Annotated in this window: 225 protein-coding genes, 4 tRNA genes, 2 other RNA genes and 5 pseudogenes (2 of these 236 only partly in view); 118 read left to right on the top strand and 118 right to left on the bottom strand. The window is 62.7% G+C overall.

What is annotated here, in order from left to right; translation table 11 throughout:
* From VB618_RS05965 to mnmA, 5 genes are all read right to left on the bottom strand, one after another.
* Window positions 1–821, bottom strand: partial view of a TIGR04255 family protein gene (locus VB618_RS05965; RefSeq protein ID WP_329795647.1) — the 5' portion only. It extends 22 nt beyond the left edge of the window; 821 of the gene's 843 nt are visible here — the first part of the coding sequence; the start codon lies at window positions 819–821; the stop codon falls past the left edge of the window.
* 821 nt (window positions 822–1,642) lie between these two features.
* Window positions 1,643–1,719 (bottom strand) — tRNA-Met (locus VB618_RS05960).
* 191 nt (window positions 1,720–1,910) lie between these two features.
* Window positions 1,911–2,117, bottom strand: coding sequence for a hypothetical protein (locus VB618_RS05955; protein ID WP_329795646.1), 207 nt, complete (start codon window positions 2,115–2,117; stop codon window positions 1,911–1,913).
* A 109-nt stretch (window positions 2,118–2,226) separates the two neighbouring features.
* Entirely contained in the window at window positions 2,227–2,868 is a 642-nt protein-coding gene (locus tag VB618_RS05950) for a class I SAM-dependent methyltransferase (protein WP_329795645.1), read from the bottom strand.
* Window positions 2,869–2,890: 22 nt separating this feature from the next.
* Complete coding sequence (gene mnmA, locus VB618_RS05945) at window positions 2,891–4,048, bottom strand: tRNA 2-thiouridine(34) synthase MnmA (protein WP_329795644.1); 1,158 nt, start codon at window positions 4,046–4,048, stop codon at window positions 2,891–2,893.
* Window positions 4,049–4,398: 350 nt separating this feature from the next.
* Between mnmA and sciP the strand changes: the two genes are divergently transcribed.
* Together sciP and VB618_RS05935 are read left to right on the top strand one after the other, a co-directional pair.
* Window positions 4,399–4,674 (top strand): CtrA inhibitor SciP, encoded by a 276-nt coding sequence (sciP, locus tag VB618_RS05940; protein ID WP_329795643.1) that lies wholly within the window; start codon window positions 4,399–4,401, stop codon window positions 4,672–4,674.
* 254 nt (window positions 4,675–4,928) lie between these two features.
* A pseudogene (locus VB618_RS05935) lies at window positions 4,929–5,141 on the top strand (helix-turn-helix domain-containing protein); the annotation flags it as partial.
* Window positions 5,142–5,160: 19 nt separating this feature from the next.
* Here the strand turns inward: VB618_RS05935 and VB618_RS05930 are convergent.
* Complete coding sequence (locus tag VB618_RS05930) at window positions 5,161–6,174, bottom strand: lysylphosphatidylglycerol synthase domain-containing protein (protein ID WP_329795642.1); 1,014 nt, start codon at window positions 6,172–6,174, stop codon at window positions 5,161–5,163.
* 172 nt (window positions 6,175–6,346) lie between these two features.
* Here VB618_RS05930 and VB618_RS05925 point away from each other — a divergent pair, with 172 nt between their 5' ends.
* Window positions 6,347–6,970, top strand: coding sequence for a GNAT family N-acetyltransferase (locus VB618_RS05925; RefSeq protein ID WP_329795641.1), 624 nt, complete (start codon window positions 6,347–6,349; stop codon window positions 6,968–6,970).
* 51 nt (window positions 6,971–7,021) lie between these two features.
* Here the strand turns inward: VB618_RS05925 and VB618_RS05920 are convergent, their stop codons facing one another.
* Window positions 7,022–7,411 carry a flagellar export protein FliJ gene (locus VB618_RS05920; RefSeq protein ID WP_329795640.1) on the bottom strand — a complete coding sequence of 130 codons (390 nt, stop codon included), beginning with the start codon at window positions 7,409–7,411 and terminating at the stop codon, window positions 7,022–7,024.
* A 517-nt stretch (window positions 7,412–7,928) separates the two neighbouring features.
* On the opposite strand from VB618_RS05920, the gene ctrA reads away from it, so the two are divergent.
* Together ctrA and VB618_RS05910 are read left to right on the top strand one after the other, a co-directional pair.
* Window positions 7,929–8,630, top strand: coding sequence for a response regulator transcription factor CtrA (ctrA, locus tag VB618_RS05915; protein ID WP_329795639.1), 702 nt, complete (start codon window positions 7,929–7,931; stop codon window positions 8,628–8,630).
* A gap of 84 nt (window positions 8,631–8,714) precedes the next feature.
* On the top strand, window positions 8,715–9,161 hold the full coding sequence (locus VB618_RS05910) for a hypothetical protein (RefSeq protein WP_329795638.1): 447 nt from the start codon (window positions 8,715–8,717) through the stop codon (window positions 9,159–9,161).
* Window positions 9,162–9,201: 40 nt separating this feature from the next.
* On the opposite strand, the gene chpT is transcribed toward VB618_RS05910, so the two are convergent.
* Entirely contained in the window at window positions 9,202–9,843 is a 642-nt protein-coding gene (gene chpT, locus VB618_RS05905; RefSeq protein ID WP_329795637.1) for a histidine phosphotransferase ChpT, read from the bottom strand.
* Window positions 9,844–10,015: 172 nt separating this feature from the next.
* Between chpT and VB618_RS05900 the strand changes: the two genes are divergently transcribed.
* From VB618_RS05900 to VB618_RS05890, 3 genes are all read left to right on the top strand, one after another.
* Window positions 10,016–10,849, top strand: a complete 834-nt coding sequence (locus VB618_RS05900) for a 3'(2'),5'-bisphosphate nucleotidase CysQ family protein (protein ID WP_329795636.1) — start codon at window positions 10,016–10,018, stop codon at window positions 10,847–10,849.
* Between the two features lie 186 nt (window positions 10,850–11,035).
* A complete protein-coding gene (locus VB618_RS05895) occupies window positions 11,036–11,638 on the top strand; it encodes a DUF1134 domain-containing protein (RefSeq protein ID WP_329795635.1) in 603 nt (200 codons plus the stop codon).
* A gap of 157 nt (window positions 11,639–11,795) precedes the next feature.
* The gene (locus tag VB618_RS05890) at window positions 11,796–12,818 is read left to right on the top strand and encodes a hypothetical protein (RefSeq protein WP_329795634.1); all 1,023 of its coding nucleotides are present in this window, start codon (window positions 11,796–11,798) and stop codon (window positions 12,816–12,818) included.
* A gap of 4 nt (window positions 12,819–12,822) precedes the next feature.
* Here VB618_RS05890 and VB618_RS05885 read toward each other — a convergent pair whose 3' ends face one another.
* Together VB618_RS05885 and VB618_RS05880 are read right to left on the bottom strand one after the other, a co-directional pair.
* Window positions 12,823–13,164 carry a hypothetical protein gene (locus tag VB618_RS05885; protein ID WP_329795633.1) on the bottom strand — a complete coding sequence of 114 codons (342 nt, stop codon included), beginning with the start codon at window positions 13,162–13,164 and terminating at the stop codon, window positions 12,823–12,825.
* A gap of 52 nt (window positions 13,165–13,216) precedes the next feature.
* Window positions 13,217–14,080 carry a D-amino-acid transaminase gene (locus VB618_RS05880; RefSeq protein WP_329795632.1) on the bottom strand — a complete coding sequence of 288 codons (864 nt, stop codon included), beginning with the start codon at window positions 14,078–14,080 and terminating at the stop codon, window positions 13,217–13,219.
* A gap of 112 nt (window positions 14,081–14,192) precedes the next feature.
* Here VB618_RS05880 and VB618_RS05875 point away from each other — a divergent pair, with 112 nt between their 5' ends.
* Complete coding sequence (locus VB618_RS05875; protein ID WP_329795631.1) at window positions 14,193–14,807, top strand: hypothetical protein; 615 nt, start codon at window positions 14,193–14,195, stop codon at window positions 14,805–14,807.
* Window positions 14,808–14,829: 22 nt separating this feature from the next.
* Here VB618_RS05875 and VB618_RS05870 read toward each other — a convergent pair whose 3' ends face one another.
* The 9 genes from VB618_RS05870 to VB618_RS05830 form a co-directional block, all read right to left on the bottom strand.
* Window positions 14,830–15,153, bottom strand: a complete 324-nt coding sequence (locus tag VB618_RS05870) for an SWIB/MDM2 domain-containing protein (protein ID WP_329795630.1) — start codon at window positions 15,151–15,153, stop codon at window positions 14,830–14,832.
* A gap of 184 nt (window positions 15,154–15,337) precedes the next feature.
* Window positions 15,338–15,790, bottom strand: a complete 453-nt coding sequence (locus tag VB618_RS05865; RefSeq protein WP_329795706.1) for a response regulator — start codon at window positions 15,788–15,790, stop codon at window positions 15,338–15,340.
* Between the two features lie 80 nt (window positions 15,791–15,870).
* Window positions 15,871–16,911, bottom strand: coding sequence for a UV damage endonuclease UvsE (locus tag VB618_RS05860; RefSeq protein WP_442931681.1), 1,041 nt, complete (start codon window positions 16,909–16,911; stop codon window positions 15,871–15,873).
* A 49-nt stretch (window positions 16,912–16,960) separates the two neighbouring features.
* Window positions 16,961–17,314: a response regulator gene (locus VB618_RS05855; protein WP_329795628.1), complete on the bottom strand. Its 354-nt coding sequence runs from the start codon at window positions 17,312–17,314 to the stop codon at window positions 16,961–16,963.
* A 397-nt stretch (window positions 17,315–17,711) separates the two neighbouring features.
* Complete coding sequence (locus tag VB618_RS05850; protein ID WP_329795627.1) at window positions 17,712–18,458, bottom strand: hypothetical protein; 747 nt, start codon at window positions 18,456–18,458, stop codon at window positions 17,712–17,714.
* A 21-nt stretch (window positions 18,459–18,479) separates the two neighbouring features.
* Window positions 18,480–18,902 carry a DUF3618 domain-containing protein gene (locus VB618_RS05845; protein WP_329795626.1) on the bottom strand — a complete coding sequence of 141 codons (423 nt, stop codon included), beginning with the start codon at window positions 18,900–18,902 and terminating at the stop codon, window positions 18,480–18,482.
* Window positions 18,899–19,291 (bottom strand): phage holin family protein, encoded by a 393-nt coding sequence (locus VB618_RS05840; RefSeq protein WP_329795625.1) that lies wholly within the window; start codon window positions 19,289–19,291, stop codon window positions 18,899–18,901. The genes VB618_RS05845 and VB618_RS05840 overlap by 4 nt, the downstream gene beginning before the upstream one ends.
* Window positions 19,292–19,302: 11 nt before the next feature.
* Window positions 19,303–19,839 carry a hypothetical protein gene (locus VB618_RS05835; RefSeq protein WP_329795624.1) on the bottom strand — a complete coding sequence of 179 codons (537 nt, stop codon included), beginning with the start codon at window positions 19,837–19,839 and terminating at the stop codon, window positions 19,303–19,305.
* A 107-nt stretch (window positions 19,840–19,946) separates the two neighbouring features.
* Entirely contained in the window at window positions 19,947–20,333 is a 387-nt protein-coding gene (locus VB618_RS05830) for a helix-turn-helix domain-containing protein (protein WP_329795623.1), read from the bottom strand.
* Window positions 20,334–20,461: 128 nt separating this feature from the next.
* On the opposite strand from VB618_RS05830, the gene VB618_RS05825 reads away from it, so the two are divergent.
* The 3 genes from VB618_RS05825 (at window position 20,462) to VB618_RS05815 (ending at window position 22,157) form a co-directional block, all read left to right on the top strand.
* The gene (locus VB618_RS05825) at window positions 20,462–21,193 is read left to right on the top strand and encodes a LuxR family transcriptional regulator (RefSeq protein WP_329795622.1); all 732 of its coding nucleotides are present in this window, start codon (window positions 20,462–20,464) and stop codon (window positions 21,191–21,193) included.
* A gap of 84 nt (window positions 21,194–21,277) precedes the next feature.
* Window positions 21,278–21,922, top strand: a complete 645-nt coding sequence (locus tag VB618_RS05820) for an acyl-homoserine-lactone synthase (protein ID WP_329795621.1) — start codon at window positions 21,278–21,280, stop codon at window positions 21,920–21,922.
* 37 nt (window positions 21,923–21,959) lie between these two features.
* A complete protein-coding gene (locus VB618_RS05815; protein WP_329795619.1) occupies window positions 21,960–22,157 on the top strand; it encodes a hypothetical protein in 198 nt (65 codons plus the stop codon).
* A gap of 74 nt (window positions 22,158–22,231) precedes the next feature.
* On the opposite strand, the gene VB618_RS05810 is transcribed toward VB618_RS05815, so the two are convergent.
* Window positions 22,232–22,726, bottom strand: coding sequence for a YciE/YciF ferroxidase family protein (locus VB618_RS05810; RefSeq protein WP_329795618.1), 495 nt, complete (start codon window positions 22,724–22,726; stop codon window positions 22,232–22,234).
* A gap of 148 nt (window positions 22,727–22,874) precedes the next feature.
* Between VB618_RS05810 and VB618_RS05805 the strand changes: the two genes are divergently transcribed.
* Complete coding sequence (locus tag VB618_RS05805) at window positions 22,875–23,126, top strand: YgaP-like transmembrane domain (RefSeq protein WP_329795705.1); 252 nt, start codon at window positions 22,875–22,877, stop codon at window positions 23,124–23,126.
* A gap of 60 nt (window positions 23,127–23,186) precedes the next feature.
* Here VB618_RS05805 and VB618_RS05800 read toward each other — a convergent pair whose 3' ends face one another.
* Window positions 23,187–23,453, bottom strand: coding sequence for a GlsB/YeaQ/YmgE family stress response membrane protein (locus VB618_RS05800; RefSeq protein WP_329795617.1), 267 nt, complete (start codon window positions 23,451–23,453; stop codon window positions 23,187–23,189).
* Between the two features lie 146 nt (window positions 23,454–23,599).
* On the opposite strand from VB618_RS05800, the gene VB618_RS05795 reads away from it, so the two are divergent.
* Both VB618_RS05795 and VB618_RS05790 read left to right on the top strand, forming a co-directional pair.
* Complete coding sequence (locus VB618_RS05795; protein WP_329795616.1) at window positions 23,600–23,767, top strand: hypothetical protein; 168 nt, start codon at window positions 23,600–23,602, stop codon at window positions 23,765–23,767.
* Window positions 23,768–23,851: 84 nt separating this feature from the next.
* Window positions 23,852–23,923: pseudogene (locus VB618_RS05790) on the top strand (hypothetical protein); the annotation flags it as partial.
* Window positions 23,924–24,065: 142 nt separating this feature from the next.
* Here the strand turns inward: VB618_RS05790 and VB618_RS05785 are convergent.
* Window positions 24,066–24,521 (bottom strand): hypothetical protein, encoded by a 456-nt coding sequence (locus VB618_RS05785; RefSeq protein ID WP_329795710.1) that lies wholly within the window; start codon window positions 24,519–24,521, stop codon window positions 24,066–24,068.
* A 129-nt stretch (window positions 24,522–24,650) separates the two neighbouring features.
* Between VB618_RS05785 and VB618_RS05780 the strand changes: the two genes are divergently transcribed.
* Window positions 24,651–25,484 carry a LytTR family DNA-binding domain-containing protein gene (locus VB618_RS05780; protein WP_329795615.1) on the top strand — a complete coding sequence of 278 codons (834 nt, stop codon included), beginning with the start codon at window positions 24,651–24,653 and terminating at the stop codon, window positions 25,482–25,484.
* 50 nt (window positions 25,485–25,534) lie between these two features.
* Here the strand turns inward: VB618_RS05780 and VB618_RS05775 are convergent.
* Window positions 25,535–25,750 (bottom strand): annotated as a pseudogene (locus tag VB618_RS05775) (pyruvate kinase alpha/beta domain-containing protein); the annotation flags it as partial.
* A 277-nt stretch (window positions 25,751–26,027) separates the two neighbouring features.
* On the opposite strand from VB618_RS05775, the gene VB618_RS05770 reads away from it, so the two are divergent.
* Together VB618_RS05770 and VB618_RS05765 are read left to right on the top strand one after the other, a co-directional pair.
* Window positions 26,028–26,444, top strand: coding sequence for a plasmid mobilization protein (locus VB618_RS05770; RefSeq protein ID WP_329795613.1), 417 nt, complete (start codon window positions 26,028–26,030; stop codon window positions 26,442–26,444).
* On the top strand, window positions 26,441–27,760 hold the full coding sequence (locus tag VB618_RS05765; RefSeq protein WP_329795612.1) for a relaxase/mobilization nuclease domain-containing protein: 1,320 nt from the start codon (window positions 26,441–26,443) through the stop codon (window positions 27,758–27,760). Before VB618_RS05770 ends, VB618_RS05765 begins: the two co-directional genes overlap by 4 nt.
* Window positions 27,761–27,779: 19 nt before the next feature.
* On the opposite strand, the gene VB618_RS05760 is transcribed toward VB618_RS05765, so the two are convergent.
* Window positions 27,780–28,007, bottom strand: coding sequence for a hypothetical protein (locus VB618_RS05760; RefSeq protein ID WP_329795611.1), 228 nt, complete (start codon window positions 28,005–28,007; stop codon window positions 27,780–27,782).
* A 548-nt stretch (window positions 28,008–28,555) separates the two neighbouring features.
* Between VB618_RS05760 and VB618_RS05755 the strand changes: the two genes are divergently transcribed.
* Entirely contained in the window at window positions 28,556–28,735 is a 180-nt protein-coding gene (locus VB618_RS05755; protein WP_329795610.1) for a hypothetical protein, read from the top strand.
* Window positions 28,736–29,144: 409 nt separating this feature from the next.
* Here VB618_RS05755 and VB618_RS05750 read toward each other — a convergent pair whose 3' ends face one another.
* The 7 genes from VB618_RS05750 to VB618_RS05720 form a co-directional block, all read right to left on the bottom strand.
* Entirely contained in the window at window positions 29,145–29,834 is a 690-nt protein-coding gene (locus VB618_RS05750; protein ID WP_329795609.1) for a restriction endonuclease, read from the bottom strand.
* A 1-nt stretch (window position 29,835) separates the two neighbouring features.
* On the bottom strand, window positions 29,836–30,627 hold the full coding sequence (locus VB618_RS05745; protein ID WP_329795608.1) for an endonuclease: 792 nt from the start codon (window positions 30,625–30,627) through the stop codon (window positions 29,836–29,838).
* Entirely contained in the window at window positions 30,620–31,984 is a 1,365-nt protein-coding gene (locus VB618_RS05740) for a DNA cytosine methyltransferase (RefSeq protein WP_329795607.1), read from the bottom strand. Before VB618_RS05740 ends, VB618_RS05745 begins: the two co-directional genes overlap by 8 nt.
* Before the next feature lie 42 nt (window positions 31,985–32,026).
* A complete protein-coding gene (locus tag VB618_RS05735; RefSeq protein WP_442931680.1) occupies window positions 32,027–32,398 on the bottom strand; it encodes a very short patch repair endonuclease in 372 nt (123 codons plus the stop codon).
* 643 nt (window positions 32,399–33,041) lie between these two features.
* Window positions 33,042–33,467 (bottom strand): ankyrin repeat domain-containing protein, encoded by a 426-nt coding sequence (locus VB618_RS05730; RefSeq protein ID WP_329795605.1) that lies wholly within the window; start codon window positions 33,465–33,467, stop codon window positions 33,042–33,044.
* Between the two features lie 2 nt (window positions 33,468–33,469).
* Window positions 33,470–34,393, bottom strand: coding sequence for a hypothetical protein (locus VB618_RS05725; RefSeq protein ID WP_329795604.1), 924 nt, complete (start codon window positions 34,391–34,393; stop codon window positions 33,470–33,472).
* Between the two features lie 31 nt (window positions 34,394–34,424).
* Entirely contained in the window at window positions 34,425–35,360 is a 936-nt protein-coding gene (locus tag VB618_RS05720) for a hypothetical protein (RefSeq protein WP_329795603.1), read from the bottom strand.
* Window positions 35,361–35,453: 93 nt separating this feature from the next.
* Between VB618_RS05720 and VB618_RS05715 the strand changes: the two genes are divergently transcribed.
* The 6 genes and pseudogenes from VB618_RS05715 to VB618_RS19780 all read left to right on the top strand — a co-directional run.
* Complete coding sequence (locus VB618_RS05715; RefSeq protein ID WP_329795602.1) at window positions 35,454–35,594, top strand: hypothetical protein; 141 nt, start codon at window positions 35,454–35,456, stop codon at window positions 35,592–35,594.
* Between the two features lie 83 nt (window positions 35,595–35,677).
* A complete protein-coding gene (locus tag VB618_RS05710; RefSeq protein ID WP_329795601.1) occupies window positions 35,678–35,866 on the top strand; it encodes a hypothetical protein in 189 nt (62 codons plus the stop codon).
* A complete protein-coding gene (locus VB618_RS05705; protein ID WP_329795600.1) occupies window positions 35,850–37,532 on the top strand; it encodes a type IV secretory system conjugative DNA transfer family protein in 1,683 nt (560 codons plus the stop codon). Before VB618_RS05710 ends, VB618_RS05705 begins: the two co-directional genes overlap by 17 nt.
* The gene (locus VB618_RS05700) at window positions 37,525–37,887 is read left to right on the top strand and encodes a hypothetical protein (protein ID WP_329795599.1); all 363 of its coding nucleotides are present in this window, start codon (window positions 37,525–37,527) and stop codon (window positions 37,885–37,887) included. Before VB618_RS05705 ends, VB618_RS05700 begins: the two co-directional genes overlap by 8 nt.
* A 127-nt stretch (window positions 37,888–38,014) precedes the next feature.
* Complete coding sequence (locus tag VB618_RS05695) at window positions 38,015–38,386, top strand: hypothetical protein (protein ID WP_329795598.1); 372 nt, start codon at window positions 38,015–38,017, stop codon at window positions 38,384–38,386.
* Window positions 38,373–39,359: pseudogene (locus VB618_RS19780) on the top strand (recombinase family protein); the annotation flags it as partial. The gene VB618_RS05695 and the pseudogene VB618_RS19780, both read left to right, overlap by 14 nt.
* Before the next feature lie 541 nt (window positions 39,360–39,900).
* Here the strand turns inward: VB618_RS19780 and VB618_RS05685 are convergent.
* The 4 genes from VB618_RS05685 to VB618_RS05670 form a co-directional block, all read right to left on the bottom strand.
* Window positions 39,901–39,977 (bottom strand) — tRNA-Arg (locus VB618_RS05685).
* A gap of 105 nt (window positions 39,978–40,082) precedes the next feature.
* A complete protein-coding gene (locus tag VB618_RS05680; RefSeq protein WP_329795596.1) occupies window positions 40,083–41,519 on the bottom strand; it encodes a sensor histidine kinase in 1,437 nt (478 codons plus the stop codon).
* Between the two features lie 8 nt (window positions 41,520–41,527).
* Window positions 41,528–42,952 (bottom strand): dihydrolipoyl dehydrogenase family protein, encoded by a 1,425-nt coding sequence (locus VB618_RS05675; RefSeq protein WP_329795595.1) that lies wholly within the window; start codon window positions 42,950–42,952, stop codon window positions 41,528–41,530.
* Between the two features lie 32 nt (window positions 42,953–42,984).
* Window positions 42,985–43,779: a TVP38/TMEM64 family protein gene (locus tag VB618_RS05670; protein WP_329795594.1), complete on the bottom strand. Its 795-nt coding sequence runs from the start codon at window positions 43,777–43,779 to the stop codon at window positions 42,985–42,987.
* A gap of 268 nt (window positions 43,780–44,047) precedes the next feature.
* Between VB618_RS05670 and rpmH the strand changes: the two genes are divergently transcribed.
* The 9 genes from rpmH (at window position 44,048) to VB618_RS05625 (ending at window position 52,431) form a co-directional block, all read left to right on the top strand.
* Entirely contained in the window at window positions 44,048–44,182 is a 135-nt protein-coding gene (gene rpmH / locus VB618_RS05665; protein ID WP_027314822.1) for a 50S ribosomal protein L34, read from the top strand.
* Window positions 44,183–44,202: 20 nt separating this feature from the next.
* Window positions 44,203–44,634 carry a ribonuclease P protein component gene (gene rnpA, locus VB618_RS05660; protein ID WP_329795593.1) on the top strand — a complete coding sequence of 144 codons (432 nt, stop codon included), beginning with the start codon at window positions 44,203–44,205 and terminating at the stop codon, window positions 44,632–44,634.
* On the top strand, window positions 44,627–46,486 hold the full coding sequence (gene yidC / locus VB618_RS05655) for a membrane protein insertase YidC (protein WP_329795592.1): 1,860 nt from the start codon (window positions 44,627–44,629) through the stop codon (window positions 46,484–46,486). The genes rnpA and yidC overlap by 8 nt, the downstream gene beginning before the upstream one ends.
* A 134-nt stretch (window positions 46,487–46,620) precedes the next feature.
* On the top strand, window positions 46,621–48,162 hold the full coding sequence (locus VB618_RS05650) for a CYTH and CHAD domain-containing protein (protein WP_329795591.1): 1,542 nt from the start codon (window positions 46,621–46,623) through the stop codon (window positions 48,160–48,162).
* Window positions 48,163–48,231: 69 nt separating this feature from the next.
* Entirely contained in the window at window positions 48,232–48,900 is a 669-nt protein-coding gene (yihA, locus tag VB618_RS05645; protein ID WP_329795590.1) for a ribosome biogenesis GTP-binding protein YihA/YsxC, read from the top strand.
* Window positions 48,897–49,262, top strand: coding sequence for a DUF423 domain-containing protein (locus tag VB618_RS05640; RefSeq protein ID WP_329795589.1), 366 nt, complete (start codon window positions 48,897–48,899; stop codon window positions 49,260–49,262). Before yihA ends, VB618_RS05640 begins: the two co-directional genes overlap by 4 nt.
* A 172-nt stretch (window positions 49,263–49,434) precedes the next feature.
* Window positions 49,435–50,529 (top strand): calcium-binding protein, encoded by a 1,095-nt coding sequence (locus tag VB618_RS05635; RefSeq protein ID WP_329795588.1) that lies wholly within the window; start codon window positions 49,435–49,437, stop codon window positions 50,527–50,529.
* Between the two features lie 175 nt (window positions 50,530–50,704).
* Entirely contained in the window at window positions 50,705–51,610 is a 906-nt protein-coding gene (gene argB / locus VB618_RS05630; protein WP_329795587.1) for an acetylglutamate kinase, read from the top strand.
* An 83-nt stretch (window positions 51,611–51,693) separates the two neighbouring features.
* On the top strand, window positions 51,694–52,431 hold the full coding sequence (locus tag VB618_RS05625) for a pyrimidine 5'-nucleotidase (protein WP_329795586.1): 738 nt from the start codon (window positions 51,694–51,696) through the stop codon (window positions 52,429–52,431).
* 63 nt (window positions 52,432–52,494) lie between these two features.
* Here VB618_RS05625 and VB618_RS05620 read toward each other — a convergent pair whose 3' ends face one another.
* A complete protein-coding gene (locus tag VB618_RS05620; protein ID WP_329795585.1) occupies window positions 52,495–52,998 on the bottom strand; it encodes a YciE/YciF ferroxidase family protein in 504 nt (167 codons plus the stop codon).
* 105 nt (window positions 52,999–53,103) lie between these two features.
* On the bottom strand, window positions 53,104–54,291 hold the full coding sequence (locus tag VB618_RS05615; RefSeq protein ID WP_329795584.1) for a DNA recombination protein RmuC: 1,188 nt from the start codon (window positions 54,289–54,291) through the stop codon (window positions 53,104–53,106).
* Window positions 54,292–54,485: 194 nt separating this feature from the next.
* On the opposite strand from VB618_RS05615, the gene def reads away from it, so the two are divergent.
* From def to truA, 4 genes are read left to right on the top strand one after another with little or no spacing between them, the layout of a single operon-like run.
* Window positions 54,486–55,004, top strand: coding sequence for a peptide deformylase (gene def / locus VB618_RS05610; RefSeq protein WP_329795583.1), 519 nt, complete (start codon window positions 54,486–54,488; stop codon window positions 55,002–55,004).
* Window positions 55,001–55,933, top strand: a complete 933-nt coding sequence (fmt, locus tag VB618_RS05605) for a methionyl-tRNA formyltransferase (protein ID WP_329795582.1) — start codon at window positions 55,001–55,003, stop codon at window positions 55,931–55,933. The genes def and fmt overlap by 4 nt, the downstream gene beginning before the upstream one ends.
* An 8-nt stretch (window positions 55,934–55,941) precedes the next feature.
* A complete protein-coding gene (locus VB618_RS05600) occupies window positions 55,942–56,436 on the top strand; it encodes a GNAT family N-acetyltransferase (RefSeq protein ID WP_329795581.1) in 495 nt (164 codons plus the stop codon).
* 2 nt (window positions 56,437–56,438) lie between these two features.
* Complete coding sequence (gene truA, locus VB618_RS05595; RefSeq protein WP_329795580.1) at window positions 56,439–57,188, top strand: tRNA pseudouridine(38-40) synthase TruA; 750 nt, start codon at window positions 56,439–56,441, stop codon at window positions 57,186–57,188.
* Here truA and VB618_RS05590 read toward each other — a convergent pair.
* From VB618_RS05590 to ffs, 7 genes are all read right to left on the bottom strand, one after another.
* Window positions 57,180–57,770 (bottom strand): hypothetical protein, encoded by a 591-nt coding sequence (locus VB618_RS05590; protein WP_329795579.1) that lies wholly within the window; start codon window positions 57,768–57,770, stop codon window positions 57,180–57,182. The two genes, truA and VB618_RS05590, sit on opposite strands and share 9 nt — an antisense overlap.
* Before the next feature lie 104 nt (window positions 57,771–57,874).
* Window positions 57,875–59,038 (bottom strand): succinyl-diaminopimelate desuccinylase, encoded by a 1,164-nt coding sequence (gene dapE / locus VB618_RS05585; protein ID WP_329795578.1) that lies wholly within the window; start codon window positions 59,036–59,038, stop codon window positions 57,875–57,877.
* 4 nt (window positions 59,039–59,042) lie between these two features.
* On the bottom strand, window positions 59,043–59,888 hold the full coding sequence (dapD, locus tag VB618_RS05580) for a 2,3,4,5-tetrahydropyridine-2,6-dicarboxylate N-succinyltransferase (protein WP_329795577.1): 846 nt from the start codon (window positions 59,886–59,888) through the stop codon (window positions 59,043–59,045).
* Between the two features lie 77 nt (window positions 59,889–59,965).
* On the bottom strand, window positions 59,966–60,571 hold the full coding sequence (gene recR, locus VB618_RS05575) for a recombination mediator RecR (RefSeq protein ID WP_329795576.1): 606 nt from the start codon (window positions 60,569–60,571) through the stop codon (window positions 59,966–59,968).
* A gap of 69 nt (window positions 60,572–60,640) precedes the next feature.
* Window positions 60,641–60,961, bottom strand: coding sequence for a YbaB/EbfC family nucleoid-associated protein (locus VB618_RS05570; protein WP_329795575.1), 321 nt, complete (start codon window positions 60,959–60,961; stop codon window positions 60,641–60,643).
* Between the two features lie 15 nt (window positions 60,962–60,976).
* On the bottom strand, window positions 60,977–62,797 hold the full coding sequence (locus VB618_RS05565) for a DNA polymerase III subunit gamma/tau (RefSeq protein ID WP_329795574.1): 1,821 nt from the start codon (window positions 62,795–62,797) through the stop codon (window positions 60,977–60,979).
* A gap of 29 nt (window positions 62,798–62,826) precedes the next feature.
* An RNA gene (ffs, locus tag VB618_RS05560) (signal recognition particle sRNA small type) lies at window positions 62,827–62,923 on the bottom strand.
* A gap of 207 nt (window positions 62,924–63,130) precedes the next feature.
* Here ffs and VB618_RS05555 point away from each other — a divergent pair.
* A complete protein-coding gene (locus tag VB618_RS05555; protein ID WP_329795704.1) occupies window positions 63,131–63,541 on the top strand; it encodes an HIT family protein in 411 nt (136 codons plus the stop codon).
* 3 nt (window positions 63,542–63,544) lie between these two features.
* Entirely contained in the window at window positions 63,545–64,447 is a 903-nt protein-coding gene (nudC, locus tag VB618_RS05550) for an NAD(+) diphosphatase (RefSeq protein WP_329795573.1), read from the top strand.
* 788 nt (window positions 64,448–65,235) lie between these two features.
* Here the strand turns inward: nudC and VB618_RS05545 are convergent.
* The 3 genes from VB618_RS05545 to VB618_RS05535 are packed head-to-tail and all read right to left on the bottom strand — an operon-like array spanning window position 65,236 to window position 67,360.
* Window positions 65,236–65,769 carry a GNAT family N-acetyltransferase gene (locus tag VB618_RS05545; RefSeq protein ID WP_329795572.1) on the bottom strand — a complete coding sequence of 178 codons (534 nt, stop codon included), beginning with the start codon at window positions 65,767–65,769 and terminating at the stop codon, window positions 65,236–65,238.
* Window positions 65,766–66,620 carry a prephenate dehydratase gene (locus VB618_RS05540; protein WP_329795571.1) on the bottom strand — a complete coding sequence of 285 codons (855 nt, stop codon included), beginning with the start codon at window positions 66,618–66,620 and terminating at the stop codon, window positions 65,766–65,768. Before VB618_RS05540 ends, VB618_RS05545 begins: the two co-directional genes overlap by 4 nt.
* Window positions 66,617–67,360 (bottom strand): 3-deoxy-manno-octulosonate cytidylyltransferase, encoded by a 744-nt coding sequence (locus tag VB618_RS05535; RefSeq protein WP_329795570.1) that lies wholly within the window; start codon window positions 67,358–67,360, stop codon window positions 66,617–66,619. Before VB618_RS05535 ends, VB618_RS05540 begins: the two co-directional genes overlap by 4 nt.
* Before the next feature lie 273 nt (window positions 67,361–67,633).
* Between VB618_RS05535 and VB618_RS05530 the strand changes: the two genes are divergently transcribed.
* The 16 genes from VB618_RS05530 to VB618_RS05455 all read left to right on the top strand — a co-directional run bounded on the left by VB618_RS05530 (window position 67,634) and on the right by VB618_RS05455 (window position 86,355).
* Window positions 67,634–68,254, top strand: coding sequence for a c-type cytochrome (locus tag VB618_RS05530; protein WP_329795569.1), 621 nt, complete (start codon window positions 67,634–67,636; stop codon window positions 68,252–68,254).
* Window positions 68,255–68,479: 225 nt separating this feature from the next.
* Window positions 68,480–70,363, top strand: a complete 1,884-nt coding sequence (locus VB618_RS05525) for an extracellular solute-binding protein (protein ID WP_329795568.1) — start codon at window positions 68,480–68,482, stop codon at window positions 70,361–70,363.
* Entirely contained in the window at window positions 70,360–72,225 is a 1,866-nt protein-coding gene (locus tag VB618_RS05520; RefSeq protein ID WP_329795567.1) for an extracellular solute-binding protein, read from the top strand. The genes VB618_RS05525 and VB618_RS05520 overlap by 4 nt, the downstream gene beginning before the upstream one ends.
* Window positions 72,226–72,264: 39 nt before the next feature.
* Window positions 72,265–72,633, top strand: coding sequence for a DUF4260 domain-containing protein (locus VB618_RS05515; protein ID WP_329795566.1), 369 nt, complete (start codon window positions 72,265–72,267; stop codon window positions 72,631–72,633).
* On the top strand, window positions 72,633–73,745 hold the full coding sequence (locus VB618_RS05510; RefSeq protein ID WP_329795564.1) for a microcin C ABC transporter permease YejB: 1,113 nt from the start codon (window positions 72,633–72,635) through the stop codon (window positions 73,743–73,745). Before VB618_RS05515 ends, VB618_RS05510 begins: the two co-directional genes overlap by 1 nt.
* A 1-nt stretch (window position 73,746) precedes the next feature.
* Complete coding sequence (locus VB618_RS05505; RefSeq protein WP_329795563.1) at window positions 73,747–74,910, top strand: ABC transporter permease; 1,164 nt, start codon at window positions 73,747–73,749, stop codon at window positions 74,908–74,910.
* Entirely contained in the window at window positions 74,907–75,305 is a 399-nt protein-coding gene (locus tag VB618_RS05500; protein ID WP_329795562.1) for a hypothetical protein, read from the top strand. Before VB618_RS05505 ends, VB618_RS05500 begins: the two co-directional genes overlap by 4 nt.
* Complete coding sequence (locus VB618_RS05495; RefSeq protein WP_442931673.1) at window positions 75,293–76,930, top strand: ABC transporter ATP-binding protein; 1,638 nt, start codon at window positions 75,293–75,295, stop codon at window positions 76,928–76,930. The genes VB618_RS05500 and VB618_RS05495 overlap by 13 nt, the downstream gene beginning before the upstream one ends.
* 17 nt (window positions 76,931–76,947) lie before the next feature.
* Entirely contained in the window at window positions 76,948–77,931 is a 984-nt protein-coding gene (locus tag VB618_RS05490) for a cation diffusion facilitator family transporter (protein WP_329795561.1), read from the top strand.
* A gap of 68 nt (window positions 77,932–77,999) precedes the next feature.
* Window positions 78,000–79,220: a phosphopentomutase gene (locus tag VB618_RS05485; protein ID WP_329795560.1), complete on the top strand. Its 1,221-nt coding sequence runs from the start codon at window positions 78,000–78,002 to the stop codon at window positions 79,218–79,220.
* A 255-nt stretch (window positions 79,221–79,475) separates the two neighbouring features.
* Window positions 79,476–80,738: a GTP cyclohydrolase II gene (locus VB618_RS05480; RefSeq protein ID WP_329795559.1), complete on the top strand. Its 1,263-nt coding sequence runs from the start codon at window positions 79,476–79,478 to the stop codon at window positions 80,736–80,738.
* A 142-nt stretch (window positions 80,739–80,880) separates the two neighbouring features.
* Entirely contained in the window at window positions 80,881–82,134 is a 1,254-nt protein-coding gene (locus VB618_RS05475) for a URC4/urg3 family protein (protein ID WP_329795558.1), read from the top strand.
* 36 nt (window positions 82,135–82,170) lie between these two features.
* Complete coding sequence (upp, locus tag VB618_RS05470; RefSeq protein ID WP_329795557.1) at window positions 82,171–82,800, top strand: uracil phosphoribosyltransferase; 630 nt, start codon at window positions 82,171–82,173, stop codon at window positions 82,798–82,800.
* Window positions 82,801–82,848: 48 nt separating this feature from the next.
* Window positions 82,849–83,751 carry a 2-dehydro-3-deoxygalactonokinase gene (locus VB618_RS05465; RefSeq protein ID WP_329795556.1) on the top strand — a complete coding sequence of 301 codons (903 nt, stop codon included), beginning with the start codon at window positions 82,849–82,851 and terminating at the stop codon, window positions 83,749–83,751.
* A 306-nt stretch (window positions 83,752–84,057) separates the two neighbouring features.
* The gene (locus tag VB618_RS05460; RefSeq protein ID WP_329795555.1) at window positions 84,058–85,440 is read left to right on the top strand and encodes a leucyl aminopeptidase family protein; all 1,383 of its coding nucleotides are present in this window, start codon (window positions 84,058–84,060) and stop codon (window positions 85,438–85,440) included.
* Between the two features lie 63 nt (window positions 85,441–85,503).
* A complete protein-coding gene (locus VB618_RS05455; protein ID WP_329795554.1) occupies window positions 85,504–86,355 on the top strand; it encodes a C40 family peptidase in 852 nt (283 codons plus the stop codon).
* A 253-nt stretch (window positions 86,356–86,608) separates the two neighbouring features.
* On the opposite strand, the gene VB618_RS05450 is transcribed toward VB618_RS05455, so the two are convergent.
* The 10 genes from VB618_RS05450 to VB618_RS05405 form a co-directional block, all read right to left on the bottom strand.
* A complete protein-coding gene (locus VB618_RS05450) occupies window positions 86,609–87,550 on the bottom strand; it encodes a 2-hydroxyacid dehydrogenase (RefSeq protein ID WP_329795553.1) in 942 nt (313 codons plus the stop codon).
* Window positions 87,547–88,869, bottom strand: coding sequence for a thymidine phosphorylase (gene deoA / locus VB618_RS05445; RefSeq protein WP_329795552.1), 1,323 nt, complete (start codon window positions 88,867–88,869; stop codon window positions 87,547–87,549). Before deoA ends, VB618_RS05450 begins: the two co-directional genes overlap by 4 nt.
* A 1-nt stretch (window position 88,870) precedes the next feature.
* A complete protein-coding gene (deoC, locus tag VB618_RS05440) occupies window positions 88,871–89,632 on the bottom strand; it encodes a deoxyribose-phosphate aldolase (protein ID WP_329795551.1) in 762 nt (253 codons plus the stop codon).
* A complete protein-coding gene (locus VB618_RS05435; protein ID WP_329795550.1) occupies window positions 89,625–90,446 on the bottom strand; it encodes a purine-nucleoside phosphorylase in 822 nt (273 codons plus the stop codon). Before VB618_RS05435 ends, deoC begins: the two co-directional genes overlap by 8 nt.
* Window positions 90,447–90,499: 53 nt before the next feature.
* Entirely contained in the window at window positions 90,500–90,904 is a 405-nt protein-coding gene (gene cdd / locus VB618_RS05430; protein ID WP_329795549.1) for a cytidine deaminase, read from the bottom strand.
* 2 nt (window positions 90,905–90,906) lie between these two features.
* On the bottom strand, window positions 90,907–91,812 hold the full coding sequence (locus VB618_RS05425; protein ID WP_329795548.1) for an ABC transporter permease: 906 nt from the start codon (window positions 91,810–91,812) through the stop codon (window positions 90,907–90,909).
* Window positions 91,813–91,816: 4 nt separating this feature from the next.
* On the bottom strand, window positions 91,817–92,920 hold the full coding sequence (locus tag VB618_RS05420; RefSeq protein ID WP_329795547.1) for an ABC transporter permease: 1,104 nt from the start codon (window positions 92,918–92,920) through the stop codon (window positions 91,817–91,819).
* A gap of 3 nt (window positions 92,921–92,923) precedes the next feature.
* Window positions 92,924–93,352, bottom strand: coding sequence for a VOC family protein (locus tag VB618_RS05415; protein ID WP_329795546.1), 429 nt, complete (start codon window positions 93,350–93,352; stop codon window positions 92,924–92,926).
* Window positions 93,352–94,875, bottom strand: coding sequence for an ABC transporter ATP-binding protein (locus tag VB618_RS05410; protein WP_329795545.1), 1,524 nt, complete (start codon window positions 94,873–94,875; stop codon window positions 93,352–93,354). Before VB618_RS05410 ends, VB618_RS05415 begins: the two co-directional genes overlap by 1 nt.
* Window positions 94,876–95,001: 126 nt before the next feature.
* Window positions 95,002–96,006, bottom strand: a complete 1,005-nt coding sequence (locus tag VB618_RS05405) for a BMP family lipoprotein (protein WP_329795544.1) — start codon at window positions 96,004–96,006, stop codon at window positions 95,002–95,004.
* Window positions 96,007–96,158: 152 nt separating this feature from the next.
* Between VB618_RS05405 and VB618_RS05400 the strand changes: the two genes are divergently transcribed.
* Window positions 96,159–96,938: a HesA/MoeB/ThiF family protein gene (locus tag VB618_RS05400; RefSeq protein ID WP_329795543.1), complete on the top strand. Its 780-nt coding sequence runs from the start codon at window positions 96,159–96,161 to the stop codon at window positions 96,936–96,938.
* A 138-nt stretch (window positions 96,939–97,076) separates the two neighbouring features.
* Here the strand turns inward: VB618_RS05400 and pheT are convergent, their stop codons facing one another.
* From pheT to VB618_RS05370, 6 genes are all read right to left on the bottom strand, one after another.
* Window positions 97,077–99,500 (bottom strand): phenylalanine--tRNA ligase subunit beta, encoded by a 2,424-nt coding sequence (pheT, locus tag VB618_RS05395; protein ID WP_329795542.1) that lies wholly within the window; start codon window positions 99,498–99,500, stop codon window positions 97,077–97,079.
* A gap of 12 nt (window positions 99,501–99,512) precedes the next feature.
* Window positions 99,513–100,595 (bottom strand): phenylalanine--tRNA ligase subunit alpha, encoded by a 1,083-nt coding sequence (gene pheS, locus VB618_RS05390; protein WP_329795541.1) that lies wholly within the window; start codon window positions 100,593–100,595, stop codon window positions 99,513–99,515.
* 194 nt (window positions 100,596–100,789) lie between these two features.
* A complete protein-coding gene (rplT, locus tag VB618_RS05385) occupies window positions 100,790–101,158 on the bottom strand; it encodes a 50S ribosomal protein L20 (protein ID WP_329795540.1) in 369 nt (122 codons plus the stop codon).
* Window positions 101,159–101,199: 41 nt separating this feature from the next.
* Entirely contained in the window at window positions 101,200–101,400 is a 201-nt protein-coding gene (gene rpmI, locus VB618_RS05380) for a 50S ribosomal protein L35 (RefSeq protein WP_036356568.1), read from the bottom strand.
* A gap of 201 nt (window positions 101,401–101,601) precedes the next feature.
* Window positions 101,602–102,123: a translation initiation factor IF-3 gene (infC, locus tag VB618_RS05375; protein WP_329795539.1), complete on the bottom strand. Its 522-nt coding sequence runs from the start codon at window positions 102,121–102,123 to the stop codon at window positions 101,602–101,604.
* Between the two features lie 137 nt (window positions 102,124–102,260).
* Window positions 102,261–103,475: a glycosyltransferase family 4 protein gene (locus tag VB618_RS05370; protein WP_329795702.1), complete on the bottom strand. Its 1,215-nt coding sequence runs from the start codon at window positions 103,473–103,475 to the stop codon at window positions 102,261–102,263.
* Window positions 103,476–103,599: 124 nt separating this feature from the next.
* Here VB618_RS05370 and VB618_RS05365 point away from each other — a divergent pair, with 124 nt between their 5' ends.
* Window positions 103,600–104,355 (top strand): alpha/beta hydrolase, encoded by a 756-nt coding sequence (locus VB618_RS05365; protein ID WP_329795538.1) that lies wholly within the window; start codon window positions 103,600–103,602, stop codon window positions 104,353–104,355.
* Between the two features lie 126 nt (window positions 104,356–104,481).
* Here the strand turns inward: VB618_RS05365 and VB618_RS05360 are convergent, their stop codons facing one another.
* The 3 genes from VB618_RS05360 to argH all read right to left on the bottom strand — a co-directional run bounded on the left by VB618_RS05360 (window position 104,482) and on the right by argH (window position 106,785).
* Window positions 104,482–104,748 (bottom strand): DUF1150 domain-containing protein, encoded by a 267-nt coding sequence (locus tag VB618_RS05360; RefSeq protein WP_329795537.1) that lies wholly within the window; start codon window positions 104,746–104,748, stop codon window positions 104,482–104,484.
* A 25-nt stretch (window positions 104,749–104,773) separates the two neighbouring features.
* Window positions 104,774–105,208: an Hsp20 family protein gene (locus VB618_RS05355; RefSeq protein WP_329795536.1), complete on the bottom strand. Its 435-nt coding sequence runs from the start codon at window positions 105,206–105,208 to the stop codon at window positions 104,774–104,776.
* A 176-nt stretch (window positions 105,209–105,384) separates the two neighbouring features.
* On the bottom strand, window positions 105,385–106,785 hold the full coding sequence (gene argH, locus VB618_RS05350) for an argininosuccinate lyase (protein ID WP_442931669.1): 1,401 nt from the start codon (window positions 106,783–106,785) through the stop codon (window positions 105,385–105,387).
* A 213-nt stretch (window positions 106,786–106,998) separates the two neighbouring features.
* On the opposite strand from argH, the gene VB618_RS05345 reads away from it, so the two are divergent.
* The 6 genes from VB618_RS05345 to VB618_RS05320 all read left to right on the top strand — a co-directional run bounded on the left by VB618_RS05345 (window position 106,999) and on the right by VB618_RS05320 (window position 113,325).
* Window positions 106,999–108,594: an ABC transporter substrate-binding protein gene (locus VB618_RS05345; protein WP_329795535.1), complete on the top strand. Its 1,596-nt coding sequence runs from the start codon at window positions 106,999–107,001 to the stop codon at window positions 108,592–108,594.
* Window positions 108,595–108,691: 97 nt separating this feature from the next.
* On the top strand, window positions 108,692–109,660 hold the full coding sequence (locus tag VB618_RS05340; protein ID WP_442931695.1) for an ABC transporter permease: 969 nt from the start codon (window positions 108,692–108,694) through the stop codon (window positions 109,658–109,660).
* Window position 109,661: 1 nt separating this feature from the next.
* Window positions 109,662–110,600, top strand: a complete 939-nt coding sequence (locus tag VB618_RS05335) for an ABC transporter permease (RefSeq protein ID WP_329795534.1) — start codon at window positions 109,662–109,664, stop codon at window positions 110,598–110,600.
* The gene (locus VB618_RS05330) at window positions 110,597–111,433 is read left to right on the top strand and encodes an ABC transporter ATP-binding protein (protein ID WP_329795533.1); all 837 of its coding nucleotides are present in this window, start codon (window positions 110,597–110,599) and stop codon (window positions 111,431–111,433) included. Before VB618_RS05335 ends, VB618_RS05330 begins: the two co-directional genes overlap by 4 nt.
* An 8-nt stretch (window positions 111,434–111,441) precedes the next feature.
* Window positions 111,442–112,221 (top strand): ABC transporter ATP-binding protein, encoded by a 780-nt coding sequence (locus VB618_RS05325; RefSeq protein ID WP_329795532.1) that lies wholly within the window; start codon window positions 111,442–111,444, stop codon window positions 112,219–112,221.
* Between the two features lie 36 nt (window positions 112,222–112,257).
* On the top strand, window positions 112,258–113,325 hold the full coding sequence (locus tag VB618_RS05320; protein ID WP_329795530.1) for a dipeptidase: 1,068 nt from the start codon (window positions 112,258–112,260) through the stop codon (window positions 113,323–113,325).
* A gap of 131 nt (window positions 113,326–113,456) precedes the next feature.
* On the opposite strand, the gene VB618_RS05315 is transcribed toward VB618_RS05320, so the two are convergent.
* The 4 genes from VB618_RS05315 to VB618_RS05300 form a co-directional block, all read right to left on the bottom strand.
* Entirely contained in the window at window positions 113,457–114,296 is an 840-nt protein-coding gene (locus tag VB618_RS05315; RefSeq protein WP_329795528.1) for an ABC transporter permease, read from the bottom strand.
* A gap of 4 nt (window positions 114,297–114,300) precedes the next feature.
* Window positions 114,301–115,170: an ABC transporter permease gene (locus VB618_RS05310; RefSeq protein ID WP_329795527.1), complete on the bottom strand. Its 870-nt coding sequence runs from the start codon at window positions 115,168–115,170 to the stop codon at window positions 114,301–114,303.
* Window positions 115,167–116,252, bottom strand: a complete 1,086-nt coding sequence (locus VB618_RS05305; RefSeq protein ID WP_329795526.1) for an ABC transporter ATP-binding protein — start codon at window positions 116,250–116,252, stop codon at window positions 115,167–115,169. Before VB618_RS05305 ends, VB618_RS05310 begins: the two co-directional genes overlap by 4 nt.
* Before the next feature lie 64 nt (window positions 116,253–116,316).
* The gene (locus tag VB618_RS05300) at window positions 116,317–117,390 is read right to left on the bottom strand and encodes an extracellular solute-binding protein (RefSeq protein WP_329795524.1); all 1,074 of its coding nucleotides are present in this window, start codon (window positions 117,388–117,390) and stop codon (window positions 116,317–116,319) included.
* Window positions 117,391–117,560: 170 nt separating this feature from the next.
* On the opposite strand from VB618_RS05300, the gene pip reads away from it, so the two are divergent.
* Window positions 117,561–118,505 carry a prolyl aminopeptidase gene (gene pip / locus VB618_RS05295; RefSeq protein ID WP_329795522.1) on the top strand — a complete coding sequence of 315 codons (945 nt, stop codon included), beginning with the start codon at window positions 117,561–117,563 and terminating at the stop codon, window positions 118,503–118,505.
* A 241-nt stretch (window positions 118,506–118,746) separates the two neighbouring features.
* Here pip and VB618_RS05290 read toward each other — a convergent pair whose 3' ends face one another.
* Window positions 118,747–119,532 carry a 3-hydroxybutyrate dehydrogenase gene (locus VB618_RS05290; RefSeq protein WP_329795520.1) on the bottom strand — a complete coding sequence of 262 codons (786 nt, stop codon included), beginning with the start codon at window positions 119,530–119,532 and terminating at the stop codon, window positions 118,747–118,749.
* A 222-nt stretch (window positions 119,533–119,754) separates the two neighbouring features.
* Here VB618_RS05290 and pxpB point away from each other — a divergent pair, with 222 nt between their 5' ends.
* Both pxpB and VB618_RS05280 read left to right on the top strand, forming a co-directional pair.
* Complete coding sequence (gene pxpB, locus VB618_RS05285; RefSeq protein WP_329795518.1) at window positions 119,755–120,474, top strand: 5-oxoprolinase subunit PxpB; 720 nt, start codon at window positions 119,755–119,757, stop codon at window positions 120,472–120,474.
* Window positions 120,471–121,496: a biotin-dependent carboxyltransferase family protein gene (locus VB618_RS05280; protein WP_329795516.1), complete on the top strand. Its 1,026-nt coding sequence runs from the start codon at window positions 120,471–120,473 to the stop codon at window positions 121,494–121,496. Before pxpB ends, VB618_RS05280 begins: the two co-directional genes overlap by 4 nt.
* A 32-nt stretch (window positions 121,497–121,528) precedes the next feature.
* On the opposite strand, the gene VB618_RS05275 is transcribed toward VB618_RS05280, so the two are convergent.
* The 3 genes from VB618_RS05275 to VB618_RS05265 form a co-directional block, all read right to left on the bottom strand.
* Entirely contained in the window at window positions 121,529–123,730 is a 2,202-nt protein-coding gene (locus tag VB618_RS05275; protein WP_329795515.1) for a malate synthase G, read from the bottom strand.
* Window positions 123,731–123,882: 152 nt separating this feature from the next.
* Window positions 123,883–123,958, bottom strand: a tRNA-Ala gene (locus VB618_RS05270).
* Between the two features lie 81 nt (window positions 123,959–124,039).
* Complete coding sequence (locus VB618_RS05265) at window positions 124,040–124,426, bottom strand: TIGR02300 family protein (protein ID WP_329795514.1); 387 nt, start codon at window positions 124,424–124,426, stop codon at window positions 124,040–124,042.
* 177 nt (window positions 124,427–124,603) lie between these two features.
* On the opposite strand from VB618_RS05265, the gene aroA reads away from it, so the two are divergent.
* From aroA to VB618_RS05240, 5 genes are all read left to right on the top strand, one after another.
* Complete coding sequence (aroA, locus tag VB618_RS05260; RefSeq protein ID WP_329795513.1) at window positions 124,604–125,953, top strand: 3-phosphoshikimate 1-carboxyvinyltransferase; 1,350 nt, start codon at window positions 124,604–124,606, stop codon at window positions 125,951–125,953.
* Window positions 125,954–125,961: 8 nt separating this feature from the next.
* Window positions 125,962–126,585, top strand: a complete 624-nt coding sequence (gene cmk, locus VB618_RS05255) for a (d)CMP kinase (protein WP_329795512.1) — start codon at window positions 125,962–125,964, stop codon at window positions 126,583–126,585.
* A gap of 89 nt (window positions 126,586–126,674) precedes the next feature.
* Window positions 126,675–127,478 (top strand): DUF1194 domain-containing protein, encoded by an 804-nt coding sequence (locus tag VB618_RS05250; protein ID WP_329795511.1) that lies wholly within the window; start codon window positions 126,675–126,677, stop codon window positions 127,476–127,478.
* Between the two features lie 12 nt (window positions 127,479–127,490).
* Window positions 127,491–127,868, top strand: a complete 378-nt coding sequence (locus VB618_RS05245) for a methylglyoxal synthase (RefSeq protein ID WP_329795510.1) — start codon at window positions 127,491–127,493, stop codon at window positions 127,866–127,868.
* A gap of 61 nt (window positions 127,869–127,929) precedes the next feature.
* Window positions 127,930–128,220, top strand: a complete 291-nt coding sequence (locus VB618_RS05240; protein WP_329795509.1) for a hypothetical protein — start codon at window positions 127,930–127,932, stop codon at window positions 128,218–128,220.
* A gap of 62 nt (window positions 128,221–128,282) precedes the next feature.
* Here VB618_RS05240 and hrpB read toward each other — a convergent pair whose 3' ends face one another.
* The 3 genes from hrpB to VB618_RS05225 form a co-directional block, all read right to left on the bottom strand.
* Entirely contained in the window at window positions 128,283–130,748 is a 2,466-nt protein-coding gene (hrpB, locus tag VB618_RS05235; protein ID WP_329795508.1) for an ATP-dependent helicase HrpB, read from the bottom strand.
* Window positions 130,749–130,786: 38 nt separating this feature from the next.
* Complete coding sequence (locus VB618_RS05230; protein WP_329795507.1) at window positions 130,787–131,398, bottom strand: HAD family hydrolase; 612 nt, start codon at window positions 131,396–131,398, stop codon at window positions 130,787–130,789.
* 187 nt (window positions 131,399–131,585) lie between these two features.
* Window positions 131,586–133,877 (bottom strand): NADP-dependent malic enzyme, encoded by a 2,292-nt coding sequence (locus VB618_RS05225; protein WP_329795506.1) that lies wholly within the window; start codon window positions 133,875–133,877, stop codon window positions 131,586–131,588.
* Window positions 133,878–134,026: 149 nt separating this feature from the next.
* On the opposite strand from VB618_RS05225, the gene mutS reads away from it, so the two are divergent.
* A complete protein-coding gene (gene mutS / locus VB618_RS05220; protein ID WP_329795505.1) occupies window positions 134,027–136,753 on the top strand; it encodes a DNA mismatch repair protein MutS in 2,727 nt (908 codons plus the stop codon).
* A gap of 13 nt (window positions 136,754–136,766) precedes the next feature.
* On the opposite strand, the gene VB618_RS05215 is transcribed toward mutS, so the two are convergent.
* Window positions 136,767–137,219: a response regulator gene (locus VB618_RS05215; protein WP_329795504.1), complete on the bottom strand. Its 453-nt coding sequence runs from the start codon at window positions 137,217–137,219 to the stop codon at window positions 136,767–136,769.
* Between the two features lie 325 nt (window positions 137,220–137,544).
* Here VB618_RS05215 and VB618_RS05210 point away from each other — a divergent pair, with 325 nt between their 5' ends.
* Both VB618_RS05210 and VB618_RS05205 read left to right on the top strand, forming a co-directional pair.
* On the top strand, window positions 137,545–139,083 hold the full coding sequence (locus tag VB618_RS05210; protein WP_329795503.1) for a YifB family Mg chelatase-like AAA ATPase: 1,539 nt from the start codon (window positions 137,545–137,547) through the stop codon (window positions 139,081–139,083).
* Window positions 139,084–139,262: 179 nt separating this feature from the next.
* The gene (locus VB618_RS05205) at window positions 139,263–140,192 is read left to right on the top strand and encodes a GNAT family N-acetyltransferase (protein WP_329795502.1); all 930 of its coding nucleotides are present in this window, start codon (window positions 139,263–139,265) and stop codon (window positions 140,190–140,192) included.
* Between the two features lie 150 nt (window positions 140,193–140,342).
* Here the strand turns inward: VB618_RS05205 and queG are convergent, their stop codons facing one another.
* Window positions 140,343–141,401, bottom strand: coding sequence for a tRNA epoxyqueuosine(34) reductase QueG (queG, locus tag VB618_RS05200; RefSeq protein ID WP_329795699.1), 1,059 nt, complete (start codon window positions 141,399–141,401; stop codon window positions 140,343–140,345).
* Between queG and VB618_RS05195 the strand changes: the two genes are divergently transcribed.
* Window positions 141,354–141,488: a hypothetical protein gene (locus VB618_RS05195; RefSeq protein ID WP_329795709.1), complete on the top strand. Its 135-nt coding sequence runs from the start codon at window positions 141,354–141,356 to the stop codon at window positions 141,486–141,488. The two genes, queG and VB618_RS05195, sit on opposite strands and share 48 nt — an antisense overlap.
* Here the strand turns inward: VB618_RS05195 and VB618_RS05190 are convergent.
* Window positions 141,485–142,177: a glutathione S-transferase family protein gene (locus VB618_RS05190; protein ID WP_329795501.1), complete on the bottom strand. Its 693-nt coding sequence runs from the start codon at window positions 142,175–142,177 to the stop codon at window positions 141,485–141,487. The genes VB618_RS05195 and VB618_RS05190 overlap by 4 nt on opposite strands.
* A gap of 177 nt (window positions 142,178–142,354) precedes the next feature.
* Between VB618_RS05190 and VB618_RS05185 the strand changes: the two genes are divergently transcribed.
* Both VB618_RS05185 and VB618_RS05180 read left to right on the top strand, forming a co-directional pair.
* Window positions 142,355–143,152: an undecaprenyl-diphosphate phosphatase gene (locus VB618_RS05185; protein WP_329795499.1), complete on the top strand. Its 798-nt coding sequence runs from the start codon at window positions 142,355–142,357 to the stop codon at window positions 143,150–143,152.
* Window positions 143,153–143,155: 3 nt separating this feature from the next.
* On the top strand, window positions 143,156–143,404 hold the full coding sequence (locus tag VB618_RS05180) for a hypothetical protein (protein ID WP_329795497.1): 249 nt from the start codon (window positions 143,156–143,158) through the stop codon (window positions 143,402–143,404).
* A 260-nt stretch (window positions 143,405–143,664) separates the two neighbouring features.
* Here VB618_RS05180 and nth read toward each other — a convergent pair whose 3' ends face one another.
* A complete protein-coding gene (gene nth, locus VB618_RS05175; RefSeq protein ID WP_329795496.1) occupies window positions 143,665–144,408 on the bottom strand; it encodes an endonuclease III in 744 nt (247 codons plus the stop codon).
* A gap of 20 nt (window positions 144,409–144,428) precedes the next feature.
* On the opposite strand from nth, the gene VB618_RS05170 reads away from it, so the two are divergent.
* The 16 genes from VB618_RS05170 to VB618_RS05095 all read left to right on the top strand — a co-directional run bounded on the left by VB618_RS05170 (window position 144,429) and on the right by VB618_RS05095 (window position 158,490).
* Window positions 144,429–144,938 (top strand): DUF2244 domain-containing protein, encoded by a 510-nt coding sequence (locus VB618_RS05170; protein ID WP_329795495.1) that lies wholly within the window; start codon window positions 144,429–144,431, stop codon window positions 144,936–144,938.
* A gap of 657 nt (window positions 144,939–145,595) precedes the next feature.
* Window positions 145,596–146,459, top strand: a complete 864-nt coding sequence (locus VB618_RS05165; RefSeq protein ID WP_329795698.1) for a bifunctional helix-turn-helix domain-containing protein/methylated-DNA--[protein]-cysteine S-methyltransferase — start codon at window positions 145,596–145,598, stop codon at window positions 146,457–146,459.
* A gap of 5 nt (window positions 146,460–146,464) precedes the next feature.
* Window positions 146,465–147,061, top strand: a complete 597-nt coding sequence (locus tag VB618_RS05160) for a nucleotidyltransferase family protein (RefSeq protein ID WP_329795494.1) — start codon at window positions 146,465–146,467, stop codon at window positions 147,059–147,061.
* A gap of 120 nt (window positions 147,062–147,181) precedes the next feature.
* Window positions 147,182–147,481 carry a hypothetical protein gene (locus VB618_RS05155; RefSeq protein WP_329795492.1) on the top strand — a complete coding sequence of 100 codons (300 nt, stop codon included), beginning with the start codon at window positions 147,182–147,184 and terminating at the stop codon, window positions 147,479–147,481.
* A gap of 364 nt (window positions 147,482–147,845) precedes the next feature.
* Complete coding sequence (locus tag VB618_RS05150; protein ID WP_442931666.1) at window positions 147,846–148,088, top strand: DUF6894 family protein; 243 nt, start codon at window positions 147,846–147,848, stop codon at window positions 148,086–148,088.
* A 255-nt stretch (window positions 148,089–148,343) separates the two neighbouring features.
* Window positions 148,344–150,263, top strand: coding sequence for a molecular chaperone DnaK (gene dnaK, locus VB618_RS05145; RefSeq protein WP_329795488.1), 1,920 nt, complete (start codon window positions 148,344–148,346; stop codon window positions 150,261–150,263).
* A gap of 210 nt (window positions 150,264–150,473) precedes the next feature.
* Window positions 150,474–151,622, top strand: a complete 1,149-nt coding sequence (dnaJ, locus tag VB618_RS05140) for a molecular chaperone DnaJ (RefSeq protein WP_329795486.1) — start codon at window positions 150,474–150,476, stop codon at window positions 151,620–151,622.
* Window positions 151,623–151,800: 178 nt separating this feature from the next.
* Complete coding sequence (locus tag VB618_RS05135; RefSeq protein ID WP_329795485.1) at window positions 151,801–152,424, top strand: class I SAM-dependent methyltransferase; 624 nt, start codon at window positions 151,801–151,803, stop codon at window positions 152,422–152,424.
* 8 nt (window positions 152,425–152,432) lie between these two features.
* A complete protein-coding gene (gene pyrF, locus VB618_RS05130; protein ID WP_329795484.1) occupies window positions 152,433–153,155 on the top strand; it encodes an orotidine-5'-phosphate decarboxylase in 723 nt (240 codons plus the stop codon).
* Window positions 153,156–153,165: 10 nt separating this feature from the next.
* A complete protein-coding gene (blaOXA, locus tag VB618_RS05125; RefSeq protein ID WP_329795482.1) occupies window positions 153,166–153,963 on the top strand; it encodes a class D beta-lactamase in 798 nt (265 codons plus the stop codon).
* Between the two features lie 211 nt (window positions 153,964–154,174).
* Window positions 154,175–154,462, top strand: coding sequence for a DUF1330 domain-containing protein (locus VB618_RS05120; RefSeq protein WP_329795480.1), 288 nt, complete (start codon window positions 154,175–154,177; stop codon window positions 154,460–154,462).
* Between the two features lie 3 nt (window positions 154,463–154,465).
* Entirely contained in the window at window positions 154,466–154,768 is a 303-nt protein-coding gene (locus VB618_RS05115; protein ID WP_329795478.1) for a DUF1330 domain-containing protein, read from the top strand.
* Window positions 154,769–154,991: 223 nt separating this feature from the next.
* Entirely contained in the window at window positions 154,992–155,798 is an 807-nt protein-coding gene (gene dapB, locus VB618_RS05110) for a 4-hydroxy-tetrahydrodipicolinate reductase (RefSeq protein WP_329795697.1), read from the top strand.
* Between the two features lie 174 nt (window positions 155,799–155,972).
* On the top strand, window positions 155,973–156,593 hold the full coding sequence (locus VB618_RS05105; protein WP_329795476.1) for a 2,3-bisphosphoglycerate-dependent phosphoglycerate mutase: 621 nt from the start codon (window positions 155,973–155,975) through the stop codon (window positions 156,591–156,593).
* A 169-nt stretch (window positions 156,594–156,762) separates the two neighbouring features.
* Window positions 156,763–157,383, top strand: a complete 621-nt coding sequence (locus VB618_RS05100) for an alpha-ketoglutarate-dependent dioxygenase AlkB family protein (protein WP_329795475.1) — start codon at window positions 156,763–156,765, stop codon at window positions 157,381–157,383.
* Window positions 157,384–157,551: 168 nt separating this feature from the next.
* Entirely contained in the window at window positions 157,552–158,490 is a 939-nt protein-coding gene (locus tag VB618_RS05095; protein ID WP_329795474.1) for a hypothetical protein, read from the top strand.
* On the opposite strand, the gene VB618_RS05090 is transcribed toward VB618_RS05095, so the two are convergent.
* From VB618_RS05090 to VB618_RS05080, 3 genes are all read right to left on the bottom strand, one after another.
* The gene (locus VB618_RS05090) at window positions 158,487–159,122 is read right to left on the bottom strand and encodes a trimeric intracellular cation channel family protein (RefSeq protein WP_329795473.1); all 636 of its coding nucleotides are present in this window, start codon (window positions 159,120–159,122) and stop codon (window positions 158,487–158,489) included. The genes VB618_RS05095 and VB618_RS05090 overlap by 4 nt on opposite strands.
* Before the next feature lie 322 nt (window positions 159,123–159,444).
* Window positions 159,445–160,068, bottom strand: a complete 624-nt coding sequence (gene grpE, locus VB618_RS05085; RefSeq protein ID WP_329795472.1) for a nucleotide exchange factor GrpE — start codon at window positions 160,066–160,068, stop codon at window positions 159,445–159,447.
* Window positions 160,069–160,135: 67 nt separating this feature from the next.
* Window positions 160,136–162,886, bottom strand: a complete 2,751-nt coding sequence (locus tag VB618_RS05080) for a [protein-PII] uridylyltransferase (protein WP_329795470.1) — start codon at window positions 162,884–162,886, stop codon at window positions 160,136–160,138.
* Between the two features lie 252 nt (window positions 162,887–163,138).
* Between VB618_RS05080 and VB618_RS05075 the strand changes: the two genes are divergently transcribed.
* The 4 genes from VB618_RS05075 to VB618_RS05060 all read left to right on the top strand — a co-directional run bounded on the left by VB618_RS05075 (window position 163,139) and on the right by VB618_RS05060 (window position 166,294).
* Window positions 163,139–164,104: an aliphatic sulfonate ABC transporter substrate-binding protein gene (locus VB618_RS05075; RefSeq protein WP_329795469.1), complete on the top strand. Its 966-nt coding sequence runs from the start codon at window positions 163,139–163,141 to the stop codon at window positions 164,102–164,104.
* 125 nt (window positions 164,105–164,229) lie between these two features.
* Window positions 164,230–164,982, top strand: a complete 753-nt coding sequence (locus tag VB618_RS05070; RefSeq protein WP_329795696.1) for an ABC transporter permease — start codon at window positions 164,230–164,232, stop codon at window positions 164,980–164,982.
* Complete coding sequence (locus tag VB618_RS05065; RefSeq protein ID WP_329795468.1) at window positions 164,982–165,770, top strand: ABC transporter ATP-binding protein; 789 nt, start codon at window positions 164,982–164,984, stop codon at window positions 165,768–165,770. Before VB618_RS05070 ends, VB618_RS05065 begins: the two co-directional genes overlap by 1 nt.
* A gap of 14 nt (window positions 165,771–165,784) precedes the next feature.
* Complete coding sequence (locus VB618_RS05060) at window positions 165,785–166,294, top strand: OsmC family protein (protein ID WP_329795466.1); 510 nt, start codon at window positions 165,785–165,787, stop codon at window positions 166,292–166,294.
* Between the two features lie 149 nt (window positions 166,295–166,443).
* Here VB618_RS05060 and VB618_RS05055 read toward each other — a convergent pair whose 3' ends face one another.
* Window positions 166,444–167,727 carry a penicillin-binding protein activator gene (locus VB618_RS05055; protein WP_329795465.1) on the bottom strand — a complete coding sequence of 428 codons (1,284 nt, stop codon included), beginning with the start codon at window positions 167,725–167,727 and terminating at the stop codon, window positions 166,444–166,446.
* A gap of 138 nt (window positions 167,728–167,865) precedes the next feature.
* On the opposite strand from VB618_RS05055, the gene rsmI reads away from it, so the two are divergent.
* Window positions 167,866–168,804 (top strand): 16S rRNA (cytidine(1402)-2'-O)-methyltransferase, encoded by a 939-nt coding sequence (gene rsmI / locus VB618_RS05050; protein WP_329795464.1) that lies wholly within the window; start codon window positions 167,866–167,868, stop codon window positions 168,802–168,804.
* On the top strand, window positions 168,801–169,178 hold the full coding sequence (locus tag VB618_RS05045) for a YraN family protein (protein WP_329795463.1): 378 nt from the start codon (window positions 168,801–168,803) through the stop codon (window positions 169,176–169,178). Before rsmI ends, VB618_RS05045 begins: the two co-directional genes overlap by 4 nt.
* A gap of 70 nt (window positions 169,179–169,248) precedes the next feature.
* Here VB618_RS05045 and VB618_RS05040 read toward each other — a convergent pair whose 3' ends face one another.
* A complete protein-coding gene (locus VB618_RS05040; protein WP_329795462.1) occupies window positions 169,249–170,133 on the bottom strand; it encodes a lipid kinase in 885 nt (294 codons plus the stop codon).
* 163 nt (window positions 170,134–170,296) lie between these two features.
* Here VB618_RS05040 and gshB point away from each other — a divergent pair, with 163 nt between their 5' ends.
* Window positions 170,297–171,241 (top strand): glutathione synthase, encoded by a 945-nt coding sequence (gshB, locus tag VB618_RS05035; RefSeq protein WP_329795461.1) that lies wholly within the window; start codon window positions 170,297–170,299, stop codon window positions 171,239–171,241.
* Between the two features lie 239 nt (window positions 171,242–171,480).
* Here the strand turns inward: gshB and hemW are convergent, their stop codons facing one another.
* Window positions 171,481–172,641 carry a radical SAM family heme chaperone HemW gene (gene hemW / locus VB618_RS05030; protein ID WP_329795460.1) on the bottom strand — a complete coding sequence of 387 codons (1,161 nt, stop codon included), beginning with the start codon at window positions 172,639–172,641 and terminating at the stop codon, window positions 171,481–171,483.
* A gap of 422 nt (window positions 172,642–173,063) precedes the next feature.
* On the opposite strand from hemW, the gene VB618_RS05025 reads away from it, so the two are divergent.
* Window positions 173,064–173,717, top strand: coding sequence for a TetR/AcrR family transcriptional regulator (locus VB618_RS05025; protein ID WP_329795459.1), 654 nt, complete (start codon window positions 173,064–173,066; stop codon window positions 173,715–173,717).
* 91 nt (window positions 173,718–173,808) lie between these two features.
* Window positions 173,809–174,279: a DUF2852 domain-containing protein gene (locus VB618_RS05020; RefSeq protein ID WP_329795458.1), complete on the top strand. Its 471-nt coding sequence runs from the start codon at window positions 173,809–173,811 to the stop codon at window positions 174,277–174,279.
* Window positions 174,280–174,326: 47 nt separating this feature from the next.
* Here the strand turns inward: VB618_RS05020 and VB618_RS05015 are convergent, their stop codons facing one another.
* Genes VB618_RS05015 through rph form a run of 3 tightly spaced genes read right to left on the bottom strand, consistent with a single transcriptional unit; the run spans window position 174,327 to window position 176,196 of the window.
* A complete protein-coding gene (locus VB618_RS05015) occupies window positions 174,327–174,818 on the bottom strand; it encodes a shikimate kinase (protein WP_329795457.1) in 492 nt (163 codons plus the stop codon).
* 26 nt (window positions 174,819–174,844) lie between these two features.
* Complete coding sequence (gene rdgB / locus VB618_RS05010; RefSeq protein WP_329795456.1) at window positions 174,845–175,486, bottom strand: RdgB/HAM1 family non-canonical purine NTP pyrophosphatase; 642 nt, start codon at window positions 175,484–175,486, stop codon at window positions 174,845–174,847.
* Window positions 175,483–176,196, bottom strand: a complete 714-nt coding sequence (rph, locus tag VB618_RS05005) for a ribonuclease PH (protein ID WP_329795454.1) — start codon at window positions 176,194–176,196, stop codon at window positions 175,483–175,485. The genes rdgB and rph overlap by 4 nt, the downstream gene beginning before the upstream one ends.
* A gap of 149 nt (window positions 176,197–176,345) precedes the next feature.
* On the opposite strand from rph, the gene hrcA reads away from it, so the two are divergent.
* Window positions 176,346–177,437, top strand: a complete 1,092-nt coding sequence (gene hrcA / locus VB618_RS05000; RefSeq protein ID WP_329795452.1) for a heat-inducible transcriptional repressor HrcA — start codon at window positions 176,346–176,348, stop codon at window positions 177,435–177,437.
* A gap of 15 nt (window positions 177,438–177,452) precedes the next feature.
* Here the strand turns inward: hrcA and VB618_RS04995 are convergent, their stop codons facing one another.
* The 4 genes from VB618_RS04995 to VB618_RS04980 form a co-directional block, all read right to left on the bottom strand.
* Window positions 177,453–177,998, bottom strand: coding sequence for a c-type cytochrome (locus VB618_RS04995; protein ID WP_329795451.1), 546 nt, complete (start codon window positions 177,996–177,998; stop codon window positions 177,453–177,455).
* A gap of 1 nt (window position 177,999) precedes the next feature.
* Window positions 178,000–179,118: a hypothetical protein gene (locus tag VB618_RS04990; RefSeq protein ID WP_329795450.1), complete on the bottom strand. Its 1,119-nt coding sequence runs from the start codon at window positions 179,116–179,118 to the stop codon at window positions 178,000–178,002.
* 142 nt (window positions 179,119–179,260) lie between these two features.
* Window positions 179,261–180,631 (bottom strand): APC family permease, encoded by a 1,371-nt coding sequence (locus VB618_RS04985; RefSeq protein WP_329795449.1) that lies wholly within the window; start codon window positions 180,629–180,631, stop codon window positions 179,261–179,263.
* Window positions 180,632–180,734: 103 nt separating this feature from the next.
* Entirely contained in the window at window positions 180,735–182,333 is a 1,599-nt protein-coding gene (locus VB618_RS04980) for a rhomboid family intramembrane serine protease (RefSeq protein ID WP_329795448.1), read from the bottom strand.
* 157 nt (window positions 182,334–182,490) lie between these two features.
* Between VB618_RS04980 and VB618_RS04975 the strand changes: the two are divergent.
* The 3 genes and pseudogenes from VB618_RS04975 to VB618_RS04965 all read left to right on the top strand — a co-directional run.
* A pseudogene (locus tag VB618_RS04975) lies at window positions 182,491–182,592 on the top strand (sodium-independent anion transporter); the annotation flags it as partial.
* Window positions 182,593–182,703: 111 nt separating this feature from the next.
* Complete coding sequence (gene lepA / locus VB618_RS04970; protein WP_329795447.1) at window positions 182,704–184,509, top strand: translation elongation factor 4; 1,806 nt, start codon at window positions 182,704–182,706, stop codon at window positions 184,507–184,509.
* A gap of 263 nt (window positions 184,510–184,772) precedes the next feature.
* Window positions 184,773–186,008 carry an MFS transporter gene (locus VB618_RS04965; RefSeq protein WP_329795445.1) on the top strand — a complete coding sequence of 412 codons (1,236 nt, stop codon included), beginning with the start codon at window positions 184,773–184,775 and terminating at the stop codon, window positions 186,006–186,008.
* A 19-nt stretch (window positions 186,009–186,027) separates the two neighbouring features.
* Here the strand turns inward: VB618_RS04965 and VB618_RS04960 are convergent, their stop codons facing one another.
* The 3 genes from VB618_RS04960 to VB618_RS04950 all read right to left on the bottom strand — a co-directional run bounded on the left by VB618_RS04960 (window position 186,028) and on the right by VB618_RS04950 (window position 188,015).
* Window positions 186,028–186,807 (bottom strand): SDR family oxidoreductase, encoded by a 780-nt coding sequence (locus VB618_RS04960; RefSeq protein ID WP_329795444.1) that lies wholly within the window; start codon window positions 186,805–186,807, stop codon window positions 186,028–186,030.
* A gap of 67 nt (window positions 186,808–186,874) precedes the next feature.
* Window positions 186,875–187,300, bottom strand: coding sequence for an arsenate reductase (glutaredoxin) (arsC, locus tag VB618_RS04955; protein ID WP_329795443.1), 426 nt, complete (start codon window positions 187,298–187,300; stop codon window positions 186,875–186,877).
* 94 nt (window positions 187,301–187,394) lie between these two features.
* Window positions 187,395–188,015: a hypothetical protein gene (locus VB618_RS04950; protein WP_329795442.1), complete on the bottom strand. Its 621-nt coding sequence runs from the start codon at window positions 188,013–188,015 to the stop codon at window positions 187,395–187,397.
* A 139-nt stretch (window positions 188,016–188,154) separates the two neighbouring features.
* Between VB618_RS04950 and VB618_RS04945 the strand changes: the two genes are divergently transcribed.
* A complete protein-coding gene (locus VB618_RS04945) occupies window positions 188,155–188,988 on the top strand; it encodes a lytic murein transglycosylase (protein WP_329795441.1) in 834 nt (277 codons plus the stop codon).
* A 93-nt stretch (window positions 188,989–189,081) separates the two neighbouring features.
* On the opposite strand, the gene VB618_RS04940 is transcribed toward VB618_RS04945, so the two are convergent.
* The 5 genes from VB618_RS04940 to VB618_RS04920 all read right to left on the bottom strand — a co-directional run bounded on the left by VB618_RS04940 (window position 189,082) and on the right by VB618_RS04920 (window position 193,158).
* The gene (locus VB618_RS04940; protein WP_201861801.1) at window positions 189,082–189,255 is read right to left on the bottom strand and encodes a DUF1328 domain-containing protein; all 174 of its coding nucleotides are present in this window, start codon (window positions 189,253–189,255) and stop codon (window positions 189,082–189,084) included.
* A gap of 95 nt (window positions 189,256–189,350) precedes the next feature.
* The gene (locus tag VB618_RS04935) at window positions 189,351–190,442 is read right to left on the bottom strand and encodes an ATP-dependent DNA helicase (protein ID WP_329795440.1); all 1,092 of its coding nucleotides are present in this window, start codon (window positions 190,440–190,442) and stop codon (window positions 189,351–189,353) included.
* Window positions 190,439–191,404 (bottom strand): DMT family transporter, encoded by a 966-nt coding sequence (locus tag VB618_RS04930; protein ID WP_329795439.1) that lies wholly within the window; start codon window positions 191,402–191,404, stop codon window positions 190,439–190,441. Before VB618_RS04930 ends, VB618_RS04935 begins: the two co-directional genes overlap by 4 nt.
* A 325-nt stretch (window positions 191,405–191,729) precedes the next feature.
* Window positions 191,730–192,614: a hypothetical protein gene (locus tag VB618_RS04925; protein WP_329795438.1), complete on the bottom strand. Its 885-nt coding sequence runs from the start codon at window positions 192,612–192,614 to the stop codon at window positions 191,730–191,732.
* A gap of 133 nt (window positions 192,615–192,747) precedes the next feature.
* Window positions 192,748–193,158, bottom strand: coding sequence for a PRC-barrel domain-containing protein (locus VB618_RS04920; RefSeq protein ID WP_329795695.1), 411 nt, complete (start codon window positions 193,156–193,158; stop codon window positions 192,748–192,750).
* Between the two features lie 181 nt (window positions 193,159–193,339).
* On the opposite strand from VB618_RS04920, the gene VB618_RS04915 reads away from it, so the two are divergent.
* On the top strand, window positions 193,340–194,500 hold the full coding sequence (locus tag VB618_RS04915; protein ID WP_329795437.1) for an SDR family oxidoreductase: 1,161 nt from the start codon (window positions 193,340–193,342) through the stop codon (window positions 194,498–194,500).
* A gap of 106 nt (window positions 194,501–194,606) precedes the next feature.
* Window positions 194,607–195,527: a penicillin-insensitive murein endopeptidase gene (gene mepA, locus VB618_RS04910; RefSeq protein WP_329795436.1), complete on the top strand. Its 921-nt coding sequence runs from the start codon at window positions 194,607–194,609 to the stop codon at window positions 195,525–195,527.
* Between the two features lie 68 nt (window positions 195,528–195,595).
* Here mepA and msrA read toward each other — a convergent pair whose 3' ends face one another.
* A complete protein-coding gene (gene msrA / locus VB618_RS04905) occupies window positions 195,596–196,255 on the bottom strand; it encodes a peptide-methionine (S)-S-oxide reductase MsrA (RefSeq protein ID WP_329795435.1) in 660 nt (219 codons plus the stop codon).
* A gap of 85 nt (window positions 196,256–196,340) precedes the next feature.
* Complete coding sequence (locus VB618_RS04900) at window positions 196,341–196,661, bottom strand: PetM family of cytochrome b6f complex subunit 7 (protein WP_329795434.1); 321 nt, start codon at window positions 196,659–196,661, stop codon at window positions 196,341–196,343.
* 206 nt (window positions 196,662–196,867) lie between these two features.
* Here VB618_RS04900 and VB618_RS04895 point away from each other — a divergent pair.
* Both VB618_RS04895 and VB618_RS04890 read left to right on the top strand, forming a co-directional pair.
* A tRNA-Ser gene (locus VB618_RS04895) sits at window positions 196,868–196,957 on the top strand.
* Between the two features lie 526 nt (window positions 196,958–197,483).
* Window positions 197,484–198,953 carry a M81 family metallopeptidase gene (locus tag VB618_RS04890; protein ID WP_329795433.1) on the top strand — a complete coding sequence of 490 codons (1,470 nt, stop codon included), beginning with the start codon at window positions 197,484–197,486 and terminating at the stop codon, window positions 198,951–198,953.
* 53 nt (window positions 198,954–199,006) lie between these two features.
* On the opposite strand, the gene VB618_RS04885 is transcribed toward VB618_RS04890, so the two are convergent.
* On the bottom strand, window positions 199,007–200,395 hold the full coding sequence (locus VB618_RS04885) for an aspartate aminotransferase family protein (RefSeq protein WP_329795432.1): 1,389 nt from the start codon (window positions 200,393–200,395) through the stop codon (window positions 199,007–199,009).
* A gap of 133 nt (window positions 200,396–200,528) precedes the next feature.
* Here VB618_RS04885 and VB618_RS04880 point away from each other — a divergent pair, with 133 nt between their 5' ends.
* From VB618_RS04880 to VB618_RS04860, 5 genes are all read left to right on the top strand, one after another.
* Window positions 200,529–201,008, top strand: coding sequence for an Lrp/AsnC family transcriptional regulator (locus VB618_RS04880; RefSeq protein ID WP_329795431.1), 480 nt, complete (start codon window positions 200,529–200,531; stop codon window positions 201,006–201,008).
* A 169-nt stretch (window positions 201,009–201,177) separates the two neighbouring features.
* Complete coding sequence (locus VB618_RS04875; protein WP_329795430.1) at window positions 201,178–202,626, top strand: amidohydrolase; 1,449 nt, start codon at window positions 201,178–201,180, stop codon at window positions 202,624–202,626.
* A 135-nt stretch (window positions 202,627–202,761) separates the two neighbouring features.
* A complete protein-coding gene (locus VB618_RS04870) occupies window positions 202,762–203,610 on the top strand; it encodes a transporter substrate-binding domain-containing protein (RefSeq protein ID WP_329795429.1) in 849 nt (282 codons plus the stop codon).
* 1,099 nt (window positions 203,611–204,709) lie between these two features.
* A complete protein-coding gene (locus VB618_RS04865; protein ID WP_329795428.1) occupies window positions 204,710–206,101 on the top strand; it encodes an adenylate/guanylate cyclase domain-containing protein in 1,392 nt (463 codons plus the stop codon).
* A 107-nt stretch (window positions 206,102–206,208) separates the two neighbouring features.
* Entirely contained in the window at window positions 206,209–206,430 is a 222-nt protein-coding gene (locus VB618_RS04860) for a hypothetical protein (RefSeq protein WP_329795427.1), read from the top strand.
* Here the strand turns inward: VB618_RS04860 and VB618_RS04855 are convergent, their stop codons facing one another.
* Window positions 206,431–207,417: an alpha/beta fold hydrolase gene (locus VB618_RS04855; protein ID WP_329795426.1), complete on the bottom strand. Its 987-nt coding sequence runs from the start codon at window positions 207,415–207,417 to the stop codon at window positions 206,431–206,433.
* A gap of 966 nt (window positions 207,418–208,383) precedes the next feature.
* A complete protein-coding gene (locus VB618_RS04850; RefSeq protein ID WP_329795425.1) occupies window positions 208,384–208,920 on the bottom strand; it encodes a CarD family transcriptional regulator in 537 nt (178 codons plus the stop codon).
* A 186-nt stretch (window positions 208,921–209,106) separates the two neighbouring features.
* Between VB618_RS04850 and VB618_RS04845 the strand changes: the two genes are divergently transcribed.
* Window positions 209,107–209,262, top strand: a complete 156-nt coding sequence (locus tag VB618_RS04845; RefSeq protein ID WP_329795424.1) for a hypothetical protein — start codon at window positions 209,107–209,109, stop codon at window positions 209,260–209,262.
* A gap of 111 nt (window positions 209,263–209,373) precedes the next feature.
* Here the strand turns inward: VB618_RS04845 and VB618_RS04840 are convergent, their stop codons facing one another.
* From VB618_RS04840 to VB618_RS04795, 11 genes are all read right to left on the bottom strand, one after another.
* The gene (locus tag VB618_RS04840) at window positions 209,374–210,114 is read right to left on the bottom strand and encodes a hypothetical protein (protein ID WP_329795423.1); all 741 of its coding nucleotides are present in this window, start codon (window positions 210,112–210,114) and stop codon (window positions 209,374–209,376) included.
* A gap of 71 nt (window positions 210,115–210,185) precedes the next feature.
* Window positions 210,186–210,570, bottom strand: a transfer-messenger RNA (tmRNA) gene (gene ssrA / locus VB618_RS04835).
* Window positions 210,571–210,925: 355 nt separating this feature from the next.
* A complete protein-coding gene (gene recA, locus VB618_RS04830) occupies window positions 210,926–211,969 on the bottom strand; it encodes a recombinase RecA (RefSeq protein WP_329795422.1) in 1,044 nt (347 codons plus the stop codon).
* A 240-nt stretch (window positions 211,970–212,209) separates the two neighbouring features.
* Entirely contained in the window at window positions 212,210–214,426 is a 2,217-nt protein-coding gene (locus tag VB618_RS04825) for a CHASE2 domain-containing protein (RefSeq protein ID WP_329795421.1), read from the bottom strand.
* 108 nt (window positions 214,427–214,534) lie between these two features.
* Entirely contained in the window at window positions 214,535–217,240 is a 2,706-nt protein-coding gene (locus VB618_RS04820; RefSeq protein WP_329795420.1) for an Ig-like domain-containing protein, read from the bottom strand.
* A gap of 686 nt (window positions 217,241–217,926) precedes the next feature.
* Window positions 217,927–218,118 (bottom strand): NepR family anti-sigma factor, encoded by a 192-nt coding sequence (locus VB618_RS19775; RefSeq protein WP_442931651.1) that lies wholly within the window; start codon window positions 218,116–218,118, stop codon window positions 217,927–217,929.
* A 253-nt stretch (window positions 218,119–218,371) separates the two neighbouring features.
* Entirely contained in the window at window positions 218,372–221,137 is a 2,766-nt protein-coding gene (locus tag VB618_RS04815; protein WP_329795419.1) for a PAS domain S-box protein, read from the bottom strand.
* A 44-nt stretch (window positions 221,138–221,181) separates the two neighbouring features.
* Complete coding sequence (locus VB618_RS04810; RefSeq protein ID WP_329795418.1) at window positions 221,182–221,817, bottom strand: chemotaxis protein CheX; 636 nt, start codon at window positions 221,815–221,817, stop codon at window positions 221,182–221,184.
* 5 nt (window positions 221,818–221,822) lie between these two features.
* A complete protein-coding gene (locus VB618_RS04805; RefSeq protein ID WP_329795417.1) occupies window positions 221,823–222,206 on the bottom strand; it encodes a response regulator transcription factor in 384 nt (127 codons plus the stop codon).
* Window positions 222,207–222,304: 98 nt separating this feature from the next.
* On the bottom strand, window positions 222,305–222,574 hold the full coding sequence (locus VB618_RS04800; protein WP_329795416.1) for a hypothetical protein: 270 nt from the start codon (window positions 222,572–222,574) through the stop codon (window positions 222,305–222,307).
* Window positions 222,571–222,732: the final stretch of a chemotaxis protein CheA gene (locus tag VB618_RS04795; protein WP_329795415.1), read on the bottom strand. The gene runs 1,833 nt beyond the window's last position; the window shows 162 of its 1,995 coding nt (coding positions 1,834–1,995); the start codon falls outside the window, past its right edge — the gene reads right to left on this strand; the stop codon is at window positions 222,571–222,573. The genes VB618_RS04800 and VB618_RS04795 overlap by 4 nt, the downstream gene beginning before the upstream one ends.

Below are 222,732 nucleotides of genomic sequence, written 5' to 3'. Positions count from 1 at the left end.
CGTAAAGAAATGCTCTTTTGCATGCTTTCCGTCAAGATGGAGCTCAACACTGACTTTGACCTCTCATGTAACAAGAAAAACTCTTTAGAAACCAATTCGCTACGCGTGTGTTCCCGTGTGAACGGTCCTTGGAGGCCGACAAGGCTATGAACAAAAATTGTACGCTCTAGTTCAGTAGGAGAATACTGGAAGTTTTCGTTAGTATCAACGTTGAGATTAACCAAGCGTCTGCGATCCTCATCATGAGCTTCAAACCACCCTACATGAGAGTGCCAAGGCTCTATGCGATTAGTTCCAAATACTGGCATAAACGATGAAGCCTTTATTACTTGACCCCAAGCTGGCAAATTCGCTCGCTCAAGTCCAACTCTTTGTATATAACGATCTCTGTACTCAAGCCTAATTTGACCTATCGGAATATGATCTACGTACCCAGGCAGAACGGAGGTGAGGATCTGGTTTAAGAACTCGGCAAAGCCCTGCCATCTGACATACGCGCTAGTTTCAACTCGTAGTTCACTACGGGTAAATTGAAACCCTTGAGGTATACTTTCATCCGCACTTCGAAAAGTACCACCAATACCACTTACTGACATATTGAAAGCGGCAGGACGCCCATCCCCCGGTGAAGGGCTATCCGGAATGACCTGCGCTCCAATAGCGTCAGCATAGATGGGAAGGTCCAATTCACGTGCGCATGATTCTGCAGCAAGCAATACCTGCAGCCAATCAGTGCCGCTCAGATACCCATTGAACGCTACTGACGCACTTACATGGTCAATAGAGTGGGCCGCATGGGCTGGGACAAAATCTTCAACCAACAGCATCTCTCCGCCGAGCACCTATCGATGCATCTTATATGGGGTTCTAATGCTCTTAAAGTTAAGTTTGCAGCCACGGTAAAGGGCAGAGTGAAGTTGTAAGCAAAGCTGGTGCCGCCCCGTATCAAAGCTACATTCTTCCTTCTACTCGCTTATTAGGTGCAAGAACTCGCTTCCGAGGCCCCTGGCGCAACCTAAGCCACTTCTCGTGATCCTCTCGCGCGGCCGCACGGGCAAGAGCGCGTGCGATTCTAAGTATCACCTCAGGCGGCTTTGAGAGCACTATAATCGGCGTCATTTTCTGAGATTGCGTAGCTTTTTTCATGAGGCTGGACCTCGCCGCCTCCATGACCTCTTGCAAGCGATTCTCTAATAGGCTTCCGCGAAGGCGACAGGGATCAGTTATTAGAAGCCGCTTATAAAAGCCTCTTGCTGAACCCTTATTCGGGATGATCAAAAATGAAGGTAGGAGACACTCTATGCTGAAGCGCCCCCTGTCTACTCCCAATATAGAGCTTTCGGGCAAGGAAGAAGCCGAGATCCAAGCCTAGATTGATGATGAGAATCCTGAGTTGACTGAGGAGGACTTCGCTCGGATGCGCCCAGCTCGCGAGGTCTTGACACCAGAGCTGTACGAGAAGCTAACGAGAAAGAAGCCTCCCGCAGATGGCAACTAGGCGATCTGAGCACGCCAAGCTGTCGGATCAACAGTTGCTAGTACCCTAACATTGATTTCATTGAAATTCTTAGATCTGAGGCGATACCACACCCAAAGCCTAAAAAGCAATTTCCGCTTTGATATCAAAAACTTAGCCAAAGGATGGTAGCGGAGGAGAGATTTGAACTCCCGACACAAGGATTATGATTCCTCTGCTCTAACCAACTGAGCTACTCCGCCCCAGGCAGCGGGGCGGACCCCGCGTCAGGCAAGCGCGATATAGGGAAGGTTGCCCCCGGGTGTCAAGAAAGACCGGCGGGGAAACTGCGGATTTGTCGCCACCGAGTCAGCCCTGCGCCTGGAGGGCAGAAAATCGGCGCAATGCGCCCGTAACCCTGTAGCCGTCCAGGGCTGAATGCGGGTCGCTCCCCTCAGCCTTTGGGCTTCATCCGCCAGAGCTGGAAGCCCTCGCTCGAGACCGCCTGTTCGATAGCCTTGCGGTTGAACTTGTGCGGCGGGGTCTCACGAGAATTCAGCGTGCCGGTCAGTCCCCAGGGGGCGTACTTGGCCGGGAGCTTCGTGCCGGATTCATCCCCTGCAAAAGCGTGAAGATCCTCCTTGGCCTGGGAGGTAAACATGAAAAGGCGCATCGGACGTGCTTTCGTAATCTGGAGTTGGCCTGCTCTTAGAGATAGGGCTTTGAGCCTGGAAGTCACGTCCGGGTCACGGAGCGCCCGCCCCGAGCCCTCATGCTATCTTCTTGATTCTCATGAGTTTGAAGAAGCCGCTCGGGAACAAGGATCTCAGCTCCACGACCTCCATGCGGCCCGTCCGCTGAGCCCAGTTCTCGACCCGCGAGGCCTTGAAGGCCGAGCTCCAGCCGATGGCTTTGGCGATGGGCGAGACCATCTCCTCGATCGTCGCGATGGGGCCGGAGGGCTGCCCCCAATGGTTGGCGAGCACGATCTCGCCGCCCGGCCTGAGCACGCGCATGAACTCGTCGAGGGCCATCTCCGGCTCGGGCACCAGGGTAATGATGAACTGTGCGGTCACCGCGTCGAAGGCCCCGTCCGGGAAGCCGAGGCGGGTGACGTCCATAACCTGCAGGCTCTTCACATGCGTGAGACCCCGCTTGTCGACCTTCTCCTGCGCCCGGCGGAGCATGTCCTCGGAGAGATCGACCCCGTAGACCTCGGCATTCATGGGGTAGTAGCCCAGTGACAGGCCCGTGCCAACGCCGGCTTCCAGCACCTTCGGGCCGCAGGCCACGGCGGCGTTCACGGCGGCGCGGGCGGCAGGTTCCGTCAGCTTGTCGTAGACGAGGTCGTAGATCGGAGCCCAACGCGCATAAGCCTTGCGCATCAGGACGGTGGTCGCTCCATCCGTCATAAAGGTCCCTTCGGTCGAAGCCTCAGGCCGCGGCGGGCGCGGCTTCGGCCATTGTGCGAGCAATCGTGCCCCCGCCAAGCACACGTGCCCGGGGAGCATCGCTCTCATAGATGACACAAGCTTGACCGGGAGACACCCCATCTTCAGCCGATAACAGCTCGACCGTAGTGCTTGTTCCTGTGGATCGAAGGATCGCCGGGCGCGGCTCACGGGTGGAGCGCACGCGCACGGCCACCTCCATGCCCTTTTCGCCGAGAGCCTCGAGCGGCACGTCGCCGAGCCAGTTCACGTCCGTGACGCGGATGAGCCGGGTGGCCAGCGCCTCCCGGGGGCCAACCACCACGCGGGCCTCCTTGGCCTCGAGGCGAACCACATAGAGCGGCTCGCCGACGGAGAGGCCCAGGCCCTTCCGCTGCCCCACCGTGTAGTGGATGATGCCCTCGTGGCGCCCGAGCACCCGGCCGTCGATATGGACGATCTCGCCCCCGTGCACGGCGCCGGGCTTCAGGCGCTCGATCACATCGCTGTAGCGTCCCTGCGTGACGAAGCAGATGTCCTGGCTGTCGGCCTTTTCCGCCACAGTGAGCCCGAACTCACGCGCCAGCTCGCGGGTCTGCTCCTTAGGCAGCTCACCAAGGGGAAAGCGCAGGAAATCCAGCTGCTCAGGCGTCGTCGCATAGAGGAAATAGCTCTGGTCCCGGTCGGGGTCGGCGGCGCGATGCAGCGCCCGGCGCCCATCCGGCAGAGCATGGCTTGCCACATAATGGCCTGTGGCGAGCACATCGCCGCCGAGTTCCCGGGCGGTCTCCAGGAGATCGCGGAACTTGATGGAGCGGTTGCACTCCACGCAGGGGATCGGCGTCTCGCCTTCCAGATAGCTCTGGGTGAAGCGGTCGATCACGGCCTCGCGGAAGCGGGCCTCGTAGTCGAGCACGTAATGGGGGATGCCGATGGCCTCCGAGACCCGGCGGGCATCGTAGATGTCCTGGCCGGCGCAGCAGGCGCCCTTCCGGTGGGCAGCAGCACCATGGTCGTAGAGCTGGAGCGTGATGCCGATGACATCATAGCCCTCGCGCTTGAGCAGGGCTGCGACGACGGACGAGTCCACGCCGCCCGACATCGCAACCACGACGCGGGTCTTCGAGGGTTCGGTAGGCAGGCCGAGTGAGTTGAGCATCATTCCATCCAGAGGCGCCGTTCAAGGCGGCGCACGGGAGGCTTCAAAGCCCTTCTATAGCGCATTGTGCGGAAAAGTGGACCCGTTTTCACTGCGTGGCCCTTCGGGTCCGTTCCGAACGATGTGCCAACTCAGAGAATGAGCATCGAACCCAAAAGTGCAGGTCCACTTTTGGGTTCGATGCTCGTGCGCCACAATTCTTAAAGGGAAAGTGCAGCGGAATAAGGCAACTTTAACGTTTATGGCTAAGCTTAGGCACTCTCGATAACCGACTGATTGGGCTTAGGAAAACATTAAGCCCCGTCGCGTAGGTTCGAGCCACTGAGGTCGTTGAATTTTTGTGTGAGCGTATCATGACCGAACCCCACCGCCCTAGGGTCAAGTATGTCATAGGGCCCGATGGCAGTCCCTTGACGATTGCCGACCTTCCCCCTTCCAGCACCCGCCGCTGGGTTATCCGCCGAAAGGCCGAGGTTGTCGCCGCCGTCCGCGGCGGGCTCTTAAGCCTCGAAGAAGCTTGCCACCGATACACGCTGACCACTGAGGAGTTCCTGAGCTGGCAGCTGTCCATCGACCAGCATGGTCTGGCGGGCCTGCGCACCACGCGCATCCAGCATTACCGGCAGTAGGCACGCCGGGAGATCCGACAATGAGGCGCTGCTCACCCGAGCCAGCGCCTTTTCCATTTTGGGATTGAAAGTTCGGGGGCGAAGCTCAGCCGTTAAGAGCTTCCTAACCATAAGATGAGCATAAACTCCTGAATCACCTCTCCTTAAGGCAGGCTCTCAACGTGCTCGGCAGCCAGGATCCGTCGTACCGACAAGACCATCTCGAAGCAGATAGCGGTTCTCCCTCGTCTCCTGCCGGTCAAGAACAGAGTATGGAGACCCTCAGGCGCATTCTGGTCGGCCGGAGCATCGCCGACGTTGAGCGGCACCTGATCCTCGACACACTCGCCTTCTGCCTCGGGAACCGGACCCATGCGGCGCGGATCCTGGGCATCTCGATCCGCACCCTGCGCAACAAGCTGAATGAGTACACGCAGGCGGGCATCGTCGTCCCGGAGCCGGGTCAGCGCCCGGCCACAGCCGCCTGAGCGCTCGCGCTTTTTACCCTTACTGATCGGACGATGACAGTGGCGGCGGCGGCACGGAGCCGTCGGCGGCGATCATCCGGCCGCGCCATGCCTGCGCCAGCCGGGCTCTCTCGAACATGAGCACCACCACGAGCGAGAGGCCAAAGGGGATCAGCAGATAAAACAAGCGGAAGATGATGAGAGCCGCCAAGACATCCGCCTTGGGAATGTCGGGCATGGCGGTGAGGAAGACAAGCTCGAATACCCCGAGGCCACCAGGAGCATGGCTCACCAGGGCCGCCGAGAAGGAGGCCAGGAACACGGCGAGCACCACGATGAAGCTGGGCTCCAAATGAGCTGGGAGCACGAAATAGATGATGCCGGCGGCGCCTAGGAGTTCGAGCGGCGCCGCAATCAGCTGGCGCACCATGACAGCCGGGCGTGGATATTCGAGCTTGGCCTTGCGGATGATGAGCGGCGGAAGGTGCAGGACGGATCCGACCACATAGAGCACCACGAAGCCGAGCAGCAGCAGCCCGACGACACGAGCCGTAGCCGGATTGGTCAGCATCGAGGGCAGAAGCTCTTCCAGCCGGTGCAGGAGGGTCGGATCGGCCACCAGGGTGATGCCCCCAAGCAGGATGGTGCCAAGACCGAAGGTAAAGGAACACAGGGCCACCAGCACGGCGATCTGCGGGGCGCTCAGGCCTTTCGAGGTGTAAGCCCGGTAGCGCACGACGGCCCCGGAAAAGACAGAGGCGCCGATATTGTGGGAGAGCGCATAGGTCGTGAACGACGTGACGGACACGAACAGCCAGGAAATGTGACGGACGCCCAAATGCAGCAGCGCGATCCTGTCGTACCAGGCGAGCGCCGCATAAGCGAAAAGGGTCGAGAGAGCCGCGAGAGCGTAGCGATGGGAAGGAACGGCGGTCAGGCTGTCCCAGACATCGTCCAAGGACATACCTCGAAGTTCGCGGTAGAGAAGCCAGCCTGAGACGATGACTGCCAGCAGCCCGATCATGGGCCAAATGAACTCACGCACATTCTTCATCGGGCTGGCACATCTCCCTCGTTGGCTCTTCTGTGCCCACAATCCCCTGGGTCTGCAAGGGGATATTGGTGTGGAGGCCCATGACATAAAGTCCAAGCGAGAAGCGTGACGTAAGGAGGCAATCGCTTTATCAAGCAGCCCTGTCCTTGAAGGTCCCAGAAGGCGATCCCCTATGACGAGCGCTTCGGCAGTGGCTCTCAACCTCGACGGCTACACCGATCTGCCCCCTGGCAAGATTGCGACCATCGTCACCTATCTCGAGATGCAAAAGCCGCCGGATCTGCTCTCGATCCGCAAGCCGGCAGGATGGACGCTCCAGCGCATCGATCACGACAGGCCGCGCTATCGGTCCTTGTTCCGAGCAGTGGGCGAGCCCTGGCTCTGGTTCAGCCGGGCCGTCGTGTCCGATGACAAGCTCGCCACAATCCTCGATGACCCGAAGGTGGAGGCCTACGCCCTCCATGACGGAACCGGCGATGCGGGCCTGCTCGAGCTCGACTTCCGCACTGATAATGAGGTCGAACTCGCCTTTCTGGGGCTCGTGCCGGGCTTCATCGGACAAGGGGCAGGACGCTTCCTGATGAACGAAGCCATCAGCCGTGCCTTCGCACAGCCGACGAAGCGCTTCTTCGTCCATACCTGCACGCTCGACTCAGCCAGCGCCCTCGCCTTCTATATCCGCTCAGGCTTCACGCCCTATCGGCGTGCCATCGAGGTCACGGACGATCCGCGTCGTCTCGGGTTACTCCCCCGGGAGGCGGCACCCCATTTCCCGCTGTTGGTGCAGCAGCCATGAAAAAGGGCGCGCCGGTCTGGCGCGCCCTTTCGAATTTCGGTGTGGCTTCGTTCAGGCCGTGGCGCGAACGACGCGGCCTTGGCCGGCTTGGCTGATGGCGGCGTCCATGGAGCGCTCACGGTCTTCGAGGCTCTCGGCCCGCTTCAGCTCCTCGAACGCTTCTCCGAGCTCGGCCTTCGCATCGTCGAGCTGGATGTGCAGGTTCTGGGCCGAGAGGCGCAAGTTGTCCCGCCTCTGGGCCGCAGCGCGCGCGTAGGTCGGATAGGCAAAGTGGTTGAGGTCGGTGATACCGGCCTTCTGCTCTTCCGCTGCGATTTCCCGATCAAGGTCAGCCGCCATGCGGTCGAACTCGGCGATCATCATCTCGATCTGCGCCACCCGGCGACGTTTCTCGTCGACTTGAAAGCGCTTGAGGCGGATGAGCGTGTCCCGCGACTTCATCTTGATTCAACTCCACACGTCGCTGTTTCATTTCGCCTCACGGATCGCTCAGTTATCCGCCAGACATGCGACACCATCGCCCATGGAGGTTGAGCTTTCCTTACCGGCGGCGACAAAAAATTCCTGTGATCTCAACCCCCTCGGCGAAATCTTGCCCCAAGCTTGCGTCCTGCGGGCCTCGTAAACCATTCGTTTACCGATTTCGTTAACACTGGCCTTGTCGCGGTCGCGGGTCCCTCAGATTCGTTCCCGGGCAAGGCTGAAACGCTTAGACGATAAGCTTTTGGGATGTTGTAAGGCGGTTCCCTATGGTTACCCAGAATCCACAGGATAATGGCCTTCGGCGGATGATCTGCCTGTCAAGTTCGTTAAGCGCTTGCGTCCCAGAATCAGGGTTTGTTAACCATTCCGTACTAGCGTTTCGAATCAGTTCAAAAGAGCATCCGCCGCAAGCCCGGTGGTGGATGAACAGCCTCCCGCTGTTTCAAAGCTCAAGGGCAAGGGCTGGGGATTGAACATGCGCGTACTTCTGATCGAAGACGACAGCGCGACAGCGCAAAGCATCGAACTGATGCTGAAGTCCGAGAATTTCAACATCTACACGACGGATCTCGGAGAAGAGGGCATCGACCTCGGCAAACTCTACGATTACGATATCATCCTTCTCGATCTGAACCTGCCGGATATGTCGGGATACGAGGTCCTGCGGACGCTCCGCGTCGCGAAGGTGAAGACGCCGATCCTGATCCTCTCCGGCATGGCCGGCATCGAGGACAAGGTGAAGGGTCTCGGCTTCGGCGCCGACGATTATCTCACCAAGCCGTTCCACAAGGACGAGATGGTGGCCCGCATTCATGCGATCGTGCGCCGCTCGAAGGGTCACGCCCAGTCGGTGATCACCACCGGGGACCTGATCGTCAACCTCGACACCAAGACGGTCGAAGTCGGCGGCGCCCGCGTGCACCTGACCGGCAAGGAATACCAGATGCTGGAGCTCCTCTCCCTGCGTAAGGGCACGACCCTGACCAAGGAGATGTTCCTCAACCACCTCTATGGCGGCATGGACGAGCCGGAATTGAAGATCATCGACGTCTTCATCTGCAAACTCCGCAAGAAGCTCGCCAATGCTTCGCAGGGCCGCAACTACATCGAGACCGTCTGGGGCCGCGGCTACGTGCTGCGCGAGCCTGCCGAGGCGGACGTGCGCATCGCGATTTAAACTTCGCGGTGACTACCAATCAAAAAGCCCGGTTCAAGCCCGGGCTTTTTTGCTGATCGAGCACCTTCCGATAGGATAAGCCCGATGCGTTACCTGATAGCCTACGGCTACATTCTCATAAGTGGCGTTGCATTGCCCTTTGCATTACAAGCCAAGGACCTCATCGGTCGAGAATACGTTACCTTAGCTGGAGAAATAACGGCATCGCGGCTTTTGGAAGAGTATCTGATCATTTCTTCAATCATCTTCTCTATGTTCTTGCTGTTCCAAGCATTATTGCTGCTTCTTCCGCCGATCCGCAACAGTTGGAGCTTACGAAGAACACTGAGCAGCGTGAGCCTCGCGTTAACAGGCTTCGCGAGTGCTTCCTTCTCCCTGACAGGGCATGTGCAAGTCTACGGGAATACCTGGACACCTGTAGAAGCCTTTTTCGCATTCGTGGCGCCTGTCTCGCCGATCATTCTCATCGTGATCCTGGCAGGCAGCCTGCTCGGCGCTCACCTGCGAAAGGCACCCCGCTCCGTTGCCTAAGAGCAGACCATCTGGATCGTCTTAACCTGAAACAGCAATCTCAAGCCGTGACAGCCCTGATCGTCACCTCGTCGCCCTCGAGGGAGAACGCGATATTCATGTTCGACGCGCGGGCGATCATGCCGGCGTAAAAGATCTGGATGCCATGGGCATCGACCGTACCGGATTCGGAATCTCCGGCAAGAAGGGATTCTGAATGGGCGGGGATGCGGGCATTCAGACCTTTTGACACGATGGTGAAGGCGCAGCTCTCGGCGTCTCCCGTCACCGTCACGGCAATCGAACCGCCGCGCGGGATGGCCGTGGTGGCGATCATGACCAGATTGAGCAAAAGCTTCACCCGGTTCTTGGGGAACAGGAGCCGGGGCGACGACCAGGAGAAGCTGATCTTATCGTCGAGGAAGAGCCCCCGGGCCACCTGCTCGGCATCGCCGAGATCGATCGAGGCACCGGCCGAACCGGCCGCCCCGAAGGCAAGGCGGGCGAACTGGAGGCGGGCCGAGGCCTGCTTCGCGCTTTTCTGGATCAGGTCGAGTGCGAAGTCGCGCATGGAGGCGTCACTGTCGTCCTCCAGAACCTCGAGCCCGTTGACGATTGCACCCACCGGCGAGATCACGTCATGGCAGACGCGTGAGCAGAGGAGAGCGGCGAGATCGAGCGAATCGAGGGAAATCGTGGCCATGAGGGCTCCGGAGACGGCGTAACGTCAGCTGTTCATTCAAGAAATCGGGATTTCAACGGGAATGAGTACAGCCAAACAGGAAAGAGAACGTGAACCGGGATACCCGGCTCAGAGTTCTTTGAAAAGCGGGCAAAAAGACATCGACAGCCCGCGAGGGAACAGGCACAAATCCATGATGCGCTTCGATGGACAGAACCCCGACGAGATCGCCCTGAAGCTGGCTCACATCGCCTGGGAGGCAGGACGGGTCCTGCGCGGCATGGAAAGCGCGCTGATCGACAAGCGCATCAAGGATGACGGAAGCCCTACGACGGCAGCAGACCTGGCTGCGGAGGAGCTGATCATCAGGCGCTTAGGTGAGGCCTGGGACAGTGTTCCGGTGATCGCCGAGGAAACCTCCAGCACAGCCCAGACGGACGACTATTTCTTTCTTGTCGATCCCCTCGACGGCACCGGAGATTTCATACACGGCACCGGCGAATACAGCGTCAACATCGCCCTGATCCGGGGCAATCGGCCCATGGCGGCCGTGGTGGCCGCGCCGGCCATGGGGTCGATCTGGATTGCCGGCGAGAATGCCCGCGTGAGCGCCCTGCCCAATGAGCAACGGGCAGATTTCGACTGGCGCGAAGCAAGGGTGCGCCCCGCCCCCGAGAAGGACCTCGTGGCTCTGGTGAGCCGCCGCCACGGCGACATCGCCACGGAAGCTTGCCTCTCGGTCCTGTCGATCGGCACAAGGCGCATGACCTCTTCGGCCCTGAAGTTCTGCCTCATCGCCTCCGGCGAGGCCGACATTTATGTGCGCTGCGGCCCGACCATGGAATGGGACACGGCGGCGGGCGACCACATTCTCACCTGCGCCGGCGGCAGCGTGGTCGGACCGGGGGGAGCGCCCCTCACCTACGGCCATGAGGACAAGGGTTACCGGAACGGCCCCTTCGCGGCCATCGGCGATGCAGCCTTGGCGCCCAGACTGGACCTGCCTGTATCGGCCTCGGCCGCCTGAGTTCCCTTTTCCCGACTGTCTCTTGCCAAGGGCCGGGTATTCTCGGCTCAAAATAACCGCGGGCCGTTTCAAAGGCATTCCGTAGAGAGATTGTTAGGGTTGATGACCGTAAGGTTCGACCCTCGATAGCAGCCTTTCGGCCCACGATGGCCGGATTGTCCCCTGTCTCACGCGAGGAGATAGCCCATGCGCTCCCGGTCCACGTTTCTTGCGGCAGCGGCTTTTGCCGCCCTCATCAGCGCCCTGCCCCTGCAGGCCTCGGCCCAAACCGTCCAGCGCGCTTACGTCACCAATCCCGGCAGCCCGGAATCCTTCCGTTCCGATGAACTGGTCGAGTCCGGCCATCAGTTCTTCGGCTCGGCCTCCCGCGGCATTGCCCTTGCCCTCCAGGAGGCGATCCGCCGCTGGGGCGAGCCCAATGGCTACATACTGGGTCAGGAAGCCTCCGGCGCCTTTTTCGGCGGCCTGCGTTATGGCGAGGGCAAGCTCTTCACCCGCAATGCCGGCGATCGCCGGATCTTCTGGCAGGGGCCTTCCCTTGGATTCGACGTGGGCGGTGACGGTGCCCGCACCATGATGCTGGTGTACAACATGCCCTTCACGGACGCGCTCTATAAACGCTTCGTCGGCGTCGACGGCTCGGCCTATTTCATCGGCGGCTTCGGCGTGACCGCTGTGGCGGCGGACGAGATGGTCGTGGTGCCGATCCGGGCCGGCGTCGGGGCTCGCCTTGGCGTCAATATCGGCTACCTGAAGTTCACCTCCGAGCCGACCTGGAACCCCTTCTAGGCTTTCACGCGAGCAGGTGCCATCTCCGAGGCAGTGGAAACTGACACAGGATGCGCTACAACGGGCGGTCTGGAGCATCGCGCCTCTGGAAAGCTGCGCAGGCACAAGGCAAGGTGCTTGAGCGTTACCGGTCAAGCACCTTGGAGTTGGCGTCCGCGTGATCGAAACAATCATGATTTTCGCGTTGGGGTTCGTCGCAGCCTCCCTCATCGCGCTTCTGATCATCCCCGCGGTCAATGCCCGCGCTGAGCGTCTAGCCCGCCGCAGGGCCGAGGCGCTCTTTCCCATGTCGATCTCCGAATTGACGGCGGAGAAGGACCACCTGCGGGCGGAATTCGCGGTTCTCCAGCGGCGGATCGAGCGCAAGGCCGAGGAAGCGATGGCCTACAAGCGGGAGAGCATGGAGGAACTAGGCCGGCGGGCGATCCGCATCGAGGCCCTCGAGAGCACTCTCGTCGAGCGCGACCGGACGGTGGCCCAGCTCGAAGTCAACCTCGCCAGCACCCAGACGCGCCTGGCAGCGGTCGACGAAGACCTCGCACAGACCAGAACCTTCCTCGCGAGCACCCGCGAGACCCTGACTGCTCTTGAGAATGCTCACCGGGCAACCCTGAATGAGCTGTCCAATACCCGCATGGAACTGGAACTCACGCAGCACGAGCGCTCCAGGACGAAGACCGAGCTCCTTCACGCCGAAGAGAAGCTTGCCCGCATCGAGGTCGAGTTCGCCGACATGGATCGCCGGCTCACGACAGCCCTGAGCGACCTCGATACCAAACGCATCACCATCTCGGATCTCGAAACCCGCCTCATGACCCAGACCGCCCGGGGCAACGACTTCGAGCGTGCTCTGAACGAGCGGCACAGCGAATTGTCAGACGAGCGCCTGCGGCTGGCGGAGCTCGCCAAAGGCATTGCCGCCGAGCAGGAGCGCGGCCTGATTCTTGAGCAGCGCATCCGCGAAATCGAGGCGGAGCGCGACGAGGCTCAGGAGCGGCTCGCGAACATGGAGATCTCCGGAGGCCAGAACGATGAACTGCGCCGCCAGATCTCCGAGGTGGCGGCCCAGATCATGAAGAGCGGTGGCGAGCGTTCAATGGAAGCCAAGCCCCGCGAGAACAACAGATCCCGCGAGGGCAAGCGGCGGCGCTCGGCCGGGAAGCAGCTCCCGGCTTCCTAGATCCTTATTTCGGATCGACCTGCTGGTTGCCCGGCGGTCGTATGACCGGTGTGGTGCCGGGATTGGGCACGGGTGCAGGCACGGTGATGTCAGGAGTCGCGGTCTCTGGCGGCCGGATCACGCCATCCGTCTGCTCGAGCTTCTCGCTCAATGTTTTGGTCGATCCTGTCTCCGACGGGCCATTGGTGCCGGAGAGATTGCTGTCGGGCTCGATCTTCTCGGCCGGCATCTGGCTCGGCGCAGGCATGTTCGGGGCCTGTTGCTGCAGAACCTGAGGGTTTTGGGCGAAAGCTGCCGTCCCAAAGCAGCCCGCCAGAATAGTCGATAGGACCAGAACACGGTTCATGGGTCGCTCCTTCGGAAGGCAACGGACGACCCGATGGCCGGTTCCGGCAAAGCTACTCGGCGGCCAGGGCCGGAACGCGAGCCATGGACAGATAAAGCTCGCGCAGCCGCTTCGTGACGGGACCGGGCTTTCCGTCGGCGATTGGACGTCCGTCAATCGACACGATGGGCAGGACGAAGTTCGAGGCGCTGGTGAGGAATGCCTCAGCGGCATCGTAGGCTTCCTCGACCGTGAACCGGCGCTCTTTGAGGGAGATCCCGGCCTCTTCGGAGAGCCGCAGGAGGGACTTGCGGGTGATGCCGGGCAGGATGGACTGGGAGAGCGGACGCACGACGATGCTGCCATTCTTCGTGACGATGAAGCCGCTCGACGAGCCGCCTTCGGTCACGTAGCCATCCTCCACCAGCCAGGCCTCCTGGGCTCCTGCCTCCCTGGCCGCCTGCTTGGCGAGGACCTGAGCCAGCAGGTTGATCGACTTGATGTCGCGACGCGCCCAGCGCTGGTCCGGCACGGTCACGACCGCGATGCCCGTCCGAGCTGCCGGAGCGTCGGCAATTGCCTTGGCCTGGGTGAACATGGCCACCGTGGGTTCGGCATTCTCGGGGAAGAAGAAGTCCCGCTCCGCCACGCCCCGGGTGACCTGGAAGTAGATGAAGCCTTCCACCATGCCGTTGCGACGGACGATCTCTTCCTGCAGCGAGGTCCACTCGGCGCGCGAATAGGGATTGCGGATCCGCACTTCGACGAGTGAACGCTCAAGGCGCTCGAGATGCGCCTCGTTGTCGATCAACTGACCGTCGAGCACGCCGATTCCTTCATAGACCCCGTCGCCGAACAGGAAGCCTCGATCCATGAAGGGCACCTTGGCCTCTTCGAGGGGCAGGAAGGAACCGTTCAGGAAGACGATGCGGGACATGGAAACCTCAAAAGTCGTAACCCGACTCAACCAAGCTTAACCTATGGGCAACTGAGCCGCTCGACCTATATCGCCAAGAGCCCTGCAAGCTAAGGCGATAGGTACCCCCATCGTGAGATTGACGCTACTGCTCCTTTCGACGGTTCTGCCGCCCCTGTTCCTGAGCGTTCCGGCGGTTGCCGGACCTCAGGCGCCCCAGAGATGGTTCAACGAGCGCGGCTATGTCGAGCCCGCGGGAGGCCGTATCATTGCCTGTCACGGATATGGATGCACCCGGCGGCTGGCGCTCCCGATCGATGGGAGCCTGCTGAGCCGGGCAAGCGGGACGTTGAGATCGGCGCAGGGTTCACCCTCTGCGGAGAGGCAGGCGCTGGCCGAGGTAGTCAGATCCTACACGGCGTATCTGGCCGCTTCCCTGGGTGGGAAGCCAGACATGCCGGGGTCGCCGCCCCAGATGTCAGGCGTTCACGGTCAGATGGATTGCCTGGATGAAACCGCCAACACGACCAGCCTGCTCCTCGTTCTGCAGGAGCGTGGGCTCCTGACCCATCATGTGGTGGAGCATCCGGAATCGCGGGGGTTCTTCTTTGACGGCCGCTACCCGCACTTCACGGCGGTGATCACGGAGAAGCGCACCGGAGAGGAATGGGCCGTGGACCCGTGGAAGAAGGCCCCGGGTCAGAGGCCGGAAATCCTGCCGCTCGATCGGTGGCGGCAGGATTCCTGATAAGCCTGAAGCGAGGTTTCGCTTATTTCAGGTGCTGGGCAAGGTGCTTGTTCATCTCGAACATCGTCACCTTCGGCTTGCCGAAGATCGGCTGAAGCTTGTCGTCAGCCAGAATCTCGCGCTTGTTCTCGGGGTTCTGCAGGTTGTGCTTCTTGATGTATTCCCACATCTTGCTCACAACCTCGCCGCGCGGCAGCGGGTTCGAGCCCACGATGACGGCCAGCTCCTTGGACGGCTGCAAGGGCTGCTGAAGAGCGTTGGGCTTGGAACCGGCAGCCTTCTTGGCAGCAGGCTTGTCTGCAGCCTTCTTCGCGCCGGCTTTTGCGTCAGTCGTCTTGGTCGCCATGTATTCCTCCGGGAATGGTGTGGGGAAGCTCGTCAACAGCCTTGGAATAGGCTCGAAAAGCATATTGACCAACCTTCGGTCGGACATTCCGGAGCGTGTTCACAGACTCCGGCCCCCTGATGAAGGTCAATTCCGGCAGAGCTTATGTCCGCTCAACGCCGTCAGCAAGATCGAGTTCAGGAATTTAGGCTGTTTTCGGAAAAGGCAGGATGTTGGAATCTCGCTCCGTGGGCTGCCGTGTGGTTTCAGCAACATAGAACAGGCGCTTCCTGCGCTCCGCAGCGGAAACCACATGGGAGACGATCGCCTCGTTCGGGCACGGTTTTGCTAGGAAGGCGGCTCCGGGCGGAAGATCCCCTGCCGAGGGCCATTGCCGCCCCGACATGATCAGAAGTTCAATTCCAGGCCAGAGCTCATGCACGCGGTGAGCCAATTCGAAGCCGCTGCAGCCTGTCGGCATATCCACATCCGTGAGAAGCACGTCAACCCGCAGTCCCGCCTCCATCAGCACCAAAGCTTCGGAACCGTTGGCCGCCTCGACAACCCTGAAGCCGGCATCTTCGAGAAGCTCGGACAGGAAAAGACGGATCAAGGGCTCGTCTTCAACCAAAAGGACTGTGGAATGGGTAGGCAACATCACTTCGTGACTCGCGATACAATACCCGACAACGACTCCTGGTTAGGTTGGTTCCACCGGCTCCGAGAGTTCATGAAACTTTATCCTGTTGCACGAAGGCTGGATTGTCGTCTTTCCACATGCTGCGCCAAGCCCTCGGTCGCAATGTTCTTCAGCTTCGCCTCGATCTCGAAATCGGACCATGAGAGATGGCGCATCACCAGATCGTTGACGGCCTCATTCCACATCAGGTCCGAGTGACCACGCAGATCTTTCGGCTTGATCCCCGATGCAACGAGCGCCTTGAAATCGGGAAGGCTGCGGATGTCGTAATCCGGAAGAAGGTTCTCTCGGGACACGCTGACATGGCTCACCGGCCTCACACCGCGCCAGGATGCGATGATCAGGCCAATGCGCGGATCGTCCGGCTCGATATACTCGCCCTGGCTCATGATCCAGTGATGATGAAGGTCGAGAACGAGCGGCACGTCATCCACGAGCGGCAGGAGATCATCGAGACCGAAGCTCACCTCGTCGTTCTCGATGGTGATCAGGTTGCGTGCGGTCCGTGACAGGTGCGCAAGGCCGCTCCGGACTCCTTCTGCACCCAACGCCTTCGCGCCGCCATGGATGTTGATGTGAGCCCCGTGCGGATGCCACCCCTGGCCGTAGCCCATGAGAGCCATGACCTCGGCATGATATTCGAATTCCGCAATGCCATTGGCGGCGGCTGAGGGATTGGCGGAGGCGATCACGCAGAACTGGCCTGGATGCATGCTCAGGCGCACATCCCTGTCCCGTGCGAGGCGCCCTGCCTGTGTAAGCTTCGTCTCGATCAGGTTGCGCAGATCAGGATCGCGATAGAACTCCCGGCAGCTTGCATGGGTATAGCCGGGAAGCAGGTCGCTGGACAGGCGGTGGAGACGTTCCGGCTTCGGCCTTCCGGCTACATGTTCGATCTGGAGCCGGAAAGCTTCCAGGTTGTGAGAGACCACAGCCGCAAGCTTCTCGTAGGCAAGCCTCGGCTCGAGACGGCTCAAGTAAGCCATCGTCACAGTCGACGTATTCATAGCCCGTGCATCCTGCGCCGAGCCGTCTTCGGGAATGTACTTGCAGCAGAAGCCGAACCGGAAGTCTTGCATGATGGGGGAAGTCACCGAACGAGGACAGGTTCCTCGGCCTCTCGCGTCATCAGCAAGGGAGGAGATTGGGAACGGCGTGCTCGACGGTTTTCAGCAGAACCTTCTCCTCGAAGGGCTTTGCCACGAAAGCGGCCTGCTGCAAGGGCTGGGGCAAATCGGACGGAGCGGACGCCGACACGAAGACGAACGGGATATGACGCTCCATCAAGGTCTCGGCCACGCCGAAGCTCTTGCCGCCGATCACGTCGATATCGAGGAGCGCGCAATCGAACCTGTCGTCGAGGTGCTGATAGGCTTCGGCAAGGGAGCTGATGGAATCAACAATCTCATGCCCATCAGCCTCCAGAATGGCCTGCAAATCAAAAGCGATCGCCGGATCGTCTTCCAGGATCAGAATACGCATGCCCCAACTCCCACCATCTGATGCCTGAAAAGGATCATCTTTCGCGCAGAGCCTCTGGGATAGGAAATTGGCCCTGTTAAGAGCCAACAAGCTCAGAGGCGCCTCGTTCCTGAAGGGCCCTGTGTAGATAAGGAATTTAGAGGAACAGGGTTAAGAAATTTCCTCATCCTCTTGAATCCAGGACAGATCGATCCCATCTCAAGATCACACTGGCGGCATTCGTGCCCACCAGAAGCGGTCACGATGCCGAGATGATGACGCCGGATGTACGCGCATCACCTCGCCGTGGCCGTTATCATTTTTACGGGACTGTTGAGATCTCATCGATTACTGCAAGGCCGAATGGAAAGGGCGCCGGTTTTCACCGGCGCCCTTTCCATTCGTCTAAAGCCTTGTGTCAGTGGCGATTGGCGTCACGCTGGCCGCTGAATTCGCTGTCATGACGGCTGAACTGTGCGTCGTCGCCATTGAACGTCTCCTCGACATATTCACGGCCACGGCTGGCAGCGTCACGCGCATAGCGGAGACCTTGGTTGCGAACCTCGTCTGCCCATTCGCCGAACATCTCGTTCTCGCGGCGGGTGCGGGGCAGAAGAGCCCCAAGAAGCAGGCCAGCCGCGAGGCCGACGAGACCCACCACCATCGGATTCTCGGACACATAGCTCTGAACGCCGCCGCGTGCATTGCCGAAAGCCCGCGAGGAGCGGCCGCCCATCTGATTCATGCGCCGGCGCTGCTGTGAATACGTACCAGAGGCCCAGTCGGAGGCGCGCTCGTATGTATCCTTTGCCCACTCGGAAGCATCCTCGTAGACATCCTCGGCCTTCTGACGCACCTGATCGGCCGCCTGTTGCGCCTTGTCCGTCATACCGCCCTGGTCCTGCGCATTCCGCTGCGAGGACTGGCCCGAGGCCTGTCCTGAGGATTGACCGGGCGAGGAGGCCTTGGACTGGCCTGCAGATTGTGCGCCGCCCGTTGCCGATCCGGCGCCCTGAGCGGATTTCTGGTCATGTGCGTGAGGCATCGGAGCCTCACCGATATTGCCGACTGAAGTGCCTGCGGAAACCTTGCCCGCCGTGCCAGTGTCGTTGCCGCTCTGCTTGTCCGCTCCCGGCTTGCCGGTATCGTTCTTCGTATTTGCCATGGAAAGCTCCTGTTCGATTCTTCAGTAACGGGAATTCATGCCGGGCCGCTCGAACATGGGGTCCGTTGCGGGCTGGTGAACGGCCTCTGTTCCGTACAGACGAGGATCCTCCACCTCCATCAGCAGATGCTCCTCCGTGATGAGATCCTCATCGGCCGCGATCAGCGGAGCAGGGCGCACGGGACGCGTTGGGCGACCCAGGCGATAGGCCAGAAGCCCGATGCCCATGGCGATCAGCATCACCGGCACCGGATTGCGCCTGACCGTGTCCAGAACCCGGTCATAGAGTGGCCCGTACTGGCCGTTGCGGGCAGTACCGAGCACATCGTCGACAACGCCGGAAACGGTCATCTTGTCCTGAAGGCGATCGATGGTCTGGTCGAGTTGAGCGCGGCTGCGCTCGATGTCCTTCTCCAGTTCCTGCAAACTTTGCGACGTCATCATGCACCTCTTTCAGACAGGACTTCCGCATCGCGCTTGAGCGAGCGCATGGTCCTCTGCGGCGTGAGCGACGACGCTGTCATGGCGTTACGTCCCCACAGCCCGAGGCCGATGGCGATCACAGCCAGAATGCCACCAACGATCAGCGCAGCGAGCGCCTCCGAGTCGACAACAGTCGCCAGCCACTCCACCAGCGACTCGGTCAGCAGCATAACGGCTGCAATCGCGAAGACCGCCGCCGCGACCACCATGGCGAGCCCTATGAAGAGGGTTCGCATGTTCTGGGATATCTCCGTCTTGAAGAGGGTGAATTCCTTCTGTGCGAGATCCGTCGATTCGCGCAGCGCCTCACCGACGAGACCCTGGATGGTTTGGTTGCCGTTACCCTGCATGACCGCCTCCATCAGGTGCTGGCTTTGGCGCGCGAGCGTTGCTCGCCCTGCTGACCCTGCTGGCGCGCGCGGCCTTGGCCGCCCTGAGCCGAACCGGCATTCATGCGGTCGTAACGCAGTTCCTCGGCCGTGCTCTTGATGAAGCGCGCGGCGAGAAAGCCGACCGCCACGGAAACCGCAGCCACCGTCGCAGGCCGACGGCGCACCACACCCTCGAACTCGTTGAAGAAGTCGGCAAAGGTCCGTTCGCGGATCGAATCCGCCAGTTGCTCCAGCCCCTCGGCCGCCGTGTCGACAACGGCGCGGATATTCGGCCGTTCGTCGAAGGAATGAGTGGATTCACGCAGCGTCGTGGCAAAATCGGCGACCGACTGCGCCACGTCGTCCTTGCGGCGGTCGACGTAATCCGTCGCCTGCTCGCGCGCGCTGTCGATGAAGTAGCGGCTGCGCTCCGCGGCGGCGCCTGCGATATCGCCGACATCGCCCTTCAGCGCATCCCAATCCTCGTTGCCGTTGTCCTGCTGCCTGTTGGTGTCTTGCTGTCCCACGCCCATGGTCAACCTCTCTCAATCGTGAGGGAGTAACCACTAGAAGCGCAGCAGGTTCCGAACGCCCCTTGAAACCAAGTCCTTAGGGGCGGAGCCCGTTTCCGGCCCTAGCTGACCGAGGCAAGCCAATCGACGAGATCAGCGACTTTCCTGCGGGCCTCGTCATCCTTGAGACGCAGGAAGCCGCGCACCAGCCGGTCGCTTTCCGATCGGGTCAGAAACTCGGCCATGAGGCTGTCTCCGGAGAACCCACCTGCCCGCAGTCCTGGGAGGCCCTCAAAGAAGAACTCGATGCTCACGTCGAGAATGCCGGCAATCTGGAGCAGGCGGCTGGCGCCGATGCGGTTCGTGCCCTTCTCGTATTTCTGAACCTGCTGAAAGGTAAGCCCCAAGGCGTCCGCGAGCCGTTCCTGGCTCATGCCAAGCATGGTCCGCCGGGCCCTCACCCGGCTGCCAATATGCCTGTCGATGTGGTTAGGCGCCTTCTTCTGCAAGCCCCGCTCCTGCCTCTGATAAACCCTGCCTTTTCTATGCCAACTCTAAAACTTTTGGTAGTATTATATCTCAAAACAACCTTAAGGTTTAGAACCTGCTTGGGATAAGACCTGCTTGGGAGAAGCCCGTGAGTGGCCGCAGCCTTGACCATACGGTACAAGCATTCGAGTTCATCGAGGAGCTCGACCGCCTGGCAACGCCCCAGGCGATCATCGATGCGATGGAGCGCTCCTTTGCCCAGTACGGGTTCGAGAACTTCATCATGACCGGACTGCCTCATCCGGAGCAGCGGATCGAAGGCCTGGTCCTGCTCAAGAAATGGCCCCTTGGCTGGTACGAGCGCTACACGCGAAACAGCTACGACCGGCACGATCCCGTGATCCACCTGTGCCGCAGGACCGTCCAGCCCTTCGAATGGGGCGAAGCCCGCTATGATCCTGATACGAACCCCAAGGGGCAAGAAATCATGCAGGGGGCAGCCGATTTTGGCATGCGGCAGGGCTATTGCCTGCCGATTCATGGCTTGAACGGCTTCGAGGCCTGCCTCTCCATGAGCGGTCCCGACCTTGACCTGACACCCCAGACCAAGCCGGCCATTCACCTGATGGCCATGTATGCCTTCGAGCGTGCCCGGCTCGTCCTGGCTCCCGCGCCACGGCCCAACCCGCTGACGAACCGCGAGCGGGAAGCGCTGCGCTGGGCAGCCTTAGGAAAGTCTGCTGCCGATACCGGAGAGATTCTTGGGGTGACAGAGCGTACGATCACGGCTCACATCGGCAGCGCCTGCGCCAAGCTGACCGCCGCCAACAAGACCCATGCGGTTGCCAGGGCTCTTCAGCACCGACTCATCGAGATCTGACGCAGAAGCACCTGTAATTTCCTACAATATTCAAACCTAGCCGATCATGGACACTGCTCTCCGGAAAAGCGGAGGGCATGGGGTTTGACCTCAATTCACGTCATCACTGATAAGAACAAAGCTGGATATGAAACGATCCTCGACGAGTATTTCCGTCTGAGACACGACATCTTCGTGGGTGAACGGGGGTGGCGCGATCTCGAACGGCCGGACCGGCGAGATATGGATGCCTACGACAACGAACAAGCAACCTATCTGGTAGCGCTCGATGGTGGGCGTGTCATTGGGGGCTTGAGACTTTACCCGACGCTGCTGCCCCACATGATCAGCGAGGCATTTGCCCATCTGATCAGAGGCCGTGATGTACTCTCCGGCTCCACAATCCTCGAGTGCACCCGGTACTTCATCGTCAGAGAACGGCGCATGGGCCGCACGGATTGCCGCCTTCTGGCTGCTTTCCAGCAATTCTGTCTTGAGGAGGGAATTACGGAGGTCACCGCCGTGGTCGAGATGTGGCGGCTGCCGCGCTGGCAGCAGGCAGGGTTCAAGGTCCGCCCTCTAGGGCTGCCGACCATGGTCGAAGGCCAAACCTGCATTGCCGCTGCCATCCAGATTTCGGACGATAGTCTGAGGCATGTCAGCCGGCTGGCTGGCCTGCGCGGGTCATGCCTGGTGCGCGGCACCGGAGTGTCCAACCTTGTCGATCGGGTGCCCCATGTCGCTGCCTGACGATATCCCTCCTGTCGCCTCCTTCGTCCGGGAGGAAATGATTGACGCAGCCCCCCAGACCCTGGCGGACTGCCTCTCTCACCTGCCGCCGGTCGTGCGGCTGAGGCTTCTGGCCTTCATGCATCTTGTCGAAGATCCGGCTGCCATGAAAGCCGCGCTCGAGATTACCCCGTCAGGCTCCATGCGCCTGACCCTGGACGCGGCTGTAACGCCCTGCCCGACCCATCATCACTGAGCCTCACGCCTCCAGAGGCTCAAAAGAAAACCCCGCGCTCCCAGGCGCGGGGTTTTCAGCCTCGGACGAAAGTGTCAGGCGGCCTTGGTGTTGACGCGCGCCTCGGCGAGCTGGGTCAGAAGCTGATCGGTCTTCTTCTCCTCCTGAAGGTTCTGATCCAGGAGCTTGGCGGCATCGCCCATGCCTAATTCCTGAGCCCACGTCTTCAGGGAGCCGTAGCGGGTGATCTCGTAGTGTTCCACGGCCTGGGCGGCGGCCAGGATGCCAGCATCGAGCGCCTCGCTGTCGGCGAAGTCTTCCATGACTTCCTTGCCTTCCTCGATGATGCCGTTGATGGCTTCGCACTGCACGCCGCGGGCCGGCTTGCCCAGCATCTCGAACACCTTCTCCAAGCGCTCGATCTGGCCTTCCGTTTCTTCCCGATGGGTCTCAAAAGCTTGCCGCAGCTCTTCCGACTCGGCGGCCTTCGCCATTTTCGGAAGCGACTTTAGAATCTGTTTCTCGGCATAGAAGATGTCCTTCAGGGTGTGAAGGAACAGGTCGTTCAGGGTCTTTTCCTTGGCTGGCATGGTGACAACTCCTTAGTTGAGGCGTGGACTCAACGGAGGCCAAGCTTGGAGGTTCCGCGACTCTCTCGGGGACTTTTTTCGAAGGGGAACAACACCGCTCCGCGTCGCGTTCGGCCCATGCCAATTGAGGAGAAATGACGTGACCAACATGATATCGGCCAAGGCCGGATCACTGATGAATGGACAGCCCAATCTCAGCACCACGGAACGCAGCGTCTACATGCTGGCCGGCCTCGGTCTTGCGGCCGCAGCCGCCAAGCCCCGCCCCAACCCGCTCCTGAACATCCTGGCGCTTGCAGGCGGATCCTATCTGGCTTGGCGTGGCTACGCAGGCCAATGCCCCGTCAAGGCGGCCCTGACGGGTTCTTCCGAGAACGGTCGTCTTACCCACCACGGCTAAAGACAAGGGGCCACAGCGGAAACTGTGGCCCTTCTATTTTTGTCTTCAAGGTGGGCGTGATCAGTACGTCGAGCTCGAACGGCGCCCGGCGATCAGACCATAGATGAAGAGCACGACGATGGCGCCGACGATGGCACCGATGAAGCCTGCCCCTTCATCCGCCCGGTACCAGCCCAAAGCCTGCCCGAGATAGGTCGCGACCAATGCGCCGATGATACCGAGAATCGTCGTCATGATGAAACCCGATGGCTCGTTCCGGCCCGGCATGATCCATTTCGCGATCAAACCAGCCACGAAGCCGATGATGATGGTCCAGATGATGCTCATGAGAGAGTCCCTGTGAGTGTTGCCTCCACAGGGAACGCACATCTTCGGCTAAGGTTGCGGCGGAGAACTTTCCTGGATCCACTTTTTCATGATCTCGCCGCACTTAAAGGCGACGCTTGCAGGCCATTCCATGGGAGGCGTCTGCCATGAACTCTGTCGGTGGCCATTGGAACTACGAAGCCGTGCAAGCCCTTCTGGCCATGGCCAGGGAAGGCGTTCCGGTTTCGGTGATCAGCCTGAAGCTGAAGCGGTCGATCATGGAGGTTCGAGCCAAGCTGGACGATCTCGGTGTCACGCCGGCGGCGGAGGTGTAAGCCGCGGAATTCGAGAAAAGTCATCGCCCATGAAGGCTCCGGCGGAGGCATGGAGCCTCACTGGCCACGTCAGGATCGGGCGATGTGCTGGCGGGGATCGTCAGCGGCCTCTGCGCCCGCGGCGCCGATCCGCTGACGGCGGCATTATGGGGCGTTCACCTGCACGGCGAGGCGGGACGGCGGCTTTTTCGTCAGCGCTGGCCGCGTCGGCTTCTTCGCCAGAGAGCTTATCGATCTTGTGCCGAGGATCATGGGCGGCGCCTGACTTCCGCGCGCCGCCCGGTCGGCCTTACCGCCCCTACTGGGGCTGGGCTTGATAGGTTGACGGCCTCCGCTGCACCACCATCGGGAAGAGCTGGCCACCATGATAGGTCACGGTCCCGCACATCCGATCCGCTTTCGCCGAAAGCTTGCCGTCGAACAGGACGTCGCCTTCGCGGGAGGCAACGACCATATGGATGGTGTTGCCGGTCAGCGTGATCTTGCGGACGACGACAGGCGCGGTGGCTACCGGCGTCAGCGATCCGCCATAGGAACCGTCCACCAAACCGATCGAAAGGAGGCCGAAGCTCGGCCTTCCGCTCACATCCATCAGGAAGTCCCAATTACCGTGGAGGCTCGGGGTCTCGGCACCGGCCGGAGTGGCATCCGTGCCGCAATTCACGGCAATGGTAGTGGTGGATGCGGGCTGTGCGGCAGCCATGATGGGAGTGGCGAAGGCGGCAAGCAGGGCTAGCGTCATCAAACGCTTCATCTTCATTCTCCATGTTCGGATGGGGTTGGGGCGCTGGTCGCCCGGTGGCGACCGTCATCGCCAAGCTCCGCCGCCTCGACAAGCCGGGCTTTCGCCAATAGGCTCGGGTTTTTCGTGAATGTAGGTACGATGCAGTTCACGCAGCGCCAACGACTTTTCCCCGGAAGATTGCGACTCTTGCTTGCCGCGATTTTGGTCGGTCTGCTGCTCGGCTTTGCCGGGCCCTTCGGCTCCTACCCGGCCTTCCCCGCCCTAACCCGCTACGTCTATTGGCTGGGGCTCACCGTGGCGGGGGTCATGACTGCTGCTGCTGTGGATGCGGTCCTGCCCTCGACGCGCCTTCGATCGCGCGCGCGCCGCATCGGCGCCGTCGCCTTGGTATCTGCGCTGCCGATGACGTTCGTCGTCACCTGGGCTATTTCTCTCGTTCAGCAGGGGCGCTTCTTCACGCCGCAGCAGCTGCCGGCACTTTTTGCAGCCGTCGCGACGGTTCAGCTCCTGATCGTTTACGTGATAACCACCGCGACGCCCACCGTCGACAACGGCGCGGCACCGGACCGTCAGCTGCCCTTGCCAGGGCGCAGTGGAGAGGCGGCAACCCCAGTTCTCCCCTCCCCCCTGCTGGTCCGGCTGCCGCCCGGCATCGGCAGCGACGTAATCGCGATCGAGACCGAAGATCATTATCTTCGCGTTCATACGAGCGCGGGAAGCGCCCTGATCCTGATGCGGATGGCGGATGCAGTGGCCTTGCTCGATCCGCGCCTGGGTGCGCAGGTCCATCGCCGCTGGTGGGTCGCGGAAAGAGCCGTTGCGCACGTGCAGAGGGACGGGCAGAAGCTCTGCCTCGGCCTGACCAACGGTATTGTGGTTCCAGTCGGCAGAACCTTCTCGGGGATGGCAAGAGCGAGGTTCGCGTGTGCCTGCAGGATCGACTCTTTGCAGGCGGACGAGGTCCCGCTTTAGCGGGGCAGGCGCCTAGGCCTTCGCCTTGTGCCGTTCCAACTCATCGCCGATCAGGCGGGCGACGTTGGTGGAGCCGGGGGGCCGAAGGGAATCCTGGCGGTGATGATGATGCGCTGGCCGCCTTTGGCGATGCCGTGACGGAGCGCCATGCGCTTGGCTTTTGCGATCATTTCCTCGAAGCTAGCGACGTCCCGCGTCCGCACCGCATGGGCACCCCAGAGCAGGCCCATCTTGCACGCGCGTGAAGGTGAACGCGTCGCCAAGGTCCTCGGGCACGCGGCGTACGTACTGGTACACGCCGTTGCGGGTGGTGATGTGGTTCGGGATCACGCTCCCGTCAGCTATCTTATGCAGGACATTATGCATTCGGGCCGGTGACAACCGGGCCGAATGGCCTGCTGACGAGAAAAAGCAAAGACTTACCCGCACATGCGGCAGGAATGGCGCACCTCGAAGGAGAAAGTTCGAACACTCTCTTCGAAGTGCTGGATGAATGGGAGCGTCATCTCGCACAGCTAGACCCTAAGGGTCTGCGGTGCGACCATGACAAGCCTGCGCCGTGAGTTCCGCAAGTCGGCGGGCGAACAGCCGTCCAAACATCCGCCGCCCTTCTCGCTGCGCCTGACCGCTGCGGAACGGGCGCGGCTGGAAAACGAGGCGGCTGGCAAGTCGCTCGGGGCTTATATCCGCGAACGGCTGCTCGGCGATGATGCCGCGCCTCGCAAGCGCCGGGGCAACAGCCCGATCAAAGACCATGAAGCCCTTGGGCGTGTCCTAGGGGCTTTGGGGCAATCCCGGCTGTCGTCCAACTTGAACCAGCTTGCCAAGGCCGTGAACACGGGCGCGCTGCCCGTCACGCCGGAAACCGAAGCCGAACTGAAAGAAGCTTGCCGCCAGGTGTCCGTCCTGCGGGATGAGTTGCTGCGCGCGCTCGGCAAGTCTCCGGGGGACGGGCCGTGATCCTCAAGGCCAAAGAGCGCGGGGACGGCCCGCAGCTCGCCCGCTACCTGCTGGCGCTGCGCGACAACGATCATGTCGAGCTGCACGAGGTGCGCGGCTTCGTCGCGGATGACCTTCAAGGTGCGTTCGGCGAAGCCGACGCCATCGCCAAGGGCACTCGCTGCAAGAACTACCTGTTTTCGGCGAGCCTTAACCCGCCGCAATATGCACAGGTGGCGGTTGAGGATTTCGAGAAGGCTATTGCCGACATAGAGCGCAAGCTCGGCCTGGAAGGCCAGCCGCGCGCCATCGTCTTCCACGAGAAGGACGGGCGGCGTCATGCTCATGTCGTCTGGTCCAGGATCGACCCGCAGCGCATGCGCGCGATCAACCTGCCCCACTACAAGGCAAAGCTGCGCGACGTATCCCGCAGCCTATACCTTGAACACGGCTGGGACATGCCGCGCGGCTTGCAGGACCGTAGCCTGCGCGATCCGCTGAACTTCACCCGTGAAGAATGGCAACAAGCAAAGCGCGCCGGACTCGATCCGCGCGAGCTTAAGGCCGTCTTTGCGCAATGCTGGAAGGCTTCCGACAATAAGGCGTCATTCGAGCGGGCACTCAGGGAACGCGGTTTCTGGCTCGCCAAGGGCGACCGGCGCGGGTTCGTGGCCGTCGATTATCGTGGCGAGGTCTATTCGCTGTCCCGCTATGCCGGGGTGAAGACGAAAGACCTTGAAGCAAGGCTTGGCGGCGATCTCCGTTCGGTTGCCGAGACCAAGGCCGAGGTGGTGGGCAGCATCACCCGCAAGCTCGAAGCCTTTATTAAGGATGCCGAGCGCCAGGCGCGGCAGCGCGAGGCCGTTGTCGCGTTCCGCAAAACGGAAATGGTCGCCCGCCATCGGGATGCGCGGGAGCTTCTATGGGCTGCGCATGAGCAGCGCTGGCAGGCCGAAACCCGGCAACGGGCGCAGCGATTGCCGAAGGGCTTCTCCGGCATCTGGCATCGCCTGACGGGGCAATATTCCAGGATTAAGGCGCGGAACGAAATGGGGTCGCTCGAAGCCTACCGCCGCGACCGCGCGGAGAAGGATGCTCTGATATTCAAACAGATTGAGGAGCGGCAGGCCCTGCAACGAGACATGCAGGCGCAACGCGCGATGGCGCAGCAAGAGCTGTTGCGGCTGCGTGAAGATGTCATCCGCTATCAGAACCTCGACCGCGACGAGGAGAACGATCTGCGTTTCCGCGACCGCGATAAAGACGACGGAGCAGAAACGCGCAGGCGTCCGCGCCCGGAGCGTCCCCATCGCCACAGGCGCAGCTTCGACCCGTGATGCGAAAAAGGAAGGGCGCTTACGCGCCCTTCCCGGTTTCGGGGGCAGCCTCCAGTGGCGCGCGCAGGACGATACGGCCATTGATCGGGCAGGTCTCAAGCTGGAGCGTGTAGCCCTTCCCGTCCTTGTGCGCCCAGGCAGCGCCGACCTTGTTCCAGTAGGACTTCTCGCCCTTTTGCGCGACGTGCCAGGCGAGGTATTGCGGTGCGCTGACGGCCTGGGTGGTGTTGGTGTTTCTGCGTGCCATGATCTCATCTCCTTGGTTTGGGTTGGCTTGCTAACGCCTTCCCGTTCAGGCCCGAGGCAAGGATCGGGCGTCATGGTCAACACGGCTGGCAGAGCCAGGTGGTGCGGGCAGGCTATTGATGACAGAGCCGCGTCCGGCCAGGGATTCCAGGCGTCCTTGATGCAAGCCACCCAAACAAGAGGATGAGCGGCACCGGGTCAGAAAATTCAGCGGCTGCCCCAAGGCCATCCGCATACGGCGAGGACCGCCATCCGTCGCCAGCAAACTTTCTGGCGATAGTCCGTATCTGTGTCAGGCGTCGGCGCGCTCTTCCAGCGCCACGGGATGGGCGGCAATGGCAAGCGCTGCCTCAGCCGATCAGTTCCGCATCAATCCTGCCGCGCTTCGATGATGCCCGCCTCAAACTGTGAGGCGGTTTCCCGTCTTCTTCCTTCTTCGTTTCAAGCCGACCCTCGATCCATCAGCGCCTTGTCTGGGCCGATGATCATGTGTGCCGGGGCCGAAAGGCCCTGAGTGGTTCGGGGCCTCCTGAAACGAAGGAGGATACGATGAAACTTGTCTCACGCTTCGAAGCGGCACACCGAAGCACCGCCGAATTGAACGGCCTGCTCCGCGAGGCAACCCTTGCCTTTGCCGCCGCACCGCGCAGCTCGCAAGAGCGCCGCGACGCCCTGGCCTCGATACAGAACATCGAGAGCGCGCTGGCGGTACGTCCGCCAAGACTTTAGCCGTTCGCGGCTGGCCTCACAGCCAGCCGCGAACTTTCTGCCCCTGAAAGGGGAACCGCCCTCTTCCTTCCTTTCAAAGCCGGTTGCGCATGCAACCGGACTAGGCCCGCGCCAATGAGCGGGGGGAGGCCGTCAAGACCGCAGCCAGCGGAGGGGGATCACCCGTCCTGCACAAGCCGAAGGCGCGGAAGGACGGGGAAACCGCTGGCTGCGCCCGCAGCGAAGCGGAGGGCTTGGTCTTGACGGAGGATGGGGCCGCAGGCCCCAAAACTGAAAAAAGAAAAGTCAGCGCCGAGGCGGCGCTGTCATTGCTGTCTTGCGCGAAGGATCGTCACCGGATGGCGGAGACGCAGAAGGCGGCTCCGGGAGCGCAGCGAGTAGAGCCAGGTGCGGCGGAAGCTGCACGCGGCTACGTCAAGGGTCGCCGGTCGAGAGGGACTTCTCCCTCCTCGGTTCGGACAATAAAGACTGCTTCGTCGTCGCCCTTCTCAATGAACCAAGTGCGTTCGCATCCGCATTCGTGCGTTTCGTTATCTGGCACGACCAGCTTCTCGCCGCAGTCCCAGCACCAGAAGGCGAAGCTCCGACAGGTATCGCACTTGCCAGTGAACACGATAGCCCATCCCCCGAGAGGCAACGGAAACTGGCCGTCCCAGAAGACAATACCTTCTGTTTTACGCTTCAGTGCGCGGCAATGCGGACACGGATCGATAGCCGCGTGATCGAGTTCTTCTGCTTCGTCTGCGGTCATCAGGCGGATGTCGATATTTTCAGCGGCCCGCTTTTCGGCTGCGGGTGTCCAGCCGTTCGAGCAGATGAGAACCCCGCGCGAAGCGCGAACATCCTTCATCATGCCTCCGAAGGCTTCTACGTCCTTCACGTCGATCTTTCGGGTTCGACGTTTTGCATCGTAAATGACACGGCGTTCGACGCCTTCGTCCCACCGTGCATCGACCAGGATGTCGATCTGGCGGCGAACGCCGCTGATCGACCCGACTAAGGTCGCATTCGGCGTGACCGACACATCCATGTCGGCAGACTCGATTTCAAAGCAGGCGGCGACCCGTTCGTATACTCGCCAAGCTGGGGCTTCGGTCATATCAATCTCGATAGTCCCGGATCGCATCCCGGTCGAGTTCGTTTGCGGGAACGAGCTTGTAATGACGTTCTTCGACGACCTTGACCTCGCCATCCTGAAGCGTCAGCTCGAACAGGGCTATGAGATTATCGTCCATGAATTGCGCAGCGATCGCGCGGCAGCGGACGCCGGGGAACTTCTGTTCGACGAAACGGATGTCCTGCGTTGTCTGCACGATGCCTATCTGGTCTTTTCCGCCTTTAGCCTGGACGGGAATGACGTAGTGACAACCGCGCTTGTCGATACCGATGTACAGTTCATCGATCTCGATTTGGCCGATTCCTTTGACGGTGGTACGCAGATGGTTCTGGAGACTGTACGTCGTCAGGCCGAGAAAGGTATCGATTAAACGATTGTACCTAACGATTGCCAAAAGCGCCTGCTCGTCATCCAACGCATAGGCGCGGATCAACTCGGGTGTAGCATCGGGGATGTCGATGCGGGCAAGATCGCTGCGCGGGACTACGCGATTCTTCTTTACAAGCGAGAAGCGGTAGAGCGAGCGGCCCGCCAGTTCGATCACCCATTCCATGCCTTTCGGCTGGGTCGCGACGATCTTCTGGGGGAGATCGGTGCGAAAGCGAAAGGAATAGATCACATCGCCCAGATTGTCTGGCAGCACGATTTTCAGATGAGCGGCTGCGTCCTTGATCTCTTGGCGTGTGAAATCCAGGGACGTTGCGCCCTTAGTGTAATGATCAAAGAATATTTTCTCGATGAGCGCCTGATAGCGGTTGCGCGAGGCGTTAGCCATGAGCCACCTGCCCATTCAGGCGCTCGCGCTCGATGTCGATTTGCTTGCGCTTCTTCGCTCCGCTTTTCTGGTCGCGGCGGCTAGGCGGTGCTTTCACTCCGAAATGCGCCGCCGCCCCCGACATGTCGAGGGCAAGGAGCGCCTCGTCACCGAGGGAGAGTATCCCCTCGGGCCGCACCGCTTCGATGCCGATCGCCTTCATCACCTGACTAGCAATTGCTCTCGCCAGCGGAGGCGGTACGGCGTTTCCGATCTGCCTCGCCCCGTGCCATTTGGTGACATTGAAACGGAACCAGTCGGGAAAGCCGTGGAGACGCGCCATCTCCCGCACGGTGACACAGCGGTCGAAGCGGTAATGGATTGGCCGGGGACTTGTGAATGCGCCACGCGCTCCGTCAGTGCCCGCGCGCAAGGTATTCGACACGCCATGCCCCGGCAGCTTGAAAAAGCGACTGATCGGCTCGACGCCGCCAGGCTCGGTTTCAGCAAAACGTCTTCTCGATATTTCGGTATGTTCGGTTCGGGCGCTTGAGGTCAGAAGAGAAGGATCCCAATCCCGCACATAGCCAAAATGCCATGCGTCGTTGGTCATGCAGCGCAACTCTGCGGCCAAGGCAGAAGGTTTGCCGTATGCTGTCGTCCTCACCGCATCGCATGACATCAGAGTCTGAAAACGATCGGCATCGGGTAGGTCGCCAATAGCGTCTTTGCAGGATGGGCCTTCGGGTAGCCCCTTTATGGCGGCTTTCCGACCGGCAAGGTTCGTTAGTTCCACCGGGTATTCGGGCATCGCCTCGCCCTTCCGGCACCCGAAGAGGATCAAACGCTCGCGAAACTGAGGCGCGCCGTAATGTCCCGCATTCAAGACTTTCCAAGGCAGGCGGACGTCATATCCGACGGCATCAAAGGCGGCGACTAGCTCCTTCAGGAAGGTCTTGTGCTTGCCGACCGTCAGTCCCTTGACATTCTCGAAGACGAAAGTGCGCGCCTTCAGTTCGGCGACGATACGGACAAACTCCAAGACGAGCTTATTTCGGGGGTCGTCGAGGACGCGGTGCCCGATAAGCGAAAACCCCTGACACGGCGCGCCGCCGAAGACGCAATCGACGACGGAATTGCCGATGCCTGCCGCCTTGCGGATCGACTCGGCGCTGAGGCCCGCGACGGAGAGAGGGATCACCGCAGTATTCGGAAAGTTATATTTGTGCACCGCGCAGTGCACCGGGTCGATTTCGACGGCGGCGGCGATGTCAAAACCGGCCTGCTCGAAGCCGAGACTGAGGCCGCCCGCTCCTGCAAAAAGATCGATCCCGACCGGTCTCATACGCTGCTGTTTCCCAAATACGTTGTTTTTCATCTTGCCATTCTAGCGAGGCCGCCACGAGATGTCGATCGCGGATTACGATTCATCCACAAACGCTTGTAACCGGACGGCGAGCGCGTCCGCATCCTTTGTCTCGCACTGCCAGACCACGAGCACGTTCCAACCAAGCGATTCGAGTTGTTCTATTTTTGTTCTATCACGAGCGGCATTCTGTTCAAGTTTCGGCAGCCAGTAATCGGCGCGCGATTTGGGCGGTCGGCCTTTGGGGCAGCCGTGAGCGTGCCAAAAGCAGCCATGAACGAAGATTGCCTTCCGGCGGCTCGGCAGCACGATGTCGGGTCTGCCCGGCAGGTCTTTCCGATAGAGGCGGAAGCGGTAGCCCATTGCGTGAAGAAGCCGCCGCACCCGGATTTCAGGTACGGTGTCCTTGCTCTTGACGGCTTGCATTATGCGCCGTCGCTGTTCCGGGCTGCGTGTATCCATCGATTAATAATGGTGGCGCGCTGTTACGGCGTCTACCTTCGTTCCGGTGGCGCGGCTCCAAGGCGGCGCGCTTTGCCGCGATCCATCTTCGACAGATGGAGGCATCCAACCGGCGGACGGTTGGTCAGGATTGCACAAGGGCAGGAACGCCCTTTGCTCGTGGGTTCAGGGGCGCGAAAGCTCCTGGCGGCATCCAATCCGCGCAGGGTTGGTCAGGGGTCTAGGGGGCAGGAACGCCCTCAAGTCGATGGGTGCAGGGAGAGCGAAATCTCCCTGCGAGTGGTCAACCGGCGATACGGTTGGATGGCTCTGGAACGGGGTCGATCCCCTGAAAGAGCCAAGGCCGGGGGGATGCAACGGGGGCGCGCAGCGGCCCCCTTGCCAAGATGGTGTTGTACTACAACACCATCTTGCGTGCGCTTGCGTGCGCTTGCGCGTGGCTGTGCAGAAAAGTGAGTTCGAACAAGCTTTAGGATTGCGTAGCCTTGAAGCAGAAATGCGGTTCACGGCCCTTTTGTGTTTCTGAACCTGCTGAAATGAGACACCGATTATCTCGCCAAGGCCGGTCTGCGCACTTCGACATGAATGCGAAAGCGCTATTTTCCCCTTAAATCTCGAGCTTGGGACCGGATGGAGTTGAGATACTCGTGCCTTCTGTTTTCGATGGACCATTCGGATAGGGGTCATCATCGGTTTCAAAGAATTGGGGAAAGGTTTTGCGTGCTATTTTCTCTGCAATACCGTGATTGCCGCTCGCCAAGGCCAAATCGATTGCCTTCCGTCCAAATCCATCTTCGGCTGTCAGATCAATACCGTCCTGATCCAACAGCAGGTCAACGATAGGCTCGGCACCTTCCACAGCAGCTATATGAAGCGGCGTCAAACCATAGTCGGGATGCTGTGCATTTACGGATTGCGGATCTTCTATTAAAGCCTTCTTCACATGCTCCAAGTCTCGCATCTCTGCAGCAAGTATAATATCAAATGTCATTTTAGCTTTTATTTTATCTGTTTTCGTTAGACGCTCCGCCATTTCTACACACTCCAAGATAAAGTGTCAATTAATTCTTTTACATAAGGCGTATATTCGTCAGGAATTCTAGAAAGTACTATTCGATCACGCCCATGTACCTGAAGTGAACGAGTCGGGCGCAAGTAGCTCCGATCCACGCAAATATCCCCTGCGATCAAGGGCTGATATTCAACTGGTGCAAAACGGTTTTTTTTGTGCAGGTTTTCCGTATAGAAACGTAAGAAAAATGGCCTGTGATAGATTTGATCGCGAGCGAAAGCGAAAACTTCAAACTCTGCGGCCACTACGCCGACTCCTTGAGCGATACCGAATTTCGACGACGACCGCGCTTCAAGATTTCCGGTTTCGTCCGGTTCAACACAAAAGGACGTAATCACCAAAAACGGCGTTCCTTCAGCCCACTTAATCGAAAGAATAAGTGTCCAGTTTTCGGGAAGGACAGGACCAGGAAATGGGCCATTGAATGCCGCATAGAACCCCTCGATGTCCGCGACCTGCCTAAGACGGGCTTGATCATAACCCGTTTCCTTGAGTGCAGGGAGAAGAAAGAAATCTGCTAGTTTTCCACCTACTCGCTCAATGTAAGCAGACTGATTAAAATGCAATTGCGACTCTGGCTCTTCTTCCAAAATGTAACTTATTAGAGGTCTCATCATTTCATCAGATAAAAACAAACCTTTCTTAACGATATCTCTTAGGTATTCCCATCTCCATTTATCCGAAATTTCCGTCGAATAATTGTATCGGGCTTGCCGCTCTTCCGAAAGCATCAGGGTCAGAATCGTCTGGTATCCCCTCCGCCGAGACTGCATATGCTTTACGAGGGTGTATCGCAGGCATTCAAAAAAGAAGGACGTATAGCTGGACTGACCGAATTTGCCCCTCCGGCGGCTTTGGAAGGCTACGATGTTGGTATTGTGGCTCATTGGTCCACCAAAACGTTATCATTGAGCTTGTTCACACCGCCCAAGAGAAGCTGTCGAGAATCTTCTTGATAGAGAGCGCATAGGATTCAGGTAGCCTGAACATTTCAAAAGTATGTCGGCCAGCTTTTGTGCGTGGAGATCCCAACGGGAAGTAGCTCCAGTCGACCACGAGAGCGGCTCCCAGCGACCAACTCCGAACGTCTGGAAATTTGCCATTCGCATCCGGGATTCTCCTGTAAAAACGCAGGAAGTACGGTCTATGGTAGGCCTGAGTGCGCGCGATGGCGTGAATTTCAAGCTCGGTAGCAGCTACTCCGATTCCCTGCATGACAGACAACTTGGCAGAGGTTTTGCTGTCACATTTTCCGGCCCGATCTGTTTCGATAATAGCGTAGGTTACAAGAATAAAGGGCGTTCTCTCGGCCCATTTGATTGAGAGGATGTTGAAACCATATTCCGGCAAACTGTGAAGGAAGGGATTTACCAGTTCACGCCGATGCTTAGGGCGTCTGCTGGAAGCGTAAATTCCTTCTATTTCCGACACTTGCTTAAGTAGTGCTCGGTCATATCCGTTCTTCCTCAACGTCGGAAGAAGATAGAAATCAGCAAGCTCGCTACCGACATTCTCCACGAATGCAGTTTCGTCAAAGTGTAAAGGGGAATTCGGCTCTTCTTCGAAAATGTAGTTTACAAGCGGTCTCATCATATCGTCAGACAAGAACACCCCCTTCTTCACTATATCGCGTACATATTCCCACCTCCATTTCCGTACGATTTCTTCCGGATATGCGTGTCTGCTTATCCGTTTTTTGGAGAGCATGAGCTTCACGACGGTTTGATAGCCGCGCTCTCGTGATTCCATGTGCCGTATCAGGCTGTAGCGAAGACATTCCAGAAAGTAAGCCGAGTAAAAGGTATGGCCGCTCCGTCGGCTACTGAACTTCACGACCTTCGGGTCATCGCTCATCACATCAGGATCATATCAGAGTCCCTCTTCGCTGGGCGTGCAAAATTTGGCCAAGGGTCGCGATGGGCGCGGCCCGAGTAACAGGAGATCGCAATGAGCAACGATGCTTACAGCCAAGGTTACCAGACCGGCCTTAACGGCGGCAAAGTCGATACGAACGGCATGCCCTCGCAGCAAAAAGAAAGCACCGATGCCGGTGTGAATGCGGGCAACGCAGCGCGCGGCGACAGGTAAGCCGCGCGGTCGGGCGGGGCGATCCTTTGCCCCGCCCGCTCCCAACACGATGGCAACCGGAACAAAGGCGAAAGGTTATCTCGATGCGTACAGTTCTTTACTGGGGCAGGTTCTACGAGGTCTGCCCGCACTGTGGAGAGGGCGGGCATTGCTACGCCTCCGGCGGCGATCCAAGCCGCTGTCCTTACCGCAAGGAATGGAAGGGCAAAATCGACCGGCTAGTCGAGCCTTGGGACGTGACTGGAAACCGTCGTCGTGACCCGGCCCTCTAACCAAAAGAGAGGATCGCCGACCGGCAGCCTGCTTGTCGGCGTGTCCTTTTTTGCCCTGGCGAGCTACTGGCCGGAGATGACCGGCGCGCGGCCTGACGCCGCCGACCAGCTCTATCTCGGCTTCTTCAAGTTTCTCGGCGCGATGGCGACGCTCGGCGGGCTGACCGGCTACTACAGAGCCTGGCGGCAGAAGGAAAAGCGCAGGGAAGCGGAGAACGCCTCCGGCGTATTCGGCTCCGCCGCTTTCGCGTCGCTCGACGATTGCGCACAAGCGGGCCTGCTAAATCCTCGGGGCCTTTACCTTGGATTGCTCGGCGGGCAGCCGCTCTTCTATTCAGGCAAGGCGCACCTGCTGACCGTCGCCCCGGCCCGTCAGGGTAAGGGGATCAACGTCGTCATCCCGAACCTGCTGCACTTCCAGGGATCGGTCTTCGTCACCGATCCGAAGGGCGAGCTGGCCGCCGTGACGGCGGCGCACCGCGCCGAACGCCTTGGGCAGAAAGTCTATGTCCTTAATCCCTGGGGGCTGCACGGCCTGCCGCAGCACCGCTGCAATCCCTTACAGCCGCTCATCGACGCGGCGAATGATCCGGCGCTTGTGCGCGGGGTCGCCGACGAAGCCAAGGCGCTCGCGCTGCAACTGCTGCCGGAGCCGGAAGATTCGCGGAACCGCTATTTTCGGGAAGGCGCGCGGACAATCCTGCGCGCGGTGATGCTGCACCTTGCGACGCGCGGCATGCCGGAAAATTGCACCCTGCCGGAACTGTGGAGGGTGCTTTCCAGCACGAGCCGCATCGAAGCCGTCGTTCGCCGGATGGCTACTTCGGACGCGCTGGTCGGAATGGTCGCCGATCTCGGGCAAAACCTCGCCAATCAGCTTGAGGACAACCCGGAGCAGTTCGCCGACTTTCGGCAGGGCGCGTTGCAGGCGGTCGATATTTTCGATCCGGTCGGCTGGCTCGGCGATGCCGTCAGCGGTTCGGATGTGGATTTCAAAGCGCTCAAGGAAGGCAAGGCGAGCATCTATCTCGTCATTCCGCAGGACAGGATCGCGACGCACGGAACCTGGCTCGGCCTTGTGACGCAGCAGGCGATCACGGGGGTCGCCCGTTCGAGGGGCAAGAGCGAAGTCCTGTTCCTGCTAGATGAGTTCGCGAACATGGGCAGGCTATCCGGCCTTGCGGAAAGCCTGACGGCGCTGCCGGGCCTCGGGGTGCGCGTGTGGGCCTTCGTGCAGGAGCTCTCGGAATTGATCCGGCTCTACGGGCCGCACACGGCGCGCACAGTGCTGTCGCAGGCCGAAGTGAAGCAGTTCTTCGCGGTGCAGGACGATCAGCTTGCGAGAACGCTCTCGATGGCGCTCGGCCAGCAGACGGTGAAGACGCGGAATTTCAATCTCGGGCGCTTTGACGACGATGAAATCGGCGAAAGCCTGAGCGAAACCGGCAGGCCGCTGATGTCCGCCGACGAAATCCGGCTGATGGGCGCGGATAAGCAGCTTCTGCTCGTCAAAGCCGTGCTGCCGATCCTGGCAACGCTGTTGCCGGTCTGGTTCGTCTCGCCCTGGGCGTCGTGGGTCGCGCCCAATCCCATCGAAGGGGCCTATCCGCTGGCGCTGCCGCGCCTGCAACTGAACTACCGCCGAAGGGACAAGAACAATGGATGAGTTCGAGATCGAAGTCGTCGGCGCGGCGTCGCCGCATAAGCATAACGGAGCGCTCACCCGGACGCTCAAGACGGTCGGTCGCTGCGCGCGGACTCTGCTCATGCGCCCCCGAGTTCTGGCACTGACCGGAGCGGCTGCTTTCGTGATGGTCGTCGGAACGCCCCATGTCGGGTGGGACTACGAGTGCCGCTACTCCATGAGGCCGGGGCAACCGTGCCGCTCGGTGAGCTACTGCGCATACTATGGCATGCAGGGACGTCGGGTCGTGTTCCCGGAGGACGGCGAGAGCTGCAAGCTCGTCACCTTCCTGCGGATCGACTGGCGCGGCGGATCGAGGCGCTCTACCGCGGATTGAATGATTATGGAAATTGAGATGACGACCTAGACGATGGAAACCCGTTCTAGTCGGTAAATATCGGGTTTTCGTGATGTGAAAGTTTGTCGAACTGCAACCTGGTGCTGTATTCTGAAGAGAAAAGGCAATGAAGATGTTTAACGATGAGAGGAATGATGGAACCTGCGGCGAAAGCGGCCTTGCTAAGACCTTCGATGCCTCGGCCCGGCGCGTCCTTGCCGTCGATGTCAAGAAATACGAGGCGCTGCTCGACGACCCGAACTTGAGCGAAGCGCAGAAAGAGGAATTTCTGCGCGCTCTCTGGTCGGTTGTCGTGACCTTCGTTGAACTCGGCTTCGGCGTCCATCCGTTGCAGGAAGTATGTGGACAAGATTCGGGGGATTCTTTTCCTGGCGCAAAGGATGCCTTCGATCAGGTAAAATCCAACGTGTTAGTGGAAACTCAAGACGGTAGAGACTCCGGCCCGACAGCCGGTTTGAAAGATCATGGATACACATAACAATAACGATGAGGTTACCAAGGCGGTGATCTATTGCCGCGTGTCCAGCGCCAAGCAAACGGTGCGCGGCGACGGACTTGCGTCGCAGGAAACGCGTTGCCGCGAGTTCGCGAAATACAAGGGTTATGAAGTCGTCGAGGTCTTCCGTGACGACACGTCCGGGAGTCTTACCTCGCGGCCCGGCATGCAAGCCATGCTGTCCTTTCTCAAGGCACAACGGAAGGAGTTGCATGCGGTCATCATCGACGACATCAGCCGCCTCGCGCGCGGCCTGATGGCGCATTTCGAATTGCGGGTGAAGATCGGCGATGCGGGCGGCGTCCTCGTCAGTCCGTCCATCGAGTTCGGCGAGGATTCAGATTCCCAACTGGTCGAGAACCTGCTCGCCTCCGTCTCGCAGCATCAGCGCCAGAAAAACGGCGAGCAGACGATCAACCGGATGCGGGCGCGGACGCAAAACGGATATTGGGTTTTCCAGGCTCCGGTCGGCTATCGCTACGAACGCCCAAGCGGTCACGGCAAGCTGCTGGTGCGCGACGACCCCAATGCCTCCATCCTGCAAGAAGCGCTGGAAGGCTATGCTTCCGGGCGCTTTGAAACGCAGGTCGAGGTCAAGCGCTTCCTCGAACGGCAGCCGTCCTTTCCGAAGGACTTGCCGAATGGCGAGATACGCAACCAGCGTGTCCATGATCTGCTCACCCGCATCGTTTATGCGGGGTACATCGAAGCGCCGAATTGGGGCGTCGGGCTGCGCAAGGGGCAGCACGAAGGACTTATCAGCTTCGAGACTTTCGAGAAGATACAGGCACGGCTCAAGAGCACAGCCAAGGCTCCAGCGCGCAAGGACATCAACGCCGATTTCCCGCTGCGCGGCTTCATCCTGTGTAACGACTGCGGCAAGCCGCTGACGGCCTGCTGGTCGCAAGGCAAGACGCAGAAGTACCCCTATTACCACTGCGCGACGAAGGGTTGCGAGAGCTATCGCAAGTCGATCAAGCGCGAGGAACTGGAAACGGCGTTTGAAGGCGTACTCCAAAGCCTTCAGCCGTCGCCGAACCTGTTCCACATCGTCAAGGCCATGTTCAAGGATGCCTGGGATATGCGGCTCGCACAGGCCAGCGAAACGGCAAAGGTCTTGAAGGCGAACGTCGCTCAGATCGAGAAGCAGATCGAAGCGCTGCTCGACCGAATCGTTGATTCCGGCAATGGGACCGTCATTGCCGCGTATGAGAAGAGGATAACGAGGCTGGAGCGCGAGAAGGTTCTCGCTCAGGAAAAGCTGGCTGCGAACGGCAAGCCCCGGCTCACCCTGGAGGAGTCGTTCGAACACGCACTCGCGTTTCTCTCAAGCCCTTGGAATTTATGGAACAATTCTGATTTGATCGGCAGAAAGACGGTGCTTAGGCTGGCGTTTTTGCAGCCCCTGGCATACTGCCGGAATCAGGGACTTCGAACACCTAATTTGGCCTTTCCCTTCAAAGCCTTAGGTGGCTTCTACAATGGAAAAAGCGAGATGGCGCGCCCGAAAGGATTCGAACCTCTGACCCCCAGATTCGTAGTCTGGTGCTCTATCCAGCTGAGCTACGGGCGCTTGATCGGCTAAGTCGTTGCGGGAAGCAACGTTGGCCGAGGCCGGTGACATAAAGGGATCCGGCGCGGTTGGCAAGCCTCTTGTGCTGAAGTTCTGCCGAAAGCCTCAGCCTGCCTCCACGGGGGAGAGCCGGTCCGGGACGGTGATCTTGAAGCAGGTCTTCCCCTGCCCTTCGTCGAGAATGATGGTTCCTCCATGGAGCTGTACGAGTTCTGCCGCAATCGGCAGCCCCAGGCCCGTACCGCCCTTCTGAGCCGAACCCTGGAAAGGCGTGAACAGGTTGGCCTTGGCCCGTTCGGGAATTCCCGGGCCATTGTCCTTGATCAGGATGACGACATTGCTGCCCTCCCGATGGGCCGAGATGTCGATGCAGGGGTGACCATTGGGAGAGCCGGTCTGGCTCAGTGCCTGAACGGCATTGCGGACCACGTTCACGAGCACCCGGGAGAGCTGGTCCGGATCCGCGTCGATCATCAGGCCGTCGGGAACGTCCGCCTGGAAAGCGATCCCGACCTCGGGCGCGAGATCCGTCAGGTTCGACAGTTCGTCGATCAATGGCGCCAGGGGGATGAGGCGCCGCTGCGGCAGGGGCTCGGTCGCCCGTCCATAGGCCAGGGTGGTCTCACAGAAAGCGATCGCCCGGTCGAGGGTGCTGACCAGCCTGGGGGCGATCCTTTGCACGGAGTCGTCACTGACATTGTCCAGGCGGTCCGTCAGGAGCTGAGCCGTGGTCAGCATGTTCCGCAGCTCGTGGTTGATCTTGCTCACGGCAAGGCCGAGCTGGGCGAGGCGCCGCTTCTGGCGCAGTTCATCGGCCAGAGTCGTTTCCATGCGGGCCAGGGCCTGCTCGGCGAGCCCGATCTCGTCGACGCGATCCGTCGGCCGGATGACCCGGGAAGCATCCTCGGGATTGCTGGAGAATTCCGCGATGTTGCCGGTGAGGCGCCGCACCGGACGCACGATCACCCATTGCAGGGTGAGATAGACGAGACCCGCCGTGATGATGGAGATGAAGAGGGACAGGAACAGGATGTTGCGTGAGAACTCGATCATGGCGTGGCGCAGGGGCCGCTGATCGAGGATCATCTCGACGAAGTCGACGCCCATACCCGACCCAATCACCCGGATCGGTTTGTCGGTCGGGGTGAGCAGGACGTCGAAGGCGTCCTGGACCAGAGTGACCCATCGGACGTCCCGCAGATCCACGGTCTTGCCCACCTCGGGCGGCACATCGCCCGCGGCCAGAAGGCTTCTGCGCCCGCCTCCCCGCAGGGCAATGGCCCTGGCTCCGACCCCTTGAAGCAGGCGTATCTCAAGATCCTCGGGAAGGCTTTCCTCGGGCGCTGCATCGAGCACCATGGCGGCGATCTGCGCCGCGGCCAAGCGATCGTTCAGCCATGTGAGACGGAAATTGGCCACGGAGGGCACGTAGATGAGCACCTCCGCGATCATCACGAACAGCACCGTGAGCAGAAGCAGGCGCGCGGAGAGCCCGAACTGGCTCAGGATGCGCCCTCCAAGGGATGTCTGCTCAGGTCTCATGTTCGGTTTCATCCCAAGCGACGAACCAGGGACACCAGCCGTCGCACCCAGGGATTCTGAGCCGAAGGCTTGAGAAACTCCACCGCCGCGCTCTTCGTCACCTCGGAAAACGTGGGGTAGGGATAGATCAACCCGGCGAGATCGGAAACCTTCAAGCTGCGACTCATGGCCAGAACCCATGGCATGATCAGCTCGCCCGCATGCGGGCCGGCGATGGAGCAGCCCAGAATCCTGCCGCGTGGGGTGACGACGGCTTTCACATGCCCCCCGGTTTGTCTCTCCGTGCGGGCCCTGTCGTTGTCGGCAAAGGCCCAGCGCAGGATGCGGATGGACCCATGCTCTTTCCGTGCCTGCGCCTCCGTGAGTCCGACGGAGGCCAGCTCCGGTGCCGTATAAGTGACGCGAGGAATGGGAGCCTGCCCGACGCGGATGGGAAGCCGGAACAGAGCGTTCCGAATCACCAAGCCTGCATGATGATTCGCCACATGGGTGAATCGGGCGCCAGAGCCCGCCCCGCCCGCGCAATCGCCGATGGCGTAAACGCGCGGGTTGGTGGTCCTGAGCCCCTTGTCGACCCGGATGCCGGAGGCGTCGGCGTCTATTCCCGCAACCTCAAGGTCCATGCCATCCACGACAGGCTTGCGGCCCGCCGCGACGAGCAGATGGCTTCCCTCGATTCTCTCGCCGCCACTAAGGGCGATGCCGAAGCTCCCCGATTTCCCGAGTTCTATCCGGTCGATGGCTGCTCCGGTTCTGACGGCAATGCCATCTGATCTGAGAGCCTGATAGATGACCCCCGCCATCTCGGGATCCTCCTGCGCCATGAGGCGCTCGCCAGCCTCCAGGAGCGTGACCTTGACGCCCAGCAACCGGTAGGCCTGAGCGATCTCGACGCCCACGGCCCCTCCCCCGATGACGACGAGGTGCGCGGGCTTCTCGGTCAGATCGAAAATGGTTTCATTTGTCAGATAGGGAGCCTGCTCAAGCCCGGGAATGGGCGGAGCAGCCGGGCGGGAGCCGGCGGCAATGACGAAACGGCGCGCCCGAATGGCCTGATCTCCGGCCAGGACAGTATCGGCATCGGTGAACCGGGCCTCACTCTCAATCACCGACACGCCCATGGCCCGATAGCGCTCCGTTGAGTCCATCGGGGCGATTGCCGCGATAGCACCCTTCACATGCGCATGGACCTTGGCGAAATCGACCGCTACCTCCCCGGCCTCGATCCCGAAACTCCCCGCTTCGCGCATGTTGCGCACGTGCAGAGACGCGGCGATCAGGGCTTTCGACGGAACGCAGCCCACATTCAGGCAATCGCCTCCCATCCTGTTCTTCTCGATCAGCACCACAGATGCGCCGAGGGAAGCCGCGATGGACGCGACCGACAGGCCGGCCGAGCCGGCGCCGATGACGCACAGATCGGGCTGCAACACGCGCCTGCCCTCTTGGCCTGTCAGCCTCACCATCAGCCCTCGCCCGCTTCGCGACGACGCCATTGCTTGAGCACAATCGGGATCAGCGCCAAAATTCCTAGCAGAGCGAGAGCAGTCATCAGCTCAGGCGTCAACAAGCTTTTGGCATTGAAGTCGATGGCACAATCGCTCCGTCCCAGCGCCAAGCAGGCGGCGCGCTGCTTCTCATGCTTTGCGATAACCTCATCGAGGCCCGACCCGGCAAGGGCGAAGGCAAACGAGGCCGGCAGCATCCCGAGCTGGGTCGCGAGCACAAAGGGCCTCAGGCGCATGCCGAAGAAGGCCGCAGCCAGGTTCGTCAGCCAGAACGGCATTACGGGGATCAGGCGTAGGGAGAGAAGATAGAGAAAGGACTGCTTTCGGAAGCCTGCCGCAAGGCCCTGGATACGTGTGCCCGCCCGTTCGAGCAGAGGGCGCCCCAAGGAGGACCGAGCGATGAGAAAGATGTTGGCCGCCCCGAGCGTTGCGGCGAGATTCGCCGTGATGCCCCCGAGCGGCCAGCCGAAGAGATAGCCCCCGATGGCGGTCAGGAAAGCGGAGGCCGGCAGCGAGAGGGTGACAGCCGCCACATAGATCAGGCTGTACAACCCAAGCATCGCCGGACCGTGGTCAGCCACGAGCTCCTGAAGCCAGGCTTGATAGCGTACGAAGGTCTCAAAAGTGAGGGAGCGGTGGGCGCCCGTTGCAAAGACCGCTCCGATCGCGATCAGGACGAGCGCCAGAGGCACCATGCGCCAGAAACGGCCTGTCTCTTTCGGGCTCTCAGGTTTCGGATATGTCTTGGCCACGTGCCCTCCTGAAATCCGTGTGGTATGTAGCGCCCCATAAGGTCAAGCCTACGGGTCCGTCACAGCTTGGTGAGAAGGAGCCGGATTGCCGCATGAAGGCCAAAGCGGCGTTGACTTTGCCCCTCCGTTCCTTCATAAGCCCGGCAAGCTGACAGCGCTCTTCTTGGGCGCTGATCGTTTTTTCGAGACAGTTTCGGGGGCGACCCCATCCCAACCAGACAGGCGCGAGCCTTCGAGCACCGCTGCCCCATTCGACCGGAGAAGTGCCGTGAAGAGGACGTATCAACCGAGCAAGCTGGTTCGCAAGCGCCGCCACGGCTTCCGTGCGCGCATGGCGACCAAGGGTGGCCGCAAGGTCATTGCCGCTCGCCGCGCCCATGGCCGCAAGCGCCTGTCCGCGTAAGCGCCGTCAAGGACCGCCCGATGCGCGAGCCTTGCGCCGCGTCTAGCCTCGGGCGTCTGACGAAAAGACCTGACTTCGTCGCGGCGGCCTCTGGCCGCCGCTTTCATACCGAGCGGATGACGGTTCAGGCCCGCCTTCGGGAGGGTTCCGGCCTCGGCCTGCGCTTCGGCCTCACGGTCACGAAGCGGGTCGGCCACGCCACCGAGCGCAACCGGATCAAGCGCCGGCTCCGGGCGGCTATCCCCACGGCAGGCCAGGACTACGCAAGCATCGATGCGGATATCGTCGTCATCGGACGGCGGGACATCCTCTCAGCCGATTTCGACGTGCTCATCGACGATCTTCGGCGCGCACTGCGGGCAGTCACCAAACCGAAAAGCGCCTCTCCCGCAGAGCGTTCTTCCTCCTCACCTCCCTCCAACGGCGAGCGTCGCGGACATTCCCATGCGTGATGACAACAAAAACCTCATCGTCGCCATCGTGCTGTCGATGGCGGTCCTGTTAGGCTGGCAGTACTTCTTTGCGGCTCCCGAGGCCGAAAGGCAGCGCCAGGCCGCCCAGCAGCAGCAATCCGCGCAGGTCAATCCCAATGCGCCGAACCCGCCGGCCAGTCCGAGCCAAGCCGGCGGTGCAGCCCCCACCGTGCCGGGAACGGTGCCCAGCACCCCGGTGGCCCCGACGGTCGAGAGCCGCGAGGCGGCGCTGGCCCGCTCGCCGCGCGTGACCATCGATACCCCCACCATCGCCGGTTCGATCAACCTGCGCGGCGGCCGCATCGACGACGTGTCGCTCAAGAACTACCGCGAGACCGTTGATCGGCGCAGCCCGAACATCGTGCTGCTTTCGCCCGCCGGCACGCAGAGCCCATATTATGCCGATTTCGGATGGGTCGGAGCGCAGAACGGCGCCCTGCCGACCGCCGAGACGGTCTGGACCGCTGACCGGACGACGCTGAACGCGTCAACACCGGTGACGCTCACCTGGGACAACGGCCAGGGTCTCATCTTCCGGCGCACGATCTCCGTGGACGACAAGTCCATGTTTACCGTGAAGAACGCCGTTGAGAACCGCGGCTCCGCGCCGGTGACCCTGCACCCCTACGGCCTCGTCTCGCGCCACGGCAGGCCGACGACTCTGGGCTATTACGTGCTCCATGAGGGCCTGATCGGCGTCCTGGGCGACAAGGGCCTGCAGGAATACACCTACGACGCCATCGCCAAGGAAGATCCGGTTCCCGCCGGTCAGAACGCCATGGGCGAAGTGTGGGACGATGTGAACGGCGGCTTTGTCGGCATCACCGACAAGTACTGGGCCGCTGCGGTCATTCCGGATCAGACACAGCCCTATCAGGGCTCCTTCACCATGCGCCAGGGCCCGACGGGCCAGATCTACCAGGCCAACATGCTCGGCACGGCGCAGACACTCCAACCTGCGGCCACCACGGAAGTAACCCAGCGCCTGTTCGCCGGCGCCAAAGAGGTTGCGACCGTCGATGCCTATCATGAGTCGCTCGGCATCAAGAATTTCGACCTCCTGATCGACTGGGGCTGGTTCTACTTCATCACCAAGCCGCTCTTTAAGGTGCTCGACTTCTTCTTCCGGATGTTCGGCAATTTCGGCGTCGCGATCCTGATCGTCACGGTGCTGCTGAAGATCCTGTTCTTCCCGCTTGCCAACAAGTCCTACGCCTCCATGGCCAAGATGAAGGCGGTGCAGCCGGAGATGACGTCGATCCGCGAGCGTTATACTGACGATAAGATTAAGCAGCAGCAGGCGCTGATGGAGCTCTACCGCAAGGAGAAGATCAACCCGGTCGCGGGCTGCTGGCCAGTGCTGATCCAGATTCCGGTGTTCTTCGCGCTCTACAAGGTGTTGTTCGTCACCATCGAAATGCGCCATGCGCCGTTCTTCGGTTGGATCCGCGATCTCGCAGCCCCGGATCCGACATCGATCTTCAACCTGTTCGGCCTGCTTCCCTACAACCCGGGCGCAGTTCCGGTGCTGGGCCCGTTCCTGATGCTCGGCGTATGGCCTATCCTCATGGGCATTACCATGTGGCTGCAGATGAAGATGAACCCGGAGCCCCCGGATCCGGTCCAGAAGCAGGTCTTCGCCTGGATGCCGGTGATCTTCACCTTCATGCTGGGCTCCTTCCCGGCCGGTCTCGTGATCTATTGGGCCTGGAACAATCTTCTCTCCGTGTCGCAGCAGGCCTTCATCATGCGCAAGAACGGGGTGAAGATCGAGTTATGGGACAACCTGCGCAAGACCTTCAACCGCAAGACCAGTCCCGCCAAGGGCTGAACGGCGCAGCACTGAGACGTGATCATCCCCGGGCCTTGTCCCGGGGATTTTCTTTTGAAGATGACGGGTGCGCCGTCATGTCTTCCGTCTGTCACACATCTATATCAGTCCTCGATGGAATGCGGTGACGGACGATGAGCGCCTCCACGAAAAGACCGAAGCCAGATCCGGTATCGGCTGCACCTCGCGAGATCGAGCTGAAGCTGGAGCTCGCCTCGGGCACGGCCGAGGACCTGCTCGCGCATCCCCTCCTCGACAAGGCGCGTCCGCTCGCCAAGCAGAGCGGACAGCTCCATGCGGTCTATTTCGACACGGAAGACCACGCCCTGCACCACGAAGGCCTCAGCCTGCGCATCCGCCGCCGCAACGGCAAGGCCATCCAAACCATCAAGGCCGAAGGCCCCAACAAGGGCATCGCCATGGATCGCGGCGAGTGGGAGACGCCCGTCGACGGCGAACTGGATCTGTCCGCCGCAGCCGGCACCCCTCTCGAAAAGCTCATCGCGGACGAGGATCTGCTGGCCGGCATCAAGCCGGCCTTCACCGTGGAGACGGATCGGCGGGCTTTCGAGGCGAAGCTCGACGGGGCCGTGATCGAGGTGGCCCTCGACCGGGCCAAGGCCTCCGGTAAGGGGGACAAGAGCGTCACCTTCTCGGAGATCGAACTCGAACTGCGGCAGGGCCATGCCGGCGCCCTCTTCGCCCTCGCCCGCCGCTTGAGCGAGGCGGCTCCCTTAAGGCTCTCAACGGTGGCGAAATCCGAGCGCGGCTACCGCCTCCTCGACGAGGGAACCCTTCACCCTTACCGCGCCGAGAAGATCAAGCTTTCAAAGGATGCAACCTGCGCCGAAGCCTTCCAGGTCATCGCCCGATCCTGCCTCGTCCAGATGGTGCAGAACGAAGCCCTGGTGCGGCTCTCGCAGGATCCCGACACCCTGCACCAGATGCGCGTGGGCCTGCGACGCCTGAGAGCCGCTATCTCCCTGTTCAAAAACCAGTTGCTGACCGACTCGGAGAGCGCTGAGATCCGCGACAACCTGCGCTGGGCCGGACAGGCCTTGGGCGCGGCCAGGGACCTCGACGTCTTCATCGAGCGGCTGCGCTCCATGGACGATGCACGGCCGGAGCCGTCGCAGATGGAAGAGATCGAAAGGCGCCGGGAGGAAGCCTACAAGGACCTGCTGGAAACTCTGGAATCCCGCCGTTTCATGGATGTGATCCTACAGACGGCCGCCTGGATCGAGGCAGGAACCTGGACGACATCCGGTGAGGGTCGGAAATCCGCCCGTCAGAGCAATGCTCGGGATTTCGCAGAAGCCGAGCTTTCGCGTCGGTTCAAGCGCATTCGCAAGCTTGCGAAGCACCTGCGGGACGTTGGCGACGAGGAGCGCCACGAACTGCGGATCCGCATCAAGAAACTGCGCTACGGCACCGAGTTCTTCGCGTCGCTTTTCACCTCCGGCAAGGCAAGTAAGCGCCGCAAGGTGTTTTCGTCGCTTCTGGAGGAGCTTCAGGAGCACCTGGGCAACCTGAACGATCTCGCGGTTGGCGGCTCCCTTGCCATGTATCTTCCTGCGGTTTCGCCCAAGCGCCTGGAGCGGCAGCGCGAAAAGCTCCTCGACAAGAGCGTGGCCTCTTTGAGCGCGCTCTCCAAGGTCGATCCCTTCTGGCTGTGAACGCACAAGCATCAAGGGAAATCGGCTAGGTGCCTTGAAGAAAGTGTTCCGAGCGCCGATAAGAGCCCCATGACCGAGACAATCCCCCCGAACCAGGACATCGATCCCTTCCTCGAGATCGGCCGAAAGCTCTTCGCCGGCGAGGCGGATTTCATCTGGGCCGCCAACTCCCTGAAGAACCTGCCGCCCATGAGCAAGGTGGAGATCGCCTTTGCCGGGCGCTCCAATGTGGGCAAGTCGAGCCTCGTGAACGCGCTGACCGGCCGCAATACGCTGGCCCGTACCTCGCATACGCCGGGCCGGACCCAGCAGCTCAACTTCTTCACCATCAACAACGACCGCTTCCACCTTGTCGACATGCCCGGCTACGGCTTTGCCGCCGTCGAGAAGCAGAAAGTGCAGGCCTGGACGCAGCTGATCCACGATTACCTGCGCGGCCGGGCGAGCCTCGCCCGCGTCTATGTGCTGATCGACGCCCGTCATGGCATCAAGCCGGTGGACGAGGCCGTGCTGGAGACCCTCGGCACGGCGGCCGTATCCTATCAGGTCGTGCTGACCAAGGCGGACGAGCTGAAGCCGGGTGAGCTCGACGAGCGCATGGCCGATACCCTGAAGAGAATCGAGAAGCGGGCCGCAGCCTTCCCGGAGATCCTGCCGACCTCGAGCCGAACCGGCTTCGGCATCCCGGAACTGCGCGCCGGGATCGCCAAGCTCCTGAGCGAACGGGGCGCGGGATGACGCTTACCACCCGGATCCTGATCGTCCTCGCCTCCCTGTCAGGCCTCCTCGGCGTCGGCCTCTCTGCCGCCGCGGCCCATGTCACGGGCGGCAATCTCACGACGGCAGCGCAGTTCCTGCTCTTCCACGCCCCTGCCCTGCTGGCTCTCGTAGCCCTTATCGCTGTCGGTGCCGTGAGCCCGATGCTGGGCCAGATCGCCGGCTACGTGCTGGTTCTCGGCCTCATCCTATTCTGCGGCGACCTCTCCCGCCGCGCCTTCTCGGGCGTGGCGCTGTTTCCAAGGGCAGCGCCCATGGGAGGAATTCTTTTAATGATTGGCTGGGTTCTTGTGGCTCTATCTGGCTTCACGAGAAAGCTTTGATGAGCAAGCCAATACCCGTAGCCAACCTCATCAAGACTCATAATTGGTTTTAGGATTACGTCCCTCGCCATAGAGGAAGTTATGCGAGATTTGGACGCAACCCTCCAGTTAGAGGGTATAAACAAGCGATCATTGATATAACACAACATTGCCATTTAAAGGAGGCAATCTAGTGTTCTTTCTTCGTCAATTTTACAACATGACTTCGACCGAAGTTAAATATATCGTCCAAGAATATAACAACGTTAAATATTTTAGCACCTTAGAAGATATCTTGTTCGCAAGCCGGGACTCCGAGGCCCTCTTCTACGAGGTCGATGTAACCGGGAACGAACTTGCTAATCATATTACTGGCAGCTCAATGTCCAACGTGCTGGATGGCGGTGCTGGCCAAGACACCCTTGACGGGGGAGCAGGAGACGACGTCCTGTACGGCGGTCTCGGGGCAGACCTTCTTACCGGTGGAAATGGCAACGATAGCTACAACGTAGATAACGCTGGCGACGTAGTCAGCGAAGCAAACACTAGCGGCACCGATTTTGTTTACTCAAAAGTTAGCTATGTGCTGTCTGACAATGTGGAAAATCTCAGCCTCGGCGGTTCTGGACAGACTAGTTTTGAAAGCTATGAAAACATCAATGGCACGGGCAATGCCTTGGATAATTGGCTTACAGGTAATGCAGGCAACAATCATTTGAGGGGCCTTGAAGGCGACGATAGGCTGAGTGATGGAGGTGCCGGCCAGGACACCCTTGAGGGAGGTTCGGGTGACGACATGTACTATATTGAAAGCACCAGTAGCACTGTTATTGAAGCTGCCAATGGCGGGGTTGATACTGCCTTCCTGATGTTCCAGGTTTCCGATCTTGGTGCCGTAGACTTCAGTAAGCTCAAGAACGTCGAACGTATTCATTTCTCTAATTTTGCTTCAGGAAAATATGCGATCTTGGAAGACGGCGAGTTCTTCGTCCTTGACGATAAAGTGAATGCCAAGAAGCCGACCGACCTCGACGACTTTCAGGTGAAAGAGGACACGATTGGACTTTCCAAGTCTATTTTCTCGAAGATCGCCAAGAAGGGCGATCTCAAGAAGGGCGCCTTCTGGACAGGATCGAAAGCGCACGACAAGGACGACCGGATTGTCTACGACAAGAAGGCTGGCGATCTCTATTACGATGCGGACGGGTCCGGTGCCCGCAAGGCGGTCAAGTTCGCCGACGTCGACAAGAACCTGAAGATGGCGGCTAACGACTTCCTCGTCTTCTAAGTCTCCTTGGACCGCTCCCTCATCCGGAGCGGTCCATATCGATCCAAATCTGATCATTCCTCGACCGCACTGGTTTGGAAGTCCCGCCAACGGAACAAGCTACCCGGTTTCCATTGCATCCGACCTGGGCTAGAAGGCAGGCCGTCTGATCCTGATGACCGCGCCGGAGCCGTCCATGTCCGATCCGTCCACGCCCCTTCCCGACGTCCATGTGCAGGCCGAGGTGCTTGTGCAGGCCCTGCCGCACATGCAGCGCTATGACCAGCAGGTGGTGGTGATCAAGTATGGCGGCCATGCCATGGGCGACCGGGCGGCGGCCGAGGACTTCGCCGAGGACGTGGTTCTCCTCGAGCAGTCGGGCATCAAGCCCGTGGTTGTCCACGGCGGCGGGCCCCAGATCGGCAGGATGCTGGACAAGCTCGGCATCAAGTCAGAGTTCAAGGGCGGGCTCCGCGTCACGGATGCAGCCACCGTCGAGGTGGTCGAGATGGTGCTGGCAGGCTCCATCAACAAGCAGATCGTCGGCTGGATCGGCGCCGAGGGCGGCAAGGCTGTCGGCCTCTCCGGCAAGGACGGCAACATGGTCGTGGCCCGGAAAGTGACCCGCACGGCCGTCGATCCCGAATCCAACATCGAGAAGGTGGTGGATCTCGGCTTCGTCGGCGAGCCCGAGCAGGTGAACCGGGAAGTTCTGGACCAGGTGCTCCAGGCCGAGCTGATCCCGGTTCTTGCCCCGGTGGCGATCGGCCAGGACGGCCAGACCTACAACGTCAATGCCGACACCTTTGCCGGCGCCATCGCCGGCGCCCTGACGGCCAAGCGCCTCCTCCTGCTCACCGACGTTCCAGGCGTCCTCGACAAGAACAAGAACCTCATCCCCGAGATGACCATCGAGGATTGCCGACGTCTGATCGCCGACGGCACCATCACGGACGGCATGATCCCGAAGATCGAGACCTGCATCTATGCCCTGGAGCGGGGTGTGGAGGCGGTGGTCATCCTCGACGGCAAGGTGCCGCACGCGGTGCTGCTGGAGCTGTTCACCGATCATGGCGCCGGCACCCTGATCCGCCGGACATAGGGCCTAACCCTTCCCGAAGCGGCCGAGAGCGCTTATATTTCTGTCAGTGGGGCCGCACGGCCCCATTGTCGTCTTTGGAATCCATGAACGCCAAACCAGCCATCGAGAGCCATCTGTCCTCCGCCGAATCCCGTCTCTTCTCGCATGTGGAGACGTGGGTTTTCGACCTGGACAACACCCTCTATCCACACACCTCAAAGGTCTGGCCGCAGATCGACCAGCGCATCACCCTCTACATCACCGGCCTCTTCGGGCTTGATGGGCTGTCGGCGCAGGCGCTGCAGAAGTATTTCTATCACAAATACGGCACGACCCTTAAAGCGCTGATCGACGAGTACAATATCGATCCGCACGACTTCCTTGATTTCGCCCACGACATCGACCACACGGACATCGAGCTGAATCACAGCCTGGGCGAGGCGATCGAGCAACTGCCCGGCCGCAAGCTCATCCTCACCAACGGTTCGCGCAAGCATGCGGAGAACGTGGCCAGAAAAATCGGAATCCTCGACCATTTCGAGGACGTGTTCGACATCGCCGCCTCCAATTTCGTGCCTAAGCCTGACCGGCGCGCGTATGAGACCTTCCTCGACAAACACGGGGTGGAGCCCTCCCGTTCGGCCATGTTTGAGGACATCGCCAAGAACCTGACCGTGCCGCACGAGCTCGGTATGACGACCACCTTGATCGTGCCGAAGACCCTCGATCCGTTCCGGGAAAGTTTCGAGCAGGAAGCGGTCCAAACGCCGGATATCGACTACATCACCAACGACTTGGCGGATTTTCTGCGCGCCTACGCGCTGCCGCAGAAATCCAAGTAATAACCACCCTAATAAAAATGGCCTCCTGTCGGAGGCCATTCTCGTAATCAGCGGTCGACGAGCTTAGGCAGCCTTCGTGTTGACCTTGCTCTCGGCGATACGGTTGAGCTTCTGGTCGGTCGCCTTTTCCTGATCCAGGATCTGGTGCAGGACACCGGCGCAGTCTTCGCGGCCGAGTTGCTTGGCCCAGGCTACGAGGGTGCCATAGCGGGTGATCTCGTAATGCTCCACGGCCTGAGCAGCGGCGAGCAGCGCGGCGTCGAGAACCTGCGGGTCGTCGATCTCGCCGGCGATGTCCTGCGCCTCGCTGATGATGCCGTCGATGGCCGGGCACGTCACGCCCTTCGGATCATGGCCGTGCATGCGGAACACCTGCTCGACCATCTGGATCTGCTGCTGGGTCTCACCGAGATGGGTCTGGAACGCCTGCTTCAGCTGCGGATCCGTGACCTGCTCCATCATCTGCGGCAGCGCCTTCGTGATCTGCTGCTCAGCGTAGTAGATATCCTGCAGGGTATGGATGAAGAGGTCATCCAACGACTTGATGTCCTTTGACAAAAGGCCCATAGCGCAATCCTTCCCGAGTTTTTGAGACATGCCCGCATGCGAGCGCCATCATTCGCTTGGCGCATCGTGCAGCTTGGGGAGAACGTCGCGGGCGGAAGGCGGTTCCTAATCCACCGCCCGAAGATTGCGACCCTGAAGGCGCAGGAGCTCGGCCCGGGCCTCCGCCTCCCCTTCGTCGAACTCGAGGGCTTCGATCCTCTCGCCGCGCTTCACGATCTTGTCGGTCGATACCCGGATCTGCGCCACGTCGTCCTGCGCCTGCCGGAAATGCGCATCGAGCTTCGCGACGCGGGTATCGAGCCGCTCCACATCCTCCAGAAGCTTCTGCACCTCCACCTGGATCACCTGCGCCTCCTGGCGGATGCGCGCGTCTCGGACGAGGGTCTGCATAACCTGGATGGCAAGTGTCAGGAGGGACGGCGAGACGATGACGATGCGGGCGCGATGGGCCTTCTGCACCACGTCGTCGAAATGCTCGGCGAGATCGGCGTAGATCGACTCCGCCGGCACGAACAGCATGGCAATGTCCTGCGTCTCGCCGGGTATCAGGTACTTCTCGGCAATATCCTTCACGTGAACCAGCATGTCGCTGCGCACGCGCGCTGCCGCGCGGGTTCTCGCCTCGTCGCCCTTGGCCTCGCGGAAGAGGGTGAACCCCTCCAGTGGGAACTTGGCGTCGATCACGAGACAGCGCTCGTCGCCCGGCAGCCGCACGAGGCAGTCCGGGCGCGTGCGGTTGGAGAGCGTCGCCTGGAACTCGAACGCGCCCACGGGCAGCCCATCGCGAACGATCGCCTCCATGCGTCCCTGACCGTATGCGCCGCGCGTCTGCTTGTTGGACAGGATGTCCTTCAATCCCACGATCTCGCCGGTGAGGTTGCTGAGGTTCTGCTGCGCCGCGTCGATGACCGCAAGGCGCTCATTCAGCTTCGACAGGTTTTCGGACTGATGCCGGGTGGAGGCCTCAAGCCCCTGCCCAACCCGGTGCTGCAGCCCGTCGATCCGCTCCGAGATCATCCGCACGAAATCGCTTTGTCGGGAGCCGAACACCTCCGCCATGGTCCGCATCCGGCCGGTCATCTCGGATTGGGTGCGGGTGAGCTCCGCTACTTTGTCGTCCATCTCCCGCGACCGCTCGTCTGCGATCATCGCTTCCATCGCCCGATCCTGGCGGGTCCTCAGGAGCAGCACGGTCACGAGGAGCAGAAGAAAGAGGCTTAAGGCCGCCATCCCCAGGACGATCTGCCCCCAAGTCAGGGAGGTTTTGCCGAGGATCAGGACGACATCATTCATAAAGGTCAAGGTTCCGGTTGACGGATGCATCCGAACATAAGTGCCTCGTGCGGAAAAGTGGATTCCACTTTTCCGCACGAGGCACTTATGAATGATAAGCATCGGATTAGCCCCAAAAGTGGACCCACTTTTGGGTCCGATGCCTGAGACGAACGATTTGACCATCCTCGCCCAAGCCCTTATCTCCCGCGATCATGACTATCAGACCCCTCGTCATCATCCCCGATTCCAAGCTCCGCCTGGTTTCCGAGCCCGTTAAGGAAATCACCGGCGAAATCCGCAGGCTTGCGGACGACATGCTGGAAACCATGTACGACGCTCCCGGCGTCGGCCTGGCCGCCATCCAGATCGGTGTGCCGGTCCGCATGGTGACAATGGACGTGTCGAAGTCGGAAGACGAGCGCCAGCCGATGGTGCTCATCAACCCCGAGATCCTCTGGGCCTCTGAGGAGAAGCGGGTTTACGAGGAAGGCTGCCTCTCGATCCCCGAATATTACGAGGAGGTCGAGCGGCCGGACCGGGTGCGATTCCGCTACATGGACCTGCAGGGCGAGACCATCGAGCAGGACGCGGACGGCCTACTGGCCACCTGCGTCCAGCACGAGATCGACCACCTCAACGGGGTCCTGTTCATCGACTACCTGTCGAAGCTCAAGCGTGACCGGGTGGTGACCAAGTTCAAGAAGGCGGCCAAGCGCGAGGCCGGCGCATGAGCCTGCGCGTCGTCTTCATGGGCACCCCCGATTTTGCGGTACCCACCCTGTCCGAGATCGTGGGCCAAGGCCACGAAGTGGTGGCCGTCTACACCCGCCCGCCGGCTGCCGCCGGGCGCGGTATGGAGCTGAAGCCCTCCCCGGTCCATGCCATGGCGGACCGGTTCGGGATCCCCGTATTCACGCCCAGGACCCTGCGCACGGAAGAGGCCGCGGAGGTCTTCCGCAGCCACGATGCCGATGTGGCCGTGGTGGTGGCTTATGGAATGCTGCTGCCGAAGGCCATTCTCGAGGCGCCGGAGCTCGGCTGCCTCAACCTTCATGCCTCCCTGCTCCCCCGTTGGCGCGGCGCGGCGCCGATCCAAAGGGCCGTCATAGCCGGTGACCAGGAAACCGGCGTCGCCGTCATGAAGATGGAGGAAGGGCTCGATACGGGTCCTGTCGCCATGGTCGAGAAGGTTGCGATCACGCCCGACATGAACGCGGGCGACCTGCACGACAAGCTCATGGTGCTCGGCGCCGACCTCATGGTGCGGGCGCTTGCCGCCCTCTCGCGTGGAGGCTTGAGCTTCACGCCTCAGCCGGAGGAGGGCGTGACTTACGCCCATAAGCTCAAGAATGAGGATGCCCTTATCGACTGGTCGAAGCCGGCACAGGCGGTGCACGACCATATCCGCGGGCTCTCGCCCTTTCCAGGAGCCTACTTCACGGCCGATTTCGGCAAGGGCACGGAGCGGGTGAAGGTGTTGCGGGCCACCTTGGGGAAAGGCTCAGGTTCGCCTGGGACAATGCAGGATATTAATGGTATAATATCCTGTGGCGACGGGGCTGTCCGCCTGATCCAGGTTCAAAGAGCCGGCAAAGGCCCCGTGGCTTTCGAGGAATTCCTGCGCGGCGTGAGGCTTGGTCCGGGCGCCCGCTTTGGGTGAGGCCGCCTATGACGATCCGTCTGAAGGAAGCCGCAGACTGGCAGGCAATCTATGCGATCTATGTCGCGGCCTTCGGACAATCGGCTGAAGCCGATCTTGTGCAAAGCATGCATAAGGACGGAGATCTGCTCCTCTCCCTGATTGCCTATAACGACCTGCCCGCAGGGCATATAGCCTGTTCCCACCTGAGGCTGATCGAGGCTCCGTCCATCAAGGCCTGCGTGCTCGCTCCACTGGCGGTGGTTCCTTCCTTTCAGAAGCAGGGCATTGGAGCCGAGCTCGTCCGGCATAGCCTGGAGCGGCTCAGGGGCGATGGTTACGATCTGGCGGTCGTTCTGGGAGAACCGCACTATTACGGGCGCTTCGGCTTCGATCCCAAGCTGGCGGAAAAGCTGAAAACACCCTATGACGGGCCTTATCTCCAGGCCCTTGCGCTTTCCGACAACGGGAAAGGCGCCCATGGCCCTGTATCCTACGCCAGGGCCTTTGCGGAACTGAACTAGACATGCCTCGCTACAAGCTTGTCGTCGAATATGACGGCACGCCATTCATCGGGTGGCAGCATCAGACGAACGGTCTCTCCGTGCAGCAGGCGGTCGAGGATGCCATGGCGCGCTTTGCCGGCACCCCCGTGCGCATCCACTGCGCCGGCCGCACCGATTCAGGCGTTCACGCCACCCATCAGGTCGTGCATGTGGACCTGGAGAAGGAGTGGCAGCCGGATACGGTGCGGGACGCCACCAATTCCCACCTGAGGCCTGCCCCTGTCGCGATCCTGTCGGCGCAGATCGTGCCCGAGACGTTCAATGCCCGCCTCTCCGCCGTGAAGCGCCATTACGTCTATCGCATCCTCAACCGGCGCGCGCCGCCGGCTCTTGAGGCGAACCGCGTCTGGCATGTGGCGTGGAATCTCGACGCGGATGTCATGCACGAAGCCGCGCAGATGCTGGTAGGGCGGCACGACTTCACCACGTTCCGGGCGGCCGAGTGCCAGGCCAACAGCCCGATCCGCACCCTTGACCGGCTCGACGTGGAGCGGATCGGCGACGAGATCCGCATCCATGCCTCCGCCCGCTCGTTCCTGCACCACCAGGTGCGCTCGATGACGGGAACGCTGGAGAGGGCCGGTGCCGGCCGCTGGTCGGTGGAGGATGTGCGGGCGGCCCTGGAGGCGCAGGACCGCAAGCGCTGCGGCCCCATGGCACCGCCGACGGGCCTGTACCTGATCGGCGTTGATTATCCAGACCTAGCCTAGAAGCCCCCGCATCGCAGTTCCGACGAAGGCATTGAGCACGATGCCGAGCGCAACGATGCCCAGCGCAGGCATGCTCGTGACACCCAGCGTCGACTTGGTGGCGAACCATTGCAGCCGGACGATGACGACCGCAAAGGCGAGGCTGAAGAGGCTGGCGAGGCCGGGGGGCGCCCAGCCCAGCAGCATGAGCATGGCCGGCACCGAGAGCACCAGCATGCCGATGACGGAGATCCAGTTCGTGACGATCACGAAGGGCACATAGGCTTTCTCGAGACGAAGCCAGCGGACGATCCAGATCATGGCGAGCGGAAGGGCCAGGAAGCCTGCCACATGGCCGAGGGCTACGACGAGATCGAGCCAGACATTGTCCAGCAGCGACCGATCGGGCTGGAGCAGGCCGAGGCGCAGGCGCTCGAAGGCCAGGGAGACCACATAGGCCGGAAGGGTCAGCCAGAGCGCCGTGAAGGAGCGCCAGAAGCCCCGCTCGCTCATGTCGAAGGACTTCAGCCCCTCTGCCCTGCTGTTGAGCAAGTCCAGGGCTCCCCTGAACGACCGATTGACCTCATCCGCCGTGACGATCATGAGCAGCCTCAATGTGGAAGACGCTTGCTCACGATGAATAGACGGACGCGCCAAAACGTTCCGCCCGCTTTCCGACTTTAGTCTAAATAGTCAGGCTTGGGCTTTCAGGATGCAGCGGCGAAGTACGCGTCGAGCACCTTGCGGTAAATTCCTGTCAGAAGGTCCAAATCGACGACCGGCACCCGCTCGTCGATCTGGTGCATGGTCTGGCCCACGAGACCAAACTCCACCACCGGGCATTCCTTCACAATGAAGCGAGCGTCCGACGTGCCACCGGTGGTGGAGAGCTTCGGCTGAAAGCCGGTCTCGGCCTTGATGGCATCGGCGATGAACCCCACGAACGCGTTCGGCGGCGTCAGGAACGCGACCGCATTGGTCGGTTCCATCGTCAGCGTATAGCGCACCGTGTTTCCGGCGGCTTCGCGCAGGCGGCGGTCGATCTCCTCCTCCAGGCTTTGAGGCGTCCAGAGATCGTTGAAGCGGATGTTGAAGGTCGCCCGCGCCTCGGCCGGAGTGACGTTGGAGGCCGGATTGCCCACGTCGACCGTGGTCACCTCCAGGTTCGAGGCGTCGAAATGCTCCGTTCCGTGATCGAGCGCTTCGCTCAAGAGCCCTGAGAGCAGGCGCAGCATGCCGGGAATCGGGTTGTCCGCCAAATGCGGATAGGCCACATGCCCCTGCTTGCCCTCGACGACGACCCGGCCCGTGAGCGAACCGCGCCGGCCGATCTTGATCATGTCGCCGAGCTGGTTCGGGTTGGTCGGCTCGCCGAGGATACAATGGTCGAAACGCTCACCACGGCCCTTTGCCCATTCGAGCAGCTTGACCGTTCCGTTGACGGCCGCTCCCTCCTCGTCTCCCGTGATGAGGAAGCCGATGGAGCCCTTGAAGCTCGGGTTGTTGCGGATGAAGTCGAGCGCCGCTGCCATCATGCAGGCGATGCCGCCCTTCATGTCGACGGCGCCTCGCCCATAGAGTTCGCCGCCATGGATCTCGCCGCTGAAAGGATTATGGGTCCAGCGGCCCACATCACCCGGCGGCACCACGTCGGTGTGGCCGGCAAAGAGCAGATAGGGCTCACCCCTGCCGTATCGGGCATAGAGGTTTTCCACGTCCGGCGTGCCGGGCTCGGAGAAGACCGGCCGATGGACCTCAAACCCCACCTCCTTCAGCACGCCCTCGATGAAGGCCAGCGCCCCGCCCTCCTCCGGCGTCACGGAGGGGCAGCGGAGGAGTGACTGGGCGAGGGAGAGTGGGGAGGGTTCCATAGGATCAATCCCGCAAGAGCTCGTTGATTCCGGTCTTAGCCCGCGTCTGCGCGTCGACGCGCTTCACGATGACGGCGCAGTAGAGGGACGGGCCAGGGGTGCCATCCGGCAGAGGCTTTCCGGGAAGTGAGCCGGGCACAACCACCGAATAGGGCGGCACGCGGCCGACGAAGACCTCGCCGGTGTTGCGGTCGATGATCTTGGTGGAGGCCGAGAGGAACACGCCCATGGAGAGCACCGAGCCTTCCTCTACCACCACGCCTTCCACCACTTCGGAGCGGGCGCCGATGAAGCAGTTATCCTCGATGATGGTGGGATTGGCCTGGAGCGGCTCCAGCACGCCGCCGATGCCGACGCCGCCGGAGAGATGCACGTTCTTGCCGATCTGGGCGCAGGAGCCAACGGTCGCCCAGGTGTCGACCATGGTGTTCTCGTCCACATAGGCACCGAGATTGACGAAGGAGGGCATCAGCACCACGCCGGGCGCGATATAGGCGCCGCGGCGCACGGTGCAGTTCGGTACGGCGCGAAAACCTGCGGCGCGGAAGCGGTTTTCGCCCCAGCCGGCGAACTTGGACGGCACCTTGTCCCACCAGGTCGCCTCGCCCGGCCCGCCGCCGATCACTTCCATGTCGTTGAGGCGGAAGGAGAGCAGCACGGCCTTCTTCAGCCATTGATGCACCTGCCACTCACCGCCTGCTGCCTTCTCGGCCACGCGGGCCTTGCCGGAATCGAGGAGATTCATCGACTCCTCGATAGCCTCACGTACGGCTCCCGTGGTGGAGGCGCTGACATTGGCCCGGTCCTCCCAGGCTGCGTCGATGGTACGGGCGAGATCGGTGGTGGACATGGGCAACTCGGGGCAAGGGTTTCGTTGTCGCCTGATTAGCAACGGTGCTTTGGCCTGTCACCTGAAAGACGCTCGGCTCAGAACGAGGTGCGCTGCCTGATCGCAGCCGAAAGGGTGCCCTCGTCAAGATAATCGAGTTCGCCGCCGACCGGCACGCCATGGGCGAGCTTCGTCACCTTGACGGGCAGATGCGCGAGCAGCTCGGTGATGTAGTGGGCTGTTGTCTGCCCATCCACCGTGGCGTTGAGCGCCAGGATCACTTCCGACACGCTGGGCTCCGACACGCGGGCGATGAGGCGCTCCAGGTTCAGGTGTTCGGGACGCACGCCGTCGAGCGGCGAGAGCACGCCGCCGAGCACGTGGTACTTGGCGGTGACCGCACCCGAGCGCTCCAGCGCCCAGAGATCGGACACATCCTCCACCACCACGAGAATCGAGGGATCGCGCTTGGCATCCCGGCAGATGGTGCAGGGTTCCGACGTATCGACATTGCCGCAGGATGAGCACACCACGATGCGCTCGTTGGCGATGCGCATGGCATCGCTCAACGGATTGAGCAGGGACTCGCGTTTCTTGATGAGATGCAGCGCCGCGCGCCGCGCCGAGCGCGGGCCCAATCCCGGGAGGCGGGCCAGCAGCTGGATCAGGCGCTCAATCTCGGGGCCGGCAACGTGCTGGGCCATTCAGGTTCTCTTTTGCTTGTGTCGCATCGCTTGATGCGAAGAACCGGTATCCACTTCTTCGCGCGATGCTCAGAACAGCTTCATGCCGGGCGGCAGCGGCAGGCCCTTGGTAATGCTCTCCATGCGCTCCTGGGCGGCACGTTCTGCCTTGCCGCGGGCGTCGTTCATGGCGGCCACGACGAGATCCTCGAGGATCTCTTTCTCGTCCGGGTTCATGAGCGAGGGATCGATGTTGATCGACTTGAGATTACCCTTGCCGGTCACCTTCACGGTCACGACGCCGCCGCCCGCCGTGCCGTCGACTTCGAGGGTGTCGAGCTCGGCCTGGGCGTCCTGCAGCTTCTGCTGCATCGCCTGAGCCTGCTTCATCAGTCCCATAAGGTCCTTCATGACCGCATCCTCAATTTAAAACAGATCGTCGTCTTCTTCAGTCTCGTGCGCAGCCGCCGCATCCTCCTCGCCGAGGATCTCGGTTTCAGCATCCTCGGCGGCCTTCTCGGAACGCTCGATGACGTTCACGATCTGCGCACCGGGAAACTTGGAGAGCACGGCCTGCACCAAGGGGTGATTGGCCGCCCCCTCCTTGCGCTCGCGCTCGGCGGTGACTGCCTTCTCGTGCAGGGTCGGCGCGCCTGCTTCAGAGGACAACGCCACCATCCAGCGCTCGCCGGTCCATTGCTGGAGGGCGCGGGTGAGATCGTTGGCGATGGTGCGGCTGCCGGTCTCGGTGAGGCTGAGCTCGATGCGGCCCTCCTCGAAGCGCACGAGACGCACGTCCCGCTCCAGCGCCGCCTTCAGCACGATCTCGCGCTTCTCGCCGGCGAGCGCCACCACGTCCTCGAAGCGGCGCAGGCGCATGGTCGGCTCAGTCTGCGCGGCCTGCGGGCGCGGCTGCGGCTGAGCTTGCGAGGTCGCGAGCGCCATGGTGCCGGAGGTGGCGGGGCCGGAGGGTCGCGAAGGCGCGGGAGCCGGGCCGCTTGTGGGCACCGGAGCGCCGTCCTTCAGCGCGCGCAGCGCCTCGTCCGGCGTCGGCAGGTCGGCCGCATAGGCGAGGCGCACGAGCACCATCTCGGCCGCGGCGATAGGGCGGTTCGAGGCCTGAACCTCGGGGATGCCCTTCAGCAGGATCTGCCACGCGCGGGACAGGGTCCTGACAGAGAGCTTCCCGGCAAAGTCGGTGCCGCGGGTACGCTCGATCTCGGAGAGAGCAGGATCCCTGGCGGCTTCGGAAATCAGCTTGAGGCGGGTGACGATGTGCGAGAAGGCCGCGAGATCGGACAGGATCACGGCCGGATCCGCACCGGTATCGTATTGCGAGCGCAATCCAGCAAAAGCCGCCGGCACGTCGCCGCGCATCACCGCCTCGAAGAGATCGATCACTTGGCCGCGGTCGGCGAGGCCCAGCATGTCGCGCACCGTGTCGGGCGTGACCACGCCTGCGCCATGGGCGATGGCCTGATCCATCAGCGACAGGGAATCGCGCGCCGAGCCTTCCGCCGCACGGGCAATCGCCGCGAGTGCTTCCGGATCGGCCTTCACGCTCTCGGCGTCGCAGATACGACCCAAGTGCGTGACGAGCTTGTCCGCCTCGATACGGCGCAGGTCGAAGCGCTGGCAGCGGGACAGGATCGTGACCGGGACCTTGCGGATTTCGGTGGTGGCGAAGATGAACTTCGCGTGCGGCGGCGGCTCCTCCAGGGTCTTCAGGAAGGCGTTGAACGCCTTCTCCGAGAGCATGTGGACCTCGTCGATGATGTAGACCTTGTAGCGGGCCGTGACCGGCGAATAGCGGATGCCGTCGATGATCTGCCGGACGTCGTCGATGCCGGTATGCGAGGCGGCGTCCATCTCCAGCACGTCCACGTGCCGCGATTCCATGATCGCTTCGCAATGGACGCCGAGTTCCGGCATGTGGATGGTCGGCGCGCCGGAACCATCGGGTTTCTGGTAGTTCAACCCGCGGGCCAGGATGCGGGCCGTGGTGGTCTTGCCGACGCCGCGAACGCCGGTGAGCATCCAGGCCTGCGGAATGCGGCCCGTCTCAAAGGCGTTCGAGAGGGTGCGGACCATGGCCTCCTGACCGATTAGGTCATCGAAGGTCTTGGGGCGATATTTGCGGGCAAGAACGCGGTAGGGCGAGGCCTTCGCTGCGGAAGCAGGCGCGGCGGGAAAGCCAGGCAGGGCCGGCTCGTCGTTCAGGGGCGTGCCGGCTGTGGTATCGTCCATCGACTGCAAGGCTTTGGATAAATTTTTGAGGTGGGAGGCTGGACGAAGACCCGTTCGGTCTCGTTAGGGCTGCTTCCTTCCGGACCTGACCCAGTTGGCGAGTGAGACGTCCCTCGCCAACCTCCCACCGGCTATATGAGGGCATCGGCCCCGAAACGCAAGTTGGAAACAGTTATCCAGAGGCTGTCATCCTGGGGCTGCGTCAGCAGAACCCGGGATCGCTGGACGAAGATGACGCTTATCCTGCTCACGATCCCGGATCTCCGCTTCGCTTCGTCCGGGATGACGAATCCTGATGCTGACACGGCGCCGCAGGCTCGGTTACATAGCTTCATGACATTCCAGCTCGATTCCCGGCTCGACGCCGACACAATCCCGGTCGGCGACCTCGCCCTTTCCTCGGTCCTGCTGCTGAACGACGCACGCTTTCCCTGGTTTGTGCTGGTGCCGCGTATCGAGGGGTTAAGCGAATTGACGGACCTCTCCGAGGAGCAGTCCGCCCAGCTCATGCAGGAGATCCGCATTGCCACCAAGGTGATGCTGGAGCTCTCGAAACCCGACAAGGTGAATGTGGGGGCGCTCGGCAACATCGTGACGCAGCTTCATGTCCATGTGATCGGGCGTTTCCGCTCCGATCCGGCCTGGCCCGGCCCCGTCTGGGGGCACGGCACCCGGACGCCCTACCCTCCTCACGCGGCCTCCGCCCTGATCGAGCGCGCCACCACCCTTTTCGCGGCAGCCTGACCCATGACCCGACCCATCGGCTACATCACGAACCCGCTCGTCCGCCACAGTGCGGAACGGGACCCGGAGGCGATCGCCAATGCTTTGGTGAACCCATGGACTGCCATGGTCGTCCTGGCGGGGGATCTGCCCATCCTGCGGATCGGCGAACCGGGAACGTGCCTCCTGACCGCCGAGATCCTGGGGCGCCTTCCCGCCCATCAGGAGCAGGTGTTTCTCGGCACCCTGAACGATCGCCCGGTGGTGGCGACCCTGGTCTCCCCCGAGGCAGCCGAGCTGTTCCAGGACGATCCCGTCTTCACTGCCGTCGACTTGCGGTCCATCGCGATGCGCGGCCTCGTGCCGGCGGAGGAACTCGGGATGCTCGCCATGGCGAAGTCCATGCTCGACTGGCACCGCCGCCACCGCTTCTGCGCCAATTGCGGTGCGCCGACGCAAGCAGCCCAGGCTGGCTTCCGGCGCGATTGCGCCGTCTGCAGCGCGCAGCATTTTCCGCGCACCGACCCGGTGGTCATCATGCTCGTGACGCGCGGCGATAAGTGCCTCATGGGCCGCCAGCCGCGTTTTCCGGAGAAGATGTATTCCTGCCTCGCGGGATTCCTGGAGCCGGGCGAGACCATCGAGGACGCGGTGCGCCGGGAGACCTTCGAGGAGGCGGGCATCCGGGTCAGCGCGGTGCGCTACCTCACCTCCCAGCCCTGGCCCTTTCCGTCGAACGTCATGATCGGCTGCATCGGGGAGGCCCTCACCGACGACATCGCCTTCGACGGCGAGGAGCTGGAAGACGCCCGCTGGTTCACCAAGGACGACATCCGGCGCATGCTGGACGGCACCCACGAGGAATTCCTGGCGCCCGCCCCGATCGCGATTGCGAACCACCTCATCCGGGAATGGGTGAAGGAGTAGCGGCGGCTGTCCTCCCGGACGGCGGAGCCGATCCGGGATCGGATGCAGGGTGGGGAGCTGGATCCTCAACGCCGTCATCCCCGCGCAGGTGGGGATCCATAACCACAACATTTCAAGAAGAGGCCATCAGCGTCGCGCCTCTTTCTGCATCGTCAGCGGCTATGGATCCCGGGCTCTGCTCCGCAGCCCCGGGATGACAGTTGCTTTACTCGTCTTGCGATCCCGGATCTGCGCTGCGCTTCGTCCGGGATGACGCTGATGGGTGGCTTGTCAAAGAGCCAGCACTTTGGGGCCCGCAGCGTGAGCTGCGAGCCTGAAGATGATCGAGGGTGGCGCGTTGGGCAGCCGGCTCGATGTGTGATGGTGAAAGTGAGAGCCGAACTGCTCGTCACGCGCGGTTCTTTTCAGGTGGACCTGGTCAGAGCCAGAGTCGACCTCCCGCGACCACAGGCATGCGAGGCCTGCGGCGGGACCGCTCCCCGCCCCACTCTTGCGACGCCTCGCGAGCGCGCCCCTCGTCGGGCGAGGATGTCTTTGGCTATAGCCTAGCTTAGGAGGATTGTCAAGAACAAAGTGAGAACATATACGCTGCTACCCCTCTCCCCTTCGCGGGAGAGGGTGGCCTGCAAAGCAGGTCGGGAGAGGGGCAGTCATGACGAGCACTTCCCCTCTCCCGGCTCACTCCGTTCGCCACCCTCCCCCGCACAGGGGGGAGGGTTCACGCGCCTCATCCTGCATCCGATTCCGGCTCGCCCTGCTCGCCGGGGATGACAAGTGTTGCGGTGAATTCAAACCCGCCGAGTCAGCTCGAACCGATACACAACCTCGGTGACCATCTGCCCGCGCAGATCGAAAGACTGCTCGTGCCCGGCTATGCCGCCCAGCATCTCATAGAAGCGGCGTGCGGGCAGGTTGTCCTTCAGGACCCACAGGCCGACGGAGCGGACGCCGTGGGCGGCGAGGTGCTCGAAGACACCGGTCATGAGCGTGCGCCCGATTCCCTGCCGCTTGACCTTGTCGAGAAGGTAGATCGCAAAAATTTCAGCCTCAGTCCCGAGAAGCTCAGCTTCCGTGACCCGGATCGGCCCGCCACGAATGAAGCCGACGATCTCGCCATCATCCGTTTCAGCCACGAGGAGCTTGGCCCGAGGCTCTGGTTCAGCCAGAGCCCTTTGCCATAGCTGCATCCGCTCTTCGACGGAGAGGCCCGCGAGTGCATCCGGTGTGAGAAAATCCTTGTAGGACTCGCGCCAGCCCTGAACGTGGGCCCTAGCGATGCCTTCAACGTCCGTCTCGCGGCCCTCGCGGATCCTGATCGTCACTCCGCCGCTTCCCGGATTTTCGCCCGGAACGGATCGGCCGTGTAGACGCCGAGGATGCGCAATTCGCGGGAGAAGAACTCCAGTTCCTCAAGCGCCCGCTTGAGGTTGGCGTCCTCCGGGTGGCCGTCGACCTCGGCATAGAATTGGGTTGCCAGGAACTCGCCTTCGAGCATGTAGCTCTCGAGCTTGGTCATGTTGATGCCGTTGGTCGCAAAACCCCCAAGCGCCTTGTAGAGCGCGGCAGGAAGGTTGCGGACGCGGAACACGAAGGACGTGACGACGGGGCCATTTCCGGCGGGAGCCCATTGCGGCGTTTTCGACAGGATGACGAAGCGGGTGGTGTTGTGCGCCTCGTCCTCCACATTCTCGGCCAGAATCCTCAGGCCGTAGATGTCGGCCGCCATGCGGGGCGAGAGTGACGCCCGGGAGGGATCCTTCCACTCCGCCACCTCACGAGCAGAGCCTGCGGTGTCGCCCGCTACATGGGCTTTGAGCCCGAGCTTGCGAATGATCTTGCGGCACTGGCCGAGCGCATGGACGTGGCTATAGACGTCCTTGATGGTGCCGAGATTGGCCCCGGGGATAGCCATCAGGTGAAAATGGATCGGCAGAAAATACTCGCCGACGATGTGCAGACCCGAGGTGGGCAGCAGATGGTGGATGTCGGCCACGCGGCCGGCGATCGAGTTCTCGATCGGGATCATGGCGAGGCTCGCCGGCCCCTCGTTCACGGCAGCAAAAGCGTCCTCGAAGGTCGGGCACGGCAGAGCCTCCCATTCGGGGCGCGCCTCGGAGCAGGCGGTGTGGGAATTGGCGCCCAGCTCGCCTTGGAACGAAATCAGCTTGCTCATGCTATCCTCCGGGCCGCGATGATCTCGCGCGCCCTTTCCAGATCGTGAGGGGTATCGACCCCGAGAGGCACGTCGTCGACCACGACGGCATCGATGCGCATGCTGGCCTCCAGCGCGCGCAGCTGCTCCAGCTTCTCGCGCAGTTCCAGGGGCGACGGCGGCAGGCCGACGAAACGCTGCAGCGCCTTTCGGCGGTAGGCGTAAAGGCCGATGTGATGATAGAGCGGGCCATCACCATAGGGCGCGGTGGCACGGGTGAAGTAGAGCGCCCGGAAGCGGCCCGGAGAGACCTGGCTTCCCACCATCTTCACGACGTTGGGGTTGGTCTTCTCCTCCTCGCGCCCAATGACGGCGACGAGGGTGGCCAGATCGACTTGCGGATCCGAGAGCGGAGAGATCGAGGCGGCGATGGCCCGGGGATCGACTGTCGGCAGGTCCCCCTGCACGTTCACGACCACGTCATGCCGCCCCTCCGGGTCGAGCTTTTCCACAGCCTCGAAGATGCGGTCGGAACCGGAGGCGTGGTCGGCTCGCGTCATGACGGCCTGACCACCTGCCCGCGTCACGACCTCGGCGATCTCGGGCGCATCGGTGGCAACCGCCACCGGCCCAATCCCCGCCTCCACGGCCCGGCGCCACACATGGACGATCATAGGCTCGCCGGCGATGTCGGCCAGAGGCTTGTTGGGCAGGCGCGTTGCGGCCAGACGGGCCGGGATGAGGACGAGAGGGTCGGACATAACGTGATCTTTAAGGCGAGGGGTTCGAGCGTCCTTAGCAAGGCGGGTCCTGTTTGTCATGAGTGCGTGCGGCACTCTATCCAAGGACCTTGAGGCGCCCGAATTCGTTGCAACCCCGAACTGCGACCACGAGAACGGCGAAAACTCCCGGAAACCCCATTGTCAAACCCCCATGACAACGGCTAAGCAACGCCCCGACGCGGGCACCCGCCCGCGGATCCTTTCTGCTGCGCTGGTTTCGCCGCTTTTACGAAGGCGAGGAGAGCCTCACTCATGAATATCGAGACCAATAAGATCGCGGGCGCCGTTTTCGCCTCGCTTCTCTTCGTGGTCGGCGTCAATGTCATCGCCGGCGGCCTGTTTTCTCCCGAAAAGCCCGCTGTCCCGGGTTACGACCTCCCGGCCCCCGAAGAAGGCGCTGCCGCCAGCGCTGGCGCCGCCGCTCCGGCCGAGCCGCTTCCCGTTCTTCTCGCCAGCGCCGACCTCGCCAAGGGTCAGGCTGCGGCCAAGAAATGTGCCTCCTGCCACACCTTCGAGGAGGGCGGCGCCAACAAGGTCGGTCCGAATCTCCATGGTGTCGTCGGACGCCCTCTCGCCTCTCATGGGGGCTTCAACTATTCGGGAGCTCTCAAGGGTAAGGGCGGGGAGTGGAATTATGAGGCTCTGAACGCCTTCATCCAGAACCCCAAGCAGTCCGTTCCCGGCACCATCATGGCCTTCGCCGGCATCGCCCAGGCCAAGGAACGGGCAGACCTCATCGCCTATCTGAAGTCGGTCTCCCCCGCGGCTCCTCCGCTTCCCGAGGCATCTGCCGCGGCTGCGGCTCCGGCCAATGCGGCCGCTCCTGCGGCCCCTGCCGCTGGAGGAGCGCCTGCCGCTCCTGCGGCCCAGTAAAGCGCATTACTTTCACATTCAGGAGAGCCGGGCCCCAAAGCCCGGCTTTTTCTTTTGAGCCGCCTCTCCTTTCATGCGTTGTCCCTTGCGCTCGCCCCATCGCGCCCAAAAATGTAGCAAGCGCATCGTGCGGAAAAGTGGGAACCGGTTTTCCGCTCCGAACGATGCGCCAGTATGAAGAAGCATCGGATGGATCCCAAAAGTGCAAATCCACTTTTGGGTCCGATGCTTGAAACAGACGCCTCACGTCTCAGGAGACGCCTTGTGATACGCATCCTTCTGCCGAGCTTTCTGGCCGCCTGCCTTGCCCTCAGCCCCCTCGCAGCCCAGGAAGCCCAATGGCGGCACGGATCGGTCCTGCTCGACGAGCCGAAATACCCCGCAGGCTTCAAGCATTTCGACTACGTGAACCCGAATGCTCCGAAGGGCGGGCTGGTCCGCTTAGGCGCCCAGGGTACCTTCGACAGCTTCAACATCGTGGTGGCCGGCGTGAAGGGTTCGCCCGAGCAGGGGATCGGGCTCGTCTACGAGGCCTTGACCACCTCTGCCCTCGACCAGCCGAACTCGTCCTATGGCCTCCTGGCCGAGGCCTTTGCCTATCCGGAGGACTATTCCTCCGTCACGTTCCGCCTGCGCCCGGAAGGGCGCTGGCACGATGGGAAACCGGTGACGGCGGATGACGTAATCTTCTCCTTCGAGGCACTGAAAGCGAACAGCCCCACTTACGCCTTCTACTATGCCAATGTGACGAAGGCCGAGAAGCTGGGCGACCGGGAGGTGAAGTTCACCTTCGACGAGAAGGGCAACCGAGAGCTGCCGCAGATCATGGGCCAGCTCATTGTCCTGCCCAAGCATTGGTGGGAAGGCACGGCGCCGGACGGGCGCAAGCGCGACATCACGCAGACGACCCTGGAGCCGCCGCTGGGCTCGGGTCCCTATCGGCTTAAAAGCTTCGAGCCGGGCCGCACCGCCTCTTACGAGCGCGCGAAGGATCATTGGGGCGCGGGGCTCAACGTGAATGTGGGCCAGAACAATTTCGATGAGATCCGGTTCGAGTATTACCGCGATGCGACGGTGCTGCTCGAAGCCTTCAAGGGCGACCGCATCGACTTTCGCTCCGAGAACAGCGCCCGCAACTGGGCCGTAGGATACGACTTTCCGGCGCGCCAGGAAGGACGCGTCGCTTTGGAGGAATTCCCGATTCGTGCGAGCGGCAGGATGCAGGCCTTTGTGCTCAATCTCAGGCGCGACCAGTTCAAGGACCAACGCATCCGCCGCGCCTTCAACCTCGCTTTCCCCTTCGAGGAACTGAACAAGACGATCTTCTACGGGCTCTATGAGCGGCCTTCGAGCTATTTCCACGGGCTCGACCTCGCATCGTCCGGACTGCCCGAGGGCAAGGAGCTGGAGATCCTGGAGAGCGTGCGCGACAAGGTGCCTCCGTCGGTCTTTACGACGCCCTACAAGAACCCGGTCAACGACTCCCCCGAAGCCACGCGCAACAACCTGCGCGAGGCCGACCGCCTGCTGAAGGAAGCGGGCTGGGAGGTGAAGGGAGGCCGCCGCGTCAACGCCAAGGGTGAAGTCTTCAGCGTCGAGCTTCTCGGCAGCAGCCCCAATGACGAGCGCATCTTCCTGCCCTATGCGGACGTTCTCAAGCGTCTCGGCATCGCCGCGACGGTGCGCACCGTAGACGACGTTCAGGAGACCAATCGAACCCGTTCTTTCGATTTCGACATCACCACGGGCCTCTGGCCCCAGTCTTCGTCGCCCGGCAATGAGCAGCGTGACTTCTGGGGCTCGCAGGCGGCAAGCCGCGAAGGCTCGCAGAACCTTGCCGGCATCGCGGACCCCGCAGTCGATGCATTGATTGATCGCGTGATCTTCGCCAAGGATCGCGACGAGCTGGTGGCCGCCACGAAGGCACTCGACCGTGTGCTGCTAGCGCACGACTACGTCGTTCCGCAATGGACGTCGCTCAAGCAGCGCACGGCCCGCTGGGACCGCTACAGCCATCCCGAGAACATGCCGCGCTATGGTGGCGCCGCCTTCCCGACCATCTGGTGGTACGATGAGGCCAAGGCCGCCAAGACCGGAGTCCCGCGATGAGAGAGTTCAGCCGCCGTAGAGTTCTCGCGACAGGGGTGGCCGCCGCCGCTCTCCCGTTCCTCCCTCACGCTGGTTGGGCGCAGGAAGGCAGCGAGACCGAGAGCCACGGCCTCTCCAGCTTCGGCGAGCTGAAATATGCACCCGACTTCCGGAATTTCGACTACGTCAATCCCGCCGCTCCGAAAGGCGGCACGCTGGCGATCCAGATCAAGCAGACCTACGGCAACCAGAACTTCGACACGTTCAACACGCTGAACACCTTCGTGCTGCGGGGCGACGGCGCTGCCGGCATGACCAGCACGTTCGACAGCTTGATGACTGGCTCCGGCGACGAGCCGGATGCGCTCTACGGGCTTGTGGCGAAAAGCGTGCGCATCTCCGACGACAGGCTGACCTATCGCTTCGTGCTGCGCCCCGAAGCGCGCTTCCATGACGGCTCGCGGCTGACGGCGAAGGATGCGGCATTTTCCCTGAACATCCTCAAGACCAAGGGGCATCCGCTTTATTCTCAACTCCTGACGCAGATGGCCTCTGCGGAAGCGGAGTCGGACGAGATCCTGCGCGTGCAGTTCACGCCGCAGCGCAGCCGCGATCTGCATCTCGTCATCGCCGGGTTGCCGATCCTCTCCGAGCGCTACTGGCAGGGCAAGGATTTCGAGGCCTCGACTCTCGAAGCGCCGCTCGGCTCCGGTCCGTACAAGGTCGGTCACTTCGAGCAGGGACGCTTCATCGAGTTCGAGCGCGTGCCTGACTACTGGGCCAAGGGTCTGCCTGTGAATGTGGGGCAGAACAATTTCGACCGCATCCGATACGAGTATTTCCGCGACCGCACGGTAGCCTTCGAGGCCTTCAAGAACGGCACACTCAACTACAACGAGGAATACACGTCGCGCATCTGGTCGACGGGCTATGACTTTCCGGCCATGCGTGAAGGCCGCGTGAAGAAGGAAGAGATCGAGAGCGGAGCTCCATCCACTATCCAGGGATGGTACTTCAACATGCGGCGCGACGCGTTCAAGGATCCACGCATCCGCGAGGCCATCGGCCTTGCCTTCGATTTCGAATGGACGAACGCCAACATCATGTTCGGCCTGTTCAAGCGCACAGGCTCGTTCTTCGAGAACAGCGACATGAAGGCTGTGGGCAAGCCCTCTCCGGAGGAACTCGCCCTTCTTGAGCCCTTCCGCGGCAAGCTTCCCGCTTCCGTCTTCGCGGAGCCTCCCGTGCCGCCCGTCTCCGATGGTTCGGGTCAGGACCGGCGTCTCCTGCGCCGCGCGGACGAACTCCTGCGCGAGGCCGGCTGCAAGCGCGAGGGTGGCGTGCTCAAGCTGCCGAACGGCCAGCCGTTCCGGATCGAGTTCCTGGACTTCCAGCCTTCGCTTCAGCCTCATACGCAGCCCTTCCAGGCCAATCTGAAGCGGCTCGGCATCGATGCGGTCTCGCGTGTTGTGGACGCGGCTCAGTATCAGCGCCGGATGGAGGAATACGACTTCGATATGGCGAGCCGCAATCTCGGCGGCTCCTCCACACCCGGTGACAGCCTGCGGCTGGTCTACGGCTCGGCTGCCGGCAAGCGGCCCGGCTCGCAGAACATCGCCGGGATCGACGATCCGGCCGTCGACGCGCTGATCGAGACCATTGCCACCGCAAAGTCCCGCCAGGAACTTACCATCGCGGCCCGCGCCCTGGACCGGGTCCTCCGTTCGGGCCATTATTGGGTGCCCATGTGGTACAGAGCCAGCGAATGGCTCGCCTATTGGGACCAGTTCTCGCGCCCGGCGACAAAGCCGAAGCTCAGCTCGGGCGCGCCGGGAACCTGGTGGTACGATGCCGAGAAGGCAAAACGGATCGGGCGAGGATAAGGCTTGGACACAGCTGCTGCGACACGCAATGAGGCGGACATGCCCCGTCTGCTTCTTCGCCTCGAGGGCTTGGCTCTCTTCATCCTGGCCACATGGGCCTTCGCCTATACCGGCACCTCCTGGTGGCTCTACGCCATTCTCTTCCTCAGCCCCGACCTGAGCTTTGCAGGCTACTTGGCCGGTCCCCGGCCCGGAGCCATGGCCTACAACGCCCTGCACTCCACCCTCGGACCTGCGCTGCTCGCAGGGCTTGGTCTTTTCCTCGATCACTCTATGCTGCTCGGGATCGCAGCCACTTGGGCGGCGCATATCGGGTTCGACCGCATGTTGGGATATGGCTTGAAATATTCGTCCAGCTTCAACGACACCCACCTCGGCCGCATCGGCCGGCAAGCAGCAGGCGCTTGATGCTGGCCTATATTGCGCGTCGCGTTCTTCTCATGATCCCCACCATCCTGGGGATCATGCTCATCTCCTTCGTGCTCGTGCAGTTCGCCCCCGGTGGCCCCGTCGAGCGCATCATCGCCCAGCTCCAGGGTCAGGATTCAGGCGCGACCTCACGCATCTCCGGCGGAGGCGGCGATATGGCGGGCGGCCAAGCTCCTGGAGGGGCTGGCGCAGGCGATGCCTCGTCGTCGCGCTATCGCGGCGCGCAGGGGCTCGATCCGCAATTCATCAAGCAGCTCGAAACGCAGTTCGGCTTCGACAAGCCGGCCCATGAGCGCTTCCTGAAGATGATCTGGGATTATGCGCGCTTCGACTTCGGCAAGAGCTACTTCCGCGACATCTCCGTGCTGGAACTCATCAAGGAGAAGCTGCCGGTCTCGATCAGCCTCGGCCTCTGGATGACGCTGATCTCCTATGCCATCTCGATTCCGCTCGGCATCAAGAAAGCGGTGCGGGACGGCTCCACCTTCGACATCTGGACCTCGGCCATCGTCATCATCGGCTATGCGATCCCGGGCTTCCTGTTCGCGATCCTGCTGATCGTGCTGTTTGCCGGCGGTTCGTTCTGGCAGGTCTTTCCTCTGCGCGGGCTCACGTCGGAGAACTGGGCCTTCATGCCGTGGTACTGGCAGATCGCCGACTACTTCTGGCACCTCGTTCTGCCCATCACCGCCATGGCGCTGGGAGCCTTTGCCACATCGACTCTGCTGACGAAGAACTCGTTCCTCGACGAGATCCGCAAGCAATACGTGCTCACCGCCCGCATGAAGGGCTTGTCCGAGCGCCAGGTTCTCTATGGCCACGTCTTCCGCAATGCGATGCTCATCGTGATCGCGGGCTTTCCCGGAGCCTTCATCGGAGCATTCTTCGCCGGTGCGCTCCTCATCGAGACGATCTTCTCCCTCGACGGCCTGGGGCTTCTGTCCTTCGAGTCGATCGTGAACCGCGACTATCCGGTGGTCTTCGCCAATCTCTACATCTTCTCGTTGGTGGGCCTCGCGGTGAACCTCGTGTCCGATCTCACCTATACCTGGATCGATCCGCGGATCGATTTCGAGACCCGGGAGGCGTGAGATGAACGAGAACGTTCCCGTCGTTTCGCCTGCCTCCTCGCCCGTCGCCCCGCCCCTGCCGCGCCAGGGCTTCATCAAGCTCTCGCCGCTCAACCGGCGGCGATGGGAAAACTTCAAGGCGAACCGGCGCGGCTACTGGTCGTTCTGGATCTTCCTCGTCCTGTTCGTCCTGAGCATGTTCGCGGAACTCATTGCCAACGACAAGCCGATCCTCGCCTCCTACAAGGGCGAATTGCTCTACCCGGCCTTCGTGAATTATCCGGAGGAGAAGTTCGGCGGCTTCCTGGCCGTCACGGATTATCGCGATCCGGTCATCCGAAAGGAAATCCAGGACAACGGATGGCTGCTCTGGGCTCCCGTCCGCTTCTCCTACACCACGCACAACCTAGACCTTCCCGTTCCGGCTCCCGCCCCGCCGACCTGGATGCTCACCGACGATCAGTGCCGCCCGATCGCGGAACGCAATGGCGGCAAGGGCTGCAACGATATCGAGTGGAACTGGCTCGGCACCGACGACCAGGGACGTGACGTGGTCGCGCGCCTCATCTATGGCTTTCGCATCTCGGTGCTGTTCGGCCTGACGCTGGCAGGCATCTCATCGATCATCGGCGTCCTGGCCGGCGCCGTGCAGGGCTATTACGGCGGCTGGACGGATCTACTCTTCCAGCGCTTCATCGAGGTCTGGACGGCCATTCCTTCGCTCTACCTGCTCATCATCATCTCAGCGGTGATCACGCCGAGCTTCGTCGTATTGCTCGGCATCCTGCTGCTGTTCTCCTGGGTGTCGCTGGTGGGCGTCGTGCGCGCCGAATTCCTGCGCGCCCGCAACTTCGAATACGTGCGCGCAGCACGAGCCCTGGGCCTGTCCAACGTCACCATCATGTTCAAGCATCTTCTGCCGAACGCCATGGTGGCGACGCTCACCTTCATGCCGTTCATCATCAACGGCTCGATCACGACCCTGACCTCGCTCGACTTCCTCGGCTTCGGCCTGCCGCCGGGCTCACCATCGCTTGGGGAATTGCTCGCGCAGGGCAAGGCGAACCTTCAGGCGCCCTGGCTCGGCCTCGCCGGGTTCTTCGTGATCGCCCTGATGCTCAGCCTTCTCATCTTCGTCGGCGAAGCCGTTCGCGACGCCTTCGATCCGAGAAAGACGTTTCGATGAGTGCCGAACAGGCTATGGGACAGGCTCAGAGTCGCCGTACTGTCGCGGTCTTTTCAATCCTTTTGTTCAGCATTCTTCCTGCTGCATGGTGTGTGTCGATCTTTCTCGACCTCCTTCTGCATGGCATGTCAGACTTGCAGAAAGAAATATCACGCTGTTCAGCCGATGACCGGGCTGAGGTTGATGGCCCGGTGATATTCCTGGCGTTACTGTTCGTCGTCTCGATCATGGTCGGCGCAGCCATTTTCATGAACCTTCTGCCGAGGCGTTATGCTGGGCTGCTGTCATTCGGACTTGTCTTTCTGCTCAGCTCCGCCGCCGCTGTTGGGGCAGGCAAATATTTCTATCATCTCGAGCAAGAGGTTTTGAGGGAAGGACGGCCATGTCTGCCATAACAGAACCCCTCCTCTCGGTTCAGGACCTCTCCGTCGCGTTCCGCCAAGGCGGGGGCGACATGCTGGCGGTCGACCGCGTGTCCTTCGATGTCATGCCGGGCGAGACGGTGGCGCTGGTGGGCGAGTCCGGTTCGGGCAAGTCGGTCACGGCGCTGTCCGTCCTCAAGCTCCTGCCCTACCCGTCCGCGCATCATCCTTCCGGCCGCATCCTGTTCAAGGGCAAGGACCTGATCCCAGCGGACGAGAACGAGATGCGGAAAGTCCGGGGCAACGACATCACCATGGTGTTCCAGGAGCCGATGACCTCGCTCAACCCGCTCCACACCATCGAGCGGCAGGTCGGCGAGATCCTGAAGCTGCATCGCGGCCTTAACGACCGCGAGGCGCGCGCCCGCACATTGGAGCTTCTCGATCTCGTGGGCATCCGCGAGGCGGAAAGCCGCCTGGGCGCTTATCCGCACCAGCTCTCCGGCGGCCAGCGTCAGCGTGTGATGATCGCCATGGCGCTCGCCAACGAACCGGACCTCTTCATCGCCGACGAGCCGACAACGGCGCTCGACGTGACGGTTCAGGCGCAGATCCTGAAGCTGCTCGCCGAACTGAAGAGCAGGCTCAACATGTCCATGCTCTTCATCACGCACGACCTCGGCATCGTGCGCAAGATCGCCGACCGCGTCTGCGTGATGTTCAAGGGCCAGATCGTCGAACACGGCACGGTCGAAGAGGTCTTCGGCAACCCGCAGCATCCCTACACGCAGCGGCTGCTGGCGGCAGAGCCCAAAGGCCGCGCCAATCCTGTGTCTCACGACGCGCCCGTCATCGTCGAGGCAGGGCCGATCAAAGTCTGGTTTCCCATCAAGCGCGGCTTCTTTCAGCGCACAATCGGCCATGTGAAGGCCGTCGACGGCGTGTCCGTGCGCGTGCGCCGGGGCGAGACGGTGGGCGTCGTGGGTGAATCCGGCTCCGGCAAGACGACGCTGGGTCTGGCCATCCTGCGCCTCGTGCAGTCGGAAGGGCCTATCGTGTTTCTCGGCAACCGCATCGACGGCATGCGTGCCAATGGCATCCGCCCCATGCGCAAGAACCTTCAGGTGGTGTTCCAGGACCCTTATGGTTCTCTCTCACCGCGCATGTCGATTGCCGAGATCGTCGAGGAAGGGCTGCTCGTCCAGAACAAGGATCTCAGTTACGCGCAACGCCGCGACGTGGTGGCGAAAGCCCTGCAGGATGTCGGCCTCGATCCGGCCACCATGGACCGCTACCCTCATGAGTTCTCCGGCGGCCAGCGCCAGCGCATCGCGATTGCCCGTGCCATGGCGCTGGAGCCACAATTCATCATGCTCGACGAGCCGACCTCGGCGCTGGACATGTCCGTGCAGGCACAGATCGTGGAACTGCTGCGCGATCTGCAGAAGCGGCGCGACCTCGCCTACATGTTCATCAGCCACGACCTGAAGGTCGTGCGCGCGCTCGCCAACCACGTGGTGGTGATGCAGAACGGCCAGATCGTCGAGGAAGGGTCGGCCGAGAGCATCTTCGCAGCGCCACGCACCGACTACACCAAAGCACTGTTCGCCGCGGCCTTCAGCCTTGAGACGGCAGCTTCGAACGCGGTTCGCGAATAGGGCGCTACGCTTCTAACATGCCTGCGCATCACCACTCGGCCGGCCATTCGCATCACGGGTATTCCCACGCTCCTCCGGCCAGTCACCGACGTGCCTTCGCCATCGGTATCGTTCTCAACTTGGGCTTCGTTGCCGCCGAAGCGGGTTATGGATTCTGGGCCGATTCCATGGCCCTGCTCTCCGATGCCGGGCATAACCTGAGCGATGTGCTCGGCCTTGCCATTGCATGGGGTGCATCATTGCTCGCCCGACGTGGGCCGACGGAGCGTTTCACCTATGGCCTGCGCTCCAGCTCCATTCTCGCGGCGCTCTTCAATGCACTCCTTCTGCTGATCGCGGTCGGCGGTATCGTGTGGGAATCCGTTCTGCGCCTCGTCGATCCCACGCCTGTCGCGGCCGTCACCGTGATGATCGTGGCGGGCATCGGCATCATTGTGAACGGGTTCACGGCCTTCCTGTTCATGGGCGGCCAGCACGATCTCAACATCCGCGGCGCCTTCCTGCACATGGTGGCTGATGCTGCCGTGTCCCTGGGCGTCGTGCTCGGCGGGCTTGTTATCCTCTGGACGGGCGCGGATTGGATCGACCCTGTCTTGAGCCTCGTTATCGCCGGGGTCATCCTCTGGAGCACCTGGGGATTGCTGAACCAGTCCCTGACCCTGTCCCTTCACGGCGTACCGCGCAGCATCGCAATCCCCGAGGTCCGCAGAACTCTCCAGCGGATGCCCGGCGTTGCGCGTGTTCATCACCTGCATGTCTGGGCGATGAGCACGACCGAGACGGCGCTCACGGCCCATCGCGTTATGCCGGGCGGGCATCCGGGCGACGGATTTCTGGCAAAAGCGCAGCAGGAGCTGAAGACTCGTTTCGGCATCGGGCACACGACCCTGCAAATCGACATCCACAACCCCAGCGGTCATGAACAAGACCCTGAATGCTCCTTGGACGCCCGCGATCATTGCCACAAGGGCAACGATGATGAGGGGCACCACCATCATTGAGGACCATCGCATCTTTTGCCGCAATGTCGTATCAGTTGTGTTTCTTGTGGCTTGAAGGATTTCACTGAATGCCTCGCGCTCTTCTCATCGTGCTCGATTCCGTCGGTATCGGCGGCGCGGAGGATGCTGACGTCTATGGCGATGTTGGTGCCGACACGCTCGGGCATATCGCGGAGGCTTGCGCCGATGGGCGTGGCGATCAGGCAGGCCTGCGGCAGGGGCTGCTCCATCTGCCGCATATGACGGCGCTGGGTCTCGGGCTTGCGTGTGAAGCCTCGACGGGGCGCATGCCGCCGAACTTAGCACCGCAAGGGCCGCTGAAGGGTGCTTGGGGCTATGGTGTTGAGACCTCCAAGGGAAAGGATACACCCTCGGGCCATTGGGAGATCGCAGGCGTGCCAGTCACCTTCGACTGGGGCTATTTCGCCAACACGATCCCGGCCTTTCCGGAGAAGCTGACAGCAGCGCTTATCGAGCGTGGCAACCTGCCCGGCATCCTCGGCAACAAGCATGCCTCAGGCACGGTGATCATCGAGGAGTTTGCCGTAGAGCATCTGCGGACCGGAAAGCCGATCTGCTACACCTCCATCGACAGCGTGCTGCAGATCGCAGCGCATGAAGAATTCTTCGGGCTGGAGCGGCTCTACGAATTGTGCCGGATCGGGCGCGAACTCTGCGACGAGTACAAGATCGGCCGCGTGATCGCGCGCCCTTTCCAAGGCACGCCCGAGACGGGCTTCAAGCGCACCGGCAACCGCAAGGATTACGCCACGCCACCGCCTTCTGACACCATCCTCGACACGCTGACGAAGGCGGGCCGCTCCGTCGTCAGCGTCGGCAAGATCGGCGACATCTTCGCTCATCGCAGTACGGGTCGGGAGATCAAGCCCAACGGCAATGAGGCCTGCCTGTCAGCCGCCATCGACGCGTTGAAGGATCTGCCGGACGGCGGCTTCGTCTTTGCGAACCTTGTCGATTTCGACAGCGAGTTCGGCCACCGCCGCGACATTCCCGGCTATGCAGCCGCGCTCGAAGCCTTCGACCGACGCATCCCGGAGATCGAGGCCGCTCTCCAGCCAGGCGATCTCGTCATCATCACCGCCGACCACGGGAACGATCCTTCCTGGCGCGGCTCCGACCACACCCGCGAGCACGTGCCGATCCTGAGCTTAGAGGCAGGCCTTAAGCAGGGCTCCATGGGACGGCGGGAAAGCTTTGCCGATATAGGGGCCAGCGTGCTGGCCCATCTCGGGGTACGGAACCCAGGCAAGGGAACGCCCTGGCTCTGACTCACTTCGTCATGGCCGGGCTTGGCCCGGCCATCCACGTCTTCAATCCGCATCAAGACGTGGATCTCCGGAACAAGTCCGGGGATGACGTGGAAGTGATTGCGCCCGGCTTTTAAGCGGCTAAGCCACACCCTGTGCCCTGTGCCCTGTGCCATTGACGGCCCCGCAACTTTAGATCAGTCTCCCATAGATCGTATGGAGGCTCTCCGACGATCAGTCGAGGGAGTCTTCCCGTTCTCGCGTGGAAGATTGTTCATGAGCTCGCCCAACCGCTCGACCCATATCCGGATCACGTCCCACCCGGAGCCCAACACCGGCACCATCAGGCATCCGATCAAGTGGGGAGCGAAGGCCCCGAAGGAACGCGGGCCGATCATCGGCACCGTCACCAATCCGGCCGACCGCAACGTGATCGGCGCCCATGGCGGCTCCTACTCACTCTACCGGGCACTCGCCATTTCGGCCCGGGCCATGAACCCGCTGGCACGGCCGGACCTCCACAACACGCATCCGACCGCTGAAATCGGCCCGCATCCGCAATGGTTCGAGCCGGGCAGGATCGTGTCCCTCGATCCCTGGGGCCATCTGGTGGGTGAGGCCTTCCGAGACGATATCGCCGGCGGCCTCGATATCCGTCCCAGCATCGCCGTGACCAAGGCGCGGCTGAACATGCCGGAGATCCTCGGGGCGATGGGCGCGAAGCGCTTGCACGCCGATGGCGGCTTCTTGCATGAATCCGGCGACATCTCGGTGACCAAGATCGCGGTCGATCCGGTCTGGCATCTCCCAGGCATCGCAGAACGCTTCGGCTGCTCGGAAGGCGAATTGCGCCGCACCCTGTTCGAGCAGACCGGCGGCATGTTTCCGGAGCTCGTCACGCGTCCGGACATGAGCGTGTTCCTGCCGCCCATCGGCAACATCACGGTCTATGTGGTGGGCGACGTGTCGCGCCTGAGCGATCCGAAAACCCGCATCGCCTGCCGCGTCCACGACGAGTGCAATGGCTCCGACGTGTTCGGCTCCGACATCTGCACATGCCGGCCTTACCTCGTTCACGGCATCGAGGAATGCGTCAGAGAGGCGCAAACAGGCGGCGTCGGCGTCATCGCCTATAACCGCAAGGAGGGACGCGCGCTCGGCGAAGTCACCAAGTTCCTCGTCTACAACGCCCGCAAGCGGCAGGAGGGCGGCGATCAGGCCTCCACCTACTTCGAGCGAACCGAATGTGTGGCCGGCGTGCAGGATGCGCGCTTCCAGCAACTGATGCCCGATGTCCTGCACTGGTTGGGCATCAGCCGCATCGACCGGCTCATGTCCATGTCGAACATGAAGTACGATGCCATCACCGGCTCCGGCATCGAGGTGGTGGAGCGCGTGCCGATTCCGGCCGAGCTGGTGCCGCCGGATGCCCAGGTGGAGATCGAGGCGAAGAAGGCGGCCGGCTACTACACGCCGGAAGGAGCGCCGGACGCGTCGGCATTGGACCAGGTGAAAGGCCGCGATCTGGAGCGGTTCTGAAGCAATGAACCACGAGGCGGGTGCCGGCTTGCCGCCGGTGCCCGCTTCGTTTTTAACCTTTCCGTCAAGCCGTCCTGCCGGGGATAACGCGTTGCCAAAAGTTTGTGCTATCGCATCCCCATCGCGATCATCGGAGCCCTGAGTGACCGACCAGCCTGACCTGTCTTCCGAAACAAAAGCCGCCCGAAGCCTTCTCTCCGCCGCTGCGGTGCGGGAGCGGTCGCACCAGCTTCTGCAGGCGGGTCTCGAAGGCCGTCTCCAGCACTTCACGGTCGATCTCGGGCAGCTTGAGCCTTGCGCCGACGAGGTCGTGAAGACCATCCGCGAGGCCTATCCCTCCCTCGACATCCCGTTCCATGCCCGCTGGCGCCACTTCGCCGCCGGAGGGCACGAGCGTTGGGGCGCAGTGATGCACGGCGCCCCCTGGGGAAAAGCTGCCGACATGGCTCGCGCCGCTTTCGATCTTGCGATCGTGTCGGTCCTGCTCGATGCGGGCGCCGGCGCGCAGTGGCGCTACGAGGAGGGCCGCACGGGCGAAACTTACATCCGTTCTGAGGGGCTTGCGGTGGCAAGCTTCGACATGTTCGTCAGTGGCGCATTTTCGAGCGATCCCGAGAACCCCTTCCGGGTCGATGCCGATGTGCTGATGACGCTCACCGCCGAGGACCTCGCCTCCGGCTTCCAGGTCTCAGACGATAATCCGCTCGTCGGCTTAGAGGGCCGCGCCGCGCTCCTCAACCGTCTCGGACGCGTGGTCGCAACGAACCCGGACATCTTCGGACAGGTGGACGATCCCCGCCCCGGCGGCCTCTTCGACGTAATCGCCGCAACCGCCGAGGGCGAGCGCATCAAGGCGACTGCGATCCTCGAGACGCTGCTCACCTATCTCGGCCCGATCTGGCCCGGCCGCATCACCCTCGGCGGCATCGATCTCGGCGACACATGGCGCCATCCGCTGGTCGAGGCGCAGGATGCCACGAAGGGGCTTGTTCCCTTCCACAAGCTGTCGCAGTGGCTCTCCTATTCGCTGATCGAACCGCTCGAATGGGCAGGTTTTTCCGTGGTCGAGATCGACGGCCTCACGGGCTTGCCGGAATACCGCAACGGCGGCCTGTTCCTCGACAGCGGGGTGATTGCCCTGAAGGATCCGGCCGATGCGGCTCGCCCCCATGCGGTGGATTCGCAGCTCGTGGTGGAATGGCGGGCCTTGACGGTCGCTCTTCTCGACCGCATTGCCGAACCGATCCGCACGAAGCTGGGATTCGTCGCAGCGGACTTTCCCCTTGCCAAGGTGCTCGAAGGCGGCACCTGGGCGACGGGGCGGAGATTGGCGAAGGAGAAGCGCGGCGACGGCTCGCCTCCTCTCAGCGTGATCAGTGACGGGACTGTGTTTTAAATGAATCAGCATACGACGATCAAAGAGGGAAGAAACATGCAGGGCGTCACCGTGGTCGATCATCCGCTGGTTCAGCACAAGCTGACCTTGATGCGGGACAAGGAACGCTCGACGAAGGGCTTCCGCCAGCTCCTCAACGAGATCGGCATGCTCCTCTGCTACGAGGTCACCCGCGATCTGCCGATCGAGCGCATCCAGATCGAGACGCCGATGACCACTATGGAAGGCGCGCAGATCGCAGGCAAGAAGCTGGTGCTGGCTCCCATCCTGCGTGCCGGCGTCGGCTTTCTCGACGGTATGCTCACCCTCGTTCCTGCCGCGCGCGTCGCCCATATCGGCCTCTACCGCGACCCGGAATCGCTCCAGGCTGTCGAGTATTACTTCAAGGCCCCGTCGGATCTTGCCGACCGCATGGTGCTGGTGCTCGACCCCATGCTGGCGACGGCAAACTCGGCCGTGGCGGCCATCGACCGGCTAAAGGAGCGCGGTGCGAAGGATCTTCGCTTCGTCTGTCTGCTGGCGGCGCCCGAGGGCATCGAGAAGCTGCGCGGCGCGCATCCGGATGTGCATATCTGGACCGCCTCCATCGACGAGCGCCTCAACGATCACGGCTATATCGTGCCGGGCCTCGGCGACGCTGGCGACCGGATGTACGGAACGCGCTAAAGTTTACGCGACTTATCCCTTCGCTTCTCACAACAGGGGGTATCAGCCTTGCGCTTCATTGTCGCCGACTGGGGAACGACCCGCTTTCGCGGCTATCTGATCGAGAACGAAACCATTCTCGATCAGGTCTCGTCGGACGAGGGCGTCTCGGCCCTGCAAAAGGGTCAGCACCGCGATGTATTCCTGCGTCAGTGCGGCCCCTGGCTTCAGGCCGAGCCTGACGCGCCGGTGCTGCTCGTCGGCATGGTGGGCAGCCGCGAGGGTTGGGTCGAGGCACCCTACGCCTCCTGCCCTGCAGGTCCGGCGGAAATTGCCCAGGCCCTCGTGCCGGTGGATCTGGGGAACGGCCGCAAGGGTCATATCATCCCTGGTCTGTTCTGCGAGCCCGCGCCAGGAGCCGCGGATGTGATGCGCGGTGAGGAGACCCTGGTTCTGGGCACCGGCATTGAAGATGGCCTGATCTGCTCGGCCGGCACGCATCCGAAGTGGATCCTGATGCAAAAGGGCCGCATCGAGCGCTTTGCTACCTACATGACCGGCGAGATGTACGCGCTGCTGCGTGAGCATTCCATGATCGGCCGCCCGGCCACTCAACCAGAGGACCCCAAGGGCTTCGACCTCGGCCTCGAGGCGGCCGACCGCAACAGCGGGGAAGCCCGCGTCGGCCTGCTCCACCTCCTGTTCAGCGCTCGTGCGTCCGTCGTCTCCGGTCGCATGCACAGCAGCCTGCTCGCGCCTTACCTGTCCGGTCTGCTCACCGGCGACGAGATCAATGGGGCGCTGTCCCAGTTCGGCCGTCCTGCCTCTGTCACCATCCTGGCCGCGCCGGAACGCGCGGATCTCTACGTCCACGCGCTCAAGCGCCACGGCATCAAGGCCGAGATCAGGGATACGCAGCAGGCGTTGATTGCAGGCTTGGCACGGATCGTACGTCAGCATGCGCTGGGTTAACCCACGACCGTCATCCTAGACGGCGTAAGCCGATCCGGGATCGGGTTCAGAACAAGGCGCTGTAGCCCTCCTCCCTCTTGTGGGGAGGAGTTGGAGGTGGGGGTGCCGGCGTCAGGCTGGTCCAGTTCAGCGCTCACACCCCCACCCTTCATCCCTCCCCACAAGGGGGAGGGAAAGAGAGCCACATTCGTCTAACGATCCCGGATCTTCGCTGCACTTCGTCCGGGATGACGGCTCGAGAAGGATGACACACGTTGTCTGAGCGCCTAAAACTGCCCGAACTCTCCTCATATGAGATCCCGAACCATGCCTCATCCCCTCCTCGCCTCCGCGAATGAAACCTCGAAGCCAATCTGGCTCGTCACCGAACAGACCTGGACCGAGATCGCCGGGAGCCTGCCGCCGCTGGCGCAGGGCTTTGCGAGGGCTCAAGGGTTTACGGGCAAGGCTGGAAGTCATTGCCTGTTGCCTGATGCGAACGGTGAGCTTTTTGCTGTCGCCTTCGGCCTCAACGGAACAGACGCCAAGCAGAACGATCCATTCCTCCCCGGCAAGCTCCCCACGCTGCTGCCGGAAGGCGTCTATCGCTTCGAGACCGAAGCACCAAACCCGACGCTCGCCACGCTGGCCTGGCTGCTCGGCGCCTACAGCTTTTCTCGCTACCGCAAGAGTGCTGAGAAAGCCGTGCGCCTCGTGGTGCCGAACGGCGTCGATGCAGACGACGTGTCGCGTATTGCGAATGCCGTCGTGGAGAGCCGCGACCTCGTCAACACGCCGACGAATGATCTCGGCCCTGACGGTATCGAAGCAGCTGCGAGAGAGCTGGCGGACAGCCATGGCGCCTCCTTCACCAGCATCGTCGGCGACGATCTGCTGAAGCAGAATTTTCCGATGATCCATGCGGTGGGCCGCGCCTCCATCACCCCGCCGCGCCTCATCGATTTCACCTGGGGCAATGCGAATGCACCGCGCATCACAATCGTCGGCAAGGGCGTGGCCTTCGACACGGGCGGCCTCGACATCAAGCCTGCCTCGTCCATGCTGCTTATGCGCAAGGACATGGGCGGCGCTGCCGCGACGCTGGCCTTGGCCTCCATGATGATGGGGGCCAAGCTCCCCGTGCGTCTGCGCGTGCTCATCCCGGCAGTCGAGAATTCGATTTCGAGCAACGCTTTTCGCCCCGGCGACATCCTGCCAAGCCGCAAGGGCATTTCGGTCGAGATCGGCAACACGGACGCGGAAGGACGCCTCGTCCTCGCCGATGCGCTCGCGCTCGCCGACGAGGAGAGCCCTGACCTGATCGTCGATTTTGCAACGCTCACGGGTGCTGCCCGCGTGGCGCTCGGCCCCGAGCTGCCGCCCTTCTACACCGATGACGATGCGCTCGCTGCCGACATCGCCCGCCATGGTGCGGCAGTGAACGATCCCGTCTGGCGCCTGCCGCTCTGGTATCCCTACCAAGCCCAACTCGATTCCAAGTTCGCCGACATGAACAACACCGGCGGACCCATGGGCGGCTCGATCACGGCAGCCCTTTTCCTGCGCCGCTTCGTAGAGGCCGCGAAGGCGCATGTGCATTTCGACATCTTCGCCTGGAACAACTCCACCAAGCCGGGGCGCCCCGAGGGTGGCGAAGTCCATGCGGCGCGTCTCATGTACGCCCTCCTGAAGGAGCGCTATAGCGCTTGAGCCGCTGGCGTTTTGACGCTGAAGCGGCTAGGAAATCTGGTTACAGTCCGAGGAGTTGCCCCGATGAGTTTCGACCGCCGCATCACGCCCGTCCGTACGGATCTCGCCGATGAGCGCCTGCGTGGGCAGGTCGAGGCCGAGCGGTTCACGACCGGCACGGTCAAGCGCCTCATCACGACCTTCTCGCCCCTGCACCGCCACCCCTCCCGGGAGGCCCCCGTGGACACGCAGGCGGTCTTCGGAGAAAGCGTCACCGTCTACGACGAGCACGAGGGCTGGTCCTGGGTGCAGCTCCACGACGATGGCTATGTGGGCTACCTGCCGAGCGAAGCTTTGGGCGAGGCGGGCGAAGCCCCGACCCACAAGGTGCGGGCGATCCGCACCTTCGTTTATCCGGGCCCGAACCTGAAGCTTCCCTTTCAAAGCTACCTGACCTTGAACTCCAAGGTCTCGGTGATGGAAACGGAAGGCGACTACGCGCGGCTCGCCACCGGCGGCTGGGTCTTCGCCGCGCATCTGAGCGGCCTCGATGCCTTCGAGACAGATTACGTCACTGTAGCCGAACGCTTCCTGCACACGCCTTATCTCTGGGGCGGCAAGACGAGCCTCGGCATCGACTGCTCGGGGCTGGCGCAGACTGCATTGGCGGCAGCCGGGATCAAGGCGCCCCGCGACAGCGACATGCAGGAGCGCGAGCTCGGCACAGCCATCGAGGTGAAGCCGGACTTGAGTGGGCTCAAGCGCGGCGATCTGGTGTTCTGGAAAGGGCATGTGGGCCTGATGATGGATGGAGCGAACTTCATCCATGCCACCGGCCACAGCATGACCGTGATGATTGAGCCGCTGGCCGTCGCCGAAGAGCGCATTCGCCTGAGGAGCTACGGGCCGATCAGCGCGATCAGGCGGCTTGGTTAAACCTCATCGTCATCCCGGACGAAGCGCAGCGTAGATCCGGGATCGTTGGACGAGAATTGCTCCCTTCACCTCTCCTTGTGGGAGAGGTCGCGCCTTCAGGCGCGGGTGAGGGGTTAGAGGCTTACCGGATAGACCTGTAACCCCTCACCCCAACCCTCTCCCTCAGGGAGAGGGAGATCAGCGCCTTGTTCTGCTTGCGATCCCGGATCGGCTGCGCCGTCCAGGATGACAGAGAAACTGGTTAAAGCCTGCCTCAATATCCGCGCTTCTTGTCCACCAGGTTCTCGAACGGCTCCCCCGCCTCATGGCGGCGGATCTGCTCGGCGATGTAGCGTGCCGTCGCCTCCGGCTCGCTCGTTGCCGAGTTGTGCGGCGTGACCGTGACGCGAGGATGAGTCCAGAGCGGGGAATCCTCCGGCAGCGGCTCGGTCTCGAACACGTCGAGGGTCGCCGCATTCAGGGTGCCGTCGTCGAGGCACGACAGGATGTCCGCCTCCACCTGCAGCTTGCCTCGGCCCGCATTGATCAGGATCGGTCCGCCGAGCCTGCCGTCGCGTGCGAGCTTCTCGAACAGGGAGCGGTCGAGGATTCCCTTCGTCTCGGGCGTGAGCGGCATGAGGGCGATGAGGATGTCCGTGCGGTTGAGGAACGGCGTCAGCCCCTCCTCGCCTGCATAGACCTGGAAGCCTTCCACATCCTTTGGCGTACGGCTCCAGCCGGCCACATCGAAACCCATGACCTTCAGTTTGCGGGCTGAGTCCTGCCCCAGCACGCCGAAGCCCATAATGCCGACGCGTACGTCGCCGGCGATCGGCGGCGCCCGGTCGGGCCTCCAGCGCTTGACCTTCTGATTCTCGTCGAAGCGGCGCTGATCGCGCAGATACATGAGGCAGTGCAGCACCATGTATTCGCTCATGCGGTGGGTCAGATCGTCCTGCGCGACGCGCACGATCGGCACGTCCGGCAGGTCGGGATAGCTCATCAGGTGATCGACACCCGCGCCGAGCGAGAAGAGCGCTTCGAGATTGGGCAGACCCGAGAGGCTTCCCGGCTTCGGACCCCAGGTTGCCACATAGCGGATGGTGCTTCTGTCGAACTCTTCGCCAAGCACGACGATGTCGTGGTTCGGCAGAAGTCGCCTGAAGCGCTCGACCCAGGGCTGCGTCTCCCAGGTGACAGCGACGAGAAGGCTCATGCCGTGGCTCCAATGCGATCGAGGATGCTCGGATTGGACGCAGCGGGCTTCTCACTGATGGTGTAGGCAGCGCGCAGGGCGCGCGCTGCCGCTTCGGCTGCTTCCTCGCTGCGTGCATGCACGACAGCAATCGGGCGCGAGGCATCGACCGTCTCGCCGATGGACGCAAGCTCCGTGAGGCCGACGGCGTGATCGATCGGGTCCTGCGGCCGCGTGCGGCCGCCACCGAGGGCCACGACGGCAACGCCCACATCGCGCGTGGCGATCTTCTGCACGACCCCCGATGCTTCGGCATGAATGGCGCGCATCACAGGAGCCGCCTGCAGGTGCCTGTCATGGCGCTCCAATAGATCCGAAGGGCCGCCGAGCGCGGACACCATACGCTGGAAGACCTCGGCGGCTTTCCCGGAAACAATCGCGTGCTCGATCTTTTCGCGCGCGTCGGTGATGTTTGCGGCAAGCCTGCCGAGCAACAGCATCTCGGCGGACAATTCCACCGTCACCTCGTGGAAGCGCTTCTCGCGACGGCGCCCTGTCAGGTAATCGACCGCATAGGCCATCTCGACCGCATTGCCGGCAGCCGATGCGAGCGGCTCGTCCATGTTCGTAAGCAGCGCGCTCGTCGGCAGGCCCGCACCATTGGCAACAAGCACGAGGCTCTCGGCGAGCTTTCGCGCGTCCTCGGCATTGTCCATGAACGCGCCGGAGCCGAATTTCACGTCCATCACGAGGCCCTGCAGGCCGGCCGAGAGCTTCTTCGACAGGATGGAGGCGGTGATGAGATCGATGGACTCTACCGTCGCCGTCACGTCGCGGATGGCATAGAGGCGCTTGTCGGCCGGTGCGAGATCGGCCGTCTGGCCGATGATGGCGCACCCTACCTCGCGCGTGACACGGCGAAACGTGTCGAGGTCGGGCTGCGTGACATAGCCTGGAATGGAATCGAACTTGTCCAGCGTGCCGCCCGTGTGGCCGAGGCCGCGCCCGGAGATCATCGGCACATAGCCGCCGCACGCTGCCACCGCAGGCCCAAGCGCGAGGCTCACCGTGTCACCTACGCCGCCGGTCGAGTGCTTGTCGAGCACCGGGCCCGGCAGATCCCAGGTCAGCACGGTGCCCGAATTCATCATGGCGCGGGTGAGCGCCACGCGCTCCGGCACGGAGAGGCCCTGGAAGAAGATCGCCATGGCGAATGACGCCGCCTGGCCTTCGGTGACGCGGCCTGCCGTGAGCCCTTCGATGAAGTGCTCGATATGCTCGGCATCGAGCGTGCCTCCGTCGCGCTTACGGCGGATAATTTCCTGCGGAAGGAGAGTCATGTCAGTAGGTTCCAGTAGTCGTGGTGCCTTCGCGTCCCTCGCTAGCGGCGATCAGCGCGTCGTAGACGCTGCTCGCGCCGATACGGAAGGTCCGCGGCGTGGCCCAGCCCTGCCCCATGATGCGCTCGGCAAGGTCGAGGTAGATCTTTGCATCGGCCACCGTGCGAATGCCTCCCGAAGGCTTCAGGCCGACAGGCTTGCCCAAGGCCTTGATGGCGTTGAGCATGATCTCGGCTGCTTCCGGCGTGGCGGAGACCGGCGTCTTGCCCGTGGACGTCTTGATGAAGTCGGCCCCGGCATCGATGGCGATGCGGCTCGCCGTCTCGATCAGATTCGCATCCTTCAGCTCGCCTGTTTCAAGAATGACTTTCAGCAGGCGGTCGCCGTCGATGAGTTCGCGCACGGCTTCAACCATCTCGGTCGCAGCCGCAAGATCGCCGCGGCGGACGGCTTCGTAGGGCAGCACGAGATCGATCTCATTCGCACCGTCGGAGAGCGCTTCCTGCGTATCGTCGACGACACGGCTCACATCCTCGCCACCGGCAGGGAAGTTCACCACCGTCGCGATGCGAACGGAAGATCCCTTGAGGTTCTCCTGGGAGCGCTTCACGAATTGCGGCCACACGCACACGGCCGCCACCGGCCCGCGCGGATCGAGCGCCTTCTTGCACAGGGCATCGATAGCCTGATCGGTGCACGTATCTGTCAGGTCGGTGAGATCGAGGCTGCGCAGCGCGCGCAAGGCGATATCCGCATCAGACATGGGACAGCTCCGCAATGAAGGAACGGACGAGGCGCTTGAATCTTTCCGAGGCCTCCGCCGCCGTGTCCTTCGTTTCCTGGTGCGAAGGCGATGCGCCTTCGATACCGGCCGCGAGGTTGGTGACGACGGAAATGGCCGCGACCTTCAGGCCGTGATAGCGCGCGAGAATGACTTCCGGCACGGTCGACATGCCGACAAGATCGCCGCCGAGAATCTGCACCATTTTGATCTCGGCCGGCGTCTCGAAACTCGGTCCCGACAGCCAGGCATAGACACCCTCGGGCAAGTCGATGCCGGTCTTCTGCGCGGCGCGCTGCAACGTCTGGCGAAGTCGCTCGTCATAAGCGCCCGTGAGTGAGACGAAGCGGCCTTCGGTATGATCGCGCAGCAGCGGATTGGCGCCGGACAGGTTGAGGTGATCGTTGATGGCAACAAGGCTTCCGGGACGGATGTCGGCACGCACTGAGCCGGCGGCGTTGGTCGCCACAAACACCGGAACGCCAAGCTCCTTCACGAAGGCTACCGGAATGCGCATCGCGCCTGCATCGCCCGTCTCGTAGTAATGCGCGCGCCCCTGGAACAGCAGAACGCGCTTGCCCTCGAGCGTACCGGCCACGAGCTTTCCCGCATGGCCGGAGACGCCGCTTCTCGGGAAGTGCGGGATCTCCGCGTAAGGGAGGCTCACCGCATCGCTCACTTCGTCGACCAGGGTGCCGAGCCCCGTGCCGAGCACGAAGGTTGCATCGAAATGGCCATCGAAGCCGCGGCTGCGCACGAAGGCAGCCGCCTCTTGAATCATCTGCTGCATCATCATCGTTTCAGGCCTTAAACCGCAGGCCTTCCTTTCATCAAAGCAATCAGCTCGTTCTACCGATCCGTCAGATTGTCGGGACCGAATGAGAAGGGCAACAGCGCGTCGAGGGTAAAGCTCTTCCGGATGCCCTCGGGACCGGCAATGTGGATCGGCGTATCGGGCGCGGCGAACTCGCGGATGCGCTGACGACAGCCACCGCAGGGTGTGACGAGATGCTCGCCCTCGCCCATGACGACGATCTGCGCGATGCGGTTCGATCCGCCCGCGATCATGGCCGAAATCGCGCCGGCCTCCGCGCAGGAGCCTACCGGGTAGGCCGCGTTCTCCACGTTGCAGCCGGTGAACACCTGACCGTCAGGTGTCGCAATCGCAGCGCCGACCTTGAAGCGGGAATAGGGCGCGTAGGCCTTGGCCTGGATCGCCTTGGCGGCTTCGAACAGGGTATCTAGTGACGCCATGCTCAGCGCTCCTTCACATAAGGGATGCCGGCGGCGCGAGGTGGAATCGCCTTGCCGATGACTCCGGCGAGCAGGATGACCGTCATAAGATAGGGCATCGCCTGGATTGCCTGCACGGGCACCTCGCCGATGCCGGGCAGCGACAGGCCCTGGAGCTGGTTCGCGAAGGCGTCGAGCAGACCGAAGAGGAAGCAGGCGCCGAGAGCCGGCCAAGCCCGCCACTTGGCGAAGATCAGGGCCGCGAGTGCAATGAAGCCGCGTCCGGCGGTCATGTTGGGCAGGAAGCCTGCCGCCTGCCCGACTGACAGGTAAGCGCCCGCAAACCCGCACAGAACGCCTGCGATGATGACCGCGGTATAGCGCAGGCCGGTCACCGAGATGCCGGCGGTGTCGACCGCGGCCGGATTCTCGCCGACCGCGCGCAGGCGAAGGCCGAAGCGGGTGTGCCCGAGAACGAACCATGTCACCGGCACTGCGAGCAGGACCACGTAGACGAGTGCCGAATGGCCGAAGAGCACGCTGCCGAAGCGCTGATCGCCCTCCAACGGCGGCGTGCGCCCGCCCTGGCTGTACCAGGCATTGCCCACGATGGCAGTCAGGCCCGCGGCCAGCATGTTGATGGCAACGCCCGAGACGATCTGGTTGCCGCGCTGGCTGATGGAAGCGAAGCCATGAACGAGCCCGATGGCCACGGAGGCTGCGATGCCGACCAGTAGGCCGGCCCAGGCGGAGTCGAAGGCGTAAGCGCCTGCGGCACTTGCAAAAGCTGCTACCAGCATCTTGCCCTCAAGCCCGATATCCACCACGCCGGAGCGTTCGGACCAGAGGCCGGCAAGGCAGGCGGCGAGAAGCGGGATCGAGAGCCGCAGGGCCGAGTCGAAGATCGTGACGAGAAAGCCGAGATCCATGACTTTAAGCCCTCGCCAGCTTCTGGCGCGCGAAAAGGTGCGCTACGAGACGCCGGAACAATCCGTCGAGCGCGCCCGCGAACAGGATGATGATGCCGCCGATCACCACCACCATGTCGCGGGTGATGGCCGGCTGCTCGAAGGCGAGTTCAGCGCCCCCTTGATAAAGGATGCCGAACAGGAGCGAAGCCAGGATGATGCCGACCGGATGCGCGCGGCCCATCAGCGCCACCGCGATGCCGACGAATCCGTAGCCCGAGGTGAACTCGAGCAGCAGGCGGTGCTGGTAGCCCATGAGCTCGTTGACGGCGAGACCGCCGGCCAGTGCTCCGGAGAGCACCATGGCGATGATGATGATGCGCGCGGGCGAGATGCCGGCATAGACCGCAGCGCTCGGGTTCGACCCGACGACCCGGATCGCATAGCCGAGACGCGAGCGGTAGATCAGGAGCCAGACGAAATAGGACGCCGCCAGCGCCAGCACCAGCGTGAGATTGAGCTGCGAGTTCGGGATCTCGATCCCGATGGCGGCGAAGACGTCGTGCATGAACGGAATGTAGGACTGCTCCGGAAACGCGCGCGTTTCCGGATTCATGGATTGCGGCTCGCGCAGCACGTTCACGAGCAGGTAGACGATCAGCACGCTGGCGAGCCAGTTGAACATGATCGTAGTGATGACGATGTGGCTGCCGCGCTTGGCCTGCAGATAGCCCGGAATGGCAGCCCATAGAGCACCAAAGGCGGCAGCGCCCAGGATGCCGAGCGGGATGAGCAGGAAGCCCGGCAGAAAGGTGAGATTGTTGAGCACCAGCGCAATGCCGAGGCCTGCCAGCGTCGCCTGTCCCTCACCGCCGATGTTGAATAGACCCGCATGATACGCGACCGCTACGGCGAGCCCAACGAAGATGAAGTCGGTCATGTAGAACAGGGTGAAGCCGAGCCCCTCCCCCGTGCCGAGGCTGCCTTGCAGCAGAAAGCGCGTGGCCGTCAGCGGATTCTCGCCGATGGCGAGCACGACGAGTCCGGCGACGAGAAAAGCCGCCACGACGGAGATGGCGGGCACGAGAACCGTATCGGCCCATCTGGGCAGGTCGAGAGGAGCACTCACGTCTTAAGCATCCGGCAGGAACATGTGGCCCTGCTCATCGAGAGGAAAGGATGGGTTCCAGGCGACTTCCCAAAGATGTCCGTCGGGATCGGCGAAATAGCCCGAATAGCCGCCCCAGAAAACATCCTGCAGCGGCTTGACCGGTTTTGCGCCAGCCTTCACGGCCAGAGCGTAAACCTCGTCGGCTTCTTGCCTGGAGCGGGCATTGTAGGCGAGCGTGATAGCGGCAAAGCCCGTGGGCTTATCTTCGACGCCCGCATCCTTGGCGAGGTCGGCACGCCCGAAGAGGGCGAGCGCCAAGCCGTTTGCCTGATAAAAGGCGACGCTGGGCTGGCTGGCGGAAGAGGCCTTCCAGCCCCAGGCCTCGTAGAAGGCACGGGACTTTGCAAGATCGGCCACGCCCAGCGTGACAAGGGTCAATCGCGGCTGCATCACGCTGCCTCGTCCACGACGCCGGCCATGAGCAGGCCGAGCTCCTGCTCGTTGGTCTGGGATGCCTTGCGTTCGCCCGTGATCTTGCCGCCACACATGGTCAGGATGCGATCGGAGAGGTTCATGATCTCGTCGAGCTCCACCGACACGAGGAGGATCGCAACGCCCGCATCGCGTAAGCTGATCAGGCGGCGATGGATGAACTCGATGGCCCCGATGTCGACGCCGCGTGTCGGCTGGCCGACGAGCAGCACCTTCGGATTGCGCTCGATCTCGCGGGCCAGCACGATCTTCTGCTGGTTGCCGCCGGAGAACTTCGACGACTTCAGCCGCGGCGCGGGCGGGCGCACATCGTACTGCTCCATCTTCTTCGCGAGATCCTCGATCAGACGGTCATGATCGAGAATGGGCCCACGGCCGAGATGGGGCTCGTGGCTGAAGCCGAGAATGGCGCTCTCGAAGGCCGGAAACGCCGGCACGAGCCCCGTGCGCAGCCGATCCTCCGGCACGTGCAGCAGGCCGAGCTGGCGCATGCGGTGCGGGTTGTGTTGGCTGGAATGGATGGTCTGTCCTTCGAGCCGGATCGAGCCGAGCGCCGGCTGGCGCATGCCGGCAATGGCCTCCAGCAATTCGCTCTGGCCGTTGCCCGCCACACCCGCGATACCGACGATCTCACCCGCACGGACGGTGAAGGAGGCATTGGCGACGCGGAGCACGCCGCGCGCATCGATGACGGACAGGTTGTCGACCTCCAGCAGCGGCGCGCCGGGGGTCCTCTCGGCCTTCTCGACGCGCAGGAGCACGCGACGCCCCACCATCAGCTCGGCCAGCTCCGGCGGCGAGGTATTGGCAGTCTCGACGGTCGCCACCATTTCGCCGCGGCGCATGACAGAGACGCGATCGGTGATCGCCATGATCTCGCGCAGCTTGTGGGTGATGAGAATGACGGTCTTGCCTTGCTCCTTCAGCGAGCGGAGCAGGCCGAACAACGCGTCGGCCTCCGGCGGCGTCAGCACGGCGGTAGGCTCGTCCAGAATGAGGATGTCCGCGCCGCGATAGAGAGCTTTGAGAATTTCGACGCGCTGCTGCAGCCCGACGGAGAGATCGCCGACGGTGGCGTCCACATCGATCTCGAGGCCGTAATCCTTGGCGAGCCGCGCGAGTTCCGCACGCACCTTGGCCTCGCCGGCGCGCAGCATGGCGCCGCCTTCGGCGCCCAGCATCACGTTGTCGACCACACTCAGGGGCTCAACCAGCATGAAGTGCTGATGCACCATGCCGATGCCGGCCTGGATGGCATCATTGGGCGAACGGATGGCAATCGGCTTGCCGTTGACCCGGACCTCGCCGGAATCGGCCTCGTAGAACCCGTACAGGATCGACATGAGCGTCGACTTGCCCGCACCGTTCTCGCCGACGATGCCGTGGATCGTGCCGCGCTCGACGGAGAGGTTCACATCCTTATTGGCGTGAACGGCGCCGAAGCTCTTGTTGATGGCAATGAGTTCAATGGCTGGGGACATCGGCCTCAATGTGGTTGTCCGGCAACGGAAGGGCGAGCGGATCTTAGCGGAAAACGCACGAACCTAAAAACGGAAACGGCCGCAGGTCCTCTCCTGAGGAGCCTGCGGCCGGATTGATGCGTCAGATTACATCGGGCACTTGGAGTCCGACATGTAGTCGTGGACCTTGATGGCGCCGGACTTGATGTCGGCGGCGGCCTTGTCGGCGGCAGCCTTCATCTCGGCGGTGACGAGCGACTTGTTGTTGTCGTCGAGCGCCCAGGCCACGCCGTCTTCCTTGAGGCCGAGCACCGAAACGCCGGCCTTGAAGGTGCCCTTCTTGGCCTGATCGAAGGCGGTGTAGGTAGCGACATCCACGCGCTTGACCATGGAGGTCAGCACCTTGCCGGGATGCATGCTGTTCTGGTTCGAGTCGACGCCGATGCCGAGCTTGCCCGCATCAGCGGCAGCGCGCAGCACGCCCACGCCGGTGCCGCCGGCTGCATGATAGATCACGTCTGCGCCGCGATCGATCTGGCTCTTGGCGAGCTCGCCGCCCTTCACCGGATCGTTCCAGGCCGCACCCGTGGTGCCGGTCATGTTCTGGAACACCTCGGCATCCTTCTTGGCGTGCTTCGCGCCCTGGACGTAGCCGCAGGCGAACTTGCGGATGAGCGGGATGTCCATGCCGCCCACAAAGCCGACCTTGTTGGTCTTCGAGGCCTGGGCCGCCAGGAGGCCGACCAGGAACGAACCCTCATGCTCCTTGAACACCACGGACTGCACGTTCGGCTTCTCGATCACGGCGTCAATGATGGCGAACTGGGTCTTCGGGAACTCCTCGGCGACCTTCTTCAGCGCGGTCTCCTGGGAGAAGCCCACGGCCAGGATGGGGGAGAAGCCGTCGCGGGCGAAGCGGCGCAGGGCCTGCTCGCGCTGCGCGTCGTTCTGCGGCTCGAAATCGCGGTAGTCGGTGCCGGTGTCCTTCTTGTACTTCTCGGCGCCGGTGTGGACGCCCTCGTTGAAGGATTTGTCGAATTTGCCGCCGAGATCGTAGACAATGGCGGGCTTGAAGGCCGGAGCTTGAGCGAAGGCGATGGAGGCGGAAAAGGCGAGGCCCGCGAGCGCGAGGCCGAACTTGGTGACTGTCATCGGCTTAGTTCCCTGTTAGACGCCGGCTTGCTGCCGGTTGCCCCATGACGATGGCATGGCAAGGGTCACAACGCCAAGGCCTCTGTCAAGGCGGCATGTTATTTCCTTCACGGAAAGGTTGATGACAGATCTCATTCCCGTAAGGTCGCAGCATGTCCTTGACGCCTGACGAAATCGACCGCTATGCCCGCCACCTCGTTCTCCGGGATGTGGGCGGACCGGGGCAGCAGAAGCTGAAAGCCGCTCGCGTCCTCGTGATCGGCGCTGGGGGCTTAGGCGCGCCCCTGATCCAGTACCTCGCCGCGGCCGGGATCGGCACCATCGGCATCGTGGATGACGATACGGTCAGCCTCTCGAACCTGCAGCGGCAGGTCATCCATGGGACACCTGATATCGGCCTTCCCAAGGTGGAAAGCGCCACGGATGCGATCCGGCGGCTCAATCCGCATGTGACGGTCGAGACCCACGCCATCCGCCTGACGCCCGAGAATGCGCGGGAGTTGGTTCGCCGCTACGATATCGTCGCCGACGGCTCCGATAACTTCGAGACCCGCTATGCAGTCTCGGATGCCTGCTTCTTCGAGAAGAAGCCCCTGGTCACGGCGGCTTTGGGGCAGTTCGACGCCTCGCTCACCACGATCCGGGCGCATGAGACCGGCCCGGGCGGAAAGCCAAACCCCACCTATCGCTGCCTCTTCCCTGCCCCGCCTCCACCCGGGGCGATCCCCACCTGCGCGGAAGCTGGCGTGCTCGGGGCGCTCGCCGGCGTCATGGGCAGCCTGATGGCCATGGAGGTGATCCGGGAGATCGTGGGCTTTGGCGAGAGCCTTGTGGGGCGGCTGCTGATGGTCGATGCCCGCGCGATGCGGTTCGATACGGTGCGCTACGGGTGGGATGAGGGGAACCCGTTGAGTGGGACGGGCACCCAATAAACCCCCTCCCCTCTGCGGGAGAGGGTGACCTGCAAAGCAGGTCGGGAGAGGGGCCGAGTTCATTTGAGGACTTCCCCTCTCCCGGCTTACTCCGTTCGCCACCCTCCCCCGCAGAGGGGGGAGGGACGATGTTGAGTTTTAGGACCGCAGCACCGCGCCGGTCTTCTTCGACACCTCGCCGACGATCTTGGCGGAAACCGCCTCGATCTCCACGTCGGTGAGCGTCTTCTCCGTGGGCTGGAGGGTAACGGCAATCGCCACGGACTTCTTGTCCGGGTCGATGCCGGTGCCCTCGTAGATGTCGAACACGTCGACGCCCACGATCAGTTGGCGCTCAGCCCCTTGCGCCGCTTTCACGATGTCGCCGGCGGCCACATCGCGGCCGACCACGAAGGCGAAGTCACGGGTGAGCGGCTGGAAGTCGGGCAGGTTCAGCTTCGGCTTCATCTTGGTCGGCTTCGCCTTGGGAGGCGGCAGCGCGTCCAGATTGAGCTCGAAGGCCACGAGCGGGCCCTTCAGATCGAGGGCTTTGAGCACCTTCGGGTGAACCTCGCCGAAGGCGCCGACCACGTTTTTCGGCCCGAACTGCAGGGTGCCCGAGCGGCCCGGATGGAACCAGGCCGGGCCGCCCGCCACGATCTGGAGACCGCCGGCCGGGATGCCGAGCGCCACGAGCAGGGCCAGAACATCGGCCTTGGCGTCGAAGGTATCAACCGACTGAGCGCCGCCGTCCCAGTGACGGCCCACACCCTCGGCGCGCGCTGTTCCACGACGGACGGCCGCTGCCTTGATCGATTGGCCTTCCGGTTCGTCGGACGCGAAGGTCTGACCGACCTCGAAGAGGGCCACGTCGCCGAGGCCGCGATCGGCATTGCGCTGCGCCGCCTTCAGGAGACCGGGCAGCAGGCTCGGACGCATGTCGGAGAGTTCGGCGGCGATCGGGTTGGCAAGCGCAAGCCGCGCATCGCCGCCGCCGAACAGCTCCGCCTCGCTCTTGGCGATGAACGACCAGGTGACGGCCTCCACCAGCCCGCGCACGGCCAGCGAGCGGCGGGCGAGCCGCGTGCGCTTCTGGATCAGCGTCAGGATGGGCTTGGCCACCACGTCTTCGAGACGCGGCAAGGGCTTAGGCTCGATGCGGTCGACACCGGCGATGCGGATGACCTCCTCGACAAGATCCGCCTTGCCCTCGATGTCCGGGCGCCAGGACGGAGCCGTGACGCTCACGCGCTCGCCCGAGCCTTCAACCTGGAACCCGAGCTTCTTCAGGATCTGCTCGGACTCGGCAGGCTGCACGTCGAGACCCGACAGGCGCGGAACTTCGCTCCAGGGGAACGCGATGACGCGACGATCCTCGGGCACCTTTCCGGCCACGACGGCCTCGCTCGGCGCACCGCCGCAGAGATCGACAACCATCTGCGTGGCGAGATCGAGGCCCGGCACGGTGAAGGCCGGGTCGACACCGCGCTCGAAGCGGTAGCGCGCATCGGTGATGATCCCGTGCTTGCGGCCCGACTGCGCGATGTTGAGTGGATCCCACAGCGCGGATTCGATCAGCACGTCGGTCGTGGTCTCGTCCGATCCGGAATGCTCGCCGCCCATGATGCCGGCGATGGATTCCACGCCGTTCTCGTCGGCGATCACCACGCTGCCGGGATCGAGCTTGTAGGTGCGCCCATCGAGGGCCAGCACTTCCTCGCCCTCCTTCGCCCGACGAACGGTGAGGTTGCCCTTCACCTTCTTCAGATCGAAGACATGGAGCGGGCGACCGCGGTCGAAGGTGACGTAGTTGGTGATGTCCACCAGGGCGTTGATCGGGCGAAGTCCGATGGAAAGCAGGCGGCGCTGCATCCATTCCGGCGACGGGCCGTTCTTCACGCCGCGCACAAGACGCAGGGCGAAGGCCGGGCAGAGCTTCTCGTCGCCCGGCGCGAGATCGAGCGTCACCGAGACCGGGCAGGCGCCCCTGCCCTGAACAGGCGCGACAGCATCGCCCTTGAGCGTGCCAAGACCTGCCGCCGCGAGATCGCGGGCGATGCCATGGATCGACGTGCAGTCGGGGCGGTTCGGCGTGAGATTGATCTCGATCACCGGATCGTCGAGGCCCGCATAGGCCGCATAGGGTTGCCCCACCGGCGCATCCTCGGGCAAATCGATGATGCCGTCATGATCGTCGGAGATCTCGAGTTCCGAGCCTGAGCACAACATGCCGGCGCTCTCGACGCCGCGGATGTTACCGACGCCGAGCGTGATGTTCTTGCCCGGGATGTAGGTGCCAGGCGGCGCGAACACGCTCTTCATGCCGGTGCGCGCATTGGGGGCGCCGCAGACCACCTGAATAGGTGCGCCTTCGCCCGTATCGACCTTACACACTCGCAGGCGATCGGCATTGGGGTGCTGCTCGGCGGAGATCACATAGGCGACCTTGTACGGCGCCAGCGCCTTCGCCTTGTCCTCCACGCCCTCGACCTCGAGGCCGATGCGGGTGAGCGTCTCGACAATCACGTCGAAGGAGGCTGTGGTGTCGAGATGATCCTTCAGCCAGGAGAGGGTGAATTTCATAGGTACTCTCCTTTAAGACGTAAGGCCGCTGACGAGGCTTGGGATGTCGAGCGGGCGGAAGCCGTAATGGTTCAGCCAGCGCACATCGGCCTCGAAGAAGGGGCGCAGGTCCGGCATGCCGTATTTGAGCATGGCGATGCGATCAATGCCCATGCCCCAGGCAAAGCCCTGGTACTCGTCCGGATCGAGCCCGCAATTGCGCAGCACGTTCGGATGGACCATGCCGCAGCCGAGGATCTCGAGCCAGTCGGTGCCCTCGCCGAAGCGTATCTCGCCGCCCTTGCGGGAGCACTGGATATCGACCTCGGCGGATGGCTCCGTGAACGGGAAGAAGGACGGGCGGAACCGCATCTTCACCTGGTCGACCTCGAAGAAGGCCTTGCAGAATTCCTCCAGGATCCACTTCATGTGCGCGATGTTGGCCTGCTTGTCGATGACGAGGCCTTCCACCTGGTGGAACATCGGCGTGTGGGTCTGGTCCGAGTCGTGACGATAGGTCCGGCCCGGAATGATCACCCTGATCGGCGGCTTCTGGGACGTCATCGTGCGGATCTGCACCGGCGAGGTATGCGTGCGCAGCACCTTGCGCTCACCCTTCTCGTCAGGGGCGAGGAAGAAGGTGTCGTGCATCTCGCGGGCCGGATGGCCCTCGGGGAAGTTCAGCGCCGTGAAGTTGAGGTAATCAGTCTCGATGTCCGGCCCCTCAGCCACGGAGAAGCCCATATCGGCGAAGATCGCCGTCAGCTCCTCGATTACCTGGCTGATCGGATGGATGCGACCGCGGGACTCAGGCGCCTCGGGCACCGGCAGGGTCACGTCGATGCGCTCGGCAGAGAGCCTTGCTTCGAGCGCTGCCTCAGCGAGCGTCTCCTTCTTGGCCGCGATGGCGCCCTGCACGGTGTCGCGCAGGCCGTTGATGAGCGGTCCACGTTCCTTGCGCTCCTCCGGCGTCATGGCGCCGAGGGTTTTCAGGAGTTCGGAGACGGAGCCCTTCTTGCCGAGCGCCGACACGCGCACGGTTTCCAGAGCCGCCTCGTCGCCGGCGGCTTCGACCTGGGTGAGCAGGTCACGTTCGAGTTGATTGAGATCGGTCATCGGTCCCTGGCCAGATGCAAGCGCCACATGAGAGGCGCCCTGAGTGAGGCGCGGCGCGGGAACCGTCAAGTCGTCCGAGCCGCGAAATGGCTACCGACAGCTCGATTTAAGCCGTCAGCCCGGGTGGTCTCGGAGAAGGGGGAGTAAGGCGGTGCGGCTGAAGGTTCAGCCGCACCGAAAGCCAGTCTATCCGATCAGGCAGCCTGCTGCGGCAGGGCGGCCTTGGCGCGCTCCACGTAGGCGGCGAAAGCCGCCGGCTCGTGGATGGCCAGCTCGGACAGGACCTTGCGATCGACCTCGATCCCAGCCTTGCCGAGACCGTCGATAAATCGGGAATAGGTCATGTCATGCATCCGGACCGCTGCGTTGAGGCGCTGGATCCAGAGAGCGCGGAAGGTGCGCTTCTTGTTCTTACGGTCGCGAGTCGCATATTGCATGCTCTTCTCGACCGCCTGCTTGGCGATGCGGATGGTATTCTTGCGGCGGCCATAGAAGCCCTTGGCTGCCTTGAAAACCTTCTTGTGCTTGGCGTGGGATGTTACGCCACGTTTGACGCGGGCCATTGAATAACTCCTTCAAAATCTGGGATGTGGGAAGAACCGTCTCAGCCGTTGGGCAGGAAGTACTTCTTCACGTTGTAGGCATCGCCTTCGAACATGGTGGTGGTGCCGCGCAGATTACGGATCTGCTTGTTCGAACGCTTGATCATCCCGTGACGCTTGCCGGCCTGGGCGTAAACGACCTTGCCGGTGCCAGTGATCTTGAAGCGCTTTTTCGCGCCCGACTTCGTCTTCAGCTTGGGCATTTGGCTCTCCTTGGGTCAGGCCTCGGGAGCGGCATAAACCGCCCTTCAGCCTTTTCATTGCTGCATTGAGCAAAACAAACCGCCACGGCAGCCCTAACAGCCGGGCGGTTCGATGAAGGCGGCCTTATGACAGAAGGCCGTTCAAAAAGCAATGGCCGCCGGTGCCCCGACGGCCATGAATTTCCCTATACGAGGAGCCCCTTAGCGCGGCGCCAGAACCATGACGACTTGGCGGCCTTCGAAGTTCGGCTCCATCTCGACCTTGGCGATATCGCCCACATCGGCCTTGACGCGGTCCAGGACCTTCAGGCCAAGGGACTGGTGGGCCATTTCGCGACCACGGAAGCGCAGGGTGATCTTCACCTTGTTGCCTTCCTCGAAGAAGCTTTTCATTGCCTTCATCTTGACCTCGTAATCGTGGTCATCGATGCCGGGACGCAGCTTGATTTCCTTAACCTCGACCGTCTTCTGCTTCTTGCGTGCCTCAGCGGCCTTCTTCTGCTCCAGGAAGCGGAATTTGCCGTAATCGAGGATCTTGCAGACGGGAGGGGTTGCGTTCGGCGAGATCTCCACGAGATCAAGGCCTGCCTCTTCAGCAACCTTCAGGGCATCGAAGAAAGGGATGACGCCCCGGTTCTGCCCCGTATCGTCGATCAGCTGTACTTCGCGAACACCGCGAATGTCTCGGTTGGCGCGCGGTCCGTCCTTTTGCGGCACCGGCATGGCTCTCATTGGTCTGCGAATGGCTCGTATCTCCTGTTGAGGGCTTAAGCTGAGGATCGGAGATCCCGAGGGATCCCTGCTGGGCATACTCAGCCTTGCCACGAAAGATTCGACATTTCGCGCAAACGCGCGGGAAGTCAACTTTTTCTATGTGTAAAACGGCCCTCCAGCAGGGCTGAATACACATCGAGGGTGCCGATAACCATGCGCTCGAGCGAGAAATGACGCTCCACGTGAGCCCGGGCCCGAGCGGACAAGCCAATTCTCGCGCTGGCTCCAAGCCCGAGCGCAGCGCCGACGGCCTCGGCGAGCGCGTCCGCATCACCGGCCGGGACACGCCAGCCCGTCCGCTCATGCGGCGGCACAGCCGGCGGAGACAGCACCGTCTCCGGCACGGCACCCAGATCTGAGACGACCACGGGGGTGCCCATGGCCTGCGCCTCCACGGCCGAACGCCCGAAGGCCTCGGGCTCCGTGGACGGCACGGTGACGACCGATGCGGCCAGGAAGGCAGCCGGCATGTCGGTGCAATGGCCGACCCGGCGCACGATGCCTTTCAGGTTCTTCGCCTCGATCAGATTGTCGAGATCCTTCATGTAAGAATCCCGCCCCTGCGGGTCGCCGGCTAGGATGTAGGCGACATCGGTCAGGCCTGCATCGCGCAGCCTGGCGGCCGCCTCGATCAACACCTTCTGGCCTTTCCAGCCGGTCAGGCGGGCGGCGAGCAGCACCACCCGCTCATGGGGCGCCACCTCCCAGGCCTTGCGCAGGGCCTCGATCCTCTCCGGCGCAACCGCGTGCGGGGAGAAGACCGAGAAGTCCGTGCCCCGGTGAAGCACCCGGATGCGCTCGCCCGCCTGGGGATAGACCGAGCGGATCAGCTCGCCCGTATAATGGGAATTGGCGATGACGGCATCGCCGCGGGCCATCACCGAGTTGTACAGGACCTTCACCGAGGAGCGGCCGGAATAGCTTCCGTGATAGGTCGTCACGAACGGGATGTTGAGCGACCGCGCGGCGCCCAGGCCCACCCAGGCCGGAGCCCGAGAGCGGGCATGCACCAGGGCAACCCGCTCGTCGTGGCAGATCCGGGCGAGCTTGCGCACGTTGAGGAGCATGGAGAACGGGTTCTTCGACGCCGCCGGGAAGGGAATCCAGATGCCGCCCTTGGTCTGAAGCTCGCCGACAAGGCGTCCGCCTTCCGTCGCGACCAGCGCCCGGGCGCCGGCATGGACCAACCCCTCGGCGATGTCGACGGTGGTGCGCTCCGCCCCTCCCGCCTCCAGTTCGGGGACGATCTGAAGAATGGTCCGGCCCGCCAGCGGGTGCACGTGGGAGGACGGGAACGCCATCCCTCCGCCGGGTCGCGATGAAAAACTCACGGGAGTCAGAGCCTTCTCAAAAAATCGTCCGACAGAATCGTCCGAAAGAATCCTATATGACGCTTGCTTCAAAGCAGTTGAGGATGAGTTAACCATGCCGCAAAGCGTCACGGTCGGCCAGGATGGCCGCTCTATCGCCGTTCTCGCCCGAGCGGGCAAGGGTCCTCCTGTGGTCTGGCTCGGGGGCTTCAAGTCGGACATGCGGGCCGCCAAGGCGAGTGCCCTCGATGAATGGGCCCAACAGTCCGGCCGCGCCTTCGTGCGTTTCGATTATAGCGGCCATGGCGAGTCGAGCGGTGCCTTCGAGGAAGGCACGATTTCGCGCTGGCTGGAGGACGCGCTCGCTGTGATCGAGCGTTATGTGCGGGAACGACCGATCTTCGTCGGCTCCTCAATGGGCGGTTGGATCAGCCTCCTGGCGGCACGCCATCTTATGGAGAAGCAGCCGGATCTTGCCCCTGTGGGCATGGTGCTCATTGCTCCGGCTATCGACATGACCGAGCGGCTGATGTGGGGGCGTTTTCCCGAGGAGCTGCGGCAGAGCGTCCAGGTGACGGGGGTTTATCATCGCCCTTCCGCCTATTCCGACGACCCCTACCCCATCACCCTGAACCTGATCGAGGATGGCCGCCGCCACCTCCTTCTCGACCGGCCGATCCTGACCGGCTGCCCGGTCCACATCCTGCAGGGGATGGAGGATCCCGATGTTCCCTGGAGCCATGCGCTCGAGCTGGTGGAGCACCTGCCGGGAGACAGCGTCTCGCTGACGCTGATCAAGGATGGCGATCACCGGCTGTCGCGGCCTGAGGACATCGAGCGGCTGATCGCAGCCGTCGCGGCAATCGCTTGATGAGATGGTGAGCCTCCGCATCGTGCGGAAAAGTGGGCCCGGTTTTCCGCTAAGAACGATGCGAAGCTTATAGATTGAGCATCAAATTGCCCCCCAAAAGTGGGAACCACTTTTGGGTTCGATGCTCTAATGCAGGCTCACCATCGTCAGGTCATGTGCCCAGGCATTGGCCACGGCAGCGTCGTGGTTGTCGGTCAGCAGGATGGGCTCGCCGCTGGCGGACAGAAGCGCGAACAGCCGCATACCGGGCTGGAGCTTGGGAGCCTGGGGAAACAGCCGGGCGACCTCGTCGGATTCCAGCGGCTTCACATAGGCCATCTGGCCCAGGCCCAAGGTGGCGAGCTCGGATATATCGAGGACCGGCTCGTGATGGTTCTTGATCTCGAAGTTCATGGACATCTCCTTGTTGCGGATGCCGTCACACCTTGTCCGGGGCGCTGATGTCGATCTTGCGGACGATCCGCTCCGGCTCGGGTCGGGCCAGATCAATCGACAAAAGTCCGTTGGACAGGTCCGCGCCCATGACCTCCATGCCGTCGACAAGGAGGAAGGTGCGCTGGAACTGACGGGCGGCGATGCCGCGATGGAGGAAGTGCCTTGTCTTGTCGTCGGTCTGACGTCCCCGGATGACGAGCTGGCTCTCCTCCAAGGTCACCTCCAGCTGATCCCGGGTGAAACCGGCAACGGCCAAGGTGATGCGGAGGCGCTCGGGGGCGCTTTCCGTGCGAGCCAGACGCTCGATGTTGTAGGGCGGATACCCGTCCCCTGCCGCCTTGGCGACCCGATCGAGCGCCTGCTCGATCTCATCGAAGCCTAACAGAAACGGATGCCCGAAGGGCGACTGACGCGACATGTTCGAAGCCCAAGGTTAGAGGCACTTCGGTTGGTTTTGAGCCCGCTCATGCGGCACTCAAGTGGCCCGAAACCGGGCCGCTGTCAGCAATATGGATACGCCGCTCCAGCCTATCAAGACCCTGGTCAAGTCACCCTGGCAAGGGTTGGATCTCAAGATAAACGCGGCGTTTCGGGCTAGACCCGCCCCCGCCACCAGGCGACCTGCTCGGCCACGCGGACCGGGGACGTGCCGCCGAAGCTCGTCCGGGAGCGGACGGAGTTCTCGACGCCGAGCACGTCATAGATGCCCTGGTGGATCTTGGGCTCGACCGCCTGCATGGCCTCGAGCGGCAGCTCCTCAAGGGTGCAGCCGCGCTTCTCCGCCTCGGACACGATGCGCCCGGTGACGTGGTGGGCGTCGCGGAAGGGGATGTTGAGGCTGCGCACGAGCCAGTCGGCCAGATCCGTCGCTGTGGAGAAGCCGGCCCCGGCCACCGCTGCCATGCGCTCCGGCACCGGCTCCAGGTCCCGGATCATGCCGGTCATGGCCGCGAGCACGAGTTCGATGGTGTCCGCCGCGTCGAAGACCTGCTCCTTGTCCTCCTGCATGTCCTTGGAATAGGCGAGCGGCAGGCCCTTCATGACGGTGAGCAGCGAGACGAGTGAGCCGATGACGCGCCCAGTCTTGCCGCGCACCAGTTCGGCTGCGTCCGGGTTGCGCTTCTGCGGCATCATGCTGGAGCCGGTGGTCCAGCGGTCCGGCAGGCGCACGAAGCCGAAAGGCGCCGACATCCAGATGATGATTTCTTCCGCAAGACGTGACAGGTGCACGGCGCAGATGGAAGCAGCAGCCATGAACTCGAGCAGGCTGTCCCGGTCCGAGACCGTGTCCAGCGAGTTGCGGGTCGGGCCGTCGAAGCCAAGCGCCTTGGCGGTCATGTGCCGGTCGATGGGAAAGGACGTGCCGGCGAGCGCGCCGGCCCCCAGGGGGCACTCGTTCAGGCGCTGGCGGGAGTCGCGGATGCGGCTGCGGTCGCGGCCGAACATCTCCACATAGGCCATGAGATGATGCCCGAAGGTCACCGGCTGGGCGCTCTGGAGATGGGTGAAGCCCGGCATCACGGTGGCCGCATGGGCCTCGGCCTTGTCGAGGAGCGCCTTGATCAAGCTGGTGAGCTGCTCGTCGGTCCGGTCATGGGCATCGCGCATCCAGAGGCGGATGTCGACGGCGACCTGGTCGTTGCGGCTGCGGGCCGTATGGAGGCGGGCCGCCGGATCGCCGACGACCTCGCGCAGGCGGCTCTCCACGTTCATGTGGATGTCTTCGAGCGCCTTGGAGAAGGTGAAGGAGCCGGACTCGATCTCGCCGAGCACCCGCTGGAGGCCCTGGTGGATGGCATCCCGGTCGCTATCCGCAATGATCCCCTGTTTCGCCAGCATGGCGCTGTGGGCAATCGAGCCCTGGATGTCCTGGGAGGCCAGCCGCTTGTCGAAGTCGATGGAGGCGTTGATGGCTTCCATGAGGGCGCTGGGCGAGGACGAGAACCGCCCGCCCCACATGGTGTTGGCACCGGATTTTTTGGCTTCTTCAGACACTGTGTTTCATCCGAGAAAGAGGATTGAGGAGCCTTTGCCACAGTTTGCCGCTTCAGGCCAACCCGGACTCCTGCACGGCCTTTGGGCAAGCTGGACGAACGCCATTCACAGTTTGCCAGTTTAAAACCAGTTGCTAGACTCGACAGAACCTGTGTGATTTGCATTCATACGGGCGCACAAGAAGCGCACCCAGCGCTGCAAGGGAACTGGCCTATGAAAAGTCTTCCGAAAATTATCCTATCTGCTGCCATGGTCACCGTGATGGCGACCTCCTTCGCTGCCGTTCAGGCAGCCACGCCAGCCGACACCCTCGTCCAGGCCTGGCAGAGCGACGACATCATCTCGCTCGACCCCGCCGAGGTGTTCGAGTTCAGCGCCTCCGAGATCATCGGCAACACCTATGAGCGCCTGATCTCCTACGACATCAAGGACGTGTCCAAGATCTCCGGACAGGTCGCCGAGTCCTGGACCGTCTCCCCGGACGGCAAGACCTTCACGTTCAAGATCAAGCCGAACAAGAAGTTCGCCTCGGGCAGCCCCATCACCGCCGAGGACGTGGTCTATTCGCTCCACCGGGCCGTGTCGCTCGACAAGTCGCCCGCCTTCATCCTCGGCCAGTTCGGCCTGACGAAGGACAACGTGAAGGACAAGGTCAAGCAGACCGGCCCGCTTGAGATGACCTTTGAGGTCGACAAGGCCTATGCGCCGACCCTGGTGCTCTACTGCCTCGGCAACTCGGTTGCGTCGATCGTCGAGAAGAAGGTTCTCGTCCAGAACGAGAAGGACGGCGACTACGGCTATAACTGGCTCAAGACCAAGTATGCCGGCTCCGGCCCCTATATCATGCGCGACTGGAAGGCCAACGAGGTCCTCGTTCTCGAGCGCAACCCGAACTACGAGAAGCCGGCACCGCTTGCCCGCGTGATCTTCCGCCATATCAAGGAGACCGCAAGCCAGCGCCTGCTGCTCGAGAAGGGCGACATCGACGTGGCTCGCAGCCTGAACCCGGAAGAGATCGCCGCGGTGTCCAAGAACCCGGACATCAAGATCCAGAGCGGCCCGAAGGGAACGGTCTATTATCTCGGCCTGAACCAGAAGAACCCGAACCTGGCCAAGCCCGAGGTTCGGCAGGCCCTGAAGTACCTCGTCGACTACCAGGCGATCGCCGACACGATCATGAAGAACAAGGGCGACGTTCACCAGAACTTCCTGCCCAAGGGCTATCTTGGCGCCGAGGCCTCCAACCCCTACAAGCTCGACGTCGCCAAGGCGAAGGAACTCCTCGCCAAGGCTGGCCTGAAGGACGGCTTCTCGGTCACGATGGATACCCGTTCCACCGCCGAGATCACCGGCGTTGCCCAGGCGATGCAGCAGACCTTCGCTCAGGCCGGCATCAAGCTGGAAATCCTGCCGATGGACTCCAAGCAGGCCCTGACCAAGTACCGCGCCCGCCAGCACGACATCTATATCGGCAACTGGGGCTCGGATTATCAGGACCCGAACTCCAATGCCGATACCTTCGCGGCGAATGACGACAACTCGGACAATGCGAAGGCCAAGCCCCTTGCCTGGCGCAATGCCTGGGATCCGGGTGCACTGACCGCCAAGACCCGCGCTGCCGTGATGGAGCGTGATGGCGAAAAGCGCGCGCAGATGTACAAGGAACTGCAGAAGTCGGTTTCCGACGACGGCCCGTTCGTGATCTTCCTGCAGCAGACGGAAGTCGCCGCCGTGCGCAAGAACGTGGACAACTTCATCCTCGGCCCGTCCTTCAGCGACAACGACGTCTCCCAAGCGAAGAAGAACTGACGCTTCAATGGTTTCAGCAGTCATGAACCGGGGCGGAGGGCACGCAAGTGCTCTCCGCTCCTCCCTTAAGAACGTCGCCCAGTTCGTCATCGTCCTGATGACGACGCTCCTCGGCCTTGCCGCCGTCACCTTCTTCATCGGCCGCGTCGTCCCCATCGACCCTGTGATCGCCATCGTGGGCGACCGGGCTCCTGCGCAGGTTTACGAACGCGTCCGCCAGGAACTCGGCCTCGATCTGCCTCTCATTCAGCAGTTCTGGATCTATCTGAAGAAGGCCGTCACCGGCGATTTCGGCAACTCGGTTCTCACCACCAATCCGGTGATGACCGATATCGCCAATACGTTTCCCGCGACGCTGGAACTTGCCACCCTCGGCACTCTCATCGGCGTCATCATCGGCATCCCGCTCGGCATCCTCGCCGCCGTCAAACGCGGCAGCTTCATCGACCAGTTCGTACGTGTGCTGGGCCTTGCCGGCTACTCCATTCCGATTTTCTGGCTTGGCCTCATGGGCCTGCTGGTCTTCTATGCCAAGCTCGGCTGGGTGGCAGGGCCGGGCCGCATCGACGTGACCTATTCGTATCTCTACACGCCGGTCACCAACATCGTGCTTCTCGATACGGCCATGCAGGGACAGTGGGATGCGTTCTGGAACGCAGTGTCCCATGTGATCCTGCCTGCCTGCCTGCTCGGCTATTTTTCGTTGGCTTATATCAGCCGCATGACGCGCTCGTTCATGCTCAACGAGCTGGCGCAGGAATACGTGATCGCAGCACGCGTAAAAGGCCTGTCCGAGATGCGTGTGATCTGGCGCCATGCCCTGCGCAATGCAGCCGTCCCGCTTGTGACCGTGATCGCCTTGTCCTATGCCAACCTGCTCGAAGGCTCCGTGCTCACCGAGACGATCTTCGCGTGGCCGGGTCTGGGCCAGTACATCACCAATTCGCTGCAAAACGCGGACATGAACGCGGTGCTCGGCGGAACCCTGGTGATCGGGACCGTCTTCGTGCTGCTCAATCTCGTCTCCGACCTGCTCTACCGCTTGCTCGATCCGAGGACCCGCTGATATGACCGGCGCCCCTCTCCCACTGGCTTCCGAGCCTTCCGGTATGCGTGCCTGGCTGCTCTCCGCAGAGCCGCATTCCCGCTGGCAGGCACGGCTCGGCCGCTTCTATCTCGGCTGGCGCGCCTTCTCCCGGAATCCGCTCGCTGTCGTTGGTCTCGGCATTGTCCTGCTGCTGATCCTCATGGCGATCTTCGCCGATGTCATCGCGCCCTACTCGCCGGTCGCCGGCGGGGACCTGCGCACGCAGCGTCTCCTGCCGCCGAGCGAAACCTACTGGTTCGGCACGGACGATCAGGCTCGCGACATCTTCTCCCGGGTGATCCATGGCTCACGCATCACGCTCTTCGTAGTCGTGCTGGTGGCCCTGATCGCAACCCCCATCGGGCTTCTGGTCGGCACCGTCTCCGGCTATCTCGGCGGATGGGTCGACACGGTGCTGATGCGCATCACCGACATCTTCCTGGCCTTCCCGCGCCTCATCCTGGCGCTCGCCTTCGTGGCGGCCTTGGGCCCAGGCATCGAGAACGCCATCATCGCGATCGCGATCACCTCCTGGCCGCCTTACGCCCGTATCGCGCGCGCCGAGACGATGATGATCCGCAACAGCGATTTCATCGCGGCCGTGAAGCTCCAGGGCGCGTCCACGCCGCGCATCATTCTGGGCCATGTGGTGCCGCTGTGCCTGTCCTCGCTGATCGTGCGCGTGACGCTCGACATGGCCGGCATCATCCTCACGGCGGCGGGCCTCGGCTTCCTCGGCCTCGGCGCGCAGCCGCCGATGCCCGAATGGGGCGCCATGGTGGCCACGGGCCGCAACTACCTCATCGACCAATGGTGGGTCGCCGCCATGCCGGGCATCGCGATCTTCGTGGTGAGCCTCGGCTTCAACCTGCTTGGCGACGGCCTGCGCGACGTTCTCGATCCGAAGGCCGCCAAATGACGAAGCCGCTTCTCGACGTCGAAGATCTGCGCGTCCGTTTTCACCTCCGCACCGGCATTGTGGAAGCGGTGCGCGGCGTGTCCTTCCAGCTCGGCCGCGAACGCCTCGGCATCGTGGGCGAGTCGGGCTCCGGCAAATCGCAGACGGGCCGCGCCATTCTCGGGCTTACACCGCCGCCCGGCGAGGTGACGGCCAAGCGCCTTGCCTTCGACGGTATCAACCTGCAAACCGCCTCGAAGCGCACGCTGCGAACCCTGCGCGGCGGACGCATCAGCATGGTCATGCAGGACCCGAAATATTCGCTCAACCCGGTCATGACCATCGGCGAGCAGATCATCGAGGCCTACCGAGCTCATGTGAGGGCCAGCAAGGCGGAGGCCCGCGACAAGGCGCTGGCCATGCTGGAAGCCGTGAAGATGCGCGATCCCGGTCGCGTCTTCGCGCTCTACCCGCACGAGGTCTCCGGCGGCATGGGGCAGCGCGCCATGATCGCCATGATGCTCGTGACCGACCCCGACCTGCTCATTGCCGACGAGCCGACCTCGGCGCTCGACGTGACGGTCTCGATGGAGGTGCTGCGCATCCTCGACGAGCTTGTTTCGGAGCGCGGCATGGGCCTGATCTTCATCTCGCACGATCTCAAGCTTGTCTCCTCCTTCTGCGACCGGGTGCTGGTGATGTATGCCGGCCGCGTGGTCGAGGAGCTGGAAGCGAAGAATCTGCGGGAGGCCAAGCACCCCTATACGCAGGGCCTCATGCGCTGCCTGCCGATGCTCGCGGACGACGTTCGTCCGCTGCCCACCCTGAACCGCGATCCCGCATGGGCGCTGTGACAGATTCGATGATCGATATACAGAACCTCCAAGTCGTTTATGGAACGGGCCGCCTCCGGGTCGATGCGGCCAAGAACGTGAGCTTCCATGTGGAGCCCGGCGCTGCCTATGGGCTCGTGGGCGAATCCGGCTCCGGCAAGTCGACCGTGCTGCGCGCCATCTGCGGCCTTGCGCCGATCACCAGCGGCCGTGTGGTCGTGGAGGGCAAGGAAGTCACCTCGCCACGAGGCAAGGCCTTCTATCGCACGGTCCAGATGGTCTTTCAGGACCCTTATGCCTCGCTGCATCCGCGTCACACGGTTGACCGTACGCTCTCCGAGCCCCTCGCAATCCATGGCGAGAAGGATGCGGAGGCGCGCATCCTTCAGGCTCTGCGCGAGGTGGGCCTCGGCCCCTCCTTCCGCTTTCGCTATCCCCACCAGCTCTCCGGCGGCCAGCGCCAGCGCATCGCCATCGCCCGCGCGCTGATCCTGCGGCCGAAAGTGCTGCTCCTCGACGAGCCGACCTCCGCGCTCGACGCCTCCGTGCAGGCCGAGATCCTGAATCTGCTCGACGACCTGCGCCGGCGCTTAGGGTTGACCTATATCCTGGTCAGCCACGACCTCGCAGTGGTTGCCCATCTGTGCGAGCGCCTGCTCGTCATGCGCAACGGCGAGGCCGTGGAGGAAACGGCTTCGGCAGCCCTGCGTTCGGGTGCAGCCTCGAACGATTATACGCAGGCCCTGATCCAGGCGAGCCAGGGCTTCACGCGGGTTGCGCCGCAACCGGTCCGGGCTCCTGCCGCATAACTACTCATTTTCCGCCAACCATTTTGATGTGAAACCATGTCCCGTTCTTCTCTGATGCCTGTCTTCGATGGTCACAACGACGTATTGCTGCGCCTGATGCGCGGCAAGATTCAACCCGAGCAGGCTTTCCTGGAAGGCGATGATATCGGCCACCTTGATTGGCCGCGCATGAAGCAGGGTGGCTTCGTCGGCGGGTTCTTCGCCGTATATGTGCCGTCCGAGAGCGTGGGCATCGATGTGAATGAGCTGATGACTCACTCCCAATACGATGTGCCCCTCTCCTCCCCGTTGGCGCTCCCGACCAGCCAGCAGGTGACGGCGCACATGGCCGCGCTCCTGATCCGCATCGAGCGCGCCTCGAAGGGCGAGGTGAAGATCTGCCGCACTACGGCCGACATCCGTCACTGCATCGACACCGGCAAGCTCGCGGCGATCCTGCACATCGAGGGTGCGGAAGGGATCGATCCCGATCTCTACATGCTCGACGTGCTCTACGAGAGCGGCCTGCGCTCCATCGGTCCGGTCTGGAGCCGCCCGAACATCTTCGGCCACGGCGTGCCGTTCCGCTATCCTTCGACGCCCGACACAGGGCCGGGCCTCACTGATCGCGGCATCGAGCTGGTGCGCACCTGCAACCGCCTCAAGATCATGATTGATCTATCGCACCTGAACGAGAAGGGCTTCTGGGATGTGGCGCGCCTCTCGGACGCACCCCTCGTCGCTACCCATTCCAATGCTTGGGAGATCTGCAAACACTCGCGCAACCTGACCGACAAGCAGCTCGGCGCGATCCGCGAGAGCCGCGGCATGGTGGGCGTGAACTTCGCCACCTCCTTCATCCGCCCCGACGGAATGCGCAACGACGATACACCGCTGGAAGAGATGATCCGCCACATGGATCACCTGATCGAGCACGTGGGCGTGGACGGCGTCGGCTTCGGCTCGGACTTCGACGGCGCAACCATCCCGGCTGAGATCGGCGACGTGCGCGGCCTGCCCCGCCTCGTCGACGCCATGCGCCGCCACGGTTACGACGAGGCGACCCTGCGAAAGCTCTGCTACGAGAACTGGGTGAACGTTCTGGAGCGCACCTGGGGATGGTGATCGCTTCGGAAGCTCGGCGCTCCTTCTTCCGTCATGGCCGGGCTTGTCCCGGCCATCTCGTTTTGAAGAGTGCGGCGCCTTTCCAATCGAGATCACCGGCACAAGGCCGGTGATGACGTGTGACGGGTAACTTACCGCTCCGTCTTCGACGTGAGCGCAAACACGCTTGCGATGCCGCCAACGCCGAGCATGAGCAGCAGGCTGACCGCGTTGATGGCCGGCGATGCGCCTTCGCGCATCTGGCCATACATGGCGATCGGCAGCGGCGCCTCGGAGCCCACGAGCATCAGGGTCGTGTTGAAGTTCTCGAAGGACATGAGCAGCGCCACGAGCCCGGCGCCGATAAGCGCGGGGCGCAAGAACGGCAGCGTGACGGTGCGCAGAACCCGGGCGCGGCTGGCGCCGAGATCGAAGGCGGCTTCCTCCAGCGAGCGGTCGAACTTGCGCAGGCGCGCTGCGATGATGAGCGTCGCGATGGTGAGGATGAAGGAGAGCTGCCCCAGCACCACAAGCGACAGACCGGGGCGTAGAAGATCGAGATCGGTCTGAAGCCAGTCTTCGAGCCCGTTCGCCACGCGCGAGAAGAAGGCCAGGATCGAGATGCCGAGCACCACGCCGGGGATAACGAGCGGCCAGAGCATCATCATGGCCACGAAGGTCTTGCCGCGAAACTCGGCACGCTCCAGCACCCAGGCATTGACCGTGCCGAGGAGCACGGCCAGCAGCGCCACCGGAATGGCGACCTTGAAGCTGTTGCCGATGCTCTCGAGCCAGATCGGATCCATCAGCACGCCGGGCTTGCCGACGACCGCGCCGGAACCGGTGAACCATTCGAGCGTAAAGCCGCGCCAGGGCGGCGACGGGAACGGGCTCGCGTTGAAGGCGAAGATCGCCACGACCAGCAGCGGCGCGAACAGGAACAGGTAGAACGCCGCGATGTAAAATTTCCAGGCGAGGGACGGACGGTTCATGACGTCATGCCTGCTTCAGGGTGGTGCCGAGGCTCTGGCCCGTCAGGCGCAGACCCAGCCACACGATGGCCGAGGACAGCAGCAGGAGCAGCATGCCGAAGGCGGCACCCTGGGGCCAGTTAAAGCGCGTGATGAACTGGGCGTAGATCTGCTCGGTGAACCACAGCCCGTTCTTGCCGCCGAGCAGCACCGGCGTGGCGAAATTGCCGATTGTGAGCATGAACACGATGATCGAGCCCGCCACGATGCCGGGCATGGCGTGGGGAATGACGATCCGGCGCAGCACGGTCCAGCGGCTGCCGCCGAGATCGTATCCGGCCTCGACGACGGCGGGCTCCAGGCTTTCCAGCGCATTAGCGAGCGGCACGATCATGAAGAGAAGCCCTCCATAGACGAGGCCGAGGATCACCGCGCCGTCATTGTAGAGAAGCTCGACCGGCTGGTTTGCGAGACCGATGGAGCGCAGTGCATAGGAGATCACGCCGGTCTCGCGCAGCAGGATCATCCAGCCGAGCGTGCGCACCAGCTCCGACACCCAGAACGGCAGCAGGCAGAGCAGCAGCAGCATGGCCTTGAGGCGGCCTTGAGCCACGCGGGCGATGTAGAGGGCGATGGGAAAGGCGAGCACGAGGGTGAGCGCCGTGACCAGGATCGACATGAAGGCGGTGCGCGCGAAGGTGCGCCAGTAGAGCGGCTCGGTGAAGAATTCGAGATAATTGCCGAAGCCGAAGGCATAGACCCGCGGCGCCACACGCTCGCTGAAGGAGAGGACGAGGATCTCCACATGCGGCAGCACGATGAGCAGCCCGAGCCACAGGATCGCAGGAGCGAGCAGCAGGAAGAGCGTGAGGCGCTGCGCGGGCTTCGCAATCATGCGGCGAACACCTTCATGGAATCCGCCGTCCAGCCCAGATGCACCGGCGCGCCAACCTCGATGCCGGCGAGCGGACCAACTTGCGGCAGCACGGCACGGATCGGCTGCTCGAAGCCGGTCGTGTCGATGAGAAGGCTCGAAGCGGCGCCATCAAATAGCACGGCTGAAATTCGTCCTTCGAAGCGGTTGGGGAGATTGCCAAGCGATGCGGGATCCTGTGCCAGGGCGACAGCCTCGGGACGGATGAAGGCGAGCGCCGCCTTTGCGGCTGCACTCCCCTGCCCCTGCACCACGGCTCCGGATGAAAGCCGCACAGCAATCGCGCCATTGGAAGCCTGTGCCGCCTCGCCCTGCAACCGGTTCGTCTCGCCGACGAAGCTCGCCACGAACGGCGTTGCCGGGTTGTGGTAGAGTTCGCGCGGGCTTCCCACCTGCTCGAACCGGCCCTGGTTCATCACCGCGATGCGGTCTGACATGACGAGCGCTTCGGACTGGTCATGCGTGATGTAGGCGAACGTGGTGTTGAACGTGCCCTGCAGCTGCTTGAGCTCGATCTTCATGTGCTCGCGCAGCTTGAGATCGAGGGCGCCCAGCGGCTCGTCGAGGAGCACAAGGGTGGGATCCAGAACGAGACAGCGGGCAATCGCCACGCGCTGCCGCTGGCCGCCCGAGAGCGCCGTCACACGGCGCTCTCCGAAACCTTTGAGGCCCACACGCTCCAGTATGCGGCTCGCGCGCTGCTCGGCGTCTGCGCGGGACACGCCGCGGCAGGTCAGCCCATAGGCCACGTTCTCGCCGACGGTCATCATAGGAAAGAGTGCTAGGCTCTGGAATACCATGTTGACCGGGCGCCTGTTGGCCGGAACGCCGATCATCGATTTCCCGCGTATGCGGATGTCGCCTGAGGTCGGATGCTCGAACCCCGCGATCATGCGCATCAGGGTGGTCTTGCCGCAGCCGGAAGGGCCAAGGATCGAGAAGAACTCGCCGGGGGCGACGCTGAAACTTACGTCGTCGACGGCGGCATGCGAGCCGAAGCGCTTGGTGACGTTGACGATGTCGAGATCGGTCGAAGAGGCCATGACGCTGCCGATACAAAGAGTCGTCCCCCGGAAGCCGGGGGACGACGAACCATTACGATGAGGTTTACGAACCGGCCTTCAGGCGGTCGAGAACCTTGCCCTCGATCTCTTCGAGGCCCGCCGGCACTGCCGGGTACCACCGGATGCTGTCGATGGCCGCCTTCGGGAAGCTCTCGGCGAACTGATCCTTCAGCTTGCCCTGCATGAGCTTGTCGGCGCCGTTCGAGGCCGTGAAGTTGCCGGCGGCAGCCGCGACCTTCGCGGCAATTTCCGGACGCATGTTGAAGTTGATCCACTTGTATGCGGCATCGTCATTGCGGCCCTTGGCGGGGATCGCGAAGGTGTCGACCCAGCCGAGCGCGCCGGACTTCGGCGCGATGAACTTCATGTCCGGGTTTTCGGCGTTGAGCTTCCATCCGCCTGTATCCCAGGCCATGGCGGCAGCGACCTCGCCGGAGCGCACCGCATTGAGGAGCTGATCCGAGCCCTCCCAGAAGAACTTCACGTTCTTCTTGCACTCGGCGAGCTTGGCGCCGACCTTGTCCATCAGGGCCGCATAGGCCTTTGCATCGCCATAGGCCGCGAAGGGATCCATGCCGTTGGCGAAGGCGAAGGCGATCAGCGCGGGGCGCTTGGCGCGGAAGCTGGTCTTGCCGGCCAGAGCCGGATCGCAGAGATCGTTGTAATCCGCCACCTTGGACGCGACCTTGGTGTTCACGACCAGGCCATCCGTGCCCCAGATATGGGGAACGCCGTAGACCTTGCCCTCAGTGGTGGTGTTCTTCTTGGTGGCCTCGAGCATGGAGGCGATGAACTGGTCGGACTTGAGCTTGGACAGATCGAGCGGCTTGTAGATGCCGAACTCGGCCTGCGGGCCGGCGATGCGGTCCTGGCTCGGCTGGGCGAGATCGAAGCCTGCGCCTTGCGTTGCGCGCAGCTTGGAGATCATCTCCTCGTTGTTCGAGGTCGTCACTTCGACCTCGATCCCGGTTTCCTTCGTGAACTGCGCCACGACATCGGCCGGCGCATAGCCCGACCAGGTCAGGAGCCGCAGCTTCTCGGCGGCTTCCGCCGATCCGACGACCATGAGAGCGGCAAGGGCGGTTGCCAGCTTCAAGCTGGCGCGTTTCGTCAACATTATCGTCCTCCAGTGTGGTTGGGCTTTTACCCATGTTCCCCAGTTGCAAAACTATATGACAGTTGAACGACGCGCTAGGGGTTTGAAAGCCGGCTTAAGAATCAATGGCCATGCTGACAGGAGCCGCTCCCCCGGCTATGGATGAGCTCCCTCTGCAGGAGCCCTCAGCCATGCGCAGTTTCTACCCCGAAATAGAGCCCTATGATCACGGCATGCTCGATGTCGGCGACGGACACCGGGTCTATTGGGAATTGTGCGGCAATCCGCAGGGAAAGCCCGTGGTCTTCCTGCATGGCGGCCCGGGCGGCGGCTGCACGCCGACCCAGCGCAGGCTCTTCGATCCGGAGAAGTACCGCATCCTGCTGTTCGATCAGCGCGGCTGCGGACGCTCCACGCCCTATGCAAGTCTAGAGGCCAACACTACCTGGCATCTCGTGGCCGATATCGAGCGGCTGCGCACAATGATCGGTGTGGACAAGTGGATGGTGTTCGGCGGCTCGTGGGGCTCGACCCTGGCGCTCGCCTATGCCGAGACGCACCCTGAGCGCGTCACCGAACTCGTTCTGCGTGGGATCTTCACCTTACGTCGCTCGGAGCTGCTCTGGTACTACCAGGAAGGCGCCTCGTGGATCTTCCCCGACAAATGGGAAGGCTTCCTCGCGCCGATCCCGGAGGCGGAGCGCGGCGACATGATGGCGGCCTACCGCAAGCGCCTGATCGATCCGGATCCGGCCGTGCAGGCCAAAGCCGCGCGGGCCTGGAGCCTGTGGGAGGGCGAGACGATCACGCTGCTGCACAATCAGGAATACAGTGACCAGTTCGGCGACGAGCACTACGCCATCGCCTTTGCGCGGATCGAGAACCACTACTTCGTCAACGAGGGCTGGTTCGAGGACGGACAGCTCATCCGCAACGCCCATAGGCTGAAAGGCATCCCGGGCGTGATCATCCAGGGCCGCTACGACATGGCCACGCCGCCCAAGACCGCGTGGGACCTGCACAAGGCCTGGCCCGAGGCGCAGTTCATCATGGTGCCGGATGCGGGCCACGCGGTGAGCGAGCCCGGCATCACGCATCATCTCATCGAAGCGACGGACGCGTTCGCGAGGGGGTGAGGCTTCCCGTCATCCTGGACGGAGCGCAGCGGAGATCCGGGATCGTAAGACCAGGATGACGCTGTCTTCACCTCTCCTTGTGGGAGAGGTCGCGCCGGAGGCGCGGGTGAGGGGTTACAGGTCTATTCGGACAGGACACTCACCCCTCACCCCAACCCTCTCCCTCAGGGAGAGGGAGTGCGCTTTATCCTGCTCACGATCCCGGATCGGCTTCGCCGTCCGGGATGACGGTCAGAAAAAATTACTTCGCCGTCCAGCCGCCATCCATCGACAGGTTGGCGCCGGACATCTGACTTGCGGCGTCCGAGCACAGGAACACGGCGAGCCCCGCCACCTGATCGACGGTGACGAACTGCTTGGTGGGCTGGGCCTCGAGAAGCACGTCGTTGATCACCTGTTCCTTGGTCAATCCGCGCGCCTTCATGGTGTCGGGAATCTGCCGCTCCACGAGCGGCGTCCAGACATAGCCGGGGCTGATGCAGTTCACCGTAATGCCGTGAGTCGCTACCTCCAGAGCCACCGTCTTGGTGAGACCCGCAATGCCGTGCTTGGCCGCCACATAGGCTGACTTGAACGGCGAGGCCACGAGGGAATGGGCCGAGGCCGTGTTGATGATGCGACCCCACTTGCGCGCCTTCATGCCCGGCACGGCGGCGCGGATGGCGTGGAAGGCCGACGTGAGATTGATGGCGATGATCTGGTCCCACTTCTCGACCGGAAAGTCCTCCACCGGCGAGACGAACTGGATGCCTGCATTGTTGACCAGAATGTCGACGCTGCCGAAGGTGCGCTCGCCGAGCCGGACCATCTCCTCGATCTCGTCGCTTTTCAGCATGTTGGCCGGTGAATAGACCGCCTTGACGCCGAACTCGCTCTCGATCCCCGCACGGGTCTTCTCGATCTCGGCCTCGTCACCCAATCCATTGAGGACGATGTTGGCGCCTTCCTTGGCGAGCGCGCGGGCAATGGCCAGGCCGATGCCGCTGGTCGAGCCGGTGACGACAGCTGTCTTCGATGTCAAGGTCATGGTCTTCTCCGCTTGGGCCTGGGCTCAGGCATCACATGGCAGGTGGAATAGCACAAAGGACGAGTTGGAGGAGAGCCTAGCAAAAAGGAGCATGAGAGACAGGTGCCCCACACCACCTCGCCCATGTGCCGGGCGCATGTCCCTTTCGCCTTACCCACCGTTGTCTGGCAGGCGCCGATATGAGATGGATCGGATGCCTTTCGACAACGCGATGGGGGCGTGGTGCCAACACCAAAGATTCTTCCCTGCGGCGACAGCGCCCTGACGGTCGAGTTCGGGAGCACGATCGACCCCGCCCTCAACGCCATGGTCCTGGCTCTCGACGAGATCGTCCGCGCCCGCGCTCCTGCCGGGCTGATCGAGACGGTGCCGACCTATCGCTCTCTGACCATCCAGTTCGATCCGGCGGCGACCAACTACGATGCTCTTGTGAAGCTCCTCGATGAGGAGACGAAGGATCTCGCGCCCCGCCATGCGGTGGGCCGTCGCTGGCGCGTGCCGGTGGTCTATGGCGGCGAATATGGGAGCGACCTGGAGGAGGTGGCAGGGATCCATGGCCTGACACTCACCCAGGTGATCGACATCCATTCGTCGGCGATCTACCGCATCTATATGATCGGCTTCCTGCCGGGCTTCACCTATCTCGGCGGCCTCGACAAGCGGATCGCCACGTCGCGCAGGCTTCATCCTCGGGCAAAAATTCCCGCCGGCACCATCATGATCGGCGGCGAGCAGGCCGGTATCGCGCCGATGGACATGCCGAGCGGCTGGCACAATCTCGGCCTGACGCCTGTTAGGCCCTACGCACCGGAGCGCGATCCGGTTTTCCTGTTCGCGGCCGGCGATGAGATCGTCTTCGAACCCGTCGATGCCTCGCGCTGGGACGCGATGGAGAAGGCCGTGCAGGCCGGCGAGCCGGTGGCCGAGGAGGTTCGCCCATGATCGACCTCGTGGTGAAATCCTGCGGCCCCATGACCGCCCTGCAGGATCGCGGCCGCATCGGCTATCAGGGCTTCGGCGTCTCGCCCTCCGGCGCCATGGATCGTCGCGCCTTGGCGATGGCGAATGCGCTCGTCGGCAATCCTCCTGACACGGGAGCGATCGAGTTCGTCAATCTCGGCGGCGCCTTCACTGCTGAGGGCGGCGATCTGCACCTGGCCATCGCCGGTGCGGGTGCGTCCGTCAGCATCGACGGCACGCCTGTCCCGCCTCTGACCTCCTTCGTGCTGAAGGAAGGCCAAGCCTTAGAGGTCGGACATCCGCGCACCGGCACCTTCGCTTATCTGGCGGTGGCAGGCGGCCCCGCGGTCGAGCCGCAGCTGGGAAGCCTGTCGTTCCATCTGCGCTCCCGCCTCGGCGGCCTGAAAGGGGCGCCGCTCCAGGCAGGGAACCGCCTGCCCTGTCGGCCCGAGGCTCAGGCGGGTGAGCCGATGCAGCTGAGTGTGGACGTTCTTGAGGAGACCGGCCCTCTTCGGGTCATGCTGGGGCCGCAGGACGATTACTTCACGCCGGAAAGCATTTGTTTGCTTCTGGAAAGTGAATTCACCATCAGCCCGCAGGCCGACCGGATGGGCTTTCAGCTCACCGGCCCCAAGCTCGAGCATGCCAAGGGCTTCAACATCGTGTCGGACGGGATCGTCGACGGCCATATCCAGGTGCCGGGCAGCGGCCAGCCCATCGTGCTGATGCGCGACCGCCAGACGGCGGGCGGTTATCCAAAGATCGCCACCGTAATCAGCGCCGATCTCTCCCGTTTCGCGCAGATGCGTCCAGGCACAAAGGTGCGCTTCAAGGCTGTGGAGCGGGATGAGGCTGTGGCGGCTGCGCGACAGCTGAAGGATTGGATCACGTCGCTGCCGACGCATCTCACTCCCGTGCGCTACAGTCTGACGACGGAGCATCTTCTCAGTCGTAACCTGATCGGCGGCACGGTCGATGCGCTCTCTCCTGTATCGCACGACTGAAAAGGGCGCCGTCATTTCGGCGCCCTTCCCTTTTACTGCGTTCTGACGCCGCTCTCGTCGATGCGATCCGGTGCACCAGCGGCCTTCGCCTCGCGGCGACGCTCGTGCAGCACGTATTCGGTGTAGCCGTTGGGCTGCTCCGCGCCCTTGAAGACTAGGTCACAGGCGGCCTGGAAGGCAGGACCTTTGAAGTCAGGCGCCATCTGTCGGTAGAGCGGATCGCCGGCATTCTGCCTGTCCACCACTTCGGCCATGCGGCGCAGGGTCTGCATAACTTGATCCTGGCCGACGATGCCGTGGTGCAGCCAGTTGGCGAGGTGCTGGCTCGAGATGCGCAAGGTGGCGCGGTCTTCCATCAGACCGACATCGTGGATGTCTGGCACCTTCGAGCAGCCGACGCCCTGGTCGATCCAGCGCACCACATAGCCGAGAATGCCCTGGCAGTTGTTGTCGAGCTCCTGCTGCACGGCATCGGGTGCCCAGTTGGACTGCGACACCGGGATGGTCAGGATGTCCGAGAGCTTGGCACGGGAACGCGTCTTTAGCTCCTCCTGACGCGCCGGCACGCTCACCTGATGGTAGTGCAGCGCATGCAGCGTCGCGGCGGTGGGCGACGGCACCCAGGCGGTGGTGGCGCCGGCCTGCGGGTGGCCGATCTTCTGGGTGAGCATGTCGGCCATCTTGTCGGGCGCGGCCCACATGCCCTTGCCGATCTGTGCCTTGCCGGGCAGGCCGCAGAGCATGCCCACATCCACGTTGTTGTCCTCGTAGGCCTTGATCCACGCGGTCGACTTCATGTCGTTCTTGCGGATCATGGGGCCTGCTTCCATCGAGGTATGGATCTCGTCGCCCGTGCGGTCGAGGAAGCCCGTGTTGATGAACACGATACGCTCGGCCGCCGCATGGATGCAGGCCTTGAGGTTGACGGAGGTGCGCCGCTCCTCGTCCATGATGCCCATCTTGAGGGTGTTGCGGGGAAGATCCAGCATGCTCTCGACGGCGGCGAAGAGATCGTTGGCGAACGCCACCTCGTCCGGCCCGTGCATCTTGGGCTTCACGATATAGACCGAGCCCGCGCGGCTGTTGCGCAAGGAGCCCGCCCCTTTCAGATCGTGAATGGCGATGAGCGAGGTGATGGCCGCATCGAGGATGGTCTCAGGAATCTCCTCGCCGTTCTCGTCCAGCACCGCATCGGTGAACATGTGGTGGCCCACATTGCGCACCAGCATGAGGCTGCGTCCATGCAGAAAAATCTCGCCGCCATTCACGCTCGTATAGACCCGGTCCGGGTTGAGACGGCGCTCGACAATACGCCCACCCTTCTCGAAGCTCTCGACAAGGTCGCCCTTCATCAGCCCAAGCCAGGTGCGATAGACCTCGACCTTGTCGTCCGCATCGACGGCGGCGACCGAGTCTTCCAGGTCCATGATGGTGGAGACTGCCGATTCCATCACCACGTCGGCGATGCCTGCCGGGTCCTCGGCGCCGATGGCATGCGAGCGGTCGATCCGGATGTCGAGATGCAGGTTGTTGCGGCGAAGCAGCACGGATGAGGGACTTGCCGCGTCGCCTTGGTAGCCGACGAACTGGGCCGGGTCGGCAAGGCCTGTCTCGGTGCCATCCCGAAGCGTGACGATGAGGGCAGTGCCCTGGATCGTGTAGGACGCCGCATCCCTGTGGCTGCCGCCTGCCAGGGGCGCCGCCTGGTCCAACACCTCGCGGGCGCGGGCCACGACCTTGGCGCCGCGAGCCTTGTTGTAGCCGCCCGAGCGGGTGGCATTACCCTCCTCCGGAATGGCATCGGTGCCGTAGAGGGCGTCATAGAGGCTGCCCCAGCGGGCATTGGCGGCGTTCAGCGCATAGCGGGCGTTCGACACCGGCACCACGAGCTGCGGGCCGGCAATGCGGGCGATCTCGTCGTCCACGTTCTGCGTCCGGACCGCAAAATCCTCAGGCTCCGGCAGCACGTAGCCGATCTCGCGCAGGAACTGCTCGTAGCCAGCCTGATCGAAGGCTTGGCCCTTCCTGGCGCGGTGATACTCATCGATCTGCGCCTGGAGCTTGTCGCGGATGGCAAGCAGTTCGCGGTCGCGCGGGGCGAACTCCTTCACGAGGCCGGCCAGCCCCTTCCAGAAGGCATCCGCCGATACGCCGGTATAGGCCACCGCCTCCCGCTCGATGAATTCATGAAGAACCGGGGCGACCTGGAGGCCGTTCGTCTGGATGCGCGTCATCGTTCCCGCTTTCGGTGGATTTGAAGATCCTGCCCTTAGCTTAAGGCGGGGAGACTAAAAATGAAGATGAGCGCCCTTTCCATGAGACGAAGGGCGGAGAAAAGAATGCCGCCAACAAAAAAGCCGCCCGAAGGCGGCCTCTTGGAAAGATTTGGTGGAGCCAGGCGGGATCGAACCGCCGACCTCTTGCATGCCATGCAAGCGCTCTCCCAGCTGAGCTATGGCCCCATCCGATCCGCGGTGTGTGGGGTACCGCGGTGGTTTCTTTTGAAATCGGAGGCGTCTCTATAGTCGCCTCCGATCCGAGGTTCAAGCCTCTTCGTCGTCTTCCAGATCGCTGTCGATCAGGTCGGACACGTCGTCGTCGCCCTCTTCCTCGTCCTCGAGGAAGGTGTCGTCATCGGCAACGTCGTCGGCTACGTCGACGTCGTCATCGACCGGGACGTCCTTCTCGTTCTCGTCAGCTTCGACCTCGTCGAGGGAGACCATCTCCGGCCCGGCCACCTCGAGTTCGGTCTCATCGTCGTCGACCACGGCAGCGGCGCGGGCCGCCACGGGAGCGGCAACCCGGGTCAGGGCAGTTGCCTGGAACACGGTGCCGCATTTCGGACAGACGGCCGGGTCCTTGTTGAGATCGTAGAATTTCGCGCCGCAGCTCATGCACTGGCGCTTCAAGCCGAGTTCCGGTTTGGCCACGGGTGATTGCCTTTGGAAGTGGACGGTTGGGAAGGCTCCGTTAGTCGGCAGGGCATGGCTTGTCAAATAGGAAATTGCAGCGGCAAGGGCCGAGCTTGATCCAGCTTGCGCGTGACGGCGGGAAAACCCCGTGTTAGGAGCCCGCCCTGACGAGAAGGCTCGAGGAACTTAAACACGATGTCGCACGCGCACGGAACGCCGTCCCCGGTCGCCAGCCGGTCCGGAACGCCCCTGAAAGGGCGAATCCGCGTTCCCGGCGACAAGTCGATCTCCCACCGCTCCATGATCTTCGGGCTCCTCTCCATCGGCGAAACCCGGGTGGAGGGCCTGCTGGAGGGGGACGATGTGCTGCGCACGGCCGAGGCCTGCCGGGCGCTCGGCGCCACCATCACCCGCGAGGGTCCGGGCCGCTGGCGGGTCATTGGCGTCGGCATCGGCGGGCTGACCGAGCCCAGGGACATTCTCGATTTCGGCAATGCGGGCACCGGTTCGCGCCTCATGATGGGCGTGGCCGGCAGCCACCCGATCACCTCGACCTTCGACGGCGACGCCTCCCTGAGAAAGCGCCCCATGCGGCGCATTCTCGACCCGTTGGCGAAGATGGGCGTGACCGTGGTGAGCGAAGCCGAGGGCGGGCGGGTGCCCCTGACCCTGCGCGGCCCCCGCGAGACGCTTCCCATCACCTACGAGACGCCCGCCGCCTCGGCCCAGATCAAGTCGGCCATCCTGCTTGCCGGCCTCAACTCGCCGGGTCGGACCACGGTCATCGAGCGCGAAGCGACCCGCGACCATACGGAGCGGATGCTGCGCCATTTCGGGGCGAGCGTGGAGGTTGCTCCCCACGGCACTGATGGCCGCGCCATCACCCTGCAGGGCCAGCCGGAGCTGCGCGGCACGGACATCGTGGTGCCGACCGACCCCTCTTCCGCTGCCTTCCCCCTGGTGGCGGCCCTGATCACCCCAGGCTCTGACGTGGTGCTCGAGGGTGTGATGATGAATCCGCTCCGCACCGGCCTCATCACCACGCTGATCGAGATGGGCGCTGCAATCGAGCGCCTGAACGAGCGCGACGAGGGCGGCGAGACGGTGGCGGACCTGCGCGTCCGGCACAGCCGCCTCACCGGCGTGATCGTTCCCCACGCCCGCGCCCCGGCCATGATCGACGAATACCCGATCCTGGCGGTCGCGGCCTCCTTCGCCGAAGGCACGACCCGGATGCAGGGCTTGCATGAGCTTCGCGTCAAGGAATCCGACCGCTTGGCAGCCGTGGCGGCTGGTCTCAAGGAAGCTGGCGTCACGTATGAGATCGAAGGCGACGACCTGATCGTCCATGGCTCCAAGGGCAAGGTTCGGGGCGGCGGCCATCCGGTAGCAACCCATCTCGACCACCGCATCGCCATGGCGTTCCTGGTCATGGGGCTGGCGAGCCAGGAGCCGATGACCGTGGATGACGGCGCCATGATCGCCACGAGCTTTCCCACCTTCATCCCGCTCATGCGGGAGCTCGGCGCCACGATCCAGGATTGATCCCGCCCATGATCATCGCCATCGACGGCCCAGCGGCTTCCGGCAAGGGCACCCTGGGCAAGCGCCTCGCGGAGCATTATGGCTTCGCCCATCTGGACACCGGCCTGCTCTACCGGGCGGTCGCCCGTGTGCTCATGGACCGGGACGTGCCCCTCGCCGACAGGGATGCGGCCGCCGAGGTGGCGCAGAACCTGGACGTCTCGCACCTGGACGACGATTCCCGTCTCAGGGGCGCCGCCATGGGCGAAGCCGCCTCGGTGGTGTCTGCCTATCAGCCGGTGCGCGACGCGCTGCTGGCCTTCCAGCGCCAGTTCAGCGGGCAGAATCCGGGCGCCGTGCTCGACGGGCGGGACATCGGCACCGTGGTCTGCCCGGGCGCGGACGTGAAACTCTTCATCACGGCGGCTCCCGAGGAGCGGGCACGGCGCCGCCACCTCGAACTGCTGCGGCGCGGCGAGCAGGCGGAATACGAGACGATCCTCGACGACATCCGCCGCCGGGACGAGCGCGACATGAACCGCAGCACCGCCCCGCTCAAGGCCGCCGCCGATGCGGCGACCCTCGATACGACGCATCTCGACCCCGATGCTGCCTTCCAGGCGGCCCTTATAATCGTGGGTAAGCATTCTTAAGCTCCCCTCTGGTCCAAGAGCAGCCTTGCCTTAGTTCCAGAAGCTGGCACACTTTTCCGACCAATCCGGCTCCCGCACAGGAGACTCCGATGGTTTGTTCCGGCTTTACCCGCCTTGCCGCAGCGCTCGTCTGCCTGTGGGGGCTGCTTGCCCTCCCGGCTCAGGCCCAGACCGACACCGAGGTCGATCTCGCCCTCGTGGTCGCGGTGGACATCTCCTTTTCCATGGATACGGACGAGCAGGCCCTGCAGCGGGAAGGCTTTGCCCAGGCCTTCCGCTCCAAGCTCGTCCACGACGCAATCCGGGGCGGCATGCTGGGCCGGATCGCCGTAACCTACATGGAATGGGCGGGGTCCCCGGATCAGAAGGTGATCATCCCCTGGACGGTGCTCGACAACTCCGAGAGCCTGATGGCCTTCGCGGACAGGATCGCCTCCACGCCGCTTAGGCGGGCGCAGCGGACCTCGATCTCCAGCGCCATCGACTTCAGCGTAAAGCTCCTGGAGGAAAGCGGCCTCAACGCGACACGGCAGGTTATCGACGTGTCGGGCGACGGGCCCAACAACCAGGGACGACTGGTGATCGAAGCTCGCGATGCGGCGCTCGCCAAGGGCATCACCATCAACGGGCTGCCGATCATGCTGCGCCAGCCCGGCTACCTCGACATCCCGGACCTCGACGTCTATTACAAGGATTGCGTGATCGGCGGCCAGGGCGCGTTCACCGTTCCGGTGCGGGAGCGCGACCAGTTCATCGAGGCGATCAAAACCAAGATCCTGCTTGAGATTGCCAACCTGATGCCCGGACAGTCCCTGATCAGCCGCATCCAGTCCCCTCAGCGCACCAACTGCATGGCCGGCGAAATGCAGTGGCGTGACCGCTGGAGCAATTGAGCTGTCTCTCCCATGAAGCAACTGACGCTGGCGCTCGTGGCTCACGACGCCAAGAAGGACGACATGGCCGCGTTCGTGGCCCTGTACGAGAACGATCTGCGCCCCTTCACCCTCTTCGCCACCGGCACCACCGGCACGCGGGTGATGGAGCGTTGCCCCTCGCTGTCCGTCACGCGGCTGAAGAGCGGCCCGCTCGGCGGCGACCAGCAGATCGGCGCGCTGATCGCGGAGGGCAGGATCGACGCCCTGTTCTTCTTCGTCGATCCGCTCTCGCCGCATCCGCATGATGTGGACGTGAAGGCGCTGATGCGCCTCGCCCTCGTGTACGACATTCCGATGGCACTGAACCGCGCCACGGCGGGACGGCTGATCGAGTCCTTCCGGAGCTAGTGCCCAGGCGGCTTTGCATACCGCGTCGATGGATATGCCTTGACCAATTGGAAATGATGAGATGGCCCGACTTTCAGCAGAAGAGCGCAAGCGGCAGTCGCAAGCCCGCAGGGAGGCGAACGAGAAAGAACGCCGCGAGTATTGGGAGATCCTGATTCAGGGAACGCGGGACGGGCACGAGAAGACGCGGCTGCTGTTCGATCAGCGGCAGGAGAACCTCTACCGGCGCCTCGAAGAGCTCGAGCTGAACCTGAGGGACGAAATCCGCGAACATGGACGAACGACCCGGATCTGGCTGGCATCGCTCAGCGTGTCAGTCGTGGTCCTGATCCTCGTCGTTCTATGGTTCTGAGTGGAGGGCGGAGCCCGCCTCCGGATCGCACGACACAACCGTGACGAAAGCAATCTCAGAAATCACGTCCCCCGTGGCTTCGCACGCCGCGTCGGTGGCGCGGTGAGCGGATCCTCCGGCCAGGGATGCTTCGGGTATTGCCCGCGCATGTCGGCCCGCACCGCCGCCCAGGAGCCGCGCCAGAAACCCGGCAGATCGCGGGTGATCTGGATCGGGCGCTGCGCCGGCGAGAGAAGATGCAGGATCAGCGGCACGCGCCCGGCCGCGATGGTTGGGTGCTTGTCGAGGCCGAACAATTCCTGCACCCGCACGGCAAGAACGGGGCCCTCCTCGGCTCCGTAGTCGACAGGGATCTGCGATCCGGTCGGCACCTCGATATGGGTGGGGGCCTCCGCATCGAGACGCCGCTGCAGGTTCCAGGGCAGCAGGCCGCGAAGGGCATCGCTCAACAGATCGGGCCCGATCTCGCCGAGGCTGCTCCTGCCGACGAGATGCGGCGCCAGCCACTCATCCGCCGTGCGCATCAGAGCCTCATCGGTCAGGTCCGGCCATTCCTCGCCCTCGGCTTGGCGCAGAAACATCACGCGCTCGCGCCATTGCGCCAGTGCCTTCGACCAGGGCAGAGCATCAAGCCCCAGCGAGACCATTCCTTCGGCGAGCGCCCGCGCCGCCTCTTCCGTTTGCGGAACCTTCAGGGGCCGCTCGTTCAGCAACAGCGCACCCAGGCGCCGAACTCCCCGCGCCCGCAGAGCCCGCGCCTGCCGGTCGAAAGTGACTTCGTCGCGCTGCTCAATAGTATGGCCGAACAGCGCCTCAATCTCCTCCAGAGAAATGGCTGCCGCGGCCAGAATGCGGGCGGAGGCCGCGCCGCCGGCGATTTCGGCCACGGTCAGATAAGGCTCTTTCGCCAGCCGCTCATGCGCTTCGAGCGAGGCGCCGCGCCCATTGGCAAGGAGATACTCGCCCGGCTTGCCACGGGCCTTGGCGAGGCGGTCGGGATAGGCCAGCGTCAGCAGAGCGCCGATGGAGCGCGGCTCTCCCTTGGCCGAGCCGTTGCTACCTCTGGCCCAACCATCCGCCATGCGCCGCATGTCCTCGGCCCGTTTGGAGCGGTCGCGGCGGAAGCGTTCGACACGCTCCGACAGATCCGCCGCGTCGCCGCCGAGGCCACGCTCGACAAGAACGGCGGCGACATTGGCCGCATCGCGCCCCTGACCGCTCGCGCCGGCAAGCAGCACCATGCGGGCCAATCGCGGCGGCAGCGGCAGGTCGCGCAGGCGGCGCCCCACATCGGTGATGCGCCCGTCGCCATCGAGCGCACCGAGTTCCAGAAGCAGCGTTCTTGCCTCCTTCAGGGCAGGTGCGGGCGGCATATCGAGAAAGGCAAGCGCCGTCGGATCGGCAACACCCCAGGCGGCACAGTCGAGGAGTAAAGGTGCGAGGTCGGCGGATAGAATCTCTGGCCGGCCGAAGGGCTCCAGCGCTCCAGTTGCAGCCTCCTCCCACAGCCGATAGCAGACGCCCGGCTCGGTGCGGCCCGCGCGGCCCCGGCGCTGGTCGGCGGCGGCGCGAGAGACGCGCACGGTTTCCAAACGCGTAAGGCCGATATTCGGCTCATAGACCGGCACGCGGGCAAGGCCTGAATCGATGACCACGCGCACACCCTCGATGGTGAGCGAAGTCTCGGCGATGGAGGTGGCGAGCACCACCTTGCGCCGGCCGGGCTTTGCTGGGCTCACCGCCAGATCCTGCTCGCCGCGCTCAAGCGCGCCATAGAGCGGCGCGATGTCGATTGCGGGATCGGCGATGCGCTCGCGCAGAAGCGTCTCGACCCGGCGGATCTCCCCCTGGCCCGGCAGGAAGACCAGGATGGAGCCGCTCTCAGCGCGAAGTGCGCGCGTCACCGCATCCGCCAGCTGCTCCTCAATACGGCGGTTGGGATCGCGCCCGAGATAGCGCGTTTCAACCGGGTAGGCCCGGCCTTCGGATTCGACCACGGGCGCTTCGCTCAAGAGCTTTGCCACCCGCGCGCCGTCGAGCGTCGCAGACATGACGAGGAGACGAAGGTCTTCGCGCAGGCCTCCCTGCGCATCGAGAGCCAGGGCAAGGCCGAGATCCGCATCGAGGGAGCGCTCGTGAAATTCGTCAAACAGGACGGCTGCGACGCCGTCGAGCGCCGGATCGTCGAGGATCATGCGGGCGAAGACGCCTTCGGTCACCACCTCGATGCGCGTCCTGCGGCTGATCTTGGAGCCCAGGCGCACGCGCAGGCCCACCGTCTCGCCCACTGCTTCGCCGAGCGTCTGCGCCATGCGGGCCGCCGCCGCACGGGCCGCGAGGCGGCGCGGCTCCAGCACAATGATTTTTCCGCCGTTCACCCAAGGCTCGTCGAGCAGAACCAGGGGCACCCGCGTGGTCTTGCCCGCGCCGGGCGGTGCCACGAGGACCGCATTCGGCCGCGCACGCAGGCTCGCCGTCAGGTCGCCGAGGACAGCATCGATGGGCAGGGAGGTGTCGAACGAACGCATGCCGCCTGATGGCTCAAGCCGTTGAAGAGAGCAAGCTGTCAGACGGGAAAGCCATAGTGCCGAAGCTCCGCCGCCAGATCGATGGGCTCCACGCAGTGGATCGCATGCATGCCCACGTTTCGAGCGGCCTCCACATTGGGGTTGGAATCGTCAATGAAGACACAATCCTCCGCTTTGAGCCCGTAGCGGTCGAGCAGGAGGTGGTAGATGGCCGGATCTGGCTTCAGCAGGCGCTCGTCGCCCGAGACGATGATGCCGTCGAAGCCCGCCAGGAACGGAAAGCGCTCCTGCGCCAGGGTGAACTTCGGGCCGGAGAAGTTCGTGATGCAGTAATTCGGCACGCCCGCCTCGCGCAGGCGGAGCAGCAGGGCGACATGGTCCTCGAACACGCCGGAGACGGTCTCGTGCCAGCGCTCGTGGAAGGCGCGGATGTGCGGCTCGTGCTTCGGGTGATCCTTGACGAGAAGGGCCACCGCCTCGTCCCAGTCGCGGCCCCGGTCCTGCTCCACGTTCCAATCATGGGTGCAGACGTTCCCCAAGAACCACTCCATCTCCGCCTCATTGTCGAAGAGGGTGCGGTAGAGATTGCGCGGGTCCCAGCGCAGCAGGACATTGCCGATGTCGAACACGATTGTGGTCGGCTTGGTCATGATAAGGCGTCTTCCTTCACGGTTCCGCCCAGGCCTTTAGCCTCTGAGGAGCCGTTACGCCACCCTCAGGATCGAGAGGCTCCTTCGGAAGCCGGGGTAGAAGCAATTCTGGAATGAGCTGTAGTTCAGCCAGCGCCCTTGAAGTCGGCTCCCTTGGCGCAGAAGCATCAAGGGAGCCGACTGATGCCTACCCACCGATATTGTAGGCGGCAAGCGCCGCCATGTTGACGATGTCGTTGTCGGTCGCGCCAAGCGAGACGATCTGCACCGGCTTGTCGAGACCCACGACGAGCGGCCCCAGCACCATCGCGCCACCGAGCTCCTGCAGCATCTTGGTGGAGATGGAGGCCGAGTGGAACGCCGGCATGATGAGCACGTTCGCCGTGTCGGTCAGGCGGCTGAACGGGTACTGCGCCATGACGTCCCGGTTGAGCGCCACATCGGCCGCCATTTCGCCGTCATACTCGAAATCGACCCGCATGCCGTCGAGGATCTTCACCGCCTCCTGGATCTTCTCGGCGCGCTCCGCCTTGGGGTGACCGAAGGTCGAGAAGGACAGAAGCGCCACGCGCGGCTCGTAGCCGAGGCGGCGGGCGACGCCAGCGGATTCGATGGCGATTTCCGCGAGTTCCTGTGCATTCGGCATCTCGTGAATGGCCGTATCGGCCACCAGCACCGTGCGGCCCCGCGCCAGGCAGAGCGAGACGCCGATGACGCGATGACCGGGCTTCGCGTCGACCACGTGCCGCACGTCGGCGAGCGCCGTCGAATAGTTGCGCGTCGCACCCGTCACCATGGCGTCCGCATCGCCCAAGGCCACCATGGAGGCGCCGAAGTGGTTGCGGTCCTGGTTGATCATGCGCTGGCAATCGCGGAACAGATAGCCCTTGCGCTGCAGGCGCTCGTAGAGGAACTGCGCATAGGTCGCGTTGCGGTTCGACAGGCGCGCGTTGTGGATCTCGATGCCGTCGCGGCCTTCGAGATCGATGCCCGCCTGCACCGCCGTCTCGTGGATGCGGTCCTCGCGCCCGACCAGGATGGCCTTGCCGAGCCCCTGGTTGACGAAGGACAGGGCCGCGCGGATCACCTGCTCCTCCTCGCCCTCGGCGAAGACGACGCGCTTGGGGAACTTGCGCACGCGCTCGAAGATGCGGTTGAGGGTGCCGGCCACCGGATCGCGCCGGGCGGAGAGCTGCGCCTTGTAGGAGCGCATGTCGACGATGGGACGACGCGCGACCTCCGTCTCCATGGCGGCCTTGGCCACCGCCATCGGGATCGTGTGGATGAGGCGCGGATCGAACGGCACGGGGATGATGTAGTCGCGCCCGAAGCGCGGGCGCGCGCCCTGATAGGCCGCCGCCACTTCGTCGGGCACATCCTCGCGGGCAAGTTCCGCCAGCGCATGCGCAGCCGCGATCTTCATCTCCATGTTGATCGTGGTCGCCTGCACGTCCAGCGCCCCGCGGAAGATGTAGGGAAAGCCTAGAACGTTGTTGACCTGGTTCGGGTAGTCGGATCGGCCTGTCGCGATGATCACGTCGTCGCGGATGCGCGCCACCTCCTCCGGCGTGATCTCCGGATCCGGATTGGCCATGGCGAAGATGATCGGGTTTTCCGCCATGGAGCGGATCATCTCGTCGCTGAACGCACCTTTGGCCGACAAGCCGAACACGGCATCGGCGCCGTTGAGCGCGTCGGCCAGCGTGCGGGCGTCGGTTTCGGCCGCATGGGCCGATTTCCACTGGTTCATGCCCTCGGTGCGGCCCTTGTAGATCACGCCCTTGGTGTCGCACAGGATGACGTTGTTGGGCGCAAAGCCCATGGCCTTCAGAAGCTCCGTGCAGGCGATGCCGGCGGCACCGGCGCCGTTCACCACGAGCCTCGTCTCGGCCATGTCGCGGCCGGTGAGATGCAGGGCGTTGATAAGGCCCGCCGCCGCGATGATCGCGGTGCCGTGCTGGTCGTCATGGAAGACGGGAATGTCCATGAGTTCCCGCAGGCGCTCCTCGATGATGAAGCATTCCGGGGCCTTGATGTCCTCGAGGTTGATACCGCCGAAAGAAGGGCCGAGATAGCGCACGCAGTTGATGAAGTTGTCCGCATCCTCCGTGTCGACCTCAAGGTCGATAGAATCCACGTCGGCGAAGCGCTTGAAGAGCACCGACTTGCCCTCCATCACCGGCTTGGAGGCCAGCGCCCCGAGATTCCCGAGGCCCAGGATCGCCGTGCCATTCGAGATCACCGCCACCATGTTGGCCCGGGTGGTGTAGTCGAAGGCGAGCGACGGGTTCTCGGCAATGGCCAGCACCGGCACCGCGACGCCCGGCGAATAGGCCAGCGACAGGTCGCGCTGGGTCGCCATGGGCTTGGTCGGGACGACCTCGAGCTTGCCGGGGCGTCCTTGGGCGTGGAATTGCAGCGCCTCCTGGTCCGTGAAGGTGGGGCGTTTGCGGCGGGGCGGGCGCTGATCGTCGGTCATGGGGATCCGATTCTTGTGATGCAGGGCGTTTCCAAAGGGGGATGCGACCTTAAGACATAGGATGCGCCTTCCTCAAGACTTGTCCACATGCGCCCTTCGGACCTCATGACACGGATGTAAGGGGGCCTGAGCTTTGCTAAACAGGACGGATGTCGTCCCAAGCCAGCTACAATCCTCCCGACGATCTTGAACCCAGCGCCGCCGCAGCATCCAAGCTCGCGCAGGACAGCCGCGTCACGCCGATGATGGCGCAGTACGTGGAGATCAAGGCCGCCAACCCGGACAGCCTGCTGTTCTACCGGATGGGCGACTTCTACGAGCTGTTCTTCGAGGATGCGGAGATCGCCAGCCGATCACTCGGCATCGTGCTCACCAAGCGCGGCAAGCACCAGGGACAGGACATCCCCATGTGCGGCGTGCCCGTGGAGCGGGCGGATGATTACCTCCAGCGCCTCATCGGGCTCGGCCACCGGGTCGCCGTCTGCGAGCAGACCGAGGACCCGGCGGAGGCGAAGAAACGGGGTTCCAAGTCGGTGGTTCGCCGCGATGTGGTGCGCCTCGTCACGCCAGGCACGATCACCGAGGAGCGGCTGCTGGAGCCCGGCCGGGCCAATTATCTCCTGGCCATCGCCCGGCGCCGGGCCTCCGACACGCAATGGTGCTACGGGCTGGCTGCGCTGGACATATCCACAGGCCATTTCGTGTTGAGCGAGACGGACGGCACCGGCCTCTCGGCCGAGATCGCCCGCTTCGAGCCCCGCGAGATCCTGGTGCCGGACGTCATTCATGACGATCCGGAGCTGAGAGGCTTCTGGCAGGAGACGCGGGCCTCGATCACGCCCCTGTCCCGCGAAGGGCTCGATCCGGCATCGGCCGAGCGGCGGCTTAAAAGCTATTTCGGGGTCGCGACGCTGGATGCCTTCGGGGCCTTCAGTCCGGCCGAGATCACGGCGGCGGGCAGCGCGCTGTTCTATGTCGAGAAGACGCAGATCGACAGCCGTCCGGTTCTCAACCCGCCCTCCCGCGACACCTCCGGCGCGGCGCTCGCCATCGATGCGGCGACCCGGGCCAACCTGGAGCTGACCCGCACCCTGTCGGGTGAGCGGGCAGGCAGCCTGCTCGCCACCATCGACTGCACGGTGACGCCCGGCGGCGCGCGGCTGCTTGCCGAGCGGCTCGCCGGTCCCCTCACCCATCCGGGCCTGATCCGCGACCGGCAGGATTCGGTTACAGCACTCGTGGAGAACGGGGATCTGCGCGACAGGCTGCGGCGCATCCTCAAGCGCTCACCGGACCTCGCTCGCGCCCTGTCGCGCCTGAGCCTTGGGCGCGGAGGACCGCGGGATCTAGCCTGCGTGCGCGACGGCCTGTTCGCGGCGCGTGAACTCGGGCTTGAGCTGGCGATTGCGCCCAATCTGCCGAGAGAACTGTCAGAGGCCGCGCAGGTGCTTCAAGGCCTGCGCACGGATGTGGCCGACCGGCTGAGGGCCGCTCTTGCCGACGAGTTGCCGCTGCTCAAGCGCGACGGTGGCTTCATCCGCGCGAGCTTCGACGCGAATCTCGATGAATTGCGGGAGCTGCAACAGGATTCGCGCCGCTTCATCGCGGCCCTCCAGGCGCGCTATGCCACCGAGACCGGCTGCCGGACCCTGCGCGTGAAGCACAACCACATGATCGGCTACTTCGTGGAGGTGCCGCAGAATGTGGGCGAGGATCTCTTGAGGGAGCCCTGGAAGGACACCTTCGTCCACCGCCAGACCATGGCGGGCGCCATGCGTTTCTCGACGATGGAACTCGGGGAGCTCGAATCGAAGATCGCTTCTGCTGCCGACCGGGCACTGAAGATCGAACTCGCCCTGTTCAACGAGATGGTGCAAGCACTGCTCGATCTCACAGGGGAGATCGCAGCGGCGGCCGAGGCCATCGCTGTCATCGACGTGACAGCGGCGCTCGCCGATCTCGCCATGCGCCTGGACTGGACGCGCCCCATGGTCGACACCGGCCTCGCCTTCACGATCAAGGGCGGTCGCCACCCGGTGGTCGAGGCGGCGCTCAAGCGCGAGGGCGTTCCGTTCATCGCCAACGGTTCGGATCTCTCGGGCAAGGATGCCGGACACATCCTGCTGATCACCGGCCCGAACATGGGCGGCAAGTCGACCTATCTGCGCCAGAACGCGCTCATCGTCGTGCTGGCCCAGATGGGCTCCTACGTGCCGGCGAAAGAGGCGCATATCGGCATCGTCGACCGGCTCTTCTCCCGGGTGGGCGCCGCCGACGATCTGGCGCGGGGCCGCTCGACCTTCATGGTCGAGATGGTCGAGACCGCCGCCATCCTCAATCAGGCCACGGCCCGCTCCCTCGTGATCCTCGACGAGATCGGCCGCGGCACCGCCACCTTCGACGGGTTGTCCATCGCCTGGGCAGCCATCGAGCACCTGCACGAGACCAATTGCTGCCGCGCCCTCTTCGCCACCCATTTCCACGAGCTGACGGCGCTTGCCGAGCGGATGGCCCGCATCTCGAACGCAACCCTGAAGGTCACGGAATGGAACGGCGAGGTGGTGTTCCTGCACGAGGTCGTGCCCGGCGCCGCCGACCGCTCCTATGGCCTGCAGGTGGCGCGTCTGGCGGGCTTGCCGACAGCGGTCGTCGATCGGGCCAAGACGATCTTGAGCGAATTGGAGAGATCAGATCGGGAAGCCCCGAAGCGCGCGTTGCTCGATGATCTGCCGCTTTTCGCCGTTCCCGTTCGCAACGAGCCTTCGCCTGCGCCGAAGCAGGACGCCTTACGTGAGGCGCTCGATGGTCTGGACCCGGACCAGATGACCCCGCGGGAGGCGCTCGACGCGCTCTACCGGCTGAAAGCGCAGCGATAGCGGCAAGGTCCCGTCAGGACATCTGGGAGCTACGCTCTCGGGCGCCACGACCGAAAGGGACGAAGGTCACCGTGCGGGCCTCCTGAGCCTCGCGCGGTTGCCCGGCCGTCACATAGGACAGGGCCTCCCGTACGCCGCGCTCCGTATAGGGCTTGGCGATGACGCCCCAGGCGCCGGCAAAGTCTTCGGGGATGCGCTTGGCGTTGGCGGTCATGAACAGCACCGTGACCTGATGCTCGCCGCTGAGATGGCGCGCCACGTCGACCCCGGTCGGCCCGTCGGACAGATGAATGTCGACAAAGGCGAGATCGGGCTTGAGATCCCGGCCGAGGGAAAGGGCGTCCTTGGATGAGGCTGCGATGCCCACGACGTCATGCCCCAGATCCTGGAGCAGGCTTTCGAGTTCGAGCGCGATCAGGATTTCATCCTCCACGACGAGGATGCGCAAAGGCTTATCGCTACTCAACCCGAATCTCCTCCGCGACAGCGGACACTCCAATCTTTGCGCGTGTACCTGGCTTCCAATCGCGCCAAGTCAACGGCCCTCTCAATCGACAGATCAGCATCGCGGCTTCGGCGGAATGGAATCGATCCGTGTCATGAATGGCCCCTCCCGAACGGTTTTTTCGGAGACTTAGTCGCCTTCCGGCTTTCTCCGTGCAGTCGGACTCAACGCTTTTCCAGGAAGTCGGTTCCGCACGAAAGCCGAGTCCCTACCCAAAATAAGGCAACACTATCGCGTTTCAAAAGACCGCGCTAACATTCAGGGCTCTGCGGGAGGTTTAAGCGGGATGGTCACGCGCGTTTCCACTGTTGCGTTCGAAGGAATTGTAGCGCGAACCGTTGATGTGCAGGTGCAGATCTCACCGGGCACGGTGGTCTTCATGATTGTCGGCCTGCCCGACAAGGCTGTGGCGGAATCCCGCGAGCGGGTCCGCTCAGCCCTGATCGCCTCCGGCCTCGCCCTGCCAGCCAAGCGCATTACGGTCAACCTCGCCCCGGCCGACCTGCCGAAGGAAGGCAGCCATTACGATCTGCCCATCGCCCTTGCGGTCATGGGAGCCATCGGGGCCATTCCGGCGGATGCATTGGGCGGCTTTACAGTGCTGGGCGAGCTGGCGCTCGACGGCTCGATCACCGCCGTGGCCGGAGCGCTTCCCGCCGCCATGGCGGCCTATGAGCGCGGGCACGGGCTGATCTGCCCTGCCGCCTGCGGCGCGGAGGCCGCCTGGGCCGGCAGCGACATCGAAATTCTGGCACCACGCTCCCTGATCCAGCTCGCCAACCATTTCAAGGGCACCCAGGTGCTGGCGCGGCCGGAGCCTGCCATCATGCCCGCCTCCGGTATCCTGCCCGATCTCAAAGACATCAAGGGGCAGGAGAGTGCCAAGCGGACACTCGAGATCGCGGCTGCCGGCGCCCATAACCTCGTGATGAACGGCCCGCCCGGCGCCGGCAAGTCCATGCTGGCCCAGCGCCTGCCCTCCATTCTGCCGCCGCTCTCGCCGCGGGAGCTTCTGGAGGTCTCGATGATCCAGTCGGTAGCGGGGCTGCTGGCGGAGGGTGCCCTGTCGGATCGCCGCCCGTTCCGGGCTCCGCACCATTCGGCCTCCATGGCGGCCCTCGTCGGCGGCGGCCTCAACGCACGGCCCGGCGAGGCTTCGCTTGCTCATCATGGCGTGCTCTTCCTCGACGAGCTGCCGGAGTTCCAGCCCCAAGTGCTCGATTCCCTGAGACAGCCGCTGGAGGCGGGCGAGATCCTGATCGCCCGGGCCAATCATCGGGTCACCTACCCGGCCCGCTTCCAGCTCGTCGCCGCCATGAACCCGTGCCGCTGCGGACAGGCCACCGAGCCCGGCTATGTCTGCCGCCGCCAGCCGAACGAGCGCTGCATCGCGCAGTATCAAGCGCGCTTGTCGGGCCCTCTCCTAGACCGCATCGATTTGTCCATCGACGTCCCGGCCGTCACGGCTGCCGACCTGATCCTGCCGGCTCCGGGCGAAGGCTCCGCCGAGGTCGCAGCCCGGGTGGCGCAGGCCCGTGAGCGGCAGGTCAGGCGCTATGCGTCCTTGAAGCTCGATGGCGTGACGACCAATGCCGCCTGCCCTCCGGCGCTGCTGGAGGAGATCGCGCAGCCCGACCCGGAGGGCCTGTCCCTCATCCGGGATGCCGCCAACGCCATGCGGCTCTCCGCTCGCGCTTTCCATCGGGTGCTGAAGGTGGGGCGGACCCTGGCCGATCTCGATGGGGAGGAGCGGGTCCGGCGCATTCACATCGCCGAGGCCCTCTCCTATCGGGCTCACGCAGACCGGCGCCCGGCCGCCGCGTGACGAAAGGGCAAGGATCCCCTCACCCCGGCTTGTGAATCCAAGGACCGGCCCCGACATTTTCCATCGGCACAGATTTGTTTTCTGTCACAAAACAGTGTGGAACAGGTTTTATGTCATGGCGGAAGCGGAGCGGCGTCAGCCATGACCCGGCGCCGGAGAGACGATCCTACGAGGCAGCGATGAGTCACTACCTTTCGAACCATGAAGCGGCTGGCTCAACTCCCATCGGCTCACGTCCTGACGGGTTCAAGTTCATCCCCGGCGGCGACAGAATCGTCCGCGACTATGGCAGCCTCGATCCGGTGCTCGGCCGGATCGGTTCCCTCGAGGTTCGCCTGGCGACCACCGCCAAGGAGATCCGGCGGGCCCAGCGTCTGCGCTTCAAGGTGTTCTACGAGGAGATGTCGGCATCCCCCACCGGCGCGGCCCTGATCTCCCGCCGCGACGTGGACGAGTACGACCGGATCTGCGACCACATCCTCGTCCTCGACCATGACGTGAAATCCAAACCCTTCCGGCCGGCCAAGCCGAAGGTGGTCGGCACCTACCGCCTGCTCCGCCAGGACATGGCTGAGCGCCACGGCGGGTTCTACACGCGCGGCGAGTACGACATCGCGCCGCTCCTGAAAGCTCATCCCGGCCTGCGCTTCCTGGAGCTCGGACGCTCCTGCGTGCTCAAGCCCTATCGCAACAAGCGCACGGTCGAACTGCTGTGGCACGGGATCTGGGCCTACGTGCTCCATCACCGCATCGACGTGATGATGGGCTGTGCCAGCCTGGAAGGCACGGATCCGCGGACGCTGGCGCTGCCCTTGAGCTTCCTGCACCACTACGCCGCCGCGCCAACCGAATGGCGGGCCAGTGCCCTGCCGGGACGCTTCACCCGCATGGACCTGCTGCCTAAGGAGACTATCGATCCGAAGGCAGCCCTTCACGCCCTGCCGCCCCTGATCAAAGGCTACCTGCGCGTTGGCGCGACGTTCGGCACAGGTGCCGTGATCGACCGGCAGTTCGGCACCACGGACGTGCTCGTCGTCCTGCCCGTCTCGGCCATCAACCCGCGCTACATCGACCATTTCGGCCCGACTGCGAACCGCCACGCGGCGTGAGTCTGAGTTTCTGACGCAGAGCCTGGCGCAAATTCACATCTCGACGTCATCACCGGCCTTGTGCCGGTGATCCCGGTCGCATGAAGCGCCGAGCCTCATAGGATCGGGATGGCCGGGACGAGCCCGGCCATGACGGGAAGGTCCACCCATTCAGGCCACTGCCTCGATCCGTTCGGCCAAAGCCCGGCGCCATTCCTCACGCACGTCCGGATCGCCTTCCTGGTCCAGTCGCTCTGCGGCATGACGCGCCACCGCCTCCGACGGCAGCAACCGCCCGAGCGTCCAGACCGCCATGGCGCGCACCAGCGGCGAGGCATCGTCCAGCAGCCGCTCGGCTTCTTCGGCAAGACTCGCGTCGCCCGAGTTGCCGATCGCGATCAGCACGTTGCGGATGAACCGGTCGCGGCCCGTGCGCTTGATCGGCGTGCCGGCAAAGCGGGCGCGGAACGCGGGGTCGTCGAGTCGTGCGAGATCCGCCAGCGGCAGGGCGGCGAGATCCTCGCGCTGCACGAGTCGCGCCTCGCGGCCGGCTTGCGCGAACTTATTCCAGGGGCACACGGCAAGGCAGTCGTCGCAGCCGAAGATGCGGTTGCCGATGCCGGGGCGGAGTTCTTCCGGAATATGTCCCTTATGCTCGATGGTGAGATACGAGATGCAGCGCCGTGCATCGAGCTGATAGGGAGCCGGAAAGGCGTTCGTCGGGCAGATGTCGAGGCAGCGGCGGCAGGAGCCGCAATGATTGCGCTCCGGCTCGTCGGCGGGAAGTTCCGCCGTGGTGAAGATGGCGCCGAGAAAAAGCCAGTTGCCGAACTCGCGCGACACCACCACCGTGTGCTTGCCCTGGAAGCCGAGACCCGCTGCCTCTGCCAGCGGCTTTTCCATCACCGGAGCTGTGTCGACGAAGACCTTCACGTCGGACGAGGCCTTCGCCGCGAGGAAGCCCGCGGCCTCCTTGAGCTTGCCCTTGATCACGTCATGGTAATCGCGGTTGCGGGCATAGACCGAGATGTAGCCGCGATCCTTTCGGGCCAGCTCGACCAGCGGATCCTCAACCGGCCCGTAGTTCAGCCCGAGCAGGATGACGCTGCGCACCTCCGGCCAGAGGGTACGGGGGTCGGCCCGGCGCTCTGCCGTGTCCGCCATCCACTCCATCGAGCCGTGATGACCGGCCTCAAGCCAGGCCTGAAGGCGCTCCGGCGCGAGCGGGATGGAATCCGGCCGAGCGATGCGAACGGTATCGAAGCCGAGCGCCTTGGCGCGCTCAACAAAAGTGCGCTTCAGCGCTTCCCCGTCTAGAAGTCCAGGTTGTCGTAATGGTCCGCTGGCGCCATGCCCGGCACCCGGTCCGCCAGGAGCGTGCGAAAGGACGGCCGGGACTTGATCCTGGCGTACCAAAGCTTCGCTGTCTCGTCCTCGTTCCATGGCACGTCGCCGAGATAATCCACTACCGACAGATGGGCCGCCGCCGCCAGATCCGCATAGGTCATCTGGTCGCCGGCAAGCCAATTCCGTTTTGAGATCAGAAAACCGATATATTTGAGATGGTATCGCACATTGGTCTGGGCCGCGCGAATCGCACCCATGTCCGGCGGACCGCCTCCCAGCTCGCCGGGTGTGAACCGCTTATAGATCTTTTCTGTGGCAAGGTACTCCGACACCTCGCCGTGAAATTTGATCAGGAACCAGTCGAGCAGGCGGCGCACCTCGACCCGCTGAGCGAGATCCCGTGGCAGGAAGCGGCGATCCCGAAGATCCTCCCCCCGCGTCTCGTCCAGGTATTCCGCAAGGCCCATGGGGCCGGGCACCGCAAGCCCATTGTCGTCGAGGAAGAGCGGCAGGTTGCCGGCCGGGTTGATCTCGAGATACGGAATGCGCCGATCCCACGGCTTCTCCTCGACCACGTCCGGCTCAAGGCCGAACTCCGCCAGAATAAGGCGCGCGAACCGCGACTGCGGGCAAAAGGGATAAGAATGCAGGGTGGCCATGAATGATGCTGACGCGAAACAGGCGGCAACAATAAGGCCGTGCTTCGTTAAGGGTTGGTAAGGAATAATGGTGAATCTCATGCCTCTGACGCAGAAGGGCCGCGCCTGCAGCGCAAACCTTTCTTGACAGAGGTGGAGGCGCTCCCGCATCTGGCGCCGTTCTCAGGATTTTCAACGATGTCGCAAATCATCGAGGCGCTCTTTCTCGGCCTCATCGAAGGGCTGACGGAGTTTCTCCCCGTCTCCTCGACCGGCCACCTGCTCCTCGTCGGTCACTTCCTCGGGTTCGAATCGACGGGCAAGACTTTCGAGGTGCTGATCCAGCTCGGCGCGATCCTGGCGATCCTGTCGGTGTATTTCAACAAGCTCTGGTCCATCGCCAAGGCCCTGCCGCACGATCCGATGGCCCGACACTTCGTCATCGGCGTGCTGATCGCATTCCTGCCCGCCGCCCTGATCGGCGCCGTGCTGCATGGTTTCATCAAGGAGGTGCTCTTCGACCCCTGGATCGTGTGCATCACCCTGATCGTCGGCGGCTTCGTGCTGCTGGCCATCGACCGGATGCCCCTGGAGGCGACGAAGACCGACGCGACGCGGTTTCCTCTTTCGATGTACCTCAAGATCGGCTTCATCCAATGCGTGGCGATGATCCCCGGCGTGTCGCGCTCGGGCGCCACCATCGTGGGCGCCATGCTGATGGGAGCCTCGAAGCGCGCAGCGGCGGAGTTCTCGTTCTTCCTCGCCATGCCCACCATGGCGGGCGCCTTCACCTATGACCTGCTGAAGAACTACAAGATCCTCTCCGCCAACGATGTCACGATCATCGTAGCGGGATTCATTTCAGCCTTCGTGGCGGCTTTGCTCGTGGTGAAGATGCTGCTCGACTACGTATCGCGTCACGGCTTCACGCCGTTCGCCTATTGGCGCATCGTGGTTGGGGCTGCGGGTCTCGCTGGCCTCATGGTCTACGGCTGATCCATGCTGTCGCGCGACGAGGTTCTTGCCGTCACTCTCACCATTGCGGTCGCTTTGCTGGTGGTCACATTCGCGGTTCTCTTGGGCGTGAGCACGGAGCCTCGCGCAGCAAGGCAGGACGGTGCGCCGGATGCAGCTTGCCTGGAATGGACCGACAGCTGCGTCGTCTGCAGCCGCACGTCTCAAGGGCTCGCCTGCTCGACGCCGGGCATTGCCTGCACGCGCTCAGCGCCGCGCTGCTTGTGGCGGTAGTGCATTTCACCCTGCCTCTGTGAGCGCGTCATCCCGGACGGAGCGCAGCGAAGATCCGGGATCGCAAGACAAGTCTAGCGGCTATTTCCCTCCCCCTAGTGGGGAGGGTCAGGGTGGGGGTGCGAGCGCCAATCTCTCAGGCTCTGGCACCCCCATCTCCTCCCCACAAGGGGGAGGAGAGTTTCAGCGCCATACTCGTCCAACGATCCCGGGTTCTGCTCCGCAGCCCCGGGATGACGATGCAGGTGCGGTGGCTGATCTCACGGAATCGTCTTGTCCGGAAAGCGGCATAGGTCGTTGACCGGGCAGCGCCAGCATTCGGGCTTGCGGGCCTTGCAGATGTAGCGGCCGTGCAGGATGAGCCAGTGATGGGCGTGGAGCCGGTACTCGTCCGGAATCAGCTTTTCGAGTGCGACTTGCGTATCGAGCGGCGTCTTGGTGATGGCGAGCGGCAGGCGGTTGGTAACGCGGAAGATATGCGTGTCGACCGCGACCCTTGGATCGCCGAACGCGATGTTGACCACGACGCTCGCGGTCTTGCGCCCGACCCCCGGCAGGGTCTCGAGGATTTCGACCGAGTTGGGCACCTCGCCGCCGAACTCCTCCACGAGGCGTTTGGCCATGGCGATGACGTTCTTCGCCTTGGTGTTGAAGAAGTTCAGCGTCTTGATGTGCTGGCGCAGGCCCTCCTCGCCGAGTTCGAGCATCCTCTCGGGCGTGTCGGTGATGGGAAACAGGTTCTTCGTCGCCTTGTTGACGCCGACATCTGTCGCCTGGGCCGAGAGCGTCACGGCGACCAGAAGCGTATAGGGATTGGTGTAGTCGAGCTCGCCCTTGGGCTCGGGATTGGCCGCATGCAGGCGGCGGAAGATCTCGACCATCGTGGCCCGGTCAACAGGCTTCGGGGTTCGGGCGCGCACGGCCCGGCCTACGGCTTTCGCCGGCACGGCGGGCTTACTTTTGAGCTTCGAAATGCGACGGGAGGGCTGCTTCAGATCGGACATCCCTGCGTTATATCTAGGCTATGGCAGGCAGCAAGGCAGCATTTGACGGCACGGAGCGGTTCGAGGAGCCGGTGTTCTCGGCCGTCATCCGTCCGCACCGGTCGTTGAGCCCGCAAGGATTCAAGATCGTCATGGTGCTGGTCTGCCTCACCTCGCTGGTGGCCAGCGTGCCCTTCGTAGTCATGGGCTTCTGGCCGGTGGCCGGCTTCTTCGGCCTCGATTTCCTCGGCCTCTACATCGCCTTCCGCGTCAGCTACCGGCAGGGCGACGCCTTCGAGCTGCTCGAGCTGACCCCGATCCGGCTGCTGTTCCGCAAGGTGAGTCCGAAGGGTGAGGTGAAGGACTGGCAGTTCAACCCGCTCTGGACCCGCCTCGACCGGGAGGTCGACGACGAATACGGCATGCAGCAGCTGGCGTTGACCTCCCGCAACGAGCATGTGGTGATCGCCCGCGACCTCTCCCCGCCGGAACGCGAGACACTCGCCGAGGCGCTGGGCCGCGCCCTGGCGGATGTGAAGCGGGGCTATTGAGAAAGAGCCAGCACTGTATGGCCCGCAGCGGGTGCTGCGAGCCTGAAGGTCAGTCGAGGGTGGCGCGTCAGGCAGCCCGGCTCGATGATGTGTGGTGAAGGTGAGAGCCAGACTGCTCGTCACGCGCGGTTCTTTTCAGGTGGACCTGGTCAGAGCCAGGATCGACCTCCCGCGACCACAGGCATGCGAAACCTGCGGCGGGACCGCTCCCCGCCCCACTCTTGCGACGCCTCGCGAGCGCGCCCCTCGTCGGGCGAGGATGTCTTTGGCTATAGCCTAGCTTAGGAGGATTGTCAAGAACAAAATGAGAACATATACGCTGCTACCCCTCTCCCCTTCGCGGGAGAGGGTGGCCTGCAAAGCAGGTCGGGAGAGGGGCAGTCATGACGAGCACTTCCCCTCTCCCGGCTCACTCCGTTCGCCACCCTCCCCCGCACAGGGGGGAGGGTTCACGCGCCTCATCCTGCATCCGATCCCGGCTTGCCCTTCGGCGTCCGGGATGACACACGACGCCTCGTCTCCCACACAGGAGAACGAGAAGGCCACCGCAGAAATCGGGTGTCGCCTGCCCTCTCCCATCGCTAGGATGATCGGCAATGAAGGATCACCACCATGCTCCAGACCTTGCGCAACATCACCATCGATCCGGCCGACATCATGGTGCCGGACGAGCCCCATTCCGATTACGAGCGGGTGCGCCGGATCATCGCGTTCATTTCGGAGCGCTGGCGCGAGCAGCCCTCACTCGAGTCGATCGCCGATCATGTAGGACTGTCCACCACCCATGTGCACCACCTGTTCCGGCGCTGGGCCGGCCTGTCGCCTAAGGCCTTCCTCCAGGCGATCACGCTGGACAACGCCAAGGCGCTGCTGGCGGATTCCGCAAGCGTGCTCGACGCCACCTATGAGCTCGGCCTCTCGGGGCCTGCCCGGCTGCACGACCTGTTCGTGACCCATGAGGCCATGACGCCGGGCGACTTCAAGACCGGCGGCTCAGGCCTGACCATGCGCTTCGGCTTCCATCCCTCGCCTTTCGGCGAGGCGCTGCTGATCGTGACCGACAGGGGGCTCGCAGGCCTCGGCTTCGTGGATGATGGAGACCGTCCGGCAGCGCTCGCCGACATGACCCGGCGCTGGCCGAAGGCGGAGTATGTGGAGGACCCGGCCGCCACGGCGCCGGTGGCCAAGCGCATCTTCAGCCCGTCGCAATGGCAGGCGGAGCAGCCCCTCCGGGTGGTGCTGATCGGCACGGATTTCGAGGTGCGGGTCTGGCAGACCCTGCTGCGCATTCCCCGCGACCGCGCCACTACCTATTCCGACATCGCCCGCCACATCGGCAAGCCCGCCGCCTGCCGGGCCGTGGGTGCGGCGGTCGGCAAGAATCCGGTCTCCTTCGTGGTCCCCTGCCACCGGGTGCTCGGCCGCTCCGGCGCGCTGACCGGCTACCATTGGGGGCTCACGCGCAAGCAGGCAATCCTGGGGTGGGAGGCGGGGCGAAGCTTGGGCGGGATCGAGGCTTAGGAGCCATGGCGCAACAGGCTGCGGCCGATGAAGCGGATCGGCTTCAACACCTCGAAGACATCATTCGGACTGACACGGACCTTATGCAGGTTCTCACAACGGCCAGTCGGAGCAATCTGCCTCAGTGGCGCCTAGGTGGAGGATGTGTCTATCAGAGGGTCTGGAATGCCCTGACTGGGCGACCGGGGCGGACAGGGGTCAAGGATTATGATCTTGTCTATTTCAATGCCGCCGACCTTTCTTGGGAAAGCGAAGACAAAGTCGCTCGTTCAATCACGGCTGCCCTGCCCGACTTTCATGGTGTCGTCGAAGTCCGCAATCATGCGCGTGTGCCGTTATGGTTCGAGCAACGTTTCGGCTTCCACTGTCCCGCTGTGGCGCATCCGGACGATGTATTCCGGCAATACCCTCTGACCGTTCAAGCCCTGGGAGTGCGGCTGGAGCCGGATGGCTTCCTCAATATCCTTGCACCTTTTGGGCTGGCGGATCTATTCGCTCTCCGAATCCGGCCGAACCGGTCCCTGCCGAACAAAACCAGCTATGAGGAGAAAACCAGACGCCTGATCGAGACATGGCCGGAGCTCACGGTCGAGCCTTGGTAGGGATGATGTAAGGCTGAAGAGAGCTGGGCACGTTATTCGGCCCCAGTTCCGGCTCCCTCAGGTAGTGCAACCTTCCTCACGCGCTTACGTTCGCTCTTTCAGAGCGTGAAGGAGTTGCCGATGAAGGTTCTTGGATGGACTGCCGCATTGAGCCTGATCCTGGCCGGCTGGGCGGGCAGCGCTTCGGCCGATCCGGACAAGGACGAGAGCGGCAAGGGCCGATGGCGCGGAGGCTACGAGCGCAGCTATGAGGGTCCTGCCCGGAGATACAATGACGAGCGCCCTCGCCGCGAGCGTCGCGCCTTCAAGGAAGAATATGACGACGGCCGCTGCAAGGTCGAGCGGAAGCTGGAGAAGAGCGGCGAGTACAAGGAAGAGGTGAAGTGCCGGAACGGCTATCGATCGAGCTCCCGGTACTGAAGTCTGCCGATGCGATGATACGGGCCCGTCAGTTTGTTTCACGAACCCCGGCCATTGAGGAGCGTGCTCTTGGATGAGAGGGGGCTGCCATGGGCGCACCGATCCAGGATGCTCACCGGCGCTCCCTTGCTGCGGATGAGCCCGTTAGCCCGAAGTTCCTGCGGGACCCGGTTGACATGACCGTGCTGGCCCCGATGGCGTCCGCGAGCTCGGCTATGGGGGTAGGCCCGAACACCGGGCTTGACCAGCGACCGGGCAGAAGCCATTCAGGAGCTTGAAATCTCAGGGTTTTTCTCTTCTGGTATCGAAGTCTAGAACCAATTGTCTTATCCTTGAGTTGTCAGACACCAATCTCAAGAGGGGAATGCCGTTGCCGCGCTACTTTTTCGATACCTATGACGGCAGCCGTCTTGTCTCCGACAATGAGGGCCTCGAGCTGCAGAACATCGCAATGGCCAAGGCCGAGGCTCAGAAGGTCCTGCCCGACATGGCGCGGGACGCCCTCCCCGGCGACGACCAGAAGACCTTCATCGTCAGCGTCAGGGACGAGGCCGGGCAGGTGGTCTTAAGGGCAGCGCTCAGCCTGATCGTCGAAACCTCGCCCTAAATCCCCCGCCCAAATCCGGATTGCCCTGAGGCTCCAGCCCATATTGCAGGAATGTAACAGGGTCCGGCTCCGACGAATTGGCGCAAACTAGCGCCCACGTTCGTCTTGCAGCTCTGAAACCCCCTTCTTATATCAGCGCCAGCACGGGGCACGGCTCGGTTCGAGGCGGCCCCGGCAATTTGTCAGCAACATGTAAGCCATGGGCCGGGCTGCTTTGAGGGCCCGGCGGTCTGCTTGAAAGTGAGGGATCCCGCCATGGGTAAGGTTATCGGTATCGACCTCGGTACTACCAATTCCTGCGTCGCTGTCATGGAAGGCGCGACGCCTAAAGTCATCGAAAACGCGGAAGGCGCGCGGACGACTCCGTCCATCGTGGCCTTCACGGACGAAGGCGAGCGCCTCGTCGGCCAGCCTGCCAAGCGCCAGGGGGTCACGAACCCGTCGCGCACCTTCTTCGCCATCAAGCGCCTGATCGGCCGCACCTTCGACGATCCCATGACCAAGAAGGACATGGGTCTCGTCCCCTATCACATCGTGAAGGGCGGCAATAACGACGCCTGGGTCGAGGCCGACGGCAAGCAGATGTCGCCCTCGCAGATCTCCGCCTTCACCCTTCAGAAGATGAAGGAGACGGCCGAGTCCTATCTCGGGCAGCCGGTGACGCAGGCCGTCATCACGGTTCCGGCCTATTTCAACGACGCCCAGCGTCAGGCCACCAAGGACGCAGGCCGCATCGCCGGCCTCGAGGTCCTGCGCATCATCAACGAGCCGACCGCGGCTGCCCTCGCCTATGGCCTGGACAAGAAGCAGACCGGCATGATCGCGGTCTATGACCTCGGCGGCGGCACCTTCGACGTGTCCGTGCTCGAGATCGGCGACGGCGTGTTCGAGGTGAAGTCCACGAACGGCGACACCTTCCTCGGCGGCGAGGACTTCGACATGCGCCTCGTCGAGTACCTGGCGGCGGAGTTCAAGAAGGAGCAGGGCATCGATCTCACCAAGGACAAGCTCGCCCTTCAGCGCCTGAAGGAAGCGGCCGAGAAGGCCAAGATCGAGCTGTCCTCGGCCTCCCAGACCGAGATCAACCTGCCCTACATCACGGCCGATGCCTCCGGTCCGAAGCACCTCGCCCTCAAGCTCTCGCGCGCCAAGTTCGAGCAGCTCGTGGACGACTTGGTGCAGAAGACCATCGAGCCCTGCCGCAAGGCCCTCAAGGATGCCGGCATCTCGCCGGGCGACATCGACGAGGTGGTTCTCGTCGGCGGCATGACCCGCATGCCGAAAATCCAGGAAGTGGTGAAGCAGTTCTTCGGCAAGGAGCCCCACAAGGGCGTCAACCCGGATGAAGTCGTGGCCATCGGCGCGGCCATCCAGGCCGGCGTGCTCCAGGGCGACGTGAAGGACGTTCTGCTCCTCGACGTGACTCCTCTGTCGCTCGGCATCGAGACGCTCGGTGGCGTGTTCACCCGTCTGATCGACCGCAACACGACGATCCCGACGAAGAAGAGCCAGGTGTTCTCCACTGCGGAAGACAACCAGAACGCGGTGACGATCCGGGTCTTCCAGGGCGAGCGCGAAATGGCGGCGGACAACAAGCTGCTCGGCCAGTTCGACCTCGTGGGCATTCCGCCCGCGCCCCGCGGGGTGCCGCAGATCGAGGTGACCTTCGACATCGACGCGAACGGCATCGTGAACGTCACGGCGAAGGACAAGGCGACGGCCAAGGAGCACCAGATCCGCATCCAGGCCTCCGGCGGTCTGTCCGACGCCGACATCGACAAGATGGTGAAGGACGCCGAGGCTCACGCCGAGGAAGACAAGAAGCGCCGCGAGCTGGTCGAGGCCAGGAACCAGGGCGAGAGCCTGATCCACGCCACCGAGAAGTCGCTCACCGAGTACGGCGACAAGGTATCGGAAGCCGACAAGCAGGGCATCACCACCGCCATCGACGCGCTGCGTCAGGCGCTTGGGGCTGAGGATTCCGAGGTCATCAAGGCCCGCACCACGGACCTGATGCAGGCCTCCATGAAGCTCGGCGAAGCCATGTATGCGGCGGCTCAGGGCGCGCCTGGTGAAGGCGGCGAGCAGCCGGAAGGCGGCGATGCTCCGAAGGACGACGTTATCGACGCCGACTTCCAGGAAGTCGACGAAGGCGACAAGAAGAAGCGCGCTTAACGGCCATGCGCGCATAATCGAGAAAACCGGCACCCGGCTTTATGCCCGGGTGCCGTTTTCGTGAATAGGCCAAGACAACAATGACCGATCAACCGACCGTTTTTCGTGATGCTCCGGCAAAAGCCTTTGGAGCCTATTTCTGTGCAGCACATGCATGGCGGACGATGAACATGATGACGGAGCGGCTGACCGCTCCGAGGGGCGCCTGACATGTCCAAGCGCGATTACTACGAGGTTCTCGGCGTCGCGAAGACCGCGTCTGAGGCGGAGATGAAAGCCGCCTTCCGCAAGCTCGCGATGCAGTATCATCCGGATCGCAATCCGGGCAATCACGAGGCCGAGGTTCAGTTCAAGGAACTCAACGAGGCCTACCAGACCCTCTCGGACGGGCAAAAGCGCGCGGCCTACGACCGCTACGGCCATGCGGCCTTCGCCAATGGCGGCGGCGCCGGCGGACCGGGCTTCAACGGCGATTTCTCCGACTTCATGTCGGACATCTTCGAGAACTTCTTCGGCGATGCCGGTGGCGGGCGTGGCGGGCGCGGTCGCAGCGCCGGCGGGCGCGAGCGCGGCGCCGACATGCGCTACAATCTCGAGATCACTCTCGACGAGGCCTTTCACGGCAAGAATGCGGAACTCAGGATTCCGACCTCCGTCACCTGCGAGGCCTGCTCGGGCTCCGGCGCGAAGCCGGGATCCAAGCCCAAGGCCTGCCCCACCTGCGGCGGCGCCGGCCGGGTGAGGGCGACGCAAGGCTTCTTCTCCATCGAGCGCACCTGCCCCAACTGCCATGGGCGCGGCGAGGTCATCGACGATCCCTGCGCCTCCTGCGGCGGCGCAGGACGCGTCACCCGCGAGCGCACGCTCTCGGTCAACATCCCGGCGGGCGTCGAGGACGGTACGCGGATCCGGCTTGCAGGCGAAGGCGAAGCGGGCCTGCGCGGCGGCCCTGCGGGCGATCTCTACATCTTCCTGTCGATCAAGGCGCATCCGTTCTTCCAGCGGGACGGCGCGGACCTGTTCTGCCGCGTGCCGATCTCCATGGTGACGGCGGCGATCGGCGGCGAATTCAATGTGCCGACGCTCAGTGGTTCCGAAGCGCTCGTGAAGGTGCCCGAGGGCACCCAGACCGGCAAGCAGTTCCGCCTGAAGGCTAAGGGCATGCCGGTGCTGCGCGCGCGCGATGTGGGCGACCTCTACATCCAGGTTGTTGTGGAAACCCCGCAAAAGCTTACCAAGCGCCAGCGCGAGCTCCTGATGGAGTTCGACCAGGAGTGCTCCAAGGAGAATCACCCGGAAAGCTCGGGATTTTTCTCGCGTTTCCGCGAGTTTCTCGATGGCCTGGGCGGATCAACTTAACTTGACGGTCGTTTTCAGCGCATCGTGCGGAAAAAGTGGATCCGGTTTTTCCGCTCTAGACGATGCGCTGCTTAAGAAGATAAGCATCGGATCAATCCCAAAAGTGCCTTCCACTTTTGGGTCCGATGCCTAGGTTCTAAACAGCCAACGTGATCCGCCGCGCAAGGGGACAGCTTCAGTGGTTCAGTCGTTACAACGGACTACGGCCCGGAAATTACCCCTCAAGAAGGATCGCTTCCAGGACGAGGCGCGCTTCCTGCGCTCCTGGCTCGAACGGCCCCTCGTCATGGGAGCGGTCACCCCGTCAGGCAAGATCCTGGCCAGGACCATGGCGTCCTATGTGGACCCGCGCATCCCCGGGCCCGTCATCGAGCTCGGTCCCGGCACCGGTCCGGTGACCGACGCCCTGATCCGGCGCGGCGTGGCACAGGACCGGCTGGTGCTGATCGAATACAATCCCGAATTCTGCCGGTTGCTGAAGCGGCGCTTCCCCAAGGCGACGATTATCCAGGGTGACGCCTACGACCTTAAGGAGACGCTCGCCGGGATTCTGGCGGAGCCTGCGGCCGCCACCGTGTCGAGCCTGCCGCTCTTCACCAAGCCAATGGATCAGCGCCTGGATCTCCTGGAGGTCGCGCAGGAGATGATGCATCCGGGCGCGCCCTTCATCCAGTTCACCTATGCGGTGGTGCCGCCGGTCCCGGCGCGCTCGGACAGCTACAGCGCCCGCGCCTCCAACCGGATCTGGCGCAACCTGCCCCCGGCCCGCGTCTGGGTCTACAACAAGGTCATGAACCCATGAGCGCCGCGATGTCCCTTCCGACAAATCCCGTTTCCGAAGGCGACATTCGCGACAAGCTCATCATCGGCCTCGACCTTCCATCCGTCGAAGAGGCACGCTCCATCGTCGAGCGCATCGGCGATGCCGGCACCTTCTACAAGATCGGCTACCAGCTGGCCTACGCCGGCGGGTTCGAATTTGCCCGCGAGCTGATCGGCCAGGGCAAGAAGGTCTTCCTCGATCTCAAGCTCCACGACATCGGCAACACGGTGGAGGAAGGCGTGCGCTCGGTGGCGCGCCTCGGCGCCACGTTCCTCACGGTCCACGCCTATCCGCAGACCATGCGCGCAGCGGTGGCCGGAAAAGCGGGATCGTCCTTGAAGATCCTCGCCGTGACGGTGCTGACGTCCTACGACGACAACGATCTCACCGAGGCGGGCTATGCCCCAGTTTCGGCAGCGGACCTCGTCGCGCGGCGCGCAGGACAAGCCCGCGACCTCGGCGTCGACGGCATCGTCTGCGCAGCGCCGGAAGCGGAGCGCGTTCGCTCTCTCATTGGCCCCGACCGTCTCATCGTCACGCCCGGCATCCGCCCGGCGGGTACGGAGGCCGGCGACCAGAAGCGCATCGTGACCCCGGCGGAGGGCATCCGGCTTGGGGCCAACCACCTCGTGGTCGCCCGCCCCATCGTGAAGGCCGCCGATCCGCGCGCGGCAGTAGAAGCCATCGTGCGCGACATCGCCAACGCCTGAGTTACACACGATGCTTGTTCGCCTGCTCCTTGCGTGCTCCTGCCTGCTTGCGCTCGCGGGCGCAGCCCAGGCCGACACCTGCACCCTTGTCACCGAACTTGAAGCAGGCCGCGTGCTGAAGCGCGAGGGCGATTGCGAGCGGCGCAGCAGCCCAGCCTCCACGTTCAAGGTCCCATTGAGCCTGATGGGCTACGACGTCGGCATCCTCAAGGACGAGGGCGAGCCTGCCTGGCCCTACAAGCCCGAATACAAGGCCTGGAACGAGGCCTGGCGAAAGACCACGACGCCGCGCTCTTGGCTGAAGGATTCCGTGCTCTGGTACTCGCACGTCTTGACCCACGACCTCGGCGAGGAGCGCTTCGGACGCTATGTCGACGCCTTCGGTTATGGCAATCGCGACGTCAGCGGCGACAAGGGCAAGGCCAACGGCCTGACTCGCGCATGGCTGAGCGCCTCCTCGCTGCAGATCTCGCCTGTGGAGCAGATCGCTTTCCTGAGCAGGCTCCTCAAGCGCGAACTGCCGATCTCGGCAAAGGCCCATGACATGACCCTCGCGATCATGCCCGCCTTTCCGCTGCCCGACAATTGGACGGCTTATGGCAAGACCGGCACAGGCTTTCAGCCGTTGCGGGACGGCACATTCGACCGTTCCCGGCAATTCGGCTGGTTCGTTGGATGGGCACAGAAGGGCGAGCGCAGGATCCTCTTCGCACGGCTGATCCGCGACGAGCGCAAGGAAACATCCGTCGCGAGCTTTCGCGCCCGCGACAGCCTGCTGGCGGATTTGCCTGCTCTGATCGCCGATTGATTTTCTCAGGGTCAAATCATGAGAAGGGAATGGATGAGACATTCCCCACTTGTCATGGCCTGGCGTGTACCGGCCATCCCGATTGTATGAGGCGCAGCGCCTCTCGGATCGAGATCACCGGCACAAGGCCGGTGATGACGGGAGGATGAGGGTTGACGATCAGCCGCCTCTCGCGTTCGCTGCGTCACATGAAATCTCAAAGGAGCGCCTGATGCCCAAAGGCTATGTCATTGCCCGCGTGACCGTCACCAACCCCGAGGCTTACGCGGAATACGCCAAGGGCGCGACCGAGGCGATCCGCCAGTATGGCGGCCGCCCGCTGGTGCGCGGCGGCACCTATGAGGCGCTCGAAGGCGAGGCGCGCGCCCGCAACGTGGTGATCGAGTTCGACTCGGTGGAGCAGGCCAGGACCTATTATCATTCGCCCGAGTATCAGGCCGCCAAGGCCAAACGCGAGGGTGCCTGCGTGGCCGAATTCGTTCTCGTGGAAGGAGCCTGAGCGATGAAGGGCTATTGGATCGGCCGCGTCGACGTCTCGAATCCCGACGCCTACCAGAACTACGTGAAGGCCAATGCGGTGCCGTTCGCCAAATACGGCGCCCGCTTCCTGGTGCGCGGCGGCGCGTATCGGGTCGGCGAGGGCGAGGCACGGGCCCGTAACGTGGTGATCGAGTTTGCGACCTATGAGGCCGCCCTGGAGTGCTGGGACTCGCCCGAGTATCAGGCGGCGAAAGCCGAGCGCGACGGCCACGCGGTCGCCGACATTATCATTATCGAGGGTTACGAGGGTCCACAGCCGGGGTGAAGGGTACCGCTAACCCTCTCCCCTCTGCGGGAGAGGGTGGCGAACGGAGTGAGCCGGGAGAGGGGACATTTTTCGATTGAGTGCAGCCCCTCTCCCGACCCTCGCTGACGCGAGGGCCACCCTCTCCCGCAGAGGGGAGAGGGAAGGATGCACCCCGCTTCTCAGCCGCCGCCCGAGCCGCTATACCCGAGCCCGACAGATCAGGAGAACGGCCATGAGCGAGATGCGACTTGTCGTGGTGGGTGCCGCCGGACGCATGGGGCGCATGCTCATCAAGGCCGTGGCCGAAACCGAGGGCTGCGCGCTGGTCGGCGCCATCGCGCGGGAAGGCTCCCCTGCCCTCGGTCAGGATGCGGGACTTCTGGCCGGGGTCGGCTTGCTCGACGTGGACGTGACCGACGATCCCTTGCCTGTCTTCGCCCAAGCTGACGGCGTGCTCGACTTCACGGCGCCCGCCGCCACCACGGCGTTCGCTGCGCTCGCAGCCCAGGCGCGCATCGTCCATGTGATCGGCACCACCGGCCTGCAGGAGGCTGACTTCACCAAGCTGGAGACGGCCGCGCGTCATGCCCGCATCATCCAGTCCGGCAACATGTCGCTGGGCGTCAACCTGCTCGCCGGTCTCGTGCGCAAGGCAGCGGCGACATTGGGCGAAGACTTCGACATCGAGGTTCTCGAAATGCACCACCGCATGAAGGTGGACGCGCCTTCGGGCACGGCGCTGCTTCTCGGAGAGGCCGCGGCTGAGGGGCGGAAGATCTCCCTGAAGGACCGCTCGGTTCGCAGCCGCGACGGGCATACCGGCGCGCGCAACGCTGGCGATATCGGCTTTGCGACCCTTCGCGGGGGCACCGTGGTGGGCGAGCATTCGGTGATCTTCGCGGGCGCCGGCGAGCGCCTGGAGCTGTCGCACCGGGCCGAGGACCGAGGCCTCTTCGCCCGCGGCGCCGTGAGGGCTGCGCTCTGGGGCTTCGACAAGAAGCCGGGCTATTACACCATGGCCCATGTCCTTGGCCTCGATCAGCTTTAGAGCATCGGACCCAAAAGTGGATTTGCACTTTTGGGATCCATCCGATGCTCAATCCATAGCTTGCGCATCGTGTGGACCGGACCCAGAGGGCCGCGTCAGCGAAAACCGGATCCACTTTTCCGCACGATGCGCTAAAACACGCCTACATCTCATCGACATCGGAGACACGACGATATGGATCGCCTTCTTGTGCTTGCCCGCCACGGCCAGAGCGAATGGAACCTCAAGAACCTGTTCACCGGCTGGAAGGATCCGGGCCTGACCGATCTCGGCGTTCAGGAAGCGCGCACCGCCGGTCAGCGGCTTAAAGAAATGGGCGTCCAGTTCGACGTGGCGTTCACGTCCGATCTCTCCCGGGCGCAACGCACCTGCAAGCTGATCCTGGAAGAGATCGGCCAGCCCGATCTCAAGACCATCGCCAACCAGGCCCTGAACGAGCGCGATTACGGCGATCTGGCCGGCCTCAACAAGGACGACGCCCGCGCCCGCTGGGGCGAGGAACAGGTCCATCTTTGGCGCCGCTCCTACGACGTGCCGCCCCCCGGCGGCGAGAGCTTGAAGGACACGGTGGCCCGCGTGCTGCCCTACTACATCCGCGAGATCCTGCCCCGCGTCATGCGCGGCGAGCGCGTGCTGGTGGCAGCCCACGGCAATTCGCTGCGCGCCCTCGTGATGGTGCTCGACGGCCTTACCTCCGAGACGATCCCAGGCCTCGAACTCGCGACCGGCATCCCGCTCGTTTACAAGCTCAATGAGGATACGACGGTGGCCGACAAGAAGGTGTTGGAGGGGTAAGAGAGATGCACTGTCATTCCGGGGCCGCGTAGCGGAGCCCGGAATCCATAACCGCTAACGATGCAGAATGAATCGTAACGCTTCTCGCTCTTTCTTGAGGCGTCGTGTTTATGGATTCCGGGCTCGGCCCTTGGCCGCCCCGGAATGACAGTGGAGTGCGTTGAAAGCCATGTCCGCCATCACCCTCGCACCCGGCCTCGTCTACCATCCCGACTATCTCGACCGCCCGGCGCAGGAGCGGTTGCTTCAGTCATTGCGCGAGATCACGAAGGCCGCACCCCTTTTCACCCCACGCATGCCGCGCACGGGAAAACCATTCTCCGTGCGCATGACCAATTGCGGGCGGCTGGGTTGGGTGTCGGACGTCAATGGCTATCGCTATCAGCCCACGCATCCCGAGACGGGCGAGCCCTGGCCGGCCATTCCGGAGCAGGTCCTGCGCGCCTGGGAGGAACTGAGCGATTACCCACATCCGCCTGATGCCTGCCTGATCAACTTCTACGAGCCCACAGCCCGCATGGGGATGCATCAGGACAAGGACGAGGAGGAGTTCGCCGCACCGGTCGTCTCCCTGTCGTTGGGCGACACCGCGCTGTTCCGCTATGGCGGCCTGGATCGCAAGGACCCGACCCGCTCGATCAAGCTTCGCTCCGGTGACGCGATCGTGTTCGGCGGGCCGGCGCGGCTGATCTATCATGGCATCGACCGGCTGAATGCCGGCAGCGCGGACCTGCTGCCGCAGGGCGGGCGCCTCAATCTCACCTTGCGCAAGGTGGAAAAGCCGCTCTGAGCATCGGACCCAAAAGTGGACTTGCACTTTTGGGATCCATCCGATGCTCAATCCATAGTTTGCGCATCGTGTGGACCGGACCCAGAGGGCCGCGTCAGCGAAAACCGGTTCCCACTTTTCCGCACGATGCGCTAGCCTCAAAGCCACAGATTCACCGGAGGGGCATCCATGAAAGCTTTTGCAGCCACTGCCTTGGGCTTCATCCTGTCGGCTCAGGCCGCCTTCGCGACAGAGCCCGTCTTTCCGCCAGCCTCGCGGATCGGAATTGTTCCGCCGGCGGACATGACCGTGTCGCGGCGCTTCAGCGGCTTCGAGAATGAGGAGAAGGCTGCCGCCATCAACTTCGTGGAGATGCCCGCTCAGGCCTATGAGCAGGTGGTCAAGGGCTTCACCAAGGACGCTTTGAAGCGCCAGGGCCTGAACGAGACCTCCCGTGAAACTCTCAAGCTCGGCGACAAGGCCGGGGTGCTGATCGGCGGCACCATGGAAGGTCCTGTGGAAGGGCGCAAATGGGTCATGGCGGTCAAAGGCGAGGGTGTGGCCGGCCTCATCATCGCGCAGGTTCGCGGCGGCGCCGACGGCTACAGCGAGGCGCAGATCCGGGAGGCCCTGAAGACCGTTGCCCTGCGCGGACCGATCTCCGTCGAGGAGCAGGTTTCCGCCATGCCGTTCCGGCTCGGCGACATGGCGGGCTTCCGTCCCGTGCGGGCAATCTCCGGCAACTCCGTCCTGTTCACGGACGGCCCCAAGGACACGATCAAGGCGGTGGAGCAGCCGATCCTGATCATGGCAGCCTCGCTTAATGCCGCGCCGTCCGCCGGCGAGCAGCGCAACCAGTTCGCCCGCGCGGCGCTCAACGCCAACCAGATCCTCAAGGATGTCAGGATCGAGCGCTCGGAATCCTTCCGCTTCAAGGGCCAGGACTGGCATGAGATCGTCGCCAAGGCGGTTGAGGTGGAATCGGGCCAGCCGATCATCGTGATGCAGACCATCCGCTTCGAGCCCGGCCGCTATGTGCGCATGGTCGGCCTGACCCGGGTGGAGCAGCGGGACGAGAATCTGCGGCGCTTCCGGGCGGTGATCGACGGGGTGGAGACGAAGCTCTAGTCGCGGGGTGGGAAGGCCGGCAGGGACCAGCCACGCAGGAGGGCCAGTGCCCTGAGGCTGAAGGCGGCAACGAAGCCCGTCGCCGCACTCAAGAAGGGATCGAGGCCGAGAGCCTGCATGGCAACCATGACGGCAGCGCCCAAAGCCGCCGCCGTGACGTAGATCTCCTGGCGCAGCACCAGGGGTGTCGTTCCAGCGAAGATATCGCGGATGATGCCGCCGAAAGTGGCCGTGACGGTGCCGAGCGCCACCGCCGACAGGGCCGGCACGCCGGCGCCGAGCGCCTTGGCTGTTCCCGAAACGGCGAAAAGGGCCAAGCCTAGGGCGTCGGCCCAAAGAAGAAGCCGACCCTGCCGCCCGCCTTCGACCCACGTCACGCGCTTGGGGCCGAGGATGAAGACAAGCTCGGCCACGATCAGGCAGACGAGCACGTCGCCCGGATCACCTACCCAGAAAACGGGCCGGATGCCGATGAGCAAGTCCCGTACGGTGCCGCCGCCAACGCCCGTCAGCGTGGCCAGAAGCGCGAAGCCGAACGGGTCCATGCCCTTGCGGGCCGCCATGAGCGCGCCGGAGAGCGCGAAGACGGCGACGCCGATGGTCTCGAAGGGGAGGGATTGGAGAAAGTTCACTAAGAGCCCGACCTTGCCCGCTGGAGCCGTAAGACGCTCACGTATTGATCATGCAGGCCCGTTTCAGGCAATCGGCTCTCCTTCCCCTTGTGGGGAGAAGTTGGAGTTGGGGGTGCCGGCGCCAGCCGGTTGTACCAGAGAGCACAAAAGCTGCCGCAGCCATACCTCTCCCCGGTGGGGAGAGGTCGAGCGCAGCGAGGGTGAGGGGGAGAGCGCTCTCCAGAGAGGACAGTAACCCCTCACCCGGACCTTCGGTCCGACCTCTCCCTCAAGGAGAGGTGAACCAGCGCCTCATCCTGAGAAGCTTTGCATTGCGCTTCGATTACGAAGCCGCCGACGAATTATCCGCCGTCTCGCTGCCGGCCCCGTTGGCGGCGGCCTTCGGGCCGCCCTTGGAGACGCCGACCAGCGCCGGGCGCAGGACGCGCTCGCCGATCACGTAGCCGGACTGGACCACCTGCAGGACCGTGCCGTTCGGCACCTCCGCATTGGGGATCTCGAACATGGCCTGGTGCAGGTTCGGATCGAACTTCTGGCCTTCAGGGTCGAGTCTCTTCACCCCGTGGCGCTCCAGGTTTTTCAGCAGGTCGCGCTCGGTGAGGTCGATCCCGTCGATCAAGCCCTTGAAAGCGCCTTCGGCGGTCTTGCTCGCCTCCTCCGGCACGCTCTCGATGGCGCGGCGCACGTTATCGGCCACATTGAGCATGTCGCGGGCGAAGTTCGCCACCGCATAGGTGCGGGCATCGGCGATCTCGCGCTCGGTGCGACGGCGCAGGTTCTCCATGTCGGCCATCAGGCGCAGGAGCTTATCCTTGAGATCCGCCTTCTCGGCCTCGAGAACGGCGATCGGGTCGGCCTCGGGCGCGGAAGCCGCCTCAGGGGCAGCATCGTTGACGGGCTCGGCCTGCAGGGCCGCGTTCTGGTTTTCCGTGTCGTTCGGATTCATGATCGATCAGCTTGAGATGGGAATGAGTAAGGGTTCGGGGCACATATCAGGTCGCGTGCGCCACAAATCAAGCGCTACGCCGCTGGAGAGCCGCGGTTTCCTCTGCCTTGAACACATCCAGCAGGGCCCGGCGGATGGTGGCCTGGCGGCCCGCATGGGTGACCTTCGTGCCGGTGAGGTCCGTCACGTAGAACACGTCCACGGCCTTCTCGCCGAAGGTCACGATATGGGCCGAGGCGATGTTGAGGTTGAGCTTTCCCAAGGCCGTGGTGAGGTCATAGAGCAGGCCCGGCCGGTCGAGGCCGGAGACCTCGATCACCGTCTGGCGGTTCGACAGGGAATTGTCGATGGTCACCTCCGGGGGCACATGGAAGGCCCTTGAGGCAGGCTTGGTCGGCCGCTTGCCGTCCACGAGATCGGCGATCTTCACCTCGCCTTTCAGTGCCCGCTCGATGGCTTTGGCGACCCGCTCGGCCCGGCGCAGCTCGTCCTCATCCCGGTCGAAGGCGCGGGACAGCACGATGGTGTCCAGCGCAAGACCGTCCGTGGTGGTGAAGATCTGCGCATCGACGATGTTGCCGCCGGACGCCGCGCAGGCGCCGGTGATGATCGCAAGCAGGCGCGGATGGTCCGGCGACAGGATGGTGAATTCGGTCACATCCCGGAACTGGTCAGTCTCGTAAGCGGTGGTGACGGTCCGGCCACCCTTCTCCGATTCTCTCAGGAGCCGGGCCTGCTTCGCCCGTCGGGTCTCGTCGGTTTTGATCCAGTAGCCCGGCGTGTGGCGAGCGGCGTAAGATTCGAACTCCACATCGGACCAGTCGGGCAGCTCGGCGCGCAGTTGCTCCTGTGCCAGACGCACGCGCTCCGAGCGGGCGATATCCACGGCGCCGCCGCCAAGGATTACTTCCGTCTCGTGGTAGAGATTGCGCAGGAGCTGGCCCTTCCAGCCCGTCCACGTGCCCGGCCCTACTGCGCGAATATCTGCGACGGTGAGCACGAGCAGGAGCTTGAGGCGCTCCATGGTCTGCACCACCTCGGCGAAGCTCTTGATGGTGGTGGGATCGGACAGATCGCGGCTCTGCGCCGTGTTCGACATGAGCAGATGATGCTCGATCAGCCAAGCCACCGTGTCGGTCTCCGCGTCGGAGAGGCCGAAGCGGGGGCCGAGCTTGCGGGCGATCACCGCACCGGCCGTCGAGTGATCCTCCGGCCTGCCCTTGGCGATGTCGTGCAGGAAGACCGCGACATACAGCGCGCGTCGATTGCGGATGGTAGAGAAGATCCGGTTCGCCAGCGGATGCTCGCTGCCCAGGTGGCCCGCCTCGATCTCGGTGAGCACGCCGACCGAGCGCACAAGGTGCTCGTCAACCGTATAGTGGTGGTACATGTTGAACTGCATCATCGCGACGATGCGGCCGAAATCCGGAACGAAGCGGCCGAGCACACCGGCCTCGTTCATGAGACGCAGCACCACCTCCGGGGCGTTCTTGGACGTGATGATCTCGAGAAACAGCTTGTTGGCTTCCGGATCGTTGCGCAGGCTTGGACCGATGAGCTTGAGCGAGCGTGTCGCCAGGCGTGTCGCATCGGGATGGATCGCCAGGTTGTGCCGGTCGGCGAGCCAGAACAGGCGGATCAGGTTGACGGGATCGCGTTCGAACGCCTCCTCGCAGGCGACGTTGAGGCGGTTGTTGTCGATAGTGAAATCGTCGCCCACAAGCGCACCGCCACGGCGACGGCGGAAGCGGCCCAAGACACGGTCGAGCATGGGACGGGGCTTGGTCTGACGGGCCTCGAGCTCGGCGCAGACGATGGCGGTGAGATCACCCACGTCCTTGGCAATCAGAAAGTAGGTTTTCATGAACCGCTCGACCGCCGACAAGCCGCCTCGGGGGGCAAAGCCGATGCGCTCGGCGATGGTGCGCTGCAGATCGAATGTCAGGCGCTCCTCGGCGCGACCGGTGGCGAAATGCATATGGCAGCGCACCCGCCACAGGAACTCCTCGCAGCGGGCGAACAGGTTGAACTCGTCCTTCGTGAAGAGGCCCGCCGTCACCAGCTCCTCGGGCTCTTTCACCCGGTAGACATACTTTGCGATCCAGAAAAGCGTGTTGAGGTCGCGCAAGCCTCCCTTGCCGTCCTTCACGTTGGGCTCGACGAGGTAGCGCGAGGCGCCAGCCTTGGCCACGCGCGCATCGCGCTCTTTCAGTTTTGCATCGACGAAGGCCGGAGCCGAGGTCGCGATGATTTCCTTGTCGAAGCGCTTGGTCAAATTGTCGAAGAGTTCCCTGTCGCCGAACAGGAAGCGCGTTTCGAGCAGGGAGGTGCGGATCGTCATGTCGGCGCCCGCTTCCCGCAGGCACTCCTCCACCGACCGGGTCGCGTGACCCACCTTCAGCTTGAGGTCCCACAGCACGTAGAGCATCGCCTCGACCACGCTCTCGCTCCATGCTGTCTGCTTGTAGGGCAGGAGGAACAGGAGATCGACGTCGGAACCGGGCGCCAGGGTGCCGCGCCCGTAGCCGCCTGTCGCCGCGACCGCAAGGCGTTCGCCGGCGGACGGATTGGCACTGGGGTAGAGATGCTGGACGACGGCATCGTGAACGATGCGCACCAGCTCGTCCATCCGCTCGCAAAGGTAGCGGGCGCACACGAGCCCATCCTGATTCTCCAGAAGCTTTGCCTCGGCCTCCGCCCTCCCCTCATCGAGGAAGGCCTTGAGCAGGGGGACGAGCCCGGCCCGCAAATCCGCAGCATCCCGGATCGGCTGAGTGCCAAGGCTTTGCAGAATATTCTGAGGCTTAAGGGATGGCATGGAACAACCGTATACGAGCTGCCATTTGGCTTACCACCAGAAAAGGTCTTCGCCCAAGGGTGGACTGGCCATATCCGGAAAAGCGGATAAGATGTTCTTTATAAGAGATATCGTTTGACATAAAAAACGATAAGTTCTATATAAAGGACACGCGCCGATTTGAGCATGCAGCTTGCGGGCGCGAAACAAGTGCAGCTAAAGCGCCGGGTGCATCGAACGATGCTCCCATGCGCCCAACATGGGACCAACACGATGAGCCTGACCCGCCGCCTCCTCCTCGCCGCCTCCGTTGCCACAGGCCTTGCCTCCGCCACCTCTGCCTTCGCGCAGGTGAAGGAAATCCGCATCGACTACGCCACCTACAATCCGGTGAGCCTCGTCCTCAAGGACAAGGGCTTCCTTGAGAAGGAACTGGAGAAGGATGGCATCAAGGTGCGCTGGGTGCAGTCGCTCGGCTCCAACAAGGCGCTCGAATTCCTGAATGCCGGCTCGATCGATTTCGGCTCCACGGCCGGTGCCGCCGCCCTGATCGGCAAGATCAACGGCAACCCGATCAAGTCGATCTATGTCTATTCGCGCCCGGAATGGACGGCGCTCGTGACCCGCAAGGATACGGGCATCACCAAGGTCGAGGACCTGAAGGGCAAGCGCGTGGCCGTGACCCGCGGCACCGATCCGCACATCTTCCTGGTGCGCGCCCTGCAGGAGGCCAAGCTCACCGAGAAGGACGTGAAGCTCGTTCTGCTCCAGCATCCGGATGGCCGCACGGCTCTCGAGCGTGGCGACGTGGATGCCTGGGCCGGTCTCGATCCGCTGATGGCCGCGGCCGAAGCGGAAACCGGCGCTCAGTTGTTCTACCGCAACGCCGGCGCCAACACCTGGGGCGTGCTCAACGTCTCGGAAGCCTTCGCCAAGGAGAACCCGGCCCTCGTGGAGCGCGTGCTCAAGTCCTACGAGGAAGCGCGCAAATATGCGCTCGCCAACAAGGACGAGTTGAAGAAGTCCCTGATTGCCTACACCAAGCTGCCTGATGCTGTGATCGAGCGCCAGCTCGAGCGTACGGAGCTCACGCACTCCTCCATCGGTCAGCCTCAGGTCGACACGATCCTCGCCGCAGGCCTTGCCCTGCAGCAGGCCGGCGTCATCACTCCTCAAACAGATGTGCGCGCCGCTGTCGACTCGCTGATCGACCGCCGCTTCGCCACCGCGTCGCGCTGATGATTTCATCACGGGAGAGCGCCGTGACAGGCCACGCTGCAAGCAACGCCTGGTCCTCCCATAAGGGTGCCGCCGCTCTCACGGCCCCAACCTCCACCGAGAAGCGACGTGCCTTCGACTGGCGCATCCTTCTCGGCTTTTTCTTGCCTGTCGCCATTGCGCTTCTCTGGGAAGCGGCTGTTACATTCGGCCTTGCGCAGGGCCGCCTCGTGCCGCCGCCGAGCCGCATCATTGCGACCCTCTGGGCGCTCGCTGAAACCGGCGAATTGTGGACCCATGCCTGGATGACGCTGTGGCGCGTTCTCGTCGGCTTCGCCATCGGCGCGGTTTCCGGCATCGTGCTCGGCGCGCTCTCAGGCTCCAGCCAGACCCTCCGGCAATTGCTCGATCCGACCCTGCAGGCCCTGCGCGCGATTCCGTCCATCGCCTGGGTGCCTCTGTTCATCCTCTGGCTCGGCATCTTCGAAGCCTCGAAAGTGGCGCTCATCGCGGTCGGCGTGTTCTTCCCGGTCTATCTCGGCATCGCCGGCGCGATCCTTTCTGTCGACCGCAAGCTCGTGGAAGTTGGCCACGTGTTCCGCCTCTCGCGCATCCAGCTCGCCCGCCGCATCCTGCTGCCGGCGGTTTTGCCCGAAGCCGTGATCGCGCTGCGCTCAGGCCTCGGTCTCGGCTTCATGTTCGTCGTCGCGGCCGAGTTCATGGGCGCGTCGGAAGGCCTCGGCTATCTGCTTGTCGACGGGCAGCAGATGGGCAAGCCCGACCAGATTCTTGCGGCCATCATCGCCTTCGCGCTGCTCGGCAAAACCGCCGACAGCCTGCTGGTCGCAGCCACCAAGCCGCTCGTGCGCTGGCAGGACACCGTACGGGAGAGATTGTAATGCTGTCGTTCGAGCATCTTTCCAAGACCTATGCCGACGGCACACGGGCGCTCTCCGACATCAACCTCACGGTGCATGAGGCCGAGATCGTCGCGCTGATCGGCGGATCGGGCTGCGGCAAGACCACGCTCTTACGCCTCATCGCCGGCCTCGACCGGGAAAGCGCCGGCCGGATCCGCCTCGACGGCGAAGTGCTGTCAGGCCCGCATCCCGCGGTTGGAATCGTGTTCCAGGAGCCGCGCCTGCTGCCCTGGCTGTCAGTCTTCGACAATATCGCCTTCGGCCTCGCCGGCGTGAGCGCGTCCGAACGACAAGAGCGCGTGACGCATGCGCTTGAAAAGATCGGCCTCGCCGAGCATGCCGACCGCTGGCCCCGCGACCTCTCCGGCGGTCAGCAGCAGCGCGTGTCCATCGCCCGCGCGTTCGTCACCAACCCGAAGGTGCTCCTGCTGGACGAACCGTTCTCGGCCCTTGATGCCTTCACCCGTGCAAGCCTGCACGAGCACCTGCTGGGGCTCTGGGAAGAAACGCGCCCGACCGTGGTACTCGTCACGCACGACGTGCAGGAGGCCGTGACGCTCGCCGACCGCGCCGTCGTCATGCAGCCCAAGCCCGGCCGCATCTTCGACGAATTGCCGCTTACGCTCTCGCGCCCGCGCGACAGGACGGGGCTTCCCTTCGAGACCTCCGTGCGCCGCATCTTGACGGCCCTCGACCATTCCCTCAAAGCTCCTCAAGCGCAGCCCCAGCGCGAACGCGACCGTCAGGCCGCCGCGCTGTGGTGGTAACAAGGAACATCATCATGGACGCCACCGCCCTTCGCGCCCTCCAGGCGCCGCTGAAGGATCAATACCGCAGCGATCCGAACGCCGCCGTCATCACCCTGAAGGCGCAGGGCACCCTCGACGACCAGCATATCGCCTGCAAGGTCGAGACGGGCCGTGCGCTTGCCGTCGCGGGCCTCCACCCGGCCACCGGCGGCTCCGGCGCGGAACTGTGCTCCGGTGACATGCTGCTCGAGGCGCTTGTTGCCTGCGCGGGCGTGACGCTCAAAGCCGTGGCGACCGCGCTCGAAATCGACCTGCGCCACGGCGCCGTAAAGGCGGAAGGCGATCTGGATTTCCGCGGCACGCTCGGCGTCGACAAGACCGCGCCCGTAGGGTTCAGGAACATCCGCCTGTCCTTCGAAGTCGATACTGACGCGCCGCAGGAGAAGATCGATCAGCTTCTCAAGCTCACCGAGCGCTACTGCGTGGTGTTCCAGAGCCTCAACAACAAGCCCGAGTTGAGCGCGACGCTGACGCGCAAGTAGGGCTGACTGCCCCAACCAGTATAGAACCTTCACGTCATGGCCGGGCTTGTCCCGGTCATCTCGATTCGATGAGCACGGCGCTCCCCATGATCGGGATCACCGGCACAAGGCCGGTGATGACGTGGGGGATGGTCAATGAGACGAGGGCGTCAGTTCCCCGCCACCAGCGTTCGCGGCGCGCCGCTGATCGCAACAGCGCCTCCGTTGCGGATCTCCTGCACGGTGAGCGCGCGGGCATTGGTGCCGTCGGGATTGAAGCGGAACACGCCGTCCGCGCCGGCAAAGCCCGCCGGGTTCGTGAGCATGACATTAGTAAAGGCCTGCGCGCCCTGCATGCGCGCGAGCGCCGCCGCGAGGGTCACGGCATCGTAGGACAGAGTCGCAAGGCGGATCGGATCGGTGCTGAAGCGCGCGCGGTAGCGTTCGGCGAAAGCCTCGAAGCCGCGATTATCGGGCGTCGCAAACCAGCCGCCCTGCAGGGCCGGCAATGCAAAGATGCGCGGCTCGTTCCACACGCCGGTGCCAAGCGGCTTGACCCGCATCGGGTCGAACCTCGCCATCTGCAGCGCCTGGGCAACGGCTGGCAGGCCATCGCCGTTATCGGGAATGAACAGCGCATCGGCCTGCGGGGCGGCTCCGCCGATCACGCGGGACAGGCGCTGCACGCCCACCTGCGGCTGCCCCGGCGGGTAGTATTCGAGCGCGACGAGGCGCAGGCCCTGCCGGGCGGCCGCCTGCTGCAGCCGCGCCTCGGCCACGCGGCCATACTGCGTTTCCGGGATCAGGGCCGCAATCGAGCGGCGGCCCTGGGTGGCGGCAAAGGCGACGATGCGGTCGACCTCCTCCTGCACGAGGAAGCTCAGAAGATAGACGCCGCGGCTGGCGATGCTCGCATCCGACGAGAAGCCGATGACAGGTTTGCCCCGCTCGCGCGCCACCTGTCCTGCCGCTTGGACGGAGCCGGAGAAGAGCGGCCCGATGATGAGCTCGGCCCCTTCCGCGAGCGCCTGCTGCGCGGCCGCACGCGCCCCCTCAGGGGTGCCGTTATCGTCCTTCACGAGGAGCGTGATGTCGGAGCCCTGGAACTCGCTCACAGCCATGTCGGCGGCGTTGCGCATGCTCTGCGCCACCACCGCGCCCTGACCGGCAGCGCTCATGGGCAGGATCAGGGCGACCTTGACGGGGCCGGTACCGATGGTGGTAGAGCCACCGAACTGGCCCGGCGAAGAAACCTGAATCGGGGAACCAGGCCCCGCAACACCGGCTGCATAGGACGGCTCGACGGGAGCAGCCTGAGGCCGGCTTACCTTGCGCGGCGGCACGCGGCTCTCGGAGCCCACGCAACCGGACAGGCCCAGCGACGCCGCCAGGACAACAGCCCAGGCCGCACGACCTGCAAAGTCTCGAACCCAGTCATACGATACGCGCGCCATCTCCGCCCCCTTTGGAAACAGCCTTCGTTACTGAAGGAAGTGTGCCGGAGAAAAGTAAACATTGTTTCCAACACAGGATGAGAGGCTGAAGGACCCGGCTTTCGCGAAGGTCCCGCTTCATGCAAGAGTGCCGATCCCATGACTCAGAGAATCGACAATCGCACCAGGCGGCGCGAGCCCAACGAGCGGATCGCCACCTTCACCGCCTTCGGCCTTGCGGCCGAGGCCAAACCCCTTTCGCCCGGCCTCTATGTGGTCGCAACCCCTATCGGCAACCTGCAGGACGTCTCCTTCCGGGCGCTGAGCGTGCTGGCCGCCGCGGACGCCGTCCTGGCCGAGGACACTCGGGTGACGAAGACGCTTTTGGCCCATTACGGCATCACCACGCCCTTAGTGGCCTATCACGAGCATTCCAACGAGGCGGTGCGTGAGCGCATGGTTCACCGCATCCGCGAGGGACAGGCGTTGGCATTGGTCTCCGATGCCGGCACGCCGCTGGTGTCGGATCCGGGCTACAAGCTCGTGCAGGCAGCCATCGAGGAAGGACTGCCGGTCACCCCGATCCCCGGCCCCTCCGCCGTGCTCACCGCGCTGGTGGCCTCGGGCCTGCCGACAGACCGGTTCTTCTTCGAAGGCTTTCTGCCATCGAAGAGCGGCGCGCGGCGCACCAGGCTTGCCGAGATCGGCACCATTCCCGGCACGCTCATGCTCTTCGAGGGCCCGCACCGCCTGCCGGAGATGCTGGCGGACGCCGCCGAGGTTTTGGGCGAACGGCAAGCCGTGGTGGCGCGCGAACTGACGAAAATGTTCGAAACCATCCGGCGCGGAACGCTCCCCGAACTCGCCCGGCAATTCGCCGAGGAAGGCCCGCCCAAGGGCGAGATCGTGGTGCTGATCGGCGAAGCTACCAAGGAGATGCATGCAGCGGAAGCCGATGCAGTCCTCGACGGCAAGCTCGAAGCGGCCCTCAAGAACCACTCGATCAAGGACGCCGCGGCCCTCGTTGCGGCGGAGCTCGATCTGCCCAAGCGGGAGATCTATGCCCGCGCCTTGGTGCTCGCGAAGAAGGGCGAATGAAGAGCGCTCTCGACCGCCGCGAAGTGACTTTTCTCCGCGGCCACCGCGCCGAGTGGATCGCTCTGCTGTTTCTCGTGACGAAGGGCTATCGCCCTCTCGCACGCCGTTATGCGGCGGCTGGCGGCGAGATCGACCTGATCGTCATGCGCGGCGACACCATTGCCTTCGTCGAAGTGAAGGCACGCGGGCTCATGGACGATGCGCTCTCGGCCATTACATCCACCAAGCGCCGGCGCTTCTCCCGTGCCGTGCGCGCCTGGCTTGCACGCAACGACTGGGCGGCGGACAAGACATGGCGCGCGGACGCCGTGTTCATTGCACCCAAGACGTGGCCACAGCATATTGTGAGCGCGTTCGAGCTGGAAATAATTTAGGGAAACGTCTCCACTGTCATTCCGGGGCGAGCGTAGCGAGAGCCCGGAATGACAGCGAAGAGCATAAACCTCAACTCTCAGCCTGCTTTGGCGCAAACACCGTCACGGCCGCGGGCCTGATCGAGAAATGAGCTGGTGTCTGCGTGACGATCTCGCCATCCGCGTTGACCGGCTTCGGCTTGCGGGTGCGGATGTCGAACTCCTTGGCGCGCACCGCCCGCACCTCGTTCCAGGCGCCGTGGCGGCCGTGACGGAAAGAGCGCGCCATGAGGGCGAGCTTCCAGGCCCGCTCCAGTTCCAGGCTGTAGAGATCGAGATGATGGTCGTCGATGGTGGCATCCTGCTCGACCGCATTGCCGCCGCCGTAGAAGCGGCCATTGCCGACTGCGATCTGCAGCGTCCGCACGTGCGCCGCCTCGTTCTCGCCGTAGATCGTCGCCCGGAAGGGTTTCGCGTGCATCAAAACATTCAGAGCCACCATGGCGTAACCGAGACGCCCCCAGCGGCGCTTGATGTCCCGCGTCAGCTTCTGGGCCAGTTCCGCCGAGAGCCCGATACTTGCCACGTTGAAGAAGGGCTCGCCGTTGACGATGCCGAGATCGATCTTGCGGGTGCGGCCATCGGCGATCACCTGGGCGGCACCATCGAGGTCGAAAGGGATTTCAAGAGTGCGCGCGAGATCGTTGGCGGTGCCGAGCGGCAGGATACCCAGGGGCAATCCGGCCTCGATGACCCCGAAGGCGGCCGCATTCAGCGTCCCATCCCCTCCCCCGACCACAGCGCAATCCACGTCCTTGGCATGCTGGACGATGAGGGGTGACAGGTCCTCCCGGCGGCCGCAATCCACATGGACTGGCTCGATTCCGTGGTCTTTTAGGCGCTCGGCAGCGATGTCGCGTTGGGCGGCACCGCTGCGGCTCTTGGCATTGACGATCAGAAGGGCGCGGCGGTGCATACACTCTCACATGGAAAAGCTTGAATGGATCTGCAAGGGGTTAGCAGTCAAGCGGGGCCGTTGGATAACCCGCCTTCCCGGTTTTCGTTCACGATACCTGTGATGAAGAGTTGCCATCCCGCATTTTAGTGCCAATAACCCTGCTTCCAACGAGGCCTGACCTATGACCCTCACCGTCGCTTTCCAGATGGACCACATCCGCAGCCTCAAGATCGCGGGTGATACGGGCTTTGCGCTGCTGCTCGAAGCCCAGCGGCGGGGTCACCGCGTCCTGCACTACACGCCCGACCGCCTGTCGCTCCGCGACGGCGCCGTGATCGCGATGGCCGAGCCCATCGAGGTGCGCGACCAGGAGGGCGACCACTTCACGCTGGGTGAGCCCGAGCGGATCGATCTGTCGACGGTGGATGCGGTGCTCATGCGCCAGGACCCGCCCTTCGACCTGGCCTACATCACCGCCACCCACTTTCTGGAGCGCATCCACCCCAAGACCCTTGTGGTCAACGATCCGACCCATGTGCGCAATGCGCCGGAAAAGATCTTCGTCACGCATTTCCCGCACCTGATGCCCCCGACGCTGATCTCCCGCGACCGAGGCGAGATCGAGGAGTTCCGGCGCGAGCACGGCGACGTGGTGATGAAGCCGCTCTACGGCCATGGCGGCGCCAGCGTGTTCAAGGTCGGGCGTGAAGATCCCAATTTCGGCTCGCTCTACGACCTCTTCGCCAACCTGTTCCGCGAGCCCTGGGTGATCCAGCGCTTCCTGCCGAAGATCACGGAGGGCGACAAGCGCATCATCCTCATCGACGGCGAGGCGGCAGGCGCCATCAACCGGGTGCCAGCAGCCAACGATATCCGCTCCAACATGGTGCGCGGCGGCGCGGCGAAGCCCACCGACCTCACGCCCCGCGAGCGCGAGATCTGCGAGACCATCGGCCCGGACCTCAAGCGCATGGGCCTGATCATCGTCGGCATCGACGTGATCGACGGCAATCTCACCGAGATCAACGTGACGGCCCCCACCGGCATCCGCGCCATCAAGCGCCTCGGGGGCCCGGATCTCGCCGTGACGGTTTGGGATGTGATCGAGAGCAAGGTGGGGCGTTAACCGAGGCGTCATCCCAGACGCCGCAGGCGATCCGGGATCGCGTGCAGGATGAAGCTCAAACTCCCTCTCCCTGAGGGAGAGGGTTGGGGTGAGGGGTTACAGGTTTATCCGGAGAGGGCGCTAACCCCTCACCCGCGCCGCCGGCGCGACCTCTCCCACTGGGAGAGGTAAAGGGAGCCACTCTCGTCCAGCGATCCCGGGTTCTGCTGCGCAGCCCCGGGATGACACTGTATGATTATCTAAGCAGCCAACTCAGCAATCACCGCATTGAGCACCGGGAAACCTTTTGGCGTCACTGCGAGGCGTGAGCCGTCGTGGCGGATCAGGCCTTCCTCTTTCAGAATCCGCAAGCCGCGCTGATTGAGCGTCTTGCCCGTGAAGGCCTCGAAGCGGCGGGGGTCGACGCCTTCCTTCAGGCGAAGGCCCATGAGCAAAAACTCGTCGCCCTCGGCCTCGGAGGTCAGGACTTCTTCGTCGATGACGCCGTGGCCTTCCCGCTCCACCAATTCGAGCCAAGTCTCCGGGTGCTTCTCCGTCGCGGTGGCGAGACGAGCATTGCCGGTCACGAGACGGCCATGGGCACCGGGGCCGATGCCGGCATATTCGCCGTAGCGCCAGTAGAGCAGGTTGTGCTGCGATTCCGCGCCGGGCCTGGCATGGTTCGAGATCTCGTAGGCCGGAAGGCCGTGCTTCTCGCACACCTCCTGCGTGATGTCGTAGAGCGCCCGGCCCGTCTCCTCGTCCGGCACGGCGATCTTGCCGGCATCGTAGAGCCGCTGGAACCAGGTGCCGGGCTCGATGGTGAGCTGATAGAGCGACAGGTGCTCCACCGCATGGGAGATGGCCTGCTCCAGCTCCGCGCCCCAATCTTTTGGAGACTGGCCGGGGCGGGCATAGATCAGGTCGAAGGAATAGCGCTCGAAGATGGAGGCGGCGATCTTCACCGCGCCCAGGGCCTCGTCGACCGAGTGCATGCGACCGAGGCGCTTGAGATCGGGATCGTTGAGCGCCTGGACACCGAGCGACACCCGGTTGATGCCAGCACTCCGATAGCCGCGAAAGCGCTCTGCCTCGACGCTGGTGGGGTTGGCCTCCAGGGTCACCTCAGCTTGGGAGTCGATGCCCCAGGCGCCGCCGATGGCGTCAAGGATGGCGCCCACGGTCTGCGGCTTCATCAGCGAGGGAGTGCCGCCGCCGAAGAACACGCTCGTGACCGTCCTGCCCGGAATGCGCGCGGCCGTGTGGGCGATCTCGCGTTTGAACGCCGCGAGAAACCGCTCCTGATCCACCGGCTGGTGGCGGACATGGCTGTTGAAGTCGCAATAGGGACATTTGGAGGCGCAGAAGGGCCAATGGACATAGACGCCAAAGCCCACATCGCGCGTCGGGTGATCGATCATGGGGCGTATATGGCAGGTCGAAGGGCGAACGTCACGGGTGCTGGTGTCGCGTTAGCCCTCTGATATCCCGTCATCCCGGGCGGCGAAAGCCGATCCAGGATCGTCAGCAGGATAGAGCGCTCACTCCCTCTCCCTGAGGGAGAGGGCTGGGGTGAGGGGTTACAGGCTTATCCAGAGAGGGCGCTAACCCCTCACCCGCGCCTCTGGCGCGACCTCTCCCACTGGGAGAGGTGTGCCCGCGCTCTACTCGTCCAACGATCCCGGATCGGCTGCTCCGTCCGGGATGACGCCTTTGGAAATGCCTCACGGCAAACTTTTCTGAACCTCTTCGCCCACAATGATGTTCACCCCATGAGCCTTTCCATTCTGGCTTCCGCCGCACCGGAGGCCTAAGGTGGTCGGCAGAGAGTTAGGAACCCATCATGCGGCATTGGCGCGGTCCGTTCGACCGGCAGGGCTACCACCACGGCAACCTGAAGGAGGCGCTGATCGAGGCGGCGCAGCGCTTCATTGCCGAGCGGGGCATCGGCGGGTTCACGCTGGCCGATGCAGCCAAGCTCGTGGGCGTGACGCCTGCGGCGCTCTACCGGCATTTCCGGGGCCGGGACGCTTTGGTGGCCGAGGTGGCCTTCCGCGGCTATGACGAACTCGCGAAACGCCTTGGCCGTGCCTTGCAGAGCGAGGGCACGGCGCTGGAGCGTTTCACCCGCATGGGAGAGGCCTATCTGGCCTTCGCCGAGCAGGAGCCAGGCTTCTATACGGCCATGTTCTCGGCCAAGCCCGCCGAGGGCGAGGCTTGCGCGCCCTTCTGGGCCAAAGCTGTGGAAAGCGGGGGCAAGCCCTCCGGCAACGCGTTCGACTTCCTGGTCAAGGCGCTCGCCGACACCTTCCCGGAGGGTTTTCAGACCGTCGATGCCCGGTTCATCGCCATCGAGGTCTGGGCGCTGTCCCACGGCATCGCGACCCTCGACGCGGCGGGCCAGCTGCCAAGAGGGCCGGGCCTGCCCGACAAGTACGAGCTTCTGCGTGCCGGCGTCCTTGCCCTCGTCCATGGCGCCCTGAAGGGCCGATCCTAAGCTCCCTGTCGATTTTTCGATTTTCTTCTCTTGAAAGCGCCTGGATCGATCCGCATGTTAATGTTGTTAGCATTAACATAGGACCCTTTCGATGTCAGATTCTGCCTCCGCCGCCTGGAACGCGGGCCCTCATGCGGGGCCGTGGGAAAACCGGACCAACCGCCGTGGGCGCAAGCCCGGCCGCGGTCTGGAGATCGCCGGCATCATTCTGGGCTTCATCTTTGTCTGGCCGCTCGCGCTGGCCTATCTGGTGTGGAAAATGTGTGGATATCCGAAATACGACGAGGCCAAGTCCTTCTTCCGCGACACCTTCGGCCGGGCACGGGATGACCTCGCGTCCCGCGGTGCAGCCGGCTTCGGCGGCTTTGCCAGCACGGGCAACGCGGCTTTCGACGATTACCGCCGCAGCGAGATCGAGCGCCTCGAGGAAGAACGCCGCAAGCTCGACGAGGAAGCCCGCGACTTCCGCAACTTCGTCGAGGAGCTGAAGCGGGCCAAGGACCGCGAGGAGTTCGACGCCTACATGGCCAAGCGTCGGGGCAACGGCCCGACCAACGTCTAAACCGGCTAATGAGCAGCGAGAGCGCCCTTCGGGGCGCTCTTTTCCATTCAGGAGGCGCTTGCGAGAACTAGCGCGCGTGCTTTCTCAAGGCTCTCGGAAAGGCCCAACAGAGACGTATCGAGAACGAGGTCGCTGAAAGAACGGGCATGGTATCCCTCATCATACATCTCGACGATGCGGCGCTTCTCCTCAGATGAGAGAGCCCGCTGACCTCGGTTCGTGAGCGCCACCTCAAGGGGCGGCGCCAGAGTCAGAACCAGGAATCGAGCCCCGCGCCTGTCAGAGGCCGCCTTCAACCTCTCGTAATCAGCACCGTCCAAAGGGTAGGCCACAACAAGGTGACGCCCCTGCCTCGTCGCGATTTCCATTTCGATACGACGAAGGGCAGCCTCGATCCGGACGCTCAGAGGCGCGTCATCCGGGGCATCATGATCATCGCCGTCGATGAAGGATGCGTCGAGGAGGGAATCGACCAAAGCGCGGCCAAGAGTCGACTTGCCGCTGTTGATGGGACCGTTGATGTGGACCACCGTCAGCATGACTGGCTACTCTCCGAAGAGCTTGATCAAGCCCTTTCCAAGCACCCCGCCGCCAACTTCACGAAGGCGCGCGCCCGGTGGGAAAGGCCCGAGGGCTGCGGCTTCGACCAGTCGATGCCGTGCTTCTCCTCGGACGATATCTCCCCGAAGGTTTCATTAAAGCCGTCCGGCTGGAACATGGGATCGTAGCCGAAGCCCTTGTCGCCGCGCGGCGGCCAGACGACCTCACCGAAGATGCGGCCCTCGAACAGTTCCTCATGACCGTCAGGCCAGGCGATGACCAAGGCGGAGACGAAGTGCGCGCGCCGATCCGCGGCCTCGCGCTTCTCCAGCTCGCGCATCACCCGCTCCATGGCGGCATAAAAGTCCTTGTTCGGCCCGGCCCAGTCGGCCGTGAACAGGCCGGGCGCGCCGTCGAGCGCGTGAACGCAGAGCCCCGAATCATCGGAAAGCGCCGGCAGGCCTGTAGCCTTCGCCGCCGCATGAGCCTTGATGGCGGCGTTCTCGGCGAACATGTGCCCCGTCTCGTCGGGCACGGGCAGGCCGAGCTCGCCTGCCGACACCGCCTCGATCCCAAAAGGCGCGAGCAGCTCCTGCATCTCGCGCAACTTGCCCGCATTGTGGGTCGCGATGACGACCTTGCCGGTCAGTGCACGATGCAGGCTCATGCGACGGCTTTCTTCTGCAGGTCCACGAGCTGCGCCACGCCGGCCTTTGCGAGGCGGAGCAGGTTCAGGAACTCTTCCTCGGAGAAGGGCTTGCCCTCGGCCGTGCCCTGGACCTCGACGATGCCGCCCGAGCCCGTGATCACGAAATTGGAATCCGTCTCGGCGGCGGAATCCTCCGCATAGTCGAGGTCGAGCACCGGGGTGCCCTTGTAGATGCCGCAGGATATTGCCGCGACGGGCTCGCGCAGGGGATTGATCGAGATGATGGAGCGGCTCTGCATCCAGGTGAAGCAGTCGTGCAGGGCCACCCAGGCGCCGGTAATGGAGGCGGTGCGGGTGCCGCCGTCGGCCTGGATCACGTCGCAATCGACCACGATCTGCCGCTCGCCGATAGCCGGCAGGTTGACCACGGCGCGCAAGCTGCGGCCGATCAGGCGCTGGATCTCCTGGGTGCGGCCCGACGGCTTGCCGGAATTGACCTCGCGCCGGGTGCGCTCGTGGGTAGCGCGGGGCAGCATGGAATATTCCGCCGTCACCCAGCCCTTGCCCGTGCCGCGCAGCCACGGCGGGCCCTTCTCCTCCAGCGAGGCGGTGCAGATCACCTTCGTGTTGCCGAAGGAGACGAGGCAGGAGCCCTCCGCATAGCGCGCGACCCCACGCTCCAGGGTAACAGGCCGCAATTCGTCGAGGGCGCGGTTGGATGGACGCATGGCGGGATTCTCCTTGAGATCTCGTGATTCACGCCTGTTTGAGGCCCCCGGGCGCTTTGCGCAAGGGTCAAGCCTTGCCTAATAGGCCCTGGGCCCGCACATAATGCTTCATTGCAGCGTCGAGTTGTTGAGAGCGTAGAATCCATCGGATGCATGCCACCGGGCCCTTTTCCCACTTGTCGGAAGCTCGCGTCATCGCGGAGCTGAACGACCGTTCTCGCGAAATCTTCCGCCAGATCGTTGAAAGCTACCTGATCACCGGGGAGCCCGTGGGTTCGCGCCATCTCTCGCGCATCCTGCCGATGGCGCTCTCGCCGGCCTCGATCCGCAACGTGATGGCGGACCTGGAGGCTGCCGGCCTGATCTTCGCGCCCCATACCAGCGCCGGGCGCCTGCCGACCGAGTCAGGCCTGCGCTTCTTCGTCGATGCCATGATGGAGATCGGCGACGTCACCTTCGACGAGCGGGCGCGCATCGAGGCGCAGATGCGGGCCGCCGCCTCGGGCCACACCATGGAAACGGCGCTCGCCGAGGCTTCGACCCTGCTGTCCGGCGTCTCGCGGGGCGCAGGCGTGGTTGTGACCTCCAAGTCCAATGCGCGGCTCAAGCATATCGAATTCGTGCGCCTCGACCCGGCCCGCGCCTTGGTGGTGCTGGTCTCCGAGGACGGCTCGGTGGAAAACCGCCTCCTCGACCTGCCCGCGGGCCTTCCGGCCGGGGCCCTCGTGGAAGCCGGCAATTTCCTCAACGCCCGCATCCAGGGCAAAACGCTCGGCGACGTCAAGGGCGAGATCCAAGCGCGCCGCGGCGACATGGAGCGCGAACTCGATGCGCTCACCGCCCGTCTTGTCGAGGCGGGGCTTGCCACCACGGTCGGACCTGCGGATTCCCGCCAGCTCATCGTGCGCGGCCAGGCCAATCTCCTGGACGATTTGAGGGCGGTGGAAGATCTGGAGCGCATCCGCCTGCTCTTCTCGGATCTCGAGACGCAGACGGACGTAATCGACCTTCTGAGCCGCGCCGAGGGTGGTGAGGGCGTGCGCATCTTCATCGGTTCGGAAAACAAACTGTTCTCGCTCTCCGGCTCCTCGATGATTGCAGCCCCGTTCCGGGACGGCAGTCAGAAGATCGTCGGGGTGCTGGGCGTCATCGGCCCGACGCGGCTCAACTACGCTCGCATCGTCCCGATGGTGGACTACACCGCCAAGGTGATCTCGCGCATTCTGGAAAAGGGGCGCTAGAGCCTCGCCTGGATATCACGGCTTCGGTGGCAGCGGATCGGGCACCTTGTTCTTCACGGGAGGGACTTGGCGAAGATAGGCAAAGACCGCTTTCAGGTCGTCGTCCGTCATCTTTCCGTAGGCCGGCCATGGCATCGGCGGCAGGATCTGCCTGCCCTGACCTTGGTGGCGCCCCGTGCGCATGGTCTGGATGAATTGCTGCTCGGTGAAATCCCGCAGCACGCCGGTCTCCGGATCCGGCGTGAGATTGGCCGAGAAGCTCACGCCCCAGGGACCAGACCAACCTGTCGACGTTGGATTCATAGCGCCGCTCCAAGGGGGTGAGACACTGGCCGGCGCCGTGATGGCGAGATCCTGCGGGTGACCAGACAAAGCCCGCTTCATATCGGGCTCGGGCCCGCCGGAGCCGATGATCCAGGGCGTGTGGCAATCGTGACAACCTGCAATCGAGACCAGATATTCGCCACGCTTCACCGGCGCGCCTGTGCCGGCATCCTGAGCGAGCATGGCGCCGGGCACCAGCAGGGCAATCATCGACATCAACGGCAGATCACGGCGCATGCTACTCTCCCTCCTCGTTTACGTGCGCTTGCTGGCTGGAGGCGCCTTTTTCTGCGATCCAGCGATAGAGCAAGCGCACGGCTTCATCATCGATCAGCTCGGTCCCGAGCGGCGGCATCTGCAGGGCGGAGTAACGGGATGAAACCCGCTGCATCAGCCCGCTGCGCTCCGGATGCCCCGGCGCGACGCGCAGCACGGCATCGGGGGACTGGCCGGGAGCCGGTTTTTTCACGGGCTGTCCGACGGTGGTCGCGATAGCCGGCTCGCCTGCCGTGCTGACACTGTGACGAAGGAAGAGCCCGATATTCTGCAGCGAGCCTCGCTCGTTGTGGCAGTGCCCGCAATTGGCGTGCATGTAGCCGAGAGCGGCACGCTCCGTTGCCGTTGCCGCCACGATCCGAGGCGGCGCATCGAGCAGATCCTTGGGCAGGCCGACAAGCAGGCCTTTATCGACGAGGTAGGAGAGATCCACATGCGGCTCGGGCCGGACCTCGGCATGCGGCGCACCGGCATCCCGCTCCGGCGAGAGCTGCAGCGTGCCGAAGCCGAGAACCTCGGAAGGCGCTCCTTGATGACACGCCTTGCAGTCGGCCACACCCGGAATCGTATGCGAGCGTCCGCCGGCGAGCTTATAAGCGCCGCGCTTGCCTTGAGCCGGAACGAGCTGCGCGTCTCGGCCGTCCGAGCTCCAGGCATAGGCGGCATAGAGCCATTGTCCGTCAGCCCGGCGTTCGAGATAGCGCGTCTCGACTTTCTCGCCGTTGAAGGAAAACTCTTTCCAGAAACGCGTGCCGAGCGGGAAGATCCAGGCTTCCGGATCGGAGCCGTCGATGGCGGTGCCCGGCGGCAAGGAGACCCACCGGCGCTTGGTGGCGCCGTCGCTCCACAGAGGGTATTGCGGCGCGAAGGCGAGATGCGCGGGATCGACCTGCAAGGCGGCGAAATCGGCATAGAGGCCGGTTTCCTGCAGCGTCGATGGCGGGGTCGACGTTGCGGGCTGCGGGATCGCAGGCACATTCGTCAACACGACGAAGGACAGGATCAGCATCGCACCGACAGCAGCCGAACGACGATCCCAACCGGATCCCGACCCTTCCCCGGTGGCAATGACCTTGGCCATGCACGCCTTCCTTCTTCCAGGGCGAACACATGCCGATGGATACGCCTTTTCCCCTCACGCAGCGGTGATCCTACGCACCTGTGCGTCGTGCGCCTAAAACTCTTCGGAGGTGGCTCTTCGGACGTTCTCGTCTCGGAAGGGATCAGGTGTTTGCGCTCAAGCGGTCCGCCTTGGGCCGGAACAGCGCATAAAGCACCAGGATCCCGGCGATCATCCCGCCCGCAAGAGCCGGCGCGCGCCAGTCGCCCGTGGTGACGCGCACGATCACGAGACACGCGCAGACGAGGCAGCCGAGGATCGGCAGGAAGGCAGGAATTTCGAACCGTCCATGCGGCTCCCCCTGCCTGTTCTTCAGCAGCACCAGCGCTCCATTCATGAGGGCGAAAACGAGGAGCAGAAGCAGCACGGTGGCTGCCGCGAGCTGACCGATGGTGCCGATGAGGGCGAGCGGGGCCACCACGACGAAAAGAGCGAGGATCGCCAGATGCGGGGTGCGCCGGGTGGCATGGACCCGGCCAAGCCAGGACGGCAGCAGGCCCTGGTGCGACATGCCATAGGCAAGGCGCGAAGCGGTGACGTAATTGACCAGGGCCGTGTTGGCGACGGCGAACAGGGTGATGGCCGTATAGACGATAGGCGAGAGCCACGGAGCGGCCCGCTCCATCACCGCCGTCAGCGGTCCCGGCGCTGCCGCAAGCTCGCGCCAGGGCAGCACGGAGACGGCGGTGATCGCCACCGCCATGTAGATCATCGCCGCCATCGCCATGGCGGCGATCAGCCCGATGGGAATGGTGCGCTGGGGATCGCGGCATTCCTCGGCCACGTTGAGCGAGTCCTCGAAGCCGATGAAGGCGAAGAAGGTCAGCACCGCCCCCTGGAGCACGAGAAGCATCATCACGTCGCTGGCCGCTTCTCCGGGCGGCGGCGTCTCGAACAGGTCGACGCTGCCCCAGTAGCTGATGCCCACCGCCACCACGAGCAACAGCCCACCGGCCTCGATGCAGGTGCAGAGCACGTTCACCCACATGGATTCCCGGATGCCGCGCAGCACGAGCCCGGTCAGGAGCAGCAGGAACCCGATCGCGAGCCACGTGACTGTGCTCTCGCCGCCTCCGGTGAGCGTAGCGAGATTGGCAGCAAACACCCGGGACTGGGTGGCGACGGAGGTCAGCGACGAGCAGGCCACCGCCAGCCCCACAACGAAGCCGATGAGCGGCGAACGATAGGCCCGCTCCGCCACATAGGCCGCCCCTCCGGCCCGCGGATAGCGCGAGCCCAAGGACGCATAAGTGAGCGCTGTCAGCAGGGCCGCCACGAGAGCCACCAGAAAGGCGAGCCAGACCGCGTTGCCCACTTGGCCAGCCGCCTGTCCCATGAGGCCATAGACGCCCGAACCCAGCATGCTGCCGAGGCCGTAGAGCGCCAGCTGGAAGGGGCCGATGGACCGGTGAAGCTCGGGGCGGCTGGAGCCGCCCAAGTCCGCATCGCCTGGAAGTGCCGAAGTTCCTGCCATTACCGCCTCGGGAGCATGTATGCGCTACGGGAGGATAGGGCGCGCTCAGAGGATGGCGATGCTCAGATCGGGCTCAGAGACCAAGTTTATGGCAATCGTTCGCTCAAGGGCATAAAGCTCTCTGCCGCATCGCTTTAACCATCCCTTCCGGCGCCTTGTCGCACACCAACGCAGCCACTGCCCGCGCCTCGGGCTTGTTCTGATCATGAAGGACGAGGGCCAGAATGGCGCGAGCCGATATGGCCAACTCGGGCTTGAGAATGCGCAGAATTTCCTCCTGCGACAGGCCTTCTTGGAGTTCCCGTTCTGCCTCGGGCAGGTCAAGGGTTCGCACCAGCCCGATGGCTCGTGCCACCCGAACCCTCGGATCCCTTGGATATTGGCCCACCAGTGCTTCGGACCGACTGATCCATTCGGCGTCGTTCTTCGGCATCTCATCGTCAGGGACGAGATGAAGGGCAAGTTTCTGCTGACGGTAGCCCTCCCGGGCTGCCAGGGAGGATGCGCCCAGAGCGGCCAAGCTGACGGCAACAATGCCGGCTGCCAACATTCGAAATGCGGGCAGATGCCTGTCAACAGACCAGTTCCTGATCAGGAAGAAGCCGACGAGCGCTCCCGTGACCGCCCCGCCGATATGGCTTCCCAGATCGATGCTCATGGAACCCGCCTTCGGAAGATGAGGCAGGAGGCCTGGAATCAGGATTGCTAGAAGGCCTATCTGGAAACGCGTTCTCTCGGCTCCCACCGGGAGCCGCAAGGTGCTGACGAACCCGGCAGCCAACAGGCCCGATATGCCTCCCGATGCCCCGACGGTCACGATACCGTCCCCGATCCAGAGCAGCGAACCGAGGGCTCCTCCCAAAGCGCTCAACGCGAAGGTTGCCAGAAACCAGACCCAACCGGACAAGCGTTCGAAGACACGACCTGCGAGGAAGAGCGCAACCAGATTGAGGAGAAGATGAAATGCATTGCCGTGAAGAATCGGAGCGAGAAAAAACCGGTACCACTCGCCGTTTTCAACAGCGGTCTTGAGAAGACCACCAAATCCTACGAGAGTTCTCAGGCTTGGCGCGAAACCTTTCTCTCCGGGTCCTATTCCATAGGCCATCTCGAGCATGAAGACCCCCGCCAGAAAGGCCGCAAGGGCGGCAGCCGCCCATGGAAAGACAGCCTGGCGAACGGCAACCTGACGAGGCACAAGCTCATCTCGTGACAAGCGAGGCTTCTGAAGGAGAGCCAGAAAGGCGCGGCGTTGAAGCCCGCCTTGGGCGCTGGCGTTCGTCCAGACAGCAGGCTCGCATTGCTCGATGGTGAACGCCATCACCCGAACCTTGGAAAAGAGGCTGTTCTTTCTGTAGCGCGACAGGTGCTCGCGCCGCTCAGGCGAGGGGGCCCTCCCCAGCTCGATCAGGGAGATAAATACGTAGCCCTTGTTTGCGAAGATCCTGCGCGTATGAGCTTTGCACCTCTCCCCGATCTCGACGACCGTCTCCAACGGGAGCTCAAATGTCCTATCCGGGTGCGCCTCGTAATCGATCACGCAGTAGATCTGGACATTGAAGCCATCGAACAAGGTGAGGACATAGTCGCTCACCTCTTCAAGCTCACGGGCCTCCGGAGGAGCCCCGAGCTGAAAACCTTTCTTGGCCTGATGATACTGGCCGAAGTACAGCCCAAATTCGGAGAGAGATGCTTGATCCACACGTCACCTGATGTGCCGGCATGAGCATGTCGTGCCCAGATCCGACATTTGGCCCCTAATAGAAACTGCAACCAGTACGAGATTTTCGTTATTATTACGTTACAAGAGACTTAAGTTTTCGGGATATTTGGCCAGATCAGAAAGCTTCAGGGTGCGGCGACCTATGGAGATCGTGGGCCTCAACGAGGCGAGCGCCACCCTGGTCGAGAAGCTGGGCACCCACCAGAAGGAGGGGGCCGGGCTCGCGGCGGGGCACTGAGGCAGCCCGAAACCCTGGAAAGACCCTACGCGACACCGCCTTCCCTTGGCATGAGGGGGCCGGGCTGCTATTGCCCGGCCAACAGGGTTTCACACCCGCCAGAGTTTACTGATGACCACGCGCAGCTTCGACAATATCCGCAACTTCTCCATCGTGGCCCATATCGACCACGGCAAGTCCACGCTCGCCGACCGCCTGATCCAGACCACGGGGGCGCTCACTGCCCGCGAGATGACGGAGCAGGTGCTCGACAACATGGACATCGAGCGCGAGCGCGGCATCACCATCAAGGCGCAGACCGTGCGCCTGGAATACACGGCACAGGACGGCAAGACCTATATCCTGAACCTCATGGACACCCCCGGCCACGTGGACTTCGCCTACGAGGTCTCGCGCTCACTCGCCGCCTGCGAGGGCTCGCTCCTGGTGGTCGACGCATCCCAGGGCGTGGAGGCGCAGACGCTGGCCAACGTCTATCAGGCCATCGACGCCAACCACGAGATCGTGCCGGTCCTCAACAAGATCGACCTGCCTGCCGCCGATCCGGACCGGATCAAGGAGCAGATCGAGGAGGTGATCGGCATCGACGCCTCGGAGGCCGTGCCGATCTCGGCCAAGACGGGCCTCAACATCGAAGCCGTGCTGGAAGCCATCGTCAAGAAGCTGCCGCCGCCTAAGGGCGACCCGGATGCACCGCTCAAAGCGCTGCTCGTCGATTCCTGGTACGACGCCTATCTCGGCGTGGTGGTGCTCGTGCGCATCATCGACGGGTCGATGAGGAAGGGCTCAACCATCAAGATGATGGGGACAAACGCCTCCTACAGCCTCGACCGCGTCGGCGTGTTCTCGCCGAAGATGACCGAACTGGCACAGCTCGGCCCCGGCGAGGTCGGGTTCTTCACCGCCTCGATCAAGGAAGTGGCCGATACCCGCGTCGGCGACACCATCACGGATGAGCGCAAGCCCACGGCCCAAGCGCTTCCGGGCTTCAAGCCCGTGCAGCCGGTGGTGTTCTGCGGTCTCTTCCCGGTGGATGCCGCCGAGTTCGAGAACCTGCGCGCCGCCATGGGCCGCTTACGCCTCAACGACGCCAGCTTCTCCTACGAGATGGAGACCTCCGCGGCTCTCGGCTTCGGCTTCCGCTGCGGCTTCCTCGGCCTCTTGCACCTCGAGATCATTCAGGAACGCCTGGAGCGCGAGTTCAACCTCGATCTCATCTCCACCGCGCCTTCCGTGGTCTATCACCTGAAGCTGCGTGACGGCTCGACCATCGAGTTGCACAACCCGGCCGATATGCCGGACGTGATGAAGATCGAGACCATCGAGGAGCCGTGGATCCGCGCCACCATCCTCACGCCTGACGATTATCTCGGCTCGGTGCTGAAGCTGTGCCAAGAGCGCCGCGGCGTTCAGATCGACCTCAACTATGTCGGCAAGCGAGCCATGGTGGTTTACGACCTGCCGCTCAACGAAGTGGTGTTCGACTTCTACGACCGCCTGAAATCGATCTCGAAGGGCTACGCTTCCTTCGACTATCACATCTCCGATTACCGCGAGGGCGACCTCGTGAAGATGTCGGTGCTGGTCAATGCCGAGCCGGTGGACGCGCTGTCCATGCTGGTCCACCGCGACCGGGCCGAGGGCCGCGGCCGCGCCATGTGCGAGAAGCTCAAGGAACTCATCCCGCCGCACATGTTCCAGATCCCCGTCCAGGCGGCGATCGGCGGCAAGATCATCGCCCGCGAAACCATCCGGGCGCTCCGCAAGGACGTGACTGCCAAGTGCTACGGCGGCGATGCCTCGCGCAAGCGCAAGCTGCTCGACAAGCAGAAGGAAGGCAAGAAGCGGATGCGCCAGTTCGGCAAGGTCGACATCCCGCAGGAAGCCTTCATCGCCGCGCTGAAGATGGACAGCTGAGGCACGCCTGCATCTTTCATCAAGACCCAAAGGCCCGGCTCACCCATTGCCGGGCCTTTTCGTTTGCGACGCCCCTACATAATCGAACATTGGAACATCCCCTCCCCGGCAGAGTTCAACTCACACACGGGGCTAGGTCTCTCCACTGTCATTCGCCGAGGAACGGGGTCGCGCGACACCGGGATTCGGCACGTCCATAGGTGAGGCCAGCTCCTACGCACCGCACATCCAAGCCACAGGATCTCGCTTCACGAGGGGAGCCCATGACTTCGTCCCTGCGGACCACGCTGCCGACGCTTTTCGCCCTCCTCCTCGGCTATGCTCTCATGCAGGTCGGCAATACCCTGCAGGGCACGCTGCTCAGCGTGCGCGGAAGCCTCGAGCAGTTCACGCCGACCGTGATCGGAGCCGTGGGCGCGGCCTTCTGGGTGGGCATCGTTCTCGGATCGCTTTGGGCCGGACGGGTAATCCATCAGGTGGGGCACACGCGCGCGTTCTCGGCTCTGGCGGCCGTGGCCGCATCGGCCGTTCTCCTGCATCTCCTTGTGATCAGCCCGGCCGTGTGGGTCGCCGCGCGGGCCGTGACCGGCTTCTGCTTCGCAGGGCTTTTCATCGTGGTGGAGAGCTGGCTCAACGCCTCCGCGACGGCGCAGACACGCGGGCAGGTTTTGAGTCTCTACAGCATGACTGGATTGGTGGCCGGCATCGGCGGGCAGATGCTCCTGCCTGTGGGTGACCCGCACGGGTACCGATTGTTCTGCTTCGTGGCCATTCTCATCTCGCTCGCCCTCGTGCCCACCGCCCTGTCGCGGGCCACCGCCCCGGCCCATGCGGTGAGCGACACGAAGATCGACCTGATGCAGCTCTATCGGCAATCGCCCTTCGGCGTGGTGGCGGCCGTTCTGTGCGGCATCACCACCAGCTCGTACTTCGCGCTCGGCCCGATCTGGGCCCAGGACCGGGGACTCAGCACTGCGGAGATTGCGATCTTCATGGCCTGCGGAACGCTCGGAGGCTTCATCACCACGTACCCCCTCGGCTGGCTCTCCGACCGCATGGACCGTCGCCATGTGATCGTCGGCACGGCCGCTATGGCGGCATCGATCCTGCTCGCGCTGATCCATTTCGTGCCGCTGGATGTGCCCGTGTGGCTGCTCTTTGCCTATGTGGCGATCTTCGGCGGCAGCGTGATCCCCACCTACAGCATCGTCACGGCGCATGTGAACGACATGGTGAAGCCCGGCGAGTTCGTTGCCGCCGCCGGCGGTCTCCTGATCCTGCTGGGCGCAGGCGCCGCCATCGGGCCCGTGATCGCGGGCGCGGTCATGACGGAGTTCGGACGCCTGGGGCTCGTCTATGTCTTCGTCATCGCCCAGTCGCTCATGGCGATCTGGGGCGCCTACCGCAGCATCCAGCGCGCCGCGCCACCGACAGAAGCGAAGGAAGCCTTCGTGCCGGAGCCCAGCGTTCCCGTGGGAGCACGGCTGGAGGCGCACTAGCGCCTCCAGCCGCACGTCGTCACACCAGAAGTGACTGCGCTCCGTCGATCCAGACCGGTGTTCCTGTGATGTGACGGGCGCGATCAGAAGCGAGGAACAGCACGAGCTCCGCCACTTCCTCGCTCGTGCCGGGCTCGTTGCCGGTGAGCGGAATCCGACCCTCGGGAAACTCAGCCGGCACCTCGGCCTCCTCCGTGTTCCGCTTGTCGGTGTTCTCCGTGATCTCCGTGTCGATCTTGCCGGGGCAGACCACGTTCACACGGATCTTGTGCTTGGCGAGTTCCACGGCCAGCATCTTCGTCATCGCGACCTGGGCGGCCTTGGTGGCGGAATAGGCCGTGGCGCCTGCGCTCGTGAAGGTGCGCGTGCCGTTGATGGAGGCCGTGATGACGATGGAGCCGCCCGCCTTCTTCAGGTGCGGCACCGCATAGTGGATCGTCAGATAAGTGCCGCGCAGGTTCGTATTGATGGTGCGGTCCCATTCTGCCGGCTGCAGCTCGTCGATCGGCGCCCAGACGCCGTTGATGCCCGCATTGGCGAAGACGATGTCGAGCCGTCCGTAAGTCTGGACGAGATCGGCCACCGCCTTCTTCATCTGCCCTTCATCCCCCACGTCGGCCACGAGCGGGATGGCCTTGCCTCCGGCCTGCTCGATCTCCTGCGCGGTCTTGCGGATTTCGTCATCGGTATGGCTGAGCACGCCCACCATGGCGCCTTCACGCGCAAGGCGCAGGGCCGCCGCCTTGCCGATTCCGGACCCTGCGCCCGTGACGAGCGCGACCTTGCCTTGAAGTTCCATGGGCTGTTCCTCCGGTAATGGAATGTCCTGTTCCTGAACCGGAGAGGCGCCCGCTTGTTCCGCAGCGTCAGGCGATGCCGACGCGCCGCCCTGCGGCATCGACCACCGGCTCACCATCTTCCTTGACGAACTCGCCCAACTGCGGCGGCAGGATGTCGAGCACGGCTTCCGACGGACGGCAGAGCCTGACGCCGAGCGGCGTGACCACGATGGGACGCTCGATCAGGACCGGATAGGCTATGATCGCATCGAGCAGCTGATCGTCGGTGAGGGACGGATCACCGAGGCCGAGTTCCTGGAACGGCGTTCCCTTCTCGCGGATCACATCGCGGACGCTCACCCCCATGCGCCGGATGAGCTGGCGCAGGAGCAGGCGCGTGGGCGGGCATTGCAGGTACTCGACGATATGCGGCTCGATCCCCGCATTGCGGATCATCGCAAGCGTATTGCGGGAGGTGCCGCATTGGGGATTGTGGTAGATGATCACATCCATGGCTTGATACCTGTCCTTGCGCGAAGCCGCTCCTGGTACGGTTACCGTGAATGGCTAACGGGCAAATGAAAAGCGTTCAATACCGGTGTGAGATCTAGCCCTGGCAGGCTGCCCTGCCCTGCACCTGCAATCGCGTCAACAGGCGCTGCGCGAGCGCATCATGGGACGCCCGAGTATCGACGCCACTCAGTGAGAGCTCGAGCACCCATTCGCCCGAGAGCGGCACGATGAGCGTCTCGACTGTCATGCTCTGCGAGGCGCTCGGCAGGTTGGCATCGATCCAGGTTGCGGACCAGTGCGTGGCTTTCCCGTGGGAAGACAGGGAGACCGATTGCGCAGGACGTCCGAGAAGCTCCTCGTAATCCTTCTGCAGGAAGGCAGCGTCGCGGCTCGCGAGATCGGGCTGCGGCATGTCGCGAAGCTCTCCGGCGGAGCGAAGGCCGATGCCGATCTCCACATCCGAACGGGCGGCCTTCACCCCCTCGGCTGTCAGGCGCCATTCCTCCGGGAGCGAGAAGGAGAAGCAGAGGCCGGACGGGACCACACCTGTCACTGAGGTCTGCCGGATCATGGGATCGAAGCGCACCTGAACAGGCTCGCTCCTCACAGGCCGGTCGAGCGGCCCGTTCGCAGCCTGAGCACTGACAGCGCCGGAGAGCAGGACCAGGGTCGCGGCTTGAACTATCCTCGCTCGCCAGGATTTGACGCTACGCACTCGATCCTCCCGCTGGGACGGCCCTCATCTTCATGGCAACGCGCTGGCACTGCTCCGGTTGCCTCAACGACCTGTGATCTTGAGTTGCGGGATGCGGGCCCTACCTCGCTCAGGAACGGAACAAACCTGGAGAGACTTCATGCAGGCCTTCATACGCGCCTCGCTCATCGCGGCCACCCTGCTCGCGGCAGGTCAAGCAAGCGCTGCCACCTGCCGGGACCCGGCAGGTTTCGAGAAATGGCTCGACGACATTGCGCAGGAGGCCGTGGCGCAGGGCATCTCCGCCCAGGCCGTCAGGCAGGGCCTTTCCGGCGTCACCTTGGATCAGAGTGTGATCAAGAAGGATCGCGGCCAGGGCGTGTTCAAGCAGAGCTTCGAGCAATTCGCCGGCCGCATGGTTTCCGCTGGTCGCCTCAAGGGCGGCGCCAACATGCTGCAGCGGCACGCCGCCACCCTCCAGCGCATCGAACAGCGCTTCGGCGTGCCGGGTCCGGTGCTGGTGGCGATCTGGGGCCTCGAGACCGATTTCGGCGCCGTGCGCGGTAACCTGCCGGTCATCCGCTCGGTCGCGACGCTGGCCTACGACTGCCGCCGATCCGACTTCTTCAAGGCTCATCTGTTCGATGCACTGAGGATCGTCGACAAGGGCGACCTGTCTCCGGCCGAGATGCGCGGAGCGTGGGCTGGCGAGATGGGGCAGACCCAGTTCATGCCGTCGTCCTATGTCAAATACGCCGTCGACTTTGACGGCGACGGACGCGCCGATCTCCTGCGCAGCCCGGCGGACGTGCTTGCCTCGACGGCCAATTATCTGCGCGGTCATGGCTGGGTGAAGGGCGCCGATTGGGAGCCGGGAACGCCGAATTACGAAGCGATCCGCGCTTGGAACAAGTCGCAGGTCTACGCGAAAACGATTGCCTTTTATGCGAAGAAGCTCGCAGGCGAAGACACCTCGGCCTTCGCAACCCAGTGATATCCTGAAAAAGGCGGGCTTTAGGCCCGCCTTTTTATTTGATCGATCATCTGGAGGCGCGGATGCGGCCCAGTGAACGGGTCAGGCGGCATCCTAGAAGATGAGCTCGCCCGCTCCCCAGGCCAGCAGGATGAAGATCACGAAGATCAGCAGGAAGATGCCGAACAGGACCTTGGCGATGCTGCGCGCCCCCGAGGCGATACCCGTGAAGCCCAGAGCTCCGGCCACGAGGGAAACAACGAGAAAGATCAGAGCCCATTTGAGCATGTCGGCAACCCCTGTCGCTTACTGTCCAGCTTCTACCATAAGCGCCTCAAGCTTGATCGGGTTCCCGAACGTGCTTCGAAATCGGAGATCGCCTTCTAGATCACGACGGTGACCTTCTCGGCGGCCCGGGTCAGGGCCGTGTAGAGCCAGCGGCTCCGATGCTCGCGAAAGGCGAAGGATTCGTCGAAGAGCACGAGGTCGTCCCATTGCGAGCCTTGAGCCTTGTGCACGGTCAGCGCGTAGCCATAGGTGAACTCGTCCGACTCCTTGCGCAGGACGAACGGCACCTCCTCCTCCGTTCCCTCGAAGAAAGCCTTGTGCACGGCCACTTCCACGGACCGGCGGCGGGCATCGTCGTCGGGCACCACATCCATGCGGATGAAGTCGTTGCGGATGCCGCGCAGGGCCTGGATGCTCCAGGTGCCGCCGTTGAGCAGGCCCTTGGTCTTGTCGTTGCGCAGGCAGACGAGCTTCTCGCCCGCGGCCGGCATGGGATCACGATAACCGTTCAACTCACGCAGGCGGGTGTTGTAGAGACGTCGCGTCTTGTTGAGGCCGACCAGCACCTGATCGGCCGCCATGACGGCGGCGGCATCGATCTCGCGACGGCGGATGATGCGGCTCTCGCCATGGATGCCGGGCTCGAGGCGCCCGCCTTCCCGGATCTGCATAGAGAGATGGATGATCGGGTTGTCCTTGGCCTGGCGATGCACCTCCGTGAGCATCACGTCGGGCTCGCCTTCCGTGAAGAACCCTCCCCCTTTCACCGGCGGCAGCTGCGCTGGGTCGCCGAGCACGAGAACCGGCTGACCGAAGGAGAGGAGATCGCGCCCCAGCTCTTCGTCCACCATGGAGCATTCGTCGATGATGATGAGATCGGCCTTGGAGGCCGGGCTCTGGCGGTTGAGCACGAATTGCGGACCATTCTCGTCGGACTCCCGCGACTTGTAGATCATCGAGTGGATGGTGGAGGCATCCGCGCAACCTTTCGTGCGCAGCACCAGAGCCGCCTTGCCCGTATAAGCACCGAAGGCCACGTCGCCATCCACGTGCTCGGCAATGTGCTTGGCGAGCGTCGTCTTGCCGGTACCGGCATAGCCGAACAACCGGAACACGGGACGGTCGCCGCGGCGCAGCCACTCGGCGACGGCTTTCAGGGCGGCGTCCTGTTGCGGCGACCAGGTCATGCGGAGCGTGCCTCTCGGTGAAGGGAATAGAGAAGACCCACGATGATGCAGAAGCTGCCGAGGAAGACATAAGGGTCGAGCGGCTCACCATAGAACTGCCACCCGACGAAGGCGATCAGCGGGATGCGCATGAAGTCCAGGGGCACGACCATCGTGGCATCGCCCTGACGGTAGGCGTTGGTCAGGCAGTAATGGGCGAGCAGGCCGCCGAGAGAGATGCCGATCAGGGGCAGCACGTGGCTCGACTGCACCTCGAGCCAGAAGGCCCGGCTCACACCGGCGAGGTTCATGGGCAGCTGCAACAGGTTCATGAAGAACAGGATCGAGAAGGTGCTCTCGGTCATCGTGAGGCGCTTGGTCATGATGGCCACGAGAGCGAAGCTGAAAGCCACTCCGAGCATCAGGAAACTGGCTGGCTGCAAGGATTCCATGCCCGGTCGCAGGATCACGAGAATGCCGATGAAGCCGAGGATTACGGCCACCAATCGGCCTCGCGTCATCGTCTCCTTCAGCAGCGGAATCGCCAGCAGCGCCACCCAGGCAGGCGTGGTGAATTCTAGAGCGAAAACCGTTGCTAGCGGCAGAAGCGTGAGGCCGAAAGCCCATCCGTCAGTGCCGGCGAAATGCAGGACGTTGCGCGCAAGATGCAGGCGGAAGCGCCGCGGCCTCAAGCCAGGTCTCAGCTCCGGCTTGAGGAGTGCAAGAACGAGCAGGATCAGGACGCCGGCGCCGTTGCGGACCGCCAGCATCTCGAAGATCGAGAAGGCGGGCGCGAGTGCGCGCACGGCGATGGCCGTTGCCGAGAAGGCGAGGAGCGCACCGCTCATCCAGAGGACGACGGCAAGGATGCTGCGTTGGGGCACGATGGACCAGACGATGTGAATGCCTCTTCCGCTTACCCTGCCGCTTCCGTCGCGTGAAGCCTTCATCGACAGGAAGCCTCCAGCGACCAAGGCGCGCATGACCGGTTGTCTTCAATTCGGCAGACCACACCTCGGGCGATGAGTCATCGAACGTGATTCTTGACTCGAATGACGGCTCCCATGCCGCACGTCATGTCGCAAAGTCGATTTTTTGCGGTGCGTATCAGAGCACGTCATCGGACCCGGAAAACACCTTGATCTTCCCCCTCTGAGTGAAGAGGATTCCACCGCGATGTTGAACGTTCTTGAAGATGTTCGAATACTCGCGCAATGACGACCATCAACTTTCGACATCATATAAGCACCTGATGTGAAATGACTTTTTCGACAGTATGCGACAGCGCCCTAGGATGATTGATCATGCCTAAGCCTCTGAAGAAGGGTCTCTAACTGCCTCATCTCGCACCCGATATTGAGTCTTGCATCCGCAAGTGAAGAGAGCAGCGCCGAGTAACATATCCACAGAAAAAGTGCGTGTTCTACTGTCTACACTTTCCGTTATTCGGAACCCCCTTGGTATAACGACGTTGCCTTCCAAGCGTGACGGTTGCACGCGAAGGCCCTTGAAGGAGGCGGCAATGCCGACAGATACCAAGAACCCGCTGACGATGCTGTTCACGGGTGACACCGGTGCGACCAGCACCAAGAAGAAGACCGCGAAGAAGAGCAGCTCTCGCAGCGGCTCCTCCAGCACCAAGAAGTCGGGCTCGAAGAGCTCGGGCGCCAAGAAGACTGCAGCCAAGAAGACGGCAGCGAAGTCGACCTCGAAGTCGGCAGCGAAGTCTTCGGCAAAGTCCGGCGCCAAGAAGACCACGGCCAAGAAGACGGCCGCTAAGAAGACCACAGCCAGAAAGACGACTGCCAAGAAGACCTCGGCCAAGTCGGCCGCCAAGTCCTCGGCAAAGTCTGGCGCCAAGAAGACCACCGCTAGAAAGACAGCGGCGAAGAAGACCACCGCTAAGAAGACTGCAGCCAAGAAGACGACTGCCAAGAAGACCTCGGCGGCAGCTCGCAAGTCCTCGTCGGCTCGCTCCGGCGCATCGCGCTCTTCGGCCAAGAAGACTGCTTCGCGCAGCTCCAGCCGCGGCGCGGTGAAGTCCTCGTCCCGCAGCTCGGCTTCCAAGTCGCGCGGCGCTTCCAAGTCGGCGCCCAAACGCGCTGCCGCCGCTTCGAGCCGGACCTCTTCCACGAAGAAGTCGGGCAAGGTTGCCAAGCGTTCGTCCAGCTCCCGTTCCTCGAGCGCTCGCAAGAGCCCCTCGAAGTCCAGGCGCTAAGACGCCCATGCAGCACGCGCCGGACTAGGCGTCCCTATCGTCCGGCGCATGCACATAAAAAATCGCCCGGTGAAAGCCGGGCGATTTCTTTTTGGGCGTTGGGGTCGATTATCGACCCGTGCTCATCGGGTCGCTGGCGCCCCAATAGGGGGTGGCATTGTAGTAGCGATGAACATGCTCCTCCCATTCACGGTCATAGGAGGCATCGTGCCCTTCTGCACTGCGCCGGGGGGCACCGCGCAGCTGATCCTCAGTGAGGTTCAGCTCATACGCGTCGAGCTCGGTATTGTACTTCAGGACGCTCCAGGGAAGCGTGTAGTATTCCTCGCCGAGACCCATGAAGCCGCCGAAGCTCATGACCGCATAGGCCACCTTGCCGGACCGCTTCTCGATCATCACGCGCTCGATCGTCCCGATCTTCTCACCGTCCGAGCGGCGGACCGGCGTTCCCTCGACCTTGTCGCTGGCGATCAGGCTATGGGTTTCGCGAACGTCACCGCTCTGTGCCGTCGTCTCCATCATCTCGCTCCTTCGTCTGTGAGAACTTAGGGCAACGCTCGGGTTGAAAACCCGGTTCCGTGCCGCGCTTCTCCAGACTTTCCAAGGCTTTGCTCCTGCACCAAGCGCTGCCGTAGGAACCCCCTCACCGCCCTCACGTTGATCAACGCTTTCCGAGGTTGAGGATATGAAGGAGATTGCCATGGCGGTTCGCCAGAAGCCGGTCGAGGAGCAGGTGGTCGTGATCACCGGTGCATCCAGCGGCATCGGACTTGCAACAGCGCACCTGTTCGCCGAGCGCGGCGCCAGAGGCCTCGTCCTCGTGGCCCGTAACGAGGAGGCCCTGCGCAAGATTGCCGATGAGCTCAGCCATGGCCGCACCCGTGCCGTTGCAGTGACGGCGGATGTCAGCAAGCGGGAGGATCTGGAGCGCGTGGCGCGCACAGCCATCGACACCTTTGGCAGCTTCGACACCTGGGTGAACGATGCGGCCGTTGCTCTGTACGGCAACCTCACCGAGATCCCCATGGAGGATCAGCGGCAGCTCTTCGACGTGAACTATTGGGGCGTCGTCAACGGCTCCATGATCGCAGCCGACCACATGCGCCGCCGCGGCGGCACCATCATCAACGTCGGCAGCGTCCTGTCCGAGCGGGCCATGATCCTGCAGACCCAGTATTCCGCCTCCAAACATGCCGTGAAGGCATTCACCGATGGCCTGCGCATGGAGCTGGAAAACCAGGGCGCTCCAATCGCCGTGACGCTGATCAAACCATCCTCCATCGACACGCCTTATGTCGAGCACGCCCGCAATTATCTCGATCACAACAATGCCGTTCCCCCGCCGGCCTACGATCCGCATCTCGTGGGCAAGGCGATCATGTTCGCGGCCGAGCATCAGCGGCGTGAGATTACCGTCGGGTTCGGCGGCTGGGTCATCGGCGCCATGGGCAAGGTGGCCCCGCGTCTGGTGGACAAAGCGATGGAGTGGACAGGCTACGGGTCGCAGACGACGGATCAGCCGGAACGTCCCGGCATGCGCGACAACCTCTATCAGGCCCGCCAGGACGGCGACATGTACTCGTCCCTTCCCGGCGAGCCGCGCAAGACGAGCTTTCTGCTCGAGGCTCAGCTTCACCCCCTCGTCACGGCGGCGGTTCTCGCCTGTGTCGCGGCCGGCATCGCGGCGCTGTTCATGCCGCCGCTGGGAGGAGGCCAGCGGCGGCGCCAAGCCAAGCGCCCGACGCCGCGCTACCAGCCCACCATGCGGCGCACCGGCAACGGTCACGACAAGCGCACCCTCGGCCCGGGCCATGTGAGCCAGCGCGGTCCCTACGAGGGCCGTCCGCAGCCGCGGCACTGACGATGACCAAGGGCCGGACCTCACATCCGGCCCTTCCTTTGAAGAGCGACAAGATGGCCGCCGGCGGCACGTTCCGAAGTGAAGGGATGCGGGTTAGCCTGCCTGCATGAATCCGATTCGCTTCTCCGTCATCGCACTTGCTCTCGTCATCGGCGGTTCTGCCGCCGCTCAGGACAAGGGCACCCTGAACCCGAAGCCCCTGCCGGCGCTCGCCAACCCGAGCGATCCGAATTTGGCCGCGAAGGAGCTCTTCGGACGGCGCACCACGGCCGCCGACCTGCGGCCGCGCTCCATCGGCGGCTATGCCCGCGGCTGCGTTGCAGGCGCAGCGGCCATCCCGATCGACGGCGACAACTGGCAGGTCATGCGCCTGTCCCGCAACCGCAACTGGGGCCACCCGCAGCTGATCGACTTCCTGCAGAGGTTTGCCACACGGCTTCCGTCCGTCAACGGATGGCCGGGGCTTCTGGTCGGCGACATCTCGCAGCCGCGCGGCGGGCCCATGATCACGGGCCACGCCTCGCACCAGATCGGTCTCGATGCGGATATCTGGCTGACGCCCATGCCCAACCGCCGCCTGACACGGGCCGAGCGGGAGGAGATGTCGGCCACTAACATGGTGCGGGACGACTGGCTCGACGTGGACCCAAACCGCTGGACGCCCCAGCACACCGCCCTCATCCGAGCAGCCGCTCAGGAAAGAAGCGTCGCCCGGATCTTCATAAATCCTGCCATCAAGAAGGCCCTCTGCCGCGAGGCAGGCGCGGACCGCAGCTGGCTCTCCAAGGTGCGGCCGACCTGGGGCCACAATTATCACTTCCATATCCGCCTCGCCTGCCCGGCCGGCAATGCCGGGTGCTCGGATCAGGACCCACCTCCTGGCGGCGACGGCTGCGGCGCGGAGCTGGCAGCTTGGTTCACGCCTCAGATGCTGAAGCCGAAGCCGGGCAAGCCCCGCCCGCCCCTGACCATGGCGCAGCTGCCAAACGAGTGCCGCGGCGTTCTCGAGGCGCCTGACGGACCTTGAACGAAAAAAGCGATTCGCCCCTGCAGGAGGCGAACCGCTCTCTCGGTTTTGAAGATTGATCGCCCGGCCTATTCGGCCGCGACGCCAATGCCGATGGGGCAGGACACGCCAGTGCCACCCAGGCCGCAATAACCGCTCGGATTCTTGGCCAAGTACTGCTGGTGGTAGTCCTCGGCGAAGTAGAACGGACCGGCATCCATGATCTCGGTCGTGACCGGCCCATATCTCATTGCGGCAAGCGCCTGGGCGTAGGCGGCCTTGGAGGCCTCGGCGGATTTGCGCTGGTCCTCGTTGAACACATAAATCCCTGAGCGGTACTGGGTGCCGACATCGTTGCCCTGGCGCATGCCCTGGGTCGGGTCGTGGTTCTCCCAGAAGGTCTTCAGCAGGGTGTCATAGGAGATCACCATCGGATCGAAGACCACCAGCACCACCTCGTTGTGGCCGGTGAGACCTGAGCAGACCTCCTCGTAGGTCGGGTTAGGCGTGGCGCCAGCCGCATAACCGGCTGCAGTGATCCAGATGCCGTCGCCTAGCTGCCAGAATTTGCGCTCCGCGCCCCAAAAGCAGCCGAGACCGAACAGGGCCTTCTCCATGTGGTCCGGATAGGGCGGCAGCAGCGGGCGGCCGTTGATGAAATGCCGCTCTGCGGTCGGGATGGGGCTGGACCGGCCGGGCAGAGCCTCGGCGGCGTTCGGCAGGTCGGTGCGTTTGCGGAAGCTGAACATGGGGATCCCTCGCGTGACCCCGCTTATGTAATCATCGCCTCGCTCCCGTGGGAGAGGCTGCTTGCGTCACCTTGCCGTGAAAGCGTCAGCGCTCGGCCAGGTAGCCGATGGGCTCCAAGGGCTTCTGCCCCAACCACAGCAGGAATGCGCCGATGATGAAGCCGGTCACCGAAGCGGGCAGTTGAAGACCATAGGTGGCAATTGGCTCCCACAACCAGGGATAAGCGCGTTGCGCAGCGCCCGCCTCCAGACCGGTCATACTTCCAGGGAAGATAATGCCAGCCACTTTTCCTATGGGAGCGAACGATACAGCATTGTTGACAATGGAGCGGGTTCCATCGATGACCAACCCAACAAATCCTGCCGCGATCAGCAAGAGGCCAAGGCTACGCGCAATAAACTTCAAGGGAGGATACCTCTCCAAACAGAGGGGGAATTATCTAATCTCTTTTGTCGCAATGGCAAAGGCGATTCGGGATGATTTGCCACAAGTTCGGTCTTGCCTTTTGCCCCGATTTGGCGATACACGGGCGCTCCGCAGATGGAAGCGGAGAACCTGACCAGCCTGCCGGACAGCGGGCAAGGGTTCCTGAGCCGAACAAGGCTCATGCTGGAGGGGTGGCCGAGTGGTTGAAGGCGCACGCCTGGAAAGTGTGTATACGGGAAACCGTATCGCGGGTTCGAATCCCGCTCCCTCCGCCATTAACTAAGTCTCTGAAATCAAGGGGCTTTTGCCTTACAGGCCTCTGTCTTTAAGTGCCGGATTTCTTGTGCCAATTCCAAGAGATCAATTCTCTGGCAGGCATTCCATAGGCACTGAAAAGGGCATCTCCGGCCCCAGCTCTGTCTCTGCTCTCCGCCCAAAAATCACCCAGTCCGGTTGCGGGTCGATGGTAGGTGGCTCTTGTCTCCTTGGGCTCTTCCCCAGCTATCGTCTTAGGGTCTTTAAGATGCGCAAGGTCTCTAGCTACGATGTTTCATATGAACAATCGTGCACCTGTGACCCACTGTCCTCCCCCCTAGGCAATTCGGCTTCCGAAAATTCGAAGCCAAAGGTTTCGCGTGCCACATCATGATCCTTCATGCAGCTGTGGTTCTAGCATCATCCTTTCATTGGGCTTTGTCCTCAGGATCCTAATGTCTGCGGCCAAGACCGAGATTGTGGTTAGGCGCTAGATCCTGATTATCGGCAGCAACGCGGTCGATGTTCTAGAGGCTGATCCATCACATGAGACTGTTCGTTGCCTCCCTTGCGACAGAGACGAATACGTTCTCACCGATCCCGACGACTCGTAGAAGCTTCGAGACTGGGGCATACTTTCCGGCAGGACCGCATCCGGATCGGATTACCCATAGTACCGCGCCTCTGTGGGTCGCTCGTCAACGTGCTCGAAGCGAAGGCTACACCTTGATCGAGGGGCCCTGTTTCTGGGCAGACCCGGCAGGCCTGTGTGGACAAGCGGATTACGAGAGCGTCAGAGATGAGATTCTCGATCAGCTGCGGACAGCACTGCCGGTCGATGGGGTGCTTCTCGGCCTGCATGGAGCAATGGTGGCCCATGGATATACGGATTGCGAGGGCGACCTGATCACCCGCATTCGCGAGATCGTCGGATCCCAAGTCAAGATCGGGGTCGAGCTTGACCCCCATTGCCACTTGACAGAACAATGCGTCAGCCAAGCTGACGTGATCGTTCTTTTCAAGGAATATCCCCACACAGATTATGCCGAGCGGGCTGAGGAGTTGCTCGACATTCTTCTGGGCTCGATCCGCGGAACCATCCATCCCGTCATGTCCCTTTACGACTGCCGGATGATTGAACGCATCCCCACGTCCAGAAGTCCGGGTCGAGACTTCGTCGATCAAATGAAAGCTCTCGAAGGTGCGAACGATGTCCTTTCCATCTCGCTGGCACACGGCTTTCAGCTCGGCGATGTGGCGGGTATGGGTTGCCGCATCCTTGTTGTCACCGATGGAGACAAGCCATACGGGGAGGCGCTTGCAAAGCAGCTGGGAGAATCTTTCCGCAATCAGCGGGGTCAGTTCGCAGCGCCCTCCATGACCTTTGACGCCGTGCTTGAGCAGGCACTCAACGATCCTGAGCCAGGACCATACGTGATTGCTGATCCAACGGACAACGCCGGTGGAGGATCGGCTTCGGACAACACCAATCTTCTACGCCGAATGATTTCTGCGAACATCCAGGAGGCCGCGTTTGGGCCGATCTGGGATCCGGTTGCCGTCGAATTCTGCCTTGGCGCCGGGCTTGGTGCGACGCTCCCATTGCGCTTCGGCGGCAAGGCGGCAGCCACCTCAGGGGTGCCGATCGACGCTGACGTCGAGGTGATCGGAATCGTGCGGAACGGCATGCAGAGCTTTGGCGATGCCAAGGTCTCCATCGGAGATGCGGTCGGAATTCGGCTGGGAGGAATCGAGGTATCTCTACTTTCGACGCGGTCACAAGCAATCGGGCTTGAGGTATTCACGAGCGTCGGGATCGACCTTCGGTCGAAGAAGATTATCTGCCTGAAGTCGACCAATCACTTCTATGCCGCATACGCCCCCATCGCACGAGCGGTGCTTTATACCGATGGCGGCGGCCCCTCCCCACTCGACATCAGCAGGCTACCCTATCGAAACATCGAGCGTCCGCTCTGGCCACTCGACCCGCTCCCGCCGGGAAGGCTGCTCGTCTAGATGGCAGGAAGCAAAGCTTGCTGGGGATCAACTTCCGTTGATGCCGATCTGGGTTATCGGCGGCTCTCCGCCGGAAAGACGGTATCCACAGCCACCCGAGCGGCTTCGACGATAATATCCGCTTCCTCGCGCGTGAGACAGAGGGGTGGCGCCAAACCAAGAATGTCGCCCTGCGGCATGGCCCGGCCGATCACGCCGCGCTCCAGGAGGGCCGCCGCCACTTTCTGGCCGATGGCTTTGGAAGGCTCGAAGAAGCGTCGATGGTCCCTGTCTTCGACAAACTCGACAGCCGCCATCAACCCTTCGCCGCGGATTTCGCCAACGTGGCGATGATCGGACAAGGCATCAGCCAGTTGCCTGCGGAAGTAAGCTCCCACCGAGAGAGCATTCTCAACGAGATTCATCTCATCGACCAGCTCAAGATTAGCGATCCCGGCTGCGACGCAGATAGGATGCGCGGAATAGGTCCATCCATGGCCGATCGCCCCCATCTTGTCTGCCCCTTGGACGAGAACCTGCCAAATCTTGTCGGAGACAATGCTGCCCGACAAAGGAGCATAGGCTGATGTAAGCCCCTTGGCGATAGTAATCAGATCGGGGGACATCCCGTACCGGTCCGAACCAAACATCGTCCCGAGCCGACCAAAGCCGGTGATGACTTCATCAGCGATCAGAAGAATGTCGTACTTGACGAGAACCGCCTGGATCTTCTCCCAATACCCTGCCGGCGGCGGCACAATGCCCCCTGTCCCGAGAACCGGCTCGCCGATGAAAGCAGCAATTGTCTCCGGCCCCTCGGCAAGGATCATCTCCTCCAGCTTGTCCGCACAAAATTGAGAGAACTGCTCCTCCGACAGGGAGCGATCCGCGCGCCGAAAATAGTAAGGTGCCTCCGTGTGCAGGACGGGTGCCCGCGGCAGGTCGAACGCCTTATGAAAGAGTTCAAGCCCCGTCAGGCTCCCGGTCATAACTCCCGAGCCGTGATATCCGCGCCAGCGCGAGATGATCTTCTTCTTCTCGGGACGTCCGAGGATATTGTTGTAGTACCAGATGAGCTTGATGTTCGTTTCGTTCGCATCCGAACCCGACAGCCCGAAGTAGACCCGGCTCATCCCCTTCGGGGCACGCTCGACGATCATCCTTGCGAGCGTGATCGAGGCTTCGGTGCCATGGCCGACATATGCATGATAATAGGCGAGGTTCTTCGCCTGTTCCGCAATCGCATCGACGATCTTTTGGCGGCCGTAACCCACATTGACGCAATAGAGGCCTGCGAAGGCATCAAGGCTCCGTCGGCCGGCCTTATCGGTAATGTAAACACCCTCGGCGCTGCTGATCACACGCGTGGTGCTCTCGCCGCGGGCATGGGTCCCCATATGTGTCGAGGGGTGGAAGAAGTGATCACGATCCCAGGCACTCAGCTGGTTGTTGTCGTTGAGCATAGGGCCCCCTCCCGCATGGATTGGAACAGCGATTGGCTCAACCCTAACCCATTCACTAATTGCTTGGCAGCGAACATCAGGCTGTGCGAGATTATTTCCAGCGCAAACTTATATATATATGCAGGAGTCCTGCATGACGGATCTGGACGATATTGACGTTCTTCTCCTGAACGCGGTTCAACGAAACAACAAGCTGACATCCGATCAGCTTGGAGACTTAGTGGGGCTTTCTCCCACAGCATGCCAGCGACGGCTCAAACGTCTTCGAAACGAGGGAATCATCGAAGGAGATGTCTCTATCGTTTCACCAAAAGCGGTGGGGCGTCCAATTTCGATGCTGGTGCTGGTCTCCCTTGAGCGCGAACGAACTGACATCATCGATCGCTTCAAGAAGGCCATTCGCTCGACGTCAGAAATCATGATCGGCCTCTACGTCACAGGTGAGGCGGATTTCGCCCTTCTCGTGACGGCACGGGATATGCAGGATTATGAACAATTCACGCGTCGCTTCTTTTATGAGAATCCGGATATAAAGGGCTTTAAGACTATGGTGGTCATGGACCGGGTCAAAGCAAGCTTCATCCTTCCCATTTCTACCTCAGAAGGGAACTGAGACGCGACCTCTGTATAGAATATCTTTGCAGAAATCCTGCGTCAAACTGGAGATGGGAGAGGAATTCAATCAACAAGCCCACATTTTTCGCCCGCCTCGGTTACCCGCAATAGCATAATATCTCGATAGGACTTGTCGAGGCAGCCTAGAATGACTGTCGGAGTTGACCATGGGTAATGAGTCGGTTTCGGCTTACGTGGAGAGGAGGCGTCAGAACTATTGCGATCTCAGCGATCGCATCTGGCGCTCTCCGGAACTCAACTTTCAGGAGTTCCGCGCCTCAGCCGAACATGCTCGGATGATCGAAGCTGAAGGCTTCCGCATGCTGAAGCAGATCGCCGGCATGCCGACGGCTGTCGGGGGCGAGGCCGGACAGGATGGGGCAGTCATTGCTATCCTGGGCGAGTATGATGCCCTCCCTGGACTGAGCCAAGTGGCTGGGATTGCTGAACCGCGGCCTCTGACTGAAGGGGGTAATGGGCATGGCTGCGGTCACAACCTGCTGGGCTCCGCCTCGCTTCTCGCTGCTGCGGCCGTCAAGGGATGGCTGGCCCGGAGCAACCTGCCCGGACGGGTGCGATATATCGGCTGTCCGGCGGAAGAAGGTGGATCCGCAAAAAGCTTCATGGCGAAAGCAGGCGTGTTTGATGATGTCGACATCGCAATCTGCTGGCATCCTGGGCCATTCACTGGGGTCACGACCCCACGATCCCTCGCCTGTGTCGAGGCGGAATTCGCGTTTTCGGGACGGGCTGCTCACGCGGCAGCAGCACCCCATCTAGGCCGCAGTGCGCTTGATGCCATCGAATTGATGCATGTGGGCGTTAACTACCTGCGCGAGCACATGCCACCCGGCGCGCGGGTGCATTATGCCATTACAGAGACAGGCGGCATTGCTCCGAACGTGGTGCAGGCGCAGGCCCGTGCCCGCCATCTTGTCCGCGCCGCGACTCTTGATGAAATGTGGTCGTTGTTCTCACGGGTCGTCGACATTGCCCGGGGTGCTGCACTGATGACGGAAACGACGATGTCCTGGGCTCAAGTATCAGGAGAGGCCAACCTCATCGGCAATTCCGTTCTCGAGCAACTGATGGATGAGACGCTCAGGCGCCTAGGAAGTCCGGGGTTCGATGCCGCCGACAGGGCGTATGCTGCCGCCATCCAGGCCACGCTCAACCCGGCCGACATTCGCACAGCCCGTATGAATTTCAACCTTGCACCGGATTCTGACGATCCCCTGACAGAGGAGATCTATCCGCTGGGCGCCGGCTCGCCGAATGCAATTGGGTCGACGGATGTGGGAACGGTGAGCTGGATTGTTCCGACGGTGCAGTGCCGCGTCGCTACATGCGCCGTTGGTACGCCGGCCCACTCCTGGCAGATGGTCGCCCAGGGATGCGCACCGGCGGCACATAAGGGAATAGTCTTCGCGGCGAAAGCCATGGCAGAGGTTGCAGCCTCTCTCTATGCAGATCCGAGCTTGCTACGGGCTGCTTGCCGCGAGCATGTGGAATTCCGGGCCAGCCACCCGTTCAAGAACCCGATCGAGAATGCGGCGCAGCTCGATCTGCCGACAGAACTACCAAGTGAGATGAGGAATTCATCCTTTTCAGGATGAAGGCAGAGCGAACAAAAAACCTGGCGCTCTGGGAGGAAGCAAGAACTGATGGATACGCAGCTGACCGCCACGGATCTATCATACGTTTATTCATCAAGGTTTAAACGACGACAGACATAACAAAGGGGACGGCTTATGAAACGACATCTTACCTTGGCTCTGGGTCTTGCCATCACGCTGTTAGGGGCTGGGCCGACACTCTCCCAAACTTCGCCTACAATTCGTATCGCTACCGACGGTGAGTCGCCTCCCTACAGCCTGTCGAAACCTGATGGTTCTACCGAAGGCTTTGAGGTTGAATACGCGAGGTCACTTTGCGACAAGATGCAGGTGAAATGCACAGTTGAAGTGCAGGATTTCAGCGGTATGATCCCAGCCCTGAACGCCGGAAAGTTCGACGTGATCATGGCCAGCATGTCGATCACGAAGAAGCGTGAGGAGGCCATCAACTTTTCTATTCCCTATGGCGGCACGGGCAATGTTTTCGCGACCATGAAGGGAAGTCCTCTCGAGGCATTGCCAGGAAAGGGCGGGACCCTAACCCTGACGAGCGAGAACGCCGCAGCAAGAATCGAGGAGATGCGGAAGCTGCTCAAGGGCAAGGCAATCGGCGTGCAGACGGCATCGGTCTCTGCTGAGTTTGCAAAAACCTATTTCAAGGATGTTGCAGAGATCCGAGAGTACCAAAAGAATGAAGAGATCAACCTTGATCTGATCGCCGGACGTGTCGACGTTGAGATCAACGGGAGAAGCTTTCTGCACAATTCAGCCAAGGCCCCAGGTTTTCAGGATATCGTTCTCATCGGTCCGTTGCTTGATGGCGGCGTCTTCGGCGGCGGCGTCGGTTTAGGTTTTCGGAAATCCGATACTGATCTCAAGGCTAAATTCGATGCCGCTATCAGGGCATCGGCCGCTGATGGAACGTTGAAAGCACTGTCCATGAAGTGGTTCGGCTTCGACATCACGCCATCCAGCCTGCGTTAACTGTTAAAGCCGGGTCGTTATCACCAGAGCGATCCGGCTGCCCCATCTCCTCGAAGGACTAAAAGCTGTTCATGGTCGTGTTACTAAAAGCGATGGGCGACCAGACGACTTAAGTCAGCCCCCTAGAGAGGCTGCTTCTTCAGTTCGAACTGCCAACCACATGCTGACACCGACAGCCGCTTGCTTTCTACAGCTATAATCAAATCAGCCTGTGACGGCCTCGCCATTCCATTTGCACTGTCTCGCTGCTGAGCAAGTGGAGCGTACTCAAACCATTCTCCGCGTCCATAGAGAGAATCCTAAGCGGTAATTTAAGCCTAGTATCAGAACCTTAGCGAAAGGCAATTTCGGAAAGCGTACTATAGTTTGTGTTCTGCTCTCCCCGCCACTATCTAAACCTCTGCTTTTATTAGGCTTTTCCGATTTTTGGCTCTCCTCACAAGTGCCGGTATTTACTAAGATATTGCGCCATACCTATTTTCTGTGCCCCTACATAAAGCAGTCGTGAAGGCAATTTCGCCTCCGATTTTGGGCGCCTTCTCCTCCCCCAAACCACTCAGTCCGGTTGTGGGACTAGCAGCTCCTTCTGCACAAATTCTGCAGAACAATCCTTAAATCCTGCGCAGAGGTTGGGGTCTCTATGCAAAGTGGTCTGCCAGCTTTGCCGGCATGAACTCATCCATCCAGCCGCCTCCCGGTTTACCCACCCGCCTTCTGAAAGATGGCTGGTGGCTCTCTACCGAAGATAACAAGCCGACAGCCGTCATCCTTACCCTCCCTCAAAGGCAGAGGGATCAGACTGAACGGAACAAGAACTCGAATGGGATCGCAGTTCACTCCTCTCAAAAACAGGCTGATTTCCCATGACCGCTGCCTTGAAGCCTCTGGCCAATCTGGCCTTTGTTATGGAGAGACGCTGGCGTAGTGCAAAGCTGGTGATCCAGGCGTGCCGCTCATCTACGATGAGGACCGACCAGGGACTTCCCGATCCAGGCCCCGGCCTTGCCCATCGCCCTTTCCCGCTCGGCGCCGTGCAAGACCTTTGTCCGAATGCTATCAGGTTGAAGCCCAGCGCCTTTGGGATGAGCAGAGCGAGCACATGTCTGACGTGGCGAACCGCATTATCGGCTTTGTGTCCAATACCTTGCAGGCGCTTCGATCGCTTTGGTCTCATGGAAACTCACAGGATCGCCTACAGGCAAGCATTCGGCAGGCGGAACTTGAGGGCCTCCAATTCGCCTTCTACGCCCGGCTGACGGCGATCATCGTTGTTTCCGTCTGGCTCATCTGGCTCGTACCGTGGCCACGCGACCTCTATTACGGAGCCTACGCCTTCGGGTTCTTCGTTCTTGGCTACCTCCCGTACCGGTTGCGGCACCATCCTCACGGCGAGGCGATCAAGCTTGGCTTTATCGTACTCGATGTCGCGTTGGTTTCAGCGGCGATTCTGGTCCCTCCGCCAGCCGCTCTCGGCAATGAATGGCCCATCCAGACCCGCCTTCGCGGTCAGGAATTCCTGTACGTTCTTCTCCTCCTTGCAGAGGCTGCGCTCACCTACTCCCCAAGGAGGGTGCTCTGGACAGGTGTGTCGATCCTCGTCATCTGGTCGATCGGGGTCTTCACGATCTACTCCCAGCCGGACACGCTGCGTTTCACCGATGCGGCTGCGGAGGGAGCGCTGACGTCCACTGCAGTCCTCGATCTCTCCTTCAAGCCTGCCTTTGTCGGCCTGACGGCCTGGTATACCCAGCTTGTTGCCACCTCCCTGTTCACCCTGCTCATCACACTCGCCGTCTGGCGCAGCCGGCGGACCCTGTTGAACCAGGTTGAGGCCGAGGTCGTACGCGCAGATCTCGCGCGCTATGTCTCTCCGGACGTGGCCGAGGCACTCACCAGACACGGCGGGTCGGCATTCGGAGCCCCGGCGACACGGACGGTTGCCGTCCTGTTCGCAGACATCGTCGGCTTCACCAAGCTCACCGAGACCCTCTCGCCTGAGCGAACGTTCGCCTTATTGCGGAGCTTTCAGGAGCGCAGTAGCGCCGTCGTGTTCAAGCATGGCGGTACCCTCGACAAGTACCTGGGCGACGGCTTCATGGCGACCTTCGGCTCCATCGAGCTGCAACCGGACGCGCCGGCCCGTGCGCTCGCCTGCGCCTTCGAACTTCAGCAGGAGATCGACCGCTGGAACCGGAAAAGATCCGGCCGTGGCGCGGATCCCCTTCATGTGTCGGTTGGTATCCATTGCGGTCCTGTAACGGTGGGCAATCTCGGCGGCAGGGAGCGCATCGAATTTACCGTGGTTGGTGATGTCGTGAACGTGGCGAGCAGGCTCGAGGAGATCACCCGGGCGGTGGGCGGCTCAATCATCGCCTCAGAGGATTGCATCCGGGCGTCGGGAGATCCGGAGTGGAGTATGAGGTTCCAGTCATCCCGCGAGATCCAGCTCCGGGGCCGACAGCAGAACATCCTCGTTCACATCGCTACGTGACAGGAGTCGCGGAGCGTCGCCTATGCGGGCTTGCGCCAGGGTGTCACATTTATCCATAAGAGCTGCGGCACCATCTCCCATGCATCGTCACGTTGCGGAGACCTGAGATGGCAGTTCGCATCCCCCAGAGCTTGTCGACCAGCCTTCAGCCTGAGACGGGCTGGGACGTGCTTGATCACGAGCTGCGGGAGCAGAAAGCGCATACGCTTGGGACTTTGAGCGGCCAAGTCGAACAGGCTCTCGCGGCGTTGCGAGCCTTCGATGCCGAAGCGCATGGACCTGACAATGAGCATCGTCGCCGTGCTATGCTGCTGAACAACAACGCATAGCTAATCGCAAGTCTCTTCACCAAGTTTTTTTACAGATCGTTCTACCGCATTGGCGACAGCGTCAGGATCCAGGTGATGGACCATGTGGCCGAGACCCGGGAGCGTGATGAATTCGCTCTGTGACAGCTCCCGATGCAGGCACTCCGACTGACGGTCAACATCAACAATCTGATCGTTTGCACCTGTGATAATCGTGATCGGCATCTGCAGCTCGCTGTAGTGATGCTGGAGCTCCATCACTGACGGAGTCATGAGGGCTGCGTCCTCTGCCGCGGCGCGAAGCTGTGACGGACGCATCATCATCTCCTTCGGGAACAGGCGGTCAAACCGCTCCGGCACCTCCGCTGGCGCGAACATCTGCTTGATCAAGCCTGGCAGAATGGCCCGGGCGATCAGCGGAGAGATGGTGTGGCGCATGGCGTCGCCGATCACGGGAACAGCCGGCGGGGAGAACAGAAACGTGTCGGCTCGCAGCGTCGGGTAGTAGTAACCTGAAGTAAGCACCAGGCTGCGGACAAGCGACGGAGACTCCAAGGCAAGAGCGACTGCGACCAAGGTCCCCCACGAATGCCCTAGGACGACCGCATGCTCGACGCCGAGCTGCTTCAAGGCACGGCGGAAAAGCTTCGCGTGAGCCCTTGGAGTCCACAGCTGGCGGGGTCTGCTGCTGTAACCGTAACCCGGACGGTCGATCACGATGACCCTGTAATGGGCCGCCAGGCGGTCCACGAGACCGCTGACGGTGAAGTCCTCGATCATGGTGCCGTTGCCGTGGATCAGCACGATGGGCTCGCCCTCACCGCGCTCGATGTAGTGCAGGCGCACGCCATCAACATCGAGGAACCGACCCATGGGTGGGGTTATGCGTTCGGCAGCCCTGGTTTTCTGCCAGTTGTACAGAGCAGCGGCGCCCAGCGCTGTGGCTGAGCCGGCCAGAACCGGTGCAAGCCAACGCCAGCGGCTTGAGTGAGAGGCTTGGCGGGACATGCGCACTCTCCATAGGGGCTGATCGTGGGGAACGCCCGGGAAGCAATGCGGTTGCTGCAGCGCAGAGTTTCGAGTCAGACGCTCGTCCCACGGAACGCCTTCGTGGCGTTGGCTCGCTTCCCTTGCCCGACCTACGGAATAAGAATCAGCGCTACTAAGGGCCACTTGTAGCGATAGTCGCCGTACTCTGCTGAATCTGGAAGATGAGCTACATCGATTTCAGAGGGTTCTACTTCTTGGAGCCAGAGCTTGAGCCCACTGTCCCTTTTGTCGAAGGTGCAGCGGCATTCGTCTTTGTCTTTTCCTTCTTTGGCTTCTTCGCTTCGCGGTTGCCGCGCTGTTCACCTTTTGGCATATCTGCTTCTCCTGATGCTGACCCAGAGTGTAACACCTGCAGAAGCCTAGCGGAACATCGAAACGCCCGTATAAACTGCGACCACTCTGTGGGCCTAAGGGTGGCGCCTGCTCGCGGCACAGCCTATACGGCGGTTCAGGTGCGGCTCTCCGCAAGGCAGTGATCATCCGAGTTCAATATCAAGTCTGAGTTGTCTCCGGCGCTAGCTCAAGGGCAGGCTGATTAGGGTAGGCGTCTTTGCTCACTTTGCTCGACTGCTGAGCAGAGGTTGCAGGTATCTGCCCCCGGCCCCAAACTCACGCCAACCAATAATGCTGGCCTGGACGGCTTCCCCTGTTGCCCCGTTCCGCCACTCTCCGTTGATGCGCTCACAGGGGAATGGGAGGATATAGGTACCGACATGATCCTCAGCCAGAGCCTGCACCGGCAGCCCAGAGCCTGGGTATCCATCGGTCTTGAAGTCCTTCAAACGGGTAGTTCGTGTCACCATGCACTCGCTCCGATTGATTAAAATGCGCCGCTAGATCCATGGGGCAACGTTACCGAGGAAGCCCAACAAGCCAAGAACGTCTGGAGCTATGATAGAGCGACTCTAAGCGGTGACCGGCATCTCATGCAACGGGAAGGGCTGAGTTAAGATGGGGAGCTTTAGCCATGCTCTGCTCAATCAGCTTGCGCGCTTCGGTCTGTGTCAACCGGCTGGCCGCTGCTACCTCCCTGATCATCAAGTCCAGAGCGCCTTCGAAGATCTGCTGCTCGCTGTAGGAAGCCTCTTGCTGCTCAGAGCCACGGTTGAGATCCCGCAAGACCTCAGCGATGGCAGTCAGCTGTCCGGTCCCTATGCGCTCCTGAAAGTCATTCGAGCGCCGGTTCCACATACCGCGCTTTGCCTTTGCCTTATCGGCAAGGATTTGGAGCGCCAGCGTTACTACATCAGGTTCCGACACCTTTCTCAGGCCGCTGCTCTTGGCTTTCGCCAGGGGAACGCGAACAGTGAGACGGTCCTTATCGAAGGTGATCACAAAGAGCTCAAGCATGAACCCGGCGACCTCCTGTTCTTCGATCGCCGTGATCTCACCCACCCCATGGGACGGGTACACGACTGCTTCACCAATCTTGAAGGGAAGTTTATTGTTCCTCGTGGTCATTCAGACATGATCTCCTTGGAACACAGACCATTCCTTAGTTGTGCGATGCTGTAGCGCAGACATCGAATTTCTAATGGGCGCGTCAGTGCACCGTACGTTTGCAGAACTCGAAGTGGCTAACGCGGTTCCCACGCAACGACCGCCCTCCATTTGGAGCGTCACCGCCATCAGAGACAAGATTGACTCTTGCAGGTTTCTTTCACCCGCCGCATCGACACTGTGGTGGCGGCACTTCGGAATTGGGAGCAGAGTCTCCGGTTTTCACAGGGCCCAATCAGGATCCTGGTGGCGCTGCTGGACCGCAACTCCCGTATCGTCGAAGAGACCTCCGGGGTGAACTGATCCGTTCGGTGCGGCCTTTGACCTGCAGTAAGGCGCCTAAAACCAACTGTGTCCGATGATCGGCGTCTCACTAGATTTATGATCTTATCGGCTGACACGGCTCGCCGCTATTTATCGTTCAGCCATCAGCTCGATGAAGGGCTCAAGGCTGGTATAGGGCAGCGTAAACTTCTCGCCTCGGAACAACATCGGTACATCTTGGCCGCCAGCGAAGCCGGAAGTCAGTTTGCCACGAACCGTGAAGATCTCGCCGGCCTTTACGTTACCCCAGGGCGCATCGATGTAATCCACCATGCCAAGCTCGATCAGCTTCGCGTCGACGGCCTGCTTTCGAGCATGTGATGGCAATTGACGGAGGCTGCTCTCGATATCGTCACGCATGACATCATATGCGGGATTACGAACCTTATAGCGAAGCTCCGTATCCTGCGTAAATTGCCACACGGAGCCAATCGACATTTGCTGCTGCTTGGTGACCGGCTTCTTCTCGGGCTTCTCGACCTTCTTTGCCGTCTTGGCGCGTGCGGGGGCTTCGGCAGGTTGAACATCGGCGATCAATGCCCATTTGCTCGACCACTCTACCGCTCGATAGTCGCCTTTCGTGAGGCGATCGGCGAACTCCAAAATGTCCTGATCAATCGGGCGTTTGCCGCCGTTGGCCTCAAAGTAGCGCAGCCGCAATTCGTCAGGCAGAAGCAGATAGAACTTGTCGCTCTTTACATCCACGTCGAAGATATTGGTGACCTTCACGACCTGATCGCGGGTAGATGGGGCCTCGACGCCATCACGCGTGGGGTAAACCATTGTTCCTTTGGGAACCCGCATGTAACCGTCCACCTGAATCTGCGACATCTTTTCTTCGTCTCTCTTTTGAGGGCGGCATGAGCTAAAGGCCAAAAGTCCAAAATGGGAACGGCACCCGAAGGTGCCGTTTCTGTTGCTAGGCTTTCCCGAGCCCCGGATGGTTACGCCGCGAGGCGCACTGCACCCATGTCAACGTTATCGTTGGCATTTATGAGTTTGCACTATCAAGGCCGTAGCTCAGCCTAATCGCAGCCTAGCTTTTATTGCGCCCAGTCGAACCCATGTCGCCCCCATCAAAAACCCACCGGGACAGCGGAATGGCCTCAACGAAAGGCCATTCGCCCAAAATCCGTCTTGCGGTACCTGGACGGCCGGTGTGCTTGTGGTGGAGGCGGCGGGAATCGAACCCGCGTCCTAAACGCCTATTCCACTCTGCCTCTACGATCATAGTCAGGCGAACCTGACCTGCCTAATATAAGCGCTGACTGACCTGATTGCTAGGCTCGGATTCTATAATTTTGCCTGTTAAAGCTGAATCGTTTCAATGCACGTGGCGCGCCGCGCGCTAGCGGACAGTTCGCAATTAGCTCATCAAGAGCAAAACCATTGTCCGAAAATACATGTCTCGGGAAAGTCTTATGACCAGTAAAATGGCTCTCCCGCGGCCGCATCCGTTCCCTGCTATGGGTCGCCTACCATCTCTATAAGTGTATTTAGGCCACACCGAACAAACTTCAGCGCTAGCTCAAACTGAGCCTTCCCTAGCGATGATAGCGCCAAGTCGATCTCACCACGATGGCCTATGTGAGCAGGCGATGCAAAACGCCGGCCTATGAGGACCGGCGTATCTGGTTAAGACTTATGCCGCATCGTCCGCCGCAGCATCAGTTGTATCGTTGGCCTGCAACGCATCCATCAGCAGACCAGCGTTCTGACGAATCCTTGCCTCGATCTCAGTCGCAATCTCGGGATTGTCCTTCAGGAATGTCTTGGCGTTCTCGCGACCCTGCCCCAGCCGCTGGCTCTCGTAGGAGAACCACGCACCTGACTTCTCGACCACATTCGCCTTCACGCCGAGGTCGATCAGTTCACCCGCCTTCGAGATACCCTCGCCGAACATAATGTCGAACTCGACCTGCTTAAAGGGTGGCGCGACCTTGTTCTTGACCACCTTCACCCGCACCTGATTGCCGATCGGCTCATCGCGATCCTTCAGGGTTGAAGTGCGACGGATATCCAGGCGCACGGAGGCGTAGAACTTCAGGGCGTTGCCGCCCGTGGTCGTCTCAGGGCTTCCGTACATGACGCCGATCTTCATGCGGATCTGGTTGATGAAGATCACCATCGTCTTGGTGCGGCTGATCGAACCGGTGAGCTTGCGCAGAGCCTGGCTCATCAAGCGGGCCTGAAGACCGGGACGGCTCTCGCCCATCTCGCCTTCAATCTCGGCCTTGGGGGTCAAAGCGGCCACGGAATCGATAACCAACACATCGACAGAGCCGGAGCGGATCAAAGTATCGGCAATCTCAAGCGCCTGCTCCCCATTGTCCGGCTGAGATATCAGGAGATCATCGAGGTTCACACCCAGCTTTCGCGCATAGGCTGGATCGAGCGCATGCTCTGCGTCAATGAAACCGCAGACGCCACCCCCCTTCTGTGCCTCGGCAACGGTTTGGAGAGCCAGCGTCGTCTTGCCTGACGACTCGGGTCCGTAAATTTCGACGACGCGGCCTCTCGGGAGGCCACCCACACCCAGAGCAATATCGAGCCCCAGAGAGCCGGTTGAAATCGTCTCCACCTCAACGACCTGACTGCCGCCAAGGCGCATGATCGAGCCCTTGCCGAAGGCACGCTCGATCTGGGCTACCGCTGTTTCGATTGCTTTGTTCTTATCCGTATTCATTAGGGCTCCGCTTCTGTGATTTCTGAGTATGAACTCTACCTGATGTGAGTTCCGAATGCCAGAACAAAGCGGGAACTAGATCAATTATGAGCCCTATTTGCGGTTAAGCTTTTGTCTACATCAGGATCAGGAAATCAACGGGTCGATATCCTGTCCCAGTTCGAGGCTGCCAAGACCATAAGAAGTGTCTTCCGTGGTCTAAGTACTCTGTTTGGATCTTTGCGCACAGGTGCCGCCACTTTAGCCGGACGATGCCGGAGTGTCGATCAGGTGGCGGATCCGCTGAATGTAAAGCTCGTAGTAGTCATCGAGGCCAAACTTCTTGCCTAACTCCCGACAGCGAAGGATCATCTCGAGCGCCTGGGACCACTCGTGACAGCGATAAGCCGTCAGCATAACGCCGTTTCGTTCGTTCAATTCCGCGAAGTCACGGCTCGTGGCCACATCGGCGCGTCCTAGGACAGTGAAGATCCTCTCCAGTTCGCGCTTCCCCCTGACCTGCAGATGGTCGACTTCGAGAACGGCGAACCGGGTGAGGACTGCCTGAGCGGTCCTTTCGCCGATGATGATGGGAACACCGTACTGCTTTGTCATGCCCTCAAGGCGGGAGGCCAGATTGACCGTGTCTCCCAGGACCGAGTAGTTGAAGTGCAGATCGGACCCGAAATTGCCGACCGCGCAGAGACCAGTATTCAAACCGATTCCGATCCTGAGCGGCGGAACCGGCTGATCGTCGCCAGCTTCGCGCTGGCGCTGTTCGTTCAGCGCTTTGAGACTGTCCAGCATTTCGCACGCAGCCTCGCACGCGTTCACCTCATGGCCGGGATCGGACAGCGGAGCGTTCCAGAACGCCATGATGGCGTCGCCCATGTATTTATCGATCGTCCCGCGACGCTCCATGATGTCCCTGGTCAGCGGGGTAAAAAGCCGGTTGATCAGTGTCGTCAATCCCTGTGGATCGTCCTTGTACAGTTCGGAAATTGCCGTGAAGCCGCGAATATCCGAGAAGAGCACGGTCAGCACACGCTGCTCTCCGCCGAGGGTCAGTTTCTCGGGTGATTGCGCTAGCTGCTCGACCAAGTCGGGTGAAAGATACTGGCTAAACGCCGATCTGATCCGGTAGCGATCCGCAGACACAGTCACATAGTTCGTGAAGACCAGAACCGCATACACTAGAAGGCTTGAGATCAGTGGGAAGGTGTAGTCGAGCAGAAGATTGAGAAAAGAGAAGCAGTACCAGGACATGCCCAGGGTCACGGCGGCGGTGGTGCCTCCGAGCACGAAAAGCGTTCCGGCATTCACTCTGGGTACTACTGTGATCAGGATCAGGCTCAGAAGCGTCGCAAGCACGATCTCGACGAAGGCCGTATAGGTCGGACGGCTCAGGGTCGATCCCGTGAGGGCGCTCTCCAGGAGCTGTGCATGCAACTCGACTCCTGGCAATGCCGGGTGGACTGGGGTGACCTTGAGATCGAGAAGGCCAGCGGCGGACGTCCCGATCAACACCATCTTGCCCGCGAGACGATCCGCGGGCACCCTGCCCTGCAGAAGGTCGATGGCGGAAACATATCTGCCCGGGTTGAGCGAAGAGAAATGGATCCAGACCCGGCCTTTGCCGTCCGTCGGGATTTCATAATCATCAACACCGACGCTTCGGACGCCGCTGGCGTCCGACTTGATCAGGATGGCTCCCGATCCGGTGGCGACCCGCAGCATCTCAAGGGAAAGCGATGGGACGATGGTGCCATCGGCGACCGCCACGACGGGGACACGGCGGACAATACCGTCCTGTTCAGGAATGATCGAAAAAATACCCTGGCCTTGAGCGGCCTCGTCAAGAATGGGAAGGTTGCGCAGCAGGTGCGGAAAGTCGACCAGGAATGGGCGCGGGTCCGGTCCTATGATCGCGATGCCCCTCTGGATTGCCGGCCGCGCAATTGGCGCCCCGCCCGAGACGCGGTATCCCGACTGCCCGAGGACCACCTTCGACGCCCGAATGGCATCGGCAAAGACAGCATCATTGCCGGGCAGGCGCCGGAGCCTCTCCCGCGTTGCGTCGTCCAGCCCTTGGAATGTTTCAGCAGCAACCTCTGGTGAGCTTCGGTCCGGTTCAGGAAAAAGGACGTCGAAGCCAATGACCGTGCCGCCCCGCTCGGCGATCTTCGAGAGCATCTCGGCCATCACAGTGCGTGGCCAAGGCCATTGTCCCAGAGCCCGCAGGCTCGTCTCGTCGATATCCGCGATGGTGACAAGGTCCTGGCGCGCGGCACGCGGATGCATCAGCTGGTAGATATCAAACGACCTCTGGCGAAGAGCCTCGATCGGTCCAGGATCCCAAATCCGCAAAACGAGCAGTCCGACGAGAAGCAGGAAGCCAACAATCCGCCCGATCCCGAAGCGGCGCATCTTTTTCAGGAGAACGGTCACAGCCGTCGCTCCGCTGAGGCGTTGGCACATGCTACGATGATCTTCTCGCCTTGGCCGCCGCGATGGGATCGCGTCTCCCATTGGGCCAGACGGTCAGAGAAGAGATTGGACAAGATCACTGGCAGGCGCACGATCCCCTCACAGGATGTGGTCTGTGGAACGGGGTAAGGCGCCTGCAATGGCTAACTCTGTCGCCAGAACCTCCCCGCTCGCAAATGTGACAACTGCCGACACTGTATTTCCGTCGCCCACAAGCCGCCTCAACCCTCCAGTCGATGTATCCAAGGCAAGTCCGGCGGGCGTAAAGTAGAGATCCTCCAGACCGATCCCGACGACCTCCGTGCCATTCACAAAGAGGTCGATATCAGCGACCGTCCCATTCGGGAGAGGTGATCCGAGGACAGAGACGCCGATCTGATCTGGTGAGATCAGCAGCGATGCCCCGCCCGTGTTGTCGATCTCATCCAGCTGAGAGAGATTTGCGCCCTCGCCGACACCGAGAGCGGTGATTTTCGTGCCGTAAACGTTGGTCAACGTCGCAAGCTCGGCATCGATCGCCCCCTGCCCTCTGCCGTCTGACAAGAAGTACAGAAAGTTTTCCTCACCTCCCTGATCCAAGATCTGCAAACGGTCGTTGGCTGCTCGCAACGCATCGGCGAAATTTGTCAACCCGTTGGAATTGAGCCCTCTCAGATAGTTTGCGATCGTCTCCTCTCCCTCCTGCCCGAGGCTGAATGTTTCGGCATTCACAATTCCTCCACCCGTAGGGTCGGCCGGGTCGGCGCTGCCGTTGAATGGGATGATCGTCACCGTGAGGTCGGCAGGAGAAAATCCAATCCCTCTCACGCGCTCAGTCAGTGCGATGAGACCGGCAATCTCTGCATCCAGGATGGTATTGGCACGTCCGTCGCCGTTAAGATCGCCGACAGGCGTCCCCTCGAACTGTTCCGAGGTGCTGCCCGAGACGTCGAGGAGATAAAGAATATTCATCTGCGGCTGCAGAAACGCCCCAAGATTGATGATGAGGCTGAGGTCGGCATTTGCAGTCGTGATTGCGGATGGCGCGCCGATGGTGAGCGAGACCGGCTGATCGTTATAGTCGAGAATGCCACTGGTCGACGCTGTTTGATGAGGAGACGTAAACGTCCCGGTGCCGCGGACTTGCACGGTGATGTTTGCAGTATCGACTCCTCCCCTGCCATCGGAGGCCGTATAGGCAAAGGTCACCGTTGCAGTTTCACCCGTACTGAGGGCGCGGAAATCGTCGCCCGGGTCGAACACCAGCTCCCCGGAGGAGTTGCGCAAGACGGAACCTTCAAGTGGGTTTGTCCAGCGGATGACGTTCAGTGAATCGCCATCGACGTCACGATCGTTCGCGCGCACTGCCAGCACCCTGACTCCGGCCTCGCCCACGCCGATGCGGTCGCCCGCTGCAACGGGAGCGTCGTTTCTGCCGGCAACAATCCACGAGATCGACACTGGGACTCGGGTGCCGCCATCGATCAGCAGATTGAAATCGACCGTGACGACCTCGGTCTCCCCCTTACCTAGGTGCTGATAGGCTGGATGCGATGGATCAAGAGAGAAACTCCGTGCACCGTCGAGATATTTCACGCCAGGAGGCAAGAAAGCCGGCACGATCACGAGCGCCAAGGTTGCGCTAGCCGACGTGGTAGCATCCATGGCGGCGCTAAGCCGTGCAAGTGGTCCGTCCTCAACGGCTGAGCCTCGGATTGGCACTGGATTCACTGTTAAAGATGGAAGAACGGTGTCGCGGGCTGCAACACGTTCCTGGACAATCAGTGCGATGGAAAACTGTGAAGAGTCGGGCGGATCGACCCGTTGCGGCAGGTTCACGGGAATGATCGGCGCGTCGTCAAAATCACTGCTGCCCCTGGGCTGACGGTTCTCAGTGGAATAGAACCAGAATATGTCTCGTGCGAAATCGTTCTCGCCACGGATATCGTCAGCCGTCTTCGCAATCTGTGAAATACGCGGGTCGGAGCCGGGGACAGGCGTCAAGAGGGTCGTAATGCGGGCATCCGACAGCGACGTGATCACACGGGACGGGTTGTTCTTGTCCAGGAGAAGGAACGAGCCCACGGTTCCATCCGGCTCGGTCAGAAGCGAGAACTTCGTGGTTCCGCTAAAAGCTGCAATCTCGGTTTGAACAGCCGTGCCCCTGATCGCCATGGTGGCGACGGGGGTGTCGATCTTGAGGTCCCCGGACTTGGCTATCCGTCCCGCGACGAAGCCGATGACACCCTGAACCAGGGTGAACAGCGCCGAGTTCGCATTCGAATCTGCGGCGTACACCATGTCGTTCAGCACCATGCGGGCGCTGGAAGACAGGCTGAAGACTGTTCCATCGTTGAATTTGATCGTCAGCGACGAATCTGCTCTCGTCTGGACGACGTCACCCTTGGCTACCATATCGCCGAGACGCAGTTCGACCAAAATGCCGTTGCGCAGCACGGTCGCGGATCCGGATACTTTCTCGATACGACCGATCAATGTCTGGGGTGGCGTGACATTGCTCACCTGCGCATATTGTCCTAAGGCATCGGAGCCCGCCAGCGCCTCGACCGTAGCACCTGCGAGGCTCGCACCTTCGGGAGTCGTGATGCTCAGGCGCCGCCCGTCCCGGAAATAGTTCAAGATGACCGCGGTTGTCTCGTTCCCTACGAGCAGGAGATCGGCTCCGGATCTCCGGAAGTCGGCGGAGAAAAGGATATCCTTATCAGGAAAAAGGATCGAGGGTTTGGTGTCAGCACGGCCGCTCGCTGCCTCGGCAGCGTCGATCTGGATGTCGAAGACAGTAGCGCCGCCCCCGGATTGGTACACAGCTGAACCCCTTGGGTTCATGCGATGATAATCCTTTAGGTCATTCTCTCCGACGGGAATGAAGTGTTAGAAAGCGGAACTGCTTGTTCCAACGGCCTTAAACTAGCGAAGATCGGCCTGGGGTCACGCACTGACCATCTCCCTGTGCTTCAGTAATTTCAGGTATTTCCACACAAAGTAGCCATCAGGAGTACTTCCGAAGTGTGCCATGAGCCGACCTTTAGAATCTACGCAAGCACGGTCGAAGATTAATCGGCAAGTGGATCTTCAGCGATCTACGAAATCTGTGTCATGACGCGCCGCGCCTTGAATCTCGCGGTCGAGGGCTGGAATCCCGGCCTCGCCGATGCTGATTGCTTCCAGGCAACTTAGCGCGTCATGGTTTGCCCATTCTACTCATATTGCAAGTGCCGCTCCTGCTTGGGCACCCCAACAACATCGGGCGAGACCCTACAATGCGCCGGCCTGCTGTGTGCTCAGGTCTTTATGCGGATCGTCACTGAGGTTCACCAATCCTGACCGTGCTGCAATAGCAGGAGACCTTCTCACCGACGGCAAGAGGGAGCAGGAACTCCATGGCTCGATGGAGACCGTAGCGATAGGACGATCTGTATCCCCGCGATGTCGCGTGGCATGGCGCCAACCGCCCCAGGGTTCGGTGTCGAGCCTCGACGCCAGCGTTCCGTTTAAGTCTCCTTGCGACTCAGTTCGCGCTCCGCCCGTCGCAACGCCAGCAGCAAGTCAACCTGCTCGTCAGGTATCGGCTGTCCCTCGATCTCTGCGTAGACGATCTGGAGGTGGGCTCCAATATGCTCTCGTGCGTCAGGGCCAAGCCGCGGACGCGTGACCTTCCGATCCGGATTTCCCTCTGTACTCATTGGGCTCCCTGTTGCACTCGCCCCGACGGCACCTGCCGCAAGCCTGTTTATGTTATGCCGAGATCATGTTTGAACATGGTTAATGGTTCGTTAAGATCCCTTATCGGCCAGGGCCCTGAAGAGGGCGTGCCCCAGATCCCAACACACACAACAGGAGTGAGCTTTGCCTGCGGCAAAGTGGAGCATTACCCATCACGATAGCCCACTAGTTTGGCAGCGACGCCTCTTGGGCTGACGGAAGCATCCCGTCCATTTAACCCTGCTCTATCATTTCGCGAATCCGGATGGCCAGATCCTCAATGGCAAAGGGCTTTGTAACCATCTCCATGCCATGTGCCAGGAATCCTGACGCCATGGCGGCCTGCTCGGCATAACCGGTGATGAAGAGAACTCTTAGGTTTGGTCTCACCAGGCGCGCATGGTCAGCTAACTGGCGGCCGTTCAAACCCGGCAGACCGACATCGGTCACCAGAAGATCCACGCGCTGCTTCGACTCCAAGATCCTGAGACCGGACAGGCCGTCCACCGCCTCAAGAGCCTGATAACCGAGATCGGCCAGAACCTCCATGATCAGCGACCGGACCACAGGCTCATCTTCCACCACCAGAACGGTCTCGCCTGCTTCCGCTCGATGTGCCTGGCTCAGGCTCGGTACTGCGACAGCATCGGACAGCTCGCCTTCATAAGACGGAAGATAGATCCTCACCGTGGTGCCTTGGCCAACCTCACTGTCGATCCGGACATGACCCTCCGATTGTTTGGTGAAGCCATAGACCATGGACAGACCTAAGCCCGTCCCCTCTCCGATCGGTTTGGTCGTGAAGAATGGATCGAAAACCTGAGCCAAGACATCGGCAGGCATACCCGTTCCTGTGTCGGAGACACAAATCGTCACGTATCGGCCTGGTTTCATATCCTGCTGCGCAGCCCTAAAAGGGCTATCCAGCTGAGAAACTCCGGTTTCGATGATGAGCTTGCCGCCCTCCGGCATGGCGTCCCGGGCATTGATCGCAAGATTCAGGATTGCGCTTTCCAGCTGATTGGGATCGCACAGGGTCAACGGCAGATCTTCGGACGGCGCGATCTGGAGCTCGATGGCTTCGGAGGTGGTTCGCCGAAGGAGATCCTCCATGGATATGACGAGCCGGTTGACGTCGACCGACTTAGGATCGAGAGGCTGCCGTCGCGCGAAGGCAAGAAGCCGGTGGGTCAAGGCGGCTGCGCGGTTAGCAGAGGTCGTCGCTGCCGTGATATAGCGACCAACGTTTTCCAGTCGGCCCTGCTTCATGCGCGTTTGCAGGAGATCGAGCGAACCGACGATGCCGGTCAGGAGGTTGTTGAAGTCGTGCGCGATGCCTCCGGTGAGCTGACCAACGGCCTCCATCTTCTGACTCTGTCGGAGTTGTTCCTCCAACTGCTTGCGCTGAGTGACATCGCGCCCGACGCTGTAGAACACGTCACCGGCAGGTGCGAAGGTCCAGCTGATCCAGTGATAGACCCCATCCTTTGCCTGAATGCGAACGTCAAAATCCTTGAGCGCCTCCCCCTGCTTCAGCACCTGGAGCCGATGATGGCCTAAGGCTCGATCCTCGGGGTGGATCCAGGCCTCGAAGTGGGTGTCGACAACCTCATCCTCCCGGTAGCCCAGCAGATCGGACCATGCGGGGTTGACGGCCTTAAGAGTGCCATCAGCGTCGCAGATGCTGAAGAGATCACTGGAGAGGCTCCAGAGCCGGTCGCGCTCCCGGGTCGTCTCCTCGACCCTGCTCTCCAGCCTCTCATTGAATTCCCGCAGCCTCTCTTCAGATTGCTTCGTGGCGGTGATGTCGTAGATCACGCCGATGAAGCGCAGGCCTGCCGTTTCCATGTCGCGGACGTACTCACCCCTGCGGGCCAGCCAGCGAAGATCCTTGTTGCCCGCACGCTGGATGCGGCACTCCACATAGGTAAGTCCGCCAGGGCCTGCATCCTGCCCGATGATGAGAGGATCTCCCGGCATGACGAGCGCGTTGATCGTGCGGGCCGGCAGAACGTTGGTGGGGTGCAATCCAACAAGCCGGCAGAACTCTTCCGAGACGCTGACTGTCGCAAAGCCGTGCACGTACTCAAACGTTCCGACTCCGCCAGCGCTCTGCGCGATACGCAGACGTTCCTCGACATGCTTCTGCTCGGTGATGTCGAGAACGACACCGGTGAATCGCGCTGGCCGATCATCAGGGCCGAAATGGCCGCGTCCCCGCGCATGAACCCAATGGATGGATCCGTCGGAGGCGATCAGGCGGTACTCCTTAGAGAAGATTTCAGCCCCATTGAGAATGCCCGCAACGGCAAGGCGAATTCTCATGCGATCTTCAGGGTGAATGGCCTTGAAGAAAGCGTCAGCCGGCAGGCCTCTCGCGGCCTCGGCTGAATCGACACCATGGAGCGCAGCAAAACGAGCGTCGGCAGTAAAGCGCCCTTGAGGAATGTCCCAATCCCAAGCCCCGCCGGTTCCAGCAACGGTCAGAGTTTGGCGCAGCCGTTCGTTGGTTTGGTCAAGCTCCTGCTTACTTGCCTGGAGGGCAGACTTCATCTCGTCCGCCTGATGCATCTGTGTGACATCAACCTGGGTTGAGAGAAAGAAAAGCAAATTGCCGTTCTCATCGTTAACGGGGGTGATGAAAAGATGATTCCAGAAACGATCCCCGTCTTTGCGTTGGTTCAGGAGTTCAACCGAAATGGCGCGTGCATCCTTGACCGCTTCACGGATCTGCGAAATGGCCTCTTCATCTGAGTCAGGCGGCTGAAGAAAACGGCAGTTGCGGCCGACCGCCTCTTCGGCGGAATAGCCTGTCGTCCGGCTGAAAGCCTCGTTGACGAAAACGACAGGATTGTCGGGCAGCCGCGGATTCGTTGCGACCATGGACAAGCCTGAACGCTCCAGTGCAGAAAAGATCGGTCCTGCCAGTTGCCGGAGCTCTTGAGCCGCCGCTTCGACAGTTTGTTCGACCGTCGCGTATGGGAGGATCCGAGCCGTCATGCTTGCCAGAATTCGGTTAAAGCGTTCTTCTCAGATAACATGGCCTAAGCCTCGTCTCCGATCACGCGATCAATGAAGCCGGCAATGAGTGCCTTCAGAGCTGTCAGTGACGGCAGATCCATGAGCATGGCGATGTAGCCTCGGATATCCTTGTTGCGCACTGAAAAATTGATGTACAGGAAGAGCGCCAGGCCATCGGTCGATCGCTCCTTTTCGAGGATGAACAATTGAGCCCCATCTCCTCGGGCCACTTCCGGCAATGAGATGTCGAGGGAGCGCTTCAGCATATTTGCCATGGTGGCAAGACAGCCATTCAGGATCACGTTGCCTGTCTCAGCCAGGGCCTCCTGTTCCATCTCGGCAATCTCATCGGGCGGCACATCCCCACCCATGATGGCGCGGACAAGGTCGAGACTGGTCGCTTTAGGAAAGATCAGTAAAGCGCGACCTGAGAACGCACCCTCGAATTGCTGTTGGATGGCGACCAACTCATCAGTCTCGCGCTCCCCGATCAGTCGAGCGGCATCCTGCGGAGCCATGATTTCAATGGCCGGCACAGAGAGGATGACCTCCTCTCCGATCATCTTACGCAAGCTCGAGGCTGCCCGGCTAACGCCGATATTCACAACTTCGGTCAGAGCATCGCGTTCAAGGTCCGTCAGGGCAATATCCTGGGCCATGATCACTACGCGCCGCCTGCCCGCAGGCGCAGGGCGGCCCCGGAGATGAACCCTCTCAGGCCCTCCTCCGTCAGAGGCTTGCTCACGAAGGTGGCATTCACCTCCCGGGCCCGGGCGATCACCTCGTCCTGGATATTGGCCGTGATCACCGCAATCGGCATCGTCGGGTAAGTGGATCGGATCTCGGCCGCCAGTTCGAGCCCATCTTTCTCCGGCATGTTGAAGTCGATCATGGATAGGTCAATCTTCCGCTCACCGAGAATAGCCAGGGCCTCCTGAGCATTGCCAGCCTCGATCTTCTCCCATTCGGGCTGCAAGGCGGCCAGGGTCTTGCCCGCGACAATGCGGGCCAACTTGCTGTCATCGACGATCAGGACAGTTATCGCCACTCAGGTACTCCGCTAGGGAAAGTCTGCCCGGAACGACCGGATCTGCAGGAGGAAGGCTGTAAGCTTCTTTTAGTGTATGCCGGGAGAATGACAACTGCTCAGCCCTCATGGGGTGCCATGCCGAGCGGGTCTGCCTCCGACAAAACCGGGGTAAGCCACTCTCGGATGAAGGCATCCCTGGCACTCCCCTTGAGGGCCGGTCTCATGGCCATCAGGATCTGAAGAACGGCCGCGTGAAGATGTTCGGCTCCAGACAGGTCGACGATGAGGCCTCTGTCCGCCTGAAGCCAGGCAAGCAAGGGCTCCGCGTCCTCGACGCGGCAAGCCCCTTCCAGAACGATGACATTGCCGTCACGGCGCGCGCTCATCCGAGCAGCTCCGGGGTATCGAGAATCATGAGGACGCTGCCATCGCCGAGCAGGGTCGTGCCCATCACACCGGGGGCACCGGCCAAAATCCCAGTCATGGGTCGCATCAGAACATCCATTCTCTCGGCAAATTCGTCTACGGCAATCCCAACCAGTTC

The sequence above is a fragment of the Microvirga sp. CF3062 genome, assembly GCF_036314045.1.
GTDB lineage: Bacteria > Pseudomonadota > Alphaproteobacteria > Rhizobiales > Beijerinckiaceae > Microvirga.
This window is presented reverse-complemented; position numbering and strand designations above follow the sequence as displayed.

What these genes read in the sequence shown, in the direction of transcription:
- VB618_RS05955 (WP_329795646.1), bottom strand. Translation starts at nt 2,117, where the DNA reads ATGTTTACCTCCCAGGCCAAGGAGGATCTTCACGCTTTTGCAGGGGAT.
- VB618_RS05950 (WP_329795645.1), bottom strand. Translation starts at nt 2,868, where the DNA reads ATGACGGATGGAGCGACCACCGTCCTGATGCGCAAGGCTTATGCGCGT.
- mnmA (WP_329795644.1), bottom strand. Translation starts at nt 4,048, where the DNA reads ATGATGCTCAACTCACTCGGCCTGCCTACCGAACCCTCGAAGACCCGC.
- sciP (WP_329795643.1), top strand. Translation starts at nt 4,399, where the DNA reads ATGACCGAACCCCACCGCCCTAGGGTCAAGTATGTCATAGGGCCCGAT.
- VB618_RS05930 (WP_329795642.1), bottom strand. Translation starts at nt 6,174, where the DNA reads ATGAAGAATGTGCGTGAGTTCATTTGGCCCATGATCGGGCTGCTGGCA.
- VB618_RS05925 (WP_329795641.1), top strand. Translation starts at nt 6,347, where the DNA reads ATGACGAGCGCTTCGGCAGTGGCTCTCAACCTCGACGGCTACACCGAT.
- VB618_RS05920 (WP_329795640.1), bottom strand. Translation starts at nt 7,411, where the DNA reads ATGAAGTCGCGGGACACGCTCATCCGCCTCAAGCGCTTTCAAGTCGAC.
- ctrA (WP_329795639.1), top strand. Translation starts at nt 7,929, where the DNA reads ATGCGCGTACTTCTGATCGAAGACGACAGCGCGACAGCGCAAAGCATC.
- VB618_RS05910 (WP_329795638.1), top strand. Translation starts at nt 8,715, where the DNA reads ATGCGTTACCTGATAGCCTACGGCTACATTCTCATAAGTGGCGTTGCA.
- chpT (WP_329795637.1), bottom strand. Translation starts at nt 9,843, where the DNA reads ATGGCCACGATTTCCCTCGATTCGCTCGATCTCGCCGCTCTCCTCTGC.
- VB618_RS05900 (WP_329795636.1), top strand. Translation starts at nt 10,016, where the DNA reads ATGATGCGCTTCGATGGACAGAACCCCGACGAGATCGCCCTGAAGCTG.
- VB618_RS05895 (WP_329795635.1), top strand. Translation starts at nt 11,036, where the DNA reads ATGCGCTCCCGGTCCACGTTTCTTGCGGCAGCGGCTTTTGCCGCCCTC.
- VB618_RS05885 (WP_329795633.1), bottom strand. Translation starts at nt 13,164, where the DNA reads ATGAACCGTGTTCTGGTCCTATCGACTATTCTGGCGGGCTGCTTTGGG.
- VB618_RS05880 (WP_329795632.1), bottom strand. Translation starts at nt 14,080, where the DNA reads ATGTCCCGCATCGTCTTCCTGAACGGTTCCTTCCTGCCCCTCGAAGAG.
- VB618_RS05870 (WP_329795630.1), bottom strand. Translation starts at nt 15,153, where the DNA reads ATGGCGACCAAGACGACTGACGCAAAAGCCGGCGCGAAGAAGGCTGCA.
- VB618_RS05865 (WP_329795706.1), bottom strand. Translation starts at nt 15,790, where the DNA reads ATGTTGCCTACCCATTCCACAGTCCTTTTGGTTGAAGACGAGCCCTTG.
- VB618_RS05860 (WP_442931681.1), bottom strand. Translation starts at nt 16,911, where the DNA reads ATGCAAGACTTCCGGTTCGGCTTCTGCTGCAAGTACATTCCCGAAGAC.
- VB618_RS05855 (WP_329795628.1), bottom strand. Translation starts at nt 17,314, where the DNA reads ATGCGTATTCTGATCCTGGAAGACGATCCGGCGATCGCTTTTGATTTG.
- VB618_RS05850 (WP_329795627.1), bottom strand. Translation starts at nt 18,458, where the DNA reads ATGGCAAATACGAAGAACGATACCGGCAAGCCGGGAGCGGACAAGCAG.
- VB618_RS05845 (WP_329795626.1), bottom strand. Translation starts at nt 18,902, where the DNA reads ATGATGACGTCGCAAAGTTTGCAGGAACTGGAGAAGGACATCGAGCGC.
- VB618_RS05840 (WP_329795625.1), bottom strand. Translation starts at nt 19,291, where the DNA reads ATGCAGGGTAACGGCAACCAAACCATCCAGGGTCTCGTCGGTGAGGCG.
- VB618_RS05815 (WP_329795619.1), top strand. Translation starts at nt 21,960, where the DNA reads ATGATTGACGCAGCCCCCCAGACCCTGGCGGACTGCCTCTCTCACCTG.
- VB618_RS05810 (WP_329795618.1), bottom strand. Translation starts at nt 22,726, where the DNA reads ATGCCAGCCAAGGAAAAGACCCTGAACGACCTGTTCCTTCACACCCTG.
- VB618_RS05805 (WP_329795705.1), top strand. Translation starts at nt 22,875, where the DNA reads ATGATATCGGCCAAGGCCGGATCACTGATGAATGGACAGCCCAATCTC.
- VB618_RS05800 (WP_329795617.1), bottom strand. Translation starts at nt 23,453, where the DNA reads ATGAGCATCATCTGGACCATCATCATCGGCTTCGTGGCTGGTTTGATC.
- VB618_RS05795 (WP_329795616.1), top strand. Translation starts at nt 23,600, where the DNA reads ATGAACTCTGTCGGTGGCCATTGGAACTACGAAGCCGTGCAAGCCCTT.
- VB618_RS05785 (WP_329795710.1), bottom strand. Translation starts at nt 24,521, where the DNA reads ATGAAGCGTTTGATGACGCTAGCCCTGCTTGCCGCCTTCGCCACTCCC.
- VB618_RS05780 (WP_329795615.1), top strand. Translation starts at nt 24,651, where the DNA reads ATGCAGTTCACGCAGCGCCAACGACTTTTCCCCGGAAGATTGCGACTC.
- VB618_RS05770 (WP_329795613.1), top strand. Translation starts at nt 26,028, where the DNA reads ATGACAAGCCTGCGCCGTGAGTTCCGCAAGTCGGCGGGCGAACAGCCG.
- VB618_RS05760 (WP_329795611.1), bottom strand. Translation starts at nt 28,007, where the DNA reads ATGGCACGCAGAAACACCAACACCACCCAGGCCGTCAGCGCACCGCAA.
- VB618_RS05755 (WP_329795610.1), top strand. Translation starts at nt 28,556, where the DNA reads ATGAAACTTGTCTCACGCTTCGAAGCGGCACACCGAAGCACCGCCGAA.
- VB618_RS05750 (WP_329795609.1), bottom strand. Translation starts at nt 29,834, where the DNA reads ATGACCGAAGCCCCAGCTTGGCGAGTATACGAACGGGTCGCCGCCTGC.
- VB618_RS05745 (WP_329795608.1), bottom strand. Translation starts at nt 30,627, where the DNA reads ATGGCTAACGCCTCGCGCAACCGCTATCAGGCGCTCATCGAGAAAATA.
- VB618_RS05740 (WP_329795607.1), bottom strand. Translation starts at nt 31,984, where the DNA reads ATGAAAAACAACGTATTTGGGAAACAGCAGCGTATGAGACCGGTCGGG.
- VB618_RS05735 (WP_442931680.1), bottom strand. Translation starts at nt 32,398, where the DNA reads ATGCAAGCCGTCAAGAGCAAGGACACCGTACCTGAAATCCGGGTGCGG.
- VB618_RS05730 (WP_329795605.1), bottom strand. Translation starts at nt 33,467, where the DNA reads ATGGCGGAGCGTCTAACGAAAACAGATAAAATAAAAGCTAAAATGACA.
- VB618_RS05725 (WP_329795604.1), bottom strand. Translation starts at nt 34,393, where the DNA reads ATGAGCCACAATACCAACATCGTAGCCTTCCAAAGCCGCCGGAGGGGC.
- VB618_RS05720 (WP_329795603.1), bottom strand. Translation starts at nt 35,360, where the DNA reads ATGAGCGATGACCCGAAGGTCGTGAAGTTCAGTAGCCGACGGAGCGGC.
- VB618_RS05715 (WP_329795602.1), top strand. Translation starts at nt 35,454, where the DNA reads ATGAGCAACGATGCTTACAGCCAAGGTTACCAGACCGGCCTTAACGGC.
- VB618_RS05710 (WP_329795601.1), top strand. Translation starts at nt 35,678, where the DNA reads ATGCGTACAGTTCTTTACTGGGGCAGGTTCTACGAGGTCTGCCCGCAC.
- VB618_RS05700 (WP_329795599.1), top strand. Translation starts at nt 37,525, where the DNA reads ATGGATGAGTTCGAGATCGAAGTCGTCGGCGCGGCGTCGCCGCATAAG.
- VB618_RS05695 (WP_329795598.1), top strand. Translation starts at nt 38,015, where the DNA reads ATGAAGATGTTTAACGATGAGAGGAATGATGGAACCTGCGGCGAAAGC.
- VB618_RS05680 (WP_329795596.1), bottom strand. Translation starts at nt 41,519, where the DNA reads ATGAGACCTGAGCAGACATCCCTTGGAGGGCGCATCCTGAGCCAGTTC.
- rnpA (WP_329795593.1), top strand. Translation starts at nt 44,203, where the DNA reads ATGCGCGAGCCTTGCGCCGCGTCTAGCCTCGGGCGTCTGACGAAAAGA.
- yidC (WP_329795592.1), top strand. Translation starts at nt 44,627, where the DNA reads ATGCGTGATGACAACAAAAACCTCATCGTCGCCATCGTGCTGTCGATG.
- VB618_RS05650 (WP_329795591.1), top strand. Translation starts at nt 46,621, where the DNA reads ATGAGCGCCTCCACGAAAAGACCGAAGCCAGATCCGGTATCGGCTGCA.
- yihA (WP_329795590.1), top strand. Translation starts at nt 48,232, where the DNA reads ATGACCGAGACAATCCCCCCGAACCAGGACATCGATCCCTTCCTCGAG.
- VB618_RS05640 (WP_329795589.1), top strand. Translation starts at nt 48,897, where the DNA reads ATGACGCTTACCACCCGGATCCTGATCGTCCTCGCCTCCCTGTCAGGC.
- argB (WP_329795587.1), top strand. Translation starts at nt 50,705, where the DNA reads ATGTCCGATCCGTCCACGCCCCTTCCCGACGTCCATGTGCAGGCCGAG.
- VB618_RS05625 (WP_329795586.1), top strand. Translation starts at nt 51,694, where the DNA reads ATGAACGCCAAACCAGCCATCGAGAGCCATCTGTCCTCCGCCGAATCC.
- VB618_RS05620 (WP_329795585.1), bottom strand. Translation starts at nt 52,998, where the DNA reads ATGGGCCTTTTGTCAAAGGACATCAAGTCGTTGGATGACCTCTTCATC.
- VB618_RS05615 (WP_329795584.1), bottom strand. Translation starts at nt 54,291, where the DNA reads ATGAATGATGTCGTCCTGATCCTCGGCAAAACCTCCCTGACTTGGGGG.
- def (WP_329795583.1), top strand. Translation starts at nt 54,486, where the DNA reads ATGACTATCAGACCCCTCGTCATCATCCCCGATTCCAAGCTCCGCCTG.
- fmt (WP_329795582.1), top strand. Translation starts at nt 55,001, where the DNA reads ATGAGCCTGCGCGTCGTCTTCATGGGCACCCCCGATTTTGCGGTACCC.
- VB618_RS05600 (WP_329795581.1), top strand. Translation starts at nt 55,942, where the DNA reads ATGACGATCCGTCTGAAGGAAGCCGCAGACTGGCAGGCAATCTATGCG.
- truA (WP_329795580.1), top strand. Translation starts at nt 56,439, where the DNA reads ATGCCTCGCTACAAGCTTGTCGTCGAATATGACGGCACGCCATTCATC.
- VB618_RS05590 (WP_329795579.1), bottom strand. Translation starts at nt 57,770, where the DNA reads ATGATCGTCACGGCGGATGAGGTCAATCGGTCGTTCAGGGGAGCCCTG.
- dapE (WP_329795578.1), bottom strand. Translation starts at nt 59,038, where the DNA reads ATGGAACCCTCCCCACTCTCCCTCGCCCAGTCACTCCTCCGCTGCCCC.
- dapD (WP_329795577.1), bottom strand. Translation starts at nt 59,888, where the DNA reads ATGTCCACCACCGATCTCGCCCGTACCATCGACGCAGCCTGGGAGGAC.
- recR (WP_329795576.1), bottom strand. Translation starts at nt 60,571, where the DNA reads ATGGCCCAGCACGTTGCCGGCCCCGAGATTGAGCGCCTGATCCAGCTG.
- VB618_RS05570 (WP_329795575.1), bottom strand. Translation starts at nt 60,961, where the DNA reads ATGAAGGACCTTATGGGACTGATGAAGCAGGCTCAGGCGATGCAGCAG.
- VB618_RS05565 (WP_329795574.1), bottom strand. Translation starts at nt 62,797, where the DNA reads ATGGACGATACCACAGCCGGCACGCCCCTGAACGACGAGCCGGCCCTG.
- VB618_RS05555 (WP_329795704.1), top strand. Translation starts at nt 63,131, where the DNA reads ATGACATTCCAGCTCGATTCCCGGCTCGACGCCGACACAATCCCGGTC.
- nudC (WP_329795573.1), top strand. Translation starts at nt 63,545, where the DNA reads ATGACCCGACCCATCGGCTACATCACGAACCCGCTCGTCCGCCACAGT.
- VB618_RS05540 (WP_329795571.1), bottom strand. Translation starts at nt 66,620, where the DNA reads ATGAGCAAGCTGATTTCGTTCCAAGGCGAGCTGGGCGCCAATTCCCAC.
- VB618_RS05535 (WP_329795570.1), bottom strand. Translation starts at nt 67,360, where the DNA reads ATGTCCGACCCTCTCGTCCTCATCCCGGCCCGTCTGGCCGCAACGCGC.
- VB618_RS05530 (WP_329795569.1), top strand. Translation starts at nt 67,634, where the DNA reads ATGAATATCGAGACCAATAAGATCGCGGGCGCCGTTTTCGCCTCGCTT.
- VB618_RS05525 (WP_329795568.1), top strand. Translation starts at nt 68,480, where the DNA reads ATGCTTGAAACAGACGCCTCACGTCTCAGGAGACGCCTTGTGATACGC.
- VB618_RS05520 (WP_329795567.1), top strand. Translation starts at nt 70,360, where the DNA reads ATGAGAGAGTTCAGCCGCCGTAGAGTTCTCGCGACAGGGGTGGCCGCC.
- VB618_RS05515 (WP_329795566.1), top strand. Translation starts at nt 72,265, where the DNA reads ATGCCCCGTCTGCTTCTTCGCCTCGAGGGCTTGGCTCTCTTCATCCTG.
- VB618_RS05510 (WP_329795564.1), top strand. Translation starts at nt 72,633, where the DNA reads ATGCTGGCCTATATTGCGCGTCGCGTTCTTCTCATGATCCCCACCATC.
- VB618_RS05505 (WP_329795563.1), top strand. Translation starts at nt 73,747, where the DNA reads ATGAACGAGAACGTTCCCGTCGTTTCGCCTGCCTCCTCGCCCGTCGCC.
- VB618_RS05500 (WP_329795562.1), top strand. Translation starts at nt 74,907, where the DNA reads ATGAGTGCCGAACAGGCTATGGGACAGGCTCAGAGTCGCCGTACTGTC.
- VB618_RS05495 (WP_442931673.1), top strand. Translation starts at nt 75,293, where the DNA reads ATGTCTGCCATAACAGAACCCCTCCTCTCGGTTCAGGACCTCTCCGTC.
- VB618_RS05490 (WP_329795561.1), top strand. Translation starts at nt 76,948, where the DNA reads ATGCCTGCGCATCACCACTCGGCCGGCCATTCGCATCACGGGTATTCC.
- VB618_RS05485 (WP_329795560.1), top strand. Translation starts at nt 78,000, where the DNA reads ATGCCTCGCGCTCTTCTCATCGTGCTCGATTCCGTCGGTATCGGCGGC.
- VB618_RS05480 (WP_329795559.1), top strand. Translation starts at nt 79,476, where the DNA reads ATGAGCTCGCCCAACCGCTCGACCCATATCCGGATCACGTCCCACCCG.
- upp (WP_329795557.1), top strand. Translation starts at nt 82,171, where the DNA reads ATGCAGGGCGTCACCGTGGTCGATCATCCGCTGGTTCAGCACAAGCTG.
- VB618_RS05460 (WP_329795555.1), top strand. Translation starts at nt 84,058, where the DNA reads ATGCCTCATCCCCTCCTCGCCTCCGCGAATGAAACCTCGAAGCCAATC.
- VB618_RS05455 (WP_329795554.1), top strand. Translation starts at nt 85,504, where the DNA reads ATGAGTTTCGACCGCCGCATCACGCCCGTCCGTACGGATCTCGCCGAT.
- VB618_RS05450 (WP_329795553.1), bottom strand. Translation starts at nt 87,550, where the DNA reads ATGAGCCTTCTCGTCGCTGTCACCTGGGAGACGCAGCCCTGGGTCGAG.
- deoA (WP_329795552.1), bottom strand. Translation starts at nt 88,869, where the DNA reads ATGACTCTCCTTCCGCAGGAAATTATCCGCCGTAAGCGCGACGGAGGC.
- deoC (WP_329795551.1), bottom strand. Translation starts at nt 89,632, where the DNA reads ATGTCTGATGCGGATATCGCCTTGCGCGCGCTGCGCAGCCTCGATCTC.
- VB618_RS05435 (WP_329795550.1), bottom strand. Translation starts at nt 90,446, where the DNA reads ATGATGATGCAGCAGATGATTCAAGAGGCGGCTGCCTTCGTGCGCAGC.
- cdd (WP_329795549.1), bottom strand. Translation starts at nt 90,904, where the DNA reads ATGGCGTCACTAGATACCCTGTTCGAAGCCGCCAAGGCGATCCAGGCC.
- VB618_RS05425 (WP_329795548.1), bottom strand. Translation starts at nt 91,812, where the DNA reads ATGGATCTCGGCTTTCTCGTCACGATCTTCGACTCGGCCCTGCGGCTC.
- VB618_RS05415 (WP_329795546.1), bottom strand. Translation starts at nt 93,352, where the DNA reads ATGCAGCCGCGATTGACCCTTGTCACGCTGGGCGTGGCCGATCTTGCA.
- VB618_RS05410 (WP_329795545.1), bottom strand. Translation starts at nt 94,875, where the DNA reads ATGTCCCCAGCCATTGAACTCATTGCCATCAACAAGAGCTTCGGCGCC.
- VB618_RS05405 (WP_329795544.1), bottom strand. Translation starts at nt 96,006, where the DNA reads ATGACAGTCACCAAGTTCGGCCTCGCGCTCGCGGGCCTCGCCTTTTCC.
- VB618_RS05400 (WP_329795543.1), top strand. Translation starts at nt 96,159, where the DNA reads ATGTCCTTGACGCCTGACGAAATCGACCGCTATGCCCGCCACCTCGTT.
- pheT (WP_329795542.1), bottom strand. Translation starts at nt 99,500, where the DNA reads ATGAAATTCACCCTCTCCTGGCTGAAGGATCATCTCGACACCACAGCC.
- pheS (WP_329795541.1), bottom strand. Translation starts at nt 100,595, where the DNA reads ATGACCGATCTCAATCAACTCGAACGTGACCTGCTCACCCAGGTCGAA.
- rplT (WP_329795540.1), bottom strand. Translation starts at nt 101,158, where the DNA reads ATGGCCCGCGTCAAACGTGGCGTAACATCCCACGCCAAGCACAAGAAG.
- rpmI (WP_036356568.1), bottom strand. Translation starts at nt 101,400, where the DNA reads ATGCCCAAGCTGAAGACGAAGTCGGGCGCGAAAAAGCGCTTCAAGATC.
- infC (WP_329795539.1), bottom strand. Translation starts at nt 102,123, where the DNA reads ATGCCGGTGCCGCAAAAGGACGGACCGCGCGCCAACCGAGACATTCGC.
- VB618_RS05370 (WP_329795702.1), bottom strand. Translation starts at nt 103,475, where the DNA reads ATGGCGTTCCCGTCCTCCCACGTGCACCCGCTGGCGGGCCGGACCATT.
- VB618_RS05365 (WP_329795538.1), top strand. Translation starts at nt 103,600, where the DNA reads ATGCCGCAAAGCGTCACGGTCGGCCAGGATGGCCGCTCTATCGCCGTT.
- VB618_RS05360 (WP_329795537.1), bottom strand. Translation starts at nt 104,748, where the DNA reads ATGAACTTCGAGATCAAGAACCATCACGAGCCGGTCCTCGATATATCC.
- VB618_RS05355 (WP_329795536.1), bottom strand. Translation starts at nt 105,208, where the DNA reads ATGTCGCGTCAGTCGCCCTTCGGGCATCCGTTTCTGTTAGGCTTCGAT.
- VB618_RS05345 (WP_329795535.1), top strand. Translation starts at nt 106,999, where the DNA reads ATGAAAAGTCTTCCGAAAATTATCCTATCTGCTGCCATGGTCACCGTG.
- VB618_RS05340 (WP_442931695.1), top strand. Translation starts at nt 108,692, where the DNA reads ATGACGACGCTCCTCGGCCTTGCCGCCGTCACCTTCTTCATCGGCCGC.
- VB618_RS05335 (WP_329795534.1), top strand. Translation starts at nt 109,662, where the DNA reads ATGACCGGCGCCCCTCTCCCACTGGCTTCCGAGCCTTCCGGTATGCGT.
- VB618_RS05330 (WP_329795533.1), top strand. Translation starts at nt 110,597, where the DNA reads ATGACGAAGCCGCTTCTCGACGTCGAAGATCTGCGCGTCCGTTTTCAC.
- VB618_RS05325 (WP_329795532.1), top strand. Translation starts at nt 111,442, where the DNA reads ATGATCGATATACAGAACCTCCAAGTCGTTTATGGAACGGGCCGCCTC.
- VB618_RS05320 (WP_329795530.1), top strand. Translation starts at nt 112,258, where the DNA reads ATGTCCCGTTCTTCTCTGATGCCTGTCTTCGATGGTCACAACGACGTA.
- VB618_RS05315 (WP_329795528.1), bottom strand. Translation starts at nt 114,296, where the DNA reads ATGAACCGTCCGTCCCTCGCCTGGAAATTTTACATCGCGGCGTTCTAC.
- VB618_RS05310 (WP_329795527.1), bottom strand. Translation starts at nt 115,170, where the DNA reads ATGATTGCGAAGCCCGCGCAGCGCCTCACGCTCTTCCTGCTGCTCGCT.
- VB618_RS05305 (WP_329795526.1), bottom strand. Translation starts at nt 116,252, where the DNA reads ATGGCCTCTTCGACCGATCTCGACATCGTCAACGTCACCAAGCGCTTC.
- VB618_RS05300 (WP_329795524.1), bottom strand. Translation starts at nt 117,390, where the DNA reads ATGTTGACGAAACGCGCCAGCTTGAAGCTGGCAACCGCCCTTGCCGCT.
- pip (WP_329795522.1), top strand. Translation starts at nt 117,561, where the DNA reads ATGCGCAGTTTCTACCCCGAAATAGAGCCCTATGATCACGGCATGCTC.
- VB618_RS05290 (WP_329795520.1), bottom strand. Translation starts at nt 119,532, where the DNA reads ATGACCTTGACATCGAAGACAGCTGTCGTCACCGGCTCGACCAGCGGC.
- VB618_RS05280 (WP_329795516.1), top strand. Translation starts at nt 120,471, where the DNA reads ATGATCGACCTCGTGGTGAAATCCTGCGGCCCCATGACCGCCCTGCAG.
- VB618_RS05275 (WP_329795515.1), bottom strand. Translation starts at nt 123,730, where the DNA reads ATGACGCGCATCCAGACGAACGGCCTCCAGGTCGCCCCGGTTCTTCAT.
- aroA (WP_329795513.1), top strand. Translation starts at nt 124,604, where the DNA reads ATGTCGCACGCGCACGGAACGCCGTCCCCGGTCGCCAGCCGGTCCGGA.
- cmk (WP_329795512.1), top strand. Translation starts at nt 125,962, where the DNA reads ATGATCATCGCCATCGACGGCCCAGCGGCTTCCGGCAAGGGCACCCTG.
- VB618_RS05250 (WP_329795511.1), top strand. Translation starts at nt 126,675, where the DNA reads ATGGTTTGTTCCGGCTTTACCCGCCTTGCCGCAGCGCTCGTCTGCCTG.
- VB618_RS05245 (WP_329795510.1), top strand. Translation starts at nt 127,491, where the DNA reads ATGAAGCAACTGACGCTGGCGCTCGTGGCTCACGACGCCAAGAAGGAC.
- VB618_RS05240 (WP_329795509.1), top strand. Translation starts at nt 127,930, where the DNA reads ATGGCCCGACTTTCAGCAGAAGAGCGCAAGCGGCAGTCGCAAGCCCGC.
- hrpB (WP_329795508.1), bottom strand. Translation starts at nt 130,748, where the DNA reads ATGCGTTCGTTCGACACCTCCCTGCCCATCGATGCTGTCCTCGGCGAC.
- VB618_RS05230 (WP_329795507.1), bottom strand. Translation starts at nt 131,398, where the DNA reads ATGACCAAGCCGACCACAATCGTGTTCGACATCGGCAATGTCCTGCTG.
- VB618_RS05225 (WP_329795506.1), bottom strand. Translation starts at nt 133,877, where the DNA reads ATGACCGACGATCAGCGCCCGCCCCGCCGCAAACGCCCCACCTTCACG.
- mutS (WP_329795505.1), top strand. Translation starts at nt 134,027, where the DNA reads ATGTCGTCCCAAGCCAGCTACAATCCTCCCGACGATCTTGAACCCAGC.
- VB618_RS05210 (WP_329795503.1), top strand. Translation starts at nt 137,545, where the DNA reads ATGGTCACGCGCGTTTCCACTGTTGCGTTCGAAGGAATTGTAGCGCGA.
- VB618_RS05205 (WP_329795502.1), top strand. Translation starts at nt 139,263, where the DNA reads ATGAGTCACTACCTTTCGAACCATGAAGCGGCTGGCTCAACTCCCATC.
- VB618_RS05195 (WP_329795709.1), top strand. Translation starts at nt 141,354, where the DNA reads ATGACCGGCCTCAAGCCAGGCCTGAAGGCGCTCCGGCGCGAGCGGGAT.
- VB618_RS05190 (WP_329795501.1), bottom strand. Translation starts at nt 142,177, where the DNA reads ATGGCCACCCTGCATTCTTATCCCTTTTGCCCGCAGTCGCGGTTCGCG.
- VB618_RS05185 (WP_329795499.1), top strand. Translation starts at nt 142,355, where the DNA reads ATGTCGCAAATCATCGAGGCGCTCTTTCTCGGCCTCATCGAAGGGCTG.
- VB618_RS05180 (WP_329795497.1), top strand. Translation starts at nt 143,156, where the DNA reads ATGCTGTCGCGCGACGAGGTTCTTGCCGTCACTCTCACCATTGCGGTC.
- nth (WP_329795496.1), bottom strand. Translation starts at nt 144,408, where the DNA reads ATGTCCGATCTGAAGCAGCCCTCCCGTCGCATTTCGAAGCTCAAAAGT.
- VB618_RS05170 (WP_329795495.1), top strand. Translation starts at nt 144,429, where the DNA reads ATGGCAGGCAGCAAGGCAGCATTTGACGGCACGGAGCGGTTCGAGGAG.
- VB618_RS05165 (WP_329795698.1), top strand. Translation starts at nt 145,596, where the DNA reads ATGGTGCCGGACGAGCCCCATTCCGATTACGAGCGGGTGCGCCGGATC.
- VB618_RS05160 (WP_329795494.1), top strand. Translation starts at nt 146,465, where the DNA reads ATGGCGCAACAGGCTGCGGCCGATGAAGCGGATCGGCTTCAACACCTC.
- VB618_RS05155 (WP_329795492.1), top strand. Translation starts at nt 147,182, where the DNA reads ATGAAGGTTCTTGGATGGACTGCCGCATTGAGCCTGATCCTGGCCGGC.
- VB618_RS05150 (WP_442931666.1), top strand. Translation starts at nt 147,846, where the DNA reads ATGCCGTTGCCGCGCTACTTTTTCGATACCTATGACGGCAGCCGTCTT.
- dnaK (WP_329795488.1), top strand. Translation starts at nt 148,344, where the DNA reads ATGGGTAAGGTTATCGGTATCGACCTCGGTACTACCAATTCCTGCGTC.
- dnaJ (WP_329795486.1), top strand. Translation starts at nt 150,474, where the DNA reads ATGTCCAAGCGCGATTACTACGAGGTTCTCGGCGTCGCGAAGACCGCG.
- pyrF (WP_329795484.1), top strand. Translation starts at nt 152,433, where the DNA reads ATGTCCCTTCCGACAAATCCCGTTTCCGAAGGCGACATTCGCGACAAG.
- blaOXA (WP_329795482.1), top strand. Translation starts at nt 153,166, where the DNA reads ATGCTTGTTCGCCTGCTCCTTGCGTGCTCCTGCCTGCTTGCGCTCGCG.
- VB618_RS05120 (WP_329795480.1), top strand. Translation starts at nt 154,175, where the DNA reads ATGCCCAAAGGCTATGTCATTGCCCGCGTGACCGTCACCAACCCCGAG.
- VB618_RS05115 (WP_329795478.1), top strand. Translation starts at nt 154,466, where the DNA reads ATGAAGGGCTATTGGATCGGCCGCGTCGACGTCTCGAATCCCGACGCC.
- dapB (WP_329795697.1), top strand. Translation starts at nt 154,992, where the DNA reads ATGCGACTTGTCGTGGTGGGTGCCGCCGGACGCATGGGGCGCATGCTC.
- VB618_RS05105 (WP_329795476.1), top strand. Translation starts at nt 155,973, where the DNA reads ATGGATCGCCTTCTTGTGCTTGCCCGCCACGGCCAGAGCGAATGGAAC.
- VB618_RS05100 (WP_329795475.1), top strand. Translation starts at nt 156,763, where the DNA reads ATGTCCGCCATCACCCTCGCACCCGGCCTCGTCTACCATCCCGACTAT.
- VB618_RS05095 (WP_329795474.1), top strand. Translation starts at nt 157,552, where the DNA reads ATGAAAGCTTTTGCAGCCACTGCCTTGGGCTTCATCCTGTCGGCTCAG.
- grpE (WP_329795472.1), bottom strand. Translation starts at nt 160,068, where the DNA reads ATGAATCCGAACGACACGGAAAACCAGAACGCGGCCCTGCAGGCCGAG.
- VB618_RS05080 (WP_329795470.1), bottom strand. Translation starts at nt 162,886, where the DNA reads ATGCCATCCCTTAAGCCTCAGAATATTCTGCAAAGCCTTGGCACTCAG.
- VB618_RS05075 (WP_329795469.1), top strand. Translation starts at nt 163,139, where the DNA reads ATGAGCCTGACCCGCCGCCTCCTCCTCGCCGCCTCCGTTGCCACAGGC.
- VB618_RS05065 (WP_329795468.1), top strand. Translation starts at nt 164,982, where the DNA reads ATGCTGTCGTTCGAGCATCTTTCCAAGACCTATGCCGACGGCACACGG.
- VB618_RS05060 (WP_329795466.1), top strand. Translation starts at nt 165,785, where the DNA reads ATGGACGCCACCGCCCTTCGCGCCCTCCAGGCGCCGCTGAAGGATCAA.
- VB618_RS05055 (WP_329795465.1), bottom strand. Translation starts at nt 167,727, where the DNA reads ATGGCGCGCGTATCGTATGACTGGGTTCGAGACTTTGCAGGTCGTGCG.
- rsmI (WP_329795464.1), top strand. Translation starts at nt 167,866, where the DNA reads ATGACTCAGAGAATCGACAATCGCACCAGGCGGCGCGAGCCCAACGAG.
- VB618_RS05045 (WP_329795463.1), top strand. Translation starts at nt 168,801, where the DNA reads ATGAAGAGCGCTCTCGACCGCCGCGAAGTGACTTTTCTCCGCGGCCAC.
- VB618_RS05040 (WP_329795462.1), bottom strand. Translation starts at nt 170,133, where the DNA reads ATGCACCGCCGCGCCCTTCTGATCGTCAATGCCAAGAGCCGCAGCGGT.
- gshB (WP_329795461.1), top strand. Translation starts at nt 170,297, where the DNA reads ATGACCCTCACCGTCGCTTTCCAGATGGACCACATCCGCAGCCTCAAG.
- hemW (WP_329795460.1), bottom strand. Translation starts at nt 172,641, where the DNA reads ATGATCGATCACCCGACGCGCGATGTGGGCTTTGGCGTCTATGTCCAT.
- VB618_RS05025 (WP_329795459.1), top strand. Translation starts at nt 173,064, where the DNA reads ATGCGGCATTGGCGCGGTCCGTTCGACCGGCAGGGCTACCACCACGGC.
- VB618_RS05020 (WP_329795458.1), top strand. Translation starts at nt 173,809, where the DNA reads ATGTCAGATTCTGCCTCCGCCGCCTGGAACGCGGGCCCTCATGCGGGG.
- VB618_RS05015 (WP_329795457.1), bottom strand. Translation starts at nt 174,818, where the DNA reads ATGCTGACGGTGGTCCACATCAACGGTCCCATCAACAGCGGCAAGTCG.
- rdgB (WP_329795456.1), bottom strand. Translation starts at nt 175,486, where the DNA reads ATGAGCCTGCATCGTGCACTGACCGGCAAGGTCGTCATCGCGACCCAC.
- rph (WP_329795454.1), bottom strand. Translation starts at nt 176,196, where the DNA reads ATGCGTCCATCCAACCGCGCCCTCGACGAATTGCGGCCTGTTACCCTG.
- hrcA (WP_329795452.1), top strand. Translation starts at nt 176,346, where the DNA reads ATGCATGCCACCGGGCCCTTTTCCCACTTGTCGGAAGCTCGCGTCATC.
- VB618_RS04995 (WP_329795451.1), bottom strand. Translation starts at nt 177,998, where the DNA reads ATGCGCCGTGATCTGCCGTTGATGTCGATGATTGCCCTGCTGGTGCCC.
- VB618_RS04990 (WP_329795450.1), bottom strand. Translation starts at nt 179,118, where the DNA reads ATGGCCAAGGTCATTGCCACCGGGGAAGGGTCGGGATCCGGTTGGGAT.
- VB618_RS04985 (WP_329795449.1), bottom strand. Translation starts at nt 180,631, where the DNA reads ATGGCAGGAACTTCGGCACTTCCAGGCGATGCGGACTTGGGCGGCTCC.
- lepA (WP_329795447.1), top strand. Translation starts at nt 182,704, where the DNA reads ATGACCACGCGCAGCTTCGACAATATCCGCAACTTCTCCATCGTGGCC.
- VB618_RS04965 (WP_329795445.1), top strand. Translation starts at nt 184,773, where the DNA reads ATGACTTCGTCCCTGCGGACCACGCTGCCGACGCTTTTCGCCCTCCTC.
- VB618_RS04960 (WP_329795444.1), bottom strand. Translation starts at nt 186,807, where the DNA reads ATGGAACTTCAAGGCAAGGTCGCGCTCGTCACGGGCGCAGGGTCCGGA.
- arsC (WP_329795443.1), bottom strand. Translation starts at nt 187,300, where the DNA reads ATGGATGTGATCATCTACCACAATCCCCAATGCGGCACCTCCCGCAAT.
- VB618_RS04945 (WP_329795441.1), top strand. Translation starts at nt 188,155, where the DNA reads ATGCAGGCCTTCATACGCGCCTCGCTCATCGCGGCCACCCTGCTCGCG.
- VB618_RS04940 (WP_201861801.1), bottom strand. Translation starts at nt 189,255, where the DNA reads ATGCTCAAATGGGCTCTGATCTTTCTCGTTGTTTCCCTCGTGGCCGGA.
- VB618_RS04935 (WP_329795440.1), bottom strand. Translation starts at nt 190,442, where the DNA reads ATGACCTGGTCGCCGCAACAGGACGCCGCCCTGAAAGCCGTCGCCGAG.
- VB618_RS04930 (WP_329795439.1), bottom strand. Translation starts at nt 191,404, where the DNA reads ATGCGCGCCTTGGTCGCTGGAGGCTTCCTGTCGATGAAGGCTTCACGC.
- VB618_RS04920 (WP_329795695.1), bottom strand. Translation starts at nt 193,158, where the DNA reads ATGGAGACGACGGCACAGAGCGGTGACGTTCGCGAAACCCATAGCCTG.
- VB618_RS04915 (WP_329795437.1), top strand. Translation starts at nt 193,340, where the DNA reads ATGGCGGTTCGCCAGAAGCCGGTCGAGGAGCAGGTGGTCGTGATCACC.
- mepA (WP_329795436.1), top strand. Translation starts at nt 194,607, where the DNA reads ATGAATCCGATTCGCTTCTCCGTCATCGCACTTGCTCTCGTCATCGGC.
- msrA (WP_329795435.1), bottom strand. Translation starts at nt 196,255, where the DNA reads ATGTTCAGCTTCCGCAAACGCACCGACCTGCCGAACGCCGCCGAGGCT.
- VB618_RS04890 (WP_329795433.1), top strand. Translation starts at nt 197,484, where the DNA reads ATGAGACTGTTCGTTGCCTCCCTTGCGACAGAGACGAATACGTTCTCA.
- VB618_RS04885 (WP_329795432.1), bottom strand. Translation starts at nt 200,395, where the DNA reads ATGCTCAACGACAACAACCAGCTGAGTGCCTGGGATCGTGATCACTTC.
- VB618_RS04880 (WP_329795431.1), top strand. Translation starts at nt 200,529, where the DNA reads ATGACGGATCTGGACGATATTGACGTTCTTCTCCTGAACGCGGTTCAA.
- VB618_RS04875 (WP_329795430.1), top strand. Translation starts at nt 201,178, where the DNA reads ATGGGTAATGAGTCGGTTTCGGCTTACGTGGAGAGGAGGCGTCAGAAC.
- VB618_RS04870 (WP_329795429.1), top strand. Translation starts at nt 202,762, where the DNA reads ATGAAACGACATCTTACCTTGGCTCTGGGTCTTGCCATCACGCTGTTA.
- VB618_RS04865 (WP_329795428.1), top strand. Translation starts at nt 204,710, where the DNA reads ATGTCTGACGTGGCGAACCGCATTATCGGCTTTGTGTCCAATACCTTG.
- VB618_RS04860 (WP_329795427.1), top strand. Translation starts at nt 206,209, where the DNA reads ATGGCAGTTCGCATCCCCCAGAGCTTGTCGACCAGCCTTCAGCCTGAG.
- VB618_RS04855 (WP_329795426.1), bottom strand. Translation starts at nt 207,417, where the DNA reads ATGTCCCGCCAAGCCTCTCACTCAAGCCGCTGGCGTTGGCTTGCACCG.
- VB618_RS04850 (WP_329795425.1), bottom strand. Translation starts at nt 208,920, where the DNA reads ATGACCACGAGGAACAATAAACTTCCCTTCAAGATTGGTGAAGCAGTC.
- VB618_RS04840 (WP_329795423.1), bottom strand. Translation starts at nt 210,114, where the DNA reads ATGTCGCAGATTCAGGTGGACGGTTACATGCGGGTTCCCAAAGGAACA.
- recA (WP_329795422.1), bottom strand. Translation starts at nt 211,969, where the DNA reads ATGAATACGGATAAGAACAAAGCAATCGAAACAGCGGTAGCCCAGATC.
- VB618_RS04825 (WP_329795421.1), bottom strand. Translation starts at nt 214,426, where the DNA reads ATGTGCCAACGCCTCAGCGGAGCGACGGCTGTGACCGTTCTCCTGAAA.
- VB618_RS19775 (WP_442931651.1), bottom strand. Translation starts at nt 218,118, where the DNA reads ATGAGTACAGAGGGAAATCCGGATCGGAAGGTCACGCGTCCGCGGCTT.
- VB618_RS04815 (WP_329795419.1), bottom strand. Translation starts at nt 221,137, where the DNA reads ATGACGGCTCGGATCCTCCCATACGCGACGGTCGAACAAACTGTCGAA.
- VB618_RS04810 (WP_329795418.1), bottom strand. Translation starts at nt 221,817, where the DNA reads ATGGCCCAGGATATTGCCCTGACGGACCTTGAACGCGATGCTCTGACC.
- VB618_RS04800 (WP_329795416.1), bottom strand. Translation starts at nt 222,574, where the DNA reads ATGAGCGCGCGCCGTGACGGCAATGTCATCGTTCTGGAAGGGGCTTGC.